General features: G+C 59.3%; 209 protein-coding genes, 1 tRNA gene and 4 pseudogenes (1 of these 214 cut by a window edge). 129 read left to right on the top strand and 85 right to left on the bottom strand.

What is annotated here, in order from left to right:
- Together HJ536_RS06685 and HJ536_RS06680 are read right to left on the bottom strand one after the other, a co-directional pair.
- Window positions 1-1,565, bottom strand: the 5' portion of a protein-coding gene (locus HJ536_RS06685) for a Hint domain-containing protein (protein WP_177157123.1). The gene continues 496 nt to the left of window position 1, outside the view; only the first 1,565 of its 2,061 coding nucleotides appear in the window; it begins with the start codon at window positions 1,563-1,565; its stop codon lies beyond the left edge, outside the window.
- Between the two features lie 1,265 nt (window positions 1,566-2,830).
- A complete protein-coding gene (locus tag HJ536_RS06680) occupies window positions 2,831-3,712 on the bottom strand; it encodes a Rossmann-fold NAD(P)-binding domain-containing protein (protein ID WP_177157122.1) in 882 nt (293 codons plus the stop codon).
- A gap of 94 nt (window positions 3,713-3,806) precedes the next feature.
- Between HJ536_RS06680 and HJ536_RS06675 the strand changes: the two genes are divergently transcribed.
- A complete protein-coding gene (locus HJ536_RS06675) occupies window positions 3,807-4,730 on the top strand; it encodes a LysR family transcriptional regulator (RefSeq protein ID WP_177157121.1) in 924 nt (307 codons plus the stop codon).
- 65 nt (window positions 4,731-4,795) lie between these two features.
- Here the strand turns inward: HJ536_RS06675 and HJ536_RS06670 are convergent, their stop codons facing one another.
- Entirely contained in the window at window positions 4,796-5,200 is a 405-nt protein-coding gene (locus tag HJ536_RS06670) for a winged helix-turn-helix transcriptional regulator (RefSeq protein WP_177157120.1), read from the bottom strand.
- Window positions 5,201-5,300: 100 nt separating this feature from the next.
- Between HJ536_RS06670 and HJ536_RS06665 the strand changes: the two genes are divergently transcribed.
- The 30 genes and pseudogenes from HJ536_RS06665 to HJ536_RS20855 all read left to right on the top strand — a co-directional run bounded on the left by HJ536_RS06665 (window position 5,301) and on the right by HJ536_RS20855 (window position 35,849).
- On the top strand, window positions 5,301-6,047 hold the full coding sequence (locus HJ536_RS06665) for an SDR family oxidoreductase (RefSeq protein ID WP_177157119.1): 747 nt from the start codon (window positions 5,301-5,303) through the stop codon (window positions 6,045-6,047).
- A 100-nt stretch (window positions 6,048-6,147) separates the two neighbouring features.
- Entirely contained in the window at window positions 6,148-6,738 is a 591-nt protein-coding gene (locus HJ536_RS06660; RefSeq protein WP_177157118.1) for a LysE family translocator, read from the top strand.
- 118 nt (window positions 6,739-6,856) lie between these two features.
- The gene (locus tag HJ536_RS06655) at window positions 6,857-8,767 is read left to right on the top strand and encodes a type VI secretion system Vgr family protein (RefSeq protein WP_177157117.1); all 1,911 of its coding nucleotides are present in this window, start codon (window positions 6,857-6,859) and stop codon (window positions 8,765-8,767) included.
- Window positions 8,768-8,773: 6 nt separating this feature from the next.
- Window positions 8,774-9,346, top strand: a complete 573-nt coding sequence (locus tag HJ536_RS06650; RefSeq protein ID WP_177157116.1) for a DUF6931 family protein — start codon at window positions 8,774-8,776, stop codon at window positions 9,344-9,346.
- Entirely contained in the window at window positions 9,346-9,633 is a 288-nt protein-coding gene (locus HJ536_RS06645) for a PAAR domain-containing protein (RefSeq protein WP_228028653.1), read from the top strand. The genes HJ536_RS06650 and HJ536_RS06645 overlap by 1 nt, the downstream gene beginning before the upstream one ends.
- Before the next feature lie 243 nt (window positions 9,634-9,876).
- Window positions 9,877-10,641, top strand: a complete 765-nt coding sequence (locus HJ536_RS06640) for a hypothetical protein (protein WP_177157115.1) — start codon at window positions 9,877-9,879, stop codon at window positions 10,639-10,641.
- Window positions 10,638-12,668 (top strand): MFS transporter, encoded by a 2,031-nt coding sequence (locus tag HJ536_RS06635; protein ID WP_228028652.1) that lies wholly within the window; start codon window positions 10,638-10,640, stop codon window positions 12,666-12,668. Before HJ536_RS06640 ends, HJ536_RS06635 begins: the two co-directional genes overlap by 4 nt.
- Window positions 12,661-13,659, top strand: coding sequence for an ABC transporter substrate-binding protein (locus HJ536_RS06630; RefSeq protein WP_177157114.1), 999 nt, complete (start codon window positions 12,661-12,663; stop codon window positions 13,657-13,659). The genes HJ536_RS06635 and HJ536_RS06630 overlap by 8 nt, the downstream gene beginning before the upstream one ends.
- A gap of 44 nt (window positions 13,660-13,703) precedes the next feature.
- Complete coding sequence (locus HJ536_RS06625) at window positions 13,704-15,059, top strand: type VI secretion system protein TssA (protein WP_177157113.1); 1,356 nt, start codon at window positions 13,704-13,706, stop codon at window positions 15,057-15,059.
- 40 nt (window positions 15,060-15,099) lie between these two features.
- The gene (locus tag HJ536_RS06620) at window positions 15,100-15,624 is read left to right on the top strand and encodes a type VI secretion system tube protein Hcp (protein WP_176856003.1); all 525 of its coding nucleotides are present in this window, start codon (window positions 15,100-15,102) and stop codon (window positions 15,622-15,624) included.
- A gap of 23 nt (window positions 15,625-15,647) precedes the next feature.
- Window positions 15,648-16,151 carry a type VI secretion system contractile sheath small subunit gene (gene tssB / locus HJ536_RS06615; protein WP_176856002.1) on the top strand — a complete coding sequence of 168 codons (504 nt, stop codon included), beginning with the start codon at window positions 15,648-15,650 and terminating at the stop codon, window positions 16,149-16,151.
- On the top strand, window positions 16,151-17,632 hold the full coding sequence (tssC, locus tag HJ536_RS06610; RefSeq protein WP_177157112.1) for a type VI secretion system contractile sheath large subunit: 1,482 nt from the start codon (window positions 16,151-16,153) through the stop codon (window positions 17,630-17,632). The genes tssB and tssC overlap by 1 nt, the downstream gene beginning before the upstream one ends.
- A gap of 11 nt (window positions 17,633-17,643) precedes the next feature.
- Entirely contained in the window at window positions 17,644-19,014 is a 1,371-nt protein-coding gene (locus tag HJ536_RS06605) for a type VI secretion system contractile sheath domain-containing protein (RefSeq protein ID WP_177157111.1), read from the top strand.
- The gene (locus HJ536_RS06600; RefSeq protein WP_176855999.1) at window positions 19,011-19,418 is read left to right on the top strand and encodes a GPW/gp25 family protein; all 408 of its coding nucleotides are present in this window, start codon (window positions 19,011-19,013) and stop codon (window positions 19,416-19,418) included. Before HJ536_RS06605 ends, HJ536_RS06600 begins: the two co-directional genes overlap by 4 nt.
- Window positions 19,415-21,136, top strand: coding sequence for a type VI secretion system baseplate subunit TssF (locus HJ536_RS06595; RefSeq protein WP_177157110.1), 1,722 nt, complete (start codon window positions 19,415-19,417; stop codon window positions 21,134-21,136). The genes HJ536_RS06600 and HJ536_RS06595 overlap by 4 nt, the downstream gene beginning before the upstream one ends.
- Window positions 21,133-22,047, top strand: coding sequence for a type VI secretion system baseplate subunit TssG (locus HJ536_RS06590; protein WP_177157109.1), 915 nt, complete (start codon window positions 21,133-21,135; stop codon window positions 22,045-22,047). Before HJ536_RS06595 ends, HJ536_RS06590 begins: the two co-directional genes overlap by 4 nt.
- 15 nt (window positions 22,048-22,062) lie before the next feature.
- Window positions 22,063-24,633, top strand: a complete 2,571-nt coding sequence (gene tssH / locus HJ536_RS06585; RefSeq protein WP_177157108.1) for a type VI secretion system ATPase TssH — start codon at window positions 22,063-22,065, stop codon at window positions 24,631-24,633.
- On the top strand, window positions 24,620-25,333 hold the full coding sequence (locus tag HJ536_RS06580) for a substrate-binding periplasmic protein (protein WP_228028651.1): 714 nt from the start codon (window positions 24,620-24,622) through the stop codon (window positions 25,331-25,333). Before tssH ends, HJ536_RS06580 begins: the two co-directional genes overlap by 14 nt.
- Window positions 25,330-26,256: an FHA domain-containing protein gene (locus HJ536_RS06575; protein ID WP_177157107.1), complete on the top strand. Its 927-nt coding sequence runs from the start codon at window positions 25,330-25,332 to the stop codon at window positions 26,254-26,256. The genes HJ536_RS06580 and HJ536_RS06575 overlap by 4 nt, the downstream gene beginning before the upstream one ends.
- Window positions 26,253-26,816: a type VI secretion system lipoprotein TssJ gene (tssJ, locus tag HJ536_RS06570; RefSeq protein WP_177157106.1), complete on the top strand. Its 564-nt coding sequence runs from the start codon at window positions 26,253-26,255 to the stop codon at window positions 26,814-26,816. Before HJ536_RS06575 ends, tssJ begins: the two co-directional genes overlap by 4 nt.
- Window positions 26,813-28,138 carry a type VI secretion system baseplate subunit TssK gene (tssK, locus tag HJ536_RS06565; protein ID WP_177157105.1) on the top strand — a complete coding sequence of 442 codons (1,326 nt, stop codon included), beginning with the start codon at window positions 26,813-26,815 and terminating at the stop codon, window positions 28,136-28,138. The genes tssJ and tssK overlap by 4 nt, the downstream gene beginning before the upstream one ends.
- Before the next feature lie 3 nt (window positions 28,139-28,141).
- Window positions 28,142-29,014 carry a DotU family type IV/VI secretion system protein gene (locus HJ536_RS06560; RefSeq protein ID WP_177157104.1) on the top strand — a complete coding sequence of 291 codons (873 nt, stop codon included), beginning with the start codon at window positions 28,142-28,144 and terminating at the stop codon, window positions 29,012-29,014.
- A complete protein-coding gene (locus HJ536_RS06555; protein WP_177157103.1) occupies window positions 29,007-32,438 on the top strand; it encodes an ImcF-related family protein in 3,432 nt (1,143 codons plus the stop codon). The genes HJ536_RS06560 and HJ536_RS06555 overlap by 8 nt, the downstream gene beginning before the upstream one ends.
- A gap of 12 nt (window positions 32,439-32,450) precedes the next feature.
- Entirely contained in the window at window positions 32,451-33,260 is an 810-nt protein-coding gene (locus tag HJ536_RS06550) for a hypothetical protein (protein WP_176855990.1), read from the top strand.
- On the top strand, window positions 33,224-33,817 hold the full coding sequence (locus HJ536_RS06545) for a BUD32 family EKC/KEOPS complex subunit (RefSeq protein ID WP_177157102.1): 594 nt from the start codon (window positions 33,224-33,226) through the stop codon (window positions 33,815-33,817). The genes HJ536_RS06550 and HJ536_RS06545 overlap by 37 nt, the downstream gene beginning before the upstream one ends.
- A gap of 32 nt (window positions 33,818-33,849) precedes the next feature.
- Window positions 33,850-34,409, top strand: a pseudogene (locus HJ536_RS20865) (transposase family protein); the annotation flags it as partial.
- 1 nt (window position 34,410) lies between these two features.
- Window positions 34,411-34,551, top strand: a pseudogene (locus HJ536_RS06535) (transposase); the annotation flags it as partial.
- Between the two features lie 264 nt (window positions 34,552-34,815).
- On the top strand, window positions 34,816-35,037 hold the full coding sequence (locus HJ536_RS06530; RefSeq protein WP_177157091.1) for a DUF1153 domain-containing protein: 222 nt from the start codon (window positions 34,816-34,818) through the stop codon (window positions 35,035-35,037).
- 92 nt (window positions 35,038-35,129) lie between these two features.
- Complete coding sequence (locus HJ536_RS20860; RefSeq protein WP_228028649.1) at window positions 35,130-35,504, top strand: hypothetical protein; 375 nt, start codon at window positions 35,130-35,132, stop codon at window positions 35,502-35,504.
- Window positions 35,505-35,513: 9 nt separating this feature from the next.
- Entirely contained in the window at window positions 35,514-35,849 is a 336-nt protein-coding gene (locus tag HJ536_RS20855) for an integrase core domain-containing protein (protein WP_228028648.1), read from the top strand.
- A 133-nt stretch (window positions 35,850-35,982) separates the two neighbouring features.
- Here the strand turns inward: HJ536_RS20855 and HJ536_RS06520 are convergent, their stop codons facing one another.
- Both HJ536_RS06520 and HJ536_RS06515 read right to left on the bottom strand, forming a co-directional pair.
- Entirely contained in the window at window positions 35,983-36,834 is an 852-nt protein-coding gene (locus HJ536_RS06520) for a sulfotransferase domain-containing protein (protein ID WP_177157100.1), read from the bottom strand.
- A 15-nt stretch (window positions 36,835-36,849) separates the two neighbouring features.
- On the bottom strand, window positions 36,850-38,862 hold the full coding sequence (locus HJ536_RS06515; protein WP_177157099.1) for a glycoside hydrolase family 16 protein: 2,013 nt from the start codon (window positions 38,860-38,862) through the stop codon (window positions 36,850-36,852).
- A gap of 150 nt (window positions 38,863-39,012) precedes the next feature.
- On the opposite strand from HJ536_RS06515, the gene HJ536_RS06510 reads away from it, so the two are divergent.
- The 13 genes and pseudogenes from HJ536_RS06510 to HJ536_RS06455 all read left to right on the top strand — a co-directional run.
- A complete protein-coding gene (locus HJ536_RS06510; protein WP_177157098.1) occupies window positions 39,013-40,368 on the top strand; it encodes a lipopolysaccharide biosynthesis protein in 1,356 nt (451 codons plus the stop codon).
- Between the two features lie 49 nt (window positions 40,369-40,417).
- A complete protein-coding gene (locus tag HJ536_RS06505) occupies window positions 40,418-42,655 on the top strand; it encodes a GumC family protein (protein ID WP_177157097.1) in 2,238 nt (745 codons plus the stop codon).
- A gap of 17 nt (window positions 42,656-42,672) precedes the next feature.
- Window positions 42,673-43,701: an acyltransferase family protein gene (locus tag HJ536_RS06500; RefSeq protein ID WP_177157096.1), complete on the top strand. Its 1,029-nt coding sequence runs from the start codon at window positions 42,673-42,675 to the stop codon at window positions 43,699-43,701.
- Window positions 43,702-43,730: 29 nt separating this feature from the next.
- Complete coding sequence (locus HJ536_RS06495) at window positions 43,731-44,891, top strand: glycosyltransferase family protein (RefSeq protein ID WP_228028650.1); 1,161 nt, start codon at window positions 43,731-43,733, stop codon at window positions 44,889-44,891.
- Between the two features lie 11 nt (window positions 44,892-44,902).
- Window positions 44,903-45,922, top strand: coding sequence for a glycosyltransferase family 2 protein (locus HJ536_RS06490; protein ID WP_177157095.1), 1,020 nt, complete (start codon window positions 44,903-44,905; stop codon window positions 45,920-45,922).
- Window positions 45,912-46,799 carry a glycosyltransferase family 2 protein gene (locus HJ536_RS06485; protein ID WP_177157094.1) on the top strand — a complete coding sequence of 296 codons (888 nt, stop codon included), beginning with the start codon at window positions 45,912-45,914 and terminating at the stop codon, window positions 46,797-46,799. Before HJ536_RS06490 ends, HJ536_RS06485 begins: the two co-directional genes overlap by 11 nt.
- A gap of 1 nt (window position 46,800) precedes the next feature.
- On the top strand, window positions 46,801-47,847 hold the full coding sequence (locus tag HJ536_RS06480; RefSeq protein WP_177157093.1) for an acyltransferase family protein: 1,047 nt from the start codon (window positions 46,801-46,803) through the stop codon (window positions 47,845-47,847).
- 6 nt (window positions 47,848-47,853) lie between these two features.
- Window positions 47,854-48,702, top strand: coding sequence for a sulfotransferase family protein (locus HJ536_RS06475; protein ID WP_177157092.1), 849 nt, complete (start codon window positions 47,854-47,856; stop codon window positions 48,700-48,702).
- A 271-nt stretch (window positions 48,703-48,973) separates the two neighbouring features.
- Window positions 48,974-49,212: pseudogene (locus HJ536_RS06470) on the top strand (transposase); the annotation flags it as partial.
- Window positions 49,213-49,261: 49 nt separating this feature from the next.
- Window positions 49,262-49,483, top strand: coding sequence for a DUF1153 domain-containing protein (locus HJ536_RS06465; protein ID WP_177157091.1), 222 nt, complete (start codon window positions 49,262-49,264; stop codon window positions 49,481-49,483).
- A 92-nt stretch (window positions 49,484-49,575) separates the two neighbouring features.
- On the top strand, window positions 49,576-49,950 hold the full coding sequence (locus tag HJ536_RS20850) for a hypothetical protein (RefSeq protein WP_228028649.1): 375 nt from the start codon (window positions 49,576-49,578) through the stop codon (window positions 49,948-49,950).
- Window positions 49,951-49,959: 9 nt separating this feature from the next.
- Complete coding sequence (locus HJ536_RS20845; RefSeq protein ID WP_228028648.1) at window positions 49,960-50,295, top strand: integrase core domain-containing protein; 336 nt, start codon at window positions 49,960-49,962, stop codon at window positions 50,293-50,295.
- Window positions 50,296-50,328: 33 nt separating this feature from the next.
- Window positions 50,329-50,589, top strand: a pseudogene (locus HJ536_RS06455) (transposase); the annotation flags it as partial.
- Between the two features lie 104 nt (window positions 50,590-50,693).
- Here HJ536_RS06455 and HJ536_RS06450 read toward each other — a convergent pair.
- The 7 genes from HJ536_RS06450 to amrA form a co-directional block, all read right to left on the bottom strand.
- Window positions 50,694-51,881 carry a polysaccharide biosynthesis/export family protein gene (locus tag HJ536_RS06450; RefSeq protein WP_177157090.1) on the bottom strand — a complete coding sequence of 396 codons (1,188 nt, stop codon included), beginning with the start codon at window positions 51,879-51,881 and terminating at the stop codon, window positions 50,694-50,696.
- A 66-nt stretch (window positions 51,882-51,947) separates the two neighbouring features.
- Window positions 51,948-53,177, bottom strand: a complete 1,230-nt coding sequence (locus HJ536_RS21195) for an O-antigen ligase family protein (RefSeq protein WP_177157089.1) — start codon at window positions 53,175-53,177, stop codon at window positions 51,948-51,950.
- 31 nt (window positions 53,178-53,208) lie between these two features.
- Window positions 53,209-54,036: a sulfotransferase family 2 domain-containing protein gene (locus tag HJ536_RS06440; protein WP_177157088.1), complete on the bottom strand. Its 828-nt coding sequence runs from the start codon at window positions 54,034-54,036 to the stop codon at window positions 53,209-53,211.
- Window positions 54,037-54,065: 29 nt separating this feature from the next.
- Window positions 54,066-56,015, bottom strand: coding sequence for an acyltransferase family protein (locus HJ536_RS06435; RefSeq protein WP_177157087.1), 1,950 nt, complete (start codon window positions 56,013-56,015; stop codon window positions 54,066-54,068).
- Window positions 56,016-56,239: 224 nt separating this feature from the next.
- Window positions 56,240-56,791: a calcium-binding protein gene (locus HJ536_RS06430; RefSeq protein ID WP_177157086.1), complete on the bottom strand. Its 552-nt coding sequence runs from the start codon at window positions 56,789-56,791 to the stop codon at window positions 56,240-56,242.
- Window positions 56,792-58,127: 1,336 nt separating this feature from the next.
- Window positions 58,128-60,260: a nidogen-like domain-containing protein gene (locus HJ536_RS21085; RefSeq protein ID WP_177157085.1), complete on the bottom strand. Its 2,133-nt coding sequence runs from the start codon at window positions 60,258-60,260 to the stop codon at window positions 58,128-58,130.
- Window positions 60,261-60,425: 165 nt separating this feature from the next.
- Window positions 60,426-61,772 carry an AmmeMemoRadiSam system protein A gene (gene amrA, locus HJ536_RS06420; RefSeq protein ID WP_177157084.1) on the bottom strand — a complete coding sequence of 449 codons (1,347 nt, stop codon included), beginning with the start codon at window positions 61,770-61,772 and terminating at the stop codon, window positions 60,426-60,428.
- An 86-nt stretch (window positions 61,773-61,858) separates the two neighbouring features.
- On the opposite strand from amrA, the gene amrS reads away from it, so the two are divergent.
- Window positions 61,859-62,959 carry an AmmeMemoRadiSam system radical SAM enzyme gene (amrS, locus tag HJ536_RS06415; protein ID WP_177157083.1) on the top strand — a complete coding sequence of 367 codons (1,101 nt, stop codon included), beginning with the start codon at window positions 61,859-61,861 and terminating at the stop codon, window positions 62,957-62,959.
- Here amrS and HJ536_RS06410 read toward each other — a convergent pair.
- Together HJ536_RS06410 and HJ536_RS06405 are read right to left on the bottom strand one after the other, a co-directional pair.
- Window positions 62,956-63,429: a DUF2938 domain-containing protein gene (locus HJ536_RS06410; protein WP_177157082.1), complete on the bottom strand. Its 474-nt coding sequence runs from the start codon at window positions 63,427-63,429 to the stop codon at window positions 62,956-62,958. The two genes, amrS and HJ536_RS06410, sit on opposite strands and share 4 nt — an antisense overlap.
- Before the next feature lie 85 nt (window positions 63,430-63,514).
- Window positions 63,515-64,459 (bottom strand): LysR family transcriptional regulator, encoded by a 945-nt coding sequence (locus HJ536_RS06405; protein ID WP_177157081.1) that lies wholly within the window; start codon window positions 64,457-64,459, stop codon window positions 63,515-63,517.
- Between the two features lie 130 nt (window positions 64,460-64,589).
- Here HJ536_RS06405 and chvE point away from each other — a divergent pair, with 130 nt between their 5' ends.
- The 11 genes from chvE to HJ536_RS06350 all read left to right on the top strand — a co-directional run bounded on the left by chvE (window position 64,590) and on the right by HJ536_RS06350 (window position 77,156).
- A complete protein-coding gene (chvE, locus tag HJ536_RS06400) occupies window positions 64,590-65,642 on the top strand; it encodes a multiple monosaccharide ABC transporter substrate-binding protein (RefSeq protein WP_177157080.1) in 1,053 nt (350 codons plus the stop codon).
- 89 nt (window positions 65,643-65,731) lie between these two features.
- Window positions 65,732-67,246: a multiple monosaccharide ABC transporter ATP-binding protein gene (gene mmsA / locus HJ536_RS06395; RefSeq protein WP_176855975.1), complete on the top strand. Its 1,515-nt coding sequence runs from the start codon at window positions 65,732-65,734 to the stop codon at window positions 67,244-67,246.
- Between the two features lie 12 nt (window positions 67,247-67,258).
- Window positions 67,259-68,470, top strand: coding sequence for a multiple monosaccharide ABC transporter permease (mmsB, locus tag HJ536_RS06390; protein WP_176855974.1), 1,212 nt, complete (start codon window positions 67,259-67,261; stop codon window positions 68,468-68,470).
- Between the two features lie 4 nt (window positions 68,471-68,474).
- Window positions 68,475-69,440, top strand: coding sequence for an AraD1 family protein (gene araD1, locus HJ536_RS06385; protein ID WP_177157079.1), 966 nt, complete (start codon window positions 68,475-68,477; stop codon window positions 69,438-69,440).
- Between the two features lie 14 nt (window positions 69,441-69,454).
- Window positions 69,455-71,200 (top strand): L-arabinonate dehydratase, encoded by a 1,746-nt coding sequence (gene araD, locus HJ536_RS06380; RefSeq protein WP_177157078.1) that lies wholly within the window; start codon window positions 69,455-69,457, stop codon window positions 71,198-71,200.
- A gap of 114 nt (window positions 71,201-71,314) precedes the next feature.
- A complete protein-coding gene (locus HJ536_RS06375) occupies window positions 71,315-72,829 on the top strand; it encodes an aldehyde dehydrogenase (NADP(+)) (RefSeq protein ID WP_177157077.1) in 1,515 nt (504 codons plus the stop codon).
- A 3-nt stretch (window positions 72,830-72,832) separates the two neighbouring features.
- Window positions 72,833-73,711 carry a 2-dehydro-3-deoxygalactonokinase gene (locus HJ536_RS06370; protein ID WP_177157076.1) on the top strand — a complete coding sequence of 293 codons (879 nt, stop codon included), beginning with the start codon at window positions 72,833-72,835 and terminating at the stop codon, window positions 73,709-73,711.
- Complete coding sequence (locus tag HJ536_RS06365) at window positions 73,711-74,328, top strand: 2-dehydro-3-deoxy-6-phosphogalactonate aldolase (RefSeq protein WP_177157075.1); 618 nt, start codon at window positions 73,711-73,713, stop codon at window positions 74,326-74,328. The genes HJ536_RS06370 and HJ536_RS06365 overlap by 1 nt, the downstream gene beginning before the upstream one ends.
- A complete protein-coding gene (locus HJ536_RS06360; RefSeq protein ID WP_177157074.1) occupies window positions 74,325-75,197 on the top strand; it encodes an SMP-30/gluconolactonase/LRE family protein in 873 nt (290 codons plus the stop codon). Before HJ536_RS06365 ends, HJ536_RS06360 begins: the two co-directional genes overlap by 4 nt.
- Window positions 75,194-76,123: a Gfo/Idh/MocA family protein gene (locus HJ536_RS06355; RefSeq protein WP_177157073.1), complete on the top strand. Its 930-nt coding sequence runs from the start codon at window positions 75,194-75,196 to the stop codon at window positions 76,121-76,123. The genes HJ536_RS06360 and HJ536_RS06355 overlap by 4 nt, the downstream gene beginning before the upstream one ends.
- Window positions 76,116-77,156, top strand: coding sequence for an aldose epimerase family protein (locus tag HJ536_RS06350; protein WP_177157072.1), 1,041 nt, complete (start codon window positions 76,116-76,118; stop codon window positions 77,154-77,156). Before HJ536_RS06355 ends, HJ536_RS06350 begins: the two co-directional genes overlap by 8 nt.
- A gap of 30 nt (window positions 77,157-77,186) precedes the next feature.
- Here the strand turns inward: HJ536_RS06350 and HJ536_RS06345 are convergent, their stop codons facing one another.
- Window positions 77,187-79,655: a penicillin acylase family protein gene (locus HJ536_RS06345; protein WP_177157071.1), complete on the bottom strand. Its 2,469-nt coding sequence runs from the start codon at window positions 79,653-79,655 to the stop codon at window positions 77,187-77,189.
- 86 nt (window positions 79,656-79,741) lie between these two features.
- Here HJ536_RS06345 and HJ536_RS06340 point away from each other — a divergent pair, with 86 nt between their 5' ends.
- The 4 genes from HJ536_RS06340 (at window position 79,742) to pgi (ending at window position 84,482) form a co-directional block, all read left to right on the top strand.
- A complete protein-coding gene (locus HJ536_RS06340) occupies window positions 79,742-80,614 on the top strand; it encodes an NAD(P)-dependent oxidoreductase (protein WP_177157070.1) in 873 nt (290 codons plus the stop codon).
- A gap of 134 nt (window positions 80,615-80,748) precedes the next feature.
- Window positions 80,749-82,203, top strand: a complete 1,455-nt coding sequence (gene zwf / locus HJ536_RS06335; protein ID WP_177157069.1) for a glucose-6-phosphate dehydrogenase — start codon at window positions 80,749-80,751, stop codon at window positions 82,201-82,203.
- Complete coding sequence (pgl, locus tag HJ536_RS06330) at window positions 82,200-82,871, top strand: 6-phosphogluconolactonase (protein WP_177157068.1); 672 nt, start codon at window positions 82,200-82,202, stop codon at window positions 82,869-82,871. The genes zwf and pgl overlap by 4 nt, the downstream gene beginning before the upstream one ends.
- A gap of 9 nt (window positions 82,872-82,880) precedes the next feature.
- Window positions 82,881-84,482: a glucose-6-phosphate isomerase gene (gene pgi / locus HJ536_RS06325; RefSeq protein WP_177157067.1), complete on the top strand. Its 1,602-nt coding sequence runs from the start codon at window positions 82,881-82,883 to the stop codon at window positions 84,480-84,482.
- Between the two features lie 138 nt (window positions 84,483-84,620).
- Here the strand turns inward: pgi and HJ536_RS06320 are convergent, their stop codons facing one another.
- Entirely contained in the window at window positions 84,621-85,091 is a 471-nt protein-coding gene (locus HJ536_RS06320; protein ID WP_177157066.1) for an acyl-CoA thioesterase, read from the bottom strand.
- Window positions 85,092-85,310: 219 nt separating this feature from the next.
- On the opposite strand from HJ536_RS06320, the gene cysS reads away from it, so the two are divergent.
- The 3 genes from cysS to HJ536_RS06305 all read left to right on the top strand — a co-directional run bounded on the left by cysS (window position 85,311) and on the right by HJ536_RS06305 (window position 89,140).
- On the top strand, window positions 85,311-86,687 hold the full coding sequence (gene cysS / locus HJ536_RS06315) for a cysteine--tRNA ligase (RefSeq protein WP_177157065.1): 1,377 nt from the start codon (window positions 85,311-85,313) through the stop codon (window positions 86,685-86,687).
- 93 nt (window positions 86,688-86,780) lie between these two features.
- Window positions 86,781-88,397 carry a citramalate synthase gene (gene cimA, locus HJ536_RS06310; protein WP_194245079.1) on the top strand — a complete coding sequence of 539 codons (1,617 nt, stop codon included), beginning with the start codon at window positions 86,781-86,783 and terminating at the stop codon, window positions 88,395-88,397.
- Window positions 88,397-89,140 (top strand): phytoene/squalene synthase family protein, encoded by a 744-nt coding sequence (locus HJ536_RS06305; protein WP_177157064.1) that lies wholly within the window; start codon window positions 88,397-88,399, stop codon window positions 89,138-89,140. The genes cimA and HJ536_RS06305 overlap by 1 nt, the downstream gene beginning before the upstream one ends.
- 23 nt (window positions 89,141-89,163) lie before the next feature.
- On the opposite strand, the gene HJ536_RS06300 is transcribed toward HJ536_RS06305, so the two are convergent.
- A complete protein-coding gene (locus tag HJ536_RS06300) occupies window positions 89,164-90,381 on the bottom strand; it encodes an MFS transporter (RefSeq protein ID WP_177157063.1) in 1,218 nt (405 codons plus the stop codon).
- 62 nt (window positions 90,382-90,443) lie between these two features.
- Here HJ536_RS06300 and HJ536_RS06295 point away from each other — a divergent pair, with 62 nt between their 5' ends.
- The 3 genes from HJ536_RS06295 to HJ536_RS06285 all read left to right on the top strand — a co-directional run bounded on the left by HJ536_RS06295 (window position 90,444) and on the right by HJ536_RS06285 (window position 92,508).
- A complete protein-coding gene (locus tag HJ536_RS06295) occupies window positions 90,444-91,073 on the top strand; it encodes a DNA-3-methyladenine glycosylase family protein (RefSeq protein ID WP_177157062.1) in 630 nt (209 codons plus the stop codon).
- Entirely contained in the window at window positions 91,070-91,735 is a 666-nt protein-coding gene (locus HJ536_RS06290) for an alpha/beta hydrolase (protein ID WP_177157061.1), read from the top strand. The genes HJ536_RS06295 and HJ536_RS06290 overlap by 4 nt, the downstream gene beginning before the upstream one ends.
- Before the next feature lie 188 nt (window positions 91,736-91,923).
- Entirely contained in the window at window positions 91,924-92,508 is a 585-nt protein-coding gene (locus tag HJ536_RS06285) for an HNH endonuclease (RefSeq protein WP_176854336.1), read from the top strand.
- Here the strand turns inward: HJ536_RS06285 and HJ536_RS06280 are convergent.
- Complete coding sequence (locus HJ536_RS06280) at window positions 92,499-93,092, bottom strand: hypothetical protein (RefSeq protein ID WP_177157060.1); 594 nt, start codon at window positions 93,090-93,092, stop codon at window positions 92,499-92,501. The two genes, HJ536_RS06285 and HJ536_RS06280, sit on opposite strands and share 10 nt — an antisense overlap.
- Window positions 93,093-93,096: 4 nt before the next feature.
- Window positions 93,097-94,014 (bottom strand): arginase, encoded by a 918-nt coding sequence (gene rocF / locus HJ536_RS06275; protein WP_177157059.1) that lies wholly within the window; start codon window positions 94,012-94,014, stop codon window positions 93,097-93,099.
- 84 nt (window positions 94,015-94,098) lie between these two features.
- Between rocF and HJ536_RS06270 the strand changes: the two genes are divergently transcribed.
- Window positions 94,099-94,560, top strand: a complete 462-nt coding sequence (locus HJ536_RS06270) for an Lrp/AsnC family transcriptional regulator (protein ID WP_228028647.1) — start codon at window positions 94,099-94,101, stop codon at window positions 94,558-94,560.
- A gap of 21 nt (window positions 94,561-94,581) precedes the next feature.
- Here HJ536_RS06270 and HJ536_RS06265 read toward each other — a convergent pair whose 3' ends face one another.
- Window positions 94,582-95,142, bottom strand: a complete 561-nt coding sequence (locus HJ536_RS06265) for a lipid-binding SYLF domain-containing protein (RefSeq protein ID WP_176854331.1) — start codon at window positions 95,140-95,142, stop codon at window positions 94,582-94,584.
- 112 nt (window positions 95,143-95,254) lie between these two features.
- Complete coding sequence (hemB, locus tag HJ536_RS06260) at window positions 95,255-96,253, bottom strand: porphobilinogen synthase (protein ID WP_177157058.1); 999 nt, start codon at window positions 96,251-96,253, stop codon at window positions 95,255-95,257.
- A gap of 117 nt (window positions 96,254-96,370) precedes the next feature.
- Between hemB and HJ536_RS06255 the strand changes: the two genes are divergently transcribed.
- Together HJ536_RS06255 and mfd are read left to right on the top strand one after the other, a co-directional pair.
- On the top strand, window positions 96,371-96,895 hold the full coding sequence (locus HJ536_RS06255; RefSeq protein WP_177157057.1) for a component of SufBCD complex: 525 nt from the start codon (window positions 96,371-96,373) through the stop codon (window positions 96,893-96,895).
- Between the two features lie 2 nt (window positions 96,896-96,897).
- Complete coding sequence (gene mfd, locus HJ536_RS06250) at window positions 96,898-100,377, top strand: transcription-repair coupling factor (RefSeq protein ID WP_177157056.1); 3,480 nt, start codon at window positions 96,898-96,900, stop codon at window positions 100,375-100,377.
- Between the two features lie 33 nt (window positions 100,378-100,410).
- On the opposite strand, the gene HJ536_RS06245 is transcribed toward mfd, so the two are convergent.
- The 3 genes from HJ536_RS06245 to HJ536_RS06235 are packed head-to-tail and all read right to left on the bottom strand — an operon-like array spanning window position 100,411 to window position 103,793.
- Complete coding sequence (locus tag HJ536_RS06245; protein WP_176854324.1) at window positions 100,411-101,634, bottom strand: multidrug effflux MFS transporter; 1,224 nt, start codon at window positions 101,632-101,634, stop codon at window positions 100,411-100,413.
- A gap of 5 nt (window positions 101,635-101,639) precedes the next feature.
- Window positions 101,640-102,269 carry a DsbA family oxidoreductase gene (locus HJ536_RS06240; RefSeq protein ID WP_177157055.1) on the bottom strand — a complete coding sequence of 210 codons (630 nt, stop codon included), beginning with the start codon at window positions 102,267-102,269 and terminating at the stop codon, window positions 101,640-101,642.
- 18 nt (window positions 102,270-102,287) lie between these two features.
- Complete coding sequence (locus HJ536_RS06235) at window positions 102,288-103,793, bottom strand: class I adenylate-forming enzyme family protein (protein ID WP_177157054.1); 1,506 nt, start codon at window positions 103,791-103,793, stop codon at window positions 102,288-102,290.
- Between the two features lie 65 nt (window positions 103,794-103,858).
- Here HJ536_RS06235 and HJ536_RS06230 point away from each other — a divergent pair, with 65 nt between their 5' ends.
- Window positions 103,859-104,482: a helix-turn-helix domain-containing protein gene (locus HJ536_RS06230; protein ID WP_176854318.1), complete on the top strand. Its 624-nt coding sequence runs from the start codon at window positions 103,859-103,861 to the stop codon at window positions 104,480-104,482.
- A 3-nt stretch (window positions 104,483-104,485) separates the two neighbouring features.
- Here the strand turns inward: HJ536_RS06230 and HJ536_RS06225 are convergent, their stop codons facing one another.
- The 3 genes from HJ536_RS06225 to HJ536_RS06215 all read right to left on the bottom strand — a co-directional run bounded on the left by HJ536_RS06225 (window position 104,486) and on the right by HJ536_RS06215 (window position 106,772).
- Entirely contained in the window at window positions 104,486-104,956 is a 471-nt protein-coding gene (locus HJ536_RS06225) for an arsenate-mycothiol transferase ArsC (protein WP_177157053.1), read from the bottom strand.
- Window positions 104,957-105,021: 65 nt separating this feature from the next.
- On the bottom strand, window positions 105,022-105,141 hold the full coding sequence (locus HJ536_RS06220) for an entericidin EcnA/B family protein (RefSeq protein ID WP_176854314.1): 120 nt from the start codon (window positions 105,139-105,141) through the stop codon (window positions 105,022-105,024).
- Complete coding sequence (locus HJ536_RS06215; RefSeq protein WP_420811085.1) at window positions 105,141-106,772, bottom strand: extracellular solute-binding protein; 1,632 nt, start codon at window positions 106,770-106,772, stop codon at window positions 105,141-105,143. The genes HJ536_RS06220 and HJ536_RS06215 overlap by 1 nt, the downstream gene beginning before the upstream one ends.
- Before the next feature lie 531 nt (window positions 106,773-107,303).
- Here HJ536_RS06215 and HJ536_RS06210 point away from each other — a divergent pair.
- On the top strand, window positions 107,304-108,077 hold the full coding sequence (locus HJ536_RS06210; protein WP_176854311.1) for a 3-hydroxybutyrate dehydrogenase: 774 nt from the start codon (window positions 107,304-107,306) through the stop codon (window positions 108,075-108,077).
- A gap of 139 nt (window positions 108,078-108,216) precedes the next feature.
- A complete protein-coding gene (locus HJ536_RS06205; RefSeq protein WP_177157051.1) occupies window positions 108,217-109,248 on the top strand; it encodes a patatin-like phospholipase family protein in 1,032 nt (343 codons plus the stop codon).
- Here HJ536_RS06205 and HJ536_RS06200 read toward each other — a convergent pair.
- The 4 genes from HJ536_RS06200 to HJ536_RS06185 form a co-directional block, all read right to left on the bottom strand.
- Entirely contained in the window at window positions 109,234-109,974 is a 741-nt protein-coding gene (locus HJ536_RS06200; RefSeq protein ID WP_176854307.1) for a DUF502 domain-containing protein, read from the bottom strand. The genes HJ536_RS06205 and HJ536_RS06200 overlap by 15 nt on opposite strands.
- 96 nt (window positions 109,975-110,070) lie before the next feature.
- Window positions 110,071-110,976 carry a pseudouridine-5'-phosphate glycosidase gene (locus HJ536_RS06195; protein WP_177157050.1) on the bottom strand — a complete coding sequence of 302 codons (906 nt, stop codon included), beginning with the start codon at window positions 110,974-110,976 and terminating at the stop codon, window positions 110,071-110,073.
- Window positions 110,969-111,865, bottom strand: a complete 897-nt coding sequence (locus HJ536_RS06190; protein ID WP_177157049.1) for a PfkB family carbohydrate kinase — start codon at window positions 111,863-111,865, stop codon at window positions 110,969-110,971. Before HJ536_RS06190 ends, HJ536_RS06195 begins: the two co-directional genes overlap by 8 nt.
- Window positions 111,866-111,907: 42 nt before the next feature.
- Entirely contained in the window at window positions 111,908-112,714 is an 807-nt protein-coding gene (locus HJ536_RS06185; RefSeq protein WP_177157048.1) for a DUF4198 domain-containing protein, read from the bottom strand.
- On the opposite strand from HJ536_RS06185, the gene HJ536_RS06180 reads away from it, so the two are divergent.
- From HJ536_RS06180 to tsf, 3 genes are all read left to right on the top strand, one after another.
- Window positions 112,713-113,855 carry a HupE/UreJ family protein gene (locus HJ536_RS06180; RefSeq protein WP_177157047.1) on the top strand — a complete coding sequence of 381 codons (1,143 nt, stop codon included), beginning with the start codon at window positions 112,713-112,715 and terminating at the stop codon, window positions 113,853-113,855. The genes HJ536_RS06185 and HJ536_RS06180 overlap by 2 nt on opposite strands.
- Before the next feature lie 188 nt (window positions 113,856-114,043).
- The gene (gene rpsB, locus HJ536_RS06175; protein WP_176854301.1) at window positions 114,044-114,802 is read left to right on the top strand and encodes a 30S ribosomal protein S2; all 759 of its coding nucleotides are present in this window, start codon (window positions 114,044-114,046) and stop codon (window positions 114,800-114,802) included.
- Between the two features lie 90 nt (window positions 114,803-114,892).
- Window positions 114,893-115,765, top strand: a complete 873-nt coding sequence (gene tsf, locus HJ536_RS06170; RefSeq protein ID WP_176854300.1) for a translation elongation factor Ts — start codon at window positions 114,893-114,895, stop codon at window positions 115,763-115,765.
- Window positions 115,766-116,182: 417 nt separating this feature from the next.
- Here the strand turns inward: tsf and HJ536_RS06165 are convergent, their stop codons facing one another.
- From HJ536_RS06165 to HJ536_RS06115, 11 genes are all read right to left on the bottom strand, one after another.
- Window positions 116,183-116,938, bottom strand: a complete 756-nt coding sequence (locus HJ536_RS06165; protein WP_177157320.1) for a LuxR family transcriptional regulator — start codon at window positions 116,936-116,938, stop codon at window positions 116,183-116,185.
- Between the two features lie 539 nt (window positions 116,939-117,477).
- Window positions 117,478-118,167, bottom strand: coding sequence for a phosphate regulon transcriptional regulator PhoB (phoB, locus tag HJ536_RS06160; protein ID WP_176854299.1), 690 nt, complete (start codon window positions 118,165-118,167; stop codon window positions 117,478-117,480).
- A 9-nt stretch (window positions 118,168-118,176) separates the two neighbouring features.
- The gene (gene phoU / locus HJ536_RS06155) at window positions 118,177-118,908 is read right to left on the bottom strand and encodes a phosphate signaling complex protein PhoU (RefSeq protein ID WP_176854298.1); all 732 of its coding nucleotides are present in this window, start codon (window positions 118,906-118,908) and stop codon (window positions 118,177-118,179) included.
- A 12-nt stretch (window positions 118,909-118,920) separates the two neighbouring features.
- Complete coding sequence (gene pstB / locus HJ536_RS06150) at window positions 118,921-119,718, bottom strand: phosphate ABC transporter ATP-binding protein PstB (RefSeq protein ID WP_176854296.1); 798 nt, start codon at window positions 119,716-119,718, stop codon at window positions 118,921-118,923.
- Between the two features lie 15 nt (window positions 119,719-119,733).
- The gene (gene pstA / locus HJ536_RS06145; RefSeq protein WP_177157046.1) at window positions 119,734-121,080 is read right to left on the bottom strand and encodes a phosphate ABC transporter permease PstA; all 1,347 of its coding nucleotides are present in this window, start codon (window positions 121,078-121,080) and stop codon (window positions 119,734-119,736) included.
- On the bottom strand, window positions 121,080-122,552 hold the full coding sequence (gene pstC, locus HJ536_RS06140) for a phosphate ABC transporter permease subunit PstC (RefSeq protein WP_177157045.1): 1,473 nt from the start codon (window positions 122,550-122,552) through the stop codon (window positions 121,080-121,082). Before pstC ends, pstA begins: the two co-directional genes overlap by 1 nt.
- Before the next feature lie 102 nt (window positions 122,553-122,654).
- A complete protein-coding gene (locus tag HJ536_RS06135) occupies window positions 122,655-123,686 on the bottom strand; it encodes a substrate-binding domain-containing protein (protein ID WP_176854291.1) in 1,032 nt (343 codons plus the stop codon).
- Between the two features lie 235 nt (window positions 123,687-123,921).
- On the bottom strand, window positions 123,922-124,962 hold the full coding sequence (locus tag HJ536_RS06130; protein ID WP_176854289.1) for a sensor histidine kinase: 1,041 nt from the start codon (window positions 124,960-124,962) through the stop codon (window positions 123,922-123,924).
- A gap of 90 nt (window positions 124,963-125,052) precedes the next feature.
- Window positions 125,053-125,574 (bottom strand): gamma carbonic anhydrase family protein, encoded by a 522-nt coding sequence (locus HJ536_RS06125; RefSeq protein WP_177157044.1) that lies wholly within the window; start codon window positions 125,572-125,574, stop codon window positions 125,053-125,055.
- Entirely contained in the window at window positions 125,571-126,221 is a 651-nt protein-coding gene (gmk, locus tag HJ536_RS06120; protein ID WP_176854285.1) for a guanylate kinase, read from the bottom strand. The genes HJ536_RS06125 and gmk overlap by 4 nt, the downstream gene beginning before the upstream one ends.
- Window positions 126,221-127,108, bottom strand: coding sequence for a YicC/YloC family endoribonuclease (locus HJ536_RS06115; protein WP_177157043.1), 888 nt, complete (start codon window positions 127,106-127,108; stop codon window positions 126,221-126,223). The genes gmk and HJ536_RS06115 overlap by 1 nt, the downstream gene beginning before the upstream one ends.
- Before the next feature lie 215 nt (window positions 127,109-127,323).
- On the opposite strand from HJ536_RS06115, the gene HJ536_RS06110 reads away from it, so the two are divergent.
- A complete protein-coding gene (locus HJ536_RS06110) occupies window positions 127,324-127,911 on the top strand; it encodes a PAS domain-containing protein (protein WP_177157042.1) in 588 nt (195 codons plus the stop codon).
- A gap of 22 nt (window positions 127,912-127,933) precedes the next feature.
- On the opposite strand, the gene HJ536_RS06105 is transcribed toward HJ536_RS06110, so the two are convergent.
- Entirely contained in the window at window positions 127,934-129,307 is a 1,374-nt protein-coding gene (locus HJ536_RS06105; protein ID WP_176854281.1) for a class II 3-deoxy-7-phosphoheptulonate synthase, read from the bottom strand.
- A gap of 172 nt (window positions 129,308-129,479) precedes the next feature.
- On the opposite strand from HJ536_RS06105, the gene HJ536_RS06100 reads away from it, so the two are divergent.
- Window positions 129,480-130,508, top strand: coding sequence for a GlxA family transcriptional regulator (locus HJ536_RS06100; protein WP_176854280.1), 1,029 nt, complete (start codon window positions 129,480-129,482; stop codon window positions 130,506-130,508).
- 3 nt (window positions 130,509-130,511) lie between these two features.
- Here HJ536_RS06100 and HJ536_RS06095 read toward each other — a convergent pair whose 3' ends face one another.
- A complete protein-coding gene (locus HJ536_RS06095; RefSeq protein ID WP_177157041.1) occupies window positions 130,512-131,576 on the bottom strand; it encodes a PQQ-dependent sugar dehydrogenase in 1,065 nt (354 codons plus the stop codon).
- 163 nt (window positions 131,577-131,739) lie between these two features.
- Between HJ536_RS06095 and HJ536_RS06090 the strand changes: the two genes are divergently transcribed.
- The 5 genes from HJ536_RS06090 (at window position 131,740) to HJ536_RS06070 (ending at window position 136,939) form a co-directional block, all read left to right on the top strand.
- Window positions 131,740-132,936, top strand: coding sequence for an ABC transporter substrate-binding protein (locus HJ536_RS06090; RefSeq protein ID WP_176854277.1), 1,197 nt, complete (start codon window positions 131,740-131,742; stop codon window positions 132,934-132,936).
- Between the two features lie 98 nt (window positions 132,937-133,034).
- Entirely contained in the window at window positions 133,035-133,817 is a 783-nt protein-coding gene (locus HJ536_RS06085; RefSeq protein ID WP_177157040.1) for an ATP-binding cassette domain-containing protein, read from the top strand.
- Window positions 133,818-133,941: 124 nt separating this feature from the next.
- Complete coding sequence (locus tag HJ536_RS06080) at window positions 133,942-134,625, top strand: ABC transporter ATP-binding protein (protein ID WP_176854393.1); 684 nt, start codon at window positions 133,942-133,944, stop codon at window positions 134,623-134,625.
- Between the two features lie 2 nt (window positions 134,626-134,627).
- On the top strand, window positions 134,628-135,638 hold the full coding sequence (locus HJ536_RS06075) for a branched-chain amino acid ABC transporter permease (RefSeq protein ID WP_177157039.1): 1,011 nt from the start codon (window positions 134,628-134,630) through the stop codon (window positions 135,636-135,638).
- A complete protein-coding gene (locus HJ536_RS06070) occupies window positions 135,635-136,939 on the top strand; it encodes a branched-chain amino acid ABC transporter permease (RefSeq protein ID WP_176854272.1) in 1,305 nt (434 codons plus the stop codon). Before HJ536_RS06075 ends, HJ536_RS06070 begins: the two co-directional genes overlap by 4 nt.
- A gap of 51 nt (window positions 136,940-136,990) precedes the next feature.
- Here HJ536_RS06070 and HJ536_RS06065 read toward each other — a convergent pair whose 3' ends face one another.
- A complete protein-coding gene (locus HJ536_RS06065) occupies window positions 136,991-138,529 on the bottom strand; it encodes a helicase HerA-like domain-containing protein (protein WP_177157038.1) in 1,539 nt (512 codons plus the stop codon).
- 425 nt (window positions 138,530-138,954) lie between these two features.
- On the opposite strand from HJ536_RS06065, the gene HJ536_RS06060 reads away from it, so the two are divergent.
- Complete coding sequence (locus tag HJ536_RS06060) at window positions 138,955-139,548, top strand: invasion associated locus B family protein (RefSeq protein WP_177157037.1); 594 nt, start codon at window positions 138,955-138,957, stop codon at window positions 139,546-139,548.
- Window positions 139,549-139,623: 75 nt separating this feature from the next.
- Here the strand turns inward: HJ536_RS06060 and HJ536_RS06055 are convergent, their stop codons facing one another.
- The 4 genes from HJ536_RS06055 to HJ536_RS06040 are packed head-to-tail and all read right to left on the bottom strand — an operon-like array spanning window position 139,624 to window position 143,854.
- Entirely contained in the window at window positions 139,624-140,832 is a 1,209-nt protein-coding gene (locus HJ536_RS06055) for a beta-ketoacyl-ACP synthase II (protein WP_176854266.1), read from the bottom strand.
- Entirely contained in the window at window positions 140,829-141,086 is a 258-nt protein-coding gene (locus HJ536_RS06050; RefSeq protein ID WP_176854265.1) for an acyl carrier protein, read from the bottom strand. Before HJ536_RS06050 ends, HJ536_RS06055 begins: the two co-directional genes overlap by 4 nt.
- A 32-nt stretch (window positions 141,087-141,118) precedes the next feature.
- The gene (lpxD, locus tag HJ536_RS06045) at window positions 141,119-142,210 is read right to left on the bottom strand and encodes a UDP-3-O-(3-hydroxymyristoyl)glucosamine N-acyltransferase (RefSeq protein WP_177157036.1); all 1,092 of its coding nucleotides are present in this window, start codon (window positions 142,208-142,210) and stop codon (window positions 141,119-141,121) included.
- A 36-nt stretch (window positions 142,211-142,246) separates the two neighbouring features.
- Entirely contained in the window at window positions 142,247-143,854 is a 1,608-nt protein-coding gene (locus HJ536_RS06040; RefSeq protein WP_177157035.1) for a L,D-transpeptidase family protein, read from the bottom strand.
- A 291-nt stretch (window positions 143,855-144,145) separates the two neighbouring features.
- On the opposite strand from HJ536_RS06040, the gene mepK reads away from it, so the two are divergent.
- From mepK to HJ536_RS06020, 4 genes are all read left to right on the top strand, one after another.
- Entirely contained in the window at window positions 144,146-144,706 is a 561-nt protein-coding gene (gene mepK, locus HJ536_RS06035; RefSeq protein ID WP_176854260.1) for a peptidoglycan L,D-endopeptidase MepK, read from the top strand.
- Window positions 144,707-144,880: 174 nt separating this feature from the next.
- Window positions 144,881-146,101, top strand: coding sequence for an NAD-dependent epimerase/dehydratase family protein (locus HJ536_RS06030; RefSeq protein WP_177157034.1), 1,221 nt, complete (start codon window positions 144,881-144,883; stop codon window positions 146,099-146,101).
- Entirely contained in the window at window positions 146,101-146,937 is an 837-nt protein-coding gene (locus HJ536_RS06025; protein ID WP_177157033.1) for a glycosyltransferase, read from the top strand. The genes HJ536_RS06030 and HJ536_RS06025 overlap by 1 nt, the downstream gene beginning before the upstream one ends.
- Complete coding sequence (locus HJ536_RS06020; protein WP_177157032.1) at window positions 146,934-147,797, top strand: NAD-dependent epimerase/dehydratase family protein; 864 nt, start codon at window positions 146,934-146,936, stop codon at window positions 147,795-147,797. Before HJ536_RS06025 ends, HJ536_RS06020 begins: the two co-directional genes overlap by 4 nt.
- Here the strand turns inward: HJ536_RS06020 and hflX are convergent, their stop codons facing one another.
- From hflX to dusB, 9 genes are all read right to left on the bottom strand, one after another.
- Complete coding sequence (gene hflX, locus HJ536_RS06015) at window positions 147,798-149,072, bottom strand: GTPase HflX (protein ID WP_420811084.1); 1,275 nt, start codon at window positions 149,070-149,072, stop codon at window positions 147,798-147,800.
- Complete coding sequence (gene hfq, locus HJ536_RS06010; RefSeq protein WP_072706490.1) at window positions 149,069-149,308, bottom strand: RNA chaperone Hfq; 240 nt, start codon at window positions 149,306-149,308, stop codon at window positions 149,069-149,071. The genes hflX and hfq overlap by 4 nt, the downstream gene beginning before the upstream one ends.
- A gap of 128 nt (window positions 149,309-149,436) precedes the next feature.
- Complete coding sequence (locus HJ536_RS06005; protein WP_176854256.1) at window positions 149,437-150,954, bottom strand: TrkH family potassium uptake protein; 1,518 nt, start codon at window positions 150,952-150,954, stop codon at window positions 149,437-149,439.
- A 3-nt stretch (window positions 150,955-150,957) separates the two neighbouring features.
- On the bottom strand, window positions 150,958-152,334 hold the full coding sequence (trkA, locus tag HJ536_RS06000) for a Trk system potassium transporter TrkA (RefSeq protein WP_176854255.1): 1,377 nt from the start codon (window positions 152,332-152,334) through the stop codon (window positions 150,958-150,960).
- A 70-nt stretch (window positions 152,335-152,404) separates the two neighbouring features.
- Entirely contained in the window at window positions 152,405-153,796 is a 1,392-nt protein-coding gene (ntrX, locus tag HJ536_RS05995) for a nitrogen assimilation response regulator NtrX (protein WP_177157031.1), read from the bottom strand.
- 1 nt (window position 153,797) lies between these two features.
- The gene (locus HJ536_RS05990) at window positions 153,798-156,059 is read right to left on the bottom strand and encodes a sensor histidine kinase NtrY-like (RefSeq protein ID WP_338082410.1); all 2,262 of its coding nucleotides are present in this window, start codon (window positions 156,057-156,059) and stop codon (window positions 153,798-153,800) included.
- A gap of 100 nt (window positions 156,060-156,159) precedes the next feature.
- A complete protein-coding gene (locus HJ536_RS05985; protein ID WP_176854253.1) occupies window positions 156,160-157,524 on the bottom strand; it encodes a response regulator in 1,365 nt (454 codons plus the stop codon).
- 12 nt (window positions 157,525-157,536) lie between these two features.
- Window positions 157,537-158,637, bottom strand: coding sequence for a two-component system sensor histidine kinase NtrB (locus HJ536_RS05980; protein WP_177157030.1), 1,101 nt, complete (start codon window positions 158,635-158,637; stop codon window positions 157,537-157,539).
- Window positions 158,634-159,617, bottom strand: a complete 984-nt coding sequence (gene dusB / locus HJ536_RS05975) for a tRNA dihydrouridine synthase DusB (protein ID WP_420811083.1) — start codon at window positions 159,615-159,617, stop codon at window positions 158,634-158,636. The genes HJ536_RS05980 and dusB overlap by 4 nt, the downstream gene beginning before the upstream one ends.
- 181 nt (window positions 159,618-159,798) lie before the next feature.
- Here dusB and HJ536_RS05970 point away from each other — a divergent pair, with 181 nt between their 5' ends.
- Genes HJ536_RS05970 through HJ536_RS05960 form a run of 3 tightly spaced genes read left to right on the top strand, consistent with a single transcriptional unit; the run spans window position 159,799 to window position 161,878 of the window.
- A complete protein-coding gene (locus HJ536_RS05970; protein ID WP_177157028.1) occupies window positions 159,799-160,926 on the top strand; it encodes a bifunctional 2-C-methyl-D-erythritol 4-phosphate cytidylyltransferase/2-C-methyl-D-erythritol 2,4-cyclodiphosphate synthase in 1,128 nt (375 codons plus the stop codon).
- Entirely contained in the window at window positions 160,923-161,414 is a 492-nt protein-coding gene (locus HJ536_RS05965; protein WP_177157027.1) for a phosphatidylglycerophosphatase A family protein, read from the top strand. Before HJ536_RS05970 ends, HJ536_RS05965 begins: the two co-directional genes overlap by 4 nt.
- Window positions 161,411-161,878, top strand: a complete 468-nt coding sequence (locus HJ536_RS05960; protein ID WP_177157026.1) for a CinA family protein — start codon at window positions 161,411-161,413, stop codon at window positions 161,876-161,878. Before HJ536_RS05965 ends, HJ536_RS05960 begins: the two co-directional genes overlap by 4 nt.
- Here HJ536_RS05960 and HJ536_RS05955 read toward each other — a convergent pair.
- The gene (locus HJ536_RS05955) at window positions 161,845-162,312 is read right to left on the bottom strand and encodes a type II toxin-antitoxin system RatA family toxin (RefSeq protein WP_177157025.1); all 468 of its coding nucleotides are present in this window, start codon (window positions 162,310-162,312) and stop codon (window positions 161,845-161,847) included. The two genes, HJ536_RS05960 and HJ536_RS05955, sit on opposite strands and share 34 nt — an antisense overlap.
- Before the next feature lie 101 nt (window positions 162,313-162,413).
- Between HJ536_RS05955 and hpt the strand changes: the two genes are divergently transcribed.
- The 3 genes from hpt (at window position 162,414) to HJ536_RS05940 (ending at window position 164,191) form a co-directional block, all read left to right on the top strand.
- On the top strand, window positions 162,414-162,923 hold the full coding sequence (gene hpt / locus HJ536_RS05950; protein ID WP_176854389.1) for a hypoxanthine phosphoribosyltransferase: 510 nt from the start codon (window positions 162,414-162,416) through the stop codon (window positions 162,921-162,923).
- A complete protein-coding gene (locus HJ536_RS05945) occupies window positions 162,920-163,105 on the top strand; it encodes a hypothetical protein (RefSeq protein ID WP_176854247.1) in 186 nt (61 codons plus the stop codon). Before hpt ends, HJ536_RS05945 begins: the two co-directional genes overlap by 4 nt.
- Before the next feature lie 210 nt (window positions 163,106-163,315).
- On the top strand, window positions 163,316-164,191 hold the full coding sequence (locus HJ536_RS05940) for a c-type cytochrome (RefSeq protein ID WP_177157024.1): 876 nt from the start codon (window positions 163,316-163,318) through the stop codon (window positions 164,189-164,191).
- A 55-nt stretch (window positions 164,192-164,246) separates the two neighbouring features.
- Here the strand turns inward: HJ536_RS05940 and lipA are convergent, their stop codons facing one another.
- A complete protein-coding gene (gene lipA, locus HJ536_RS05935; protein WP_176854245.1) occupies window positions 164,247-165,197 on the bottom strand; it encodes a lipoyl synthase in 951 nt (316 codons plus the stop codon).
- Window positions 165,198-165,522: 325 nt separating this feature from the next.
- On the opposite strand from lipA, the gene HJ536_RS05930 reads away from it, so the two are divergent.
- Window positions 165,523-166,074, top strand: coding sequence for a peroxiredoxin (locus HJ536_RS05930; RefSeq protein WP_177157023.1), 552 nt, complete (start codon window positions 165,523-165,525; stop codon window positions 166,072-166,074).
- 87 nt (window positions 166,075-166,161) lie between these two features.
- Here the strand turns inward: HJ536_RS05930 and HJ536_RS05925 are convergent, their stop codons facing one another.
- Window positions 166,162-167,085, bottom strand: a complete 924-nt coding sequence (locus tag HJ536_RS05925) for a LysR substrate-binding domain-containing protein (protein ID WP_177157022.1) — start codon at window positions 167,083-167,085, stop codon at window positions 166,162-166,164.
- Between the two features lie 141 nt (window positions 167,086-167,226).
- Here HJ536_RS05925 and HJ536_RS05920 point away from each other — a divergent pair, with 141 nt between their 5' ends.
- Window positions 167,227-167,952, top strand: coding sequence for a VIT1/CCC1 transporter family protein (locus HJ536_RS05920; protein WP_228028436.1), 726 nt, complete (start codon window positions 167,227-167,229; stop codon window positions 167,950-167,952).
- On the opposite strand, the gene HJ536_RS05915 is transcribed toward HJ536_RS05920, so the two are convergent.
- On the bottom strand, window positions 167,953-169,077 hold the full coding sequence (locus HJ536_RS05915) for a DUF6456 domain-containing protein (protein WP_177157021.1): 1,125 nt from the start codon (window positions 169,075-169,077) through the stop codon (window positions 167,953-167,955). It lies immediately after the preceding gene.
- Window positions 169,078-169,306: 229 nt separating this feature from the next.
- On the opposite strand from HJ536_RS05915, the gene HJ536_RS05910 reads away from it, so the two are divergent.
- Window positions 169,307-169,693, top strand: coding sequence for a DUF6477 family protein (locus HJ536_RS05910; protein ID WP_177157020.1), 387 nt, complete (start codon window positions 169,307-169,309; stop codon window positions 169,691-169,693).
- On the opposite strand, the gene HJ536_RS05905 is transcribed toward HJ536_RS05910, so the two are convergent.
- Window positions 169,600-171,144: a trimethylamine methyltransferase family protein gene (locus HJ536_RS05905; protein ID WP_177157019.1), complete on the bottom strand. Its 1,545-nt coding sequence runs from the start codon at window positions 171,142-171,144 to the stop codon at window positions 169,600-169,602. The two genes, HJ536_RS05910 and HJ536_RS05905, sit on opposite strands and share 94 nt — an antisense overlap.
- Window positions 171,145-171,339: 195 nt before the next feature.
- On the opposite strand from HJ536_RS05905, the gene guaA reads away from it, so the two are divergent.
- The 10 genes from guaA (at window position 171,340) to HJ536_RS05855 (ending at window position 181,117) form a co-directional block, all read left to right on the top strand.
- Window positions 171,340-172,899, top strand: coding sequence for a glutamine-hydrolyzing GMP synthase (gene guaA, locus HJ536_RS05900; protein ID WP_177157018.1), 1,560 nt, complete (start codon window positions 171,340-171,342; stop codon window positions 172,897-172,899).
- Window positions 172,900-173,106: 207 nt separating this feature from the next.
- Window positions 173,107-173,688, top strand: coding sequence for a YdcF family protein (locus HJ536_RS05895; RefSeq protein ID WP_177157017.1), 582 nt, complete (start codon window positions 173,107-173,109; stop codon window positions 173,686-173,688).
- Window positions 173,689-173,764: 76 nt separating this feature from the next.
- A complete protein-coding gene (locus tag HJ536_RS05890) occupies window positions 173,765-174,628 on the top strand; it encodes an EamA family transporter (protein WP_177157016.1) in 864 nt (287 codons plus the stop codon).
- Between the two features lie 116 nt (window positions 174,629-174,744).
- Window positions 174,745-175,929: an OmpP1/FadL family transporter gene (locus HJ536_RS05885; protein ID WP_177157015.1), complete on the top strand. Its 1,185-nt coding sequence runs from the start codon at window positions 174,745-174,747 to the stop codon at window positions 175,927-175,929.
- Between the two features lie 140 nt (window positions 175,930-176,069).
- Entirely contained in the window at window positions 176,070-176,930 is an 861-nt protein-coding gene (locus HJ536_RS05880; RefSeq protein WP_177157014.1) for an ATPase, read from the top strand.
- A gap of 57 nt (window positions 176,931-176,987) precedes the next feature.
- Complete coding sequence (gene metA / locus HJ536_RS05875; RefSeq protein WP_176854234.1) at window positions 176,988-177,911, top strand: homoserine O-acetyltransferase MetA; 924 nt, start codon at window positions 176,988-176,990, stop codon at window positions 177,909-177,911.
- Window positions 177,886-178,890 (top strand): alpha/beta fold hydrolase, encoded by a 1,005-nt coding sequence (locus HJ536_RS05870; protein WP_177157013.1) that lies wholly within the window; start codon window positions 177,886-177,888, stop codon window positions 178,888-178,890. The genes metA and HJ536_RS05870 overlap by 26 nt, the downstream gene beginning before the upstream one ends.
- A 32-nt stretch (window positions 178,891-178,922) precedes the next feature.
- Entirely contained in the window at window positions 178,923-179,789 is an 867-nt protein-coding gene (ppk2, locus tag HJ536_RS05865; RefSeq protein WP_177157012.1) for a polyphosphate kinase 2, read from the top strand.
- Window positions 179,782-180,396 (top strand): TetR/AcrR family transcriptional regulator, encoded by a 615-nt coding sequence (locus HJ536_RS05860; RefSeq protein ID WP_177157011.1) that lies wholly within the window; start codon window positions 179,782-179,784, stop codon window positions 180,394-180,396. The genes ppk2 and HJ536_RS05860 overlap by 8 nt, the downstream gene beginning before the upstream one ends.
- Window positions 180,397-180,847: 451 nt before the next feature.
- Complete coding sequence (locus HJ536_RS05855) at window positions 180,848-181,117, top strand: MarR family transcriptional regulator (protein ID WP_228028435.1); 270 nt, start codon at window positions 180,848-180,850, stop codon at window positions 181,115-181,117.
- A 256-nt stretch (window positions 181,118-181,373) separates the two neighbouring features.
- Here HJ536_RS05855 and rpsI read toward each other — a convergent pair whose 3' ends face one another.
- The 3 genes from rpsI to HJ536_RS05840 all read right to left on the bottom strand — a co-directional run bounded on the left by rpsI (window position 181,374) and on the right by HJ536_RS05840 (window position 182,969).
- The gene (rpsI, locus tag HJ536_RS05850; RefSeq protein WP_176854230.1) at window positions 181,374-181,859 is read right to left on the bottom strand and encodes a 30S ribosomal protein S9; all 486 of its coding nucleotides are present in this window, start codon (window positions 181,857-181,859) and stop codon (window positions 181,374-181,376) included.
- Window positions 181,859-182,323: a 50S ribosomal protein L13 gene (rplM, locus tag HJ536_RS05845; RefSeq protein WP_176854229.1), complete on the bottom strand. Its 465-nt coding sequence runs from the start codon at window positions 182,321-182,323 to the stop codon at window positions 181,859-181,861. The genes rpsI and rplM overlap by 1 nt, the downstream gene beginning before the upstream one ends.
- 223 nt (window positions 182,324-182,546) lie before the next feature.
- Entirely contained in the window at window positions 182,547-182,969 is a 423-nt protein-coding gene (locus HJ536_RS05840; RefSeq protein WP_177157010.1) for a PaaI family thioesterase, read from the bottom strand.
- A gap of 138 nt (window positions 182,970-183,107) precedes the next feature.
- On the opposite strand from HJ536_RS05840, the gene trmFO reads away from it, so the two are divergent.
- Window positions 183,108-184,451: a methylenetetrahydrofolate--tRNA-(uracil(54)-C(5))-methyltransferase (FADH(2)-oxidizing) TrmFO gene (gene trmFO, locus HJ536_RS05835; RefSeq protein ID WP_177157009.1), complete on the top strand. Its 1,344-nt coding sequence runs from the start codon at window positions 183,108-183,110 to the stop codon at window positions 184,449-184,451.
- The gene (gene gluQRS / locus HJ536_RS05830) at window positions 184,451-185,317 is read left to right on the top strand and encodes a tRNA glutamyl-Q(34) synthetase GluQRS (RefSeq protein ID WP_177157008.1); all 867 of its coding nucleotides are present in this window, start codon (window positions 184,451-184,453) and stop codon (window positions 185,315-185,317) included. Before trmFO ends, gluQRS begins: the two co-directional genes overlap by 1 nt.
- A 46-nt stretch (window positions 185,318-185,363) precedes the next feature.
- Here the strand turns inward: gluQRS and hisI are convergent, their stop codons facing one another.
- Window positions 185,364-185,732, bottom strand: a complete 369-nt coding sequence (gene hisI, locus HJ536_RS05825; RefSeq protein WP_177157007.1) for a phosphoribosyl-AMP cyclohydrolase — start codon at window positions 185,730-185,732, stop codon at window positions 185,364-185,366.
- 78 nt (window positions 185,733-185,810) lie between these two features.
- On the opposite strand from hisI, the gene HJ536_RS05820 reads away from it, so the two are divergent.
- Window positions 185,811-186,263 (top strand): iron-sulfur cluster assembly scaffold protein, encoded by a 453-nt coding sequence (locus HJ536_RS05820; RefSeq protein ID WP_177157006.1) that lies wholly within the window; start codon window positions 185,811-185,813, stop codon window positions 186,261-186,263.
- A 292-nt stretch (window positions 186,264-186,555) separates the two neighbouring features.
- Here the strand turns inward: HJ536_RS05820 and HJ536_RS21080 are convergent, their stop codons facing one another.
- The 5 genes from HJ536_RS21080 to sciP form a co-directional block, all read right to left on the bottom strand.
- Entirely contained in the window at window positions 186,556-186,678 is a 123-nt protein-coding gene (locus HJ536_RS21080; protein ID WP_265575594.1) for a hypothetical protein, read from the bottom strand.
- Window positions 186,679-186,799: 121 nt separating this feature from the next.
- Window positions 186,800-188,887 (bottom strand): ATP-dependent DNA helicase RecG, encoded by a 2,088-nt coding sequence (recG, locus tag HJ536_RS05815; protein ID WP_177157005.1) that lies wholly within the window; start codon window positions 188,885-188,887, stop codon window positions 186,800-186,802.
- 1 nt (window position 188,888) lies between these two features.
- Window positions 188,889-191,015: an NAD-dependent DNA ligase LigA gene (ligA, locus tag HJ536_RS05810; protein WP_177157004.1), complete on the bottom strand. Its 2,127-nt coding sequence runs from the start codon at window positions 191,013-191,015 to the stop codon at window positions 188,889-188,891.
- 66 nt (window positions 191,016-191,081) lie between these two features.
- A complete protein-coding gene (gene ctrA / locus HJ536_RS05805) occupies window positions 191,082-191,801 on the bottom strand; it encodes a response regulator transcription factor CtrA (RefSeq protein WP_176854221.1) in 720 nt (239 codons plus the stop codon).
- Between the two features lie 70 nt (window positions 191,802-191,871).
- The gene (sciP, locus tag HJ536_RS05800) at window positions 191,872-192,174 is read right to left on the bottom strand and encodes a CtrA inhibitor SciP (protein WP_177157003.1); all 303 of its coding nucleotides are present in this window, start codon (window positions 192,172-192,174) and stop codon (window positions 191,872-191,874) included.
- A gap of 133 nt (window positions 192,175-192,307) precedes the next feature.
- Here sciP and mnmA point away from each other — a divergent pair, with 133 nt between their 5' ends.
- Window positions 192,308-193,453 carry a tRNA 2-thiouridine(34) synthase MnmA gene (gene mnmA / locus HJ536_RS05795; protein ID WP_176854219.1) on the top strand — a complete coding sequence of 382 codons (1,146 nt, stop codon included), beginning with the start codon at window positions 192,308-192,310 and terminating at the stop codon, window positions 193,451-193,453.
- Window positions 193,454-193,490: 37 nt separating this feature from the next.
- Entirely contained in the window at window positions 193,491-194,114 is a 624-nt protein-coding gene (locus HJ536_RS05790) for a nucleotidyltransferase family protein (RefSeq protein ID WP_177157002.1), read from the top strand.
- Here the strand turns inward: HJ536_RS05790 and HJ536_RS05785 are convergent.
- The 3 genes from HJ536_RS05785 to HJ536_RS05775 form a co-directional block, all read right to left on the bottom strand.
- Window positions 194,069-194,710 (bottom strand): Hint domain-containing protein, encoded by a 642-nt coding sequence (locus HJ536_RS05785; RefSeq protein WP_177157001.1) that lies wholly within the window; start codon window positions 194,708-194,710, stop codon window positions 194,069-194,071. The two genes, HJ536_RS05790 and HJ536_RS05785, sit on opposite strands and share 46 nt — an antisense overlap.
- A gap of 252 nt (window positions 194,711-194,962) precedes the next feature.
- Entirely contained in the window at window positions 194,963-198,520 is a 3,558-nt protein-coding gene (locus HJ536_RS05780; RefSeq protein WP_177157000.1) for a Hint domain-containing protein, read from the bottom strand.
- Between the two features lie 794 nt (window positions 198,521-199,314).
- Window positions 199,315-199,400: transfer RNA gene (locus HJ536_RS05775), tRNA-Leu, on the bottom strand.
- Between the two features lie 148 nt (window positions 199,401-199,548).
- On the opposite strand from HJ536_RS05775, the gene HJ536_RS05770 reads away from it, so the two are divergent.
- Window positions 199,549-200,127, top strand: a complete 579-nt coding sequence (locus HJ536_RS05770; protein ID WP_176854383.1) for a VTT domain-containing protein — start codon at window positions 199,549-199,551, stop codon at window positions 200,125-200,127.
- On the top strand, window positions 200,124-200,591 hold the full coding sequence (locus HJ536_RS05765) for a disulfide bond formation protein B (RefSeq protein WP_176854215.1): 468 nt from the start codon (window positions 200,124-200,126) through the stop codon (window positions 200,589-200,591). The genes HJ536_RS05770 and HJ536_RS05765 overlap by 4 nt, the downstream gene beginning before the upstream one ends.
- 53 nt (window positions 200,592-200,644) lie before the next feature.
- On the opposite strand, the gene HJ536_RS05760 is transcribed toward HJ536_RS05765, so the two are convergent.
- Window positions 200,645-200,914: an usg protein gene (locus HJ536_RS05760; RefSeq protein ID WP_176854214.1), complete on the bottom strand. Its 270-nt coding sequence runs from the start codon at window positions 200,912-200,914 to the stop codon at window positions 200,645-200,647.
- A gap of 195 nt (window positions 200,915-201,109) precedes the next feature.
- On the opposite strand from HJ536_RS05760, the gene gyrA reads away from it, so the two are divergent.
- From gyrA to HJ536_RS05745, 3 genes are all read left to right on the top strand, one after another.
- Window positions 201,110-203,875, top strand: coding sequence for a DNA gyrase subunit A (gyrA, locus tag HJ536_RS05755; protein ID WP_177156999.1), 2,766 nt, complete (start codon window positions 201,110-201,112; stop codon window positions 203,873-203,875).
- Between the two features lie 112 nt (window positions 203,876-203,987).
- Window positions 203,988-204,848, top strand: a complete 861-nt coding sequence (locus HJ536_RS05750; protein WP_177156998.1) for a LysR family transcriptional regulator — start codon at window positions 203,988-203,990, stop codon at window positions 204,846-204,848.
- Between the two features lie 559 nt (window positions 204,849-205,407).
- Window positions 205,408-207,180: a hypothetical protein gene (locus HJ536_RS05745; protein ID WP_177156997.1), complete on the top strand. Its 1,773-nt coding sequence runs from the start codon at window positions 205,408-205,410 to the stop codon at window positions 207,178-207,180.
- 281 nt (window positions 207,181-207,461) lie between these two features.
- Here HJ536_RS05745 and HJ536_RS05740 read toward each other — a convergent pair whose 3' ends face one another.
- The 6 genes from HJ536_RS05740 to HJ536_RS05715 all read right to left on the bottom strand — a co-directional run bounded on the left by HJ536_RS05740 (window position 207,462) and on the right by HJ536_RS05715 (window position 214,449).
- The gene (locus tag HJ536_RS05740; RefSeq protein ID WP_194245655.1) at window positions 207,462-208,916 is read right to left on the bottom strand and encodes a carboxypeptidase M32; all 1,455 of its coding nucleotides are present in this window, start codon (window positions 208,914-208,916) and stop codon (window positions 207,462-207,464) included.
- The gene (ctaA, locus tag HJ536_RS05735; RefSeq protein ID WP_177156995.1) at window positions 208,916-210,064 is read right to left on the bottom strand and encodes a heme A synthase; all 1,149 of its coding nucleotides are present in this window, start codon (window positions 210,062-210,064) and stop codon (window positions 208,916-208,918) included. The genes HJ536_RS05740 and ctaA overlap by 1 nt, the downstream gene beginning before the upstream one ends.
- A 216-nt stretch (window positions 210,065-210,280) precedes the next feature.
- On the bottom strand, window positions 210,281-211,378 hold the full coding sequence (locus tag HJ536_RS05730) for an ABC transporter ATP-binding protein (protein ID WP_177156994.1): 1,098 nt from the start codon (window positions 211,376-211,378) through the stop codon (window positions 210,281-210,283).
- A gap of 4 nt (window positions 211,379-211,382) precedes the next feature.
- On the bottom strand, window positions 211,383-212,273 hold the full coding sequence (locus HJ536_RS05725) for a carbohydrate ABC transporter permease (protein ID WP_176854207.1): 891 nt from the start codon (window positions 212,271-212,273) through the stop codon (window positions 211,383-211,385).
- Window positions 212,266-213,138 carry a carbohydrate ABC transporter permease gene (locus tag HJ536_RS05720; protein ID WP_176854206.1) on the bottom strand — a complete coding sequence of 291 codons (873 nt, stop codon included), beginning with the start codon at window positions 213,136-213,138 and terminating at the stop codon, window positions 212,266-212,268. The genes HJ536_RS05725 and HJ536_RS05720 overlap by 8 nt, the downstream gene beginning before the upstream one ends.
- A 66-nt stretch (window positions 213,139-213,204) precedes the next feature.
- Window positions 213,205-214,449 carry an ABC transporter substrate-binding protein gene (locus HJ536_RS05715; RefSeq protein ID WP_177156993.1) on the bottom strand — a complete coding sequence of 415 codons (1,245 nt, stop codon included), beginning with the start codon at window positions 214,447-214,449 and terminating at the stop codon, window positions 213,205-213,207.
- A 241-nt stretch (window positions 214,450-214,690) separates the two neighbouring features.
- Between HJ536_RS05715 and HJ536_RS05710 the strand changes: the two genes are divergently transcribed.
- From HJ536_RS05710 to HJ536_RS05665, 10 genes are all read left to right on the top strand, one after another.
- Window positions 214,691-215,425 carry a response regulator transcription factor gene (locus HJ536_RS05710; protein WP_177156992.1) on the top strand — a complete coding sequence of 245 codons (735 nt, stop codon included), beginning with the start codon at window positions 214,691-214,693 and terminating at the stop codon, window positions 215,423-215,425.
- Entirely contained in the window at window positions 215,422-216,840 is a 1,419-nt protein-coding gene (locus tag HJ536_RS05705; protein WP_177156991.1) for a sensor histidine kinase, read from the top strand. The genes HJ536_RS05710 and HJ536_RS05705 overlap by 4 nt, the downstream gene beginning before the upstream one ends.
- 123 nt (window positions 216,841-216,963) lie before the next feature.
- Window positions 216,964-217,905, top strand: a complete 942-nt coding sequence (locus tag HJ536_RS05700) for a nucleoside hydrolase (protein ID WP_177156990.1) — start codon at window positions 216,964-216,966, stop codon at window positions 217,903-217,905.
- Entirely contained in the window at window positions 217,902-218,351 is a 450-nt protein-coding gene (locus HJ536_RS05695) for a GNAT family N-acetyltransferase (protein ID WP_176854201.1), read from the top strand. Before HJ536_RS05700 ends, HJ536_RS05695 begins: the two co-directional genes overlap by 4 nt.
- 78 nt (window positions 218,352-218,429) lie before the next feature.
- On the top strand, window positions 218,430-219,851 hold the full coding sequence (locus tag HJ536_RS05690; protein WP_177156989.1) for a protein adenylyltransferase SelO: 1,422 nt from the start codon (window positions 218,430-218,432) through the stop codon (window positions 219,849-219,851).
- Window positions 219,852-219,979: 128 nt separating this feature from the next.
- The gene (locus HJ536_RS05685) at window positions 219,980-221,032 is read left to right on the top strand and encodes an AI-2E family transporter (RefSeq protein WP_177156988.1); all 1,053 of its coding nucleotides are present in this window, start codon (window positions 219,980-219,982) and stop codon (window positions 221,030-221,032) included.
- An 87-nt stretch (window positions 221,033-221,119) separates the two neighbouring features.
- Window positions 221,120-221,533: a Fur family transcriptional regulator gene (locus HJ536_RS05680; protein WP_176854198.1), complete on the top strand. Its 414-nt coding sequence runs from the start codon at window positions 221,120-221,122 to the stop codon at window positions 221,531-221,533.
- Between the two features lie 84 nt (window positions 221,534-221,617).
- Entirely contained in the window at window positions 221,618-222,511 is an 894-nt protein-coding gene (locus HJ536_RS05675; RefSeq protein ID WP_177156987.1) for a DMT family transporter, read from the top strand.
- A 36-nt stretch (window positions 222,512-222,547) separates the two neighbouring features.
- The gene (gene eno / locus HJ536_RS05670) at window positions 222,548-223,825 is read left to right on the top strand and encodes a phosphopyruvate hydratase (RefSeq protein WP_176854196.1); all 1,278 of its coding nucleotides are present in this window, start codon (window positions 222,548-222,550) and stop codon (window positions 223,823-223,825) included.
- A 282-nt stretch (window positions 223,826-224,107) separates the two neighbouring features.
- Entirely contained in the window at window positions 224,108-224,605 is a 498-nt protein-coding gene (locus tag HJ536_RS05665) for a DUF1097 domain-containing protein (RefSeq protein WP_177156986.1), read from the top strand.
- Between the two features lie 33 nt (window positions 224,606-224,638).
- On the opposite strand, the gene HJ536_RS05660 is transcribed toward HJ536_RS05665, so the two are convergent.
- Window positions 224,639-225,754, bottom strand: coding sequence for an anhydro-N-acetylmuramic acid kinase (locus HJ536_RS05660; protein ID WP_177156985.1), 1,116 nt, complete (start codon window positions 225,752-225,754; stop codon window positions 224,639-224,641).
- A gap of 64 nt (window positions 225,755-225,818) precedes the next feature.
- Here HJ536_RS05660 and tyrS point away from each other — a divergent pair, with 64 nt between their 5' ends.
- Together tyrS and HJ536_RS05650 are read left to right on the top strand one after the other, a co-directional pair.
- Complete coding sequence (gene tyrS / locus HJ536_RS05655; protein WP_177156984.1) at window positions 225,819-227,069, top strand: tyrosine--tRNA ligase; 1,251 nt, start codon at window positions 225,819-225,821, stop codon at window positions 227,067-227,069.
- A gap of 381 nt (window positions 227,070-227,450) precedes the next feature.
- Entirely contained in the window at window positions 227,451-228,206 is a 756-nt protein-coding gene (locus HJ536_RS05650) for a GNAT family N-acetyltransferase (protein ID WP_177156983.1), read from the top strand.
- A gap of 42 nt (window positions 228,207-228,248) precedes the next feature.
- On the opposite strand, the gene HJ536_RS05645 is transcribed toward HJ536_RS05650, so the two are convergent.
- Window positions 228,249-228,809, bottom strand: coding sequence for a peptidylprolyl isomerase (locus tag HJ536_RS05645; RefSeq protein WP_177156982.1), 561 nt, complete (start codon window positions 228,807-228,809; stop codon window positions 228,249-228,251).
- On the bottom strand, window positions 228,796-229,308 hold the full coding sequence (locus tag HJ536_RS05640; protein WP_177156981.1) for a peptidylprolyl isomerase: 513 nt from the start codon (window positions 229,306-229,308) through the stop codon (window positions 228,796-228,798). Before HJ536_RS05640 ends, HJ536_RS05645 begins: the two co-directional genes overlap by 14 nt.
- 129 nt (window positions 229,309-229,437) lie before the next feature.
- On the opposite strand from HJ536_RS05640, the gene HJ536_RS05635 reads away from it, so the two are divergent.
- Entirely contained in the window at window positions 229,438-230,613 is a 1,176-nt protein-coding gene (locus tag HJ536_RS05635; RefSeq protein ID WP_176854189.1) for a phosphoglycerate kinase, read from the top strand.
- Window positions 230,614-230,686: the final 73 nt, after the last annotated feature.

Here is a 230,686-nt window from a genome sequence, read left to right as displayed (position 1 = left end):
CATCCGATCCAGCGCACCGGCTGGTAACCATTGTCCATCGTCAGGACCAGATCGCCTTCTCTCAGATCCTCGACCAGTGTGGGGCCGTCGATGGTGATGATCTCGGTCCCGTCGCAAAAACAAATGATCTCGATCCCGCTAAAGGTCAGAACCTCGCCGGTGGTGAAGTTCACTGTCCCCATTTTAGCGCCACTGTCGTTCGGATCATCGACCGCGGTGATGGTATAGGTAGAGGGGTCCAGCGCGCTCAGGTCGATCTGGTCCATGTCGGTGGTGCCATCCGGCCCCGTGCCGCCAATGATGACATCGCCGTTCGCGTCCGCCGCCGAACCGATGATAAACAGATCGTTGCCCGCACCGCCCGTTTGACTGTCCGCTCCGGCCCCGCCGATCAGAACATCATCACCGTCACCGCCAGCCAGAGTGTCACTGTCCGCCCCGCCGTCCAGCGTATCGTTCCCGGCGCCACCGGACAGGGTGTCTTGCCCGCCCACACCGATCAGTTCGTTGTCCAAAGAGTTACCGGTAATCTGGTTCGCACCAGAGTTCCCGCGCACGTTCTCGAAATTCAGGGTTTCGGTGCTGAAGCCGATGTTCGTCGCCGTGCCGTCATCGTTCAGGGTGATGCCGATATCGAAGGCGTCGACGACAGCCGCATCCAGCGCGATCGTGTCGTTGCCGTCACCGCCATCCAGAATCTCAATCCCGTCAGCAGGGGTGTAGTAACCAACCTCGGCAACGTCGTCGCCGCCCTCGAGGTGAACAATGTCCGTGCCGCTGTCGGTGCCCCCCGCAAGCCACGTATCATTGCCGTCGCCTCCGTAGACCGTGTCCTTGCCAAGGCCGCCGGTAATGGTGTCGTCATCCGTGCCGCCATAAATCAGGTCATTTCCTGCACCGCCATTGATGCTGTCATTGCCTTCGTCACCGTAGAGCGTGTCATTCCCGTCCGCCCCTAGCAGCGTGTCGTTGCCGGTGCCGCCAGACACATGGTCATTCCCGCTGCCTGCATTAATGCTGTCATTGCCCGCATAGCCGTAGATCGAGTCATTGCCCGACTGGTAGCCGATCCCCAGAAAGCCGGCCTTGTAATCGGTAATCTGATCGCCGCCCGCATCGGTGTAGCCGACTGGCATAATGTCATCACCGCTGGTGCCGTCCACGCCAGCAGTGTCCGGCACCATATCGTAAGAGGCCGAGCTATCGAGGGTAATCGTCGTCGCAATTCCGGACAGGGCAGGGAAACCGTCCGGCGCATAAACATAGATTTTGCCCGTCGCGGTCGTGAAGACAGCCGCATCGGTAGATCCCAGAAGCGCGCCAAGTAAACTGCCGATCAGACTATAGGAGTTAAAGCTCGCGACACCCTCATAATCGACCGATTGAGTGGACCCGTTGATCGTCAGGCTACTGGTTTCGCCCGAAGTCAAGACGCCATTGTCGTCGGTAATGGCAATCGTGCCCGATACAGAGGTAAAGGACGGCATAACTGTAAGCGAAAGCAGTTGCGCCAAGGTCCCGTTATAGGCGTAAAGATAACCAGTTACATCCAGAGTTGATGCCATAAACACATTCCACTTGTACCGACTCCGCCCGGCAAACGCCGAAACGGTTTTTAAGATATTAAGGCCACAAATTCAGACCTGTGATTTTCTCCAGCCAAAGCCGCTCGGCGCGATATTATTGGAAACAATCTCAAATGGATTGATGGCGCGCCTGAAATTTTAATTAGGAAGGAACTTCAGAAATCTCAAATTATATATAAAATTCAATTAGCCGCATTTAGCCGCTCTCTCGCCTTTGGAGGGCGCTAGACAACGAGAAGGGTTCTCGAATTATTTATTTCATCAATCCGATGATCGCCTTCAAAACGGACTTATCAAATAGGAAGAATTCTTTCTCATTGGAGAGAGATGCAAGTCGTAGAGAAGATTGAATTCTTTACTGTTAAAGAGGAAAATCGACACCTAACTTCCTGCCGATAAGTGACACAGAAGTTCAGTCCCCACTTTTCTAACCTCTGCTCTCAGCAGTTATTCCACACTCATCCTTCTCAAACACCTCTATATGACACCAGCCGATATTGCAGCTATCTCGCAGCGCGACCGACTTTCATTTCTTAAAATCAATACCTCTACATGAGACCAAAACTTCATTTGAAGCATCAGTGATTATCGCACACAGAAGCGTGTTTTAAACGCGAACCCCTCAGAAATTTCTGTTTCCAGCTTTCACGGCATTCCCGCCAACTGAAACTATTCAGTCAGAAGGCATCATTTATCTACAACCGCGCCCCGTCAAAATCATTGACCGCTACTTGTGTGTTATTGAGTGGAAGCGGCAAATTACATCCGAGAACGCTCGTCCAAATTTTGATAACCCCTAAATTGTAATTACACAATCTCAGTAGTGTAATTACACAAAACTTACCAAAATAAGCCAATATTATGACATAATTCGAAATCGATTTTAGAGAAATTCCAGAACAATCTCCTTTTCGTCTTTGGGATTGTCTGCGATCTTAGCGCAAGCAGATTTCTAGTTGCGCAGAGAAGGTAAGTGAAAGTGATTCGTTTCAAGGCTTGTGCGCTCGACCTTGGACGCGTTCCCCCGAGGCACCTGTAAGTGCAATATTCCTTCAAAAGCGGGATCGCCGCTGCGATTGATGCGCTTCGCGGTCTTTCTTACGTGAGGAGCCGGTTCTTGTTTCAAGGTCGAGAGATAGCAGGCTGTGCCTACCAACTCTGGACCACCCGAAGCTGGAGCTTCGGGCCTTTGCTCACGATGACGGGCTGGTTACGTCACCGAGAAAGTGCAATACGCTCGGCCACTAGGCCGCTCGGCGCATCTTTTCCAACGTTAGACCCGCGCACATCACGGTCCGCAAATCCGTATTGCGGAACTCGGGGAGCAGGGCAGTCAGTTTACTCTGATCCAAGCTATGCGGCGTTTCCCACAGGTAGCGCATTTCCATAAGTTCCCGAGCCATTTCCCAGACCGGCGCGGCCAGACGCAGCTGCCACCAGCCGAACTCCTTGACCTGCAAGGGCCGACCTAGCGCGTCAGACAGAACCCTCGCCAGCTCGTTAATCGTGAAATTCGCCCCGCCAAGGCAGACATCGGTCCAGAAGGGCAACTCCGCTCGTTTCTCGGCCAAACGCACCGCGCAGTCGGCCCAGTCTGGCAGATAGCCAAAGGCATGCATCGTATCTGCGGGGCCAAGGGCGGTGACCACGCCCCGGTTCAGGCTGCGCAGGTGCATAACGCCCATCAGATCCGAGTCTCCCGCCGTGCCGGAAATAAAGTCGCCAGACCGCAGCAGGATCGTTTGCACGCCGGATTGCGCATAGGTTTGCTCCATCTCTTCGCGGATATGGCCTTTGCGGCTTACCGGACGGTGGGGCGTGGTTTCGGACCAGACGCCTGCCGTCTCGCTAAAGACGTAGACATTTCCGGGCACAATCACGGTCGCTCCCGAAGACCGCGCGGCATCAATAACTTGCGCGGTGATCTGCGGGATCAATTCGCCCCAATTGTGGTAGTTCGGCGGGTTCAGGCCGTTCACAATAACCTGCGCGCCTGCGGCTTGACGGATCATGTCGCCTGCTTGGCGATCATAGGGGCGGACGGTCCACCCAGCCGCGTTGAAGGCCGAACTCGCATGGCGTCCGATCTTGCCGGATGCCCCTAGGATTAACACTGTTCCGGTCATGGCGCTCTCCTTTCATGGTCGGATGAGGGGATTATCCCTCGAACGCCGATGAATAGAAATTGCCAGAAGTTGGGGATGTGCTATCCACATATGAATGGATATTTCGCCCGCTGATCTGGATTGGACACTGCTCAAAGTCTTCGCCCGTGTGGCGCAGACCGGATCATTGTCAGCCGCGGCGCGGGCGCTGAGGTCGTCCCAGCCGACGGTCAGCAGACAAATTCACGCGCTAGAGCAAGCCATAGGGGTCGAGCTGTTCTACCGGCAACCGCGCGGGCTTGCCTTGACCGAGGCAGGGCGGACCCTGCTGCCCCACGCCCAAAGCATGGAGGCTGCTGCCGCGCAAATGCGACTTGCCGCGGCAGGGGCTGATGCGGGGCTGTCGGGAACGGTGCGGATCACCGCGTCGATCATCATTTCGCACTACGTCTTGCCCCGTGTGTTGGCAGACCTGAGGCGGGATATTCCGCAGCTTCACATCGATCTTGTGCCCTCGGACACCACGGAGAACCTGCTGTTCCGCGAGGCGGATATCGCCCTGCGCATGTACCGCCCGACGCAGCTGGATATGGTGACGCGGCCTCTGGGGGACATCCGGATCGGGGCCTTTGCCAGTCGCGCCTACCTGGAACGTCGCGGGCGGCCGCAAACCATTGCGGACATGATGGGGCATGATCTGATCGGGTATGATCGCAGCGATCTGCTGCTGCATGGGATGCGGGCACTGGGGATCGAGGCGACGCGGGACAGCTTTGTCCTGCGGACGGACAACCAGTCGGTCTATTGGGAGATGGTCAAGGCGGGCTGCGGGATCGGTTTCGGGCAAGTCACCTTGGGCCGCGCTGAACCGGATCTGGAGCATTTGGTGCCCGAGATACCCACGCCCTCTCTGCCGGTGTGGCTGACAGCGCCCGAGGTGCTGCGCCACACGCCGCGCGTCGACCGTGTCTGGCGCGTGTTGGAACAAGCGATGATCCGGCACATCAAGGGCGGCAACGACCAGCTGACGGTTCTGTAGCTTTATTCCATTGAGACGCCGGTTCCGGCCCTGTCAGAGAGGGCAACATCAGGGTGATCATCGTGCTATTCGTTCTCGGCCTTGGCCGCATAGTCGCGCCGGGCCTGTTCGATCTGTTCGAAATGCGCTTCGGCCCAGTGCCAGACCCCGCAAAACGCTTTGCTTAGTCCTAGCCCCAAGTCCGTCAGCCGGTATTCCACCTTTGGCGGAACCACGGGATAGACCGTGCGGGTCACCAACCCGTCTCGCTCCATCGCGCGCAGGGTCTGGGTCAGCATTTTCTGGCTGATCCCTTCGCAGGCGCGGAACAGCTCTCCGAAACGGCAACACTCGCGCTCGGTCAGGATTTCGATTAGAAGCATCGTCCATTTGTCGGCGACACGGGAAATAATCTCGGTCACCAAGCGATCAACCTCGGGCGAAGTGTCGGGCAGGGTCTTCAGATCATCGCGCAAAGATCCGGCTGTCATGGTCCACACTCTCTTTTCGGTAAGTATAAATCTTTTCGGTGCCTTCTTTCTTCAGGATAGCGGCGACGACATGTTCCTTCCAGTTAAGAAAGGACACAACATGGCATTCACCAATCGCACAATTCTGATCACTGGCGGCAATTCGGGCATCGGCCGCGCCTTGGCCGAGGCTATGCTGGCCGGCGGTAATCGGGTCATTATCACGGGCCGGAACCCGTCGTCCCTGCAGGAAACGCTGGAGAGCAATCCCGGAATGGCCGGCTATGCGCTGGACGTGACGGACCAAACGGCGGTGGCTGCGTTTTGCGTCACGGTCATCGCGGATCACCCTGACCTGGACACTGTGATCCTGAACGCAGGGATCATGGAGGCAGAGGATTACTCTGCAAATCCCGTCCTGCTGGATGTGGCCGACCGCACGATCGCCACGAACCTGACCGCACCGATCCAGTTTGCAGCCCATCTGTTGCCCCATCTGCAAACCCGCCCGAATGCGGCGCTGATCACGGTGTCTTCGGGGCTGGCCTTTGTGCCGAAGTCCGCGAACCCCGTCTATTCGGCGACCAAAGCGGCGATCCATTCGTGGACCCAATCCCTGCGCCACCAGTTGCGGACCACCTCGGTCTCGGTGCACGAGATTGCCCCGCCATTGGTGGCGACCGACCTCACCCCTGGCCAGTCCAGCAATGCCGCCGCAATGCCTCTGTCGGAGTTTACCGCCGAAATCATGTGCCTGCTGAACCTGCCGGAAATGCCTGACGAAATCCTCGTCTCCCGCGTGAACTTCCAAAGGCGGGCCGAGGCAGAGGGCCGCTTTGACGCCGCTTTCACCGCCATCAACGGCTGAGCCCCGACCCACATTCACCAACCACGCCCCCGCAACCCCCTTGGCAGAGCGGCCCGACGCCCCCTAGGATGCCCCGAATGACAGACCGCAGGAGCCCGTCATGCTAACCTTTGCCTTGGCGGTGTTCTTTCTGATCATCACCCCCGGTCCCGGAGTGCTCTCGACGGCGGGGGTCGGTGCGGGTTTTGGGGGCAGGGCGGGGCTGCGCTATGTCTCGGGGCTGTTTCTGGGGACGAACCTCGTGGGGCTGGCGGTGATCAGCGGTCTTGCGGCGCTGGTCTTGGCGGATGACCGCATCAGGGCGCTGCTGTTTCTGCTGTCCTTTGCGTATCTGCTGTATCTGGCCGTCCGCATCGCCTTTGCCCAATCCAGACTGGCGTTTATCGAGCGCAGCGATCCCCCCGGCCTGACCGGCGGCGTACTGCTACAGATCATGAACCCCAAGGCCTATGCGGTGAATACGGCGCTATATACGGGTTTCGGGTTTCTGCCGGACAGTTACTGGACCGAGGTTCTGCTGAAATTCCTGATCATGAACACGATCTGGGTGCCGATCCATTTGCTGTGGCTGTGGGCGGGGATCAAGGTCAACCAACTGGATCTGTCCCCGCGCACCCACTCTATCATCAACAAGGCGATGGCGGCCTCGATGATGACGGTAGTAGTGCTGGCGGCGCTGGAACTGACTTAAGCTGCGTTAATTCCCTTGTCACATCCGGCGAAGTCATTCTAACCTAAATCAGGTGAGCCGCGGAAACGCGCGATGCCAGTGCAGCTTGTTCCCATGCAATCAGACAGATGCAGTGAAAATGGCAGGCGCGTTCTCGGCTTTTATTTCCATCGACGGCAAGACGGCCCTTGGGGCGGACGGGTTCACGGGCCATGAAATGGTCTCGGCCATTCCCGAATATCGGGTGGAGCTGTCCGAACTGACCGGCAAGGTCGAAGATTTTCTGGGCAAAACCGCAGAGATCACTTTGCCGCCCGCGCTTCAGACGGCAGCGGTCAAGGCGCGGTCCTACTGCGGGATCGTCACCGATGTCGAGTTGATCACCGACACCTCGAACGCCATGTCCGAACGTCAGCGGGGCCGCCTATTGGTCCGGCCGTTTCTGGCGCTTTTGGGGTACAGCAGCGCCTCGGTCATCTACCAGAACCAAAGCAGCGTCGACATTCTGAAAGCTGTGCTGGAGCGCAACGGCCTGAGCCGCGCCAAGCTGTCCATCACCGCAACACCGCCCAAACGCGAGACCTGCATCCAGTACAACGAAAACGACCTGAGCTTTGTCGAGCGCCTCTTGGCCGAGGATGGCTTGGTCTATTTCTTTCACGACGGGCAGGACGGCACCACAATGCTTGTGCACGACACGGCCAAACCCTTTCCGGCGAACAAATCCGGCGAAGCCGAGCTAACCGATCCCGCCAACGCCGATGCCAAGCTGTTCCAAGGACACGGCATGGGGCTGGGGCGCCAGATCGTGTCGGGCAAGGTCAGCCTGACCAGCTATGACGTGGAAAAGGCCGCGCAGGCTATAGGAGGGCCAACAACGTCAACCGATACCAAGATGACCGGCACGCCGTCGGTGGTGGAATACCGCGCGGCGCGGGGGGCGACGGTCAAGGCCGACGCGACCACCTTTGCCCGCCAGACCCAAGGCGGCGAGAGCCGTTTGGCGGGGCGCACCGACCATCCCGCGCTGTTCCCCGGACAGGCGCTGAAACTGGCCAAGGTCTCGGACGCAGAAATGAAGGGCAGCTATGTAATCAACGCCTTGGAGTTCGAGGCCACCGGCAACGGCATTCGGACCCGTTTCCGTGCCGCACCCAAGGATGCGCCCTACCTGCCGCCCCATTTGCCCAAACCCGTTCTGGCCGGCGTGCACAACGCCCTTGTCGTTGGCGGCAATGACGGAGAGCCCGCCTGCGATGCCGAAGGGCGGGTGAAGGTCAAGTTTTTCTGGGATCAGAGCAAGGAAACCAAGGACACCACCGGCTGGCTGCGGGTCGCGGAAACCTATGCGGGAAAGGGTTATGGCGGGCAGTTCACGCCCCGCGTCGGCCAAGAGGTTCTGGTGTCTTTCCTGCACGGGGACCCGGATTGCCCCGTGATCACCGGCCAGATCTACAACGCCAAGAACAAGCCGCCCTTTGCCAAGGCCAACACCACCCAGACCGGCTATTCGACCAAACTCAAGGGCAAGGCCAACGAGCTGATCTTTGACGACGCGCAGGACAAGGAACTGCTGACCCTGAACGCGGCCAAGGACTATGCCCTGACCGTGCAGGACACCGCGACCACCACGGTGACCAAGGACGAAAAGATCACCATCAAGGGCGAGGCCAGCCGCAAGATCGAGAAATCGTGGGACGTGGACATCACCAAGGACCTGACCCTTGATGCCCAGAACATCACCCTGACCGGCAAGAGCAAACTGACGCTCAAGGTCGGCAGTAGCTCGATCGAGATGACGTCCTCGGGGATCACGATCAAGGCCACGAACCTGACGCTGGAGGCGACGCAGCTGACCGGCAAAGGCTCGGCCAAGTTCGCGCTGTCGGGCGGGCAGGGCAGTGTGCAGGCCACTGGCCCCTTGACGCTCAAGGGGGCGCAGTTGACCGCCGAAGGTTCGGTGATGGCGAAACTTAAAGGCTCTGCCATGGCCTCGGTCGAGGGGGGCGGCATGACGGAAATCAAGGGCGCCTTGGTTAAGGTGAACTGAGGTGCCATGATGAAAAAGATCCCCTATGACACCTGCGGCCCGATCATCAGCCGCTTTGCCCTGAGCGAAGAGGGCGCGGCGCTGATCACCCCCGAAACGCCGACCGCCGAAGCGGTGACCGCGCTGACGACGCCCGACACCCTGTTCGACCTGATCCAGCTGATCGCCCACGGGCTGCCCCCGCGCGAAGGCATCTGTTGGGCGCTGACCCTGCTGGCCGAAGCGCCCATGACCTCGCCCGATGCGGTGAGTGCGCGGAACACCGTCCGCATGTGGGTCGAGGAACCCGCCGAGCGCGCCCGCCGCCGCTGCGCTGATCTGTCCGAGGCATTGGGCACCGACAATCCCTTTGGCTGGCTGTGTCACGCGGTGTTCTGGAACGGCTCTGGCAGCATCGTGGCGCCGGACCTGCCGGTGGTGCTGCCGCAACCCTACCTTCATGCCAAGGCGCTGCTGGGGGCGGTCGGTCTGCTGGCCCCACTAGAGGAACCGGACCGCACGGACTTTGCCACCCGCGTGGCACAAGCCGGCGTGGCCGTCGCCGATGGCGCGTGGCCCTGCCTCGAGGAGGCGCGCTGATGCTGGCCGCCCGCGTCGGAGACATGACCGTTTGCCCGATGGTGACGGGGATTGTGCCCCATGTGGGGGGACCGATCTCGATGTTCAGCACGCCCATGGTTCTGGTCGGCAACGTCCCCGTGGCGGGGGTGGGCAGCCTGTGCACCTGCGTTGGCCCGCCCGCGACTATCGTGAAAGGCAGTGCAACAGTTCTGGCAGCCGGAAAACCCGTGGCGCGGATGGGCGACACCACGGCCCATGGCGGCACGGTCGTTCTGGGATGCCCCACGGTCTTGATCGGCGGATGAAAGCCTTCCTGCGGTAGAGCCATCCCCGATCCGCAACACATTCTAACTTCTAAATTCTTTCCATCCCCTTGGATACCGACACATCCTTTTTGATAGCCTTAAGATTGGTTGACACGATCACCTTTGCGAGAGTTAACTCAAGGTAAGCTCTAGGGTCGGATGCGTGACCCACAGCTTTGAACGGCGCCCTTCTGGCACGAGTTTTTTGGTTACCCGTATGGAATGAATCTATCGGAGTGACCAATGAACCTGTTGTTTTTCCGTGAGTTCTATCTGAAAGTTCTGCTATCTGCGTGGTTGGTCATTGTGGCTATGCTGGCGATGCAGCTCAGCCTGAATGTACTGAAATTCAAGTCGCTGGTGGGGCAGGCGACGGCCTCTCAGATGCAGGTCGTCGGGTCCACAATCGAGGCAAGCGTTCTACGCGCCGAGCAGGTCGGACTAGCGATCGAAGAGATCGTCGGTCTTCAGCCTCTGATTGAGCGCGAGGTCGAAAAAGATCCCACCATTTCGCGGATCATCGTTGTGTCGCCCACGGGCCGCCCGCTGGTGCAATCCGATGCCGAAGGTCTGCCCGAAGGCGACCGTGCCGCGGTTCTGCGGCGCATCTTTTCGGTCAGCGAACAGGAAAGCGCGATTGATCGCGGGGACTGGATTTATTCGGGCCGGACGCTGCTCGATTCCTCGGGGATCGTGATGGGCGCGGTGATCCTGATGGCGCGGTCGGACGTGGCGATGGCGTCAACAGCGACCGTACGCGGCAACCTTCTGGACAATTACGGGCTGATCTTCGGGCTGGTGGCAGCCGCGCTGATCCCCTTGGTGGTCTATATGTTCCGCGATGTGGGCGCGATTTATGGCCTGCTGCAACAGGCCCCGCTGCGCGGCACCGTCACCGGCACCCACACGGGCGAGGCCGGAATGCTGGCCCGCGATCTTGAGGCCGGAAATGCAGAATACGCGCAGGCCGAAAGCGACCTCTCGACCATGCAGGAGGCCACCCGATGACCACCGCACGCAAAGGTCTAGAGGTCAGTCTGGGGCGCCGGCTTTTTCTGGTGACGGCCCTGTCGATGCTGGTGGCCGCGGCGCTCAGCATCCTGACGACGATCACCCAGTACGAAAACCAGCTCCAGCCCTTTATTCTGGCCAAAACCGAAAGTGTCGCCCTGAAGGTGCGCAATGACATCGAATATGCGCTGTCCATCGGCGTGCCCTTCGACAAACTGCGCGGGGTCGACAAGTTCGTCTCGGACCTGACCGAGGTGCATCCCGAACTCAGCCTGATCGAGGTTCAGCCCGGCCCGATGCCCGTAGGTGCGGACGGCACAGCGGCAGAGCCCGATACCTTTGCCGCCAGCCTGCTGCACGGATCGAACGCGGTGCTGGCTATTGTCTCGGGCCAGACCTATGGCGCGACCCAAGCCACCGCCGAGATTATGTACGAGGGCCAAGCCGTGGGCCACGTCATCGCCCACACCGACCCCGCCTATGTGGTCGCACAGATGCAGAGCGTGTTTTTCGACTCGGTCGTGATCCTGATGGCGGTGACCTTGGTGGCGGTCGAAATCGTCGTTGTGCTGACCGGATTCAGCATCACCGAGCCCCTGCGCAAGGTCGAGCGCGCCATCCGCCTGCGCGCCTTGGGCGATCTGGGCCTCTATGAGAATTCCGCCCGCGATACGCTGCCCAAACGGTTTATTGACGGCCTGAATGCGATGAATGACGCCTTGGCCGACCAAGTCGCCGCCCTGCGTCAAGCGGGCGTGCGGATGGTCGATCATCTGGCCGAACGCTATTATCTGGACCGCCGCGTGGTCCCGTCCGAGGCGACCATCATCGACGCCCGCATCCCGCTGTTTGTGTTCTGCGTGGCCGAAGAGTTGCAGAAATCCTTTTTGCCGCTGTTTGTCGCGGAATACTACCAACCGACGGATTTCTTTGAGAAAAGCATTATGGTTGGCCTGCCGATCTCTTGCTTTATGTTCGTGATTGCGGCCATCACCCCCTTTGCGGGCGGGCTGGTGGACCGGTTCGGCAACCGGCGCCTGTTTCTGGTGGGGCTGCTGCCTGCGCTGGCGGGATATGTGGGCTGCTATCTGGCGCGCAGCGCCGATGACATCGTGATTGCCCGTTCGATCACCGCGCTTGGCTATGCGATCATCACCATCAGCGCCCAAAGCTATATCGCCGCGATCCTGACCAAGGAAAACCGCGCCAAAGGCATGGCAATCTTTGTCGGGGTTCTGATGGCGGCGACCATGTGCGGCACGGCCATCGGCGGCATTCTGGCCGATTGGCTGGGGTACAAACAGGTCTTTCTGGTCTCGATCGGGCTGGCCTCTTTGGCAGGGGTGCTGGGATTTGCGATGCTGAGCCGCGATGTGGGGGCAGCGACTGCGGCCAAGAAACCGGCAGGGGCGGGCAGTGCCATCGGCACGCTGATGCGCAACAGCCGCTTTGTGCTGATCGTGCTGTTCTGCGCCATTCCGGCCAAGATCATCCTGACCGGCTTTCTCTATCTGTTCGTGCCGATCTATCTGGCCAGCCTCGAGGCCTCGCAGTCCGAAATCGGCCGGATCATGATGCTCTATTCGCTGATCATTATCCCGATCAGCCCCGTGGCCTCGCATTTTGCCGACCGGCTGAACCGCAATCTGGCCATCGTCATCGGCGCGACCATCATGTCGGGGATCGTGCTGATGGGCCTATACCAGAGCGCAACCGTGGCCGCTGTTCTGGCGGTGGTCGCTGCCCTTGGCGTGGTCCATGCGTTCATCAAGGCGCCCCTGATCGTCGCCGCAATGGAGGCCGCTGAACAAAGCCCCGACATCACCCGCACCAGTGCCCTGAGCCTGCTGCGTACCTCGGAACGGATCGGATCCGTGGCGGGGCCTGTGCTGGTGGCGGCGATGCTGGTCCGGCTGGATTATCAAACCACCGCGGCCCTGCTGGGGCTTGGGATTTCGGCAATCGGTCTGGTGATGGCGCTGATCTCGATCTTCGGATCAAAGGCGGAGGTGGCCGATGCGTAACCTTCTGATCGCCCTTGGCTTGGGGCTGGCTGCGCCCGCCCACGCCGAATTCACCGCCGAAGCGCCCGCGCAGATCGACATGGTGGTCTGGCGCGGCTGCGAAGAGGCCTGCGAAGGCTTCCGCCGCTTCTTTTCCGACCGTGATCTGCCCGTGCAGGTCAACGTGATCGACGTGGACAAGGACAAAGCGCGCTTGCCCATCGTCCAGCAGCAGATCAACGACACCAAGCCCGATCTGGTAGTCACCTGGGGCACCAGCGTGACCGACGCGATCCTTGGGAAACGGGCCGATTACGGGCGCGGCAGCCCCATCGGCGACATTCCGGCGCTGTTCATGATCGTGGCCGATCCGATCCGCTCTGACATCGTCGAAAGCTACGAGGCCAGTGGTCGTGACGCGATCACCGGCGTGCGCAACCGCGTCCCCGAAGAGACCCAGATCGCGCTTCTGAAAACCTACTTTGCGCCCACGAAAATCGGGGTGATCAACGACCCAACCGAAAGCAACTCTGCCCTGAACACCGAAGTGCTGACCAACCTTGGGCCGTCCGAGGGGTTCGAGGTGATTTCGCTCGACTATACGCTGAATGCCGATGGTCTGGCTGACCCTGCCGAAATTCCGGCGCTGATGGCACAGCTCAAGGCGGAGGGGGCGGACGCGATCTATGTGGGGTCCAGCAGCTTTAACCTCGAAAACCGCGATGCGTTTACCAGCGCGGCGATCGACCAGCGGCTGCCCGTTTTCACCGCCTATGCGCAGATGGTTCAGGACAGCAAAGCCCTGATGGCCGTCGCAAATGCCTATGCCAATGTGGGCAAACTGGCCGCCGCGCAGGCCCGCAAAATTCTGCTGGACGGAGCTGATCCGGCAACGCTTCCGATTGTTTCGCTCGACCGGTTCTCGGTGTTCATCAACGCCGATACCGCCAAGGCGCTCGACCTTTATCCGCCAATCCAGCTGATCAACATCGCCGAGGTAGTCCGACAATAGGGACACAGCGGCGCGCCGGCATGCCTCGGGGGAGGAAAGCACGCATGGACGCACTGAAGGCAAAAATTTCTGATGATGCGCCCATGGGGATCTACCTCAAGGGGGATCGCGCCGCGTATCGCGCCCTGCGCAATGCGTTCAACGGTGGGCAGACGGCCTATCGTGCGCTATCCGAGACCGCTGAATCCCTGCTGGACCGCGAACTGCAAGCCGCCGATGTGGCCGCGTGGGGACGGCTCGAGGAAGAGGCAGGTCAGTGCCTGCGCGACAAGTCCAAGGATCTGGAGATTTTCTGCTGGTACGTGGCCGCGCGCATCCACCTGAAGGGCGCGCTGGAAAACACCGCCGCCGCCTTGGGCGCTCTGACCGATCTGGTGGAAACCGACTGGGACGCCCTGCATCCCATCCCGCCCGAAGATAAACTTGGCGCCTCGGATGACGCGGGCCGCAAGAAAGAGATCGACGCAGGCAAGTTGCGGGTGTTCCTGCAGCTCGTGGGCGAGGTGCCCGGTGGGGGCCTACTGAGCCTGCCGCTGACCAATATGCCGCTTTTCGGCGATGTCACCTATGGCGCGATGCTGTCCGCCGAAAAGGGCGAGGGGATTACCAGCCTGAGCGGCGCGATGGCGGCGGCTGTGGGCGGCGATGCCATCGGCCTGACCGCACGGATCGAGGCGTTGCAGGCCCTGTTGGCCCATGCGAACCGCCTGAACGCTGCCCTCAGGCCCATCGCGGGGTCTTGTGGGGAAACCCCGGTGCCCGTGTCCCATCTGACCAAACAGATCGAGGATATCTTGCGGCTGCTGCGCCAACTGACCGACGGGGCGGGATTGCCTTGGCCGGGCAGCGAAGCACCCGAAGAAACCCCCGCCGAACAGGACACCGCCCCCGCGCCCCAAGAGGCCAGCGCAGACACCCCGACCGCCCCGCACGCCGCTGCAGGCTTTGCGATCCCCGTTGGTGCGCCTGAAAACCGCGAGGCCGCCTTGGACGCGCTGGCGGAACTGGCCCGCTATTTCCGCCGGACCGAGCCCCAATCGCCCATCCACCTGATGCTGGACCGCGCCGTCCGCTGGGGCCGGATGTCGATCGTCGAGCTTTATGCCGAATTGTTGGGCGAGGGCAGCGACAGCTTTAATCGGATGTCGGTCATGACCGGCGTCGAAAGCTATGACTACACGGGCAAAACCGGCCGCCCCAAGCCCGCCAAACGCGCCGATCTGCCGGAACTGTCGCGCTATGACGCGCCGCCTCAGGTCACGCCGCCAGTGCGGATGCCCGATCCCGAACCCGTTCCCGAAATTACCCCGTCCGTATCGGAAGAGACAGCCTCCGACGCGGCACCCGCCGACCCAGAAACGGAAACCAAGGACCTGCCGATGCGCAGCTTCGAATGGTGACCGGCCCCAAACCCGAACGATTCAACACACGAGGTAAGACATGGCTATCTACATGAAGCTCGACAAGCTCGACACCATTGCAGGGGCGGCAACCGTTCCCGATGTGGGCGGCAAAAAAGGCCTGATGGCGGTCGATAATGTGACTTTCGGCGCAGGACGCCCCATCGGCATCGTCGTAGGGTCGTCCACCCACGCGGAAACCGGTCAGGTCGATCTGTCCGATGTCAGCGTGGCGCGCACCTGTGACGGGGCCTCGCCCTTTATCCAGACGTTCTTTTTCCAGCCCGGCGGCAATGGCCGGACCATTGATTTCGTCATCACCAAAGCCGACCGCAAAGGCGCGGGCATGGTGCCCTCGATGATCATCACCCTCGAGGAAGCGCGCCTGACCAGCTACTCGCTGTCGGCCTCTTCGGCGCAGCCCGCCGAGAACTACTCCATCGCGTACACCTCGATCGCCATCGCCCACTACAACGAAGAGGACAACGGCGAGATCAAGAAGGGCGACACCATCAAGTTCGACCTTGCCACCGCCAAGCTCGTCTCGGCGGCCAAGCTTCCGTAACCGACCCAGCAGGAGACTAACCCATGGCACTCAATGCCCAACAGAAACGGGTCAGCAAGAACCGCGTCAGCATCACATACGATGTCGAGACCGGCGGTGCGATGCAGACCAAAGAGCTGCCTTTCGTTATCGGCATGATCGGCGGCTATTCCGGCGACCGCACCGATCGCGAACCGATGGAGGACCGCACCTTCTATTCGGTGGACAAGGACAACTTTGATCAGGTGATGACCCGCGTCGGCCCGCGCCTGACCTACAAGGTCGAGAACAAGCTTCAGAACGACGGCTCGGAATTCGAGGTCGATCTGGATTTCAAATCCATGAAGGACTTCGAGCCCGACGCCATCGTGGAAAAGGTCGAGCCCCTGAAAAAGCTGGCGAAAACCCGCGAACAGCTGATGACCCTGCTGTCCAAGGCCGACCGATCCCGCGATCTGGAAAAGCTGCTCAAGGACATCCTGCAGGATCAGGACGCGATCAAGGCGCTCGGTGAGGAGCTTGGCGTGAACACCGGAGGAAACGAATAATGTCGGAAACCGAAGCACAAGGCGGCGGCGCAGCCGCGGCCACGGAAACCGTCAGCCTGCTGGATCAGGCGCTGGCGGCGACCTCGAGCACGCCTCAGGACACGACCAAGGAGCTTCTGTCGGTGCTAACCGAACAGGCGATGTCCGGTCAGGTCGTCTGGGACAAGAACGTCGGCGAAACGATCAAAAAGGCGGTGGCCAAGATCGACGAGCTGATGTCGAAACAGATGTCCGCTGTCATGCAAGAGGACAAGTTCCGCCGCCTCGAGGGATCATGGCGTGGCCTGCAAAAGGTCGTCCGCGAGAGCGACATCGGCGCAACCCAGAAAATCCGTCTGGTCGATTTCAACAAGGAAGAGCTGCTGGAGCAGTTCGAGGATGCCCCCGCCGTGGACCGCAGCCCCTTGTTCGACGCTCTATACCAGAGCGAATTCGGCACCGCCGGGGGTGAACCCTATGGCGCGCTGATCGGCGACTATTACTTTGGCTACGGGGACGAGGACGTCGCGACCCTGACCTACATGGCCGAGGTTGCCGCCGCCTGTCACGCGCCCTTTGTGGCCGCTGCCGGCAACGAGATGTTCGACTTTGACAGCTACGAGCGTTTTGACGAAGGGCGTCCCGTGGCCGCCGGTTTCGACAGCCCGCTCTATGCCGGTTGGAACGCCTTCCGGGACAGCGACGACAGCCGCTATGTGGCCCTGACGCTGCCCAGTACACTAGCCCGTTTGCCCTATGGGAAAAACGGCCTGAAGGCCAAATCCTTTGACTATCAGGAACTTGAGACCGACAGCGAAGGCAACCAGCGCCCCGCCGACAACTCGGAACTGGTGTGGTCGAACGCCGCCTATGAAATGGCGCTCAAGATGAACCAGGCGTTCACCGCTTATGGCTGGTGCACCGCGATCCGTGGCCTCGAGAACGGCGGCAAAGTCGAAAACCTGCCCAACCTGACCTTCAAGTCCGACGCAGGCGACATCCAGCAGCAATGCCCCTGCGAGGTGAACCTGACCGACGAGCGTGAAAAGGAACTGTCGGATTTGGGCTTCTTGCCGCTGGTTCACTACAAGAACAGCAACTACGGCGTGTTCATCGGCAGCCAGACCACCCAGCGCCCGAAAACCTACACGGATACCAATGCCACCGAGAATGCCGCGATTTCGGCCCGCCTGCCGTATATCATGGCCTCGAGCCGCATTGCCCATTACCTGAAGGTCATCGGCCGCGACAAACTGGGCTCGAACCTCGAGGCGCCGGATATCCAGCGTGATCTGCAAGCGTGGATCGACCAGTACACCAACTCTGGTGCGATGGGGAACGACGAGCGGTCCAAGACCCCGCTGGCCGAAAGCAAGATCGAAGTGGTCGAACAGCCCGGACGTCCCGGCGCCTATTCGGCTGTCGCCTACCTGCGCCCGTGGTTGCAACTCGAAGAGCTGCACACCTCGGTCCGTATGGTCACCAAGATCCCCGGCGGCTGAGGCATATGGCAATGGTCGATCTGGACACCGATATGGATCAGGGCACGGCAGAGATTGTCGCGCGGCTTCTGGCGGAATGCCGGGACACTGCGGGCTTTCGCGCGCGCCTTGGCCGTATGATTGTCGGGATCGACCAGACGCTGTCCGACCAGCTGACCGCAATCATCGACGCTCCGCCCTTTGCTGCCCTCGAGGCGGCGTGGCGGGGCGTTTCCTCTGTGGTCCACGAGGCCGCAGGCGCCACCGATATCAAAATCCGCCTCTTTGACATGTCCTGGGCCGAGGTCAGCCACGATCTGAACAGCGCCAGCAGCGACCGGCAGACGGTTCTGTACCGCAACATCGGCCTCAAGGAGCTGGAGACCCCCGGCGGTCAGCCCTTTGGACTGGTGCTGGTGGATCACGGACTGTCGATGGACATCGACACCGACTATGACGAATTCTACACCGCGCAGCTTTTGTGCGCGTTGGGGGAGAACTGCGCCTGTCCCGTGGTCATGGGCGTCGACCGCGATTTCTTTGGCGAGGATGACGCCGCCTGGATGAGCGATCTGCGCCGCATCGGCAGCATTCTGGGCTCTGACGATTACGAGGGCTGGCACCGGCTGCGGCAAATCCCTTCGGCGCGGTTTCTGGGGCTGGTCTGGCCCGATGTGCTGGCCCGTGGCCGCTATCAGGACTTGGATATCGGCTTCCGGTTCATGCAGCGGCCATCCTCTTCCGAGGGGCTGTGGCAGTTGGGGATCTACAGCTTTGCCCGCACCGTGGTGGCCGAATACCGGCGCTGCGCGTGGTTCGGGTTCCTGAAGCTGATCGGCGACCGCACAGGGCAGGGCGCGGTCTTGGGGGCTGACACCAGCCCCGTTCCCGCCGCCACCCATCGCCCCGCCGTGGGCCGCACCCGCGCCACCCACGGCGTTGGCCGCTTCTTGTCCGAGGCCGGGTTCATCCCCTTGTGCGAGAGCACCAAATCCCATTCCCTCTATTTCGTGGGCAATCGTTCGGTGTGTGACACCCGCGCCAACCCCGCGGCCGAGGTTCTGACCCAGATCCAGTCGGTCCTGATCGCTTGCCGCATGGTCCATTACATCAAGGTCCAGATCCGCGCCCTGATCGGCCAAATCAAAACCGCCAGCGAATGCGAATTGGTTCTGAACAACTGGCTCCAGAACTATTGCTCGAACCTCGCCGAGGCCGCGCCGGAAATTCTGGCGAAATATCCCCTGCGCGATGCCCGCGTCTCGGTCTCTGACATGGCCGGAGAGCAGGGCCGTTTCGCCTGCGATATCCTGATCAAGCCCCAATACCAGATCGACCACATGGTCTCTGAAATCCGGCTGGCCACCGAATTGGGCGCCCCGTCGGCAAGGGGGGCGTCATGAGCTTTGCCCGCACCTTTCTGACCGAGCATCTGAGCAGTTCCGATCAGGATGGCATCGGCCTGCATGTGGAACAGATGCTCGAGGCCGTGGCCCCCGAATGGCCCGTGCCCGACAGTCTGCCCCATGTGCGGGCCTCGAACTTGTGTTTCGGAGTGCCGATGAACTGGGCCCTGAACGATGCCGACCGTCAACAGCAGGTATGCCGGACCCTGCGCCGCAAGCTTGACCAGTTCGAACCCCGTTTGCTGTCGGTCCAACAGGTCTCGATGCAAGAGGACGAGGCCGGCAATATCGTCAGCTTTGTCATCCGCGCCGAGGTCCGCATCGGCGACACCGACGAAGGGATCGAGCTGCAAACCCGCCTGTCGCTGTTCGATCAGCAGGTCGAGGGGGACAGCCTATGAACCCCTTCCTGCAATATTACGAGACCGAACTCGACTATATGCGCCGCTCCTTCGAGGCGTTCGAAAAGGCGAACCCCCAGCAGGCGCGGGCCTTGGGGATTTCAGCGGGGCGCAGCCATGACCCCGATTTGCAGCGCATTGCGGACAGCTTTTCCCTGATGGCGGCGCGGCTGCACCAGCGGCTGGACAACACGCGGTCAGAGATTTCGCTGGACCTGATGCGGCTGGTTTGCCCGGGGTTCCTGTTGGGGGCTCCCAGCTATGGGCCAGTGGCGGTGGACGCGGCGGGACTAGAGGGGCCGGTGCGGATCACCCGTGGCACTGCCGTCTATCACGACGAAGACGCCAAAGCCCAAAGCCGCTTTTCCGTGGCCCGCGATGTGCAGGTCGCGCCGGTGCGACTGAGCGCCCTTCGTGTCGAAACCACGCCCTTTTCCTTTGACCTGCCCGATGGGGCCAAGGGCGGGGACGCCGCCCTGTGCCTGACCCTAGAAAGCGCGGATGGCGAAACGCCCCTGTCCGAACTGCTGACGGGCGGACTGGAACTCTATGTCGCTGCCGAAGGGCGCAAGAACGGCCGGATTTGCAACGCCTTGGCCGGTGGCTGCCTGAACGGCGCGCTAGAGGGCGGCGCGCAGGCTACCATGCGCCCCGTTTTGGAGCACCGCGACACCGCCCATCTGCCGGTCTTCCTGACCCAGTCCGAGGGGCTGGAAATCCTGCGCGATTACCTGTGCTATCCCGACAAGGGCGCCTTTTTCGATCTGGCCGCGACGTTCCCCGAGGCTCCGAAAACCGAAATCCGCCTGTTCCTGACCGCGCAGCATGGCAGCCAGATAAGCGACCTGCGCCAAGGCGATCTGGCGCTGAATATCGTCCCGTGCCTCAACCTGTTTCAAGCCTCGTCCGAGCCGCTGCGTTATGACTACACCCGCGACCGCATTCCGGTCTCGGCGCTGCGGGAAACCACTGCGCCGCTGTCGATCCTGCGGGTGGACGACCTGTTCGAACTAACCGCCGAGGGCGAACGCCGCTTGCCCGAGATTTTCGATGCCCCACACATGGCGGGCACCAGCGATGTCCATTGGCAAGAGCGCCACGTCATCGGCGAAATGGACCCGAACCGCCGCGAGCTGTCCTTTTCTGCGGGGCGCGCAGGGGCCCGTGATCTGGATTTCGTGGCGACGCTTTATTGTTCGAACGGCGTGCATGGGGACCGTCCGCGCCCCAACGCGCCCGCCCGCATCGACCGCGCTGGCGTGGCCATCGCCCGCTTTGCCAAAGAGCCCACCGCCTGCGTGCCGCCCCGCTTGGAGGCCAGCTGGCAGTGGGATATCCTTGCGCTGGTCAACGGCAATTTCGGAGCCATCCTAGAAGAATCGAACCCCGCCGAAACCCTGCGCCTCGTCCTGCATCTGTGTGCGCCCACCGGCTATTCCGCCTGCGCCGAGGCGATCGTCGAGGTCACCCGCGATTTCGGCACCGCCCCCGTCCAAGTGGGCCGGAACGTCATTCTGGCCACCGGATCGCTGGTCGAGATCGTGCTCGATCTGGAAAGCCTGCCTGTCCCCGAGCATATCTTTGCCCGCGTTCTTGACCGCTTTTTGTGCAGCTTTGTCAGCTACGACCGGTTCATCGAGCTCAGCATCCGCGCAAGGGGCGAGGCCAAGCCCATCATCCGCTTCCCCCGCCGCCACGGCAGTCAGGTGGCCGCATGACCCATATTCTGGATGATATGACCCCACTGCAGGCCCTGCGCACCGATGTGCCAGCCTTTGGCCGTGCCTTGGCTGCGGACCAGCGCGATCCGGCGCCGTTCGGGTCCACGGCCCTAGCCGATGCGGGCAGCCACGCGCCCCAGTCCCACACCGATGCCTTTGCCCTGTCGATGAACGGTTTGCGCAGCATCGACGGTGGTCTGCCCGACTACCTGCTCGAGGAAATGTTCCGCAGGCTGAATGCGGGGGACCGGTCGCTCTATGATTTTCTGGGGATGTTCGACCGGCGGCTGACCGACCTGAAGCTGGCGGTCGAACGGCAGGCCATTCTGGTGGCCGAGCAGGACGCAGGTGCCTCGGGTCCGGGTTTGCTGCCACTGATCGCCAGACTGTCGGGCGGGCGGACCAGTGCCCTGTCCCTGATCCCCGAACTACTGTCGAAAAGCCGCGGTCTGGACGGGCTGCGCCGCGCCCTGTCGTGGTGGACCCGCCGCGAGGTTCGGGTCAGCGCCGATTTCGACCGCCCCACGCCCGTCGACGAAAGCTGCCGCACCACCCTTGGGTCGCAAAGCGCAGCCTTGGGGCGCGGGACGCTTCTGGGCAAGTTCGGCCACACCGCCCAAGGCCGCATCGAGATCGAGGTCCTGTGCCCCGACCGCGCCAGCTTTGAAACGCTTCTGGCCGATGACCGGATGATCGAGGGCTTCTGGCAGATCCTGCAGGCGATCCTGCGCGATCCGGCTCCGTTCTCGGTCTATGCGGTCATCCCCCGCGAGGCCATCGGCGCCCCCAAACTGTCCGCACACCGCGGGCAGGGCACGCGCCTTGGTCAGTACAATTGTCTGGGTCTGTCACGACCCCAAGGAAAAACCACCCGCATCAAACTCACGAACAGCGCCGCGGCCGCATAACAGGGAGTCCCCGTCATGGTTCAGCTTGTCAAACTGGTGAACAAACTATCCCCGCAACTGCGCAATGCGCTGGAAAACGCGGTCGGAGAGGCGGTCAAGCGCAAGACCCCCACGGTCGAGGTGCCGCACTGGCTGTTCCACGCCATCTTCGGCGGAGACAGCGAACTGGCCTCTCATCTGGAGCGTCAGGGCGTGAACCTGTCGGATCTGCAATCCGAGCTGGAGCGTCAAATGCCCCACGGCGCGGCAGGGGCGGACAGCAAGCCCACCATCTCTGGTTCGATCTCGAAGCTGCTCGAGGAGGCGTGGCTGATCGCCTCGGTCGAGCTGGGTCAGGGCGCGATCCTGCCCGAGGTTCTGGTGCTGGCGACCCTGTCTCCGAACGCTTTGGGGATGCGGACCGATGCCATCAAATCCCTGTCCGCCATTTCCACGGACAAACTGCGCGCCTTTGCCAATGAGCGGGGGGCGGGGCTGGTCACCAGCACGGCCACCGGCGGCGCGGCGCCCCGCAGTGCAGGGGGCGCGGCCGTCGAAGGGGCCTTGGCCCAGTTCACCGTGAACCTGACCCAAGCGGCGCGGGACGGGTCCTTGGATCCGGTGATGGGCCGAACCGAAGAGATTTCCAAAACCCTCGATGTGCTGCTGCGCAAGCGCCAGAACAACCCGATCCTGCTGGGCCAACCCGGTGTCGGCAAAACCGCCATCGTCGAAGGTTTGGCCCAAAAGATCGTTGCAGGCGATGTACCAGAGCAGCTGCAGGGGGCGGAACTATTGAGCCTCGATATGGGGCTGCTCCAAGCTGGGGCCAGCGTCAAAGGCGCGTTCGAAGAGCGGCTGAAGAATGTGCTGGCCGAGGTGAAAGCCTCGGAAACGCCGATCCTGATGTTCATCGACGAGGCCCACACCATGATCGGGGCGGGCGGGGCCGAAGGGCAGAACGATGCGGCGAACCTGCTGAAACCTGCCCTCGCGCGCGGGGAATTCCGCACCGTCGCTGCGACCACCTATGCCGAATACAAGAAGTACTTCGAGAAAGACCCCGCGCTGTCCCGCCGGTTCCAGCCCATCAACGTGGACGAACCCAAGCCCGACGCCGCCGTGAACATCCTGCGCGCAGTGTCCGACAACCTGTCCCGCCACCACAACGTTCTGGTGCAGGAAGAGGCGATCAAGGCCGCCGTCGATCTGTCCGTCCGCTTCATGCCCGCACGGCGCCTGCCGGATAAGGCGATCAGCCTGATGGACACGGCCTGCGCACGCGTGGCCCTGTCCCAGCACAGCCGTCCCCAGCAGATCGAGTTCCTGGAGGAGCAGCTCCATTTTGCCGAGGTCGAATTGGACCGCGCCACCAAAGATGCCAAGCAGTTCGGGCACGCGGACTTCGACGGTTCGGACATGGAGGGCAACATCGTCGAGCTTCGCGCCGATCTGGCCAGCCGCGTTGCCACATGGGAGGCCGAGAAAGATCTGGTGGAAAGCCGCCTTGCCGCTGCCCGCGCCGCGCTGGAGGAGGAGGGCGAGACCATCGACGCCCCCGCCATCGACCCCGATCACAAGGACGAGTTCGTGTTCCCGTGGGTGACCGCAGCCACCGTGGCCGCCGTGGTCTCGGACTGGACGGGCGTTCCCGTCAGCAGTCTGGAAAGCAGCGAGGCGCAGCGCCTGCTGACGTTGGAAAACACCCTGAAACAGCGGGTTCTGGGCCAAGACAGCGCCATCGAGGCCATCGCCCGCAGCCTGAAAATCAGCCGCGCTGGTCTGACTGACACGCGCAAACCCATCGGGGTTTTCCTGATGTGCGGGCCGTCGGGCGTAGGCAAAACCGAAACCGCGCTGGCCATCGCCGAGCAGGTTTTTGGCGGCGAGGATGCCATCACCACCATCAACATGACCGAGTTCAAAGAGGCGCATAAATCCTCGATGCTGCTCGGCGCGGCCGCTGGCTATGTCGGCTATGGCAAGGGCGGCGTTCTGACCGAAGCGATCCGGCGCAAACCCTATAGCGTGCTCTTGCTGGATGAGATGGAAAAAGCGCACCCCGCGATCCACGACATCTTCTTCCAGATTTTCGACAAGGGGCACATCAGCGACAGCGAAGGCACCGATGTCGACTTCCGCAACACGATCATCATCATGACCTCGAACGCCGGGGGCGAGGAAATCCGCGACTATATCGACAGCTGCGACCACGACCCCACCTCCGAGGAACTGACCGCCAATCTGCGGCCGCAACTGCTGAACTTCTTTAGCCCCGCGTTCATTGGCCGGACCGAGGTGATCGCCTATCGCCCGCTGAACGCCGAAGTGGGTGGCAAGCTGACCGAAATCCACCTGAACCGCATCAAGAAACGCATCGCAGCCCAGTACGGGGCCAGCTTTGACTGGGATCAGAGCTTTGTCGATTACGTGGTGTCGGCCAACAACGATCCCCTCAGCGGTGGTCGCGCGCTGGAGCAGGTGATCAACAAAAACTTCCTGCCCCGTCTGGCCGAAGCCTGCATCCAGCAGGTGATCGACGGCGGCGCGCTGGAATCCATCCGCGTGGGTCACAACGGAAGCGAGGTCACACTTGAGATGGCCTGAGCTTCATATCTGGGCCTTGGTGCTGGGGGCGCTGGTTCTGCCGGCGTCCGCGCAGACGCGCGATCCCATACGGCTGGCCACGCAGAACCTTCCGCCCTACCACATGCTGGTGGACGGGCAGATCAAGGGCGTGGCCTTTGACCGCGTGACCTGCGCGTTGGACCGCATGGGCCAGCCCTATGAAATCATCATGATGGACTGGTCCCAAGCGCAGCTCATGACCCAAACCGGCGAGGTCGAAGGCTTTTTCGCGGGCTCCCCGAATAAGGCCCGCGCGGCCTATGCCACCCCCTCTGATCCGGTGATCACCGAAAATCTGGCGTGGTACATGATGCCCGGCCGCACCATCGACCCGACCAGCGAGGCCGACAAGGTCAGCGCCCGCTACAGCGCCAAATTCGCCACCAGCAAATGGCTGGGCCTGAAGCGCGACGGCTACAACGTGATCAAGAAACCCCGCGATGCCGAGGCGCTACTGAACATGCTGCGCAAGGGCGATATCGACGTGGCTTTGGAATACGAGATGATTTTCCAGTACTACATGGATCAGGCCAAGATGGATGCGGACGATCTGATCAAGATCCCCAGCACCCCCCAATCGAACATGGTCCATTTCTCGAACATTTTTCTGGCTGCGAACCCTCTGTTTCTGGGGCGGTTCAACAGCTTTCTCGCGATCTGCAAGGAAGGTGGGAAATGACAGTAAGCATCCAGTTGATCCGCATCCCTGACGGTGAGTCCGTGATCCACCGGGAATACTATGCCGCCGATCTGCCCTTTGTGATCGGGCGGGAATTCGACTGCGATCTGGTGCTGCCCGATCAGGACCGCCAGATTTCCCGCCAGCACGCCGAATTGCGCCTGAACGATGCGGGCAAGCTGGTGGTCCTGGACCGCTCCACCAACGGCACCACCCTGAACGGCAAAGACCTGTGGAAGGGCGACGAAAGCCCGCTGGCCGACGGCGACCGCGTCAAGATCGGCGGGTACGAGCTGCTGTTCGGCATTTCCCACAAGGGCAAGGCCGAGGCCGCTCCGCCCCCCGAGAACAAGAAAAACGGCGCGGTGCCCAAGAAGCCCTTTAGCCTGCATGGGGTGAACGGGTCGATCAATTTCGGCACCCTTTATCCAGAGCCCGAAACCCCGCCCGAAGAGGATGATCCCGCCGATTTCACCACCGGCGGCGTCGATCTGGAAAGCGAACTGTTGTTCGACCCCTTTGCCGAGGGGCCTGAACTGGACGAACGCGCGGCCAAGCCCAAGAACGGCACCCATTACGCCGACCCCGAGGTCGAGGACGTGCGACCCATGCCGTTTGACAGCTCGACCCTTGATGCCCAGAGCGCGCTGCCACCGCGGCCTGTAATCCACCAGACCGGCTGGCTGGTCGCCCCCGACCGCGAGGCCAACGAAGCGGCCATCGAAACCGCGGTCGAGCGGCTACTTGCGCTGGTCGATCCGGCGGCGCTGGAAAGCGAGTACCGCGAATTTCTGGGGCCGTTTTCCCGCACAGGCCGCCGCTTCTGGAAAATCCACAAGCGCATGTTCGCCCGCAAGCGCGACAGCGGGGAATACGTGCGCCTGTTCAAAGCAATTCTGGCAGAGGAGATAAAGAAAAGATGACCCTCCAGCAGACCAAACGCGTCCTGCCATTTCTGGCGCTGGCGATCTGGGGGCTGACAGGCTGTGCCCCCAAGCCCGAAGATCCCATGCCCGTCAACAAAACGCTGGTGGTTACCGCTGGCTCCAACGTGAACCAGTATTCCGATGTGGCCCATCCGGTGGTGATCCGCCTGTATCAGCTGTCCAGTCGCACCGAATTCGAGGCCGCGAATTTCTGGGATATCTTCAACAACTCCGAGACTTTGGCCGGTGTGGTGATCGACCGCCGCAGCCTGTCGCCGCTTTATCCCGATGAAAAGCGCCTGGTCGCGCTCGATCTGGAAAAGGATGCGTTCTACCTCGGGGCGTTTGCGGAGTTTGCGGATTACGAACAGCAGGCCTTTGCGGATGTGGTCCCGATCAGCGCCGGCATTCTGGATGCGGGCGTGACGGTCACGGTGACCTCGGGCGGGGTGGCGATCAAATACCGCCAAGAGGACATGGACCCCGACAACCCCAAACCCAAGAAAAAGGGCCTGTTTGCCGCGGTGAAGGGGATCTTTGCGGGGGGCAGCAAATGAGCCTTGTGCGCAACGTCGTCTGGTCCGAGGGCATGTTCATCGCCCCCCAGCATTTCCAGCAGTTCGACCGGTCCCTTCGGGCCTATGCCGAGGGGCTGGCGCGTCTGGATGCGTGGGGCGACGACTATGGCTTTTCGATGCTGGAGCTGAACGCCGAACATCTGGCGATCGGCAAGCTGTCGGTGCGCCGTGCGTCCGGTCTGCTGCCCGACCGGACCTATTTTGAGCTGGACGCCGAACAGAGCCTCGATATCCGCGATGGCACGGTGGAAAAGACCGTCTATCTGGCGGTGCCGCTGGCCCGTCTGGGAACCACCCAGATCGGCGGGCGGCGGGGTGTACACCGGATGCTGAGCGAACGGGTGGACCTGCACGATCTGTCCGATCACCGCAACGAACCTATTGATGCCGAGGTCTCGACCCTCGGGGTGACGCTGCGCATCGAAGGGGACGATCTGTCGGGCTTTGCGGTGATCCCCGTGGCCCGCGTACTGGAGAAAACCGCCGAAGGGGCCGTGGTACTGGATCGCGGGTTCATCCCGCCTTCCTTGGCGATTGCGGCGTCGGACACGCTGATGGACCGGCTGGTCGATATCGTCTCGCTCGCGCGGGCGCGCGCGGCCAATACCGGCGGCCGGATCGAGGCGATCCGGTCCTCTCAAAGCCCCGGCAGTTTCCTGAGTGAACGGCTGGAGCTGGAGGCCCTGAACCGTGGCCTCTTTGCTCTGCAGAACGCGGTGGCACAGCCGGCGACTTCGGCGCGCAAGGTCTACGGGATGCTCGGGGATCTGACCGTCGCGCTAGAGGCGGCGGATGCCCAAGTGGCCGATCCGATGCTGGTTTATGATCCCCTTGATCCCGGCCACAGCTTTGACGCGCTGTTCACACGGCTGCGCAGGAAGCTGACCTTGCAGTCCGAAGCCTCGGTCGTGGCGCTGAACTGGAACACGGAACTGTTTGAAAAGCGTCGGCTTTTGCGCGTTGTCGTGCAGCCCCGCCTATTGGCAGAGGGGCGCAGGCCCGTGCTGTCGGTATCCTCGCCCTTGGGGAATGCCACGCTCCAAGAGATTGTGCCGCAGGTCTGCAAACTGGCCGGCATCACGGGCATTCCCGAACTGGTCCAGATGGGCCTGCCGGGGATCAAGCTGACCCCCCTTGGGGCCGCGCCTGCGGAACTGCGAGACAAGGATGGCGCTGCCTTTTTCGCGGTGGATACGGGATCGGTCCACTGGCAGCGCTTTGTCGAAAAGAAAGAGGCGCTGGCCATGCATGTGGATGACCGCATCCCGACGCTGACCTCGACGCTGTATCTGTTGGGGTGATCAATGGCAGCTGTGCACGCCCCCACTTTGACGCTGACCGCCAACGGGATCCTTGGCCCCGAACCGGCAGGCATGACCTATGCCGCCTCCCTGAGCCCGACCGTCCTGCAAAGCATCGAACGCACCCTGCGCGAGGGCGAGACCGAAGGCACCGCGCTGCTCAAGGTTTCGGGCGGGTTGATCGGTCTGTGCGGGACTGTGGGCCGGATGCAGGATATCCGCGAGCCCCATCTGGTGCGGGCCGAAATCGCGCGCTCGATCATTGATCTGAAGTACCGCGTGGTGCAGCTGGACTATCCCCCTTCGGTGGCTGAAAACCTGTGCCTGCTGTTCGCCATCGTGATCGACGAGTTCATCCTGACCAGCGATTGGGGCAAGGAATCCGGCTGGGAGAACCTGACACTCGTGGCCGACCTCTTTGGGTTCCGCGACGGGGGCGACCGGTTCTACAACATCGCCGAGCGGGCGCTGATGCAGCCCAAGGCGCTGAACGAGTTTCTGCACCTGATCTATATCTTCCTGAAGCTGGGGTATCGCGGGCGCTACACCGTGGGGCAGGAAAAGGAACGGGACCGCCTGATCCACCGGCTCGAGGTGGCAATCGCCCATCCCGACACCGATGCAGTGCGCCAACGGTTCGGCCGTGACCTGCGCCGCAGCCGCGCCGGCCGGCAGGGCATGCCCACGGGCCGCAAGCTCTATTTCGCGGGGCTGGCGATCCTGCTGTTGAACGGGTTCGTGGTGGCCGCCCGCGTGGCCGAGGAACGCACCGCCGCGCGCACCCTTGAACGGTTCCGGACCGAGACCACGGGCGGCACGGCCCCCGTCTATGTCTATTCCAGCGACACCAAGACCACGGCGGTGCGCAATGATTGACGCGGTACTCAAAAAGGCGATGCGCCTCCGGATGGGCCTTTATTCGTTCTTGCTGACGATTTCGCTGCTCTTCGGGGTCCTGACCTATTTCGCGGTGGAATTTGCGAATGCGCGGATCTGGCTGCTGGCGGTGATCGCGATACTGGTGATCCTGTCGGTGGTGGTCGCGGTGCTGGTGGTGGTCTACCGCAAGACCCTCTGGCCCGAAGACCCCGTGCGCGAAGCTGAAAAGGCCCTGCGGCGCGACATTGCGCGGTTGGTGCGCAGCCTTTACGCGGCGGCCAGCCGGATTGATCGCAAGACGGCCAAGGTGCCGGTGAACCTCTTTCTGCCGGTGTCCTCGGACGCGGGGGCCAGTTGCCTGACCGAAACCGGCTACACCCGCTTTAGCGAGGGGCTGGTGCGGGGTGGGGTGGCGCTGTCGCTCTGGAGCTCATCGACCGCGTTGGCCATCCGCATGGACATCGCCCAAGGCACCGAAGCCCCGTCCGATGTGATCGCCCATTTGGGCAGCGCGCTGGTCCGTCAGCGCCCCGATGTGCCCCTGAACGCGATCTTCCTCGAGGCGGATTTGGCCGACCTGCCCGCGCTGGACGGGATCAGCCGCGACCGCATGGGCGTGATCAATCTGGTCCTGAACCGGCTCACCGAACGGCTCGCGATCTCGCCTCCTTTGCATCTGATGCTGCGCGGGATCGAAAAGAACGAGGATCTGGTCCGCGCCGCGATCCTGACAGAGAGCATCGGTGAAGAGCGCATCTTCGGCGGCTTTCTGGATCAAGGCGTGCCAGAGCAGACCGATGCCATCGCCGCGCTGTTCGACCAGATGGTCGCGCGGATCGAAACCCTGCAGACCGCCACCTTGGAAAAGCAACTGGCGCCGGATTTCTGCGCATCCCTGATCAATGCGCCGTTCCAGTTGCGGGCTGTGGGGATGCAGACCTTGGCCGTGGTCAAACCGCTGGTCCGCCCGCTGCCCCCGCGCAAAGACCCCTTTGCCATTCACAGCGTGGTATTTGCGGGGACGTCAGATCAGGACCGGTCCGCCGATTTCCTGACCCGTTTCTACGCACAGCGCTATTTCCAGAACGGAGAGATGCCGGTGGCCTTGCCCGCCGCCGATGGCAGCATCAGCGCCCGCCACGGGGGCGCGCTGGCCGCAGCCTATCGCACCGAAGCCTTTGTGGTCGAGCCGAACCACCGCCAAATCTGGCGCCGCAATGTGCGGGGGTCGCTGGTGTCCTTGGGGCTGACGGCGCTGGTTCTGCTGGTGGGGACCGCGATCTTTGTGAACCTGCGCACCTATCGGGCGGTGAACGACCGGCTCGAGGCCGCATTCCAGAGCTATTACAAATCCATGGCCAGCGCGGGGCAGGGTGCCGACGGTATCCCGACCCAAGTGATCGCCCTGAATGAAATCCGCACGGCCTTTGACGGATACGACGCCCTGCCGCTGACGCCCATTCCCGCGTGGCTGCCCAAAGGGTCGCTCAAAAACTTCTACCAGCGCGCCTATCAGCACGAGCTGACCGGTCCCTTCCAACTGGCGCTGGCGGATTATCTGGAGCGGGACCTTTTTGCCTATAACGCCCTGTCGGACGGGGTGACGCTGTTCTCGCTGGCCTTGAACGAGGCTGAATTCTATGCGGACCAGCGCGGCAATGCCGAGGGGTTGACCACCTATTACATGCGGTCCTTCGCGGATGAGGGGCTGGTCTCTGCCAACTTTGCCCGCGCCAGCGAGGCCTTGCTGGGGGACCTGTTCGCGATCAACCAGCCGCCCACCCAGCGCAACACAGAACTGAACACGGTGGTCGCCAAAACCCTGACGGGCCTGAACACTGCCGAGCTGCTCTATGAACTGCTGCTGCGCGAGCCCCAGTTCGCCGGACGGGTGGACCTGCGCAGCCGCCTTGGCCCGCGCTTCACCGAGGTCTTCGAGCCCCCTGAAACGCCGTCCATCTACCTGATCCAGCGCGCCTTTACCCGCGAAGGGTTCGACGCCATGTACCGCAACGGCGAAATCGGTGCCCTGCGGGATATGATCGGGAACTACGATCTGCTGGTCGGCCAAATGGAACCTTCGGCCGTGGACAACCTTCTGCGGAGGGTGAGCGACCTTTATGTGGCCGATTACATTGCCCGCTGGTCAGACTTCCTGAGTGCGCTGGAGCTGCACGACGCCCCCGATTGGGAAAGCGCGCAGGTGCTGATGAAGGCCTTGGTCAACACCACGGAAAATCCGGTCAAGAACCTGGTCACCACGATGCAGTCCGAGGTGTCCATCGACTTCCCGCCGCCGATGCCCCCCGTCAAAGAGGGGCAGACCCCCGATCCCATGGTGGTCGAGAAATACGAGGCTCTGAAAAACTCGCCTCAGGCACAGGCGGCGCGCAGTATTTCGGCGGCGTTTCAGGAGTATCTGACCACGCAGGATGTGTCGGGCAAACAGCTGACCCAGTTCGATATTCTGCTGGCCTATGCGCGGGATGTGGGGGCGTGGCTGGATGCGGCTGTGGCGGCCGGAACGGGCACCGGAAAATTCCTGTTTGAACAATACAGCAAGACCGAAGGCGCCACCCCGCTGGCGGTTCTGGACAACTTTGCCCAACGCAGCGAGCTGCCCATCATCCGCAGCTTCGGGGTGTCTCTGTCGGGGACGCTCGACCGCGCAGCCATGAACTTTGTCCAAACCTATGTGGACAGCCAGTGGCAGCAGCGGGTCTATGACACCTACGAGCCGATCCTGTCGACGATGTTCCCCTTCAACGAGCGGGGCAGCAACGAGATCACTCTGGCCGAGTTCGCGGAAATCTTTGGCCCCGAAGGGGTGATCCAGACCTTCAAGACCCAGTTCCTGTCGGCGTTCGAACTGCAACCGGGGGTCTTCCAGACCCGCGCGACCTTCTTGCCGCAGAACGATATCGGCTTGTCCTTCGAGACCGAGAAGATGCTTCTGGCCGCCCGCGAAGTCACCGAGTCCATGTTTGTGGACGGCAAACCCTATGTGAAGTTCCGCCTGCGGGTCAGCTACATGGACCCCTCGCTCAGCGAGATGAACCTGAGCTCTGGCGTCACCATCCACCGCTTTGCCCACGGCCCCATGAGCTGGACCGAGCAGGCTTGGCCCCTTGCGGGCATGACCAACAGCGATTTGGACCTGCGCGTCTATATGCGCTCGCGCCCCGTGCTGGACGAAGGGTTCATGGGCACATGGTCGTGGTTCCGTCTGGCCGAGGCCGGCGCGGGCAGCATCGACCCGTCCCAAGGGATCGCAGAAACCACTCTGGACATTAACGGCAACCTGATGGCCTTGCAGTTCGATGTCCCCACCCGCAGCACACCCTTTGCGCCGCGGTTCTTCACCCGTTTTTCTTTGCCAGTGCGCCTGTTCGAAACCTACGCCATCGAACCCACGCAATAGGGAGTGCGGGACATGCCTGAAGACGACGACGACAACTTTGATACCGCCAAGGAAACCTTCGAGGCCATCAGTTGGCAGGTGGCAGGTGCCCTCGCGGGGGACGCTGCGATGCCTGTGATCGCCTCGCTTCAGATGCTGTATGACATGGCGAACACGGCAAAAAGCCCCGACGAAAAGATGGTCTCGAACCCCCAATTCATCATGAACGGGCATTCGGGACGGGGCTCGCCCAAGACCCAGAGTTACTTCGGGTACCGCAAGGATCTGGCTTTTCTGTCTGCGATGCTGGGTTGGGGCAGCAAGCTTGGCTCGGTCGCGACGCAGGTGGATGTGGGCGGCATCCTGAAAGAGGGCAATGCGCTGGGCTCTTCTGTCGGGCACTTGTGCAAGGTCCGTGCGATCGGCGCGCGCTATCGTCAAAGCGAGACGATCACGCGCTGGGTCGATGCGGTCCAGACCGCCAAGGGGCTGAAGATCGCCGTGCGCACGGTCGATCTGGCAGGGGCGGCCATTCCCATCGGTGCGGTTGGTCTGGGGACCGGCGTTGCGACGGCTGTGGCAAAGGCCGGGATCAAGGTGACCATCGGGGGCCTCATGGGTCGTACCGCAATGGAACTACATTGGCGCGCCTATCAGGAGATCGCCATTAGCCGCGTTCTGGTCGCCCCGAATGGCAAACCTGTCGGCCCCGCCAGCGGCATCCTTTATGAACTGTTCACCAAGCGCGGCATGACACGGATCTTCGGCCAGCACGACATCGCCAACATCATCAAGGAACCCGCGGGTTGGCTCGCCGTGCGCGACAAGCTGATGCTGATGTGACCTTGAATTTGGCAGAAGCCATGGCGGCCTTTGGCCTCGGCGATTGTGCCGGGGCCATTCCCTTGGGCCGCCGATCGTGGCGGGTTCGGAGTGGGTCTGCCGACTGGGTCCTGAAACTGTCCGAGACGGCGCAGGTTGCGGGTTTGCGAAACGAGGCGCGGTGTTTGGCTGCATTGGCCGAGGTCGAATGCCGTTTTACGGAAAGCGATCGGTGGGCGGCTCTACTGCGGCCGTATATCGAGGGCGAGGCCTTGGCAGCGCAACCGAACGCAATGGAAAGCCTGTCGGGCTGTCTGGCGCGCCTTCATGCCCAAGGGTTCGCTTTTTGCGATTTGACACCCGCCAATGTGATTCACTCGGGGGGAATGTGTCACCTGATCGACTGGGAATTCTGTACACCCATCGGCACGAAAGTCGAAGACATGCCGCTGCGCCCTTATTCCTCGGGTTTCACCCATCCTGATCTGATTTGGGGCAGGGGTTTGGTCAGACCGGAATTCGATTTCTTCTCATTGGAGCGGGCTGAGGTGGTCCCCGAAAACCGGACACACTGCTAAGCTTGCTGCCAGCGATGACGAGGAAGAACAGCGTGGATGGCAAACGAAAGTATTACGGCGCCGAGTTCAAGGCGAAGGTTGCGCTCGATGCGATCCGTGGCGAGCTGACGGTCGCGGAGCTGGTGGCGAAGCATGGCGTGCATCAGACCCTGATCAACACATCGAAGCGGCAGGCTCTTGAGGGCATGTCCGGGATCTTCTCGGGCAAGGCCGAAGCGAAGGCCGCCGAAAAGGATGGCGAGATCGAGAAGTTGCACGCGAAGATCGGCCAGCTCGTGGTGGAACGGGATTTTTTAGCGAAAGCCTCCGGGCGGTGTGCATGTCTTGGAGGCGTGAGATGATCCAGCCAAGGCACCCGGCGCTGTCGCTCACCCGGCAATGCGCGTTGATCGGGATCAGCCGGTCGGCATGGTATGGCCCAGGCCGGACGGAGACGCCGTTTTACGGTAGCCATCAGATGGCAAGGCACCTACGCAAACAAGACTATTGCGTCGGGCGCAAACGGATCCGCCGGCTGATGGGCCTACGGGCCGTCTATCAGCGACCGAAGACTACGGAGCCCCACCCGGAAAACCGTAAGCATTCCTATCTGCGATGCCGCTATCCAAGCATGCCCTGCACTAAAAGTGCTGTTCGGGATGCCGCTCCGGCAGACAAGCGGTTTTCTACAAAGCTTGCTGCGGCTCATCGGTTTGGGTTGGTCGTTTCCACACTTCAGCAGTCTATGTCGCCGCTAAAAAAACTGAACGTGAGTTGTTCTTTGGTGGCGACCTCTCTCGGGCAATCGTTTTGCGATGCGCTGCCAGACAGTGGTTTGAGCGGGTACCACCGACGAATCCGTGTCGAAACCAGGATACATTGGGTGAAGGTGCTCTAATGTCGCGGGAATTTGACCAGCAATAGAGGAAACCCGGATCCGCGTTGCCGTCCTGAACAAATACACAGCTCGTGTAATGACCGATTGATTTCCTGCTCATGCTAAACGGAAGAAAGTAGCCATGAGTAAGAGTATGGACGAGACCGACAAACGCTGGACAGCCAAGCGAAAGACCGCTCTAGTGATCGAGATCATTCAGGGGAAAACCACGGTGGCCGAGGCTAGCCGGACCTATGATCTGACGCCGTCCGAGACCGAAACTTGGATCGACGACGCGAAGAAGGGGATGGAGAATTCTTTGCGTGAGGCGCCGCAAGATATCCATACGCAGTACGAGAAGTAGCTCAAAGACCTGCAAAAAGCCTATGGCGAGGCCATTCTCGAGCTGCACGCTCGAAAAAAGTTTCAGGCCCTCATGGAGCGGGAGGACGGCAATTGATCCGGACGCTTCATGAGGGACTGTTGGCGGACGGGATCAAGGTCTCGATCGCCAAGCTCTGCGCCTGGTTCTGCGTTCCAAGGCGGACAGTTTACTACAAGCCGACAAAGTCTGCGCCTAAGGTCGTTCCGCGCTTCGCCGTCCCAATCAAAGCTATGATCGAGAAAGAGCCTTGGGATGCGACCCCGCATTCAGGCTGTTCCGTCCGTGGCCATCGCCCCGAACGAGCGCTGGTCAACGAACTGGCCCGCGATTGGACTGGAAAAGACGGGTGGGCATCTCTGGCCTTGGTCATCGATTGCCAGACGCGCGAGCTTTTGGGCTGCCACATCTCCAGATCCGGCAAAGCGACTAAAGCCAGTGCAGCTTAGGAACATGCTTTGATCAGCAGGTTCGGGCCCCTTGGCCGCGTCCAGAAAGAATGCCTGCTTCGCACAGACGACGTGTTAGTTTTTACAAGCAGACACTTCACGGCACTGATCCGCAGCTATGGCCTGAAGCAAGAGTTCATCACCCCGCATTGTCCGCAGCAAAATGGCATGGTCGAAAGGGTCATCCGCACCCTCAAAGAACAATGCACCCGCCGTAATCGCTTCGAGAGCATCCAGCACGCCACACGCATCAACGGCGACTGGATCAGCTTTTACAAGAGCCGCCGCCCTCATCAGGCCCTTGCCATGCGCACAACTACTAAGGCATTCAGATTAGCAGCTTAAACTGAGCAGCAAACGCTGCGTCAACACATTCGTGTCATATCAGTTAATAAGTTCGCAAACAAAATCCTTCCATGAAAAGGAAAAGTACTGTGACGCCCCGACTTGTGTCGCTAACGCCACTAAATAGAAAAAGTCAGTGAAATCTTTTCCACGGGACGGGGCGACCGAGAAGCTCCTCGAGAAATCGCACATCATCTAAAAAAAATTGAAATAAAAAGCTTTCTGTTTCTTGGGAAATCGGCGCGGCAACAGAACGAACAGGGATACGATTCCTATGTCGCAATTGGCGCACCATTGAGGTATTTTTCAAAAATTCAACAATAGAACCGAGGCCGCGCCTTCTTAATAAAAAGCCAACACGCCATAAACTACTACCTATGAACTTATTTCTATACAAAACACTTTCGTTTGAACGAATGTTCGAAATGGAGTTGACAGCAGTCAGCCCGAGAAATGAAAAAACTTGATTTGCTATTACGAGTGAGTTCTCCTCTATCTCCTCCTGAAATAAAACTAAAATTTGCTCGCGAGGGAAAACATCCAACCAACGCTCCAAGTGTTTGCCATACCTTCCTTGATCCAAATAGAGTGGATTATTCTTAACACCTTCAGTGAAGTCGTATTTTTCGATCGAGATATGGCCTTTTTTGATTTCGTGCAGATGATTCGAGTAAGCTCTATCAATTGGATCGCGCAAAATGAGGATTATTTTAAAATCTGAATTGTAATTGAAAGCGCGACTTGGCGCATTGGGATGTATCAAATATGATGGCGACACGTCGCCATATAAACTTGTAGCATCAGAATTATCGAAATTGGACTCATACCATTCATAACCCTTATCGAAGTAGTAGCTAAAAAAATCGACTTCCTTACGTCTAGATAGCCGAATGGAAGGATGCTGCATCAAAATATTGTAAAGCCAGGTAGATGCGCACTTTTGCCCTCCAATACCCAAGAACATTCCTTCGCAAACAAAAGCCATTTAAAATCATCCAAATCAGTAAAATGAGATTCCAAGAATATCAGGATTGAATACAGACTCAAGTAGGAGACTGTCAGAATCTGAAAGATGCAGCATAATTCCGTTTTGAACCATCGAAAACTTGAGAAAATTCTTCAACCCCTCAGGTATCAAAATTCGAACGCCTGGCGTTAAGCCGCGAATAACGTCTAAACCTGAACCATAGGACAAAACAATATCAACTCTTTTCACTCCCTCACTGACTACAAAAAGATCGTCACCATTTCCACCTATCAGCGTAGTTCCGTCGGAAACGGTCTCAAGTCTGTTGCCGTCGTCGTTAGCAAAAAGAGAAACACCCTCACGCTCCGCTATCCCACGTTCAATATTCTCTGGAATTTTGAAATCGACAGAAACAAAAACCTCATCAATGTCACCAGAATGAAATTCCTGGATTACAGTTTTAGAGTTCGCTACAGAGAAGCTGTCGGACCTTTCTGTTCCGACAAAATGAGACGCGAGGCCATTGTCTCGAAACTGCATCCCAGGCAATAAAAGTTTGGCTTCCATTTCATCCAAAGCTTGAGCTGTATAATTAGGGATAGAACCTGCAAGATTCCTAAAGAAACGAGGTGCCACTGGCCAAAGAGGAACAAATTGACTGTAGGAAAAATCGGATAATAAGGCATTCCTAAATACTATCGTTTGAGGATCAAAGGGATCAGCACCAGTTGGGAGCCAAACATCTCCTCCAACTTGCGTTAGCGACCTAAATATCGCCGCAGAAGTGGCGAAACGAAAGCCCTCAAGATGTAAAACATCACCAGCACCGAAACCGGAAATAATTTTGTTCCCAAAACCTTTCGTTACCAAGATTTTATCGTTTCCATCAGTCAATTCAATTAAGTCAAACCCATCGCCCGGCGCAATCACATCATCAGCCGGAGTGTCGAAAATCTTTGAATCCCCAAAATTGTATGGATTTTGGCCATCCTGCATGTGTATATGTAGACTAGGAGGTATGGCATAAAATGTAATTTCGGAAATTTCGAAGGAATTCAATGGATTTAAAATATTTTGAATATCAACATTTGGGGGAGACCACCCCCCACCCCTAGCGGTAAATTGATCATTTGCTATAGCGTACATAGGGGCACGTAAATCATCGGGAGTAGGGGTTCGAAATACCTCAACCAGATTGTGACGATCCGAACCAAAATAGAAAGAAATACTGTTCTCTTCCCAAAAAACAGAATAGGTATGGAAATCCTCATAAATGTCAGTGCCGAAATTCGCATCTGCACGAACAAGATTATGAAAATTAAAGACAGTTTTCCCAAATTTATTTTTCGCAATCGGCAATTTAGGAGAAGAGCCGGAGTATTCGTTTTGGATATCGACTGAATTTACTGGCCGTCCAAGCCGATCGAATTTATCAAAAAAAACAGCGACATTAAATGTCCCATCTTTTGGGGTTTGGATCGAGAGCCCTTTCCCGTATGCCTCAAAAATATCAATTTCAGGAGGCCACCCAGGTCCCGCATGGGTCAACCAAAATGCTGGCCATCTTCCCTTGCCAGTGGGTATCCGAGCGACGATTTCAAAATAACCATAGGTTTGAGACCAGGTTTCAGAAGTTGTAATCTGACTGGTAACATACTTTATCTTAGGCGCTATCTCACCTTGACCGGATTGGATCAAATATTGATCAATTGCTTGCCGACATTCGGGGGAAACACGTGAAGACCGAAGAAGCAAAACGCCATTAGACACTTCATGCAAATCTGCTAAAGACCGGTCGCACGAATTGCCAAATAAGCCGAAATCAAAAAAAACAGTTTCCTCAGAATTAGTGTAAAGCTTGCGCGAGCGCGGGATCGTAGACCAAACTCCAGAGACCCCATCATAGCGCTGCAGCGGTTCATCGAATGTCTCATGTAAAATAGGAATCAAACCTTCTAGATCTGGCGCCGCGCATGCCATTGTAGCATTATGAGACAAGCCACAAAATAAAAGCGCCAAAAATTTCGGCGTACGAAAAATCGACATCACACACATTTCCGCAAAACCTAATCTACTTTTTTATCTGTTTTAAAAAACTTTTGGCAAATATTTTTGCAAATGTCACAATGGGGCTAGCATTAACATGAAAGGTCTGCCAAGACGTATACATAATCTCAATCCCTTCCAGAGATAATCATGCGAGTACACAGCAATTTTAAAATAAAAGCACGACCCAAACAACCGATAACCACTATAAGAAGTTCACTTTCTTTACTTATTAGCCGTGTTTCCGGGAACGTCATAACGGTTTTTTATACCTTTTTGATAGCGAAAATTTCCGATTCAAGTGACTTTGGGGCAGCGATGTCTTGTTTTTCATGGACAATGCTTTTTTCAATCCTATTGGGATTAAACATAGACGCTGGCTCGATAAAATATCTTGTCGCCTACACCGAAAGAGGGGAAATGAACGCAGCAACAGGCTTTATTTCATTTAATAAAATCCTAGTTGCTGTCACTTCATCAATTTTGATTTTTATGTTCATATCTCTAGTTGCAATAGACTTTTATTTGCAACTTGGTATTTCAAAAGAATTTATTCTTCTATCAGGACTTATAACAATTTCAAGTCCGATAGTCGCACTAACGAGAATATACGCAAAGCACGCCACTGGTCTTGGATATACCTTAAGAGGCAGTGTGCCGATCATGCTAGCGAGACCTGTCGTAATATTTATTCTTTGTGGATCGCTATGGGTATTCAACTACAAAATCGATTTTGTTGATTTGGGTATTATTTTTCTGATTTCATATGTTTCAACCGCATTACTTCAATCAAAATTAATAGCACCCATATTTAAAGATCTAAAAATCAAAAATCCGGAATTCGAAAAATGGAGAGATTGGATAAAGACTGGATTAGCTACTGCGCCACTATTGCTAGTTAGAGATAATCTTAAGCATCTCATCGTCGTAAGCTCAACGATCGCATTATCAGAAAAAGAAATCGGAAAAGTAGCACTCACACTATCCGTTATGTCGATTTTATATTTCTCGGTTAAAACAATTGACATCTCAACAAGCAAACAGATCTCAAAGTTAATTCACAATCACAAAAAAACCGAACTTCAAAATGTTCTTAGAAACGTTGCCATTCTTAAGTTAGCCATACTTTTAACTGGTACGACTTTTGTGTTCATTGGAGAAAACCTGGCATTTTCTCTGTATGGATTCAAAATGTATAATGATTTCGATGTATACATTTTGGCTTCTCTTATTCCATTTTCAGACTGCATATTCGGCCCAGCTCAACTTGTCTTAAACATAAGTGGCAATCAAAAATATATTTTTATACTTTCAATTTTTGGTGCAATGTTGATAGGTTTATCAACATTGTTCGGTTCGTACTATTTCGGGGGGGTGGGTGCAATTTGGGGAGCATCAGCTGCTTACTCTGTCCAACAACTATGCCTATGTGCGTTATCAAATAGAGTAGCTAAAATAAACACTTCTGGAATGCTAATATTTCTTAGTAAAAGGCCCCTTCGTTAAAAAATTCGAAAGATCTTAAAGAGATCAAAATTTCAAATGCAGGTTTAATATGAATCGTGATCAATTATTTTCGGAAGTTGACTTAACTGAAACGATTGAAAAATTTGAGTCGATATTTTTTCGCAACTGGAAGATAATCATATTTCTTCCATTATTTACCTTGGCAATTTCTATTTCATATTTAATTTTTGTTACGCCTAGGTATACGGCAAGTGCATCAATACTTATTGACCCAAGAAATGGCCTAAATCCATATCAGGCCAACGAAATCTCACCCGGTTTATTAACTTCGGATGGTTTAACGGTCGAGAGCGAGATCAGGATCATAGGCTCTCGAGAGGTAACATCACGAGCAGCTCACAAACTCGGTCTAGATAAGTTCACAAATGAAGAAAGCAAAACAACAAATTTTTCTTTGAGCGCGATTAGGGAATGGCTTCGCGGAACTGGATATTTCGAAATCTTGATGAATGATGATGTTTCCATTTCCAACGAAAATACCCAAGAAAGAAAATTAGAAGCAGTAAGATCAAAATTTTCAAAAGGCTTGGAGGTAAGAAGATCAGGCGACGCTTACATCGTTGAAGTTTTATATACCTCGAATGATATAGAGTTTGCTCCTTTGGCAGTAAATACTGTGATAAGCGAATACCTTACAATCTCAAGAGAGCAACATGTCTACAATGTCGAAAAAAATCAACAGTGGCTGAAAAGCAGAATTTCGGAGTTAGGTGCGGAAGTCGACACAACAGAGCGTGAAATAGCAGAGTTTCGACAAAAATATCAGCTTCTAAGTCCCGAAGGAACTCTTCTGCCGACAGAAATAGCGCTTAATGCAGCGATAGAAGAAAAAATTCAACTGACAAGTCGTGCACTATCCCTTGATGTACAAGCTACACAGCTTAAGGAACAAATAGAAACCGGCGATGTAAATGCCATCACAATAGATGTAAGTGATAGGTCGAAGGCCTTGGATGAATTTGAAAGAATTTATATAGACCTTCTACAGCAAGAGCAGTCTCTACTTCTGAGTCGCAATAGTTCAACGGCGTCAGCGTTGAACTTGAAAAGTAGAATCCAAGAGCAGCGAGCTCTCATAATTTCTGAATACATTCAAGTTCAGCAAAGATTAACAACAAGAGGTAACGCAATCCGCAATCAGATTGCAGGACTTGATGCGCTGATGGCAAATTTAAGACAAGAACATGCAGCTGAGTCTACAGAAATACTTAAACTGCGCAGCCTAGAGAGAGATGCGAATGCTAAACGTGCTTTATACGAAAAGTTACTTGAGCAGTACAATGACACCACACAACTTCTGAGCTTCGATGCAACTTCAGCTCGCGTAATTGCACAAGCCGTTATACCTGATTCAAAATCATTTCCGAACAATCGTATGATTTTGATGATTGGCCTATTGTCTGGAATTTTGGTCGCATTCGCGATCACTTCTGTTTTAGAGACATGGAATGACAGTTTGTACGATAGAAAAATCGCCTCCAGAAAATTCAATTTAAATTTCTTAGGCGTAGTTCCAAGCCTAAAATCAAAATTTTTGCTAAGAGAGCTTACGAATATAATAGCATCGGGTTATATTTTCACCGATCAAAAGATCAAAATACGCGAGAATTGGATTTTGACGATGCAAACGATGAGGGCAGTACATGTTAACCTTATAATGAAACGTGAAAACAAAAACGATTGTGGTTCAATATTAGGCGTTACCTCAACAAGGAAAGGTGAAGGAAAGACAACAACATCAATGATTTTGGCAAAGTATTTAGCGAACCAGAATCACAAAACAGTTTTCATTGATTTGGATTTTTTTGAGAGGGGCGCGACAAAATTATTGGCGCAAGATCTAAGGCCCGATCAGCAGTTGGAAAATATTTTAGAATCATATTTAAACAACGAGCGCTGCTTAGATGAGATTTACGGAAAATCCAAAATTTGGTTTATTGGAAACAGCAAACCTGATTTAATAATGACGTCGGCTTATATTGACCGTTTAGCAGAGCTGATGCGCTATCTTCAGAAAAACTTCGATTTTATCATAATCGATCTTCCACCGGTGGCAGGAAACTCAGAGACAAAATTTCTTACAAGTCTTTGTGAGGAAATTCTATATGTTATCAAATGGGGTGATACCAGATCATCGGATATAGATATGGCATTGGAACAAATCAATTTCAGTGAAAATAATAATGTCCTCGGTTTTATTTTCTCTAAAGTCAACATGAAATTATTTAATAGAATAAACAAAGACGATTTCTATTACAAACAATAGAGATTAAGCCACATCCGATGAAAAAAATTGTTTTTATACAATACTTAAGGGCAATAGCCGCCATAAGTGTTATCCTACTCCATGCTAGTACCAGATTTAACAGTCCAGAGATGGCAGCAATCTATAATTTTTTTAGGTTTGGCCACATGGGAGTTGATTTATTCTTTGTAATTAGTGGATTTATTATTAGCCATGTCTCAACGAATTATAGTAGTAACCCGATTTCTTTTTTCAAAGCACGCATGCTACGTATCCTCCCGCAGTACTGGATTTTAACGATAATTTGGTATTTCACATTGATTTTGATACCAGTGAAATGGGCTGACACTTCCTTCAGTCATCTGATCGAATCCCTCCTCTTTATCCCTCACTGGCATCCTAGTTTCCCTAACCACATTTGGCCCTTTTTGATCCCTGGTTGGACATTGAATTATGAGGTCTTTTTTTACGGAATTTTTTCACTCATCCTTTTTGTTCGTAAAGAATTTCGTACTCCAATTTTAATTGGAACTTTCACAACGTTAGTTTTACTCGGAATTTTCAATAATTCGAAGTTTGCAATTTTTGTATTCATTTTCAATCCTATTTTGCTCGAGTTTCTCTTCGGGGTATTGATAAATGATGTGATTAGTCGGTTTAAAGAAATTTCAAGAGGTGTATCGATTTTCTGTATATTTTTTGGATGTTTGGCTTGTGTCTTATTTTCAACGAATTATGATCCTGAGTCACCGTGGACACGCGTTGCATATTTCGCGTTGCCATTTTCTTTTGTATTTTTCGGAATGTTGAATCTGAAAATTCAATTGATACATCTCCCATTACTTGAAAAAGTTGGTGACGCTAGTTTTTCTATTTACCTTTTGCACACCATCGTTCTCACACTAATTGAGAAAATACTGCTCTATTTTCCTTTTAACTTAGATTGGCGATACTCACTTACTAGTTCGATTATTTCCATAATTGCAGCAATTTTCCTAGGCATGCAATGGAAGACCTTTATTGAAAGTCCAATTCAAAAACTTGTGAAAAAATTATTTTTGAATTAAAAAACATTAAATTGTTTGGAGTGAACAGTTTGAAAAACATAATCTTGGTAACAGTTTTTGGATTTGATGTCGCAGAGATTTCTCAAATACGTCGCATAAGAAGCTTTAGCGCATTAGGCCTTAAAGTGCAGAGCTTTACCATGCGCAGAAAAAACATGAATAAAGATTTCAAACCTGATTGGCCAAACGTTCACCTATACGAAACAGAAAACGAAAAATTATTAAAGAGATTTTTGGTTATATTTAAATCTCTATTTAAGATGTTGGCTCATCGAAAAGCTTTGCATGAATCTGACGTGATTATTGCTCGAAATCTAGACATGCTGTGTATCGCTTGGTTCTCTAAAGTCGTTCTGAGATTAAATAACACTCCCTTAATCTACGAGTGTTTGGATATTAACTCAGCGCTGTGCGGAAATAGATACAATCATCTGCTACTAAGGTGGGTCGAAAGATTTCTACTGCGAAGAATTCAATTGCTAGTCGTATCTTCTCCAGCATTTTTAACAGAATACTTTTGTAGTATTCAATCTTTTCAGGGAAAACACTACCTACTTGAGAATAAGTTGGCGCTAAGTTTAGAACTCCCATCGAGACCGCGATCAAACCTTATCTCATCCGAAGAAAATGATATCGTTTTAGGCTGGGTAGGCACTATTCGTTGTAAACCTACATTTGATTTATTAGTTGAATTATCGCGCCAGTTAGAAAAAAATATTAGCATTAAGATTTTCGGCGTTGTACATGAACATTGCATTAACGATTTTTTTGAAACAATAGAAAAATGCAAAAACATATCATTTTATGGACCGTATGAGTACCCCCAAGATTTAGCAAAGATTTATCAAAGTATCGATTTAGTTTGGGCCCAGGATTTGTGGCAGCGTGATACAAATTCAAAGTGGCTTTTACCAAATCGGATCTATGAAGCCAGTTGGGCAGGTTGCCCGAGTTTGGCGCTAGCTGATACCGAAACTGGCCGTAGGATTTCGCAAGATAAGCTCGGTTGGGTGATAGATAGTCCTACCTCAAAATGTCTCGTAGACTTTCTATCGACGATCACCAAAGAAAGTCTATCCCAGAAGCGCGCAGAATTGTTGCTTCGCTCCTCAGCGGATTTCATTCAAAGCAAGGAAGATCTTCAGAAATTATTCGAAACTCTTTCTGATTGCCGAGTATCATTTAAATAGGATTTTCGAAATTGAAGAGCAATGGTAAAAAAAATTCCTTTGACCCTAAAGAAATTCTAGTGGCAATTCCAACATTAAACGAAGAAAAGTATATTAGAAAAACCATTTTAAGTCTTATCGGTTCGAATTTAAATAATCTTGAAACAAAAATTGTAGTTGCCGACGGCGGAAGCTCCGATAGAACCTGCGAAATTGTCATCGAATTGGCAAAGACTTTTCCCAACATACAACTGATTCAAAATAGACAAAGATTGCAATCAGCGGCAATCAATCTTGTTGTCAATGAAGCAGCCGAAGAGCATCATGAGTTTCTTGTAAGAGTCGATGCGCATTCGATTTATCCTGAAGATTATATTTTTAAAGTTGTTCAAAGTATGATCACTAACAACGTTGAGGCAGTAGCAACAGTCATGGATTCTGTTGGTATAAATTGTTTTCAGCGCGGAGCCGCATGGGCGATGGACACCCCCCTAGGCACAGGAGGATCGAGCCATAGAGGCGGCAAAAGGTCTCACTTTGTAGATCACGGTCATCACGCGGGATTTCGATTGGAAATCTGGCGCAAAGTAGGTGGCTACAATACTAAATTTGTAGCTAACGAAGATGCCGAATTAGATTACAGAATAAGAATGGCAGGTGGAAAAATCTGGCTCGACGCAACCATAAGAATAGATTATGTAATGCGTGGCTCAATCTTAAAGCTCTCTAGACAGTATTTTCGATATGGCTGGGGTAGGGCGCAGACCACCATCCTACATAAGAAAGCTCCAAAATTTCGCCAATTTTTTCCGCCACTTTTTTTCGTTACAAATATAATTGCCATCCTTTTTGGATTCATTTACAGTTTTTTATTTTTCATCCCACTTTCTTACGTTTTTCTATTATTTTCTACTTCTCTCTTCCTCATGTTGAAAAATAAGAGCATTTGCGGAATCTGTGCAGGACCAGCGCTCTCTGCAATGCATTTATCTTGGAGTTTCGGATTTATTTCCTATATGGTTCACATGTGGTTTAACAGAAATGAAGATTGATATTTGTATTTGCACACACAGACGTCCACATGTATCCCAGACCATCAAATCCATTTCGGATTCAGATATTCCTAAAGGCGTAGTACTGCGCATAATTATTATAGATAATGATCTTTTGCCGACTGCAGAAAAGTTCGTGAAAGCAGTCCAGGAAGGGATCAACATCCCAATCCTATATAAGCATATACCAGGATCAAACATTTCTTTAGCTAGAAACGCTGCCTTGGACACTTCCACTTCTGATTGGATCGCTTTTCTCGATGATGACGAAACTGTTGATAGTGCTTGGTTAAATCACCTAATTTTACGGCAGAAAGAAACGAATGCCGATGCTGTATTCGGTGTTAGCAAAGCCTGTTATAATAAAGAGACCCCGACCTGGATTAGAAAAGGTGACTTTCATTCACAAAACGTCAAAGAAAGAAATGATGTGATCGAGACAGGCCATACTTGTAACTGTCTCTTCAGATTGCGACACACCAATTGGAGTGACCAAAGATTCAATTTAAATTTTGGAAAGACTGGTGGCGAAGACACGGAATTTTTTTACAAGATTAGGAAACAAGGGGCGATTTTCGCTGTCGCGAAACATTCGATTGCCTATGAAACGGTCACATCCGAAAGATTAACAATGAACTGGCTGATTAAACGACGCTTTAGAATTGGTCAAAGCTACGCGTTCTCGACATCCGATGGAAATTCTAAATTGAGGCTCTTTGTTTCGGCGATATTTAAAACTAGTTTTTGCTTTTTTGTTTCTTTGTGTTGCGTTTATGACTTTAACAAATTTGCGTTTTGGCTCCTTAGAGCCGTGATGCACTCTGGTGTCTGTTGCGCATGCATCGGCATGCGAAGCCCCTTGCTATATGGCAAATAGAATGAATCACGTGATACAATTAAATACGCGGCTTACGGGAATTCAGGTAGGGAGAGCATTCGCTGCTCTGGCAGTCGTGATTTTTCACGCAAATAATTTTATTTTACCAGAAAAAATTTTCGACAAAGTAGACGCTGGTAGTTTTTTCAATTTAGGATATGCGGGAGTTGATTTCTTTTTTGTGTTATCTGGCTTCATTATTTTAAAGTTTCAAGCAAACCAGGCCGGAAAATTTGCGTTTGCATATTCATTTATTTTGAAGCGAGCTATGAGGATCTTCCCTTTTTTTTGGATAGTTCTTATAGTTCAGATTTCTGAAAAAATATTATTCAACCAATCTGAATTCTTTGATGCTTATACGATTTCGGATATCCTCTTTTCGTTCGCATTGCTTCCATTAAATGAAAAATTTGATATTGTGCGGGTTTCATGGACATTGAAGCATGAGATTCTTTTTTATCTCATTTTTTCCGTTTCATTATTTAGGCGAAAACTCGGCACTGCGCTTCTCCTTGTTTGGCTTTCAGCAATTTTGGCGAAACTGATTTTTCAATTTTCACCTTCCTATCCTTTCAATTTCCTTTTTGACACTTACAACTTGCTTTTCTTTTTGGGAATGCTGGCTTCGGTTAGCCTCTCTGTATTTTCTAAATCTGGCTGCAACTACTCACTAGTGTTCGGAATATTGTTGTTTTTTACCCCGGGGTTACTTAAGACGACTATTCTCTCTCCCTGCGATGAAAGTTTCTCTCCAATTTTTTACGGTTTTGCTTCCATGCTCATCGTTATAGGTCTTTCCGGTAGCAACATTTCTTGGAACGATAAATTGATCCGCGTTGGCGATGCATCTTTTTCTATTTATCTATGCCACATGCCTATCATGCTTCTGATTTGCAAGCTTTTATCGAAAACAGGGTTTTTCTTTGAAATTGGTCCCTTTTGGAGTCTATTTGTTCTAACACTTGCTTCCACTATTTTTGGTTGCATTGTGTATCTCTACATCGAAAAACCCGTTACGCGTTATTTTTCAAAACTATTATTGAAGTAGGTTATTATGTTTTACGAAAATACTGGCGTCAAATTGCCCGACTTCATTATTATAGGTGCGATGAAATCTGGCACCACTACTTTGTATGACTACCTTTCAAAACATCCAGATATTGTTATGTCAAGAAAGAAAGAAACAGATTTCTTCGTAAAGGAAAAAAATTGGAAAAAGGGACTTGATTGGTATTCGAATCAATTCAAAGCTGGCGGTAAAATTCTAGGTGAAGCTAGTCCCAATTACACAAAACAGAGAGATTTTACAGGTGTTCCCGAAAGAATTTTCGGAGTTTGCCCTCGAGTTCGTTTTATTTATATTCTTAGGGATCCAGTACAAAGGGCAATTTCTCAATACCAACATAGTTTTCTTCAGGAAAAGCAAAAATCAAATTCTGCGGATTATTGGTGCGAAGAAAATTATTCTCATATATTGGATGCTAGTAGGTATGGTACGCAACTGCTCTGTTATTTGAAATTCTTTCCACTTGATAGATTTCTCTTTATTGACTTTTGTGATCTAATCAAAAATCCGCAAACCACCATAAATTTAGTCACTGAACATATCGGGGTTGATTCTCTTCTCGTTTCCCAACCAATAAATGAAAATAGTGGCGATATAATTTCCGGAATACCTAGGGAAATTCTTTCCTTTTCCCAATCACGCCCTGGGCAGTTTTTTTCAGACCTACTTTCACATTCAACTAAAAGTGCTCTAAAAAAGACTCTATCCCTATCTAAAAAGAGAATAGCGCCTTGCATTCCCGATATTATAATTCAACGAATGAAGGTCGATTTGGTTGAAGAAGCGGCGTTAGTTCGTGAATACTCTTGTAAGAGTTTTTCTTCCTGGTGCATATAGTTTTGTAGTTAGGTTAATAGGTGCTTTGTAGCGCAAAACAGGTTAAAATTAGGTTTCCCTGTCCCTGATAGACCTATCCTAGGCGCTCTATGAGTGGTATTCAGCGCTGAGCTTTGCGGTTCAGTACCAAGGTGGTTGGTGCTTCTCAATTTGGCGGTAGAAAAACGGTACCGTTTGGCTCAGGACCTATTAACTTTTGGCGTCGAGTCAGGATCTGAATGATCCGATGTTCGATTTCATGAGTATCCTGTTCTGGCTGACCTAAGCGCAGATTGAGCGCATTCGCCCCTATTTCCGAAAAGCCGCGGACGTCCCCGCGTCGATGACCTGCGTGTCCTGAGCGGGATTATCTTCATCAATCGCAATGGTTTGAGTTGGTGTGACGCGCCCCGCGAATACGGCCTGCCCAAAACGCTCTACAACCGATGGAAACGGTGGAGCCGGATGGGCATCTTCGGCCAGATCTTAGAAGGGCTGACCTCCGAAAAAGCTGACACTCGAACAGTGATGTGTAATGACCGATTGATTTCCTGCTCATGCTAAACGGAAGAAAGTAGCCATGAGTAAGAGTATGGACGAGACCGACAAACGCTGGACAGCCAAGCGAAAGACCGCTCTAGTGATCGAGATCATTCAGGGGAAAACCACGGTGGCCGAGGCTAGCCGGACCTATGATCTGACGCCGTCCGAGACCGAAACTTGGATCGACGACGCGAAGAAGGGGATGGAGAATTCTTTGCGTGAGGCGCCGCAAGATATCCATACGCAGTACGAGAAGTAGCTCAAAGACCTGCAAAAAGCCTATGGCGAGGCCATTCTCGAGCTGCACGCTCGAAAAAAGTTTCAGGCCCTCATGGAGCGGGAGGACGGCAATTGATCCGGACGCTTCATGAGGGACTGTTGGCGGACGGGATCAAGGTCTCGATCGCCAAGCTCTGCGCCTGGTTCTGCGTTCCAAGGCGGACAGTTTACTACAAGCCGACAAAGTCTGCGCCTAAGGTCGTTCCGCGCTTCGCCGTCCCAATCAAAGCTATGATCGAGAAAGAGCCTTGGGATGCGACCCCGCATTCAGGCTGTTCCGTCCGTGGCCATCGCCCCGAACGAGCGCTGGTCAACGAACTGGCCCGCGATTGGACTGGAAAAGACGGGTGGGCATCTCTGGCCTTGGTCATCGATTGCCAGACGCGCGAGCTTTTGGGCTGCCACATCTCCAGATCCGGCAAAGCGACTAAAGCCAGTGCAGCTTAGGAACATGCTTTGATCAGCAGGTTCGGGCCCCTTGGCCGCGTCCAGAAAGAATGCCTGCTTCGCACAGACGACGTGTTAGTTTTTACAAGCAGACACTTCACGGCACTGATCCGCAGCTATGGCCTGAAGCAAGAGTTCATCACCCCGCATTGTCCGCAGCAAAATGGCATGGTCGAAAGGGTCATCCGCACCCTCAAAGAACAATGCACCCGCCGTAATCGCTTCGAGAGCATCCAGCACGCCACACGCATCAACGGCGACTGGATCAGCTTTTACAAGAGCCGCCGCCCTCATCAGGCCCTTGCCATGCGCACAACTACTAAGGCATTCAGATTAGCAGCTTAAACTGAGCAGCAAACGCTGCGTCAATACGAACGGATGCTCGGCGATAGGGGATACGATGCTGACTGGTTCAGAGAAGCGTTGAAAGACAAGGGGAAGAAGGTCTGCAGTCCCGGCCGGAAGTCACGCAAGACGCCGGTAAGATATGACAAGCGCGGTTACAAGCGGCGCAATCGCATCGAGATCATGTTCGGGCCATTGAAGGATTGGCGGCGGGTTGCCACTCGATACGACCGCTGCCCGATCATCTATCTCTCGGCGATCGCGCTCGCCGCCACGGTCTTGCTCTGGCTCTGAATGAAAATGAGTCCTGACCCTAAATTCTGTTCGAACAAGGTCTGTGGGCAAAACAAAGTAAAAAATCAATACAATTAACCATTGCCATTTCAACTGCGAAATTTTTATTGCCTGAATTCGATAAAAATAATATCCCCTGGAAACAAAGGCGTATTTAGATCAACATTACTTATGCTTTCGCGGCCAGAATTTCTAGAGTCTATTTTATAAATAATATCTTCTTGACCTTCCGACTTGTTGCCAATTTGACTATGAAGATAATATTGTTGTTCCGTATAGGTTTGGAGCAAAGAACTTAGATGGGTGTACCTGTTTTTTGCTTCATTCAAGTCCTCGAGACATTTATCGCGTGTCTCTATCTCATAGTTCATTTTGTTTCGCTCAGCCAATTGGATAGAATGTTCCACATTGAGCTTCATTGTTTCAAGAGAAAGCAATTCTTCCCGCTCTTCAAAAACACGTCGCGATGCCTCGGTTGATCTTACACTTGTAGAAAGCCCTTGACTTTTTAACATCGCGATATTGGCAACATCCGCGTCGAGTTGCTCAATTATTCGGCCCTTAAGTTTAATCCTTTGGTCGATGAGTGAAATTTGTTTTTTTGCGTCGGAAATCTCTCTCTCCCACGAAGAGAACAGGCTGCTTTTTGAAGAAATCTGATGCTGGAAAATCGAATTCTCTGCAACCAATCTTTCCCCAATTTCTTCACTACTTAGAAAAAAAATTGGACTTAATTCACTTTCTGAGATTGTAAGATCATCTGTCACACCTGCTAATACAGCATTGAGACGTATCATTTTAAAATAAAGGTCAGATATACTATATTTCAAGTCAGTAACCTCCCTTTCGAGAAAAAGAGTGTTACTTTCAAAATATTTAGCTTCCGAATCTCTATTATCTTCACTGCGCGATAAGCCAATCGCCATACCAAGGGTCATGCCAGGAAAGTACTCATAATATCCACTAGAAACGATGTCACTTGAAATAAATATTGGCGAATAACTGACAATTTCTACAGAGGCCGTAGGAATACCATTGAAACCAGCGGAAATCATCGAAATTTTAATTTCGTCAGAAACTTGATTCAAAGATAAACCCTGCGCAGAGATTATTCCAAGCTCTGGTATTCTTAAATTACCATCCAAGTCAACCTTGTAAGACCTAGGGCCGCTCGATAAATCAAATACTAATGAGACGACATCGCCCTTAGACAGGGTGTAAGGTGACGAAAAGGAGGGGCTCCCCAAAATCAATTCAATGATAATAAAAAATAATAATTGAAAAACTTTCATTTTTCGAAAACCCCAAAGTTACAATTTAAGTTCTATCCGAATTAGCTATGAGAATTAACGCCACATCTAACGCGAAAACAAGCTTTCACGAACTGAAGAAATATACATAACGAAAATTGAAATGAAAAATTCATGCCCGCGATAGAAGGATGGGCCAAACAACGAACAGAAGAATATAGCAAGAAAGATTGTGATGCAGAATGATGAAATTGAATTATTGTTGCGGCCGTAAAATTGGAAAGCCAAGCGGAATCCGGTAAATAGCACTAGGAGAATCGAGAAGACTCCCAACACGCCCGTACCCACGAATATTTCGATAAGAAAATTATGAAAAGAGACACTAGTAACAGCTCCTGCATCCTGTGTTAATAGTCGAAAATAAGCGAAAATGGGAGAAGTCCAAAATGCACCAAATCCGATACCAAGAATTGGATACTTCGAACTGATGATAGAAGCAATTTCCCAAATTTCGGTTCTACCCGTAAGTGTAGTTTCCTTACCTATTTTCAGGAAGAACGTTGAAACAAGATTTATTCCACTTACTGCCACACCTATAAGGCCAATCGTTACCGTTAACGAAATGATGAGCTGAAGTAGAGCGAAGCCTGCTTTATTGAAGCTTCGACGATTCAACCAACAAAATACACCTAGAAGTGGAAAAAACAGCAGAATAGATGTCATTGACCTTGAAATGAAAAGAGACAAAATAGAAAGAAAAAAGCTCAATATCAAAATTGAATTGAGTCTAAGTGAAAGTGATTTATGGCTATACATGAGCAGAGCAATAGTAGAAAAAGCTAAAAATAGAGCCCGTTGACCTAGCATATTTTTATGTGAAAAAATTCCAACAACTCCGCCAGCGCTGCTATAAATTTTCCAAGGGAAAATTCCAAAAGCCCAATGACTAACCGATAAAAAAATTGCAACCGCTAGTACCAAAGATGTTGTCAGCGTGATTGCAAATACAGAAAATCTCCAACCCAAAAATGTACAAATAAGGAAGGTTACAAGAAGCTGTATCGAATTTATCAATGTTTCAACTGGTGAAAAAGACCATGTGGCTGAAAGAATACATACAATAGGGTACATATAGAATATTTTTGCACTGAGGATGCTTTTTAAAAAAAAATTACCATAGACAAAAAATCTCGAAAAGGCCGTTAAATAGCAGATTGCCCAAACAAGGGACTGAACTTTACCAAAGTGAACGAGGCTATCAGAGCTAGCTACGATAACAAGAATTAGGAGCCCAGCATCGAGAACTTCTCCAAAAAAGCTTGTGTTCGGTTTTTGCACGAAATTATGACCGCATCAAGTTAAGCAAAAATCACTTGTTTAAAGATTTTGAGAAATTAAAAATCTCATAGTCGGCTTTACACATCTTCTTCATTAAATCGAGATGAGTATTTTTAAAAACCGATTTAGTCTTCGGCGCTGAGTTCAAATTACCCATGCTTAAAGTAACGCCAAAAATATTCTTATAACGTTTTTTAAAGTCCCATAAATCCTCCAAGTACCCAACAAGGCAAAAATGGGAAATTCTTTCTTTCGCTATCGACGTGCACCTTGAGATATCTTGCTCTTGAATATCATTGCAACCAGACAAATATCGTAAATATACTTGTGAGTGTCTTCTAGCAATATTTGAGGCAAGATATTTTTCAACATCATTTCCCACTAAACCAGCACGTTGTGCCATGAAAAAATTTGATGTCATTCTCTCTAAAGGGTCCCGTAAAAGCGTTACATATCTATAATCTTCACCATAGTGAAGGTGAGCTTTATCTGACCAAAAAAGATGTCCGTGCACAAGCATGGTGTCCCACGACAGGTGTTGTAGAAACAATTTCTCTCTTAAATCAAAGGTCATTTGACCAAAATCTAGATCTTCGTGACAGCGATTGCGTTCAGCTATATCAAAATTCAATATGCCCGCTGCGACTCTGGTTGATACAGCATCAATGACGCCAATTCTCTCATTGAAGGGCACAGTTGCATACATTGCTTCAGAAACCGAAGTTCCACCACATTTAGGCATATGAAAGAACACGCTTTTATGCAGCGGCTTCATTCCTGGTATGGTACGCAGGGTCCTCCCCTTAGCGATTTGGAATCTTCGCGAAATACGTTCATTGAACGGTGCTTTACGTGCCATTTAAAAAATCTCAACTTTACACAAAATTTTTAATGAACGAACCAACCAGCGTCAGCTGCTCTGTTTCCAAATAACTTTGCGCCTGCTAATGTCCAATGGCTTTCATCATACATTGTCTTGAGCCCGTTTGGTGTAGAAAGTGTACAAGAGTAGTCATCGCACATAAGCGCACGTCTAGAAAGATACGCCACACCGTATTTACTAGCAAGTTCACGTATAATTAAGTCAAGATTTTTTGTAAAGGTCCTCTCATACTCCAAAGCTTTTTTGTTGAGTTCAGTTGAATCTATTTGGGCATTAGTTTTTTGCAAGTACCAATCGAAAAACGGAAGATCTCCGCCAAGATTAAATTCAGCTGCGGGGCCGACAATTATGATATTTTTCTTTTTCGAGGCAGTTCGAATTTTCGAAATTACTTTTTCTATAAACTTTTCATACTCTCTATAATACCTCCCACTGATAACGATCGTGTCAGCTCTCAGGAAATTTGGAGAATTGAGCAAATCTTGAATATTTTCATCCAAATTCTTTTTATGGATATTGAAGCGAGCAAATTCTTTCCCCTCAAAACGATCTCCATTCAGATAGACCGCATTAAATAAATCTTTTGAATGAGAGTCACCAATCAGTAATATCTTTTCACCTTCATCTCTTGAATACCAATCATCCATTAATTCATGTCGCGAAGGCCTCAATGCATTCCAATTACCTATGTGTTCATTTTCTGTGACGCTATCTAAAATTCCCCAACTATTTCGCGCAAGAATTTCATTGTCGATTATATTTTCACCATAAAGCTGCTCTAAATCAAATAGAGCCCTAGATTTTGGCAACATATCTGTCGCGGACACCAAAAAAAACCCAAGACAGAGAGAAATCGCTGCGCCAATTGAATAAAAAAAGCACCTCGAACTTACTGCAGTTCTGAAAGGCGTCTCCACAAGGCTAAAACTTAGATGAGACATCGCTAATGTTAAAAATAAGCCGAGGAAAATTTGCAAAAAACTTGGTTCATCAAGTAAAATTAGTCGACCAAAAGCGAATATTGGAAAATGCCATAGATAAAGAGAAAAGGAAATTTTTCCGACATATCTGGCTACATCACTACTAAGCACTGAATATAGAAAATCCCCTTTTTTTAACAAAAGAAGGAGTGAGCAGGTTGAAAAAACTACCGGAATGCTTCCAACGCCAGGATGATTAATTTTTGAAATATCAAGGAATGAAATGCAAAAAAGTATCACGGCAATTAAAAGAAGGCAAGCGATGGTGCTGAGCCTTTTTGGTAAATATTCTTTTTTTGCGTTTTCATTTAAAATTGCGCCGAGACTTCCGACTAATATCTCCCAAAATCTGCTACTAGGGGCAAAAAATGATAATGAGGAGATTTCATTCGTCAAGTATACTGACGATAAAAATGAGCAAGCCGCTACAATGCTAAGTATAAGTGTTAGGTATTGCCTTCCAAAACGTGATAAAACAAAAGAAAAGAGGAATGGAAATATAAGATAAAACTGCTCCTCAATTGCCAAGCTCCACGTATGGAGGAATGGCTGCAGCAATCCTGATTTCGCACCGTATTCACTTAACTCAAAAAACCAAAAAAAGTTACTTACAAAAGTGATCGCACTTAAAATAGAATATTCAAATCTTGTCAGCTCGGTTGGCAACAAAACGAACCAAGCCACTGGCAGTGAACACAAAATCACCATAAATAAAACAGGCAGTATGCGTTTTGCGCGTCTAAGATAAAATTGAAAAATATTTATACTTCCGCAGGACTCATATTCTCTGTAGAGGATCTGGGTGATTAGGAAACCCGATAACACAAAGAATAAGTCGACGCCTAGAAATCCACCAATCAGTAAGTCGTATTGTCCAATACTTATCTTTAAGTGATAAATTATAACAGATAAAACAGCTAGCGCTCGAAGTCCATCTATTTCCGGCCTATACGAATTTATTGGGCTTTTACTCATTTTCACTCTTTTAAAATATAATGTAAAATTTAGATTCAGCTTTACAGCCTCAACCGCCACAAGCTAAAGTCTTGCGTTCAATTTATTTACGCTATAAATTGCACTATCTTTACATTTAAGCAGTGCGAAATAGATATGGGCCTGACGAGGTCCAAAGATCATTGTGCCAGAGGCAATATGTTGTAAAATTGCCTCTGGCGATTATTTTCAGGCCTTGCCTACAATCAGATCGCTGCTGACCAACCTAGTTCAGCAGAAATCTCGTCGACTGTGACCCCCTCGAACAATACGGTCGCACCGGTATCAAGTTCAACCAAAGCGCCTTTATCTGTCGAAGTAATATCGGACACAGACACGCCGTCTTCAAGTCGAACGCTGTCCTCTCCAACCTCAAAGTCTTTTACTTTGCTTGCTCCGTCAGTTTCATCACCGAATACGAATGTATCGGAATCAGCACCGCCAAAGAGTGTATTGTTTCCACCACCGCCGTAGATGATGTCATTGCCAGTTCCTCCCGCGATACGGTCGTCACCAAGTCCTCCAACGAGTTTATCGTCACCATCTCCGCCGCTTAAGGTGTCATTACCCTCTCCGCCGACCAGCGTGTCGTCGCCGCTGCTTCCCTTGATCGAGTCATCTCCGGTGCCACCTTTTACGAAGTCGTTTCCACCACCCGTAGAAATGGTGTCGTTACCACCCATTGCATTGATGCTCACATCTCCACCAGACATGGAAAGCACGTCTGCAGCAACACCGAGTTCTATTTCGATTGCCATTGTTCAACCTTTCATAAAAGTAAAATCGACTATTTCTATCCATTTAGCCCCCGCTAAATTCCAGAATGGATATCGCGAAGACATTACATTGGTAGTTAATATCGAAGAGTTATTCAAACGATAAATCATCGACAAACATTTTTTTTTCGATTGAGCCAAAAACGTTGTTTCCAACTAGGAAATTCTACCAGTCTCATATAATTGCAAAGGGTAATTGCATAATTATCAAAAAACGTTTTCAATAAAACACTTTCAGAAGTTATTTATGCAAAAATATCTGACAAATACCTACAAACCACATGAGGAATGAATGTATTTGAATTGTTACACCACCTTGTTAGGCGGTGATACAAATACCCCCTGCATCATGTTAGCAATACTTTAGATTAACGCACCCACTCCCATAGCCTTGCAACTTTACGCTTTCTTCTATGTTTTTCGCATCTATTTCGCTAACAACCCATGTTGCCTTTGCAATCCGTCACAATGCTTCAAAGTATTTCACAATACTCGATGTATTCTTTGCGTTTTTCACATTTCAAATCGGATAGGGTTGACCATCTCTCCAATTCGAACACTTTCGATATCTTCTTTTCTGATTTGAGCTTTTGTATTATCCATCAGCTTCTTTCCTAGCATTTTAGTTGTATACATATTTCTAGTGTTGCAAATGTTGACAGGCTCGTCCCTCGTATAATTAAAGTGCGCCTAGCTAGCCGCTGAAAATAAAGACAATTTTCGCTCGGCTCGCCACTTCAGCCAATGCTCGTGGCATTAAGTTGATTAGTTAGTTTTCCGCAGTTTTTTTTTAATTCGCTCTTTCCTTGTGAGCGCGGTTTTTTTCATTAGGAAATGAGCCTTTCTCCATCTCTTGAACAGTATCTGGCGTAATTTATGCCGATCGATGGATCTTCTGTTCGGGTCGGTTGATATCATTTCTTGCCCAATAGATCTGCGCTGAGGTCTGCCGTCCCAGCCTGAATGTGGCCGCTGATAGTTATTGAACGTCATACATTTTCGGATAACCGCCTTTGACCTCAAACCAGTTTCCCAAACTTTCGGGTAAACGCACTCATATTGCAGGGAATGCCAGGTCTTCTCGATTAACCAGCGCCTTGCGGGTATGCCAATCCATTAATGCAACCAAGCAGAGGAACCGGAGCCGCATGTGCAGATGAGCCCTGTCCAAACTCCCATTGTCGGTCAATGTCATGCGCAGCTTGATCCCGTGTTGGAGACTTGATTTGGTCGCTCTATCTGCAGTCCTTGCAGCAGGTAAGAATAGCTCTAGCGCTCCTTCGTCGGCCCGCTCGTGTTGGTCTTTTGCCGCGCCCTTTCAGGACACCAGCGTTAGCAGCACGATATCATCGACCAGCACATCGGCATCGCTCACGTTGCGCAGGGTGATGGTGTTGCCCTCGCCAAAGTCGAAAACCGTCCGGCCATTGGCGCTGAAGGCATAGAGGTCCACGACCTCGGCCACCTCCAGCCCGCCGCCCCAGAGCAGTTCGTCCAGCCAAATCTCGTCCACATCATTGCGGAAATCGCGGATTGTGTCGGCGCCGATCGTGTCGCCTTCGAACAGAAACACATCGGACTGACCGTTGCCATACAGCACATCCCTGCCTTCGCCGCCGTTCAGGGTGTCGGCCCCTTTGCCGCCGCGCAGGATGTCCCGGCCAGCGTCACCGTTTAGTTCGTCGTCACCTCTCAGGCCTTTGAGCACATCGTTCCCGTCATTGCCGGACAGGATGTTATCGCCGTTGTTCCCGACCAGCCGATCACGGGCCGAGCCACCTTCGGCGTCCTCGATATAGTTCACTACCTCGCCATCCTCCCGGACGGCTGCCGCGAGTCCGATGTTGTTCTGAACCTCGCCAATAGTCGAGAACTTGCCGGGGCGCAGGTCGATCAGCACCCGCGTCGTCAGGTCCGAGGCGTCGATCAGATCCTGTCCGCCCGCGTCCCAGATCGTCAGGATCACGTCGCGCATCACATCGTCGTCGCCATCCACCTTCATGTTGTCGGCGGCATATTGATAGGCCAGATCATAGGTCCCGTCGCCATCCCCGAAATACACGGTATCACCGGTGCGGGTGGTCAGGTTCGCGCCATAAAGGCTCTGCATCGCCTGAATATCCAGCACCATGGGCGTCAGAGGGTAGGGCTGATCCTCTATATCCTCGTCCTCGACACTCGGGTGCGGGAGATAGGACATGACCGTCCACTGGTTGTTGTTGTTCGAGGCAAAGTAATCGTTGTTCGGGTCCTCGTCGGGGTGGTGCAGCCCCAACGCATGGCCAAGCTCGTGCAGATAGGTCTGCCAGCTGGTGTGCCCGTAGGCCGTCGCCTCTTGGTCCGGGTTGGCGGAGTTGATCCACAGGTCCCCGTGTTTGGTCGGCCGGTCCCCTAGCACATCGGGCCTCGGGAAGCCCGCGATGAACCCGAAAAGCCCCGTATCAAGATCACCGTATTCATCGGTAAACTCGGTGCTGCCAAAGGTGATATCCCCATAGAGGGCGCCATCCCGCACCTCGAACACCCACAGGCCCGTGACGCCGGTGTTGCCGACGGTGCTGTCCAGCGCCAGAATGCCCGCCTGATCATCGGACTGGGGCAGTTCAAAGAAATCGGCGCCATTGCCCGCGGAATAACCCGCATGGGCCACATTCCCGCCAAGACCGCCTGCGCCATCGCTCGCGTCGCCCGTGGTCCAGTTGATGCTCTCGTACCGGAAAACGATGTCGAAATCGCCACCGCCACGGTCATAGAGCTGCAGCTGGAAAGAGTTCACCAGATCGGTGTGATAGGCATAATAGCCAACGTTCTGCCACGTGACGGTCACCACATCTTCGATCTCGTCCACATCGACATAGATCGGCGATCCAACCCGCGTGTCCACATCCGCCCAGAAGGGCGCGATCATCGCCGTTGTCCCCGCCGAAATGGACGTTGGCGTATAGGTGCTGATCCCGGTGTCGAACGAGATGCTGCCATTGGTGTTCACGTAAATCTCGGTCGCGTCATACTGGACACCAAAGAAGTTCATGCCCTCTTCGAACACCGCCGAGAAATCATAGGCCGCATATCCATCGTCATTCGTGGGCACCGCGACGCCGCCCGCATCAACCAGCGTGCCATCGCCCGTGATCTCGGTCCCTTCGACGGTTTCGGTGGCGCCGCGATCCACCGTTCCGGGCACCAGATGGACATTCGCCACCTCATTCCACGCCGCAATCGCCAAGGAGGCCATCGCGCGCTCATCCGTGGTCATGCTGACGTCCTGATCGAGCGAGACGATAGCCCCATCCACATCCCGCGCGTCAACGATCCCGTCGTAATCGGTGTCCACGCCGGCATAGTACTTGGGCAGGCTCGTCCCGAGGAACGAATAGGTGATCACGTCGCTGCCATCATGCCAGCCGCGGGCATTCCCGACGAGAAGAGAGTTATAGTTGATTTTGGGCATGGCTCAGACCTCCCGAAACGTAACGCTCCCATTCAGGGGAACGACCTTCGGGCAGGTGGTTTGAGCGTTCTGGCCCCTCGGCTGGACCCCGAATTCGGTTAACCAAGGGTCCATGGGTTTAGGCCAGACGATAGGGCGATGGGGCCAAAGGTCTGGCTGTTTGCGTTAACTTTCCCCAAAGGTTTCCGCACGATAGCGCATCAGGCGCAGGCTGTCTGACCAGTGATCCTCGGGCAGGCCGGCCTTGCGTTTCAGCGCCCGCAAGAAGGCCACGGGGTCGGGCAGGGACTCCCACACTGCAGGCAGCAAAGTGCCCCGATGCGCGCCGTCCTGCAGGATCAGGCCGTCTTTGCCAGCCTCGATCCGTTCCAGCGCCTCGGCTTCGGTGGAGGCGGACAAGGGGGCGGCGCGGCTTAGGACAGCGATCTTGATCGACAGGTCGGGCAGGTCGGCGGGGGTGACGGGCGGGAACCTCGGGTCCTCCAGGGCGGCCTTCTGGGTGTTCACGGCCACATCGGCCATCATCGGTCGGCGCGCGGCAAGCATCCCGATGCACCCCCGCAAACGCCCGCCTTGGGTCAGCGTGACAAAGGTCGCCGCCTGTCCCTGCAAGGGCGCCGCAAAACTGCCCGTGGCCAGTTTGGGCGCGGTGCCGCGACCCACACGGATTTCCAGCGCCTGACGGGACATCCGTAGCAAAGTCGCGCGGTGCCGATCCGCCAGCATATCCGCGTCGATCCCGTAAAAGGCCCACGCCCCATAGCCCACGACCCGCGACAAATCCTTGGTCACCGCGCCAGAGTTACCCATCCCCAGCCGCAGGGCCTTGGTCCCCTGACCGGTGGTTGACGCCATCCACCCGTTGATCGCCATAGCCCCACAAGCCTGCGCGCCGGTCAGGCCTGTTTCCCCGCGCTCGATCTTTTCGGCGGCGGTGGCGTCACTGGCCTTGGCATTCGTGTCATTCAGAAAATGGCTCAGGTCCGAGGACAAGAGGAACAGCGTCCCATCGCTTGCCAGATGGTCAATGATCGCGGCCACTTGGGCCGCATCCGTCGCGCCCATCACTAGCGGCACCACCGGCATGCCGGGCCAGCGTGCCGCCAGAAAGGGCAGCTGGGTCTCAATCCCATGTTCGTTGTCATGGGCGGCGGCATCCTCGGACGCCAGCCCCTTTGCCGCCAGATCAATCAGCGCCGGACGATCCAGCGGCAGCACCCCAAGGCCGGTGTCATAGGCCGCCCAAGGCGGAAACGCGACCCCTTGGAACCGGTGCCTATGAGAGGGCGACAGCACTACCACCCGCTTGGGCCGCGACGGGACCGACCCGATGGCCATCCCCGTGAACCGCCCCGAATAGCTGTAGCCCGCATGGGCCGAAATCACCGCGCGGGGCTGTGCCTCGGTCACCGCTGGCACCTGCGCCAACCCTTCGGTGACCGCAGCCCTCAGGGCCACGGGATCGCGGGGGAAAAAGCTGCCTGCAAATCTGAGTGCGCGCGTTTCGGTCATCGGCACGGTCCGTCTCTGGTGTCCGGTTTCAAGGCCGAGTTTGACTTAACACCAACGGTTTGGCCAGATGCACAAAGGAGGCGTCCATGACCCCGAATGACCACACCGCACGATTTTGGTCCGCCAAACCCGCCGAAGACCGGCTGGTCTGCGAGCTATGCCCACGGTTCTGCGCCTTGGGGCCGGACCAGCGCGGCATGTGTTTTGTGCGCAAACGCCAAGGGCAGCGGATCGTGCTGGACACGTGGGGGCGCTCTTCGGGGTTCTGCATCGACCCGATCGAAAAGAAACCCCTAAACCACTTCTTGCCCGGAACGGCGGTGCTGTCCTTTGGCACGGCGGGATGCAATCTGGCCTGCAAGTTCTGCCAGAACCACGACATCTCCAAAAGCCGCGAAACCGACCGCCTGAGCCAAGAGGCCAGCGCCGACATGATCGCCAACGCTGCGCGCAATGCGGGGGCGGCGTCGGTGGCGTTTACCTATAACGATCCGGTTATCTTTCACGAATATGCGGTCGAAGTTGCCTTGGCCGCCCGTGCGCGGGGCGTGAAATCCGTGGCCGTGACGGCTGGGTACATCACTCCGGAGCCACGGGCCGAGTTCTTTGCCGCTATGGATGCGGCGAATATCGACCTCAAGGGGTTTTCCGAGCAGTTCTACCGCAAGCTCACCGGCGCCCATCTGGCCCCCGTGCTGGAGACGATCGAATACGCCGTGCGCGAAACGGATTGCTGGGTGGAACTGACGACACTGCTGATCCCCGGCCAGAACGACAGCGACGCCGAGATTATCGCCTTGGCCGAATGGGTGCTGGACCGACTGGGGCCAGAGGTGCCGGTGCATTTCTCGGCCTTCCATCCGGCTTACCGAATGCTGGACCTGCCGCGCACGCCCCATGAAACCCTGCTGAGGGCGCGAGCACGGGCGATGAAGGTGGGGCTAAGGCACGTTTATGTCGGGAACGTCCACGACAAAGCCGCTCAGTCCAGCTACTGCACCGGATGCGGGGAAATGGTGATCGGACGGGACTGGTACGCCTTGTCCGACTGGCACCTGACGGGGGACGGGCATTGCACCCGTTGCGGGACGCGCTTTCAAGGGGTGATCAGCGGACCTCCGGGGGATTGGGGGCGCAAGCGGCAACCTGTGCGGATCGTCGCTGGACCGCTCCCGAAACCGGCTTAGGCCGCCAAAGCCCCCATCCACAGCCCGATCCCGAACCAAGTATGAGCGATCAGGCCCATGATCCGGCCCTTCATCGGGTTTGGCGTTTTCGACAGCGCCACCCCAAGGCCAAGTCCCGGCTGCAGCAGGAACCACCCCGCGCCGATGGTCAGGATCGCATAGACCCACACCGGAAAGAACGTGGGTTCCGCCAGCCAAGCCGCGCCCGCAACCACCGCAAAGAACACCCCGTATAGAATGCCGACCACGTAGTGGGTCGCCCATCCCAAGGCCAGTTCGTTGGCCACAGGGTCCGAGGCTGCAATGTCATCGTGGAAAACCGTGCCGCGGGGCAGGTGGCCCGTCCAGCGCCCGACCATTGCCCAGTTCGGCAGGGGCATCCCCGCGAACTGACGCAGGACCAAGGCCCAGATGTCCATCACGATGGTGGCCGTAAGCCCCATCACCACCCCTTCGATCACCGCGTTCATACCCGTCTCCCTGATCACAGCCGTTCCGGCGGATCAAACGGGGAAATTGTCTGGCAATCAACCCCAAAGTGTTTGCGCTATCACCCTAGCGTCTTGCCTTGCGCCAGGACGGCCCCAGAATGCGCTCGCGCACCAGATCCAACAGGGTCAACGACGCAGCGGGCAGGGTGCGGTGACGTTTCACCACGATCTGATAGGGCTCGACCGTGACGGGGCGGGTCAGGGACAGCTTCTTGAAATTGGCCGAGACGGGCGGCTCCAGCATCATGTCCACCACCTCTTGCGAGATGGGCGCGACTGCATCGGACTGGCTGACCAGCGCCACAATCACCAGAAGCGACGAGGTGGTGATCACGTCTTGCGGCGAGGGCAGCCCCTCTTCGGCAAAGGCAGTTTCGATGGCGGCGCGGATGGGGGTGCCGCGATCCTGCAAAATCCACGGCAAGTCCTTGAGCGCAGCCATGCCCACGGGCCGATCCAGCAGGGGGTGACCGTCGCGCACCAGCAGGCGCACCACTTCGTCCTGTGCGATCTCGATCTCGAAATCCCGCCAGTCGGCCGAGGGGGGCACGCGCCCCAGCACAAAGTCCAGATCGCCCCGCTCCAAGGCCTGCATCAGTTGGACCGAGGGCGCGACCTCGACCGAAATCTCGACCCCCGGCGCGTCCGATTTCAGACGCTGGATCGCGGGCACAAGCTGCCCAAGAGCAGGGCCGGTCACAGCGCCCACGCGGATGGTGCCGCCCTGACCACCGCGTAGGGAGTCGAACTCCTGCGCCATTTGCGAAAGGTCATTCGCGATCCGTTCGGCGTGGCGCACCAAGACGCGGCCAGCGGGGGTCAACTCCATACCCTTGGGGGTGCGGACGAACAGCTTGGCGCGCAGGTTCCGCTCCATATCCGCCAACATGCGGGATGCCGCAGGTTGGGTCATCTGGCAGGCCGCCGCCGCCACCTGAAGCTGCCCGTGGGCCGCAACCGCCGAAATCAGCCGCGCCTGAGCAGGCCGCAGGTTCAGAAGGTAATCCATATCCGCATACCACCACCGTTATGCAGAAAGCTTCTATTGGTATTTGAATGGTATGTCACGCCTGATTACCGTGTGCCCATGGCTTCAGGGCCAGTCGGGCGTGGAGGAACGCCCTAAGGGAGGAACACCGATGAAACTTTTCAAACTCGCGGGTGCGCTCGCGGTCTCTGTCATTGCGCTTGCAGCAGCGGCAGACGCAGCCACTGTCGGCATCTCGATGCCCACCAAATCGTCGTCGCGCTGGATTTCGGACGGCAACTCGATGGTCGAGCAGTTCGGCGCAGCGGGCTATGACACCGACCTGCAATACGCCGAGGATGACATCCCCAACCAGCTGGCCCAGATCGAGAACATGATCACCAAGGGCGTGGACGTTCTGGTCATTGCAGCGATCGACGGCACCACCCTGTCGAACGCACTGGGCAACGCGGCCGCGTCGGGCATCAAGGTTATCGCCTATGACCGCCTGATCCGTGACAGCGGCGACGTGGACTACTACGCGACCTTCGACAACTTCAAAGTCGGCGTGCAGCAGGCGACCAGCATCGTGGACGGCCTCAAAGAGCGTTTCGGCGATGGCCCCTATAACGTTGAACTGTTCGGCGGCTCGCCCGACGACAACAACGCCTACTTCTTCTACAATGGCGCCATGAGCGTTCTGCAGCCCCTGATCGACGCGGGCACCATCGTGGTACAGTCGGGCCAGATGGGCATGGACAAAGTCGGCACCCTGCGTTGGGACGGTGCGGTCGCTCAGGCGCGCATGGATAACATCCTGTCCGCAAACTACACCGACAAAGAAGTCCACGGCGTTCTGTCGCCCTATGACGGTCTGTCGATCGGTATTCTGTCCTCGCTCAAGGGCGTTGGCTATGGCTCGGGCGATCTGAAGATGCCGATCGTGTCGGGTCAGGACGCCGAGATCCCCTCGGTCAAGTCGATCCTCGCGGGCGAGCAGTATTCGACCGTATTCAAAGACACCCGCACTCTGGCAGGCGTGACCGTGAAAATGGTGGACGCAATGCTGCAGGGCAAAGAACCCGAGATCAACGACACCAGCACCTATGACAACGGCGTCAAAGTCGTTCCGTCCTACCTGCTGGAGCCGGTCCCCGTTGACGCAAGCAACTGGGAAGAGATCCTGATCGGCTCGGGTTACTACACCGCAGACCAGATCAAGTAATCCCTCCCAAGGGTCGGGCCGCCTGCGTCCGCACGGGATGCGGGCGGCCTTTTCATTCCAGAACTCCCAGACAGACAAGGTACGGCCTCATGTCGATCCTCCTCGAGATGCGAGAGATCACCAAGGAGTTTCCCGGCGTCAAAGCCCTGGATCGTGTGAACCTTCGGGTGGCCGAAGGCGAAATCCACGCGATCTGCGGCGAAAACGGCGCGGGCAAGTCCACCCTCATGAAGGTGCTGTCCGGCGTGTATCCGGCCGGCTCTTATGACGGCGAAATCCATTATGACGGCCAGTTGGCCGAATTCCGCAACCTGCGCGACAGCGAAAACCGTGGCATCGTAATCATCCACCAAGAGCTGGCCTTGGTGCCGGAACTGTCGATCGCGGAAAACCTGTTCATCGGGAACGAACGCGCGCAGCGGGGCGTGATGAACTGGCACGAGACCTTTCAGCAGACAGAGCAACTGCTGAAAAAGGTCGGGCTCAAGGACTCTCCCGGCACGCAGGTCGACAAGATCGGCGTCGGCAAACAGCAGCTGGTCGAGATCGCCAAAGCACTGGCCAAGGACGTGCGCCTGCTGATTTTGGACGAACCCACCGCCGCGCTCCAGGAAAACGACAGCCGCAAGCTGCTGGACCTGATGCTGGAGCTAAAGGCGCAGGGCGTCACCTGCATCATCATCAGCCACAAGTTGAACGAAGTCCGCTATGTCGCTGATACCGTTACCGTTATTCGCGATGGCATGACCGTATCCACGCTGGATGCCAAGGGCCTGTCCGAGGACGACATCGTCCGCGACATGGTGGGCCGCGACATGTCCAACCGCTATCCCGAGCGCGACCGCCGCGCCGGTGACATGCTGCTGGAGGTCGAAGGTTGGAACGTCTGGCACCCCGAACACGCCGAACGCCAAGTGATCGACGACATCAGCTTTAACGTCCGCGCAGGCGAGGTTGTGGGCATCGCAGGCCTCATGGGCTCTGGCCGCACGGAACTGGCCATGTCGATCTTTGGCCGCAGCTGGGGGCGCAACATCAGCGGCACCGCGCGGCTCAAGGGGACCACTGTCGATCTGTCCACCGTGGACCGCGCAATCAAGGCGGGCCTCGCCTATGTGACCGAGGACCGCAAATCGCTGGGCCTTATTTTGGACGAGACGATCCGGTTCAACACCACGCTCGCGAACCTCGAGGAGGTCTCGACCAAGGGCGTGTTGGACCAGAACGACGAAACCCGCGCCGCCGAGCATTACCGTCAGGCCCTGCGCACCCGCACCCCCAGCGTCTTCCAAAAGGTGGGGAACCTGTCGGGTGGCAACCAGCAGAAGGTTGTCTTGGGCAAATGGCTGTTCACGGGACCAGAGGTTCTGATCCTCGACGAGCCGACCCGCGGCATCGACGTGGGCGCGAAATACGAAATCTACGCGATCATCAACGAGCTGTCCGCCCAAGGCAAAGGCGTGGTCATGATCAGCTCTGAAATGCCCGAGCTACTGGGCATGTGCGATCGCATCTACGTCATGAACGAAGGGGCCTTTGTCGGGGAACTGCCCGCCGCCGAGGCCAGCCAGGAGCGCATCATGTCGCTCATCGTCACGGAATAAGGGAACACCGGAATGACGAGCAATTCCAATGGCCTGAAGGCCTATCTTTCCGCCCACATGAAGGACTATGGCCTTCTGTTCGCGCTGATCGCCATTATGGCGTTTTTCCAGATCGTGACCGATGGCACGCTCATGCGGCCGGTGAACATCACCAACCTGTTCCTGCAAAACAGCTACATCATCGTGATGGCGCTGGGGATGCTGATCGTGATTGTGGCGGGCCATATCGACCTGTCCGTGGGCTCGGTCATGGGGTTTGTCGGCGCGCTGGCGGCGGTGATGATCGTCCAGTACCACATTCCCGTCTGGGTCACGATCCCGCTGTGCATCGTGCTGGGGGGCCTGATCGGCGCCGCGCAGGGCTACTGGGTGGCCTTCTGGAAAATCCCGTCCTTTATCGCCACGCTGGCGGGGATGCTGGTGTTCCGCGGCGCGTCCCTGTGGCTGCTCGAGGGGCAGTCCGTGGGCCCGTTCCCCCAAAGCTTCCAGATCCTGTCCACCGGTTTTGTGGGCGACATCTTCCCGACCGCGCTGACCGCGCCGATCGCGGAAATGGTGGGCTCGCGCAACTTCAACCTGCTGTGCCTTGCGGTCGGAGCGATTGCCTCGGGCGTGATCATCTCGATCGGGTTGCGCCAGCAGGCACGGGGCCGCGCTTATGGCATCGAAGGGGAACCCACCGCGTTCTTCTGGGGCCGTAACATCATCGTCGTGGGCGCCCTGATGTTCCTGACGTTCAAGCTGGCGACCTTCCGCGGGCTGCCGAACGTGCTGGTGACCATGGGCCTCTTGATCGTGCTCTATGCCTTTGTGACCGAGAAAACCGTCATTGGCCGCCGCATCTATGCGCTGGGGGGCAACGAAAAGGCCGCCCGCCTGTCGGGGATCAAAACCGAACGCCTGACGTTCCTGGCCTTTGTGAACATGGGCGTGCTGGCGGCGCTGGGGGGCCTGATCTTTGCCGCCCGTCTGAACACCGCCACCCCCAAGGCCGGTTTCGGGCTGGAACTGGACGTGATCGCGGCGGTCTTTATCGGCGGCGCATCGATGTCCGGCGGCTCGGGCAAGATCGTCGGCGCGGTGGTCGGGGCCTTTATCATGGGCGTGATGAACAACGGCATGTCCATCGTCGGGATCGGCATCGACTATCAGCAGATGATCAAAGGTCTGGTGCTGCTGGCCGCTGTGATCTTCGACGTCTACAACAAACAGAAACAGGCGTAATCCCATGCACTTGTCTGAACTGATCGCCGGAGGTGTCATCGTTCGCAACGGCGATGACGCCCGCCTGATCCCCGCCATCAAAACCGTCTATGGTCTGGCCGAACTGGCCGTGAACAAGGGCTGCAAAATCGCCGATGTCATCCCCGACGGGGGCGAGGCTGTGGACTTGGCCGAACTGGCCGCGAACGGGAAACTGGACGTGCCCTGCCGCCACCCCGAACCCGCGCGGATGTACCTGTGCGGCACCGGCCTGACCCACCTCGGGTCGGCTTCGACCCGCAACGCGATGCACGCGCAAACGCAGGAACACGTGTCGGACTCGATGAAAATGTTCCAGATGGGTGTTGAGGGCGGCAAACCCGCCGATGGCGAGATCGGCGCGCAGCCCGAGTGGTTCTACAAAGGGCCGGGCACCGAGGCTGTCGCCCCCGGTGAGCCGCTCCTCAGCCCCGGTTTCGCACTGGATGGCGGCGAGGAGCCCGAGATCGCAGGGTTTTACCTGATCGGCGCGGACGGCACTCCGAACCGCATCGGCTTTACCCAGTCGAACGAATTCTCCGACCACGTGACCGAGCGGATCAACTACCTGTTTCTGGCCCATTCCAAACTGCGTCCGGCGTCCTTTGGCCCCGAACTTCTGGTCGGCGAACTACCCCGCCATATCGAGGGCCGCAGCCGGATCATTCGCGGGGACGAGGTGATCTTTGATCAACCCTTCCTGTCGGGCGAAGACAACATGTCCCACACGATTGCGAACCTTGAACACCATCACTTCAAATACGCGCCGTTCCGGCGGGCAGGGGATCTGCACGTCCACATGTTCGGCACCGCGACCCTGTCCTTTGGCGCGGGCGTAAAGACCCAAGACGGCGATGTGTTCGAAATCAGCGCGCCTGCCTTTGGCCAACCCCTGCGCAATCCCCTGAAAACCTTGGCCGATACCGGCCTTATCACCACCAAACAGCTGTAACCCAGAGGCTAGACATGTCCGAGTTCACTCCCGCCCCGTGGCCCCGCCGCCTGCGCTCGCAAGAGTGGTATGCGGGCAATTCGCGCGACACGATCTATCACCGTGGTTGGCTGAAAAACCAAGGCTACCCCCACGATCTCTTCGACGGGCGCCCCATTATCGGCATCCTGAACACATGGTCGGACCTGACCCCCTGCAACGGCCACCTGCGCGAACTGTCGGAAAAGGTGAAGGCTGGCATTTGGGAGGCTGGCGGCTTTCCGGTCGAAGTGCCTGTGTTCAGCGCGTCCGAGAACACCTTCCGCCCCACGGCGATGATGTTCCGCAACCTCGCGGCCTTGGCGATCGAGGAAACCATCCGCGGCCAGCCCATCGACGGCGCAGTCCTGCTGGTGGGCTGTGACAAGACCACTCCCAGCCTGATGATGGCAGCCGCATCCTGCGATATCCCGTCCATCGTGGTGACCGGCGGGCCGATGCTGAACGGCTATTTCCGCGGGGAACGCGTGGGCAGCGGCACCCATCTGTGGAAATTCTCGGAGATGGTGAAGGCCGGGGAAATGACGCAGGAGGAATTCCTTGAGGCCGAGCAGAGCATGTCCCGCTCCTCTGGCACTTGCAACACGATGGGAACGGCCAGCACCATGGCCTCGATGGCCGAGGCGTTGGGCATGGCCATGTCCGGCAACGCGGCTATTCCTGCCGTGGACAGCCGCCGCCGCGTCATGGCGCAACTGTCGGGCCGCCGCATCGTGCAGATGGTCAAGGACGACCTGAAGCCCTCGGATATCATGACCAAAGAGGCGTTCGAGAACGCGATCCGCTGCAACGGCGCGATTGGCGGCTCGACCAACGCGGTGATCCACCTGCTGGCAATCGCGGGCCGTGTGGGCGTGGACCTGACGCTGGACGACTGGGACCGCTGCGGGCGCGACGTGGCGACGATTGTGAACCTGATGCCCTCTGGCAAGTACCTGATGGAAGAGTTCTTCTACGCGGGCGGTTTACCTGTGGTCCTGAAACGCTTGGGCGAGGGGGGGCAACTGCACAAAGACGCCCTGACCGTGTCCGGCAAGACCATGTGGGACGAGGTTAGGGACGTTCAGAACCACAACGAAGACGTCATTCTGCCGCTGGATCAGGCGCTGACCCAGCAGGGCGGCATCGCGGTGGTGCGCGGAAACCTTGCGCCCAACGGGGCGGTGCTAAAACCTTCGGCCGCCAGCCCGCATCTGCTACAACATCGTGGCCGTGCGGTCGTGTTCGAAGATATCGACGACTACAAGGCCAAGATCGAAAACCCCGATCTGGATATCGACGAAACCTGCGTGATGGTCCTTAAGAACTGCGGCCCCAAGGGCTATCCGGGCATGGCCGAGGTCGGGAACATGGGCCTGCCGCCCAAGGTTCTGAAGAAAGGCATCACCGATATGGTCCGCATCTCGGACGCCCGCATGTCGGGGACGGCCTATGGCACCGTGGTCCTGCACACCTCGCCCGAGGCCGCAGCCGGTGGCCCGCTGGCCGTGGTGCGCGACGGGGACATGATCGAGCTCGATGTGCCGAACCGCCGTCTGCATCTGGATATTTCCGATGAGGAACTGGCAGCGCGTCTGGCCGAGTGGGCTCCGAACCACGAGCAAGCGGGCAGCGGTTACGCATGGCTGCATCAGGCACATGTGCAGGGCGCCGACACTGGTGCGGATCTTGATTTCCTGAAAGGGTGCCGTGGCAACGCTGTCGGGAAAGACAGTCACTGAGATCGCCTCTGGCTGGGGGAGTTTGCCTCCGGCGGGAGTATTTTGAGCAAAGAAGAATGATGGAGTGCGCGGGGATCGGGGTTTGGGACCGGTGGCCCGTGCGGAGGAGACGAGATGGGATTTCAAGCACACGGCAAGCATTTGATCGCTGGCGAGTGGGTGGGTTCGGACAAGGTGTTTGTCAGTGAGCCTGCGCACGGGACCACGTTCGAGTATTCGGTTGGTACGCCCGAATTGGTGGAACAGGCCTGCGCAGCGGCCGAGGAAGCGTTCTGGGAGTTCGGCTATTCGAGCCGCGAGGAACGCGCAGTTTTCCTTGAGGCGATTGCCGAGGAGATTGATGCGCGGGGCGATTTGATCACCGAGATCGGGTGCTCCGAGACCGGTTTGCCCGAGGCGCGTTTGGTGGGCGAGCGGGGGCGGACGGTTGGTCAGCTTCGTTTGTTCGCGAGCCATATTCGCGCGGGGGACTATCTGGATCGCCGCTATGATGCGGCGCTGCCGGAACGGGCGCCTTTGCCGCGGCCTGACCTGCGGATGATGCAGCGGCCCATCGGGCCGGTGGCAGTCTTCGGGGCGTCGAACTTCCCGCTCGCGTTCAGTGTGGCGGGCGGGGATACCGCGTCGGCACTGGCGGCCGGTTGTCCCGTGGTGGTCAAGGGTCACAGTGCCCATCCCGGCACCGGCGAGGTGGTGGCCGAGGCGATCCACGCCGCGATCCAGCGCTGCGGTTTGCCCAAGGGCGTGTTCAGCCTGATCCAGGGGGGCAAGCGCGATGTGGGCACGGCATTGGTCCAGCATCCGCTCATCAAGGCAGTTGGCTTTACCGGATCGCTGGGTGGCGGTCGGGCGCTGTTTGACCTTTGTGCGCAGCGCGATGAACCCATTCCGTTCTTTGGCGAACTTGGGTCGGTGAACCCGATGTTCATGCTGCCTTCGGCTGTCGCCAGCCGCGGGGCGGCGCTTGGTGAGGCGTGGGCCGGATCGTTGACCATGGGCGCAGGCCAGTTCTGCACCAACCCCGGAATTGCGGTCGTGCTGGAGGGCCCCGAGGGCGAGGCCTTTGCCGAAGCGACCCGTTCGGCCCTGTCGGAAAGCGGCGCTCAGGTCATGCTGACCGATGGGATTGCGGCGGCCTACCGCGATGGCGCGGCGCGGATGCAAGGGGCACCCGGGGTGCAGGAAATGCTGACCTCGATGTGCGATACCCGTCAGGCGAAACCGTTCCTGTTCCGCGTCTCGGCCGAGGATTGGCTGGGGAACCACGTGTTGAGCGAAGAGGTCTTCGGGCCTTTGGGCTTGGTCGTTGTGGCCAAGGACGAGGCGCAGATGATCGCCGTTGCCAAATCGTTCGTCGGTCAGTTGACCGCGACCCTGCACATGGATGACAGCGATGCCGCATTGGCCCGCCGCCTGCTGCCGGTGCTGGAGCGCAAGGCAGGCCGAGTTCTGGCCAACGGCTTCCCCACGGGGGTCGAGGTTTGCGACAGCATGGTGCACGGCGGACCCTATCCGGCGTCCACCAACTTTGGTGCGACCTCCGTCGGCACCCTGTCCATCCGCCGCTGGCTGCGCCCCGTCTGCTATCAGAACATCCCTGCCTCCGTCCTGCCGGACGATGTGGCCTGAGCGATGCAAACGCCTGACTGGATAGCGGTAGATTGGGGCACGACCCATCTGCGCGCTTGGGCGATGAAAGGGGCTGACGTTCTGGCCGAGGCCCATTCCGATCAAGGGATGGGCAAGCTGGAGCGGCACCAGTTCGAACCGGCGCTTCTGGCGCTGGTGGAGGGATGGCTGGGGCAGGGCGTGACGCCTGTGCTGGCCTGCGGCATGGTCGGCGCGCGTCAGGGCTGGCAAGAGGCGCCCTATCGCAGGGTGCCTTGCGGTCCCGTGGACGCTGCCGATCTGGTGCAGGTGGAAACAGCTGATCCCCGCCTTGACGTGCAAATCGTGGCGGGGCTGGCGCAGCCCGACCCAGCGGATGTCATGCGCGGCGAAGAGGTTCAGATCGCCGGTTTTCTGGCGCAGCAGCCCGAGTTTGAGGGGCTGATCCTGCTGCCCGGCACGCACTCCAAACACGTCTGGATCAAAGGTGGCACCGTCACGCGGTTTAGCACCCATATGACGGGCGAGTTGTTTGCGTTGCTCTGCCAACACTCGATCCTGCGCCATTCCGTGGCAGAGGGCGCGCCGCAGCCCGATGCCTTTGCGCTTGGCGTGCGCACCGGGGCCAACGGCCAGGCCTTGGCGACCCTGTTTTCCATTCGCGCCAGCGGGTTGGTCGGGCAGGCTGATCCGGTGGCCGAACGAGCGCGGCTCTCCGGTCTGTTGATCGGGGCGGAATTGGCGGATGTTCCGTCGGGCACGCCAGTGACTGTGATTGGCAGCGGCGCGCTGACGGACCTCTATCTGGCGGCGGCCGCGCAACTGGATCTGAACGCCACGGCGCAGGACGGGGCCAATCTGGTTCTGGCGGGGCTTACTCAAATCTACCTTCAGGGGGCGTAATGACCCAACGCAACATCATCGCAATCCTGCGCGGGATCACGCCGGCCGAGGCCGGAGCCGCCGCCGAAACCCTAGTCGCGGCGGGCATCACCACCATCGAAGTGCCGCTGAATTCGCCTGACCCTTTTGTGTCCATCCGAGAGATGGCAGACCGCGTGGGGCAGGTGGCTGTGATCGGGGCAGGCACCGTTCTGACCCCCGAAGATGTGGCCCGCGTGGCCGAGGCAGGCGGCACACTGGTCGTTTCCCCCGACACCAACCCCGATGTGATCCGCGCCACCCGCGCGGCGGGCATGGAAAGCTGGCCGGGCGTCTTTACCCCGACCGAAGCGTTCACCGCCCTGCGTAGCGGCGCAACCGGGTTGAAACTGTTCCCGGGCTCGATGGCTGGCCCCTCGGGGCTGAAGGCGATGCGGGCCGTTCTGCCCGTGGGCACGCAGGTCTATGCGGTCGGCGGCGCTGGCCCCGAGAATTTCGGGGAATGGTTCGCGGCGGGGGCGGATGGCTTTGGCATCGGGACGGCCCTCTATACCCCCGGCATGTACTTGGCGCAGATCGCGGAGCGTGCGGCCAAGGTGGTCGCGGCCTATGACGCCGCCAAAGGGGTCAACCGATGACCGCTTTCGACACCACCATTTGCGCATTGGGCGAAGGGGCGCTGTGGCACCCCCTGAGGCAAGAGCTGTTCTGGTTCGACATCACCGGAAAGCGTCTGCTGCGCAAGGGGAGCGGGCCGACCACCGTCCACCACCTGCCCGAGATGCACTCGGCTGCCGCGTGGATCGACGAAAATCGCCTGCTGGTCGCCTCTGAAACCGCCCTGTGGGAGATGGAGATCGACACCGGCACCCGCACCCGCCTGATCGCGCTAGAGGATGACAACCCGATTACCCGCTCCAATGACGGGCGATGTGACCCTTGGGGGGGCTTCTGGATCGGGACGATGGGCAAATCCGCCGAAGAGGGCGCTGGTGCCATCTATCGCTATGCCCACGGGGAATTGCGGCGGCTCTATGCGCTGATCTCGATCCCGAACGCCATGTGCTTTGACCGCGGGCGAGGCTGCGCCTATTTCGCAGATACGGCGGCGGGCAAGCTTTATCGGGTCAGTGTGGATGCGATGGGATGGCCCGAAGGGGAGCCCAAAGTGCTGGTGGATTTCGCCAAACATGGGCTCAACCCTGATGGGGCGGTGGTGCTGGCCGATGGGCGGCTTGCAGTGGCCCTGTGGGGCGCCTCCGCTGTGGTGATGGTGGACCATGATGGCACACTTGGGGATCGCATCGCACTGCCCGCGCCCCATGTCACCTGTCCGGCGATGGGCGGGGCGGATTGCACCACGCTCTACTGCACCTCGGCCACCGAGGGGATGGACGCAGACGCCCTGAGCGCCGCGCCCTTGGCCGGAGCCACCTTTGCTATTGAGGGCGCGCCAATGGGCCTGCCCGAACCCGCTTTCCCTTTGCCGACCGGAGGCACCCGATGACTGACCCGATTTCACTGGCGCTTGTGGGCCTTGGAACCATCGCGCGGAACCAGCACCTGCCGTCTTTGGCTGACACCCCCACGCTGGCGCTCAAGGCGATTGCCAGCCGGAACGCGGGGCTGGACGGGCTGCCAAGCTATCATGACATCGACGCCCTGCTGGGGGCCGAGCCGGATATTCAGGCGATCTCTCTTTGTACGCCGCCCCAAGGGCGCTTTGATCAGGCCGCTGCCGCCATCCGCGCCCGTCGCCACGTGATGCTGGAGAAACCGCCCGGCGCTTCGGTCGCCGAGGTTCAGGCGCTGGCCGACATGGCCCGCGCGGCTGGGGTGACCCTCTTTGCCACGTGGCACTCGCGCGAGGCGGCCTCGGTCGAGCAAGCCCGCGAGATGTTGCGGGACGCCACCATCACCTCGGTCCAGATCGACTGGAAAGAGGACGTGCGTCACTGGCATCCCGGGCAGGAGTGGATCTGGCAACCCGGGGGCTTGGGCGTGTTCGATCCGGGCATCAACGCGCTGTCGATCCTGACCCGCATCATGCCAGAGCCCGTGCATGTGACCGCCGCCAGCCTCGAGGTGCCCGCCAACAAGCAGGCCCCGATCGGTGCCACGATGGAGATGGTCAGCGCCTCGGGCATTCCGGTCAGCGCGGTGTTCGACTGGCGGCAGACCGGCCCCCAGACGTGGGACATCATCGTGGAAACCACTGCGGGCACGATCACCCTGCGGAACGGCGGTGCGCAACTCTTCGAGGGGGACATCCAACTGGTTCAGGCCGAGGATACCGAGTACCGCCGCCTCTATGCGCGGTTCGCGGAACTGATCGCGGCAGGCCAGTCGGACGTGGACCTGTCGCCCTTGCAACTGGTGGCCGATGCCTTCCTCTTGGGCGAGCGGATCGAGGTCGCGCCCTTTCATGAGTGACGCGCCCCGCATATTCGGCCACCTGCCAGACGGGGACGCGGTTTCTGCCGTGACCCTGCGGGCGGGGGCTGCGGAGATGACGGTGATCACCCTTGGCGCGGCGGTCCAGAGCCTGCTGCTGCCCGACCGCGACGGGATGATCGACGACATCGTGTTGGGGCATGACGATCTGGCGGGCTATGTCGCCCATCGCAAGAATTTCGGCGCGACCGTGGGCCGTGTCGCCAACCGCATCGCGGGCGGACGGTTCAGCTTGGACGGTCAGGAATACGCGCTGCCCCAGAACAACGGCACCAACACGCTGCACGGGGGGCCGATGGGGTTCGACCGGCTGAACTGGCGGATTACGACGCTGGAGGATGCCTCGGTCACCTTGCAGGTGGACAGCCCCGACGGGGACCAAGGCTTCCCCGGAAATGTGACCGCGCAGGTGGAGTACACCCTGACCCAAGAGGCCGAAGGCACCGTGCTGGACATCCGCTATCACGCCACAACGGACGCGCCGACACCGCTTGCGATGACCCATCACAGCTACTTTGCGCTGGTGGGGCACGGGGCCTTGGCCGAGCGGCCCGACAGTGCGCTGGACTATGTGCTGACCGTGCCTGCGGATCGCTATCTACCCACGGACGAAAGCCAGATCCCCATCGGGCCAGCCCCTGTGGGCGCGACACCGTTCGATTTCCGCGAGGGGCGCAGGTGCAGCACCGCCATGCGCGCCGGTGCCCTGAGCGGTTATGACCATTGCCTGTGCCTGACCGAGGGGCGCGCGATCCTCTATGATCCGACCTCAGGTCGGCGGATGCGCCTGAGCACCGACCAGAAGGGCTTGCAGGTCTATACCAGCAACCATTTCGACGGGACAGTCGTGGGCAAGGGGCGCGTTTACCAGCCCCATGACGCCATCTGTATGGAGCCTCAGGCGTGGCCCAACGCGGTGAACATGGACCCGAACATCTGCCCCTGCGATGTGATCGTGCGGCCCGACAAACCCTATGAGGCGCGGATCACCCTGACCTTCGACACCGAATGAAAAAGGCCCGCGCGATGCGGGCCTTGGTCTTTATTGCGGGGTGATGTGCGTGATCCCGAGGTTCGCCGCGCGGGCCAGTTCGGGGTCCAGCGACATGGGCACATATTCCCCAAGCCGCCAGCGCACCCCCAGATCGTCGTAGTGACGCGACAGGAAGTGGCCCGATTGGCCGGTGGACGTGACAAACACCGAGCTTTCGGGATCGGCAAAGTCATAAACTCCGCGATACCCCGCCCCGTGCACGTTCAAGAAGGGGTCTTTACCCGTGCCTTTGGTCAGGCCGCGCAGCAGGGTATCGTCGCCGCCGCTGGTGCTCTGGTGGATGTTGACGAAGTATTTCAGCACCGGAATTTCCCCCAACACCTGATGGTCATGGGTGGCAAGGTGCGCATCGCCCCAACGCAGGCTCTGCAGTTTCGAGCCATAGGTTTCACTGATCCAGACCAGCGCATCGTCCAGCGCCAGTTGGGCCATCTGTGCACAGGTCTCGGTGGTTTCGGACTGGCGCACATCGCACCACTGGGACGCGCCGTCGATGTTGCGGAACACGCGCTCGATAAACAGCGGCTCCACATGGTGGAAGCGATTGGCAAGCGGCCCCAGATCGTCGCGGATCAGGCGGTCTTGCAGGGCGCGCACCCACGCCGAATAGATCAGCGGTTCGGGCATATGCTCGTTCATCTCGCCGTTCCAGTCGGCCAGCATTTGCAGGGCGATCTGGCGAGTGCGTTCCTTGGTGCCTTCGGGGGCGGCCTCGCCGGTGAACCACAGGTCTGCGCCGATCAGCGGCAGAAGGGTCCGCGCGGTGACCGAAACGGTATCGAGCTGCGCCTCGATAAAGCTTTCGCGGGTGTGGACCTTGCGCGCCTGCATCAGGCGCTGGAAGCGCTGGATGCGCTCTGTATCGCCCCACTCAAAGGAAACATGCTCGGGGAAGGGACGATCCACCATCTTGTTGTTGGTGTTGCCCAGAATGCCGCCCTCGGGGTTCAGGAATTCGGGGTTCACGCTGCGATAGTCGAACCGCCCGCGCCAACGGTTGCGCGACAGCCAACCGGGGCTCGGCATCCGGCCCTCGCTCTGGTGGTTGGCTTGGCGGCGGGGCATGGCGCCGATCAGCTTCATCCCGATATTGCCCTGCGCATCCGCCAAGGACAGGTTCTGCGCGGGGGCAATGTAATCCTCGCCCGCGTCGATGGCGGCGGGGACAGATTTGGCGGTCATGATCTTGTAGGCCGCACTGAACGAGGTGTCGTGCGGGGTCAGCATCGTCCACGCCAAAGCCGCCACATGCCCGCGCGGGGTGATCGAGCCGATGCTATAGTGATCGGGCGGCATCACGGGGCCGTTGCGGGTCCAGCGCAGGGTAAAGGTCTGGGGGGCCTGATCTTTGATCCGGATGATCGTGGGGCGCTCGGTAAAGGGTTCGAACCCTTTGTCGGTGCGGTATTCGTTGGGGTTATCGGGGTTCAGTTCCTCGATATAGAGGTCCTGATCATCCAGATAGGCCGAGGTCACGCCCCAACCCAGCTTCTCGCTGCGGCCCGACAGGATGATCGGAATGCCCGGAATGGTGCCGCCGATCACGCCGCCCGATTGCAGCTCCAGCCGCGCCAGATACCAGATGGTCGGCGCGCTGAAGCCCAGATGTGGGTCGTTGGCCAAGAGGGCGCCGCCCGCCGCCGAGCGTGTATCACTGGCGACAAAGGCGTTCGAGGCTCCGGCAAAGTCCATCTCGTTGAACGGGGACAGGGGATTGGTGTCGGGCTCATAGGAGGCGAATTTCGGCAGGTCGGTCTGATCGAACAGCGCGGCATAGGCGGGCAGGGCGGCGATGCCCTCGCCGGGGACGTCGGGCAGGATGTCCTTGACCCGCTCGGGCGTCAGCGCCATCGAGATTTGTGCGCGCAGAACCTCGGCCTCCAGATGGCCGGACAACTGGACCGACATCAGCTTCATGATGGCAAGGGAATCCGCGGGCGTCCAAGGGGCGATCTGTGCGGGGAACAGGAACATCTCGGGGGTGCCGCGCCCCAGCGCCTTTTCGTTGATCTCGCGCAGGCGGGCGTTCACACCGGCCGCATAGCCGGTCAGAGCCTCAAGCGCCTCGGGGGTTTGCGCCTCGACCGAGGCGGTGGCCAGCGAATAAAGGTCGAGTTGACGCATCAACTGGTCGACCTTGAGCGTGCGGTCCCCGAACAGTTCGGACAGGCGGCCTTGGGCGGTGCGGCGCATCATGAACATCTGCCACAGACGGTCCTGCGCCTCGGCATAGCCAAGCCCGAAGAACACGTCATAATCGTTCTGCGCAAAGATATGAGGCACCGCGGCAGTATCGCGGACGATCTCGATCGGGCCATGCGCACCCGATAGCTGGATGTTCTGTTCGTAATCAGGAAGCGAACGCGCCGCCAGGTAGTAGATCGCTACAACCAGCACCGTACACAGCGCCACCAGGGCGACAGTGATACGCAAAAGCCACGTAAATACTCGCTTCATCGTTACCTCTTTTGTTGACCGGCGCGCATTCCGGCTTAGGAAGGTGTGTTAGACGCCAAACAGAAAGACGCAAGGGGGGAATTCTCATGGCAAAAGTAGCGTTTCTGGGTCTGGGGGTTATGGGCTATCCCATGGCAGGACACCTGACCAAGGCCGGTCATAGCGTAACTGTCTATAACCGTACCACAGCCAAAGCAGAAAAATGGGCCGAAGAATTCGGTGGCAGCTATGGCAAGACGCCCGCCGAGGCCGCCAAGGGTGCCGAATTTGTGATGACCTGCGTGGGCAATGACGACGATCTGCGCAACGTCTGTGCCGGAGAAAACGGCGCTTTCGAAGGGATGGAGGCCGGTGCCATTCTGGTGGACCACACCACCGTATCGGCGGCCGTGACCAAGGAACTTTATGACATCGCCAAGGGCCGTGCCCTGCAATTCGTGGACGCGCCGATCAGTGGTGGTCAGGCGGGCGCGGAAAACGGCGTGCTGTCGGTGATGTGTGGCGGTGATCAGGACGCCTATGATGCGGCGGAACCCGTGATCGACGCTTACGCCAAAATCTGCCGCCGTCTGGGGGACAGCGGCGCGGGCCAGTACACCAAAATGGTCAACCAGATCTGCATCGCCGGTCTGGTGCAGGGTCTGGCCGAAGGTCTGAACTTTGCCGACAAGGCCGGTCTGGACATCGACGCCGTGGTCGAAGTGATTTCCCAAGGTGCCGCGGGCAGCTGGCAAATGGCCAACCGCCACAAGACCATGAAGGCCAACGAGTACAACTTTGGTTTTGCCGTGGACTGGATGCGCAAGGATCTGGATATCTGCCTGCGCACCGGCGAAGAGATCAAGGCAAGCCTGCCGAACACCGCCCTGATCGACCAATATTACAAGGATGTTCAGGCAATGGGCGGCGGTCGCTGGGATACCTCGTCGCTGCTGGCACGTCTGCGCAAGTTAGGTTGACCTAAACCAATATTTTTCTGTTACCTTCGGGGGTGAAAGCTACAGACAGTAGACTTTCGCCCCCACGTCTTTTATACGGGCGTCAAAGTTAGCGCTAACAATCGCTAAGGCTCCGTCTGACCCAGGAGGGAAACATGGTTTCACGCGTCATTCCGGTCGATTCTTTCGACCTCGTGATCTTTGGCGGCACCGGCGATCTGGCCCGCCGCAAGATCCTCCCCGGCCTGTTCCGCCGCTTTGCCAGCGGCCAGATGCCCGACGAGGGGCACATCATCGGCGCTGCCCGTTCGGACATGAACAGCGACGAGTTCCGCACAATGGTCAAAGAGGCGATCGAGGAATTCGATCCCAAATCGGCCAAGGATACGGAAAACCTTGGGAAATTCCTGGACCGTGTATTCTATGTCGCCGTGGATGCCAAGGGCGATGGCGGCTGGAAAGAACTGGGGGAGCTGCTGCGCCCCGACATGATCCGCGCCTTCTACTTCTCGGTCGCACCGAGCCTGTTCGGCTCGATCGCGGAACGTCTGAAGACCTTTGAACTGGCCGATGACGAAGCCCGCATCGTGGTCGAAAAACCCTTTGGCAAGGACCTGCAATCGGCCCGCGCTCTGAACAAATCGCTGGCCGAGCACTTCCTCGAAAGCCAGATCTACCGCATCGACCACTACTTGGGCAAAGAGACGGTCCAAAACCTGATGGCCGTGCGCTTTGGCAACATGCTGTTCGAGCCTCTGTGGAACAGCCAGTACGTGGATCACATCCAGATCACCGTGGCGGAAACCGTGGGTGTTGGTGGCCGTGGCAGCTACTATGATACCTCGGGCGCGATGCGGGATATGGTGCAGAACCACCTGATGCAGCTTCTTTGCCTGATCGCGATGGAGCCGCCCGCGAAATTCGACCCAGACGCGGTGCGCGACGAAAAGCTCAAGGTGATCCGCGCGCTTGACCCTGTTGAGCCCCACCACATCGTGCGCGGCCAGTATACGGCGTCGGAAACCACCGCAAGCTACCGGGAAGACGTGGAAAATCCCCGTTCCTTTACCGAAAGCTTTGTCGCCATGCGCTGCGCCATCTCCAACTGGCGTTGGGCAGGGACCCCGTTCTATCTGCGCACCGGCAAACGGATGAAGGCCCGCACCAGCGAGATCGCCGTGGTCTTCAAGGATGCGCCGCACTCGATCTTTGGCGCCGAAGCGGGCGTGCACCGCAACGTGCTGTCCATCCGCCTCCAGCCGAACGAGGGCATGACCCTAGGCGTCACCATCAAGGAACCCGGTCCCGGCGGTATGCGTTTGATTGACGTGCCCCTCGACATGACCTTTGCCGAGGCCCTGGGGCCGGACGCAGAGGAGGTGCCCGACGCATACGAACGCCTGATCATGGACGTGATCCGTGGCAACCAGACCCTGTTCATGCGCGGCGACGAGGTTGAGGCCGCTTGGGCATGGACCGACCCGCTGATCGAGGGCTGGACCCGCCGCAACGACGTTCCCAAACCCTATGACACCGGCAGCACCGGCCCTGACGATGCGCTTATGCTGATGCATCGCGACGGTCGCCGCTGGAGAGAGATCAAGGAATGACCTTCAACGAATACCCTGATCGCGAGATGATGATGATCGATCTCGCGAACACCATCGCCGGTGAATTGGGCGAGGCCCTGCGCACCGGCGACCGTGCCTCGCTGTGTGTACCCGGTGGCACCACGCCCGGCCCGATCTTTGACGCCCTGAACGAAGTGGCGCTGGATTGGGACCGCGTGGATGTGCTGCTGAACGACGAGCGCTGGGTCCCAGAGGATCACGACCGCTCGAACACCCGCCTGTTGCGCCAGCGCCTGCTGATCAACAAGGCGGCAGCGGCGAAATACGTGCCCCTTTATGCCCCCACCGAAACCCCCGAGGAGTCGATGGAGGCGCTGGCCGCTGGTATCGAACCTTCGCTGCCCTTGTCGGTTTGCCTGCTTGGGATGGGCGCAGATATGCACACCGCGTCGCTCTTCCCCGGTGCCGACCGGTTGGAGGAGGCGCTGTCCGACGACGCCCCGATCCTGCTGCCCATGCGTGCCCCCGGCGCGCCCGAGCCCCGCATCACCCTGTCGGCCCGCGTCCTGCGCGATGCCACAAATCTTCACATTGTCATCACTGGCGCCGAAAAACGCGAAGCGCTAGAACGGGCGCGCACGCTCGAGCCCTTTGATGCCCCCGTCGCAGCGGTGCTCGACCGCGCTGTGATCCATTGGACGGAGTAATTTTTTAGTATGTGGACCGACCTGAAGGCGCATTACGCCCGCACCAGCGACCGCAATATCCTTGACCTGTTTGCCGATGACACCCGTTTTGAAGGGTTCTCGGCGGCGCTTGGTGATTTCCTGCTGGACTATTCGAAAACCAATATCGACGCGGACACCCGTTCGGCGCTGATCGCGCTGGCCGAAAACGCCAGCGTGGCGGCCCGCCGTGACGCCATGTTCGCTGGCGAAAAGATCAACGAGACCGAAGGCCGCGCTGTGCTGCACACCGCGCTGCGCAACCTGTCCGGCCGCACCGTCGAGGTAGACGGCCAAGACGTCATGCCCGAGGTTCTGGACACCCTGAGCCGCATGGAAGCCTTTGCCACCGCAGTGCGCGACGGCAGCTATCAGGGGCAGGGCGGCAAGATCACCGATGTGATCAACATCGGCATCGGCGGCTCCGACCTTGGGCCCGCGATGGCCTACCGCGCGCTGTCGCCCTATGGCGTGGACGGCCCCCGTTGCCATTTTGTGTCGAACGTGGACGGCGCCGACATCCATGACGTGCTGGTGAAATGCGATCCGACCACCACGCTGGTGATCGTGGCCTCCAAGACCTTCACCACCATCGAAACCATGACCAACGCGGAAACCGCGCAAAAGTGGATGGCCGAGAAGGTCACCGACACCGGCGCGCAATTCGCGGCACTCAGTTCGGCCGTGTCGAAAACCGCTGACTGGGGCATCGCCGCAGAGCGCGTCTTCGGCTTCGAAGACTGGGTCGGCGGTCGCTACTCCATGTGGGGCCCGATCGGCCTGTCGGTCATGATCTCGATCGGTGCCGACAACTTCCGCGCCTTCCTGCAGGGCGGCGAAGCGATGGATAATCACTTCCTGACCGCCGATTTCGCGGAGAACCTGCCGGTCCTTCTGGCGCTTGTCGGCATCTGGCACAACCAGATCAGCGGCCACGGCACCCGCGCCGTGCTGCCCTATGACAACCGTCTGGGCCGCCTGCCTGCCTATTTCCAGCAGTTGGAAATGGAATCGAACGGCAAATCGGTTTCGATGGATGGCAAGGACCTGACCGTCCCCGCGGGCCCCGTTGTCTGGGGTGAACCGGGCACCAACGGCCAACACGCCTTCTACCAGCTGATCCACCAAGGCACCCAAGTGGTTCCCGTCGAATTCATGGTCGCCGCCAAGGGCCACGAAGATGACCTGACCCACCACCACAAACTGCTGGTCGCCAACTGCTTTGCCCAGTCCGAAGCACTCCTGCGCGGCCGCTCGCTGGACGAATGCCGCGAGCGTATGGCTGCCAAGGGTCTGACCGGCGATGAACTGGAACGTCAGGCGCGCCACCGCGTGTTCCCGGGCAACCGCCCCTCGACCACACTGATCTACCCCAAGCTGACGCCCTATGTCCTTGGCCAGATCATCGCGATGTACGAACACCGCGTCTTCGTCGAAGGCACCATCCTCGGCATCAACTCCTACGACCAGTGGGGCGTTGAACTGGGCAAAGAACTGGCGCTCGCCCTCGACCCGATCCTTTCGGGCGATCAGGACGGCGCAGGCAAAGACGGCTCGACCCTTGGCCTCGTGAAATACGTCCAGAACGCCTAAGGCCCCCGAACCCCGAAACGAAAAGGCGCGCCCGAAACCGGCGCGCCTTTTTGCATTCTTCTTGGTAAAAATACTCTCGGGGGTGAATTGGGGCGCAGCCCCAAGAGGGGGCAGACAGCCCCCTTTACCTCTACAGCCTCACTCGGCCACAGCCCCGTCAATCTCGATGAACCGCTGCCGCACAGCCTCGGGCAAAGCCCGCTTGGCCGATCCATCCGGCTCCAGCAGCACAATCACCGCCCGTGCCACCACACGAATATCGCCACAGAAGATACCGTAATCATGGGTAAAACTGCTCGTCCGGAACGAAGAGGTCCGCGCCGTCAGAACGTAATCCTCGTGCAGCTTCATCTCCTTGCGGTACTCGATCGACAGTGACCGCAGCACCACCCGCGGCTCGTTCTCGGTATAGCTGGTGATGCCCCAATCCATGAAATACTGGATACGCACGTTCTCCAGCCACTTCAGATAGGCGGCGTTGTTTACGTGTTGCAGGGCATCCAGATCGCCGAAATGCACGCGATCCGCGATCCCGAGAGGCCATTCGTCGGGCACGTTCTGCGCACGAAGAACCTCGCGCGATAGGGGGGTGTGATACAGCAGGGTCATACCCGAATTGGTAATGCTGCACCTGCACTCAGGCAAGACGCTTGGCAGGGACTGTGACGCATGGTAATTCCGAGCCCATGAACCAAAGCGCGACCATCATTATTCCCTGTTCGATCTGCTGAGACACACGTCCGGCGGGCCGTTTCGCGCTTTCTTCCACAATAGTGCAATGCTACACCCGCCGCGACCCGACAGACGATCCACGGGCGAGGACCAGGCATGACCCAGATTACACTCCACAACACAATGTCCCGGCACAAGGAAACCTTTGCGCCGATCGACCCCGAAAATGTGCGCATGTATGTCTGCGGCCCCACGGTCTATGACCGCGCCCATCTGGGGAACGCGCGGCCTGTGGTGGTGTTCGATCTGCTCTACCGCTTGCTGCGCCACGTCTATGGCCCCGAGCACGTGACCTATGTGCGGAACTTCACCGACGTCGATGACAAGATCAACGCCCGCGCCGCTGAAACCGGCCGCGACATCCGCGAGATCACCGACGAAACGATACAGTGGTTCCTTGACGACATGGGCGCCTTGGGCGCGCTGGAACCGAACAAGGCCCCCCGCGCCACCGAATATATCGGCGAGATGATCGCCATGATCGAAGGCCTAATTTCCCGTGGCCACGCCTATGCCGCCGAGGGCCACGTTCTGTTCGCCGTGGACAGCTGGAAAGAGGGCTATGGCAAGCTGTCGGGCCGTTCGGTCGATGACATGATCGCTGGGGCCCGCGTCGAAGTTGCGCCGTACAAACGCAACCCGATGGATTTTGTCCTGTGGAAGCCCTCGACCGATGATCTGCCGGGGTGGGACAGCCCTTGGGGCCGTGGCCGTCCGGGCTGGCACATCGAATGCTCGGCGATGAGTGATGCGCTGTTGGGGGCGTCCTTTGACATCCACGGTGGCGGCAACGACCTGATGTTCCCGCACCACGAGAACGAAATCGCCCAAAGCTGCTGCGCAAACCCCGATGCTGGCTTTGCCAAGGTGTGGCTGCACAACGAAATGCTACAGGTCGAGGGCAAGAAGATGTCCAAATCCTTGGGCAACTTCTTTACCGTGCAGGACCTGTTCCAGCAGGGCTGGCCGGGCGAAGTGATCCGGTTGGTGTTCCTGCAGACCCATTACCGCAAGCCCATGGACTGGACCGTCGAAAAGGCCGGCACTGCCCGCGACACCCTGAAGAAATGGCGCAAGATGACCGATGGCGTTGTGGCTGGCGAGGTTTCCCCCGCCGTGATCGAGGCTGTGGCAAGCGATCTGAACAGCGCCGGTGCGGTGGCCGAGCTGCACCGTTTGGCGGGCGCAGGCGATGCAGCGGGGCTGCTGGCTTCGGCGCAGTTTCTGGGGCTGCTGACACCGGAAATGGGTGCCTGGGCCGATGAGCCCGAGGCAGGCGCGGATGTGCTGGCGCCCTTGGCCGAGAAACTGGCGGCGGTGCGTGCCGCTGCGATGGAGTCCAAAGATTTCAGCGAAGTCGACCGGTTGAAGACCGCATTGCTGGAGGCTGGCGTCGAAGTGCGCATGTCCAAGGCAGGGGTCGAACTGTCCGCGAAGGACGGGTTTGATCCGGCCAAACTGGAAGGTTTGTGAGCCGATGCGCCAGTGGCAGATGTTGAACGGGGGGCTGTCTGCCCCCCGCGCCCCCCGAGGGTATTGGAACCAAGATGAAGGGCAGGTGGTGTGATGAAAGAGAAATTGTTCCTGTATGACACCACCTTGCGCGATGGGCAGCAGACTCAGGGCGTGCAGTTTTCGACGCCGGAAAAGCATCAGATCGCCGATGCGCTGGACATGCTGGGGGTCGATTACATCGAGGGCGGCTGGCCCGGAGCCAACCCCACGGATTCCGCGTTTTTCGAAGAGGCGCCCGAAACCAACGCGGTGTTCACCGCCTTTGGGATGACCAAACGGGCAGGGCGCTCGGCCGAGAATGACGAGGTTTTGGCGGCCGTCCTGAACGCGGGCACACCTGCGGTGTGTCTGGTGGGCAAGACCCATGATTTCCATGTGACTTGTGCGCTGGGGATCACCTTGGAAGAGAATATCGAGAATATTCGGGCCTCGGTCGCGCATATCGTGGCGCAAGGGCGCGAGGCGCTGTTTGACGCCGAGCATTTCTTTGATGGCTATCGGGCGAACCCTGACTATGCGCTGGAGGCGGTGAAGACTGCCTATGCCGCGGGGGCGCGATGGGTGGTGCTGTGTGACACCAATGGCGGGGCGCAGCCCAGTGTGATTGCCGATGTGGTGCGGGACGTGATCGCGGCGGGCATCCCCGGCGATCACTTGGGCATTCATTGCCACAATGACACCGAGCAGGCTGTCGCCGGTTCGCTGGCCGCAGTTCTGGCGGGGGCGCGGCAAATTCAGGGGACCTTGAACGGCTTGGGCGAGCGGTGCGGTAATGCCAACCTGACCACCCTGATCCCGACCCTGAAGCTGAAAGAGCCCTATGCCAGCCTGTTCGAGACCGGCGTCACCGACGAGGCCTTGGAAGGCATGGTCAAGGTCAGCCGGATGCTGGACGACATCCTGAATCGCGTGCCGTTCCGTCAGGCGCCCTATGTGGGGGCCAGCGCCTTTGCCCACAAGGCCGGTCTGCATGCCAGCGCGATCCTGAAGGACCCGACCACCTACGAGCATATCGAACCGGCGTTGGTCGGGAACAGCCGCATCATCCCCATGTCCAATCAGGCGGGCCAGTCGAACCTGCGCAAGCGTCTGACCGAAGCGGGGCTCAAGATCGAGGCCGGTGATCCGATCCTTGGCCAGATCCTGGACGAGGTGAAGGCGCGAGAGGCCGAGGGCTATTCCTATGACGGGGCGCAGGCCAGTTTCGAATTGCTGGCGCGGCGGGCGCTGGGGCAGTGTCCCGATTACTTCGAGGTGAAGCGCTATCGCGTTACCATCGAGCGCCGCAAAAACAAGTACAACAAGATGGTCAGCCTGTCCGAGGCCGTGGTCGTCGTGAAGGTGGACGGAGAAAAGAAGCTGTCGGTCAGCGAAAGCATGGACGAATGCGGCACCGACCGCGGCCCCGTGAACGCGCTATCCAAAGCTTTGGCCAAGGATTTGGGGCGCTATAGCGACCTGATCGAGGATATGAAGCTGGTCGACTTCAAGGTTCGGATCACCCAAGGCGGCACCGAGGCCGTGACCCGCGTCATCATCGACAGCGAAGACGGCAAAGGGCGCCGCTGGTCCACCGTGGGCGTCAGCGCGAACATAGTGGATGCCAGCTTCGAGGCGCTTCTGGACGCCATTAACTGGAAGCTGATCCGCGACGGGGCCAAAGCCTGATGAGCATCAACGCCTGCGCCAAGATCGTGCATGACGCCGATCCGGACCGGTTTCTGGCCATCATGGCGGCGCCGGTTCCGGCGCGGCGGGTGCTGTTTCCGCTCTATGCCTTTAACGTCGAGATCAGCCGCGCGCCTTGGGTCACCAAAGAGCCGATGATCGCCGAGATGCGGGTGCAGTGGTGGCGCGATGCCTTGGCCGAGGTGGCCGAAGGGCGCGGACGGCGACACGAGGTCGTGGATGCCTTGGCCGAGGTTCTGGATGCCGACGGCGCGCGCCTGCTGGACGGGTGCTGCGAGATGCGCCGCTGGGACATCTACACCGATCCGTTCGAGGATGAGGCCCACTTCGACAGCTATATTCAGGAAACCTCTGGCACGCTGATGTGGGTGGCCGCGCGGGCGCTTGGGTCTGCGACCGAAGATGCCGTGCGGGCGCGGGGCTATGCGGCGGGGGTTGCGAACTGGCTGATGGCCGTACCGGAACTGGAAAGCCGCAATCGGGTGCCGCTGCTGGATGGCCGCCCCGAGGGGGTTCAGGCCTTGGCGCGCAAGGCGCTGGGAGCTTTGGACAATGGTGACAAGGCGGACAAGGCGGCGCGGCCCGCGCTGCTGCCTGCCTTCCAGAGCGGGGATATCCTGCGGCAGGCGCTGGATAATCCGCTGCGGGTTATTGATGGCAATCTTGGATTAAGTCCGATCCGCAAGCGATTGTTATTGATGAAACAATCCGCTTTCGGATAACTCGAACACCAGGGTGCCCCGCCTTATCCGGCGGGGCTTTCTTTTGGCTTCAGGACCAGCCAGATCAGCGCGCCGCCAGCCAGCATCAGGAACGGGGCCATCGCCATGTTCACGGCCGTCCAGCCTTGAACCGGTGATCCGCCCGAGCAGTTCATCAACCCGCCCGACGCCAGCGAGGCCACGGTCACACCGCCGAACACCAGAAGGTCGTTCAGACCTTGGACGACGCCGCGCTCTTCGGGGCGGTGGGCACCGGCCAGCATCGAGGTTGCGCCGATGAAGCCAAAGTTCCAGCCGATCCCCAGCAGGACCAGCGTGATGAAGAAGTGGCTCAGGTCCGCTCCGCTGAGCGCGACCACACCGGCGCTGCCCAGAATGGCCAGACCCAGCGCGACGATCTTTTCCACGCCGAAGCGGGCGATCAGGTGGCCGGTAAAGAACGACGGGATGAACATCGCCAACACGTGGGCGCTGACGATATTGGCGGCGTCGGACTTTTGATAGCCGCAGCCAACCACCGCCAAGGGGGTCGAGGTCATCACTAGGTTCATCAGCGCATAGCTGACCATACCGCAGATGATCGCCACCACCACACGGGGCTCGCGCAGGATCTCTCGGCGGGACCGCGCGGCAGGGGCGTTTTCCGACGGAACGGGCGGGCGCGGGATGTCGAGCGCCAGAAACAGTAGCATCCCCAACAGGTTAATCCCGATCACCGCCATATAGGTCCCGATAAACGGCACCACGCTGGCATCCACGGTCCATTTCACCAGCTGCGGCCCGATAATGGCCGAGGCCAGACCACCCGCCAGCACATAGGAAATCGCCTTGGGGCGGAATTCGTCGGAGGCGGTATCCGCAGCGGCAAAGCGATAGAAGCCTTGGGCGCACATATAAATGCCGGTCAGGTAGCTGCCGAACAGGAACAGCCAGAAATTCGCGTACATCAGCGCAGTCACGGCGGTAAAGCTGCCCAAGAGGCCACCGCTGGCCCCCAGAATAAAGCCCGCCTTGCGCCCGTAGCGCTGCATCACGTTGGACAGCCACGGCGCGGTCGTCATGGACCCGAACACGATCATCGAGATCGGCAGGGTCGCCAGACAGGGGTTCGGCGCCAGTTGCTGACCGGCGAGACCGCCGATCACGAAAATCATGCTCATCTGGCTGCCAAGGATCGCCTGAGCGGCGGACAGGACAGCGACGTTGCGCTTTGCGCGGTTGTGATCATATGCAGTGCTCATGGGCAAAGGCGTAGTGCTTTGTCCCGCTTGCGTCCAGTGTGGTCGTGCAGCAGGGTACCGTTATGGATGAACGGATCATCATAAGCGACACATGCGTGGCCGAGGGCGCCAGTTGGCTGGCTGCGGCAGAGCCCCGCTTTGCCCATGCGCTGACGCTGACGGGGCCTTTGCCCCTGCGCCGGCGCAAGGATGGATTCGAGCAATTGCTAAGCGCGATTGTCAGCCAACAGATCAGTGTGGCCGCCGCCAATGGCATCTGGACGCGCCTGCAAACCGCCCGACTGACCGGCCCCCGCAAGATCCTGCGGGCGACCGAAGAGGACCTGCGCGCCTGCGGCCTGTCCCGCCAGAAGATCAAATATGCCAAAGCCTTGGCCGAGGCGCGGATCGACTTCATCGCCCTGCGCGATGCGCCCACGGATCAGGTTGTGGCGACGCTAACGCAGGTCAGCGGCATCGGCATCTGGACCGCCGAGATTTACGCCATGTTCAGTCTGGGACGCGCCGATGTGTTCGCCCCCGGTGATCTGGCCCTTCAGGAAGGCGCCCGCATTCTGTTCGATCTGCCAGAGCGCCCCAAGGAAAAAGCCCTGCGCCAAATGGCCGAGGCATGGACCCCGTGGCGCGCGGTTGCAGCGCGGCTTCTGTGGGCTTACTACCATGTGGCAAAGGACAGGGAAGGGATCAGATGACTCGCGTTCTACGGTCGGATCGCCGCGAGGCGGCTTCGGGGGAAACCCGCTCGGTGGTGGTATTTCTGCATGGGTATGGCGCGAATGGCGCTGACCTGATGGGCTTGGCCGATCCGTTGGCCGAACACCTGCCGGACACCACATTCTATGCGCCCGATGCGCCGGAAAACTGCGCTGGCTCGCCCTTTGGGTTCCAGTGGTTCCCGATTCCGTGGATCGACAATTCGTCCGAAGAGGAATCCGAGGCCGGATTGTTGCGCGCTGCGGACGATCTGCGCGCCTATTTGTTAGGCATTCTCGAGGAAGAGGACCTTTTGCCCGAGCAGATGGTACTGATCGGTTTCTCGCAGGGCACGATGATGTCCTTGCATGTCGGCCCCCGTTTCGAAGAGCCCCTTGGCGGGATTATCGGTTTTTCGGGCCGTTTGCTCATGCCCGAAGTCCTGCCTGAAGAGGCGAAATCGCGTCCGCCCGTGCTGCTGCTGCACGGCGATCAGGACGATGTGGTGCCGCCGCAAAGCCTGCCTCAGGCAATCGACGGGTTACAAGCCGCTGGTTTCAAAGAAGTTTATGCCCACGTCATGAAGGGCACCGCCCACGGCATTTCCCCGGACGGTCTGGGTGTGTCGCTGGCCTTCATGCGCGACAAGCTGGGAATGTAAGCCACAGACGCGCCCCGTCCTTTGGCGTGGGCGCGTCACGCTTCTGTCACGAAGTCTGACTAAAACCGTGAACAACACGCCATATCGAGAGGCTTGCCAGAGGTTAGCCGCGATATATAGTGGTAGGTATCGGGGCGGGCTGTCCCGCCTCGGGTCGGACTGACAGACGAGGAAAAGAGGCTTTACCCATGGACGGTGACTTCAGGACTGAATTCGTAAGAGAACCCGGCGCGCTAAAGCATTATCCGGCGCTGGTGCTAAACGCGGATTACCGTCCCCTGTCATATTATCCACTTTCGCTGTGGCCGTGGCAGGAAGCGATCAAGGCGGTCTGGCTCGATCGGGTCGACATTGTTGCCGAATACGACACCACGGTCCGAAGCCAGCGGATGGAAGTGCGGATACCCTCGGTCGTCGTCCTTAAAGATTTTGTAAAACCTCAAAAGCGCGTGGCCTTCACGCGCTTTAATCTTTTTCTGAGGGACGAATTCTGCTGCCAGTACTGCGGCGGACGCGGGGATCTGACCTTTGACCACGTGGTGCCGCGCGCCCGTGGCGGTATTACCAGCTGGGAGAACGTGGTCGCGGCCTGTTCGCGCTGCAACCTGCGCAAGGGCTCCAAATCGCTGCGTCAGGCCAACATGCACCTGCAAAAGCCGCCCAAGCAGCCATCGGCGGACGAGCTGCAGAATGTCGGGCGGAAGTTCCCGCCCAACCACCTGCATGTCAGCTGGATGGACTATCTGTACTGGGACGCCGAGCTTCAGGCCTGATCGTCAGCGAAATACCGGGTGTCGCCGTTCTTGGTCAGCCAGCGCTTCCACCGGTACACCAAGAGCGTAAAGATAAACACGACATTACACCCACCGAATATGCCAGCAAACGCCGGCCTGAAGGGCCAGAGCAAGAAATATTCGCTCGGATTGCCCCAGCCGATGGCCTTGGACGGGAAAAAGAAAAATACTCCATTGAAGAGCAGCAGCATCACAATCATTGGTGTAACAACCCGCTTGCTATCTTTGGTTAAGCGCCGGCACATCTTCGGAAAAGCCACTGTTTTCGCGTAATAATGTGCGTTCATCCACAGAAATAGCGGCGTCAGGATGATGTGGCTCAGGACGGTCGCGACGTAGGAAATCGTGTGGATCGGGTCGAAGGCTTCATAACCGGACAGCATCGGGAACAGCCACGGTGCCCCCACTGCATAGCGCAGCATCGAGTCAGGGAACCCTAGCGCGAACCCATAGCTGACGGCCCCATAGCAGGTGACCATCAGCGGGAAGAACCAGAAGTTGAACACTTCGTATTCTTTGGTTTCATTTTGCGGGGCAGGCGCACCAGGCGAATTGGGTGTCACCGGTTTAGCTCGTGTAGGCGCGGGTGGGGCGGTCGAACACACGTCGTCCCAGCGCCGAGGCAGCAAGGTCCACCATCAACTGCGCCGTGCGGCCACGTTCATCGAGGAACGGATTCAGTTCCACCAAGTCGAGCGAAGTCATGAGCCCGCTATCTGCGATCAATTCCATGCACAGGTGGCCCTCGCGCACAGTGGCGCCGCCGGGCACCGTGGTGCCCACCGCAGGGGCCGCCGCCGGATCAAGGAAATCCACGTCCAGCGACACATGCAGATTACCGCCCGCATCCGCCACATCCTTGAGGAAGCGGCGCAGCAGGACCGAGATGCCGTTTTCGTCAATCTCGCGCATGTCGTGGTAGCGGATATCGCTGCTCTCTAGCGCGCCGCGTTCGGCCCCGTCTACAGACCGCAGGCCGATGATGCAGATATTCTGCTCGGGGATCGGGTTGTTCACCGGGGGGAAGCCCTCGAACCCTTCGCGGCCGGTGACATAAGCGAGGGGCGTGCCGTGCAGGTTCCCGCTTTCAGTGGTGTGCAGGGTGTGGAAATCCGAATGGGCATCGAGCCAGAGCACGAACTGGGGCTTGTCGGTGGCCGCAGCCACGCCAGTGACCGAGCCCAGTGACAGGCTGTGATCCCCGCCAAGGAAGATCGGCAAACGCCCCGCCTGCATGGCATTGCGGCCCGCGCGGTGGATGGCTTGGGTCCAGCCAATGGTCTCGGCCAGCGAATGGACCGCCGGATTGGCGCAGTCGGGGGCGGCCACCATATCGGGGGTCAGGTTGCCGATGTCAGTCACGCTATGGCCCAGATTGCGCAGCGCCCGCGCCAGATTGGCCGTACGATAGGCGTCGGGGCCCATCAGGCAACCTTTGCTTTTCTTGCCGCTGTCCACGGGGGCGCCAATCAGTTCGATGTCCATTGCGTTCTCCTGTTACCTTGGGGCCGTTATGCCCATCGGACCACGTCAGCCGAAAGGGATCAAGCTGGTCATTCCGGACGGAATATGTACAAACTGACCAGCATGACCGACCAGATTGCACATCAGCTTGACCAGATCGACCTGTCACTCATCGCGGAATTGCGGCGGGACGGGCGGGCCTCTCTGTCCGAGTTGGCCCAGATTTTGGGAATCGCAAGGGCAACGGTGCGATTGCGGCTGGAAAAACTGCAAGAGCGAGGCGTGATCCGCGGATTTTCTGTGGTGCTCAGCGGGGATGGCCACAAAGCCCCCGTGCGCGGTCTGGTCATGGTCGGGATCGAGGGACGCGGCGCTGACCGCATCGTGCGCCACCTGCGCGGCATCCCCGAGGTCGAGGCCGTCCACACCACCATCGGGCGCTGGGACCTTATCCTAGAGGTCGGGGCGCAGTCCTTGGCCACGCTGGACGAGGTGCTGGCCAAAATAAGAAGCCTCGAAGGTGTCACCACCTCCGAGACCCATTTGCTTATGACATCCAAGCGGTAAGGGGCGCGGGGCCCCAACCCATCAGGGGATGATGCGGGTGTATTTCGAACCCTCAACGGTCGCGCCCAGACGCAGACCGGTCTGACCGAACACAACCGCGACGACAGGCGCCAGCGAGGTGGTGGTTTCGGCGCGGATTTTCTCGCCCTTGTCGGCCAGCGCGTATTCGACGTTCGCACCGGCGGCCCAACCGCTGGAGCGACGGAAATCGGCAAGCGCCTCGGGGGTCATGAAGAACAGAACGTGTGCATACTGCTGCGCTCCGATCTGGAAGCCCACGGTGCCCTTGGTCGAGGCGTAGTAGTCAACGGTGGCGTTGTTGATGCGCAGGGCACCACGGCCATAGGCGCCGCCCAGACCCAGACCCGCTTCGGTCACCAGCGGCATCACCAGCATACCGACCGATTTATCGGCCAGCTCGCGGGTGCCGGGATAGTTGTTGAACATGTAGCTCAGGGTGCTGTCCACGCGGGCGTCGATGATCTGCGCGCCCTGCGAATTGGTGCCATTGCCGCAAGCAGCAACCAGCGGAAGAGCGCCCAATGCGGCGACGGTAAAGAAACGACGGCTGATCTTGGTCATGGTTCTTGCCTGTCCTCTGACGGGGTATTCCCGGTTGTTATTCTGCGAACTATAGGCCCCTTGGATGCGCATGTCACCCGACAAGCGCACCCTTGGCGGGATTTACAGGTCCTTAGGCACCGATAATGCGTGCAGCCGCCGGAGCGAAATAGGTCAGAACGCCGCTGCAGCCCGCCCGCTTGAAGCACATCAGGCTTTCCAGCATCGCGCGCTCGCCGTCGATCCAGCCGTTCTGGGCAGCGGCCTGGATCATCGCGTATTCCCCGCTAACCTGATAGGCGAACACAGGAACTCCGAATTCGTCGCGGGCGCGGCGGCAGATGTCCAGATAGGGCATACCGGGTTTGACCATGACCATATCCGCGCCTTCGTCCAGATCGCGGGCAATGCAGCGCATCGCTTCGTCGGTGTTGGCGGGATCCAGCTGATAGGTCTTCTTGTCGCCCTTCAGAACGCCCGAGGCACCGACCGCATCGCGGAACGGACCATAGAACGCACTGGCGTATTTGGCGCTATAGCTCAGGATCGCCACGTTGGAATGGCCGTTGATTTCCAGCGCGTCACGGATATCGCCGATGCGGCCGTCCATCATATCCGAGGGACCGATGATGTCGGCACCGGCCTCGGCCTGAGACAGGGCCTGCTTGACCAGCGCCTCGACGGTTTCGTCGTTCACCACATAGCCATCGACCATAAAGCCGTCCTGACCTGTGATGTTATAGGGGTCGAGCGCCACGTCGGTCATAACCGCCATATCGGGCAGAGCGGCCTTGAGCGCGCGGGTGGCGGTGTTCGACAGGTTGTCGGGGTTCCATGCCTCGGCGCAGTCCAGCGTTTTCTTGGAGGGGTCCGTATAGGGGAAGAGGCAAATGGTGCTGACGCCCAGATCGAACGCCTCTTTGGCGGCTTCGACGATCTTGTCCACGCTGCGGCGGTACACACCGGGCATCGAGGGCACTTCTTCTTCGACACCTTCGCCATCGCGCACAAAGACCGGCCAGATCAGGTCCTCGGCCGCCAGATGGTTTTCGCGGGCCAGACCGCGCAGGGCAGGCGTGCGGCGGGTGCGGCGCAGGCGGCCGGCGGGAAAGACAGTGGGTGCGTGGGGCATGACCGGTTCTCCGAAGGTTTTTTGATGGGTGCCACGGATCGCGGCTCATCTCAAGACTGGGCATTACGGATGGGACGCGCTATGTCCCGAACCTGACATCATTTTCAGGAGAGAGCCTTGGATCTTGGCGGGCGTATCTTTGAACTGATCGACATGCGATCTTTCTCGAACCTCTGGTACTGGATCGCATTGGCGGCGCTGTGGTCGTCGATCAGCCATTTCGTGCTTGGGGTGCCCTATGACATGGTGGGCCGCGCGCGCCGTCATGGTGGCCAAGCGATGGAGGATCTGAACGCGCTGGTCCACATCAAAACCCGAAGAACCCTGATGGTTTTCGACACGTCGGGCGTGTGGATCGTGGCGTTCCTGTCATTTCTGGTAACACTGGTTCTGGTCTCGGGCTTCTGGTTCGGGGTCGAGTTTGCGCAGGCCACCGGCTTGCTTCTGTGCCCGCTGACGCTGGTGGGCTGGATGCGCCTGAACCTGTCGCGCCGGATCGCCACGCAGGGCATTCACGGCCCCGATCTGTGCAACGCCATCACCCGTAACCGATTCTACACCCAGTTGATCGGCATGGGCGCGGTCTTTGTGACCTCGCTGTGGGGGATGTACCAGAACATGAGCATCGGAGCAGTGCACTGACCATGGCCAGCTGGAACGCAAAACACCTGACTGTCGGCGGCGCCCCCGAGGGGTTCGACGCGCAACTCATCCTAAAGGAAATGGAGCGGGCCAAAGCACCGGTCCTGCACATTGCCCGCGATGACAAACGGATGCAGGCCATGCGCGATGCGCTGGCCTTTTTCGCGCCCGACATGCCGGTGTTCACGTTCCCAGGGTGGGACTGTCTGCCCTTTGACCGGGTGTCGCCCAATGCCGATATCTCGGCGGCGCGGATGGCGCTGTTGGCGGCGCTGGTGCACGGGATGCCCGAGCGCTATGTCATCCTGACCACGCTGAACGCCGCCACCCAGCGGGTTCCCGCCCGCAGCACCCTGAAGGGGGCGTCCTTTATCGCGTCCGTCGGCAGCCGCGTTGATGAAAAAGAACTGCGGAATTTCTTGGTGCGTATGGGCTTCACCCAAAGCCCCACGGTGATGGAGCCCGGCGATTACGCCATTCGCGGCGGTATCATCGATATCTTCCCGCCGGGCGACACGGGCCCCGTGCGTCTGGACTTCTTTGGCGACACGCTGGACGGCATCCGCCGCTTTGACCCTGCCACCCAACGCACCACGGACAAGCTGGACATCATCGAACTGGCCCCTGTGTCCGAGGTCATTCTGGACGAGACCGCGATCACCCGCTTCCGCCAGAACTACCGGATCGAATTCGGCACCGCCGGCAGTGATGATGCCCTCTACGAGGCTGTCAGCGCCGGCCGCAAACAGCAGGGGATGGAGCACTGGCTGCCCTTCTTCCATGATCGTTTGGAAACCCTGTTCGACTTTGCTTTGGACGCGGTGATCTGTCTGGACGAGGCGATGACCGCCGCCCGGCTCTCCCGCTGGGAGGGGATCGCCGACCAGTACGAAACCCGCAAGATCGCGCTGCAAAACCGCAAGAAGGGCGACAGCGTCTACAAACCCGCGCCGCCCGAACTGCTCTATCTGAACGACGCCGCGTGGGAGACCACCGTTCAGGACCGCCGCGTCATCCAGTTCAACCCGCTACCCCAAGCCACAGGCCTCAATGTTATCGACGCAGGCGGCCGGATCGGGCGCAACTTCAGCCCCGAGCGCCAACAGGAAAGCATCAGCCTTTTCGGGGCGTTAGCCGACCACATTAAACGCAAACTGGGGCAGGGGCCGGTGCTGGTCGCCAGCTACTCCGAAGGGGCGCGCGAACGTCTGACCGGCTTGATCGAGGACGAAGGTCTGGCCGAGGCGATCCCCGTCATGAACGGCACCCGTATCGGCAAGTCCGGCCTGCATCTGGCAGTTTGGGCGCTGGAACACGGGTTCGAAGCGCCTTTTGAGGGCAAGACCCTGACGGTGATTTCCGAGCAGGACGTCTTGGGCGACCGCCTGATCCGCCAGCCCAAGAAACGCCGCAAGGCCGAGAATTTCCTGACCGAGGCCACCTCGCTGACGCCCGGTGACCTGGTGGTGCACGTGGACCACGGGATCGGCCGCTATCACGGGCTCGAGGTAATCACCGCCGCCGGAGCCGCGCACGAATGTATCAGCCTTGAATACGCTGAATCCGCGCGCCTTTATCTGCCGGTCGAAAACATCGAACTCTTGTCCCGCTATGGCCACGACGAAGGGCTTTTGGACCGTCTGGGTGGCGGTGCATGGCAGGCCAAGAAGGCCCGCCTCAAAGAGCGCATCCGCGAGATGGCCGACAAGCTGATCCGCGTGGCCGCCGAACGCGCCCTGCGCAAAGGCCAGATGCTGGAGCCGCCCCCCCACGCGTGGGAAGAGTTCAGCGCCCGCTTCCCCTATCAGGAGACGGACGATCAGCTGCGCGCCATCGGCGATGTGGTGGCCGACCTGACCAGCGGCACGCCGATGGACCGCCTGATCTGCGGCGACGTGGGCTTTGGCAAGACCGAGGTCGCCATGCGGGCGGCCTTTATCGCGGCGATGTCGGGGGTTCAGGTGGCGGTTATCGCGCCGACCACGCTGCTGGCCCGCCAGCACGCCAAAAGCTTTGCCGAACGCTTCCGCGGCTTCCCGATCGAGGTCCGCCAACTGTCGCGCTTTGTCACCGCCAAAGAGGCCACCGAAACCCGCAAGGGGCTAGCTGAGGGCACCGTCGATATCGTCATCGGCACCCACGCGGTTCTGGCCAAGAATGTGAAATTCCAGCGCCTTGGTCTGTTGATCATCGACGAAGAGCAGCATTTCGGCGTGAACCACAAAGAGCGCCTGAAACAGCTGCGTTCCGACATTCACGTGCTGACCCTGACCGCGACCCCGATCCCGCGCACCCTGCAGTTGTCGCTGACCGGCGTGCGCGATCTGTCGATCATCGGCACGCCCCCCGTGGACCGTCTGTCGATCCGCACCTACGTGTCCGAATTCGACAAGGTCACCATCCGCGAGGCCCTGCTGCGCGAACACTATCGCGGCGGGCAGTCGTTCTATGTGGTGCCACGCATCACCGACCTGCCCGAGATCGAGGAATTCCTAAAGGAACAGGTGCCCGAGGTCAGCTATATCGTGGCCCACGGGCAGATGGCGGCGGGGGAGCTCGACGACCGGATGAACGCGTTCTACGACGGGAAATACGATGTGCTGCTGGCGACCACGATTGTGGAGTCGGGCCTCGATATTCCCACCGCGAACACCATGATCGTGCACCGTGCGGATATGTTCGGTCTGGCGCAACTCTACCAGATCCGTGGCCGTGTGGGCCGCTCCAAGACCCGCGCTTATGCCTATCTGACCACCAAACCCCGTGCCAAGCTGACAGCCCCAGCAGAAAAGCGCCTGCGCGTGCTGGGATCGCTGGATACGCTGGGGGCGGGCTTTACGCTGGCCTCGCAGGATTTGGACATTCGCGGGGCGGGGAACCTGCTAGGTGAGGAACAGTCCGGCCAGATGAAGGACGTGGGTTACGAGCTCTATCAATCCATGCTCGAAGAGGCGATCGCCAAGATCAAATCCGGCAAGATGGAAGGGCTCCTGGACGACGACGGCCAATGGGCGCCGCAGATCAACCTTGGTGTGCCCGTTCTGATCCCCGAGGATTTCGTGCCCGATCTGGATGTGCGTCTGGGCCTCTACCGCCGCCTGTCCGAACTTACCAAGAAGGTCGAGCTGGAAGGGTTCGCCGCCGAACTGATTGACCGCTTTGGCCCGCTGCCCAAAGAGGTAAACACGCTGCTGTTGATCGTCCGCATCAAGGCGATGTGCAAGCGGGCAGGGATCGCCAAGCTGGACGGCGGCCCCAAGGGCGCAACCATCCAGTTCCACAACGACAAATTTGCCTCGCCCACCGGTCTGGTCGAATTCATCCAAGGGGAAAAGGGCGCGGCCAAGATCAAGGACAACAAGATCGTCGTGCGCCGCGAATGGGCGACCGAGGCCGACAAGATCAAGGGCGCCTTTGCCATTGCCAAAGATCTGGCCGAAAAGGTTGTCGAAGTCGAGAAACAGAAAAAGGCCGCCAAATAAGGCGGCCTTTGGTCTTTTCAGCGGTTGGCTGGATCAGACGGTCTGCAGCACGTCGTAACGACGCGAGATGATCATGATCAGCCACGCAATCCCCGAACACACCAGCACGCCGATCATCAGCGGCAGGGGCGTTCCGTCATAGGAATAGCCCACCGGAACCGCCACCAGCACCGCCAGAATGGTCGAGATCGCCCCGATGATCGCTGCGGCAAAGCCCGCCACGTGGCCCAAAGGCTCCATCGCCAGAGCGTTGATGTTGCCGAACACCAGACCGATCATAAAGAACGACACGGCCATATAGGCGATGAACACGTAGAACTCGCCCTCAACGGGGATCAGGCCGCTTTCCAGCAGAACCAGCGCCACGATGGTCGCCGCGAACTGCGCGAACAGCGCCGAGGTGGACAGAAGGCGCATCCCCAGCGTCATCACCAGACGGGCGTTTATGAACGACGCCATCGCCGCAAAACCGGCCACGCCCGCAAACCAGATCGGGAAGCTGTCCGTGCGGTCATAGGCCTCGGTGAAGAGCTGCGGCGCGCTCGAGATGAACGAAAACATCAGGCCGAACCCCAGCGACAGAGCAGCGGTGTACATGACCACCAGACGGTTCCCCAGCACCTCGCCAAAGGCATAGCGGATCGCCTTCCACGACAGGGGGCGGCGGTTTTCCGGGGCCAGCGTTTCGGGCTGACGGATCATCAGCCAGCTGCCCGAGAACAGCGCGAACACCACGAACGCGACGAACACCCCGCGCCAGCTACTGTAGCTGATGATCAGCGCACCGACGGACGGCGCGGCGGCAGGCACCAGAATGAACACGGTCATCACAAAGGACATGATCCGCGCCATCTCGCGGCCTTTGTACAGGTCACGCACCATAGCAAGGCTCACCACCCGAGGCGCCGAGGCCCCAAGGCCCATGATAAAGCGCGAGATCAGCAGATGCTCCAGATCCTGAGCATTCGCGGCATAGAGGGCGGCCACCATGTAGATCGCAATGCCCACGGCCACGGTGATCTTGCGGCCGAACCAGTCCGACAGGGGACCGGCAAAGAACGTCCCGATGCCCATGCCCATCACAAAGCTGGTGATGATGAACTGCGCGCGGTTCAGGTCGTCCGGTGTCATCTGCTGCGCGATCTGCGGGATCGCAGGCAGCATCGAATCGATGGAAAACGCGAGGGTGGCAAAGAGCATTGCCAGCATCCCCACGAATTCCGGAAATTTAAGAGGTTTCGTGGGGGCTGCGAACATATGGATTAGGCTCCTACTAATTCGTCGATGACCCTGACCCACAGTTCTGACGGTTGCGCTCCGGGCACGGCATGTTGACCGGCCACCACAAAGGTCGGCACCGCCCGAACCCCCATTTCACGGGCCATGGCGTCTTTTTGCAAAATTTCCTGTTTGTCGGCGTCACTGGCAAGCAGGCGCAGGATTAGGGCTGCGTCCATACCGGCACCGTCGGCAATGTCGGCCAGAACCTCGTGATCCGAGATATCGCGACCCTCTGTGAAGTAGGCCTGAAACAGCGCAGAGGCAACGGGGGTTTGCCGCCCCTCGACCCCGGACCAGTGAATTAGTCTGTGCGCATCGAGCGTGTTAGGTGTGCGGGAAATGGAGGATAAATCCATTGTAAGGCCCATTTCCTCTGCGCGTTCAATGACTTGGGCGTATGCTTTGACAGCGCCATCCTTGCCGCCGAACTTCCCCTCGAGGTAAGCGCGTCTGTCCATTCCTTCGGCGGGCATGTCGGGGTTCAGCTGATAGGGCAGCCATTCCAGATCAAAGGGATGCTTGGGGCGATCGGCCAGTGCTTGGGTCAGCTGAGCAAAGCCGATGTAACACCAGGGGCAGATCGGATCGGAAAATAGATTTAGCTTAACCATTGGGTGCCTTTCGGGGCCTTAGCTGAGTTTCAGGTCCTTGCGCCGCAATTTGCCATTGGGGTTGCGCGGCAGTTCGGCCAGACGCACCCAGACGCGGGGCTGCTTGTAGCGGGCCAGCTGCGCCTCGGCATAGGCGGTCAGCGCGGACTGGTCCAATTCGGTTTCGGCTGTGTAAAAGGCTGCAATCACACGCACATCGGGGCGGATTTCGACGTCTGTGACGGCGATCTCGTGCAGCCCCTCAAAATGGGCAAGAGCGGCCTCGACCTCTAGCGGGGAAACGCGGAAGCCCCCGGCATTCATCAGGTCGTCGTCGCGCCCTTGGTAAGTGATAAAGCCATCTTCGCCCATAATCCCCTGATCGCCAGTCAGGAACCACGGACCGCGACGTTTTTCCGCAGTCGCCTCGGGGGCATCGAGATAGCCCAGCATCAGGCCCGGATCACGGTGGTCGATGGCGATGGTGCCCGCGGTGCCACGGGACACGGGCTGGCCATTATCATCCACAATCGCCACAAGGCGCCCGTCCTGCGGCGCCCCCAGCGTACCAGCGGCCGAGGGGCGCGCGGGGCTACCGGAAATAAAGGTCGAAATCTCGGTCTGACCGTAGGCCTCATATAGGCCGGTGCCCGTGGCCCCAAACCACGCGGTGCGCAGGGCTTCGGGCAGCTTTTCCCCTGCACACAGGCCGTGGCGCAGCTTGGGCAGACTCAGGCTGGGGTGGTCTTTCAGGAACTTGCGGTAAACGCCGGGCGCGGCCGCCAGCAGCGTCGCATCGTGGCGTTTCAGCAGCAAGGGCAGGGCCTTTGGATCGGTCCCGTCGGCGGGGATCAGGGCGGTCGCCCCACAAGCCCACGGGTCCATCATGCCGGTGCCCAGCGTGAACGACCAGTTGAACGCCCCCGCATGGAGCAGGCGGTCGTTCGCGGTCAGGTCATACCACCCCTGCCACATCATCCGCCGCGCCCACACAACGCGGTGCGCGTGGCACACAGCGCGGGGCGTACCAGAGGTGCCCGAGGTGAAAATGATATAGGCCAGACGGTCCGCATCCCCCATCGCAGGCGCCACAGGCGCGCAGTCGCGCATCGCCCGCAGGTCGGTCAGGGGAATGGCGCGCCAGTCGCCAGTCGGCGCGGCCACCTCGGGTGCTTGCAGGATGGCGGCGGGCTGGACGATCTGGGCCAGCTTGCCAGCCTCTGGCGCAGTCAGTTGCGATGACGTGGGCACGGGCACCAGACCGGCCGCAATCGCGCCCAGAAAGGCCAGCGGAAAGTCTACCGTATTGCCCAGCCGCAGCATCACCCGATCACCGGGTTTCAGCCCCGCCGCCAGCAGGCCCGTTCCCGTGCCAAGCGCGGCAGCGCGCAGCTTGCCATAGCTCCAGCGTTCGGCGCCGGACAGGGCCAGCACCGCAAGGGCGATCTTGTCATCGGGGGCGCCGGAACCGGCCAGCACATAGGCGGCCAGATTGAACGACTGCGGGCAGGCCGCAAAGGAGGTGGGTTCGGTGATCGACAGCATGGCCAATGCCTAGGCCCGCAAGGCCCCAGTTGCAAGAGTTGGGAGGTCGGATTAAACGCTGAACCATGAATGAAAAAGACCCCAGACAGCTTATTCGCGTGGCCCGTGACAGCGATCAGGACAGCAGCGTTCTGCCGCTGGACCTTGGCGCGCGTGTGCGCGAGCTTCGCAAGGAACGGGACTGGACGCTGGAACAGGCCGCCCAGCAGGCCGGTCTGGCCCGCTCCACCCTGTCCAAGATCGAGAACGGCCAGATGTCGCCCACCTATGAGGCGTTGAAAAAGCTGGCCGTGGGTCTGGGGATCAGCGTGCCGCAACTGTTTACGCCGCCGCGCAAAAATCAGGTGAACGGCCGGATGACCGCAACGCGCTCGGGCGAGGGGGCGGCCTATACCACCGCCACCTACGAGCACGAACTGCTGGCGGAAACGCTAACCAAGAAAACGATGCTGCCCTACCGCGCACGCATCCGCGCGCGGTCGATGGAAGAGTTCGACGGCTGGGTCCGCCACGACGGCGAGGAGTTCCTCTATGTCCTGACCGGCACCATCACGCTGTTCACCGAATTCTATGAGCCCATCGAAATGAAGCGCGGTGACAGCGCCTATTACGACGGGACCATGGGCCATAACGTGATTTCCACGAGCCCGGAGGACGCGATGATCCTCTGGGTCACGTCATTGGTTTAACGCTCAGGCCTGTTTGGCGATGCGCTTGAGAGCGGCGGTCAGCTCGCCTGCGTCCATCGTTTCGATGGGGTGCTTCAGCAGGGCCTTGGCGCGGCGGTGGAGCTGCTCGAAGGTGGCGGCAATCGCGGCCTCTTCGTCGGCAGCGCCCACGGGGTTCGCGATATCCCAGTAGCCGGTCGCAGGGGCATTGGGCCATGCGGGGGCTTTTCTGGCCGCGGTTTCGCTGCACAGGGTGATCACCAGATCCACCGGCATCGCATCGTCGCCGGCATAGTCGCGCCAGTCCGAAGGCGTCAGATCAGAGGTGTCGTGGTCGTTGGCCTCTAGCAGGGCCAGCACCGCCGGATGCACGGCATCGGCAGGGACAGAGCCAGCAGAATAGGCGGTGATACCATTGGGGGCTTCGTCATTCAGGATCGATTCCAGAAGGATCGAGCGGGCGTCATTACCCGTACAAAGCACGAGGATGTTCATTGGGCTTCCGGTATTAAAACTGGCGGCAGGTTAAACCCAGCCGCCAGTTCTGGCTAGAGGGTGTTTTACAGCCAGCTGCGAACCATATTCGCACCACCCGCGATGTCGTTTCCGACACCTTCCACCGTGTTGCAGGCCGCCAGCAGGCCCAGCAGGGCCAACACCGCTAATGTCTTCGGGGTCATCATTCCTCCCACCACCAAACGTCGGGCATGAAGTCGATCCAGTCGCCGTAGATCGGCAGCTTCGAGGGATACTTCAGGTGCTTGTCATGGGCAATCCAGCTTACATTCCACTCGTAGAACGGGATCACATAGCGGCCGGTGGTCAGCACACGGTCCAGCGCCTTGGTGGCGGCGACGAAATCGTCATTCGACTGGGCCTGAAGGATATCCCCGATCAGCCCGTCCACGGCGGCGCTTTGGATACCGATCATGTTGTAGCTGCCTTGGGTGCCAGCCGCCTCGGAGCCCCAATAGAGGTACTGCTCGTTGCCCGGGCTCAGCGAAACGCCGCGGCGATAGTAGGTCATGTCATAGTCAAATGCATCGGTGCGCTGGGTGTATTGGGCCGCATCCACCACGGTGACCGTTGCCTTAATCCCCAGCGATTCCAGATGCTTGATAAAGATATCTGAGATGCCCTGAACCTCGCTGCTGCCTTGGCGCAGCAGGATATCAAAGCTGAAGGGCGCGCCCTCGGCATCGGTCAGCTGGCCATTGGGGCCAACGGTCCAACCGGCCTCTTCCAGCAGGGCGGCGGCTTTGCGCAGGTTGCTGCGGTTGCGCTCGCTGCCATCGGAAACGGGCAGGTCATAGCCGTCGACCGCACCGGGCAGCAGGGCGTCCTGATACTTGTTCAGATAGTCCAGAACCTTGCCCGTGGCGGGGCCGTGATCCATCGACAGCATCGAGTTCGAGAAGTACGACGTGATGCGCTGCTGCTTGCCACCGTTCAGGGCGGTGTTGATGAATTCGAAGTTGAACGCCAGCATCATCGCTTCGCGCACGCGCCAGTCGTCAAAGGGTGCCTTGCGGATATTCATCGCCAGACCGGTGATGCCGCTGGGACGCTGGTGCGGGATTTCCGACTTCACCACATCGCCGCGCTGCACAGCGGGGAAGTCGTAAACGGTGTCCCACTTCTGGCCGTTCGACTCGCGGAAGGCGTTCAGCTCACCGGCCTTGAAGGCCTCGAACATGACCGACTCATCGCCGTAGAATTCCATGCGCAGCTCGTCGGCGTTGTTGGTGCCGCGGCGCAGGGGCAGGTCCTTGCCCCAGTAGTTCTCGTTCCGCTTGAGGCTGACGTAGCGGCCCGCTTCGTAGCTGTCGATCACATAGGGGGCGGTGGTGATCGGGATCACGCTGATGCCCGCCTGATCAAAGGGCACATCCGCGAACTGGGCCTTCTTGAGAATCGGGCGCATCCCGATCAGCAGGGCCAGCTCTGGGTTGTCGGTGTTGAAGGTGAACTTGATCTTGCGATCACCGGTCTGCTCCATTTTGGCGACCTTGGACCACGTTCCCAGATAACGGGGGTGCCCGATGGTGCCCAAAGTCTCATAGGACCACATCACATCTTCGACAGTCAGAGGGGTGCCGTCGCTGAACGTGACCCCGTCGCGCAGGGTGAATTCGACCCAGCTGCGGTCCGGCGCGGTCTCGATTGTTTCGGCAATCAGACCATAGAGCCCGAAGGGTTCGTCCCAGTTACGGCCCATCAGGCTTTCATAGGCCACAAAACGCAGCTGCCAGGGAGTCGATCCCTTGGCCTGATGCGGGTTTAAACTATCGAAACTTCCGGTCTCTCCCATGACCACCCGGCCACCCTTTGGAGCGTCCACATTCACGTAAGGCAGAGATTCGAATCCGGCCGATAGCGCCGGTTCTCCGTACATCGCGATGCCATGCGACGGCTCTGAAAGTGCTGCCTGAGCAAAAAGCGCCAACACCCCAAAAGCTGTGGATAATCCCAGTTTCTTCCTTAAAATCAATGCCACGAACTGCTCTCCTCGGTCGCTATGCGGATATGTTTGGTAAAATCCTAGACACCGTTCTGTGTCTTTTCAAACTTTTAGCTTGGAGAGCGGCGCTAGATTGCTTATATAGGTATCACTGCTCGATAGGTTTCTTGCCTGTATGAAACCTGCCTCAATACTTAGCGCCGGCCTTGTGCCGGCGTTTTTTTGTTTTCATCTCATTGAGATAACGAGAAGTTTCCCCGCACAACATAAACAAGCTGTGGAACCCGAAGCACGGTAGTGAACTTAATGCACTGATAGGAATCGATTCTGCGACTGCATTACACTAGCGTCGAACCGAGGACACTAGCTAAGGGGGATATTATGACTTTGAAGGGTAAAACTGCAATCGTTACCGGCTCGAACTCGGGCATTGGTTTGGGCGTTGCGCGGGAACTTGCCAAGGCGGGCGCGAACGTCGTTCTGAACTCTTTCACCGACAACCCGGAGGACCACAAACTGGCCTCGGATATGGCCGAAGAGTTTGGTGTATCTGTAATTTATATTAAAGCTGACATGTCCAAGGGCGACGAGTGCCGCGCCCTGATCGAGAAAGCACCGGCTTGTGACATTCTGGTCAACAATGCGGGCATCCAGTACGTGAAGGGCATCGACGAGTTTCCCGTCGAAAAGTGGGACGCGATCATCGCGATCAACCTCAGCTCGGCCTTCCACACCACCGCTGCTGCGCTGCCGAAAATGCGGGCCGCTGGCTGGGGCCGCATTGTGAACATCGCGTCGGCCCACGGTCTGACCGCCAGCCCCTACAAATCGGCCTATGTGGCCGCCAAGCACGGTGTGGTGGGCTTTACCAAGGTGACCGCCCTGGAAACCGCCCAAGAGCCGATCACCTGCAACGCCATCTGTCCGGGCTATGTGCTGACCCCGCTGGTCGAGGCGCAAATCCCTGACACCATGGAAAAATACAACATGAGCCGCGAGGACGTGATCAAGAACGTCATGCTGGAACGCCAGCCCTCGAAAGAGTTCGCCACCGTCGAGGAACTGGGGGGCACCGCGGTGTTCCTGTGCTCGGACGCGGCGAAACAGATCACCGGAACAACCATCAGCGTGGACGGAGGCTGGACCGCGCTCTGATCCAAGGGTGGGCGCGGTTTAACCCGCGCCCGTCGACCATAGGGAGGGGACCCAACGCAACCAAGCGAAAGGCAGACCCGCAATGGCACCGTCGAGGATCAACCCCTTCGGCCGCAAAAAGGACGCGGCCCCCAGCAACATGAAACGCATCAATCTGGCCCTACAGGGCGGAGGCGCCCACGGCGCCTACACTTGGGGCGTGCTGGATAAAATTCTGGAACACGAGGATATCGAGATCGCCTCGATGTCAGGCACCTCGGCAGGGGCGCTGAACGCCGCCGCGCTCAAGGCTGGCCTGATCAAGAACGGCCGTCAGGGCGCGCGGGACATGCTGTCGTTCCTGTGGGGGCAGATCGCGGGGATCGACGATTTCCGCATCCCCAGCTGGATGACCGGCTATGTCATGACCCCCGGCCAACTGTCCAAAACCATCGAAATGAGCGTGCCCTATATGTGGGCCGACGTGGTCTCGCGGATGATGACCCCCTATGCGTGGGGCCCGTTCTACAAGAACCCGCTGGAGCATATCGTGCAGTCCTTCGACTTTGACTGTGTGTGTGCCGATGCGGGGCCGGAGCTGTTCATCTGCGCCACCAACGTGCGCTCTGGCAAGGTGAAGGTCTTTGAGGGGGACGAGGTCACCAGCGACGTGTTGCTGGCCTCTGCGTGTCTGCCCACGCTGTTTCAGGCGGTCGAGATCGAGGACCCCGCCACGGGGCAGGTCGAGGCTTATTGGGACGGGGGCTATACGGGAAACCCCGCGCTGTTCCCCATGTTCGAGCCGCGCCTGCCCAATGACATCGTCATCGTGAACATCAACCCGATCATCCGCGACGAAGTCCCCAAGACCCCGCAGGAAATCCAGAACCGCATCAACGAGATCAGCTTCAACGCCTCGCTCCTGCGGGAATTACGGGCGATTTCATTCGTGCAGGAACTGATCCACGAAGGGCGCATGCCCCCAAACCAGATGAAGGACGTGTATGTCCACATGATCGCCGACGACAAGATGATGACCAACCTGTCGGTGGCGACCAAACTGGTGCCGACGCCCTATGTCATTCAGGAATTGCGCGATGCGGGGCGGGATGCGGCCGAACAGTTTCTAGCCCAGCACAAGGACAAGCTGAACCAGCAAAGCAGTGTGGATCTGCCCTTAATGTTTTCCTAACCGCTTTTCCCGCGCCTCTTCGATGGGCGTGGGCTCGGCGGCTTTCTCGGGCGGATAGACCAGTCCGGCCGAGATCACCAGTTTGGCGGCGTCCTCGATCGTCATGTCCAGTTCGATCACATCCGAAGCGGGGAAATACAGCAAAAACCCCGAAGTCGGGTTGGGCGTGGTCGGTACGAACACACTGACCAGCTTTTCCATGGTGTCGGGACGCGAGGCGATCTCGCCCTTGGCATCGGTCGAGATAAAGCCGATGGCCCAGATCCCGCGGCGGGGATATTCGACCAGACAGGCCTTTTCAAAGCTGCGCTCGGATTGGGCAAAGACGGTTTCGGCCAGTTGCTTCAGCCCCGAATAGATCGAGCGCACAACCGGCATCCGGTCCACCTGACGTTCGCTCCAACGGATGAACGAGCGGCCAATCAGCCCCTTGGCGATCCAGCCCGTCAGCATGGTGAACAGCAGGAAGAAGATCACACCCACGCCGCGGATATTGATCGACGTATCCTCGCCGAACCAGCGCTGAAAGAAAATCTCGGGGTGGTAGACGCGGGGGACGAACGGCATCACAAAGCTGTCCACCCAACCGATCACCGTCCAGATCAGCCAAACCGTAAGGCCAACGGGGGCAATCACCACGATTCCGGTAAAGAAATTAGAGCGCAAGCGGGCGAAAAAACCCGGTTTACGGTGGATCGGGTGGTCGTCGTGGAAAGGCGTGCTCATGATCCCCAGCGGTCTTGGCGGATGGTTTCAATCGGAACTTAGGCACTGGAGCGCTGGTTCACAACGCCTCAGTGGTCTGTTCTGCAAAAGAAACGATCAATGTGTCATCGATTGGGCGATCGCCGCCGCCAGTCGGGCATTGTTCAGCACCAGTTCGATGTTCGCGGCCAAGGACTTGCCCTCGGTCAGCTCGAAAATCCGCTGCAGCAAGAAGGGGGTCACGGCCTTGCCGGTGATCCCTTTGGCGTCGGCCTCGGACAGGGCGGCGCTGATGATGGGGGCCAGGGTTTCGGCGGAGATTTCCGCGTCCACGGGGATGGGGTTCGCCACCAGCTGACCGCCGGGCAGGCCCATCGCGGTACGGGTTTTCTGGGCCAGAGCGATCTGTTCGGGGGTGTCCATGCGCAAAGGCGCCTTCATCCCGCTAGAGCGCGACCAGAAGGCCGGAAAATCGTCCTGACCATAGGCGATGACAGGCACGCCATAGGTCTCCAGCACTTCGAGCGTTTTGGGCAGATCGAGGATCGCTTTGGCACCCGCTGCAACCACCGTCACAGGGGTTTCGGCCAGTTCCTTGAGGTCCGCCGAGATGTCAAAGGTGCTTTCCGCCCCGCGATGCACGCCGCCAATCCCGCCGGTGGCAAAAACGCCGATCCCCGCCAGATGGGCGCAGATCATGGTCGCCGCCACGGTGGTCGCGCCGGTGCCGCCGGTGGCCACGCAGGCGGCCAGATCGGCGCGGGACAGCTTGGCGACGTTCTGCGCCTGACCCAAGGTTTCCAGCTGTTCGTCCGTCAGGCCCGCGTGAATGCGGCCCTCCAGCACGGCGATGGTGGCGGGGATGGCGCCAGCCGCGCGGATGGTGGCCTCGACCTTGCGGGCGGTTTCCACGTTCTGCGGATAGGGCATCCCGTGGGTGATGATGGTGCTTTCCAGCGCGACGATGGGCAGGTTTTTCGATTTGGCGTCAGCGACTTCGGGGGAAAAGCTAATGTCAATCATAAGGGGTCTCTCCGGATACATGGGCGGCTGCGGCGGCTTGGGCGGCCCTAAGGGCGGCATCGCGATCAGCGCCGCGGGCTTCGGCCACGATATGGGCCGCCATGAAACTATCACCCGCGCCGGTGACCCGGGTCACCATAACTTCGGGCGGTTGACGGGTGATCACGGCGTCCGCATCGCCATCGGCAGACAGGCGGCCCCCGTCAGTCACCAGCGCGCGCTTGGCCCCGCGCGCCACCAGTCCGGCAGCGGCAGAGGCGGCGTCGGGAAACTCGGTCTGGCACAGCAGGCCGGCCTCTTCGAGGTTCACATAGAGCGTGGCGCGGCCCGCCTCGACCAAGGGCAGCAGGCGCGTGGCCTTGCCGGGGGATGCGGGGGCGACACGCAGGTCGGCCTGCGCGAACAGCGGGTCCGTGGCGATGTGGGCCAGCAACGCCTCGGTCAGGTTGCCGTCCAGCGCGATCAGCCCGGAATAAGGGGCGTCCGCACGACCCAACGCACCGTTCGACAGGGGGCGCAGGATCTTGTCACCGGCCTCTTCCAGCGAATGGGCGTCGGCGATGGCGGCGATCAGGCCATTCGCGCCCTCAACAGCCATATAGCGGTCGGTGGGCAGGTCTTCGGACAGGTAGATGTGCTCGGTGATCAGCCCACGGCGGCGGCAGTCGGCCAGCAGCTCGGCGCCCTCGGCGTCTTTGCCCACGGCGGACAGAAGGGCGGGCACCATGCCCTGACGGCGCAGGGTCATCGCGATATTCAAGGCCACGCCGCCCGGCACGCGGATGATCCGCCCCGGCACGTCAGTGCCCACGCGCATATGACTGGAGGACCGGCCGATGATGTCCCACAGGACCGAGCCGATGCACAGAATTTCAGGTGTAGATGTCATGGCTGCCTCTTGCCCATAGCCGCGCCCATACGCAAGGAATTTTTACCGGACGGTAAAGGTCAGATCGGCCCAGAGGCTCTGCCAGACGATATCGTCGCTTTGGGCCACTTCGGGGGTGGGTTCGCGCATCACCACCGCGTCGATCATATAGGTGTGCTGGGGCAGGACAGGGACCATCGCCACACCCGCCGCATCGGTGCGGGTGGTTGTGATCGACACGGTCCCGTCGGGGGCACGGTCGAACACCTCGACCTGCGTGTCGGTGCGGGGAGCACCCTGATACAGCAGCTTCACGTCCATGACCTCGTCGAAATCGGGCAAATAGGGGTTATCGAGGGCGACGAACTCGGTCTCTAGCCCCACCTCCATATCCTGTCCCTGACCACTGCCTACGGCGACCAAGGCCTTGGCATGGCGGATATATCCCTCGCGGAAGTCGACCTCGGGCAGGCCGCGTTCACGGTGGCGGTCCTGCACCCAAGCGAAATCCTTGTGGGTGGTGAAGTTCACGAATTTCTCGGCCTCGGTGTAGCGCAGGATGTTCTGGGTGGAAACATAGACCACCACTGCCAAGCCTTCGTCCGCAACGGGGGCCGCGACGGCGGGAATATCGCCCATGCGCCCTTCGACGGGGGTCACCACGCCGCCCATCACGATGTCCAGCCGCACTTGCTTGGACGGAACGTAAGCCAGCTTGAAGCCAGAAAATTTCTCGCCATTGCGCAGATCGGCCTCTAGGGTCTGGTCCGGAGCAATCTGATAGCTGCGCGGCTCGATCCACGTTTCGTGGGCAAGGGCCGCGGTGGCCGTCAGACCAAGACAAAAGCAGGCAAGAAGGGTGTGGCGCATGGCAGGTTCCAATATGTTCGGTGGCCTCAGGGTGTGGCTCGCGGCGGCGATGTCAAGTGCTGTGCTGGCGGCACCCGCCTTTGCCCATGAAGTCACGCCATCTATCGCGGATCTGACGGTTGTGGACGGGCAGGTGACCGTTGACCTGCGCACCAATGTCGAGGCCTTTGTCGCGGGCATCGACCTGAGCGAACTGGCCGACACCAATGACGCCGCCGAGGCGGGGGAATACGACCGCCTGCGCGCCATGCCCCCCGACGCCCTGAAGGCCGAGGTGCAGCGCGTCTGGCCCCGTTTCGCCGCCGATCTGCTGCTGACCACCGATCAGGGGGATATGACAGAAACCCTAAGTGATCTGACCATCGAACCAGAGCCCGATCTGGAACTGCCGCGCAGCACCGTCCTGCACATCACCGCCACGCTGCCCGCAGGCGCCAGTGCCTTGCAAATCGGTTGGCCCGCCAGCTACGGCGCGCTGGTGGTCCGCCAGCAAGGGGTCGAGGAGCCCTATACCGGCTATCTGACCGGCGGCGACCCCAGCGATCCGATCATGATCACCGGCGGCCAGAGCCTGAGCGGGTTGGAGGCGTTTACCTCTTATATCCCCGTCGGCTTTGACCACATTCTGCCCCAAGGGCTGGACCATATCCTGTTCGTGCTGGGGCTCTTCTTTCTGTCCACACGGATGCGGCCGCTGCTGTGGCAGGTGTCGGCCTTTACCATCGCCCATACGGTGACTTTAGCACTTGGAATCATGGGGTTAGTCAGCGCCCCCAGTGCCATCGTAGAGCCCCTGATTGCCGCCAGTATCGCCTTTGTGGCCATCGAGAATATTATAGTTAAGGGGCTGTCTCCGTGGCGTCCTGTAATCGTTTTTGGCTTCGGGCTGCTGCACGGGTTAGGATTTGCCAGCGTTCTGGGGGAATTCGGCCTGCCGCAGGCCCAGTTCGTGCCCGCGCTGATCGGGTTCAACGTCGGGGTCGAGGTTGGCCAGCTCACGGTGATATCACTGGCCTATCTGGCCGTGGGGCTGTGGTTTGGAGACAAACCGTGGTATCGTCGCTATATCTCGAACCCCGCCAGCGCCGTCATTGGCCTGATTGGGCTGTATTGGGTGATCGAACGCACTTTTCTGGCCTGATCTACGGGAAAACAGCCAGAAAGTCGGGCAGGGGGCTTGTCAGTGGGGCCCTTTGCGTATAATGGCACGCGCACTGAAATCCGCTGGCTGGGTTTTGGGCCTATGAGGGAGAAATCCTCATACGTCCGCCGGTTGGACCAAATGGTCCCTCACCCCAGCCGAGGCATGAAACCGGAAAGGATAAGGACATGGCTCTTCCTGAGTTCACCATGCGCCAACTGCTTGAAGCAGGCGTACACTTTGGCCACCAGACCCAGCGCTGGAACCCCCGTATGGGTCAGTACATCTATGGCTCGCGTAACGGCATCCACATTCTCGACCTGACCCAGACTGTTCCCATGCTGGACCAGGCTCTGAAGGTTGTGCGTGACACCGTTGCAAAAGGCGGCCGCATCCTGTTCGTCGGCACCAAGCGTCAGGCAGCTCAGCCCGTCGCAGACGCCGCTGAAAAGTGCGCACAGTACTACATGAACCACCGCTGGCTCGGTGGCACCCTGACTAACTGGAAAACTGTTTCGCAGTCGATCCAGCGCCTGAAGAACATCGACGAGAAGATGGAAACCGGTGCTGAAGGCCTCACCAAGAAAGAGCGCCTGCAGATGGAACGCGAGCAGGCCAAACTGCAAGCATCGCTGGGTGGCATCCGTGAAATGGGTGGCGTTCCCGACCTGCTGTTCGTCATCGACGTGAAAAAAGAGCAGCTGGCAATCCAGGAAGCAAACAAGCTGGGTATCCCCGTTGTGGCTGTGGTTGACACCAACTGCAACCCCGAGGGCGTTGACTATGTCATCCCCGGCAACGACGACGCAGCCCGCGCTCTGGCCCTGTACACCGACCTGGTGTCGCGCGCCGCTCTGGACGGTATGACCGCTCAGCTGGGTGCTGCCGGTGTTGACCTCGGCGAGCTGGAAGCTGGCCTCGAGGAAGAACTCGGCGAAGACGCATAAGCGTTTACAAAACTGACATCGGGCGCGGGTAATTCCGCGCCCAAGCCCTTATTGAAGGGCGTTGACCCCGAAATTGAGAGGAGCCTTACCATGGCGATCACTGCTGCACAGGTAAAAGAACTGCGCGAGATGACCGGCGCGGGCATGATGGATGCCAAAAAAGCGCTGACCGAAAACAACGGCGACATGGAAGCAGCAACCGACTGGCTGCGCACCAAAGGTCTGGCGAAAGCCGCCAAGAAATCGGGCCGTACCGCTGCTGAAGGTCTGGTTGCCGTAAACGTTGCAGGCGGCAAAGGCGTTGCTGTCGAAGTGAACTCGGAAACCGACTTCGTTGCGAAGAACGCCGAATTCCAGGCAATGGTTCAGGCCATCGCAGGCGCGGCCGCTGGCGTTGCCGACGTCGAGGCTCTGAAGGCTGCTGAAATCAACGGCAAGACCGTTGAAGCAACCATGACCGACAAGATCGCCACCATCGGCGAAAACATGACCCTGCGTCGCATGGCGTCGATCGAAGGCGAAACCGTTGTTTCGTACATCCACAACTCGGTCACCGAGGGCATGGGCAAGATCGGCGTTCTGGTTGCAATGACCGGTGGCGACGAAGCGTTCGGCCGTCAGGTTGCAATGCACATCGCAGCGGCAAACCCCGCAGCTCTGAACCAGGACGCTCTGGATGCCGCTTTCGTCGAGAAAGAGCGTCAGATCCAGATCGACATCGCACGTGAGTCGGGCAAGCCCGAAGCCGTGATCGAGAAAATGATCGAAGGCCGTATGGCGAAGTTTCTTGCAGAAAACACCCTGCTGGGCCAAGCGTTCGTCATCAACCCCGACCTGACCGTTGAAGCAGCAGCAAAAGAAGCTGGCGCAACCATCACCGGCTTCATCCGTATGGAAGTTGGCGAAGGCATCGAGAAAGTCGAAGAAGACTTCGCGGCAGAAGTTGCCAAGATGAACGCCTAATTCCGGCGCACATCGCGAGATTTGGGGCAGGGGGTGCGTATGCGCCCCCTTTTCCTTTTCCGGATCAAGGGTTTGCGCGTGAGGACCCGTGCGGACCAATGGGTTCGGAACAAAAAAAGAGGCACCGGAACAAGTCCGGTGCCCTAAAGAAACTACGCCCCGCGGGATGGGGATGTACGAGACGTAAATTGTCGGCTTGAAAGCAGAAAATTTCCCCCAAACCGACGGGTCTGACGACCACCCAAGCAGGCTGGCTAGAAATCTCTAGCATCTCTGCCCGGCGTTCCCTGGCCAAAGCCACCACTCACGGAACAGTTACTCAATGCCAGATTAACGCCGCGTAAGGTAAGTCAGGTATTCCCTACCCAAATACTGTCCATACCGTAATAGGTATAGTTTTCATTACCTTAACAGCCATTACTGCTCTACGATAAACATCTGGTTCTGAAAGGCAGCTTTCAGAACAGCCTGTGCGGTTGTTTCAACGTTCAAGGACTCTCGTGCAAGTCGCAAATGTTTTTCCACCGTCGCAGCTGTAAGCCCCATCAGAATCGCGATGTCCTGCGTGGTCTTGCCATCGCCGACCCATTGCAGAGCCTCGCGCTGGCGTTTGGTCAGGCTGCGCGTGGGCGGCGTGTAGGGCAGGCTGGAGATCTTCAGGTGTGCCACGTTGTTGGCAAGGATGATGTCGCGCCCGTGCTCGTCCCAGACGGCGTCTACGGCGTCTTGGTTCATACCCTCGCGGGCGGTGAGCGCAATGGCGCCCTTGGAACGCTGGGTGACCGCCTTGAAGGAAATGGTGTAGCCGGCAGTCACGCCCATACGGCGGTTAAACTCGACCACACGCATCTCTGCGGGCGTCAGGGTGCCGCTCTCGACCATCTTGATCATGGTGCTCCAGCTGCAAGCGCCTTCGTGCTCCAGCGCCCATTTCACCATGGGCGCATGGAAGTAATGGCCGTCATTGATAAAGGGCTCGATATACTCGGGCTTGTGGGTCGTCATAATCAGGAAGTCGTTCGGATCGCCAAGCGAAAAGCCACTGCGATAATGGGTCAACCCATAGATCAGACGGTCAAAGCCGTATTCAGCCATCCTCTCGGAGTGCAGGGACCAGAGCGCCTCGAGGCTCTGGCTATCGGTAATTGCTTCGAGATATGACGACAAAGACATCATCGGACTAACCCATTCTTTTCGATCGCTTTCGAGATCTTCCCGCTTACATTCCTGCAAAGCTAATCTAGGCAGGTTTCGTTACCTCGGACGGCTTGTTGATACGCAATATGTAACACCAAGTTCTTGTCAGAAGCGTAAAAACAGAACACTCGAACTTACGTCGGACTTCACACAAGGCCATCGGGCGGGAAAGCATGCTCTCTGCTGTTTTCACAATACACAGCGCGTTTGAAAGAAGCGACCAGCGGTATAACCCCGAATTGTTTTACATACCCTAGGGTCACCATTTCAAGTGCACGCGAGCGCATATTGAATCCGTTTATCGGGAACCGCGACTTTTTGAGGATAAAAAATCCCAGTTTGCGATCCTAAATGCACATATTTACCATAATACTGATTATAGGATGACCATAAGCATAGGCCAGCTTTGCATCGTATGCCCCAGTAAACCCGCAGGTTTACACGGATTCCACCACCCACAAAGCAAAACGGCCAGCAAATCCGCTGGCCGCCTGCATCAATTGCATAAACCTTGCTTAACCCAAGGCGTAACCCGCACCGCGAACGGTTCTTACCGGGTCTTCACCGCCATATTGGCAGAGCGCCTTGCGCAGACGGCCGATGTGCACGTCTACCGTACGGGTATCCACATAGATATCGCGGCCCCACACACGATCCAGCAGCTGCTCGCGGCTCCAGACGCGGCCGGGCTTCTCCATGAACGTGGTCAGCAGACGGAACTCGGTCGGCCCCAGCTTCAGGGGTTGCTCGTCGCGGAACACCTTGTGGGTCTCTGCATCAAGGATGATGTCCTCGTATTCCAGCTTCACGCCGACGGTCGCAGGACGCGTCCGGCGCAGCTGGGTGCGCACGCGCGCCATGAGCTCGACCACAGAGTACGGTTTGACCACATAGTCATCCGCACCCGTCTCGAGGCCGCGAACGCGGTCCACTTCCTCGGAGCGCGCGGACAGCATGATCACCGGAATGTCGCGAGTGTCGCCGCGCGACTTCAGTCGGCGGCAAACCTCGATCCCCGAAACGTTGGGCAGCATCCAGTCCAGCACGATGATGTCCGGGCGATCCTCGTCCACCACCAGCAGACCTTCTTCGCCATTCTCGGCGCGGATCACACGGAACCCCTCGGCTTCGAGGTTATAGGTCAGAACCTCGCGCTGTGCGGGCTCGTCCTCGACGACCAGAACGGTCGGTTGGTCGGCACTCATGGTCGTTCCTTAGTTGTCTCCGGCGACCGGGTCACCGTGGGTTTCATAGGGCGTGCTGTCGGCCTTGGGGCGATCTTCCTCGGGCAGTTTGCCGGTGCTGACGTAGATCACTTGTTCGGCCAGAGCGGTCACGTGATCGCCCATACGCTCAATGTTTTTGGCAATGAAATGCAGGTGCATACACGCAGTGATATTCCGGGGATCTTCCATCATGAAAGTCAGGAATTCACGGAACAGAGCGTTGTACATCTGGTCCACTTCCTTGTCGCGCTGGATCACAACGGCGGCCAGTTCGGCATCGCGCTGGATATAGGCGTCAAGGGCGTCTTTCAGCATCAGTTCGACCTCGCGGGTCATGCGGCGCACGGCACCGGCAGAGCCGTCGATCGGCGTCATCTGAAGTAGGACCCCTGCCCGCTTGGCGATGTTTTTTGCATAGTCGCCAATACGTTCCAGGTTGTTGCTCATCTTCATGACGGACAGAACAACACGCAGATCGCTGGCCGTGGGTGCGCGCAAGGCGATCACACGGGCGGTCTCTTCGTTGATCTGTTCCAGCAGGCCGTCGATGGCTTTGTCGCCAGCGCGCACCTGTTGCGCCAGATCTTCGTCGCGCAGTTCCAGCGCCTTGGAGCAGTCGGCGATCGCGGTTTCCACCAAACCACCCATCTTGACGATCAGGGCCTGAACCCCTTCGAGGTCGCGGTCATAAGCCGAGACGATGTGCTGATTTTCGTTCATCTGCTCTTATCCTTATCCGATACGACCGGTGATATAGGACTCGGTGCGCGGGTCCTTGGGGTTGGTAAATATCTGGCCGGTGTCGCCATATTCCACCAGATTGCCCAAGTGGAAGAATGCGGTTTTCTGGCTCACCCGTGCTGCCTGTTGCATCGAGTGGGTCACGATCACCACTGCGTACTGTTCACGCAGCTCGTCGATCAGCTCCTCGACCTGGCTGGTCGCGATGGGGTCCAGCGCCGAGCAAGGCTCGTCCATCAGCAGAACTTCGGGCTCGGTTGCGACAGCGCGCGCGATGCACAGACGCTGCTGCTGACCACCCGACAGACCGGTGCCCGGTGCGTGCAGACGGTCTTTGACTTCGTTCCAGATGGCGCCGCGACGCAGAGCCTTTTCAACGATTTCGTCCAGATCGGCCTTATTCTTGGCCAGACCGTGGATACGGGGACCGTAGGCGATGTTGTCGTAGATCGACTTGGGGAACGGGTTCGGCTTCTGGAAAACCATGCCGACCTTGGCGCGCAGCTGCACGGGGTCGACACGCTTGTCATAGATGTTCTCGCCGTCCAAATTGATCTCGCCCTCGACACGGCAGATGTCGATGGTGTCGTTCATCCGGTTCAGGCAGCGCAGAAAGGTGGACTTGCCACAGCCCGACGGGCCGATGAAAGCGGTGACAGTGCGGGCTTCGATCTCGATGTTCACATCCTTGATCGCCTGGCTGTCGCCATAGAAGACCTGAACATTGCGGGCCGAGATTTTGGTTTCGTTCTGAGCCACTTTACGCTCCAAGTTCGGGTTATCGTACATACTCGTATCCTTCTCTTACCAGCGGCGCTCGAAGCGGCGGCGGAGGATGATGGCAATGATGTTCATCGTGATCAGGAACAGCAACAGGATAATGATCCCGCCCCACGCACGTTCGTAATATGCGGGGTCTGCGCGCTTGGCCCATTCATAAATCTGTGCAGGCATTGCGGAGTTGGGGTCCATGAAACCCGCCAGCGGACCGGTGGGATAGTTCGACGCGATGTAGCCGACCATACCGATCAGCAGCAGCGGTGCGGTTTCCCCCAGCGCCTGCGCCAGACCGATGATGGTACCGGTCAGAATGCCGGGCATCGCCAGGGGCAGCACGTGGTGGAACACTGACTGCATCTTGGACGCCCCCAGACCCAGCGCCGCATCACGGATCGACGGCGGCACGGCCTTGAGCGCGGCGCGGGTCGAGATGATGATGGTCGGCAGGGTCATCAGGGTCAGAACCAGACCACCCACCAGCGGCGCCGACTGGGGCAGACCCGCGAACTGGATGAACACGGCCAGACCCAGAATACCGAACACGATCGACGGAACCGCCGCGAGGTTCGAGATATTCACCTCGATGAGGTCGGTCCATTTGTTCTGGGGCGCGAATTCCTCAAGGTAGATCGAGGCAGCCACGCCGATGGGCAGCGACAGCACCAGAACCACGATCATCATGAATAGCGAGCCCAGCATCGACACGCCCATGCCCGCCTGCTCAGGACGGCTTTCGGAGGCGTCCGCACCGGTGATGAAGGCCATGTTGAACTCGCGCTTCACCACGCCTTTTTCACGCAGGACATCAACGATATCAAGGTGTTCTGCATTGATGTTCTTGTCGCGCGCGATGCTCTCGCGGGTGACGCGGCCTTTGATGTAACCGTCCACGCGGCTGGAGCCCAGCAGACGGAAATCAACGGTCTCGCCGATCTTTTCGGGATGCGCGATGACATAGTCACGCAGCTGCGCCACGGCGCTGGCCGAAATCAGCGCCTTGGTGTCTTTGGGTTTGGCCAGCGGGTTCGGGGAAACGTTTTCCTCGACGATGGCGAACAGCGCGTCATCGATCAGCGGCTGGTAGCCAAAGGTGCTGACCTTCTTGATGTCTTCGATGTTGCGCTCGCCCTTCTTGTCCAGCTTGGCAGCGTCCAGATAGATCGGGACGTTCACAAAGGTCTGCTGGAATGCCCCTACCCCGTTTGACAGGATCGAGGTCAGAAGAACGATCAGGAACACCAGACCGGTCGCCACGGCAGCGATGCCATAAATCTGGAACCGGCGTTCTGCGGCGTTGCGCTTTTTGACGCGCGGGCTCTCGGTATAAAGAGAGGTACCGTGCTTGGGCGTGTTTGCGGTTGCGTCGGTCATTAGTCGTACTGCTCCCGGTATTTGCGCACGATATACAGCGCCAGAACGTTCAGGCAGAGGGTCATCACAAACAGGCTCATGCCAAGGGCAAAGGCCACCAGCGCTTCGGGGCTGGCAAAGTCCGCGTCACCGGTCAGCTGGCTGACGATCTTGGCAGTGACGGTGGTCATGGCTTCCAGCGGGTTCATCGACAGACGCGCCGCAGCCCCTGCCCCCAGAACCACGATCATGGTCTCACCGATGGCGCGCGATGCGGCCAGCAGGATCGCACCCACAATTCCGGGCAGCGCGGCAGGCATAACCACCTGCTTGACGGTTTCGGACTTGGTCGCACCCAGACCGAACGAACCATCGCGCATCGCCTGAGGCACCGCGTTGATGATGTCGTCCGACAGCGAGCTGACAAAGGGGATCAGCATGATGCCCATCACCAGACCAGCGGTCGAAACCGAAGACGCACCGGACATCCAGTTCACACCGAACAGACCCCCGTCGCCAAAGGCGCTGACCAGCAGCGGACCCACGGTCAACAGAGCAAACAGACCGTAAACGATGGTCGGGATACCGGCCAGAACCTCGAGCAGCGGCTTGGCAAAGGCGCGGACCTTGGGGCTGGCGTATTCAGACAGGTAAATCGCAGCAAACAGACCGATCGGAACGGCCACAGCCAGAGCGATAAAGGAAATGTAGAGCGTGCCCCACAAGAGCGGCAGAACACCCAGCGACGAACCGCCACCAAAGCTCGGGCTCCAGGTGGTGCCAAGGAAGAACTCGGCAGCCGGATATAGACGGAAGAACTCGACGGTGTTGAACACCAGCGACAGAACGATGCCAACGGTGGTCAGGATCGCAATCGACGCCGACAGGATCAGCGACAGCTTGATCGCGTGCTCGACGGTGTTACGCGCGCGGAAATCACGGTTGGTCTTGGAGAAGGCATAGCCAAAGCCGCCAACAGCCAGCAGCAGAACCAGCACGTCGCGCACCAGATTGCCGGTCGCGGTCATGTCACGGTAATGACGGGCGGATGCCAAGGTGATCGGGCTTACGTCAGATCCCAAGGCCACGCCCACCTGAGCCAGCTTCTCGCGGATACCGGATTCACCGGCAACCAGAGCGCCCTCTTCTTCGGCGGTCATAACCCCTTGGGAAATCGCAAGATCCAGGCCTTCGGCTACACGGCGCACATCGCTCATGACCAGACCCAGAGTGCTGCCTTGGGGGATATCGGCAGCGGGGATTTCGCCCGCAACGGTGCGGTCGATATACATGGGCTGCGCAATCAGCCAGACAACCAGCACCAACAAGGCCGGCACAGTGGCGAACAGCGCAACGTTCGAACCATAATAAACAGGAAGGGAATGGAGGTGACGGGGATCCCCGCCTGCACTGGACATAGCGCGTTGACGTCCGGCCACATAGCCAGCGGCACCAAGCACCAGAACAATCAAGATTAACCAAAGGAGGGGCATAGGGGCTCCGTGCGGATCCTAGAGACGACTGAGGCGCCGTCTATCGGATCGGCGCCTTCAGCGAAAGTGCGAAGCGGCCCGAAGGCCGCTTCTAGGTACCAATTACATGGTCTGTTCGTTTGCAACCAGCTCTTGGGTTGCCGACAGCTCGGGGTCCGAAACCAGACCGTAGGCCGACAGCGGGCCATCGGGGCCTGCGATTTCGTCAGAGATGAAGAACTCTGCGTATTCTTTCAGGCCGGGGATGACGCCGATGTGTGCTTTCTTGATGTAGAAGTACAGCGGACGCGATACGGGGTAGTCGCCAGCAGCGATGGTCTCGGTCGAGGGAGCAACGCCCGACATGGTTGCTACTTTCAGCTTGTCGGTGTTGTTTTCGTAGAATGCCAGGCCGAAGACGCCAACGCCGTTGGTGTTGCTGTCGATGCGAGCCAGGGTCTCGGTGTAGTCGCCGTCGATGTCGACCGACTTGCCATCGGTGCGGACAGCCATACAGGTTGCTTCAGCAGCTTTTTCGTCGCCGCCGTTGATTTCCAGGATCGCAGCCAGTGCGCCGGTGTCTTCACAGCCCTGCAGCAGAACCTTCTCTTCGAAGACTTCGCGGGTGCCGTGCTTGGTGCCGGGGATGAAGGCAGCGATTTCAACTGCGGGCAGGTTTGCGTTTGCATCGGCCCAGGTTGCTGCGGTGTTTGCAACCATTGCGCCGTCAACGGGCTTTTCAGCTGCCAGAGCGTTGTACCAGTCAGCGGGTTCGAACGCGGTGAACTCGGGGCCGTTGATCTGCGAAGCGAATACGATGCCATCGTAGCCGATGCGGACTTCGATGATGTCGGTCACGCCAGCTTCGGCGCAAGCTGCGATTTCTTTGTCTTTGATTTTGCGCGAAGCGTTTGCAACGTCGATGGTGTTCTCGCCAACGCCTTCACAGAAGCGCTTCAGACCTGCCGACGAACCGCCCGATTCAACAACGGGGGTCGGGAAGTCAAAGTTTTCACCGAACGCTTCGGCAACGATCGATGCGTAGGGCAGAACGGTCGACGAACCGGCAACCTGAACGTTGTCACGTGCGACGGCTGCGGTTGCGGAAACGGCTGCGATCGCCAGGGTCGAGGCGGTCAGTTTCACGAAAGACATAGGGGTAGCTCCTGTTAATCTCTACAGATCCGAGTTTCTGTGGACCTTGGGGCGGGTGCTAAACTTCACTGGCAAAGCTTTTGCGACAGATTTGTAACAGGTTTATGACAGGGTACATTTTTTAAGCATCAGGGATGTATTTTTAAGGGTAACCAAATGAATTCACTTGATATTAAGATTCAAATGCATCCATCCGGCACCCGTAAAAAAACGCGGGCTAGTCCCGCGTTTTCCTCTAGTTCCTTGGTAATGTAACAGTAAATGTACTGCCCTGCCCCAAAGCGCTTTCGATCTTAAGGCGGCCGCGGTGCCTGTTAATGATGTGCTTTACAATTGCAAGGCCCAGTCCGGTCCCGCCCATTTCCCGCGATCGGTGTGAATCCACCCGGTAGAATCGTTCGGTCAGACGCGGAATGTGGATCGGATCGATTCCCTGACCGTGGTCGCGAACGTCGATTCGGACGGCTGGCCCCCGCACGGTCGGGTCCCGTTCCAGCCGCGTGACGGTCACATGCACGTCCCCGCCACTGCCGCCGTACTTGATGGCGTTCTCGATCAGGTTGGTGAACACCTGATACAGCTGGTCCGAGTCCCCGCTGATCATAATGGGCTCTTCGGGCAGGAACAGCTGGACGGCGATGCCCTTGTCCTCGGCAATGGGGCCAAGGGCCTTGGCGGTCGATTGCACCTTGGCGACAACGTCGATCTGTTGACCGGGGCGAATACGCTCTTCGCTCTCGACGCGGCTCAGGGACAGCAGATCATGGACCAGACGGTTCATCCGCGTGGCTTCGGTCTCCATGATCCCCAGAAAGCGGTCGCGTGCACGGGCGTCATCCTTGGCCGGTCCGCGCAGAGTCTCGATGAACCCCAGTAGCGCGGTCAGGGGTGTGCGCAATTCATGGCTGACGTTCGCCACAAAGTCGCGGCGCATCTGGCCGATGTCTTCCATGGGGCTGACGTCCTCGAACGTGGCCAAGACGCCTTGGAACTCGACCCCGTTGATCGGGGTCACCCGCAGGGCGAATGTCGCCTCGCGACTGCCAACGGTGGTGGTCATCCGCGAATGAAAGGTGCGCGGATCACGGAAACAGTCCGCAATCGCGCCGGTCAGAACAGGATTGCGCAGCGCCAATTCATAATGGCGCCCTTCCAGCCCGCTGCCCCAGATTTCCCGCGCCGGTTCGTTCAGACACAACAGCCGCCGCTCCTGATCTACAACCATCGCGGCCAAAGGAAGACCCTCTACCAGTGACTTGATCGGCAAAAGGTCCATGGGGCGCTCCTCGGGGAATTTATTCAATCAGGGCTGCCTTTCATGCTTTTGTAACAATGGGATGACACCCCTGATAGCGATCACGCCAGATCAGACTTCGGTCATCCCCTCGCGGAAGCGGCGCATATTGTTCTGATAGCCGATCGCGGATTTCTTCAGGCCCTCGATGCCTTCGGGGGTCATTTCACGAACGACCTTGCCGGGCGCGCCCATGACCAGCGATCCATCGGGGATCACCTTGTTCTCGGTCACCAAAGCTCCTGCCCCGATCAGGCAATTGTTGCCGATCTTGGCACCGTTCAGAATGGTCGCGCCCATCCCGATCAGGGTGTTGTCGCCAATGGTGCAACCGTGCAGCATCGCCTTGTGGCCAATGGTGCATCCCTCGCCGATCACCAGCGGATAGCCCATGTCGGTGTGCAGCACGCAGTTTTCCTGCACGTTACTGCCCTTGCCCACGCGGATTTCCTCGTTATCGCCGCGCAGGGTGCAGCCGAACCAGACCGAGCCGCCCTCCTCGACCACGATCTTGCCGATCAGGTTGGCGTCGGGGGCGATCCAGGTGTCCTCGGCGATTTCGGGCGCGATGCCGTCCAATGCATATAGTGTCAAATGTCGAGCTCCTCGAATTGGTCCTGAAGGGCGCGGACGTGTTTGACCAGACCGGGCTGTTGCAAACGGCGCAGGCGGGTGGCGGTCAGGATCGACTTCAGCATTTCTTCGGTCTTATCCAGATCGTCATTCACCAGCACATAGTCATAGCTGCCCCAGTGGCTGATCTCGTCCCAGCTTTTCTTCATGCGCTTGGTAATGGTGTCGGCGTCGTCCTGATTGCGGCTGATCAGGCGGCGGTGCAATTCGGGGATCGACGGCGGCAGGATGAAAATCGACAGGGTGTGCTGCCCAAGGGCCGAGTTCCGGATCTGCTGCGCGCCCTGCCAGTCGATGTCGAACAGCACGTCATTGCCGTTGTCGATCGCCGCCTGCACCGGCCCCTTGGGCGAGCCATAGAAGTTCCCGAAGACGTGGGCGTGTTCCAGCATCTCGTCGTCAGAGACCATGTGTTTGAACGCGGACTCGGTCACGAACTGATAGTCCTTGCCGTCCACCTCGCCCGGACGGGGCTTGCGGGTGGTGGCCGAGACCGAGAACGACAAGGTTGGGTCCCACGCCATCAGGCGTTTGGCCAGCGTGGATTTCCCTGCGCCCGAAGGCGAGGACAGGATAACAAGCAGGCCGCGGCGGGTATCGTGGGGCATTATTCTACGTTCTGAATTTGTTCGCGCATCTGGTCGATGGTGACTTTCATCTCAAGCCCCAGTTCGGTCAGACCGCTGTGTTGCGATTTCGAGCAAAGCGTGTTGGCTTCGCGGTTGAATTCCTGACACAGGAAATCGAATTTCCGGCCCACCGGCGCGTCCGAGGCCACCAGCTGACGCGCCGCCGCCACATGGGCGTCCAAACGGTCCAGCTCTTCGGTCACGTCGGATTTCACGGCCAGAACGGCGGCCTCTTGGTGCAGGCGCGCGGGGTCCAGCTGTTCGGTTTCCAGAATGCGGGACATGCCGGCGCGCAGCACCTCGGCCTGCGCTTCGGCGCGGGCGGGCAGAATGGCGCGGATCGACACCAGCTGATCGGAAATGGTGTCCAACTGGCGGGTGATCACCGCGGACAAGGCCATCCCTTCGCCAGCGCGACTGTCTACGAACGCGGCCAGCGCCACGTCGAAATCCGCCAGCAGCAGCGCGGTCAGGGCGTCGGTCATGCCCTCGGTCCGGGCTTCTTCGCTGACGACACCGCGCACGGACAGGATATCCGAAGCCGAGGTTTTGCGCAGGCTGATCCCTCGCTTTGCGGCGCGGGCCTCGATCTGTGCGATCTGGTCCAGCGCGCGGTCCAGGGCCTCGGGGTCAACGGCCGCACCCATGGCGGACCCGTCACTATAGATGCGCAACCCGATGGTCACATTGCCCCGCGCCAGCACGGCGCCCACGCGTTTTCTCAGCTCGGCCTCGATGGGCGCGCACCAATCCGGCATACGGATGCGCAGGTCCAATCCCTTGCCGTTGACGCTGCGCAGTTCCCACTGCCAGCGCAGCCCCTCGCCTTGATTTTCAAGGCTGGCATATCCGGTGAGTGATTTCATGGTCGTTCCTTTAGTTCTGGCGCCCACTATGCCTGCCATGCGCCCGAGAGCAAGAGCCGCGAACCACCGGCCGTTAACCTCTTCTTCAGGTTTGGGGGGATTTTGACGCGAAACTCTGTCAAATTCGCGCTGTAAACGGCGGAAATTCATGAAAACTCCGGATCGAGTTTTCGAGACCGCCGCACGGGAACTGACGAACGACAGGAGTGCGCGCTATGGGAGTGGTGCTGAGTTTAGCCGATTTCATCAAAGGTGCCCCCCCGAGCGCCCTGCGCGAGGTGGGCGATCACTGGCAGAGCCTGCGCCGCTGCGGCGGCCTGCCCAAGCGCACCGATCTGGACCCAAAGGCCATGGCGCCCCATCTGGACAAAGTCTTTCTGGTGGAACGCATCGGCACAGGCCACGTCCGTTTTCGTTTGTGTGGCAGTATGTTATGCGACGTTCTTGGCATGGATTTGCGGGGTATGCCCCTGTCCGCGCTGTTCGAGCCGGCCTACCGCGAACAGCTTGGCACCATGATCGAGGAATGCTTCCAGCGCCCCGCCATTTTGCACCTGAACCTCTCGGCCGGATGGGAGGCCAGCGGCAACTACCGGATGGCCCTGTGGCCGATGTTGTCTGACCTTGGGGATGCCAGCCGCGCCTTGGGCTGTCTGGTGGCCGAAAACGGCAGTGGGCCCACGAAACGGTTCCGGCTGGACTATGCCTCGACCGATGCGCTCTATGCGGCGAACCGGCCGGACATGGAAAAACCGGCCCCCAAGGGGACCGGCTTCGAAGTCATCGACGGCGGGATGGATTAACCATCCCCTCCCGTTCAAGCGATCAGCTGGCCAGAGCGGCTGCTTGCTGCTCGGCGTTGCGCTTGGACAGCTCTTCGGCCACGAGGAACGCCAGTTCCAGCGACTGCGACGCGTTCAGACGCGGATCGCAAGCGGTGTGGTAGCGATCCGACAGGTCCTCGTCGGTCACGGCGCGAACACCGCCGGTGCATTCGGTCACGTCTGCGCCGGTCATCTCGAAATGCACACCGCCGGGGATGGTGCCCTCGGCCTTGTGGATCGCAAAGAACTCGCGCACTTCGCGCAGAACGCTGTCGAACGCGCGGGTCTTGTACCCGGTCGAGGATTTGATGGTGTTGCCGTGCATCGGGTCACAGGACCAGACGACATTTGCACCCTCTTCTTGAACGGCGCGGATCAGGCGCGGCAGGTTCTCGCCAACTTTGCCTGCGCCGAAACGGGCGATCAGGGTCAGACGGCCCGCTTCGTTGGTCGGGTTCAGCTTGTTCATCAGAACCTTCAGGTCGTCGGCGGTGGTGGTCGGGCCACATTTCAGACCGATCGGGTTCTGCACGCCGCGCAGGTATTCCACGTGGGCCCCATCGGGCTGACGGGTGCGGTCGCCGATCCACAGCATGTGGCCGGAACCGGCCAGCCATTTGCCGCTGGTCGAGTCAACGCGGGTCAGGGCCTCTTCGTACTCCAGCAGCAGGCTTTCGTGGCTGGTGTAGAAATCCACGCTTTGCAGGGTGTGGGCGCTGTTGCTGTCCACGCCTGCGGCCTTCATGAAGTCCAGAGCGTCGCTGATGCGGGTCGCCATGGCGCGGTATTTTTCCGACTTCTCGCCTTCGGTGAAGCCAAGGGTCCAGCTGTGGACCTTGTTCACATCCGCATAACCACCGGTCGAGAACGCGCGCAGCAGGTTCAGCGTGGCCGCTGCCTGAGTGTAGGCCTCGAGCATCTTGTTCGGGTTCGGGATGCGGGCTTCGGGGGTGAAGTCCAGCTCGTTGATGATGTCACCGCGGTAGCTGGGCAGTTCCAGACCGTCTTTGACCTCGGTTGGGGCCGAACGCGGCTTCGCGAACTGGCCCGCCATACGGCCAACCTTGATCACCGGAACCTTAGCGCCATAGGTCAGCACCATCGCCATCTGCAGCATCACCTTGAAGGTGTCGCGGATCAGGTCCGCGCTGAACTGCTGGAAGCTCTCGGCGCAGTCACCGCCCTGCAGCAGGAACGCCTCGCCACGGCCGGCCTTGGCCAGCTCGGCCTTCAGCTTGCGGGCCTCGCCGGCAAACACCAAGGGTGGATAGGACGAGAGTTTGGCCTCTACAGCCGCCAGGGCGGCAGAATCGGTATACTCGGGCATCTGCACTCGGGGCAGGTTGCGCCAGGTCGATTTGCTCCACTCGGTCATCTCTCTCTCCATCCATGAGATTTGAAAAGTGGAACCGCTATACATAACCAACAGACCGATGACCATAACCGTTTTGTCGGACCCCTCTTGACGAGGTCATTCCCTGCAGACGAAATGCGTGTTTATATTTTTGCGACATCGTGCCGCGAATAGACAAATTCGGAGTATGGGCATGGCCCAATCGGACAAGCAGGTCATTCCAGTCGAAAGCACGGGAAAAAAGCCCCGCCATTTTGCATTCGTGCTGCTGGACCGTTTCACGCTGATGGCGTTCACCTCGGTGATCGAGGGGCTGCGGATCGCCAACCGCATGGCCGACAAACAGCTCTATACTTGGTCGCTCGTGGGCGAAGGCGGTGCCAGCGTGACCTGCTCGGCCGGTGTGGAATTCAAACTGGATTCGGATCTGGACGACCTGCCCCGTGACGCCTCTATTCTGGTGTGCGGCGGGGTCGAGGTGCAGAAAGCCACCAGCAAACGCCTGCTGAACTGGCTGAGGAAAGAGGCCCGCCGCGGTGCGCCCATGGGCGGCCTGTGCACGGCAACCTATGTGCTGGCCAAGGCCGGCCTCTTGGACGGGCGCCGCGCCACCATCCACTGGGAAAATCAGGACAGCTTCTCGGAGGAGTTCGACGAGGTGGACCTGACCAAGTCGGTTTTCGTTGTGGACGGCAACCGGATTTCGGCGGCGGGCGGCACCGCGTCGATCGACCTGATGCTGAAAATCATCGCCGACGACCACGGCGAGGACCTGTCCAACGCCGTGGCCGACCAGCTGATCTACAGCTCGATCCGCACGGACCGCGACACCCAGCGCCTGTCGATCCCGACCCGCATCGGCGTGCGCCACCCCAAGCTGTCGCAAGTCATCCAGATGATGGAAAAGAACATCGAAGAACCGATCAGCCCCGCCATTCTTGCCAAGGATGTGGGCATGTCCACCCGCCAGCTCGAGCGCCTGTTCCGCCGCTATCTGAACCGCAGCCCCAAGCGCTATTACATGGAACTGCGCCTGTCCAAGGCCCGGAACCTGCTGATGCAAACCGACATGAGCGTGATCAACGTGGCGCTCGCCTGCGGGTTCGCCAGCCCCTCGCATTTCTCGAAATGCTACCGTGCGCACTACCAGACCACACCCTATCGCGAGCGTGGCAGCCACGGCACCCGCCGCGAGGAAGAAGAGCACGAGGAAATGGAATAATCCTTAGGGCTCAAGCCGATAGAGGGCGCCGTTGATCTCTGACAGGAAATAGACGGCACCGTCCGGCCCCTCGATCACATCGCGGACACGCTTGGTTTCGGGGGTCTGGATACGCTCGGCCTCGCTCATGGTATCGCGGTCAATCCGCGAGATCATGTCGAACTTGAGCGACCCGATCAGGAAGTCCCCCTTCCATTCATCGTTCAGCCGCCCGCTATAGATCGCCATCCCGCTGGGGGCGATCGACGGGTCCCAGAAAAATTCGGGCTGCTCCATACCCTGTTTGGCGGTGCCCTCGCCAATCTTGGCCCCGCTGTAGTGGGTGCCATAGCTGATCACCGGCCAGCCGTAGTTGGCCCCGCGCTTGATCGCGTTCAACTCGTCACCGCCCCGTGCGCCGTGTTCATCCACCCAAAGCGTCCCGTCCGCATCCAGCGCCGCCCCTTGGGGGTTGCGGTGACCATAGCTGTAAATCTCGGGCTGCGCGCCATCTTGCCCGACAAAGGGGTTGTCCTCGGGGATAGTGCCGTCGCGGTTGATGCGGATAACGCTGCCGTTGTGGCGGCTCAGGTCCTGCGCCAGCTCGGCGTCACCCCGTTCGCCCACGGTCAAAAACAGCGTTCCATCCGCCGCCTCGATAATACGGCTGCCAAAGTGATTCCCGCCGCTGCTGCCATCGGTCATCACGAACAGGTCCCTGACATCGGTCAGACGGTCCGATCCGGCGGCCAAGGTCGCGCGGGCCAGCGCCGTGCCCTGCCCTTTGCCTAATTTCTTGGCGTAGCTCAGGAAAATCTCGCGGCTATAGGTGAAATCCTCGGGCACCATGACGTCCAACAAACCGCCCTGTCCCACCTCGGCGACCTTTGGCACACCTTTCAAACGGGTGCTCTTGCCCGCCCCCAAGAGCAGCAGATCGCCGCCCTTTTCGGTGACCAGAATGCTGCCCTCGGGCAGAAAGGCCACGGCCCAAGGATTCACGAAACCTTCGGCGACCAAAGTGACCTTTGGCGCGGCCAAGGCAGGTGCGGCCAGACACAGACTCAGGGCAGTGATCAGATGACGCATGGGAACCTCCTGCCTTCAGACCTAGCACCGCGGAATTGATAGGTCCCATGACGTTTCCGTGTATCAAAGGGTCGTATTCCGGCCACGCTTCTCCCCTTTATTTTTACAGAAATGCCGCCTACGCTTTGCCTCGGACATAGCGTTCCAACTGGGAGAAAAAACAATGAAAAAGTTTCTGCTGGCCACTGCCGCCACTGCACTGACCGCTGGCGCCGCAATGGCTGCAAGCCACGGCGAAACTGTCAAGATGGGCATCATTCTGGGCTTCACCGGCCCGATTGAATCGCTGACCCCCGCCATGGCTGACTCGGCTGAACTGGCTCTGAAAGAGATCAACGCTGCCGGTGGTATCCTTGGCGGCAAGATGATCGAAGCTGTCCGTGCGGACTCGACCTGCGTTGACGCGGCTGGCGCGACCGCAGCGGCCGAACGTCTGATCACCTCGGACGGCGTGGCAGCAATCATGGGCGCGGACTGCTCGGGTGTGACCGGCGCAATCCTGACCAACGTGGCTGTGCCCAACGGCATCGTCATGGTATCGCCCTCGGCCACCAGCCCCGGCCTGTCGACCGTCGAAGACAACGGCCTGTTCTTCCGCACCGCGCCGTCGGACGCCCGTCAGGGTGTGGTTCTGTCGGACATGCTGAACGACAAGGGCATCAAAGAAGTCGCCGTTACCTACACCAACAACGACTACGGCAAAGGCCTGAGCGACAGCTTCATCGCTGCCTATGAAGCCGCTGGCGGCAAAGTCACCATCAACGCACCCCACGAAGACGGCAAAGCCGACTACTCGGCCGAAGTGGCTGCTCTGGCAGCGGCTGGCGGCGAAGTGCTGGTGGTTCTGGGCTACACCGACCAGGGTGGCCGCGGCATCATCCAGGGCTCGCTGGACACCGGCGCGTTCGAAACCTTCATGCTGGGTGACGGCATGTACGGTGACCAGCTGGTCGCCGATCTGGGTGACGCAATGGAAGGGTCGTTCGGCGCTGTTCCGTGGGCCGAAGGCGAAGGCACCACCGCATTCGCGACCATGGCCGTTGACGCCAACATCAACCCCGAAGGCGCTTACACCCGCGAAAGCTATGACGCGGCGGCTCTGATCGCTCTGGCGATGGCAGCAGGCGGCGAGGCAACCTCGGCGGCAGCTGCGGCCAAGATGCTGGACGTTGCAAACGCCCCCGGCGAGAAAATCCTTCCCGGCCAGCTGGGTAAGGCGCTTGAGATCCTCGCGGCTGGTGGTGACATCGACTATGTCGGCGCAACCAACGTCGAGCTGATCGGCCCCGGCGAAGCGGCAGGCACCTACCGCGACTACATCATCACTGGCGGCGCCTACGAGACCGAAAGCATCCGCTAAGACTAACGCTACGTTAGTGGTACAGCCCGGCAATTGTCCGGGCTGTACTTTTATGCGATTGGGCTACGCTTAAAAAACAAGCACGGAGAAAACAGACCGTGATACGGGTTGAAAACCTGCACAGACATTTTGGCGGCTTCCGCGCGGTGGATGGGGCCACGCTGGAGATTGCCAAAGGGTCGATTACCGGACTGGTCGGGCCAAACGGCGCGGGCAAGTCCACATTGTTCAACGTGATCGCGGGCGCGCTGCCCCCCACGTCGGGCAAAGTCTATCTGGATGGCGAAGACATCACCGGCCTGCCGCCCCACGAGCTGTTCGCCAAGGGACTGCTGCGGACCTTCCAGATTGCACATGAATTCAGTTCGATGACGGTGCGCGAGAACCTGATGATGGTTCCCCCTGCGCAGACCGGCGAGAACCTGTGGAACAGCTGGTTCCAACGCGGCAAGATTGCCCGCGAGGAAGAGGCCATCCGCCGCAAGGCCGACGAGGTTCTGGAGTTCCTGACCATCACCCACGTGGCTGATGAGAAGGCCGGAAACCTGTCGGGCGGTCAGAAGAAGCTGCTGGAACTGGGGCGTACCATGATGGTGGACGCCAAGATCGTGTTTCTGGACGAGGTCGGCGCGGGCGTGAACCGCACGCTCTTGAACACCATCGGAGATGCGATCATCCGGCTCAATCAGGAAAAGGGCTATACCTTCTGTGTGATCGAGCATGACATGGATTTCATCGGGCGCCTCTGTGACCCCGTGATCGTCATGGCCGAGGGCAAGAAGCTGGCCGAGGGCACGATCCAGGAGATCAAGTCCAACGAACAGGTGATCGAGGCCTACTTGGGCACCGGCCTGAAGAACAAAGATCAGGTGGGCGGATGAGCGGCGATCGTAGCTGGGGGGCCGTCTGCCCCCCGTCGATGCGCGGCATCGACTCCCCCCGAGAGTATTTTAGCAAAGATGAAAGGGGCGCGTTGTGACTTCGTCCTTTTTGAGTGCGACCGGCATGGTCGGTGGCTACGGGCGCGGGCCGGACATCCTTCATGGGGTGACGCTCGAGGTCGATCGCGGCGAGATTGCTGTGATCGTGGGCCCGAACGGCGCGGGAAAATCTACGGCGATGAAGGCTGTGTTCGGGATGCTGAATGTGCATACCGGATCGGTGGTCTTTAACGGCGAGGATATTCGCGAGCTGACCCCGCAAGCCCGTGTGGCCAAGGGCATGGGCTTTGTGCCCCAGACCCACAACATCTTCGCCTCCATGAGCGTGGAAGAGAACTTGGAGATGGGCGCGTTTTTGCGGACCGACGATTATTCCGAGACCATGGAGCAGGTCTATGACCTGTTCCCGATCCTCAAGGAAAAGCGCCACCAGCATGCGGGCGAACTGTCCGGCGGGCAGCGTCAGCAGGTGGCCGTGGGCCGCGCGCTGATGACCAAGCCGCAGCTTCTGATGCTGGACGAACCCACTGCGGGGGTCAGCCCCATCGTTATGGACGAGCTCTTTGACCGCATCATCGAGGTGGCGCGGACCGGCATCTCGATCCTGATGGTCGAGCAGAACGCCCGCCAAGCGCTTGAAATTGCAGACAAAGGGTATGTTCTGGTGCAAGGCGCGAATGCCCACACCGGATCGGGCAAGCAGTTGCTGGCCGATCCCGAAGTGCGCAGATCGTTTCTGGGGGGCTGAGGATGGATATTCTGAATACACTCGTCCTGCTGGCCAACTTTGTGATCGTGCCAGCGGTGACTTATGGCAGCCAGCTGGCGCTTGGGGCGCTGGGGGTGACGCTGATCTACGGCATCCTGCGGTTCTCGAACTTTGCCCACGGGGATACGATGGCCTTTGGCACCATGGTGACCGTTCTGGTCACGTGGATGCTGCAAAGCTGGGGCGTGTCGCTGGGGCCGGTGCCGACGGCGCTGCTGGCCCTGCCCTTTGGCATCGCCGTGACCGCCGGTCTGGTTCTGTGGACCGACCGCGTGGTCTACCGCTTTTATCGCAAACAAAAGGCCAAGCCGGTTATTCTGGTGATCGTCTCTATGGGCGTGATGTTCGTGATGAACGGGCTGGTGCGTTTTATCATCGGGCCCGATGACCAGAACTTTGCCGATGGGGCGCGGTTCCTGATCGGCGCGCGCGAGTTCAAGGAAATGACCGGCCTGAAAGAAGGTCTGGCGATCAAGGCATCGCAGGGTCTGACCGTTCTGACCGCGGTGATCGTTGTGGCCCTGCTGTTCTGGTTCCTCAACCACACCCGCACCGGCAAATCCATGCGCGCCTATTCCGATAACGAGGATCTGGCCCTGCTGTCCGGCATCAACCCCGAGCGGGTTGTGGCCGTGACCTGGATCATCGTCGCCGCTTTGGCGACCGTGGCCGGTGTGCTGTATGGTCTAGACAAGAGCTTCAAACCCTTCACCTATTTCCAGCTGCTGTTGCCGATCTTTGCGGCGGCGATTGTGGGTGGCCTTGGCAGCCCGCTGGGCGCCATCGCGGGGGGCTTTGTCATTGCCTTCTCCGAGGTGACCATCACTTACGCATGGAAAAAGGCAGCGGCTTATTTGCTGCCTGCGGACATGGCACCTGACGGCCTGCTGCAACTGCTTGCGGTGGATTACAAATTCGCCGTCAGCTTTGTCATTCTGGTTGTGGTGCTGCTGTTCAAGCCCACGGGCCTGTTCAAGGGGAAATCGGTATGAACGACACCGTGAAAACAATCGGTCTGTTCGGTCTGGTGGCGCTTGCGATCCTGTTCACCGGCCTGAGCCAGAGCTGGAACGCCGCCCTTGGCATTCTGAACATGGGTCTGATCAGCGCAATCATGGCCATGGGCGTGAACCTGCAATGGGGTTTTGCGGGCCTGTTCAACGTGGGGATCATGGGCTTTGTCGGCCTTGGCGGTCTGGCGACCGTGCTGGTGTCGATGCCCCCGGTGCCTGCCGCGTGGGCCGCTGGCGGCTATGACGTATGGGAGGCCCTGTTTGTGGGCGCCCTGTCCTTGGCCGCTGTGATCCTGATCCGCAAGCGGATGAAGCCCGGCAACCTGCGCGCGCTGGTCACTTGGGTGCTGCTGATCGCCGGTTTCTCCATCTATCGCGAGCTGTTCGATCCCGCCCGCGATGCCATCGAAAAGGTAAACCCCGCGCTTGAGGGTTATCTGGGTGGTCTGGGTCTGCCGATCCTGCTGGCGTGGCCGGTGGGTGGTCTGTTGGCGGCTGGTGCGGCTTGGGTCATCGGCAAGACGGCGCTGGGTCTGCGCAGCGACTATCTGGCGATCGCGACCCTTGGCATTGCCGAGATCATCATAGCCATCATGAAGAACGAAGACTGGCTGGCCCGCGGCGTGAAGAACGTGAACGGCCTGCCCCGTCCGCTGCCCTACGAGATCGACCTACAGGCCGATCCATCCTTTGTGGAAAAGGCCGCGTCGTTCGGACTGGACCCTGTGACCGCATCCACCCTGTATGTGAAGCTTGGCTATAGCATCATGTTCACTGTGGTTCTGGTGATCATCCTGTTCCTGATGCAGCGCTCGCTTCACAGCCCCTGGGGCCGGATGATGCGCGCGATCCGCGATAACGAGGACGCCGCCCGCGCCATGGGCAAGGACGTGACCCGTCGCCACCTGCAGATCTTTATCCTTGGCTCGGCCATCTGCGGACTGGCAGGAGCGATGATGACCACGCTGGACGGACAGTTGACGCCGGGCACCTACCAGCCCCTGCGTTATACCTTCCTGATCTGGGTGATGGTGATCGTCGGCGGTTCGGGCAACAACTTGGGCTCGGTTCTGGGTGGCTTCCTGATCTGGTTCCTGTGGGTGCAGGTCGAACCCTTTGGTCGCTGGCTGATGGAGCTGATCACTATGGGGATGGAGCCGGGCAACGCCCTGCGCGAACACCTCTTGGCCTCGGCCGCACATATGCGCTTGCTGACCATGGGTCTGGTGATGCTCTTGATGTTGCGGTTCAGCCCAAGGGGCCTGCTGCCAGAGAAATAAAAATAGGGCGCTCCGGTTGGAGCGCCCTTTTCCGTTCTGCCCTTTGACGGGTCACTTGGCCTTGAAGAGGCCCCCCAGAATGCCGCGCACGATGCGGCGACCCGTGGTGCCCTTCAATTCCTTGACCAAGGCTTCGGTCAACGCCTCGCCAAACCCCTCATCGCTAGTGGATTTCCGAGAGGTCGAGCGGCTGACCCGCGCGCCCGTATAGCGCCGCGCGGTGCGGTATTCGCGTTCCTGAACCTCGGCCTCTTCTTCGGCGGCTTCGGCCTTGGCGGCGGCTGCGGCGGCCTGTTCGGCGCGTTTGGTCAGGATTTCGTGGGCGCTTTCACGGTCGATCGGCTTGTCATACTTGGGCCCAAGGTCCGAGGACGCCACAATCGCCCCCCGTTCCGCCACCGTCAGCGGCCCGATGCGCGAGGCGGGCGGGCGGATCAACGTGCGTTGGGACACACCCGGCACGCCTTTCTTTTCCAAGAACGAAGTCACAGCCTCGCCGACGCCAACCTCTCGGATCGCCTCTTCGATGCTAAAGGTCGGGTTCTCGCGATAGGTTTCGGCGGCCAGCTTCAGGTTCTTCTTGTCCCGCGCGGTGAAGGCGCGCAGGGCGTGCTGGATGCGGTTGCCAAGCTGGCCCAGAATATCCTCGGGGATGTCTGCCGGATGCTGGGTGATAAAGTACACGCCCACCCCTTTGGAGCGGATCAGGCGGGCGACCTGCTCGACCTTGTCCACCAGCGCCTTGGGCGTGCCGTCGAACAGCAGGTGCGCCTCGTCAAAGAAGAAGACCAGTTTGGGTTTGTCGGGATCGCCGACCTCGGGCAGTTCCTCGAACAGTTCGGACAAGAGCCAGAACAGGAAGGTCGCATAAAGGCGCGGCGCCTGCATCAGCTTGTCCGAGGCCAGAATGTTCACCGCCCCGCGCCCCGTATCATCGACGCGCATCAGGTCGCGCAACTCCAGCGCCGGTTCACCAAAGAAGCCGGCTGCCCCTTCGTTTTCCAGCATCAGAATGGACCGCTGGATCGCCCCGACGCTGGCGGGCGAGATATTCCCGTATTGCAACGAAACCTCGGATCGGTTCTCTCCAAGCCACGCCAACATGCTGCGCAAATCGGCCAAATCCAGCAGCGGCAGCCCCTGCTCATCGGCAATGCGGAAGGCGATGTTCAGAACGCCCTCTTGCACCTCGGACAGATCGAGCATCCGCGACAGCAGCAGCGGGCCCATTTCGGCCACGGTGGCGCGGACGGGGTGGCCCTGTTGGCCCCACAAATCCCAGAATGTCACAGGCGCAGCGGAATAGGTCAGGTCCAGCCCGATTCTCTGGGCCCGTTCCATGAATGGCGCGTGCAGCTTGTGAGTCTCGGCCCCCGCAGCGCCAAGCCCCGACAAATCGCCCTTTACGTCCGACACGAACACAGGAACGCCCGCGTCCGAGAACGCCTGCGCCATGATCTGGACCGTCACCGTCTTACCCGTGCCGGTTGCGCCCGCGATCAAGCCGTGCCGGTTTGCATATTTCAGCAGCAACTCCTGCGCCTCGGCGTAATCTGTGCCACCACCACCTACAAAAATACCGTCCGTCATTCCGAAACTCCCCAACGTACGGAAGGACAATACATCGTTCATCCTTTGATGCCACCATCGGGTTTGTGTCGTAGCGAAAGACACTTTTTTCCTCCCTGTTGGACTGGCCGCGCCCTTGATAAGGCGCGGCTTTTTTACATTTTACCTATCAAGATCAAGATTGTTGCACATAAGCGATGTTTATCTGTTGACGATCCCCGACGGACTTCGTAGCGTTTGGGCAATTACTAAGTCGGCCAGTCCGACAGGGAGCAAAAATGAAAGGAGACCTACGGTCTCCTTTCTTATTTTCAGGCCCTTGCCGCTCAAATGTTACAGCGGCGAAACCCTGCCATCACAAAGATTTTCATGGATTCCGCACTGCCATACCGTGTCCTGCCGTGTTAGGTCATGACCCGAGCAATTCGTGATAAACGGGGAAGACAATGCCCAAATCCTATCTGAGCCTAACCCTGGCCGCCCTCCTTGCCCTTGGCACGCCCGTGTTGGCCCAGGATGCCGCCGCACCCGCCGAGGGCAGCGCGCAAACCCAGGTGGACCTTGGTGAAAAAGTGGATGCCGACGGCAATGCGCTGGGCACCACCTATGACGCCGAAACCAAAGGCGACTGGACCATCCGCTGCCTGCGCACCGAAGCAGAGCAAGACCCCTGTGAAATGAACCAGATGCTGAACGATCAGGACGGCAACTCTGTCGCCGAAGTCAGCATGTTCAAACTGCCCGACGGCCAGCCAGCCGTTGCAGGCGCGACCATCGCGACCCCGCTGGACACTCTGCTGACCGAACAGCTGATGATCTCGATCGACGGTGGCGCGGCCAAGAAGTACCCCTTCCGCTTCTGCACCCGTCAGGGCTGCTTCGCGCAGATCGGTTTCACCGCTGCCGAAATCGAGAGCTTCAAGAAGGGCAAAGTTGCGACCCTGGTGATCGTGCCCCGCGTGGCCCCCGATCAGCAGGTTAAACTGGGCCTGTCGCTGTCGGGCTTCACCGACGCGTTCGCCACCATTCCCGCGCGCTAATCCATCGCGCAGTTGGAAATGCAGAAGGCCGCCCTGTTTCGGGGCGGCCTTTTTCGTTTGTTAATCTGTGATTGATCAGTGTTTGCGCAGGGCCAGAACCGCGTTCAGCCCGCCAAAGGCAAAGGCGTTCGACAGCACGACCTCGACCTTGGCATCGCGCGATTCATTGGGAACCACGTCCAGCGCGCATTCGGGGTCCGGTTCCTCGTAACCGATGGTCGGGGCGATCACCCCGTCGCGCAGGGCCATGATGCAAGCCAGGAGCTCCACCGCGCCGGTGCCGCCGATCAGGTGACCGTGCATCGACTTGGTAGACGAGATCATCAGATCATCCGCGTGATGGCCGAACACATCCGCCACTGCCGCGCATTCGGTTTTGTCGTTCGCGGCGGTGCCGGTGCCGTGGGCGTTGATATAGCCGACCTCGGATTTGTTGATCCGCCCGTCCGCCAACGCCCCCGAAATCGCCCGTGCCGCGCCCTGTTTGGACGGCATGACGATATCGCCCGCATCAGAAGTCATCGCGAAGCCACTGACTTCGCACAGAATTTCTGCGCCGCGCTTCTTGGCGTGTTCGTATTCCTCGAACACAAAAATCGCCGCGCCTTCGCCCTGAACCATCCCGTTGCGGTTGGCCGAGAACGGACGGCACGCGTCTTTGGACATCACGCGCAAACCTTCCCACGCCTTCAGGCCGCCAAAGCATAGCATGGATTCCGACCCGCCGGTCAGCATCGCGTCCGACATGCCCGACCGGATCATGTGAAACGCCTGACCCATCGCGTGGTTGGAACTCGCGCAGGCGGTCGCCACGGTAAACGACGGCCCCTTGAGGTTATATTCCATCGAAATGTGGCTGGCCGCCGCGTTGTTCATTAACTTGGGCACGACAAAGGGGTGAACGCGGTTCTTACCCTCTTCGTAGACCGTGCGGTAATTCTCGTCCGAGGTTTGTAAGCCGCCGCCCGCTGTTCCCAGCACCACGCCCGAATGCGCCGCCAGATCACCGCTAAAGGTCAGACCCGACTGGGCCACAGCCTCTTGGGCAGCGATCAGGGCGAACTGGGTGTAGCGGTCATAAAGGGCGATCTGCTGGCGGTTCCAGCGATCCTCGGGGTGATAATCATGGATCTGGCCGCCGATGCGGATCGCAAGACGGTCGATATCACGGATATTCAATTCGGAAATGCCACAGCGCCCTTCGCGCATGGCTTCCATGGTTTTGGGCACGTCGCTCCCTAAGGGGTTGATCGTGCCCGCGCCGGTAATGACGACCCGTCTCACGCTTGCTCCGCAACCAGCTTTTCTACGGCCGCGATAATGGCGCTGACCGAGCTGATGTCAAAGTCACTTTCCGACGGATCGTTGGCGTTGAAAGGCACAGAAATATCAAAGGCTTCTTCGATGGCGAAGATGCTTTCGACCAGACCCATGCTGTCGATGCCCAGATCCTCGAGCGAGCTGTCCTCGGTCACGTCAGAGGGTTCCAGAACCGCCTGCTCGGCGATGATTGCGATAACTTTGTCCTTAACACTCATGGGTTTGCCCTTCTTGTTGGCACAATGGCGATCTAGTCACTTAACCCGTTTTTTGAAACAGTTTTCTTAAGGTCGGTAAATTCGCGCAAGAGTCGCGGCAGGCGGCGCAAGGCTTTGTAGGTCTCGATATGGGTGTCCATCTTGACCGCAGGATAGCCCAACATCGCCCGTCCCGCAGGCACATTCGATAGCACAGCCGAGGCCGCGCCGATAATCACGTTGTCGCCGATCTGGATGTTGTCGGCCACGCCGGACTTGCCCCCCAGAACGCAGTTGTTGCCGATGACGGTCGATCCGGCCACCGCCGCCTGCGCACACAGCAAACAGTCGTGCCCGATAACCACGTTATGGCCGACCTGAACAAGGTTATCGATCTTGGTGCCACTGCCCACGCGGGTCGCCCGAACAGACCCCTGATCAATGGTCGAATTCGCGCCGACCTCGACATCGTCACCAATCTCGACCCCGCCAAGGGAGGCAATCCGCGCCCAAGCCTGCGCGCGGGTGCCGGTGCTGTCGCCAAGGGTGCTGCGCACTTGTTCCACCGCCGATTTCTCGGGTGTGACAAAGGAAAACCCATCGCCACCGATCACCACGTTCCCATGCAGGATCGCGCGGGCGCCGATGGTGGTGTTGGCCATGATGCGCACGCCGGGATGGATCAAGGCGCCTTCGCCGATCCGCACGCGGGGCGCGATGGTGACGTGGCTGGCAATCACGGAATTGGCGCCGATCACGGTGCCAGCCCCGATCAGGGTAAACGGCCCGACCGAGACGTTCTCGCCCAATTCGGCGGTCGGATCGATGATGGCGGTGGGGTGAATGCCAGCGGCATAGCCCTGCCCCTGATCCATCATCGCAGACAGCTGCGCCATGCCAAAGCGCGGGCGATCCATCATGATCGCGCCCTTCAGGCCATAGCTTTGCCAGTCAGCGCCCTGCCACAGCAAGGCCGCCTGCGCAGCGCCGTTTCCAATCTGTTCGGCAAAATCCGGCTTCATCGCCAGCGCCAGATCCCACGAGCCGGCCGTAGCGGGCTCTGACACGCGGTCGATCTGGATGCTGCCGTCGCCCTGAACCTCAACGCCCAAGGCGGCGGCAATTTCTGCAAGAGTATAGGTCATTTCAGGGGCTCCCGGAGGTTGGTTCCGGGAACTGATCTAGCCCTGAATGCCGCGCAGTACCACCCCCCGCTGCGCAAGGGCGTTCCAGATCTTGGCGTCTCGGCCATAGACGTCGCGTCGGTACTGGACGTGACCCTTGGACGAGGTGAACGCCGTGCGATAGATCAGGTGCACGGGGATCGGCTGCTTGAGGCTGATGGTGGTTTCCCGACCGGTCTTCAGTACGCTCTGGAAATAGCCCTGCGGATCGGCCTCTTGGGCAGCCAGCAGCGCATAAGCAAAGTCGAAGGGTTGGCCCAGACGGATGCAGCCGTGCGAGTAAGCGCGCACTTCGCGACCGAACAGGTTCTTCGCCGGAGTATCATGCAGATAGATATTGTACGGGTTGGGGAACAGGAATTTCACCTGACCCAGCGCGTTACCATCGCTCGGCGGTTCCTTCAGGCTGAAGGGAAAGGTCTTGGCGTCGTACTGGGCAAAGTTCACGCCGTTACGGGCCACCACACGGCCACGGTTGTCCACCAGCTTCAGATGACCGACCGCGTTCGGGTTGGCCTTGAGCATGGGCAGGTATTCCTTGACCGTGATCGACCGGGGCACGTTCCACGAGGGGTTCACCACAACCATCTCCATCACGTCCGAGAATTCCGGCGTGCGGCGGTCGTCCGAGTTCGCGCCCACAACCGAGCGGGTCTCGAAGGTGACCTTGTCGTTGTCGATGATCTTGGCGGTGAAGTCGGTGATGTTCACCAGAACGTGGCGAGCGCCGCGTTCCTTGTTCAGCCAACGCTCGCGCTCCATCGCAACGATGACCGAAGCCAGACGGTCCGCCGCCTGCTTGTTGATCTCGTCGATGGTGGCGGGACCGGCCACGCCATCTGCGGTCAGGCCGTGATCCATCTGGAATACCTGAACCGCCTGCTGGATCGAGGCGTCATAGGTGGTAGTAGCGGTACGGCCCAAGTAGCCCATCGCCTGCAGACGGTTGCGCAGGATCGCAACGCTGTTGCCGCCCGCACCGGGCTTCAGCGCGCCGGGCACCTTCTGGCCCCAGTCACCGCGGCCCACAGCCAGCTCCAGATCGGCCTTAACGGCGAAGAGGCGGTTGTATTCCTGGGTCTGCGGAGCCAGCGCACGGAAGAACGGACGCGGCGTCGATTTGACCAGCGACTCGAGATAGGACTTGCGCGCACGGTACGGAACCTCGCGCACGATCAGGGGATCAATGCGGCGGGGCACCAGCACACCGGTTTGCAGGTTCGTGGCGTATCGCAAAAATATCTCGCTCAGGGCGACTTCGATGTTGCCTACCTGACGGGCCGTCTTGGCAGCAGAGATTTCAGCTTTGAGCTGGTCGATTTTGTACGACGACGTGGGCAGCCCGTGGCTGCCGGATTGTTCGAGCGCCTCGAAAAGCGCCTCTAGGCGGCGGGCATTTTTGCCCCGCCCGATCCAGATCGGATCGAAACCGTTGTCGCGATAATACGCGGCAATATCTTCGTCATTCGCGGAAGCCTCGGCAATTGCTTGTTTAATTGCTGCGCTCTGCGCATGGGCCGGAGCCCCGAAACCCGCAAAGACAAGGGCCAGCACAGCAAATACCAGCTGTAGCCGCACCATTTTTCTCGCCAATTGCGCTAGCATGGCACGTCCTTTGCAGTTCTGAAAATGTTCACACTAATGTCAGTGTCGTGACAGGGTTTGTCCATTCACAAAAGAAACAAACGGCATACCGGAATGGAATTAACCGAACCTTGTATACTTTGGGTCACAATCAACAGTGTTTGAGCAAAAAAACGCCCATGTTGTGCAGCCGAAGGGAACCAAATTGAATCCAAGCTTGGTCCGCTTCGGTAACTATGCCATAAGAGTTGCACATCTGGGGATGTATCAAAAATCCGCGAAACGCGGAACCTAATGAATGGGACAGGCAAAATGACGATCACGAATGTGACTCGCCGTGGGTTGCTACAAGCCTTCGCTGCGACGGCTGTGGCTGCTGCGCCCACTTACTCGAACGCGTTTGGTTTGCTGCGTGGCGCCGGCGATATTCGTCGTGTGCAACTTTATTCCGGTCGTACCGGCGAGAAAGTGAATACGATCTACTGGATCGAAGGGGAATACATCCCCGAAGCGTTGGACGAGATTACCTACTTTATGCGCGACTGGCGCACCAACACCACCAAGGTGATCGACCCTCGTACTATTGATATCGTTTCGGCAACCCACCGTCTTCTCGACGTGAGCGAGCCCTACATGTTGCTTTCGGGCTACCGCAGCCCGCAGACCAACAACATGCTGCGCTCGAAATCGTCTGGCGTTGCCAAGAACTCGCTGCACATGCGCGGCCAAGCCGCCGACCTGCGACTGGCGTCGCGCTCGGTTGGCCAGATGGCCAAAGCGGCAGCTGCCTGCAACGCAGGTGGCGTCGGCAAGTACAGCAAGTCGAACTTCGTTCACATGGATTGCGGCGACGTCCGCCACTGGGGCAGCTGATCTGCCCCACCCCACCGAACAGTTCACAAGCCGTCCCTCGGGGCGGCTTTTTTCATTTTCGCGTGAGGCATCACCGGCGCATGTCACATTAGCTTTGCCTCACTGTCACAAATGCTAGGCTCTTTACTTATATAGGTTTTTCATTCCGAATTTATGTCCGAAGGAAAGAATTTCATGAAGATCGCGGTACTTGGCGGAGACGGTTTCGTAGGCTGGCCCACTGTGTTGCACCTGTCCGATCTGGGACACGATGTGCACATCATCGACAACCTGTCGCGCCGCTGGATCGACACCGAATTGGGTGTCCAGTCTCTGACCCCGATGGATTCGATTCAGGAACGCTGCCGCATCTGGAAAGAGGTCACCGGCCGCACTCTGAAATTCCACCTGCTGGATCTGGCCAAAGAATACGAGCGCCTGAAGGCGTGGCTGGTCGAATACCAGCCCGAGGCGATCATCCACTTTGCCGAACAGCGCGCCGCGCCCTACTCGATGAAGACCGACCGTCACAAGGTCTACACCGTCAACAACAACGTCAGCGCCACCCACAACCTGCTGGCCGCTGTGGTGGAGTCGGGCATTGACCCGCATATCGTCCACCTCGGGACCATGGGCGTTTATGGTTACTCCAGCGTCGGCGCGGCCATCCCCGAAGGCTATCTGGACGTCGAGATCGAGAACCTCGCAGGCGAGAAGAAGGGGCTGGAAATCCTGTACCCCACCCGTCCCGGCTCGGTTTACCATATGACCAAGTCGCTGGACCAAATCCTGTTCCAGTTCTACGCGCAGAACGACGGCCTGCGGATCACCGACCTGCACCAAGGCATCGTCTGGGGCACCCACACCGAGCAGACTCGTCGCCATGAGCAGCTGATCAACCGTTTCGACTATGACGGCGACTACGGCACAGTCCTGAACCGCTTCCTGATTCAGGCGGCGATCGGCTATCCGCTGACCGTTCACGGCACCGGCGGTCAGACCCGCGCCTTCATCCACATTCAGGACTCGGTCCGCTGCATTGAGCTGGCCCTGTCGGACGCCCCCCAGCACGGCGACCGCGTCAAGATTTTCAACCAGATGACCGAGACTCACCGCGTCCGCGATCTGGCCAACATGATCGCCCGCCTGACAGGTGCGCAGGTCATGAACCTGCCGAACCCCCGCAAAGAGGCGGCCGAGAACGACCTGATCGTCAAGAATGACCAATTTTTAGCCTTGGGTCTGAACCCGATCACGCTGGAAACCGGCCTCATGTCCGAGGTCGTCGAGGTCGCGAAACGATACGCACACCGTATCGACCGCAGCCGCGTGCCCGCCGTATCCGCATGGACCAAGGATATCGCGGCCACCGTGAACCACGACCCCGAAGGCAAGCGCCTGAAATCGGTGGTCTAATGGACGGACTGACTGCCTCGGGCCCCGCTCGTGCCAAACATGCCTATGTGACGCTGGTCACCAATGCCGATTATGCGCTGGGGGCGCGGGCCTTGGTGCAGTCGCTGGTCTGGACGGGAACGGCGGCCGATCTGGTGGTAATGTACACAGGCGGGGTCGCGCGAAGCGACCTCGCACCGCTTCTGGCCTTGGGCGCACGGCTGGTTCAGGTGGACCTGCTGCCCACGTCCGAAGGGTTCAACACCCTTCACGCGCGGCGCAACCTGCATGGGGCCGCGCCCTTTACCAAGGGCGAAAAACCCAGCTTTCACACACCGTTAGACAACTTTGCTAAACTGCGCCTCTGGCAGATGACGGACTATGTTTCGGTGGTTTTTCTGGATGCGGACACCTTGGTGCTGCAAAACATCGACACCCTGTTCGACTATCCCCAGTTCTGCGCCGCGCCGAATGTCTACGAAGAGCTGGCCGATTTTCACCGCATGAACAGCGGCGTCTTCACCGCCCGTCCCAGCGCCGAAACCTATGAGGCGATGCTGGCTGAACTGGACCAGCCGGATGTGTTCTGGCGCCGCACCGACCAGACATTTCTGGAACATTACTTTCCCGATTGGCACGGTTTACCCGTGACTTACAACATGCTCCAATATGTGTGGTTCAACATGCCGCAACTGTGGCGCTGGTCCTCGGTGAAGGTGTTGCATTATCAATATGAAAAGCCATGGCAGATCCCTCACCCCAAGGCCGATCAACTGGAGCCTCTGATTACCCTTTGGCACCAGTATCTGGACGGCAAGCGGGCCCCTGATCTGGCGAGTTTGGAGAACCCTGAATGAAAATCGCTGTTACCGGTGCGTCTGGATACCTTGGTCACTTTGTGATGAACGGCCTCAGGCACGCAGGACACGATGTATTGGCGCTGAGCCGCCAGCCTTTTGCCAATCACCACCACGTCGAATACGAACTTGGGGACGCTCCCGAAATCTGCGGAATGGATGCGGTGGTGCATTGCGCCTTTAGCCACGTCCCCGGCAAATATCGCGGCGGCGAGGGCGACGATCCCGAAGGGTTCCGCCTGCTGAACGTCGATGGCTCGATCACCCTGTTCAAGGCCGCCAAGGCCCAAGGGGTGCGCCGCCTGATTTTCCTGTCCTCGCGCGCGGTCTATGGCCCCAAACCCGCGGGCACCGTCTTGACCGAGGACACCCCCTGCACCCCCGACACCCTGTACGGCGAGGCCAAGCTAGAGGCCGAAGAAGCCCTGCTGGCCATGGCCGATGTGGGCTTCCAGCCGACCGCCCTGCGCGCGACCGGCGTCTATGGGGCGGCCTATCCGCAAGGCTGGCACAAATGGCGCGGCCTGTTCGAAGAATTCGAAAACGGTCACCCCATTGAGCCCCGCCAAGGCACCGAGGTCCACGGCCATGACATGACCGCCGCGATCAACCTGCTGCTGACCGCGCCCAAAGCCCCCCGCATCGCGAACCTTTCCGATATTCTGGTGGACCGCCACGATGTGCTGCGCGAATACGCGGACTTTGCGGGGCTGACCCTGCCCTTACCTGCCCGCGTGGACGAAACCTTCAACGTGATGGATTGCACCGCGCTGCGGTCGATTGGCTGGCAACCGGGTGGCCGCAAACGCCTGACCGAGTTCCTGAGCGGGTTACGAAAAAGCGCCCCGCAGGGCGCTTGATCAGATTTCGCGGAACCGTTTGGCGTCTTTGGCGCTCCAGCGGACCTCGACGTCATAGCCGGTGTCCGTCTGGGTTTCCTCGATGACCACTCCGCGTTGGAACAGCCACGCGCGCTCCTTGCCCTGAGAGAATGTCAGGGAAATCACCTCGTCCCAGCGCCCGCCTTCGAGCCGGTCCGAGACCAGTTCCAGCAGGCGGTCCATACCGGTGCCTTCGATCGCGGACAGCACCAGCACATCGTCAGAACGAGCCGCGATGTTTTCCAGCGTCTCGCGGCGCTCGGGGTCCACGCGGTCGATTTTGTTCCAGACCTCGATCATGGGCGTCGAATCACTGACGCCCAAAGTATCCAGAATCTCGCGCACATCCTCGGCCTGCTCCTCGGATTCGGTGTGCGAGATATCTCGGACGTGCAGGATCAGGTGGGCGCTCAGAACCTCTTCGAGGGTGGCGCGGAAGGCCGCAACCAGTTCGGTCGGCAGGTCGCTGATGAAACCCACGGTATCCGATAGAATGACCTCGGGGCCCTCGGGCAGCTTGACCCCGCGCATGGTCGGGTCAAGGGTCGCAAACAGCATATCCTTGGCCAGAACATCGGCGCCGGTCAGGCGGTTGAACAGCGTGGATTTGCCCGCGTTGGTATAGCCCACCAGCGCAACGATCGGGAACGGCACCTTGGCCCGCGCAGCGCGGTGCAGGTTGCGGGTTTTCACAACCTTTTCCAGCTGCCGGCGCAGGCGCACCAGTTGCTCATCAATCGCGCGGCGGTCAGCCTCGATCTGGGTTTCGCCCGGACCACCGACAAAGCCCAAACCGCCCCGCTGACGTTCCAGGTGGGTCCAGGCCCGCACCAGTCGCGTCCGCTGATAGGACAGCGCGGCCATCTCGACCTGCAACACACCCTCTCGGGTGGCGGCGCGGTCCGAGAAAATCTCAAGGATCAGACCTGTACGGTCCAACACCTTGCATTTCCACTCTTTTTCCAGATTTCGTTGCTGCACCGGGCTGACGGGACCGTCGATCAGAACCAGCTCGGCCTCGAGCGAGTGGATCCATTCCTTCAGCTCTTCGATCTTGCCCGAGCCGAACAGCATCCCCGGATGGGGGCGCGGCAAGCGCACAACCGAAGACCCCACCACCTCGAGGTGCGGCAGGGCGGCGGCCAAGGAAACCGCTTCTTCCAAAGCGGGCCCTGCGGCCCGCCGTTGACTATCACTACGGATGTCAGGATGCAGAACTAACGCGCGGGTCAGTTCGGTCTTGGTCTCGGTCAATTGTCGCCGTCACCGTCATAGAGGTTCAGCGGCTGGGCCGGCATGATCGTCGAAATCGCATGCTTGTAGACCAGTTGCGATTGGCCGTCGCGACGCAGAAGAACACAGAAATTGTCAAACCAGGTAATAACGCCCTGCAGTTTAACCCCGTTGATCAGGAAAATGGTGACCGGGATCTTGGTCTTCCGGACGTGGTTAAGAAATGCGTCCTGCAGGTTTTGCTTATCGGAAGCCATTGTTTTTTGCCTTTATTCTTGCTTGATGCCGCAGAGCAGCGCCTCTGATGCCTTGGTAGTATGGAGAGGGAAATTCTGACTTTCCAGCCCGAATTTACTGACGCCTGCCTAAATTTGGCAAAGATGAGTCAGTTTCGCCAGAAATTTGGGTTGAAGATTGCGATAAGTGCAAGCGCTTCTAACCGGCCAAGGACCATTGCAAAGCACACGATCATTTTCGCGTGATCACTCAGGGAACCGTAGCTGAATGTGGTTTCTGCGGCCGCATGGGCCAAGGGGCCGGTGGTGGACAGGGCCGCGACGGCAACCACCATCGCCTCTTCGAAATTGACACCGAAGGCTGTCAGCAGCGCCATGGTGCCCGCAATCGACAGAGCGAAAATCATGAAGAACAGCCAAGCCAGATAGGCGCCCTGCTGGTGGATACGCCGCCCCGGACCGCCGATCGCGCGGACCGAACTGGGGTGGACCAGTTTCTCCATCTCGCGCAGGCCGTGCATATAGAGGGCATAGACCCGCAGTAGCTTGACCCCGCCCGTGGTGGTCGCCACGCCGCCGCCGATGATCGCCAGCCCCAGCAGCACAACCCCCGGCGCAGGCAGACCGGACCAGCCGCGCGCGGCCTCCCAGTGGACGGACTCATAGCCGGTGGTGGTCAGGAACGACATCACGGTGAACACAGACCCCCAGAGCGCATTGGCCCCGGCGGCAAAGTTCGCCTGCTCGTTCACCTCGATCGCGCCAATCCAGTGGCGCACGAACAGCAGCGCGGGCACGATGGCGACGATCAGAATGCCGACCTTGAATTCAGGGTCCAGAAGCAGGCGCTGGGGGCGCAGCAACATCTCGCTCGAGAAGGTCATGCGCGACAGGGCCAGCATCAGGAACACAAAGATCAGAACCTCGCCCGCGACGCCGCTGGTGCTGTTACCCGCGCCGCCCACCGGCGAAATCCCCGAGGTCGAGAGCGTCCCCATCGCATGGCACAGCGCCACCAAGGGCTCGTCCCCGACCATCAGCAGGAAAATCCACAGGGCCAACGTCAGCACCCCATAGACCGGCGCAAGGGTGGACACCGCCTGCCAGACGCGGCCCGCTTGGGTCTTGCGGCCCATCCCGCGATGAATGACGCTCTGGTCACTATGAACGGTGCCTGCGCCGGTAATCTCGAACCCGCCTAGGTTCATGGGCGCCAAGGTTGACGCCGCCACCACCCAGATCAAAAGGCCCCCGAGCCAGCCCACCGTCGCCCGCCACAGGTGCAGACTGGGGGCCAAGGAATGCGCCTGATCGTACAAAGACGCCCCCGTTGTGGTAAAGCTGGAGACCATCTCGAAATAGGCGTTCAGGAAGCTGGTCGTGCGGCTGGCCTCTTGGAACGGGATCGCCAGAATGACCGGCAGAAACACGAAAGCCGCCACCAAGGTCAGCAGCTGATCGCGCTGGGTGTGCTGTTCCTGACGGCCCGACATCGCGATCCCGATGAACACCGTGACCACGAACACCAGAAGGCTGGCGTAAAAGAACGTGCGCGCAATGTGGAATTCCTCGACCGCCAAGGCGTGGGCGGCCGGAACCAGCATCGCCAGCGCTGCAATCAGAAAGAGGTGCAGCAGCAGCGGCAGATTTGAGAGCGCGCGGACCATGACCTAGAAATAGTCGATCGAGACCTGAAGCAGGCGCTCGACTTCGGGGACGTCTTTGGTCAGGGCGAACAGGGCGACGATATCCCCCTCTTCGATGATGGTGTCGCCGCGCGGACGGATGTAGCGGCCCCCGCGCATGATGCCCCCCAGCAGAACGCCTTCGGGGAATTCGATGCTGCCGACCGGATTTCCGGCCATCGGGCAGGTGGACAGAACCTGCGCCTCGATCACCTCGGCCTCGGCGTCGCCGATGGAATAGACGTTGCGCACGCGGCCATGGCGGATGTGCCGCAGGATCGAGCTCACAGTCGTGGCACGCGGGTTGATGAAGGCGTCGATGCCCAAGGGCTCGATCATCGGCAAAAGGGTCGGATCGTTGATCAGCGCAATCGACATGGGGCAGCCCAGCGATTTCGCGCGGGTCGCGGCCAGCATGTTGGTCTTATCGTCGTCGGTCACACACAGCACCGCGTCGGCGCGCTGAATGTTGGCCTCTTGCAGGATGCCAGCGTCCAGACCATCGCCGTGCAGAACGATGGTCCGCTCCAGCGCATCGGCGGCCTTTTCGGCGACTTTGCGGTTTTTCTCGATGACTTTCAGGCGGATACGGGTCTTGGAGTTTTCCAATTCTTTGGCCACGGCCAGACCGACGTTCCCGCCGCCCACCAGAACCACACGCTCTTGTTTTCGGGGGGTTTTCCCGAAAATCTCCATGCAGCGATTCACGTCCTCATCATAGGAGAACAGGTAGATCTGATCGCCCGCAAAGATCTGGTCGCCAGCCTCGGGTGCCCACAGGGTGCCATCGCGGCGGATGCCCACCACCGTCGCCCGCAGGGTCGAGAACAGGTCGGTCAGCTGCCGCAGGGGCGTGTTCAGAACGGGGCAATCCTCGTCCGCGATGATCCCCAACAGGCGCGCGCGCCCGTCAAAGAACACCTCGGTGTCAAAGGTATCGGGCGCGGACAGACGTTGCAGTGCGGCCGCTGCCACCTCGCGTTCGGGGCTGATCACCACGTCGATCGGCAGATGCTCGCGGCGGTAAAGGTCGGAATAGATGGCAGTCAGATAGCTCTGGGCCCGCAGGCGCGCGATCTTGCGCGGAATGTCGAAAACCGAGTGCGCGACCTGACAGGTGACCATGTTCACCTCGTCCGAGTGGGTGGCCGCGATGATCATATCCGCGTCCCGCGCCCCTGCCCGTTCCAGCACATCGGGATAGCTGGCAAAGCCCGCAACCCCCTGAACATCCAGCGTATCGGTCGCACGCCGCACCAGATCGGGGTTGCTGTCCACGACGGTTACGTCGTTCAACTCGCCGGACAAATGGCGGGCAATCTGCCAACCTACCTGACCTGCACCGCAGATGATCACCTTCATCGCCGGAAGCCTCCTGCTCTTGGGCCTTTTCCTTGGCAGTTTGTCGCAGCCCCGTCAATCGGGGCGTCGATCAATCCTCGTCGAGGTCGTCGCCCTTGCCACCTTTGGCACCAATTCCCAGCGATTTGAGCTTGCGGTGCAGCGCACTGCGTTCCATCCCGACAAACTGCGCCGTGCGGCTGATGTTCCCGCCAAAGCGGTTGATCTGGGTCAGCAGGTATTCCCGCTCAAAGGCTTCGCGCGCCTCGCGCAGCGGCAGCGCGGCCAGTGCACCGGACAGAACCACGCGATCCTCGCCGCCCTCGGACGGGGTTTCGCTGCCCGACACTTCGGCGGCACCAATCGGCCCGTCCCCGTCCCCAAGGATCAGAACCCGCTCGATCAGGTTGCGCAGCTGGCGGACGTTGCCGGGCCAGCTCATGGCTTGCAGGACAGCGGCAGCCTCGTCGCTGAGGGCGCGTTTGGGCAAGCCCTGCTGGCTGTGCAGTTCCTCAACGAAATGGCTGACCAAAAGCGGCAAATCCTCGCGCCGTTCGGCCAAGGGCGGCACGGCCACGGGCACGACGTTCAGGCGGTGGTACAGTTCCTCGCGGAAGCGGCCTGCGGTGATCTCGTCCTTCAGATCACAGCCGGTGGACGAAATGACCCGCAGATCCACGCGCACCTTGTCCGTGCCCCCGACCCGCTGGAAGGTCTGATCGACAAGCACCCGAAGCATTTTGGACTGGGTTCCCAAGGGCATATCCGCCACTTCGTCCAAGTAAAGGATGCCGCCATTGGCTTGCTCCAACATCCCCTTTTCCACACCGCGATCGGCGCTCTCGCGGCCAAAGAGCACCGTTTCCATCTGGTCCGGCTGGATCGACGCACAGCTAACGGTCACAAAGGGCGCCGCCGCACGGCTGGAATTCTGGTGGATGTAGCGTGCCGCGACCTCTTTGCCGCTGCCTGCGGGACCGGTCAGCATCACCCGCCCGTTCGAGCGCGTGACCTTGTCGAGCTGCCCCACGAGGCCACGGAACGCCGCACTGTCCCCCAGCATCACAAGGGGCTTCTGGTCCACCCGCTTCAGGCTCTGGTTTTCACGGCGCAGCAGGCTGGTTTCCATCGCGCGCCGGATCACCACCAAGAGCTGGTCGATGTTGAACGGTTTTTCGATAAAGTCATAGGCACCCTGTTTGATCGCAGCGACCGCGATCTCGATGTTGCCATGCCCCGAGATGATCACCACCGGAATGCCGGGATTATCGCGCTTGACCACCTTGAGGATGTCGATCCCGTCCATGTGGCTGTCCTTGAGCCAGATATCGAGGATCATCATCGCCGGCGGCGCGGCGTTCAATTGCTCCATGCACTCTTCGGAGGACCCGGCCAGCCGCACGGAATACCCTTCGTCCTCGAGGATGTCGCCGATCAGTTCGCGGATGTCACGCTCGTCATCAACAATAAGAATATCGCTCATCTTACTCTGAAGCCTCGTTTTTATACTGGGTGCCCTCGTCCAGAGGCAGCAAAATCTCGGCGCAGGCGCCGCGATGTGCTCCGGGGGCGAAAGGTTCGGCGTCTTCCAGGCTCAGAAGGCCGCCGTGTTCCTCGATAATCTTTTTCACGATGGGCAGGCCAAGGCCGGTGCCCTTTTCGCGGGTGGTCACATAGGGTTCGAACAGGCGCGCGCGGTCCTCGGGCAGACCGATGCCGTTGTCGGAAATGGCAATGCGCGCCCGGTTCCCGACTACCGACATGGCGATCCGGATCTCGGGAACAAAGCCCTCTTCGACACCCTTTTCTTTCAGACTTTCAATGGCTTCTCCAGCGTTTTTAATCAGATTAATCATCGCTTGGGAAATCATCGTCTCGTCCAGCATGGACATGACCGCGTGGTCGGGAATGCTGGAGTTAAAGGTCACGCCCACCTGCCCGACATCCTGCAACACCACGGCGTCGCGCAGCACTTTGCTCAGGTCCACGGGGCGGCGCTGGGGCTGGGGCATCCGCGCGAATTTCGAGAATTCGTCGACGATGCGGCGCAGGTCTTCGGTCTGGCGGACGATCACGTCTGTCAGTTGCTCCAGCTTGTCCGCGTCGTCCCCTGCGGACACGGCGAACTTGCGGCGGATGCGTTCGGCGGACAGGCGGATCGGGGTCAGCGGGTTCTTGATCTCGTGGGCGATACGGCGGGCCACGTCGCCCCAAGCCGCCATCCGCTGGGCCGAAACCAGATCGCTGACATCGTCGAACGCCAGCACATACCCTTCGGGCAGACCTTCGCGGTTCAGACGGGCGGCCATGCGCACCAGCAGGGTTTCCATGCGGCCATCACGGGTCAGCTTGATCTGCTCTTGCACCGAGTTTTCGGGCACTTCGCACAGCTTGTCGTAGACGGGCATGAACTCTGGCACGATCACAGCCAGCGCCTGCCCCTCGCCGCTGTCTTCGAGCCCCAGCATGGTTTCTGCGGACCGGTTGGCCAAGGTGATCTTGCCCTCGGTATCCAGCGCCACAACGCCGGAGGTCACCGAACTGAGCACCGAGTCAAATAGCCGGCGGCGGCGTTCGATCTGGTCAGTATTGTCCAGCAGCGTATCGCGCTGGACCTTCAACTGGCGGGTCATCTGGTTGAAATAGCGGCCCAGCATGGCGATCTCGTCATCGCCTTTTTCCTCGCGGACCTGAATGCTCAGATCGCCAGAGCCCACACGCTGCGCCGCACCGGCCAAGCGCCCGATGGGCCGCGCCAGACGCTCGGCAAAGTACAGACCCAGCCAGATCGCCGCCAAGATCAGGATCAGCGCAAAGCCCAGATACAGCAGCCCGAATTCAAACAGTAGCTTGCCGCGATCGTTTTCCAGCTGTTGGTACAGCTTCACCGTCTGCTGGGTATCGTCCAGCAGGCGCAGGATATCCCCGTCCACGCGGCGACTGACATAGAGGTAGCGATCTACAAACCCGGGCAGATCGACCAAAGCGCGGAATTCGTCGCGGTCCCAATCCTCAATGATCTCAATCCCGTTCAGGTGGGCGGATTCCAGTTGTTCTTGGGTCGGGAGCTCGAAATTAAAGAGGTACGATCCATCCCCGCGAGCCTTGATATCCCCCGCCGAGTTCACGACGAACGCCTCGGACAGACCGCGCTGAATTTTCGCCTGACCCGAGGCCAAGAGCTGACGCACATCCCCATCGGTCAGATAACCGGCCGCGCGGCGGTTCGCCTCAAGATAACTCGCCAAAGCGCGAGCATCGTCGGACAGATCCTGACGGTGCTCTTGCTCATAGGCTTGGGCGGCGGCCAAAGACGTTCCCAGAACCCGCTGCACGCGGTCGGAAAACCAGCCCTCAAGCCCGAAATTCACGGTTAATGTGGCAAAGACCGCCACACAGACGGTCGGCACGAGCGCCAGCATCACGAACACACCGGTCAGGCGCAGGTGCAAACGCGATCCGGCAGAGCGCGCACGGCGCGCGGCGATCATCTGGGCCACACGTCCCAGAACCAGCGCCGCCACCAGCAAAACATAGATAAAGTCCGCCAGCAGGATCACCCGCAGGTGGCTGGACGACATCCCCTGATCCAGCGGACCCAGCACCAGATAGGTTAACAGCGCCAGCACAGGCCCCAAAATCACCAACCCGAGGGTGGCGACGTTCTGGACCTTGCGCTGGAAACGCAACTGCGTGATGCGTTCCCAAGCCTGTGCACGGCTAAGCCGCTGTGCCCCTGTTACCACGGACCTACCTCAAGTGATGGGGGCCAAGGTGCGGCCCCTACGCTACATGGGCGGCATGACATCAAAGGTGATCCCAAAATGCCAGCCCACTGTTGCGTAATTACATCAACTTGCGACGCCGTGTCACCTGAATATCGAGGTCGGTGATCTTTTTCCGCAGCGTATTCCGGTTGATCCCCAGAAGGTCCGCGCATTTCGCTTGGTTCCCGCCGGTCGCGTCCAAGGCGATCTCGATCAGCGGCAGTTCGATCTCTGCCAGGATTCGCTGATAAAGGCCGGGGGGCGGCAGCACGCCGCCATGCAGGTCAAAGTACCGGCGCAGGTGACGGGCGACCGAAGCCGACAGTTTCTCTTGGGGGGCGCCGCTAACCATGGGCTCCATGCTGGGCTGGTTGCCCAGAACGCCCTCGACCTCGGCCTGCGTGATCTTGGACTCGCGCGAGGTGACCACCAGACGCTTCATCGCGTTTTCCAGTTGGCGCACGTTGCCCGGCCAGCTGTAGGCGCGGACCATTTTCTCGGCCTCGTCAGACAGTTGCCGCGAGGGCGCGCCGTCCTGTTCGGCCTTGGCCAGAAAATGCGCGGCCAGCAGCGGAATGTCGTCCACACGCTCGCGCAGGGCGGGCACTTGAATGGTCACGCCGCCAAGGCGATAGAACAGGTCCTGACGGAATTCGCCGCTTTCCATGCGGTTGGTCAGGTCGGTCTGGCTGGTCGCCATGATGCGCGGCGCGTTGTCGGTCAGACTGTCGAGCATCCGCACCACACGGGCCTGCGCCTCGGGGCTCAGGTCGCCCACTTCGTCGAACAAGAGCGAACCGCCACGGGCCTTGGCCAGCGCCTGCGCGGGGCCTTCGAGCGTTTCCAGATCGTTCGAGGTCACGGTCACAAAGGGCAAAGTGCGGCGATCACTGAAATCGTGAATTGCGCGTGCAATCAGCGACTTACCAGAGCCACTTTCACCAGAAATCAGCACCGGAAGTTCGGTGTTCATCACCCGGGCGACCAAGCGGTACAGCGCCTGCATCGCGGGGGTGCGGCCCACCAAGGGCAGCTCGTCGGGGCGCTCGGGCTCCTCGACGGCGCGGGGGGCGCTGCGGGCGCTAGTTTCCAGCGCGCGGGCGGTCCGCTTCATCAGGTCTGGCAGATCGAACGGTTTGGGCAGGTAATCGTAGGCCTTGGCCTCGGCCGCCTGAATGGCCGTCATGATGGTGTTCTGCGCAGAAATCACGATCACCGGCAGGTTCGGGCGCTCTTGGCTGATTTTCGGCAGCATTTCGAGGCCGTTGCCGTCGGGCATCATCACATCGCTGATTACCACATCGCCCTTACCCTCGGCGACCCAGCGCATCAGCGTGGTCAGAGAGCTGGTCGCGTGAACCTTGCAGCCCGCGCGGGTCAGAGCCTGGGTCAACACCGTGCGGATGGTGCGGTCGTCGTCAGCTACCAGTACAGTTCCGTCCATAACCCATTCTCCTTACTTGGAATTCTGCTCTTGGGCGGCCTTCATCTCCATGCGCACGGCACGAGGGACTTGGGGCAGTGAAATGCGGAAGACGGTTTTCCCGGGGACCGAGTCCACCGAGATCCAGCCGTCGTGTTCGGAAATAATCTTGCTGACCAGGGCAAGGCCCAGACCAGTGCCGTTTTCCCGACCCGACACAAACGGGTCAAAGACGTCATCGGCGATTGCGGGCGGCAGGCCGGGGCCGTCGTCCTGAATTTCGATTTGCAGGGGCAGCGCCTTGCCGCCCCCGTCCTTGCGACGCAAACGCAGGGAATATTCATAGAAGGTGCGCATCTTGATCGTGCCACCCTTGGGCCCTGCCGCCTCGGAGGCGTTTTTCAACAGGTTCAGAATGACCTGCAGCAGTTGGTCCGAGTCCACCCACGCTTCAGGGAGCGAGGGGTCGAAATCCTCGACAAAGTTCATGCTGGCGCCAAAGCCCAGCATCGCCGAGCGGCGCGCGCGGTCCAGAATGTCGTGCAGGTTCACCGCGGCCAGCGTGGGCGGGCGCTGGTTGCCGAACTGCTCGACCTGATCCAAGAGGCCGGCGATCCGGCGGGTTTCGCCCACGATCAGATCGGTCAGTTCCTGATCCTCTTTGGGCAGTCCCATGGACAAGAGCTGCGCCGCACCGGCGATCCCCGCAAGCGGGTTCTTGATTTCGTGGGCCAGCATCTGCGCCATGCCGATGGCGGACTTGGCGGCGGATTTGACGGTCTGCCCTTGGGTGATCCGGCCTGCGAATTCACGGGTGGACAGCAGGAACAGAAACTTGCCCGGCGATCCGATCAGCGGCGCGATTTGCAGGGTGCACTGCAAGGGCGCACGTTCGCCAGTACCCACGTCCACGTCGTTCACGATCAAAACCGAGTTGTCGTTGCGGGCGCGGGTAAAGGCCTCTTCGATGGGGGCATCCACGGCCAGCACGTCGAACACCGGATGCCCGATCATCGAGCGGGTCGAGTGATTCAGGAACCCTTCGGCGGCGGGGTTCATATCCGCGATCTTGTCGTTTTCGTCGATCAAGAGGCCCGGAATGGGCAGCGAGTTCCAGAGGGTGTCGAGCGTCATGCAGCGTCCCCCATGGGGTCCAGCAGAGCCGCTTCCAGATGCTCGAAAACAGCGGACGGCTCTTTTGCCGTCAGGATCTGACGCCGTGCGGCGGCGTTCGTATTCGCGTTGTCCATATACCAGCCTAGATGTTTGCGCGCGACCTTCAGGCCAAGGTCGGCACCATAGAAAGAAAGCATTTCGTCATAATGAGAGGAGACCATATCGACGAGGGCAGCCCCCGTCGGGATCACAGGCGCGGGCGTGCCGAACAGGGCGTGCGCCACCTCGGCCAGAACCCAAGGACGCCCCTGCGCGCCCCGCCCGATCATCACCCCATCCGCGCCGGACAATTCCAGCGCACGGCGGGCGGTGTCCGCGTCAACAATGTCACCATTCGCAACCACAGGGATCGAGACCGCCTGCTTGACCTGCGCAATCGCGGCCCAGTCGGCGGCCCCTTTGTAAAACTGGCAGCGGGTGCGCCCGTGGATGGTCATCATCCGCACGCCCGCCCCTTCGGCCCGTTGCGCCAGCTCGGGCGCGTTCAGGCAATCGTCGTTCCAGCCAAGGCGGCACTTCAGGGTCACCGGCACGTCCACCGCGCCCACCACAGCCTCGATCAGCGTCAGCGCATGATCCAGATCGCGCATCAGCGCAGACCCGGAATAGCCGTTCGTCACCTTTTTCGCGGGGCAGCCCATGTTGATGTCGATCACGCGGGCACCGTCACCGGCCACACGTTTCGCGGCCTCGGCCATCCAATAGGCGTCCTTGCCCGCAATCTGCACCGAGGTGCGATCCACCCCAAGGCCAAGCTCTGCCTTGGCGCGCACGCCAGGCTTGGCCTGGATCATTTCCTGGCTGGCGACCATCTCGCTCACCACCAGACCTGCGCCGAAACGGGACACCAGATTGCGAAAGGGCAAATCGGTGATCCCGGCCAAGGGCGCCAGCAGGACCGGAGGGTCGATGGATATGTCTGCCACGTGAATGGACAAATGATTAATCCTTGTGCATTTCATTATTGTGTTATCCAGCGCGGCCAGTTGGTTCAACTTTTCGCGGTGAATTTTCAGCCCGCCTCGGGGTGATTGCACAGTTTTTAAGCACAAGAGCAGGGTTGATTGCCAGCGCTGTTTGTTCGGCCTATTCAGGGCGGGAACGATGGACCGAGGATACATGACCACAGCAGCCGTCATAGTGGCCGCCGGACGCGGCACCCGCGCAGGGGGCGATATCCCCAAACAATGGCGCTCCCTTGGGGCGCGATTGGTGGGCGAATACAGCGTCGCGACCCTGACCCAGCACCCTGATGTGGCCCATGTGGTGGTCGTAGTGCACCCCGATGATCTGGCGTTCGCTCAGGGGCTCGGGTGGACCTGCGTCACTGGCGGCGCCAGCCGTCGAGATTCGGTGGTGAACGGGCTCGAGGCTTTGGCGGGCAAGGGCGTGACCAAGGTCCTGATCCACGACATCGCGCGTCCCGGCCTGACCGATCGGGTGATCGACGACGTGATCGCGGCGCTGGACACCCACCAAGGGGCCGCGCCCGCCCTGCCCGTCGTTGATGCGCTCTGGATCGGGGCGGACGGGATTGTGAACGGGACGCAGCCGCGGGACGGGCTATATCGCGCTCAGACGCCCCAAGGATTTCACTATGATGCGATCCTCAGCGCCCATCAAACCCACGGACAGGACGCCGCCGATGACGTGGAGGTCGCCCGCGCCGCAGGCATGACCGTCGCAATCACCGCAGGGTCCGAGGATAATTTCAAGATTACGCACCCGCAGGACTTTGCCCGCGCGGCGCGACTGTTGGAGACAGGTATGGATATCAGACTAGGCAATGGCTACGACGTGCACGCGTTTGAAGAGGGCGATCACGTCATCCTCTGCGGCGTGAAGGTGCCGCACACCAAGGCGCTCAAGGGTCATTCGGACGCGGACGTTGGCATGCACGCCATCACCGACGCGATCTACGGCGCGCTGGCCGAGGGCGACATCGGCCGCCACTTCCCCCCGTCAGACATGCAGTGGAAGGGCGCCGCATCCGAGATTTTCCTGAAGCACGCGGTGGATCTGGCGACCTCCAAAGGGTTCACCATCAGCAACGTCGATTGCACCCTGATCTGCGAGCGCCCCAAGGTTGGCCCCCACGCGGACGCGATGATGGAGGCCTTGTCGGCCATCATGGGCATCGCCAAGGACCGTATCTCGGTCAAGGCAACCACCAGCGAACGTCTGGGATTCACGGGCCGCGAAGAGGGCATCGCCTCGATCGCTACCGCAACCTTGGTGAAGCTATGAGCAAGTTTATCGCAACCTTCTTTGGCGTCGGAAACTTGCCCAAGGCACCGGGCACTTGGGGGTCACTGGCCGCCCTGCCCGTTGGCTATGCGCTGCATGAAACCGTGGGCTTCTACGGGTTCGCCATTGCCACTGTAGCGGTGTTCATCATCGGCTGGTGGGCGACGGCTGCGGCAACCAAAGGCAGCGACAACCACGACCCCAGCGAGATCGTCATTGACGAAGTGGCGGGCCAGTGGATCGCCCTGCTGCCAGTGTCATTGGGCGCGACCCATGCGGGCGCGGACATGCTGGCCCTGTGGCCGGGCTGGGTTGTGGCCTTTGTCGGCTTCCGCTTGTTTGACATCTGGAAGCCGGGGCCCGTTGGTTGGGCAGATCGCCGCGGCGACGCGCTTGGCGTGATGCTGGACGATGTTTTCGCAGGCCTGATCGCGGCGATCTGTGTTATGATCGGCGCAGGGATCAGCCATGGATTGCTTGGCGTATGAGCTTGGCCGTTGAAATTCTGAATCGCTACAAGGCGGAGGGGCGCATGATCGCCACCGCCGAAAGCTGCACGGGCGGCATGGTCAGCGCCGCCCTGACCGACATCCCCGGCTCTAGCGCGGTGCTGGAACGGGGCTTTGTCACCTACACCAATCTGGCGAAACAGCAGATGCTGGGGGTCAAGGCGGAAACGCTAGAGGCTGTTGGCGCTGTGTCCGAAGAGGTCGCGCGGGAAATGGCCTTGGGCGCTTTGGCGCACTCGGCGGCCCAAGTAGCGGTCAGCATCACCGGCATCGCAGGCCCCGGCGGGTCAGAGTTCAAACCCGAAGGGCGCGTGTGTTTCGGGATCGCCACCGACGCGGGCTACATCCACACCGAAACCATGGAGTTCGGAGCGTTGGGGCGCGACATGGTGCGCGCCGCCGCGCGGGATCACGCCTTGGCGCTGCTCTTGTCCGCCCCGTAAAGCGCGTTCGCGCGGTCTAGAAACGCGCGGACAATCCGCTGCATCGCCTCGTTGAACACAAGGCCGATGATCTTTTGCAGCACGGCGTTCTTGAATTCGAAATCCACAAAGAACGCCACTTCGCAGCCGCCATCCACATCTTTGAACGACCAGTTGGACTTCATGTATTTGAAGGGGCCGTCCAAATATTCGGTGTCGATCTTTTGCTGCTCGGGCCACAGGGTCACGCGGCTGCCGAACCGTTCGCGGAACACCTTGAAGCTGATCACCAGATCGGCCTCCATCACAATGGCCTCGCCTTGGGGGGTGGTGCTGCGCACACGGGCAGCGGCACACCAAGGCAGGAACTTGGGATAGGCGTTCACATCCGCCACCAGATCGTACATCTGCTGCGCGGTAAACGGCATGAAGCGGTTTTCTGAATGGGTCGGCATGGCACCAAGGATTATTCGTGACAGTGGTCCAGCATTTCGTAGTATACGCCCAAAACTTCAAGGGGGGATATCCCGTGTCGCGTCCTTATGTCATCGACGAAATGATCTCGGCCAAGGCGATTGCCGCGCGGATCGAGGCGCTGGCCAAGGAAATCACCGATGAATTTTCCGACACCCAACAGCTGGTCGTGGTGGGCCTGCTCCGGGGCAGTTTCGTGTTCATCGCTGATCTGGCCCGCGAACTGGACCTGCCCGTCGAGGTCGATTTTATGGAGGTCAGCTCCTATGGCGATGCGATGGAATCTTCCCGGGAGGTGCGCATCCTCAAGGACCTGCGCGGCCAGATCGAGGGGCGCGATGTGCTGGTCGTCGAGGATATCGTAGACACCGGCCACACCCTGTCGAATGTGATCAAGCTGCTGAAATCCCGCCACCCTAAGCGGTTGAAAACAATCGCGCTTCTGGACAAACCCTCGCGCCGCGAGGTGGACTTCACCGCCGACTATATCGGGTTCGAAATCCCCGATGAATTCGTAGTCGGCTACGGGATCGACTTTGCCCAGAGAAACCGGAACCTTGGCTATATCGGCAAGGTGCGGTTTACCGAATGAACCTGATCTGGCTGGTCCGCATGTCGCGGTGGGTGCGCAACCCGCCGTCTCCGCAGCGCGTGAAACTGGTGCTCGGGGTCATCGCCCTGTGCCTGATCCTGGTCGCGATCGAGCATTTCTGGGGCTGGCCCGAGTGGTTGACCGTCAACGACACCCGCCGCGGCGGAATGCCGAGGTTGTGACCGCCCCTGAGGAGAATTGCGTAAATCTCTGGCAGGCTTTGCCGTTTTCCTGTGATATGCTTTGCGGACCAGACAAGGAGAACGACCATGTATCTTTTTCTGACGGCCTTGGTTATTGCAACGTCTCTGGCGGGCGTTTGCGTGGCACGGATGGACCGTGCCCCGGCCAAAGCGGCCCAGCCCAAGCCCAGGCGCAACACCTGAGGTTTCATGCGCGAGGTCCTGAAATTCCTTATCATCTTCGGGATGATAGGCGGAGCTGCAGCTTGGTGGCTATCTCGACCCACCCATTGGGAGTTTAACGAAGACGTCGCGCTGGTCGGTGATCCCGAACATGGCCGAGAGGTCTTTTTGGCAGGCGGCTGTGCATCCTGTCACGCCTCTGGGGACTCGGACGACAAATTAACCTTGTCCGGGGGTATGAAAATCCCCTCGCCCTTTGGCATGTTTGTGGTGCCGAACATTTCGACCGACCCAGAGCATGGCATCGGCGGCTGGACCCCTGATCAGTTCGCGGATGCGGTGCTGCGCGGGGTCTCGCCCGAGGGGACCCACTATTTCCCCGCGTTTCCCTACACGTCCTACATCCATATGGACCCGCAGGACGTGATTGACCTTTTTGCCTATATGCAGACCTTGCCCCCGTCGGCGCAGGACAATCCGCCCCACGACATCCGCTTTCCCTACAATATCCGCCGCGCGGTCGGGCTGTGGAAGCAGCTTTACCTGAAAGAAGGGTACACCGTCACCGCCGCCCCTGGCGCGCAAATTCAGCGCGGCCGCTATCTGGTCGAGGCGTTGGGCCATTGCGGGGAATGCCACACCCCACGGGACGAGTTCGGCGGGCTGATCCGCAGCGAATGGCTGCACGGGGCGCCGAACCCCGCAGGCAAAGGCGAAATCCCCGGTATCACCCGCACCCTGCTGGGGTGGAAGAAAGCCGACATCGCCTACTATCTGGCGACCGGCTTTACGCCCGACTACGACAGCGCGGGCGGCCACATGGCGCTGGTGATCGAGAATACCGCCCAACTGCCCCCAGAGGACCGCGAGGCCATCGCCGCCTATCTGATGGCCCTGCCCTGAGCCCATGAAAAACGGGGCCTCGATGGGCCCCGTTCATAGTGTCTTTGCGATGAAATCAGGCTTCGGCCAGTTTCTTCAGGCGGTTCTCGCGCAGGCGGGCAAAGTCATCCCCCGCGTGATAGCTGGAGCGGGTCAGCGGGGTCGCCGACACCATGAGGAAGTTCTTGGCCCAAGCGGCCTTTTCGTAGCCCGCGAATTCCTCGGGGGTGACGAAGCGGTCAACTTTGTGGTGCTTGGGGGTCGGCTGCAGGTACTGGCCGATGGTCAGGAAGTCGATGTCGGCGGCGCGCATGTCATCCATGACTTGACGGACCTGTTCATTGGTTTCGCCAAGGCCGACCATGATCCCCGATTTGGTGAAAATGCTGGGGTCGATTTCCTTGACCCGCTGGAGCAGACGCAGCGAGTGGAAATAGCGCGCACCGGGGCGCACGGTCGGATAGAGGCCGGGAACAGTCTCGAGGTTGTGGTTGAACACGTCGGGCTTGGCCTTGACCACGGCTTCCAGCACCTCGGGGGCGCATTTCAGGAAGTCGGGGGTCAGAATTTCGATGGTGGTCGAGGGGCTGCGGTGACGCACGGCGCGAATGGTCTGGGCAAAGTGCTCGGCCCCGCCGTCCTCCAGGTCGTCGCGGTCCACCGAGGTGATCACCACGTGCTTCAGACCCAGCTTCTGAACCGCATCGGCCACGCGGCCCGGTTCGAACACATCGAGCGCGTCGGGACGACCGGTCGCGATATTGCAGAAGGAACAACCGCGGGTACAGATCTCTCCCATGATCATCATGGTGGCGTGACCCTGAGACCAGCACTCACCTACGTTGGGGCAACCGGCCTCTTCGCAGACGGTGACCAGCTTGTGCTCGCGCATGATCTTGTGGGTTTCGCGATACCCTTCGCTGGTGGGCGCCTTGACGCGGATCCACTCGGGCTTTTTGGGCTGAGCGTTGTCGGGGCGATGCGCCTTTTCGGGGTGACGCTGGCTCGGGATCTTCAGGTCTCGCACGGGGTGGCTCCAGACGGGGGTATTGTTGCGTTGGCCTACTTTAGGCCTAAGCGAAGCAAAGTTCCAGTTCCGCAATCGCGGTTTGCATGCGACGCATTTCGCCTATGCCGCGTGCGAATAGCTGGACCCAACCGGCGGATTTACCGGCGTTTTCAGCAAAGAAAACAGGCACAACCACCTGCCTCACAAAGATATTTGAAACGCTCAGGAATTATTGCGGCCCAAGCCATTGCACACAGTTTGGAACGATTCTAGTAATTGCCGCAGGCGCATTACTGCGCCGCAGAATTCAGACCCCCTTCACCAAACTCTACGGAGAGACGAAATGAAGCCTGGTATCAGCCTGCCCGAAGTGACCTTCCGCACCCGCGTTCGCGACGAAGCCGTCGGCGGCCCGAACCCCTATCGTTGGCAGGACATGACCACTGCGGATTACTTCGCAGGCAAGCGCGTGATCCTGTTCTCGCTGCCCGGCGCGTTCACCCCCACCTGCTCGACCTACCAGCTGCCCGGTTTCGAAGACAACTTTGCCAAGTTCCAGGAACTGGGCATCGACGAAATCTACTGCATGTCGGTCAATGACAGCTTTGTCATGAACAAGTGGGCGCAGATGCAGGACATCAAAAACGTCAAAGTCATCCCCGATGGCTCGGGCGAATTCACCCGCAAAGTCGGCATGCTGGTCGCCAAGGACAACCTGGGCTTTGGCATGCGTTCGTGGCGCTATGCGGCGATCGTCGATAACGGCGTCGTCGAAGCATGGTTCGAAGAGCCCGGCCGTTGCGACAACCACGGTGAAGACCCCTATGGCGAAAGCTCGCCCGAGAACCTGCTGAAGTATCTGGAAAACGCGGCCAAGCCCGTTGCTGCTGAATAATCAGCGGTTTTCCTAATTGAGATGTTGGCGCCCTGCGCTCCGGTTCCGGAGCGCAGGGCGTTTGAGTATTTAGGCAAAGCAGAAAGTCTAAAAGGCGTTTCTGGTTTCTGCGATCAGGTCTTGGCCCACGCGGGTCAGGATATCGCCAAGCTCGGTGAACCAGCCGTCATCCCCCGCCACATCGCGGCGCACGAGGCCGATGGTCCGCGCCGGTTCCGTGCCGTGGAAACGGGCGAGCGCCATATCGGGGGCGGCGCGGCTTTCGGTCAGGGCGGCGAGTTCGGGCAGGAAGGTAAGGCCAAATCCGGCTGCAACCATGCGCGACAGCGTCGCCAGCGAGGACGCGCCCATGTTGATCTGGTGGTTGGACCTGCCGCAGACCTCGAGCGCCTGATCGGTCAGGCAGTGGCCATCTTCGAGCAAGAGCAATTGGTCGGGATCGAGGGAGACGGGGCGCAGTTCCTCGAGGTTTTTGCCGATGGCGTCGATGCGGGCGCGGGATCCGGCCAAAAGGAAACGATCCTCGAACAGGGGGCGTTCGATCATTCCGGCGGTTTCCGAGGGCAGCGCGATGACGGCGGCGTCCAGTTCCCCCTGCTGGAGGGCTGCCAGAAGGCGGGCGGTTTTGGCCTCTTGGACCTGCACATCAAGGCTCAGGTCGCGGGCGCGCAGTTCGGCCAAGGCGGTGGGCAGCAGATAGGGTGCGATTGTGGGGATCATGCCGATCACCAGCTTGCCAGCCAGCCCTTCGCGCCAGCGGGCGGATTGTTCCAACTGGCGGACTTGGGAGACGATGCTGCGGGCCTGCACCAGCGCCAAACGGCCAAAGGGTGTCAGGGTCACATCGCGGGCGTGGCGTTCCACCAAGGGGCCGCCAAGGTGGCCTTCGAGCTCGCGGATCTGGACAGAGAGCGCGGGCTGGCTGATATGCACCTTCTCGGCGGCCTGGCCGAAGTGGCGCATTTCGGCGAGAGCGATGAAGTATTCCAATTGGCGCAGCGTGATTTTCATAGGCTCAGATTATCGCTTTGGGCGGGGTTCCGCCAGACGGCGCGGCTTTTTTGCATCACGTGGGCGTGGGGAGATGCGGGGCGCTTGTGGGTGGGGACCGGCCCGCTAGGCTGAAGGCGCCATAGAAATAAAGGCCATGCGATGCTGACCGATCCGGACTCTCCCGAAACCAAGGGCATGACCCGCACGCAGGATTTCCTGAAGCAGATCGTGTTCGGCGGAAATGACGGGATCGTCACCACCTTTGCCATCGTGGCGGGGTTTGCGGGCGCGCGGGCGGATGGGGCTGCGGGGATCGGCGCGATTGCGGTGCTGGTGTTCGGGCTGGCGAACCTGTTCGCCGATGCGGTCAGCATGGGGCTGGGAGAGTTCCTGTCCCTACGGTCGCGCCACGCGATGTACCGCGCGCGGCGGGCCAAGGTTCTGGGCCATGTGATCCACGACGGACCTCGCGCGGGCACGGCGCTGAGCCAGTTTCTGGTCCAGCGCGGGGTGCCGATGACGCGGGCGCAGGACATCGGGATCATCCTGTCCGAACACCCCGAAGTGCTGGCCGATCTGTCCATGACCTTTGAGCACGGGATGACCGACCCCGACATGGAAAGCCCATGGCAAAGCGGGCTGGTGACCTTTGTGTCGTTTGTGCTGTTCGGGTCCCTGCCCCTGATGCCCTATTTCATCGCCGAGGCGGATGGCACGACTCTGATGTGGTCCGTGGCGGCCACGGTGGGCGCGTTGGCGGGGCTGGGAACGCTGCGCTGGCGGGTGACCGAGGACACCGCCCTGCGCGCCATAGGCGAGACCGTTCTGGTCGGAGCCGTCTGTGCGGCGGTCGCCTATGGGGTTGGTTGGGCCGTTGGGGCCTGATCAGCCGATCATCGGGCCGCCATACCCTTCGATGCGCTGGTAGTACATTTTCAGGCGCTGTAGCGCGATGCGCAGGACAATCTTGCCCGAACGGGCGGACCAACCCAGCTTTTTCTCGGCGTTTTCCAACCCTTCGAGGTAGCAGCAGCAGCGCAGCACCACATCCCCAAGGCCAGGCCCCAGATCGCGCAGCGCCTCGGTCACGCGGGTGCGGGCGGCGGCGGGGCTGTAGCCAACCATATCGTCGCCCTGATAGACGCCCCGATCCGAGCCGGTCAGGAAACGGTCCCAATTCTGGGCCACGCGGGGGCCCATATTGGCCAGTTCGAAATCTTCGCGCAGGCGTTCACCGGCGCGGACCAGATCATCCTCAAGGAAAGGCTGACCGTCCTTGTCGCGGCGGCGGGCCAGAACGGCCAAGGGGGTTTCCTGACTGGTGAACCGCAGCTTCCGCATATCGCCAGTATCGGGGTCCAGCACATCGCGGTCATAGGCCCCGTGCTGCGCCATAAAGGGGGTCTGCGCCTCGGCAAAGCCGCTGGCGCGGTTCTCGTCCTCGGCCAGCATGCGTTTGAAGGCCGCGCGGCCTGCGGGCGTGATCCGGTACTTTGACACGCGCCCCGGATCGACGCATTCCAGCCAGTCCTTCAGGGCCAGCGCACGGGCGACCGCGCGGTCCGTCACGGCGGTGTTTACCGCCTCTCCGGCAGAACTGCGCACGACGACGGCCTTTTCCATGCCTTCGGCCACAGCCAGAACCGCACCGGATTCGCACAGGAATCGCAGCACGCGCTTGCTCTCGCGGCGCAGGGTTTCGGGGTCGGGCTGAACGGCGGGCTGAAGGGCATTGAAGGACATGGCAGTGTCATCCTGTTGAGTTGTCTCTGTCGCCTTGGACAGGGCCCGGCCCAGCTGCAAAAGCGCCTCGTCAACCAGCGGGTCCTCGCGCCGCGTCTCAACCTTTTGGACCTGCCGCAGCACGGTCGAGGCATGACACCCCGCGTGCCGCGCCAGTTCGCGGATCGAGAGCCCCTGCTCGGTGTGCGCCAGATAGCGCTGCGCGCCTTCGGGCACCCACTGGGGCAATGCGTTGGCCAGAGAGCCGGACGGGGTCGACGGGGGCATGATCTCTCCTGTTTGTCCTGTCGGTAGCGCGGGGCTAACTGGTTGCGGGATCATGGTTAACCTACGGGAACAGCTGTTACCGATGCGTTAAAAATCCTTGGCAAAATCCATTTTTGTTTCCGTTAGAAAAACAATACTGAACCCACCGTGCGCTGGGTGCGAACGGTGGCGCAACACCTCGGCAGGGGTGGTGTGATGGTCTGTGCATGACGCAAACGGAGACTGCGAAATGACTGATCTAGCTTTGGAATTGTCGAAACTTGTCCGCCCCCGCCTGCTGTCGCAGGCCGCCCGCGCTGGCGAACCGATGTACGAGCGCACCCGCCACCTGCCCCGTATTCTGGGCCGTTCCGCCCCTGCCAGCCACGAGATCGCGCTGGGATTGTTGCTGGAACGCGAACAAGAGCTGGAGGCGCAACGCAAAACGGGCGACGCAGTGTATCGCGCCGCCCGTCATGTAGAGTTGTTGATCGCCATCCGGGCCGAGGCCGCCATGTGGCAGGCCCCGAGCGCCGATCAGGATCAGGTGAATGCGTCGGGCATCGATGCCTTTTTGTTGGCAACGTATGCGGCCAGTGCTTCGGCCAGCGCGGGGTCCAGAGCGGGCTGCTGGTAATCTTCCAGCATCTTCTTGACCTTGAGGCTCGCGAGGGCCTGCGTATCGCGCGCGCCCTCCTCGTACCAGGTTTCGAAAGGCTTGTAGTCCAGCAGGTTGGTGCGCCAGAACGCCTCTTTGAAGTTCGCCTGGGTGTGTTCACAGCCCAGATAGTGGCCGCCGGGGCCGACTTCGCGGATTGCGGCCATCGCTTGGGCGTTCTCGTCGTATTTCACGCCCTCGGCCAGACGGTGCAGGATGCCCAGCTGGTCAGCGTCCATCACGAATTTCTCGTAGGACGACACCAGACCACCTTCGAGCCAACCACAGGCGTGCAGCATGAAGTTCACACCGCCCATCAGAGCCGCGTTCAGGGTGTTGGCCGATTCATAGGCCGCCTGAGCGTCGGGCAGCTTCGAGCCGCACAGACCACCGCCCGAACGGAACGGCAGGTTCAGACGGCGGGCCAGCTGGCCAGCACCGTACAGGATCATGCTGGCCTCGGGGGTACCAAAGGTCGGCGCGCCCGAGTTCATGTCGATCGAGGTCACAAAGGTCCCGAAGATCACCGGAGCGCCTTTACGGATCAGCTGGCTGTAGGCGATGCCTGCCAGAACCTCGGCCAGAACCTGAGTCAGAGTGCCCGCAACCGACACGGGCGCCATCGCACCGCCGACGATGAACGGCGAAATGATGCAGCCCTGACCGGCTTCGGCGTACACTTCCAGCGCACCCATCATCACGTCGTCGAAGGTCATCGGCGAGTTAATGTTGATCAGCGAAGTCATGACCGCGTTGTTCTGGACGAACTCTTTGCCGAACAGGATTTCGCACATCTCGACCGAATCCTGCGCCCGGCTGGGTTCGGTGACCGATCCCATGAAGGGCTTGTCGGACAGAGTCATGTGGGCGTGCAGCATATCGAGGTGACGCTTGTTCACCGGCACGTCAGTGGGTTCGCAAACAGTGCCGCCCGAGTGGTGCAGCCACTTGGACATATAGCCCAGTTTCACGAAATTGCGGAAATCTTCCATGGTCGCGTAACGGCGGCCACCTTCGGCGTCGCGCACAAACGGCGGGCCGTAAACGGGCGCCAGAACCAGACCTTTGCCGCCGATTTCGACGTTACGCTCGGGGTTGCGGGCGTGCTGGGTATAGCTCGAGGGCGCGGTCTTGCACAGCTCGCGGGCCAGACCACGGGGGATGCGCACGCGCTCGCCGTCAACCTCGGCACCCGCTTCGCGCCAGCGGTCCAGCGCTTTGGGGTTCGAGGGGAAGTTTACGCCGACTTCCCACAGCAGGGTTTCAGCGTTGGTTTCAATGATTTCCAGCGCCTCTTCGTTCAGCACTTCGAACACGGGGATATTGCGTTCGATGTACTTGGCGCATTCGATACGGACTGCGGTACGTTCTGCCCGTCGGGCGGCGCCGCCACCCCCGCGTGCTCGTCTGCGGGTATCAGTATCGGTCATTCGTTCAACCTCCAATTCATGCGCAGGCGCGCTGGTTAGTTCCAGTGTATAGCGCCGTGCGCAGCGTTAGGGATTTGGGATTTGCGTCCTCTCCGTCGCGAAAGCGACATTTGACACAAATCCTGCGCCCTGATCGGGCAGAAATCCTGTGCGGGTCCTCTTGCTTAAAACGTGATCCGGCCCTATGGGGTGGCCATGACACAGCATGAACGCCTCCTCATCATCGACTTCGGCTCTCAGGTCACGCAGCTGATCGCGCGACGCCTGCGCGAGCTGAACGTTTATTGCGAAATCCACCCCTACCAGAACGTCACTGACGCGTTTCTGGCGGAATTCGCCCCCAAGGCCGTCATCTTCTCCGGCGGTCCTGACTCGGTAACCCGCGAAGGCTCGCCGCGTCCTCCGAAATCGGTTTACGACCTTGGCGTGCCGATCCTGGGTATTTGCTATGGCCAGCAGGTCATGACCCACGATCTGGGTGGCCGCATCGAGGCTGGCGAAAGCCACACCGCAGAGTTCGGTCGTGCCTATGTGGAACCCACCGCCGTCAAGAGCGACTTCCTGAACGGTTGGTTCAACGAAGGCCGCGAGCAGGTGTGGATGTCGCACGGTGACCACGTCGCCGAAATCGCCCCCGGCTTCGAGGTCTACGGCACCTCGCCCGGTGCGCCTTTTGCGATCACCGCGGACCTGTCGCGTCGCTTCTATGCCGTGCAGTTCCACCCCGAGGTGCACCACACCCCGAACGGCGCCGCGCTGTACAAGAACTTCATCGAGCTGGCCGGTTTCACCGGCGACTGGACCATGGGCGCATACCGCGAAGAAATGATCCAGAAAATCCGCGCTCAGGTCGGCGACAAGCAGGTGATCTGCGGTCTGTCGGGCGGCGTTGATAGCTCTGTCACCGCGATCCTGCTGCACGAAGCCATCGGCGACCAGCTGACCTGTGTGTTCGTGGACCACGGCCTTCTGCGTATGAACGAGGCCGAGGAAGTCGTCGCGATGTTCCGCGACAACTACAACATCAAGCTGATCCACGCCGCCGAGGCCGACCTGTTCATCGGTGCGCTCGAGGGTGTTTCCGACCCCGAGGTCAAGCGCAAGACCATCGGCAAGCTGTTCATCGACGTGTTCCAGAAGCACGCCGACACCATCGAAGGCGCCGAGTTCCTGGCTCAGGGCACCCTTTACCCCGACGTGATCGAATCGGTCTCGTTCTCGGGTGGTCCCTCGGTCACCATCAAGTCGCACCACAACGTGGGCGGCCTGCCGGAAAAGATGGGTCTGAAACTGGTCGAGCCCCTGCGCGAGCTGTTCAAAGACGAAGTCCGCGCCCTTGGCCGCGAACTGGGTCTGCCCGCCAGCTTTATCGGTCGTCACCCCTTCCCCGGGCCGGGTCTGGCGATCCGCTGCCCCGGCGAGATCACCCGCGAAAAGCTGGAGATCCTGCGCAAGGCCGACGCCGTCTACATCGACCAGATCCGCAAGCACGGTCTGTACGATGAAATCTGGCAAGCGTTTGTGGCAATCCTGCCCGTCCGCACCGTTGGTGTGATGGGCGACGGCCGTACCTATGACTATGCCTGCGCCCTGCGCGCAGTGACTTCGGTCGATGGTATGACTGCGGATTACTACCCCTTCACCCACGAGTTCCTTGGCGAAACCGCCACCCGGATCATCAACGAGGTCAAGGGCATCAACCGCTGCACCTACGACATCACCTCGAAGCCTCCGGGCACCATCGAGTGGGAATAATCCCTACCAATCGCCGCCCCTTTACCCGAGGGGCGGCTTTTTTATGCCTTGGTTCGCAAGAGTTCGGTCATATTCCTGATCCATTCTCGGACTAGCGTGGCACAACTTTGAATTGACCGCTTTTGTTTGATGATCTGGTTTAGACGACTTTTCAGCCTGTTAACCTATTGCGCCCTTTTCGGATTGGGATGGGCGCTGGGATCGGCTTTGCTGAGCACCGATTGCGACGACATCCTGAGTTCGGACGAACGCTTTGACGCCATCGTGGTACTGAGCGGCAGCTTGGTGGATCACGGGGTCATCGGCCCCGACACCGCCGAGCGGACGGATGCAGGGATCGACCTTTTCCGTCACGGGGTCGCGCCAAAGCTGCTGATGACCGGCGGCGTCACCGAAAAGCGTATTCACACCGCCGCCGCGATCCAAATGGCCGACCGCGCTGTTGCGGCTGGCATTCCCGCCGACAAGATCCTGATCGAGAACGGTTCGCGCTCCACCCTCGAAAATGCGCGCAATTCCAGTGAGTTGCTCGACGACACGGATCAGGTTCTGCTGGTCAGCGACGGCTATCACCTGTGGCGCGCGTGGATCAGCTTCGAATGGGCCGGTGTCCATGTGGCCGGTGCGTGCAAGTCCACCAGCTTCCGCCCCGACGGCGCGGAAATGAGCGTCCGCCTGATTGTCCGCGAGGCTTTGGCCCTGTGGTTCAACCTTGGCCGCGCCGTGACCTGGAGCGTGGCAGACATGTTCGGGGTGACCCCGCACCTTGGCGGGGACTTCCTGCACTAAGCTTATCATACCACTTTACTTTCCGGCCTGCCGCGCAAAGATGCCTGACATCTGCCCCAACCCATAGGAGCAATCAGTGTCACCGGTCCTACGCGGCAGCCTCTGGATGAGCGGCGCCATCCTGTCCTTCACGGCCATGGCCATCGCCGGCCGAGAGGTCAGCACCAATCTCGATACATTCGAAATCATGCTCTATCGCAGTGCGATCGGGTTCCTGATCGTGCTGACCGTGGCGACCCTGACGGGCAAGCGTGGTGACATCCGGACCGACCGTCTGCCCCTGCATCTGGTGCGCAACCTGTTCCATTTTACCGCGCAAAACCTGTGGTTTTTCGCAATTACGGTGGTTCCGCTGGCCCAAGTTTTCGCAATCGAATTCAGCGCGCCCCTTTGGGCATTGTTGCTATCTGCAATTATCCTGAACGAGAAACTGACCCGCAGCCGCGTATTGGCGGGAATTGCGGGCTTTATCGGAATTCTGATCATCACCCGTCCGGGCACCAGCGCGATGGGATGGGCTCAGATTACCCCTGCCCTTGCTGCAATTGGATTCGCGGCCTCTGCGGTCACAACACGGCTTTTAACACGTCACGAGCGAATCACGTCGATCATGTTCTGGCTGACCGGCATGCAATTCGTCTTTGGATTGGTTTGCGCTGGCATCGATTTCGATATCTCTTTGCCCACCATGGAAAATCTGCCGCTGGTAACGCTGATCGCCGTTTGCGGTGTAACGGCCCATTTTTGCCTGACCACAGCACTTTCATTAGCGCCTGCAGCAATTGTGATGCCGATTGATTTCCTTCGGTTACCGTTGATTGCCGCAATTGGTTCGTTGATGTATTCCGAAAAGATAGATCTTTACGTTGCGTTAGGTGCGCTAATAATTATTACAGCGAACTACGGGAACATCCGCCACGAGACCCGCCTGAAGAGGTAAGGTTACGTTGCGACCCGCAAGAGACGTTAACGTAAGGGCAAAGATTGACCGATCGCCAAAGCAGGCCCTAGGCTGAGGGCTACCTTGGGGAGAAGGTAAAACAGGGATGAGGATCCATGAAGACACTACTACTCGGTAGCGCAGCTATCGCCGTTCTGGGCACCTCCGTTGCCGCAGGCGGGATCGAGCGTTCCAACCAGAGCACGTCCGTCCTGTACAAAAAGGGCAATTACGTCGAATTCGGCTTCGGCGAAATCCGTCCAAGCGTCAGCGGCAAGGGCGAGACCACCGGCTACAAATACGACAACGTCGCGAATGACTTCAGCCAGAAAGAATTCCGCGCCAAAATCGACCTGAACGATAAATTGTCGTTCGGTATGATTATGGACAGCCCTTTCGGGGCGGATATCGAATACGGCGGCAGCTCGACCACCACTGAACTTGGCGGCACCAAAGCATTTGCGGACGTCAAATCGCAGTCCTTCCTGCTGAAATACCAGATCAACGAAAACGCCAGCGTGTTCGGCGGACTGCGCCGTCAAACTGCTTCGGGCGAGATCACTCTGGACGGCACCACCTATGGCGGCACTCTTCAGGTTCTGCCGCCCGCTCTGGGCAGCACCGTCGTTTCTGCTGGCGCGTCGGGCTATAACATCGAGCTGAGCGAAAATGTTGCAACCGGCTATACCGTCGGCGCGGCCTATGAAATTCCGGATATCGCCCTGCGCGTTGCCCTGACCTTTAACACCGAAATCAACCACAAAATGGACGTGAGCGAGAGCCTGCCCGTTGATGTGGTTGTCCCCGGCGTGGGCGTTGTGGCCTCTAGCACCATCACTCAGGATGGCACTCTGGACGTTAAGATCCCCAAATCGTGGAACCTGGATTTCCAGTCGGGCGTGGCACCGGGCACTCTGGTCTTTGGTTCGGTCCGCTGGGTCGAGCATTCGGCGTTCGGCGTTTACGCGGACCTGCTGGGCAGCGAACTGGTCAGCCTCGAGGACACCTACACCTATACTCTGGGCGTCGGTCACCGCTATTCGCCGAACCTCGCGGTTATGGCGTCGATCTCGCACGAGCGCGCAGGTGACGACGAGGTTTCGCCGCTGGCTCCGACCAACGGGTACACCGGCATCTCGCTGGGTGGCGCGTACACCTTTGACAACGGCTTCGAACTGTCTGGCGGCGCAACCTGGCGCAAGGTCGGCGACGCCAAGGGCTATGCCCGCGACGCAGTCCGCGCCAACTTTGACGGCAACACCGTCGTCGGCGCAGGCATCAAGCTGTCCTATAACTTCTGATCCGGCCCTCCGGATTTACCTCGGGAACGCCTCGCAGCACATGCGGGGCGTTTCTTTTTGCGCCCATGCGTACGGCCCATTTGACCCCGCAAGGTCGGGGCGATAACACCGTGCGGAACAAACACCAACCGAGCCGCCCCATGCTGTACCCCACCGCCGATAGCTGGCTGAATGCCCAGTCGAAACGTATCACCCTGTTCGGCATGTCCGGTCTGGGAAAAACCTTTCTGGCCAATATGCTGCGGCACGAGTCCGGCTGGTTCCACTACTCGATCGATTACCGGATCGGGACCCGCTACATGGGCGAGTTCATCACCGACGACTATAAGCGGATCGCCATGCAGCACCCGATGCTGCGCGAGCTGTTGATGTCGGACTCGATCTATATCGGCTCGAACATCACCTTTGAAAATCTGGCGCCGCTGTCCACCTACTTGGGCAAACCGGGTAATGCGGATCAGGGCGGCCTGCCCTTTGCCGAATACCGCCGCCGTCAGGACCAGCACCGCACCGCCGAAATCGCGGCGCTACTGGATACCACCTATTTCAGCCAGCGGGCCAAAGGCCTGTATGGCTATGAAAACTTTATCTGTGACAGCGGCGGGTCGATCTGCGAAGTGGTCGATCCCAATGACCCCAACGATCCGGTGATGAAGGCCCTGTCCGAAGAAACCCTGCTGATCTGGATCGAGGGCAGCGACGCCCACACCGCGGAACTTTGCCGCCGGTTCGACCGCGCGCCCAAGCCCATGTACTATATGCCCGAGTTTCTGACCGCCAAATGGGCCGAGTATCTGGAGATCAACAACCAGACACCCGAGCAGGTGAACCCCGATGCCTTTGTGCGCTGGACCTATGCGCAGGCCTTGGCCCACCGCCAGCCGCGCTATGCGGCGATGGCCAAATGGGGCGTCACCATCAAGGCCGAAGAAGTCATGCAGGTCAAAACCCCCGCAGATTTCGACGCATTGATCGCAAAAGCTATTCAAAGACAGGCTTGAGACTGCCGTTACTAAAGACTATCTAGGATACTCATCCAATAAAGCGGAAAACATCCAATGCCTATCAAGCTGCCTTCTGATCTGCCTGCCTATGACGTCCTCTCTCGTGAGGGTGTTATGGTCATGGCCGAAGATCAGGCAGCCCGTCAGGACATCCGCCCGATCAAAATCGCGCTTCTGAACCTGATGCCAAAGAAGATCCAGACAGAGAACCAGTTCGCCCGCCTGATCGGCGCGACCCCTCTGCAGATCGAATTCACGCTCATCCGCATGAGCGAGCATCAGACCAAGAACACCGCTGCCGAGCACATGGAAAGCTTCTATCGCCCCTTCTCCGAAGTGAAAGAAAGCGGCGAGAAGTTTGACGGCCTGATCATCACCGGCGCGCCCATCGAACATCTTGAGTTCGAGGACGTGACCTATTGGCCCGAGCTGTGTGAGGTTTTCGACTGGACCCAGAGCCATGTGCATTCCACGTTCGGCGTGTGCTGGGGCGGGATGGCGATGATCAACTACTTCCACGGGGTGCCCAAGTACCTGCTGGATGCCAAGTCCTTTGGCTGTTTCCGCCACCGCAATCTGGCGCCGGCCTCGCATTACCTGCGCGGGTTCTCGGACGATGTTCTGGTGCCGGTCAGCCGCTGGACCGAAATCCGCCAGTCCGACATGGACGGGAATGACAAGCTGCGCACGCTGATCTCTAGCGACAAGTCCGGCCCCTGTCTGGTCGAGGATCTGGCCCACCGCGCGCTCTATGTGTTCAACCACTTTGAGTACGACAGTGGCACCCTGAAAGAAGAGTATGACCGTGACGTTGCGGCCGGTAAGCCGATCAACGTGCCGGAAAACTACTACCCTGATGACAATCCCGCGAAAACGCCTCTGAACCGCTGGAGAAGCCACGCGCACCTTCTATATGGCAACTGGATAAACGAGATTTACCAGACCACGCCGTATGAGTTGGAGAAAATTGGCCTTTAACACTTTAGCCGTCGTCGGGATCGCCACCATCACCGGCTGCGTCGCTGTCGAGCGGCGCGCCGAAAGCCGTGAGCTGCGCAGCGAAACCCGCACTCCGCCCATCGGCGAGTTCATCACCTTGGACGACGGGCGGCGCGTACACGCCTGGGTCCAAGGGGCCGGCCCCGATGTGGTGCTGATCCACGGGGCCAGTGGCAACCTGCGGGACATGACCTTTGATCTGGCAGGGCGGTTGACCGACCGCTACCGCGTAATTGCGTTCGACCGGCCCGCGATGGGCTATACCGACCGCGCCGATCCCCGTTACAACACCATCCCCGACAATGGCGCCGAAACCGTTCAGGAACAGGCGCAAATGCTGCAACTGGCCGCCGACAAGCTGGGAGTGCAGCGCCCGATCGTGCTGGGTCACAGCTTTGGTGGATCGGTGGCCTTGGCTTGGGCGCTGGAACGGCCAGAGGAAACCGGCGGTCTGATCGTGGTGTCCGGCGCGTCGAACCCTTGGCCCGGTGGGCTTGGCCCCAGCTATACTATCCCGTCTTCGAGCCTTGGAGGGCGGGTGGCGGTGCCGCTGGTGTCTGCGCTGATGCCTCAGAAGCTGTTGAAAACAATGGTGGATGGCGTATTCCGCCCGCAATCCGCGCCCGAAGGTTACGCGGATTATCTGGGGGGCGGGCTGGCCCTGCGCCCCGACACCCTGCGCGCCAATGCCCGCCAGCTGACCACGCTCAAGCCGCAGCTGGCGCAGATGGTCACCCGCTACCCGACCCTATCCATGCCGGTCGAGATCATCCATGGCGACGCCGATGACACGGTCCCGATCCACATCCACGCGATCCCCTTGTCCCAGCAGATCCCAAATGCGCACCTGACCGTTCTGCCGGGCATCGGCCACATGCCTCATCACACTTCGGCCCCCGTGGTCGTCGCGGCAATCGACCGTGCCGCCGCCCGCGCCGGATTGCACCCCGCGCCCTAACCGCCCATAAAGGTGGAAAAAGAGGTATTCCGATGTCCCTGCCCTTTGACGGTGCCATTTCAGAGTTTTTCAAATCCGACGCCGCGGCCCAAATCCGCGAGGCCATCAAGAAGGCCGGAAAAAAGGACATCATCGACGACTACCCCTATGCCACCGAGCTGGACAAAGAGACCTATGAGGAAACGCTCCACGCGCTTCAGGTCGAGCTGGTCAAGCTGCAGCACTGGGTCAAGGAAACCGGCGCCCGTGTCGCCATCGTCTTTGAGGGACGCGATGCCGCGGGCAAAGGCGGCACCATCAAGCGCATCCACGAAAACCTGAACCCGCGCGGCTGCCGCGTGGTCGCCCTGTCCAAACCGACCGAGACCGAGGCAAGCCAGTGGTACTTCCAACGCTACATCAACGAACTGCCCGCTGGGGGCGAGATCGTTTTGTTCGACCGCAGCTGGTACAACCGCGGCGTCGTGGAAAAGGTCTTTGACTTCTGCACCACCCAACAGCGCGAACATTTCTTCCGTCAGGTCCTGCCGTTCGAGGAAATGCTCGTCGACGAAGGCATCCACCTGATCAAGGTCTGGTTGAACGTGGGCCGCGCCGAACAGTTGCGCCGCTTTCTGGACCGCGAACAGGATCCGCTGAAACAGTGGAAACTCAGTTGGATCGACGTCGAGGGACTGAAGCGTTGGGACGCCTATTCCGAGGCCATTCAGGAAACCCTGCTACGCAGCCACGCCAAGGTCAGCCCTTGGAACGTGGTCCGCAGCGATGACAAACGCCGCGCCCGTATCGAAGTGATCCGCCTGATCCTCTCGGGTCTGGACTACACGAACAAGGACGCCGACGTGATTTCCACGCCCGATCCGCAGATCGTCGGTGATCCGGGCATCTGGCATGTCTAAACGCGGATACCATCACGGCAACCTGCGGCAGGCCTTGGTCGACGCCGCTCTCGAACTGGTGCGCGACAAAGGCCCCACGGGCTTTACCCTGTCCGAGGCGGCCAAGCTGGCGGGTGTAACCCCTGCCGCCGTCTACCGCCACTTCGAAGGCCGCGAGGACCTGATCGCCGAGGCTGCGCGCCAAGGCTATATCATTTTCGCGGACGTGATGGAGTTTGCATATAACGAAGGCCGCCCCAGCGCGCTTGCAGCTTTCGAAGCTACGGGTCGCGCCTATCTGGCCTTCGCACAGCGCCATCCGGGGCATTACGTGGCGATGTTTGAATCCGGCATCTCGGTGAACCGCACGCCAGAGCTGGCCGAGGCTGCCAGCCGCTCCAGCCGCATTCTGGAAATGGCCGCTGCCAAACTGAGCGAGCGTATCCCCGCAGACCGCCGCCCCCCTGCCAGCATGTTCTCGGCCCACATCTGGGCCATGAGCCACGGGGTGGTCGAGTTGTTCGCCCGCGGCACCCCCGGCGCACGGTCGCCTTATTCTCCCGAAGATCTTCTCGAAGCGGGAATCGGAATCTACCTTCGTGGGCTGGGTCTGATCGACAACGACTGATTTTTGGTCGGAATTTGGCCCAGATTGCCGATCTGTAAGCCAATGCCCAAAAAATATCTCAAAAAAATATTCGAAATCCGGACTTACCAAAACTCCGTTAACGATATTTTAAACTTTCAAGCTGAGCCTTTATCCCCAAGGGCAACTAGTTACCCACATCGTTTCCATATGCGCAACACAGCCCAATAACTAAGGGCTGGCGATGTTCACTGCCTGCAGAACGCGAAACGGTGGGCGGGGTTATCCACAAATTCCAGAAACACGATGCGTAATTTAGGCTTACATTTAAGGCAACAATTCGCCCCAAATCGGGCAACTGTGGTCGCAATGTGGCGAAAATGTGGCTGGACACGTCCAGATTGCATCCCCTACAGTCAGGATACATCAATTCTTACTTGTTTTACAGTCCAAGGGTATTCCGATGCATAGTGGTTACCGGCAACTTGCTGCCATGCGTGAGCTTCTTTTCCAACTGGAACAGGACATGGGTCTGGACGATATGTCCCAGAACGAGAAGGACATCCTGTATGCCTTCCACATGATCGCTGAGTCTAAAGAAGAGGCTGACGTTCATTCCGAAGCACTGCGTTCGCACAACACCGTGCGCGCCATGAAGCACGCAACCTACCACCGCACGCTGAAACGTCTGTTGGATCAAGGCTTTATCCAGCACGCGCCCCAGCGCAAGACCGGCCTGTACCGCCTGGGTGCAACACACTAATTCCAGTGTGACACGCCTGTGGGGCAATTACGGCCCGCACACAGATGCTATCAAGGTGCTCTCGTCTGCCAGAGGGCACCTTTTTCATTTCCGGCACACGCCGCGAAAAATGTCCGCCAAGCGTTGCGATATCTGCAGTTACATTTGCAAAATATCATGGGCGCAATTCCACACTCTCAGGTTGAAACGGTCCCCACCCGCAACGAAAAAGGGCCACCAAACGGCGGCCCCTTCCCGAATTCTGTGTCCGAAACGATTAGCGCTTCGAGAACTGGAAGCTACGACGTGCCTTACGACGGCCGAACTTCTTACGTTCAACAACGCGGCTGTCGCGGGTCAGGAAGCCAGCGGCTTTCAGAGCGCCACGCAGCGAGGGATCGTACAGCTGCAGAGCTTTGGAGATGCCGTGCTTGACTGCACCGGCCTGGCCCGACAGACCGCCGCCTTTAACGGTGGCGTAGACGTCGAACTGGTCCTCAACGCCGGCAACCTCGAAGGGCTGGCGCAGGATCATCTGCAGAACGGGACGTGCGAAGTAAACGTTCAGCTCACGACCGTTAACGGTGACCTTACCCGAACCGGGCTTGATCCAAACGCGAGCAACAGCGTCTTTACGCTTGCCGGTGGCATACGAACGACCCAGCTCGTCACGGACGGGCTCACGGGGTGCGTCGATCTCGATTGCAACGTTGCCGCCTGCGACAGCGCCGAGCTCTTCGAGCGAGTTGACTTGATCGGCCATTATTTCGAAACCCTCGTGTTCTTCGCGTTCAGAACCTTAACGTCGATGACTTCGGGTGCCTGAGCTTCGTGGGGATGTTCGTTACCCGCGTAAACGCGCAGGTTGGTCATCAGCTTGCGCGACAGACGGTTGCCGGGCAGCATACGCTGAACAGCTTTCTCGACGACGCGCTCGGGGTATGCGCCTTCCAGGATTTCCTGTTTGGTGCGCGATTTGATGCCGCCGGGGTGGCCAGTGTGCCAGTAGAAACGCTCTTCGCGCTTCTTGCCGGTCATCTGGATTTTCTCAGCGTTGATGATGATGACGTTGTCACCACAATCCATGTGGGGGGTAAAAGACGGCTTGTGCTTGCCGCGCAGACGCATTGCAACGATCGATGCAAGACGGCCCAGAACGACGCCCTCTGCGTCGATCAGGATCCACTTCTTCTCGATGTCTGCAGGCTTTGCAGAGAAGGTTTTCATGGTCAGGATATCCTGGGTTTCATTAATCAAGGTCGAGCCCGGAAAGGCCAAGGCCCCACCCGAATTCGGATTGGCGTCTTATACAGCCCTTTAAACCCCAGTCAAGCGCACGAAACCCATTAAAACCATTCAAAATCAGCAACTTAAAAAATAGGTACTATAATACCCCATATTTCTCACGGCCGTTGGGCTTCTTTTTGCCCCAAATACTCAAATCCCGCCCTCAGCCACTCGGCGGAATGGAATAGGTCATGCTCGCCCGCGCCACAGGCCGCGCATCCCCCTCGGAATAGATCAGAACATCGCCCACAGCCAGCACACGCCCCAGCTTCAGAATGCGGCACTCGGCGATCAGGTCCACACCGGCCACCGGCTTGCGCATAAAATCAATGGAACAATTCGTGGTCACCGCCAGCCCCACCGGCCCGATCACCGCCAGCACCGCCAGATAGATCCCCACGTCGGCCAGCGCGAACATCGTCGGTCCCGACACAGTCCCACCGGGCCGCAAATGCTCTTCCCGCACGTTCAGGCGCACCTTCAGCGTGCCCGCGCCGACCTCTAGTATAGAGAACATGTCGCCCACCTGCGGGAAATCCCGCGCCAAAAAGGCCTCGAGCTCGGCGACATCCATCTTCAGTTCCATGAAACCCTCCCCGTTTCTGTCCCCTCACAATGACCGGCCCGCCGCAAACGACAAGCCCCGCGAAATATGACGTACCGGCAATTCCCCGTTATGCCTTTCCTCTTTCCAAATGCCCCCGAAAGCCCTAGATCGCGCCCCATGGACAAGACATTGCATATCATCGGCGGCGGTATGGCCGGCTCCGAGGCCGCCTGGCAGGCCGCGAACATGGGCGTTGACGTGGTCATCCACGAGATGCGCCCCAAGGTTGGAACCTTTGCCCACCAGACCGGCAATCTGGCCGAGATGGTGTGCTCGAACTCGTTCCGTTCGGACGATAGCGAGCAGAACGCCGTGGGCCTCCTGCACTGGGAGATGCGCGCGGCGAACGGGATCATCATGACCACCGCCGACAAACACCGTATTCCCGCGGGTGGCGCACTGGCCGTGGACCGCGATCCCTTTGCCGAGGCGGTCACGCAAACCCTGCGCGCCCTGCCTAATGTCAGCGTCTCCGAAGAAGAGATCACCGAGCTGCCCACGGACGGCGACTGGATCATCGCCACCGGCCCCCTGACCAGCACCGCGCTGGGTCAGTCGATCCAAGCCGCCACGGGCCAAGACCATCTGGCCTTCTTCGACGCCATCGCGCCCATCGTCTATGCGGACAGCATTGACATGTCCCAAGCGTGGATGCAGTCCCGCTATGACAAAGGCGAGACCGAAGAAGAGCGCACCGCCTACCTCAACTGCCCCATGACCAAAGAGCAGTACGAGGCCTTTATCGACGCCCTTCTGGCCGCCGACAAAACCGAATTCCACGAGGGCGAAACCGCCGGTTACTTCGACGGCTGCCTGCCGATTGAGGTCATGGCCGAACGCGGCCGCGAGACCCTGCGCCACGGCCCCATGAAGCCCGTCGGCCTGACCAACCCCCACAATCCCGAAGACAAAGCCTATGCCGTTGTCCAGCTGCGCCGCGACAATGCCCTTGGCACGCTGTTCAACATCGTCGGCTTCCAGACCAAGATGAAATACGGCGCACAGACCGAGGTCTTCCGCATGATCCCCGGTCTGGAAAACGCCAGCTTTGCCCGCCTTGGCGGCATCCACCGGAACACCTTTATCAACTCGCCCACGCTGCTGGACAGCCGCCTGCGGATGAAGTCGCGCCCCAATGTGCGCTTCGCAGGCCAGATCACCGGCGTCGAAGGCTATGTTGAATCCGCGGCCATGGGCCTGCTGGCCGGCCGTTTCGCCGCCGCCGAGATCCTTGGTCAGGACATCCCCGAGGTGCCGCTGGAAACCGCTATGGGCAGCCTCGTGAACCACATCACCGGTGGCGCGGACGCAAAAACCTTCCAGCCGATGAACGTGAACTTCGGCCTTTTCCAGCCGCTCGAAGACGTGCGCGGGGGCCGCAAGGGCCGCAAAATCCGCTACAAAGGCTACACTGACCGCGCCAAAGAGATGTGGCAACAATGGCTTACCAGCCAAATCTAATGCGAACACGATTTGCGCCGTCGCCCACGGGGCCCCTGCATCTGGGGCACGCCTTCTCGGCCCTGACGGCGGCGCATCTCGCCCGAACGCTTGGCGGTGAGTTCCTGCTGCGGATCGAAGACATCGACCAATCCCGCGCACGCCCCGAATGGGAGGCGCAGATTTACGACGACCTGACATGGCTCGGCCTCACATGGCCCACGCCTGTCATGCGCCAGTCAGACCGCATGCCCGCCTACCGCGCCGCCCTGCAAACCCTGTGGGACATGGACCTGCTCTATCCCTGCACCTGCAAGCGCCGCGATATCGAAGCCGCCATGTCCGCCCCCCAAGAGGGCGTCCCGACCCACGGTCCCGACGGCCTGATCTATCCGGGCACCTGCCGCGCCAAACCGAAACCGGCCCACATGCCGGGCGGCGAAACCCTCCGCCTCGACATGGCCAAAGCGGTCGCCGCCATCGGCAAACCCACACTGACCTTCACCGAAATCGGCCCCGTCCACACCGGCACCCACACCATCGAACTGACCAAAGCCCACGAAACTCTCGGCGACATCGTCCTCGCCCGCCGCGACATGGGCACGTCCTATCACATGTCGGTGGTCATCGACGACGCGGACCAACAGATCACCCACGTCAGCCGCGGCGCTGACCTGTTCGAGGCCACCCAGATCCACGTGATCCTGCAGGCCCTCTTGAACAAACCCGTCCCGACCTACCACCACCACGACCTGATCCGTGACGCCCAAGGCAAACGTCTGGCAAAACGCGACGACGCCCGCGCCATCGCCCTCTACCGCGCCGAGGGCAAAACCTCGCAAGACATCGCCGACCTCATCGACACGCCCCTGCTTTCACCTTTGTAAAAATACTCCGGGGGAATCCGCAAAGCGGATGGGGGCAGCGCCCCCTTTACGCCATCGGCCCCATCAGCTCGACAGTCTCACCCTCGCGCACAGCGGTGTAAAAGCAACTCCGACGATTGGTGTGACACGCCGGCCCTTCCTGACGCACCATGACCAGAATGCAATCCTGATCACAGTCATACCGGAAATCGACCAAGGTTTGCAGATGCCCGCTGGTCTCGCCCTTGACCCAGAATGCCTGACGGGACCGCGACCAATACGTCACCTTGCCGGTCTCCAAAGTCCGCGCCACGGACTCGACGTTCATCCAGGCCATCATCAACACTTCACCGCTTTCGGCGTCCTGCGCGATGGCGGGGATCAGCCCTTTGTCGTCGTATTTCAGGCTGGCGGGATCAAAGGCCTGTGCAGTCATAACGGAAAACCCTTTTTCTTCGGTCTGTCGCAGCCTATCTATTCTGAACGGACCCCAAGAGAAACCCCGTGAGGCCCCATGTCGAACGAGAACGACCTGATGAAGCTCTATTCCCAGCGCATCCTCGCGCTGGCCGCCGAGATTCCCCATACAGGCCGGCTCGACACGCCTCAGGCGACGGCCAAGAAACGCTCGCCCCTGTGCGGATCGACCGTGACCGTGGATGTGGACGTGACCGATGGCCGCGTCAGCCGCTATGCGGCGGACGTCAAGGCCTGCGCTTTGGGTCAGGCTTCGGCCAGTGTGGTCGGCGCCGCCGCGATCGGCCGCACCCGCGAGGAAATCGAGAAAGCCCGCGACGAATTGAAATCCATGCTGCGGGACGGAGGGGATGCGCCCTCCGCACCCTTCGACGGGCTCGAGGCGCTGCTGCCCGCGCGGGAATACAAGAACCGCCATGCCTCGATCATGCTGACCTTGGACGCCCTGAGCGAAGCCGTTGCGCAGGCCGAGGCCGCGCAGACCGTTTAACGTTCCGGACATTGGTGAACGGGCAAAGGGGGCTTTCTGCCCCCTCTTGGTGCTTGGGCACCAATTCACCCCCGAGAGTATTTTTACCAAGAAGAAGCACAGGACTGCTGCTGCCCTGCCGCGGATAAAAAAACCGCCGCGCATCCCGGCAAGGATGGCGGCGGAGAGGACGGTTCGTACCGGACCAAGGTTCGGCCAGTAGGCGCTGGCGGAACAAGACGGGCAGTCAGTCGCGGATTGGGACAGGCGACAGGTCCGGTCGGCAGAGAACCGTGGGATTGGGTCGTGCGGCTCAGAAGAACATGGGCGCGTGGAGGGCACCGACCAGCATGACCATCAAAGAGGTCGCGCCGATCATATCGGGGATAAAAGTGTCGCGGCTGCGGATGAAAGTCAGTTTGATCTGGCGGGCCATTGTGTCTTCTCCGTTCGCTCAATGTTTCTGTTGCTCTTTTGTTCTCACGGATTAATGATTCGGTAAAGAACTTTTTGAGAACAAATGTGAACATTTGAGAACGAAGTGGGGAGACCTGCGGTTAACCCACTGAAATCAAACGGATCGCTTGATCCTGTTCCATCAGCCAAAGTAGCGTTCTGGCAGCCTTGCCGCGATCGGATGTCAGGTGCGGATCGGTAGTTAGCAGTGCGCGGGCGTCGGTTTGGGCGGTGGCCATCAGGTCTGCCTGACGCTCCATATCCGCAACGCGGAAGCGCGGAAGACCCGATTGGGCGGTGCCGATCAGGTCGCCTGCCCCGCGCATTTGCAGATCGACCTCGCTGATGCGGAAGCCATCCTCGGTGTCGCGGAGGGTCGTCAGGCGGCGCTGGCCGCTTTCCGACAGTGGCGCTTGGTACATCAGCAAACAGGTCGAGGCTGCGGCCCCGCGCCCCACACGGCCACGCAGCTGGTGGAGTTGCGCGAGCCCGAAAATCTCGGCCCGTTCGATCACCATGATCGAGGCGTTCGGGACGTTGACCCCAACCTCGATCACCGTGGTCGCGACCAGCACCTTGGTTTCGCCGGACTGGAAGCGCGACATGGCGCTGTCCTTCTGGTCGGGGGGCATTTGGCCGTGGACCAGATCAACCACACCTTCGCCAAGGGCCGCGCGCAGACGTTCGAACCGCTCTTGCGCCGAGGTCAGGTCGGAGACTTCGCTTTCCTCGACCAGCGGGCAGACCCAATAGGCCTGCCGCCCCTGCGCGATCGCTTGGCGCAGGTGGTCAGTGACTTCGGCCATCCGCTCGGTCGAGATCAGGGCAGTTTTCACTGGCGTGCGTCCGGGCGGCTTTTCATCGAGGATCGAGACATCCATATCCCCGAATTGCGCCAGCGCCAGACTGCGCGGGATCGGCGTGGCGGTCATGACCAGCACGTCGACGGCGCGCCCTTTGCGCCCCAGTTCGAGACGTTGCGCCACGCCAAAGCGGTGCTGCTCGTCGATCACCGCAAGGCGCAGGTCGCGGAATTCCACATCCTTTTGGAAGACCGCGTGGGTGCCGACCAAGATGTGGATCTTGCCTTGCGCTAGGGCGTCCAATTTGGCCTGCCGTTCTTTGCCCTTGTCACGGCCGGTCAGCAGTTCGATCACCACGCCCGCGCTTTCGGCCAGAGGCTGCAGCCCCTCCATATGCTGACGGGCGAGGATTTCAGTCGGAGCCATCATCACGCCCTGCCCGCCAGCCTCGACCGCGACCAACAGCGCCATCAACGCGACCAAGGTTTTGCCCGCACCCACATCGCCCTGCAGCAAGCGGTTCATCCGCACGGGCCGCGCCAGATCATCGCTGATTTCGCGGATCGCCCGATCCTGCGCGCCCGTGGGCCGGTATGGCAGCGCTGCCAGCACCCGCCGTTGCAAACGCCCCGTCGCCACCGAGGGCAAGCCCGGCTTTTCGCGGCGCGAGGCCCGCGCCAAGGCCAGCGTTAACTGATGGGCAAAGAATTCGTCATAGGCCAAGCGGGTCCGCGCAGGCGCCTCGGCCGCCAGATCGCCCATGTCTTGGGGGTGATGGGCTGTGTGCAGGGCCATGCGCCAATCGGGCCAACCCTTTTGCTTCATCAGAGAATTGTCGATCCATTCGGGCAGTTCCGGCAGGTGCTCCAAGGCACTCGCCACGCCCTTGATCACCTGCTTGGCGGTCACGCCCGCGGTCAGGGCATAGGTCGGCTCAAAGGCGGGAATGGTGCTTTCCTCGTCCATCGGGACCACATGATCGGGGTGCGCGATCTGGGGAATACCGTCGAAAAACTCGACCTTGCCCGAGATGATGCGATCCTCGCCCACCGGTAAAATCTGCTGCAAATAGCGGTCGCGGGCGTGGAAAAACACCAAGGGGAAGCTGACCTGAGCATCCTCTACCATCACGCGGTACGGGCGGCCGCGGCCCGTGGGCGCTGTGTGGCGCAAGACGCGGGCGGCGACGGTCACAACCTCGCCGGTTGTGGCGCCCTGCACGGTGTCGCGACGGGCGCGGCTGACCCCGCTGTATGGTAAATGGAACAAGAGGTCCCGAGGCCGTGTCAGGCCGAGGTTTCCCATGGCTTCGGCCGTTTTGGGGCCGATGCCGTTCAGGGTTTCCAACCCCGCGAACAGGGGAAACAGAACCTCGGGGCGGCCCATGTCAGGCCTGCCCGATCAGGTCGAGCCAGCCATCCTCGTCAAGCGTCTGGATACCCAGTTCGGCGGCTTTCTTGGCCTTGGAGCCCGCGCCGGGCCCCGCCACCAGAATATCGGTTTTCGCGCTGACGGACCCTGCAACCTTGGCCCCAAGGGCTTCGGCGCGGGCCTTCGCCTCGGCGCGGGTCATCTTTTCCAGCGTGCCGGTAAAGACGACGGTTTTGCCCGCCACGGGGCTGCCGTCGGTTTTGGGTGCGGTCACGTCCTGCACCTCGAGTTCCGCGATCAGGCGGTCGATGCTGGCGCGCTCGGCCTCTTGGGCAAAGGCGGTCACGATGGAGCGCGCCAAAACCGTGCCCACGCCATCGACGGACAGCAGGTCTGCCCAAGCCTCGGAAGTTTCGTCTTGGGCGGCATCCAGCGCCGTGGTTAACGCGGACCAGCTGCCATAGTGGCGCGCCAAGAGGCGGCTGACCTGCTCTCCCACATGCCGGATTCCCAGACCGAACAGCACCCGATCTAAGCCAATTTTCCGTCTTTCATCAATGGCATCAAAGAGCTTCTTCGCGCTCTTGTCGCCCCAACCTTCGCGGTTCTTGAGTTGCTGCATCCCGCTGCCATAGCGTTCGCGCAGCTTGAAGATATCGGCGGGTTCCTTAACCCATCCGTCCTTGTAGAACTGCTCGACCTGCTTGGCGCCCATCCCGTCGATGTCAAAGGCCGCGCGGCTGACCAAGTGCTTCAGCTTCTCGACCGCTTGCGCGGGGCAGATCATCCCACCAGAGCACCGGCGCACACTATCGCCTTCCTCGCGGATCGCTTCGGACCCGCATTCGGGGCAAACGGTCGGAAACTCATATTTCTCAGCATCTTGCGGACGCTTATTCAGGTCCACATCTGCGATTTTGGGGATCACATCCCCCGCGCGATAGACCTGCACCCAGTCGCCGACGCGGATGTCGCGCCCCTCGCGGATCGGGTTGCCGGCGTTATCGCGGCCCTCGATATAATCCTCGTTATGCAGGGTCGCGTTGGACACAACCACACCGCCCACGGTCACCGGCGTCAGACGCGCCACAGGGCTGAGCGCCCCCGTCCGGCCCACCTGAATGTCGATTGCCTCGAGCCGCGTCCACGCCAACTCGGCGGGGAATTTGTGGGCAATCGCCCAACGGGGCGTGGTGCTGCGGAAGCCCAAACGCTCTTGCAGTGCCAGATCGTTTACCTTGTAGACCACGCCGTCGATGTCATAGCCCAAGGTCGCGCGCTTCTGCTCGATCATGCGGTAATGGGCGATCATCTCGTCCGGCCCATTGCAGATCGCCGTCAGCGGGTTCGTCTGGAACCCCAGCTCCGCCAGCCGTTCAATCGCTCCCATCTGGGTGTCCGCCAAAGGCGCGGAGAGTTCACCCCACGCATAGGCAAAGAACCGCAGCGGGCGGGCCTCGGTGATTTTGGCGTCGAGTTGGCGCAGCGAACCCGCCGCCGCGTTGCGCGGGTTGGCGAAAATCTTGCCACCGCGCTCTTGGTGGCGGGCGTTCAGGGCCTCGAAATCCTCGTGGGACATGTAGACTTCGCCGCGCACCTCCAGCACGTCGGGGGCGCCGGTCAGGGTCTGTGGAATATCGCGGATGGTGCGAGCATTGGCGGTCACATCCTCGCCTTCGGAGCCATCGCCACGGGTCGCCGCATAGATCAACTGGCCGTTTTCATAGCGCAGGGACAGGGAAAGTCCGTCGATCTTGGGCTCCGCAGTAAAGGCCAGATCGCCAGCGGACATCCCCAGATAACGGGCGATCCCATCGACGAAATCCGAGACATCGCCATCCTCGAAGGCGTTCGCCAGCGACATCATCCGGACGCGGTGGGCGATCTTGCCAAAGCCCTCTGCCGGAGCCGCGCCAACCTGCTCCGAGGGGCTGTCTGCCCGCTTCAGATCGGGGAAACGAGCCTCAATCGCCGCATTGCGCTGCTTGAGCGCGTCATAGTCTGCGTCCGAAAACTCGGGCGCGTCTTCGGTATGGTAAGCGGCGTTCGCGCGTGCCAGAAGGCCGGACAGACGCTCCAGTTCGGCGCGGGCACCGGTGGTATCCAGCGCCTCGACCGGCGTGTCGTGAAAATCCTGGCTCATAGGGCACCCCAAACGCTAATCTGTTTGCCCTTGGTTTAGGGCGCAGCGCCCCCGCCGTCCAGATGCTCAGGCGCTAAGGGCCGACGATCCGCGCGAAGTTCCCGCCATATCCGAAGGGTCGCGCATCACATAGCCACGGCCCCAGACCGTTTCGATATGGGTTTCGCCGCCCGTCGCTTTTGCCAGTTTTTTCCGGAGCTTGCAGATGAAAACGTCGATGATCTTCAATTCGGGCTCGTCCATGCCGCCGTAAAGATGGTTCAGGAACATCTCTTTGGTCAACGTGGTCCCTTTGCGCAGGCTCAGCAACTCCAGCATCTGGTATTCCTTGCCGGTCAAGTGCACGGGCTCGCCCTCAACGTCCACGGTTTTCGCATCTAGGTTCACGTTGATCCGGCCAGTGCGGATGACCGACTGGGAATGGCCCTTGGAGCGGCGGATGATCGCATGGATACGGGCCACCAGTTCATCGCGGTGGAACGGCTTGGTCAGATAATCATCCGCACCAAACCCAAAGCCCTTCAGCTTGCTTTCCGTATCATCGGACCCCGAAAGGATCAGCGCGGGCGTTTCAACCCGCGCCAGACGGATCTGACGCAGCACTTCGTGACCGCTCATGTCAGGCAGCGACAAATCCAGAAGGATCAAATCGTAATCGTACAGCTTGGCCAGCTCCACGCCTTCTTCACCGAAAGAGGTCGCGTAAACATTCAGGTTGGCATGACCCAGCATCAGCTCGATGCTTTTCGTCGTCGCCGGATCGTCCTCAATAAGCAAAATACGCATTTTAAGATTCCCAAACTCTTGAACCGATTGCGTACAGACTGCCGACCTTTGGTTAACTGCACGTTACTAATTAAGCATTTCTTTCACTATCTCCCCTAGGTTGTCTATAATTTTGTATCAACGTGACCTTCAAACCCTTTGATCCGTGGTCATTTAATGCATTTTCCCAGCACGCGAACTCTTCGTCGGACAAATCATACTTCTCTAACGCAGATTTACGACTCAGCAGCCCGTGGCGCACGGCCAGCACCACAACTTCCTTGCGCGAGGCGACCCAGCGCCTGATATTTTCGGGCGGCAGGTCCGAATGCGACAAAACCCGGCCATCGGGCAGCGCGATGGTGCGCACGCCCTCTACTTTCTTGAGAAACATCGTTTAAGTCCCCTTTCTCTGGTTCCCACACAGGGAAAATCGGGCATGGGACTTAACAGGTTCTGAAACCGGCTCTTGAGAGTACCGAGGATTTTCATATATTCCGCAGGTTCCAACCCGCAGGAGAAAGCCCATGGCGCTGGACAACGGCACCCCGCTCAATTCCCTTGGTTTCCCCAAGCCCCCGTCCGAGACCCGCGTGGTCGTGGCGATGTCGGGCGGCGTGGACAGCTCGGTCGTGGCCGCACAGCTTGCTGAAGAAGGCTATGACGTCGTTGGCGTGACCTTGCAGCTCTATGACCACGGCGCGGCGCTGGCCAAAAAAGGCGCGTGCTGCGCAGGCATCGACATCCACGATGCGCGCCGCGTGGCCGAGCAGATGGGCTTCCCCCACTATGTTCTGGATTATGAGAACATTTTTAAGGATGCGGTGATTGACGAGTTCGCGGACAGCTATCTGGCCGGCGCGACCCCCGTGCCCTGCATCCGCTGCAACGAGCGTGTGAAATTCAAAGACCTGCTGCAAACCGCGCGGGATCTGGACGCTGACTGCATGGCGACCGGCCATTATATCCAGCGCAAGATGGGCGATCACGGGCCAGAGCTGCACTGCGCCGCCGATGCGAACCGTGACCAGAGCTACTTCTTGTTCTCGACCACGCCCGAGCAGCTGTCCTATCTGCGCTTCCCCCTGGGGCATCTGCCCTCCAAGGCAGCAACGCGCGAGTTGGCCGCGAAATACGGCCTGAGCGTGGCGGACAAGCCCGACAGTCAGGACATTTGTTTCGTTCCGAACGGCAACTACGCCAGCGTCATCGAAAAGCTGCGCCCCGGTGCGGCAGAGCCCGGCCAGATCGTTCATGCGGATGGCCGCGTCTTGGGCGAGCATAACGGCGTAATCCACTACACCATCGGCCAGCGCCGTGGTCTGGGGATCGGCGGCCTGTCCGAGCCGCTCTATGTGGTCAAGCTGGACGTGGACAACAAGCAGGTGATCGTCGGCCCAAAGGAACTTCTGGCCACCCGCACCGTTCCCGTGCGCGAAATCAACTGGTTGGGGGATGGCCCCTTTACCGACATGGCCGAGCGCGAGATCGCCGTCAAAGTCCGCAGCACCCGCCCGCCGCGCCCCGCGATCCTGCGCCCGATCTCCGAGACCGAGGCAGAGGTCGAACTCCTGACCGCAGAAGAGGGTGTGAGCCCCGGTCAGGCCTGTGTGTTCTACGACCCGACCAGCACCCGCATCCTGGGTGGCGGCTGGATTTGGCGCGGGTACTGACCGCTTGCTCGGGGCGCATGGCGCGGTACAGTCAGGCATGACACCCGCGCCCGCCATCCTGATCCTAGCTGCCGGAGCGTCCTCGCGTATGCGCGGGGGCGACAAGCTGTTGATGCCTGTGGGCGGGGTGCCTTGCCTGCGGGTAATCGCAGAGCGGGCGTTGACATGTGGTTTGCCGGTGGCGGTGGCGCTGCCCCCAGATCGGCCCGCCCGCGCGCAGGCATTGCAGGGGTTGGACCTGTCCCTGATCACTGTTCATGACGCCGCCTTGGGGATGGGGCATTCCATCGCCGCCGGTATCCGCGCCCTGCCCGACCGTGTGACCGGCGCGATCGTTTTGCCGTCAGACATGCCGGACCTGACCGCCGATCATTTGGCGCAGTTCGTGGCGCTGCACCGCGCTGATCCCAAGGCAATCTGGCGCGCGCGCGATGCCAGCGGCACTTGGGGGCATCCGGTGATTTTCCCACAGGACCTGTTCCCTGCGCTAACCGCACTGACCGGAGACGATGGCGCCAGATCGGTTATCAAGGCGAACGCATCACGACTGAAACCCCACGACCTGACCGGCCACGGGGCGACGCTGGATTTGGATACGCCAGAGGATTGGGCGGCTTATCTGTCCGCTTCGGGGGACAAAGCCTCGGGGCCAGCGGACTGACGAGCAGCCTCGAACACGGGGCCGCGCATCGGGTCACGGCCGCCTAGGCTGGCCAGCAGATCTACACGCACATCATTGGGCAGCGACCGGACCACAGAGGAATCCGGTCGGTAGCTTTCGGTCCATGCGCCATCGGCCAGCAGGATTTCGTGACGCTCCATCAGAACGTGCACAAACTCGACCTCGCGCTGAGGGGCAACGACCACACCCGCTTGGGACAGCAGGTGGCGCGCAGGCACCAGCAGCTCGTTGCAAGGCAGCGCGCGGGGCATCAGGCGGCGGGTCAGCAGCATCTGATGGTCGGGCGAAATCAGCAGATCGGACTGGGGAACCCCCTCACCAAAGGCACCGGCCTTGATCATCACGGGCTGAAGGCGCGCACCGCCCATAGACTGCGCCAGACGGTAATGGCTGCGCCCGACCCAGAGCACCGGACAGAAGCCGTTGTCCCGGGTCAGAAGCAGATCCCCTGTACGCAGGTCTTCGACCGCGATAGGGCCCTGACGGGTGGCGATACGGGTACCGGGGGTAAAGCAAGGCACACTGAACGGCGAAGCAAAGGACGGTTCGTCCCCGTATACCGGAAGCTCCGGCAACGGCCCGCCTGCACCAAACCTGCGTTTGGTTGCGCCGACGTGAACCACGTTTGTTTCCCTGCTCTCCATAAGCCTCACACACTGCCATGAACGCCGGGGCACCTGCCCCACATATTCAAAAGTTGTCACCCTAAATTAGGGCACAAATTGGGTTTGTTGCAGGCGGTTATGTGAGTATTTCTTACTAATAAAGTTAACGGACGGCATCCCTAGGATACCGCCCGCTGTCTTAAGTCTATTCTCAACTTGGCTTTAGTGGACCAAAAGCTTGGCTTCGTGCTTCTTGAGCGAGCGACGCGCTGCTTCAAAGCTCTCCAGACCCTTCTGGTTCTTCAGTTCGGGGAACAGTTCGAAGATCTCGTTACGCTGTTCTGCACCGATTCCTTTCAGCGAGTAATCGCCGGGCTGGAAGCTTTCCGACCAGCAACCATTCGACAGAACGACCTCGTGGCGGTCGAACATGAAGTGGATGTAGGTGGTCGAGGGCACGTTCACTTCGTAGATGCCGGGGGTGCCGATCAGGTGCTTTGCAGCGGCCAGCACTTCGGGCTCTTCGAAGTAGAGCGAGGTCTTCTCGTTCGCGATCAGCATCCGGTGGTTCGGGCTCACCATGATGTCGGTTTCCGGCAGACCGTTACCCAGAGCACCCGCCTTGATCATGATCGGACGCAGGTGGGGTGCGCGCTGCAGATCCAGCGAGGTCACGTTCTTGGTGCCGACCCAGCGGATGCGCTGGATGCCGTTGTCACGGGTGATGATCCGGTCACCAGCCTGCAGTTCCTCGACCAGACGCTCGCCCATGGGGGTCGCGATCACGGTACCGGGGGTGAAGCAGGGGATGATCTTCTCGATCTCGTTGAACTTCAGAGTGCCGGTGACGTTGCCAAGGCTGTCGAGGAAGTTGATCGAACCGCTGCTCGAGTCGCCATCCGCGTCGGTGGTAACGTTGCTGTACTGCCACTTACCCAGACCGGTCAGGTCCAGAGTATCGTAGTCGTTGCCGCCGGTGCCACCGTCTACGGTGTCGCCTGCGCCGACGCCTGTGAAGTAATCACGGTCATCGCCGCCCGAAGCGTAGTCAGCATGCGCGTCGTTCTTCAGACCCAGAGTGATGACGTCGTCGCCCGAGCCACCCAGGATCGAGTCGGCGTCGATGCCACCGTCGATGGTGTCGTTGCCCGAACCACCCAGAATGGTGTCCGCGTCATCCGAACCATAGACAAGGTCGTCACCTGCGCCCGCATCCACGTAATCGCGGCCGTTGTTTTCAACCAGATCCTGACCATCGGGAACGTTCAGCGCGTCATCGGTGCCGGGGCCAAAGCCAGCGTAAACGGTGTCGTTGCCGTCGCCCGCCAGAATGGTGTCCGAGCCTTCGCCGCCGACGATGAAGTCATTGCCTGCACCCGAGGAGATCGAGTCGTTGTCGATGCCGCCATCGATGGTGTCGTTGCCCGAACCAGAGATGATGGTGTCGCGGTCGTCGCCAGTCGAAACCCAGTTGTTGCCTTCGCCGGCATCAACGTAGTCGCGGTCGTTCTCGGTGTCGCTGTCCGCGGGGAACAGGCCGGGGTAGCCCAGATCGGGCAGAGCATTCGCGTCGCCCCACGAAGAGTCGATGCTGTCGTTGCCTGCGCCGCCATAGATGGTGTCTGCACCGTTGTAGCTGACGATGGTGTCGTGACCTTCGCCGCCGTCAACGCTGTCATCGCCCGAACCGGAGTCGATGTAGTCGTTGCCCTTGCCGCCCGACATCGAGTCATTGCCCGAACCGCCGCGCACCAGATCGTCGCCGTCGCCACCCAGAACGGTGTCGTCGCCAGCGCCGCCCGAAACGCTGTCGTTGCCAGCGCCGCCGTCAACGTAGTCGTTGCCTTCTTCGCCGCGCAGGGTGTCGTTGCCACCCTCACCCAGAATGGTGTCGTTGCCGGTGTCGCCAACCGCGCTGTCGTTGCCTTCGCCACCGTGGATGGTGTCGTTGTCTGCGCCGCCTTTGATGCTGTCATCACCGTCGTCGCCGAAGATCAGGTCTGCGCCCGCGCCACCGTCGATGGTGTCGTTGCCACCTTCGGCGTGCAGCTCGTCATTGCCCGCGTCACCGTAAACGGTGTCGTTCGAGTTGCCCGAGTAAACGGTGTCGTTGCCGTCGCCGCCGTGGATCAGGTTCGCGCCGTCTTTGATAACGCCGTAGCCGTCGTCGATGTAGTCGTTGCCTGCGCCACCGTCGATGGTGTCGTTGCCGCCGCCATAGATGATGGTGTCGTTACCGTCGCCACCCAGAACCGAGTCAGTGCCTTCGCCTGCATCGATGCTGTCGTCGCCGATACCGCCGTCGATGGTGTCGTTACCGCCTTCGCCGTAGATGGTGTCGTCACCCTCTTCGCCGTAAAGCAGGTCGTCGCCAGCGCCTTCGGTCACGATGGCCGAGCCAACCGAGGAAGACGTGGTGTAGTGTGCGTTGTCGAAGGTCGCGCCAGAGGTCCCCAGATCAATGGTCAGGGTGACGTCGTTGAAGTCCTTGTCACCGAGGCAAGCCCAGTCTTCGAAGCCGATCTTGACGGTGCTATCGTCAACCTGACCCAGACCTTTGGTGTGGACCAGACCGTCGCTGTTCAGGCCGACGTTGTCGCCGTAACCCGAGGACAGGAACTGGCCTTGATCGTTGACGATACCAACGCCAACCACACCGCCCTGAGCCACGTTGTATTCATAGGTTTTGCCAACGCCGTCACGGGCGTCGTCTTCCAGCAGCATCACGTTCGAGATTTTGCCGGTCTCGGGGTCGATGGTGTAGGCGTAGATCTTGCTGGCCATACCCGCCGACGCGCTGTCGATCGAGATGGTAACCGGCGAGGCTTCGCCCGCGCCCTGCTTGCTGTCGCCGTAGATGATGTCGTTGCCTTCGCCGGCCTTCACGGTGTCATTACCGGCGCCAGCCAGAACGATATCGTCGTTCAGGTCGCTGTTCGCGAGGATCGCGTCCTCGTTGTCGATCATGTCGCCTTCGGGGTCACCGATGTAGTCGGTGTCGATCAGGTCATTGCCCGACGACCCTTCGACATAGCCGTCGCCTGCGGGGTTCGCGTTGTTGAACACGGCCACATAGTCGATCGAACCCTGGAAGTACTGGTCATAGCAACCATCGGTGTCATCGACTTCGCGGGCACCAACGGTCCAGCTTTCGCCGTCGTTGTCGCCGATGTCCATGTCCAGACCGGTGATGTTGTGGCCCAGAGTGACTTCCGAGCACTGGGTCAGGTTCTGAACGGTGAAGGAGCCGCCGGTGTCCGCATCCCAGGAGTAGGACACGTTCAGGGTATCGCCTTCGTTGAAGAAGCATTTTTCAGTGGACAGGTAGGCGATTTTGCCGTCGTCCACGTGGTACATGTACACGCGGCCATCTTCGCTGACGCTAATCTCGAAGTAGCCCTCGGCATTGTAATCGTTGACTTCACCACGGCTGATCAGCGTGTCGTTGCCGGTCGCGCACTTCTGGGTGAACTGCATTTCGATCGTGCCCTGCTGCAGATCGAACGCGTTGTCATTGCCGCCAATGGTCATGTAGTCGCCGTTGCCATCAAGCAGCAGCTTGCCGTCCGACACACACGCATTGCCGAACTTGATGCCATCATTGGCAATCCCGTCGTCCAGCGCGGTGTCTTTGTATTCGGTCCCCTTGAGGAAGTCCCACAGACCGATCAGACCGGAGGTGTTGGTGTCGGCGTTGGCATAACCGGTATCGCACTCAGCGGTAGTGGTGCTGTGGCTTTTGAACCAGTCCATCCACGAACCGTAGCAATAATACGTCATCTCTCTTACTCCTGTCCGGCGCAGCGCACCGTAGCGTCAACAAGAGCCCACAGAGGTTCGACCGAACCACGATGATGCTTTCGACTTTCAGAAGGGTGAGAGAAACCGACCGCAGAAACCTGTTGGTTTGCGTTACCCGTACACGTTGGGCAGATGCCGAAATCTTTACGCCTTCCACATCCCGGGCTCCGCCAATTGTGGCGAAATCGCGATGCTACTCAGTCAAAAGCGCCATCCCCCCAGATGGGCACTCCCTTTGGATACATGCACCACATCCTTAAGACAAAGAGAAAATTCGAAATGGTTAGCGACCACACCCCTTTTTTCGGCCTTAAACCTGCCTTTTTTTCGCCTTAATTGGGAAATTGGCATGTCTTTGTTTCTCACTTTGATCCAATGATGCACGCGCAGAAACTGCAAAGAGAGGCTTTTACCCAATTTTTTAAGGATTTTTCCAAAGATCACTTGATATCATCAAAACGTGATCGTTTCTTGTTTCGGATGAATTTAGTTTTTTTGTGAAAATCTTAGGCACCTATCCTTTACCACACGAGCGGGCACATTCGTAAGTATGGAAGTGACCAGAATTTAGTGGAAGATTTTCCGCAATAACGGAGTTTCTTAACGCACCCTGCCCCGCCGAACTCCGAATCATGAACCGATTCAAGTGCATAACAATCTAAAGTATGGGGTATCCTTGCCGGGCTGCATTGCAGCATCGCAACGGCAGAAAAACACGCGCAAGCCCTGCGGGTGCAGTGCAATCAGCTGTATCACGATGTCAGGAAAATCAGTGGTGCCTAAGGAGGGACTCGAACCCTCACGATGTTACCATCGGCGGATTTTGAATCCGCTGCGTCTACCATTCCGCCACTCAGGCAAGTGTGAGCGATTGACTAGCCCAACCCGAGCGCGTGGTAAAGCCCCCACAAACACAACCGTGATGAAAAGAGTGCGCACGGACGTGTATATTGACCGCCGCCCCACAGCATGGTCTGTCTAGCGCGATTTCAGCAGGAGTAAGACCCATTTTACGTCGCCTTTATGATTGGACGATGAGCCTGTCGGAACATCCCCGCGCTTTGTGGGCGTTGGCCGTCGTGTCCTTTGTCGAGAGTTCCTTTTTCCCCATCCCGCCCGACGTCATCATGATCCCCCTGATCCTGGCCCGTCCGAACCGCGCGTGGCTGATTGCCGGTGTGGCGCTGCTCAGCTCGGTGATCGGTGGATTGTTCGGATATGCGATCGGGCATTTCGCCTTTGACCAGATCGGCCAACCCATCCTGACCGCCCTTGGCAAGGGCGACGCGATGGCCGAGTTCAACACCCGCTTCAACGACATGGGCTTCTGGGCCGTGCTGATCGCGGGGATGACGCCCTTCCCTTATAAGGTCATCACGATCATGTCCGGCTGGACCGGAATGCCGCTGGCCACCTTTATGGTCAGCTCGGTCGTGGCACGGGGCGTCCGGTTCTTCCTTGTTGCGGCGCTGCTCAAGAAATTCGGCGCACCGATCCGCGACTTCATCGAAAAGCGCCTGGGCATCGTGTTCGCGCTTTTCCTCGCCATCCTGATAGGTGGCTTCTACGTGGTAAAATACCTATGACTCAACGCACCCTGATCGGCCTCGCGGCCTTTGGTTCTCTGGCAATTCTACTGGGGGCCTTCGGGTTCCAGTATATCGGGGGCTATCCGCCGTGTGCCATGTGCCTGTGGCAGCGCTGGCCCCATGCGGCGGCCATCCTGCTGGGGGCGGTCGGGGTGATGTTCCCGTCGGCCATCATTGCATGGCTCGGGGCGCTGGCGGCGGCGGTCACCAGCGGCATCGGCGTCTATCACGCGGGCGTCGAGCAGAAATTGTGGCAAGGCCCCACCAGCTGCACCGGCTCTGCCGATGCGCTGTCGGGGATGAATGCGACCGACCTGCTCAGCCTTGACGGGCCGACCGGCGTGGTCATGTGCGACGCCATCGTGTGGGATCTGTTCGGCATCACCATGGCGGGCTACAACGCGATCTTCTCGGCGCTGTTCTGCCTGATCTGGATCGCGGCCGCCCGCGCCAAGCACTAAGCCATTATATATGGCACTACCGGCGGCCCCCAGAACGGGCCGCCTTTTTATGCCTAATGGATGCGGAATTCGCCCACGATCTGCTGCCAGTCTGTCGGGCTCAGCAGCTTGCGATGGGCAAAGCGCACCGTGTGCAGCTTGCCTTCGATCTCGCGCTCCCAGAACTCGATGAACTTGAACATTCGCGGGTAGTCGGGCGCCAGATCATAGTCCTGCCAGACAAAAGTGTTCAGCACCGATTTGTAATCGGGCATACGGTAAATCATCTCTGCTGTGGTCAGCCCGTAGCCCTTGAGAAGCAGTTCCGTTTCACTCTTTTCCATCTGCGGTTCTCCTGTTCTTCCTGCCCTGATTCAAATTACAGGCCAACCCGATTTTTCTGGCAAGAAAAACAGTGTGTTAGCAGCCACCCCTGAGCGGTGCCAACGCAAGGTGCCAGCGGCATTGCGCACCATATGCTGGCTCTGCTATAACCCCTTCAACAAAATATAGAAGCAACGGCTGGGACAGGCGACACAGTGACCGATACTCCGGAAACCCCTGAAAACGCAGAAGAAAATCCGAAGCCGCGCGCGATCCATCACGGACCCTCGGTTTCGATCGCCGACGAGATGAAGACATCCTATCTGGATTACGCGATGTCGGTGATCGTCAGCCGCGCAATTCCGGATCTTCGGGACGGCCTAAAACCTGTGCACCGCCGCATCCTTTATGCGATGCACGAGACCGGAAATACCCACGACAAGCCTTACCGGAAATCGGCGCGTCCCGTGGGCGACGTCATGGGTAAATACCACCCGCACGGCGACAGCGCGATTTACGATGCGCTGGTTCGTATGGCGCAGGATTTCTCGATGTCGCTGACGCTGCTGGATGGTCAGGGCAACTTTGGTTCGATGGACGGCGATAGTGCCGCGGCGATGCGTTACACCGAAGTACGCATGGACAAGCCCGCCGCCGCCCTGCTGGCCGACATCGACAAAGAAACCGTCGATTTCCAGGACAACTATGATGGCAAGGACCGTGAGCCCACCGTTCTGCCCGCACGCTTCCCGAACATGCTGGTCAATGGCGCGGGCGGTATTGCGGTCGGTATGGCCACGAACATCCCGCCCCATAACCTTGGCGAAGTGGTCGACGCCACGCTGGCCCTGATCGACACTCCGGACTTGAGCAGCGAAGACCTGATCCAGTACGTGCCCGGCCCCGACTTCCCGACGGGCGGCATTCTGCTGGGCCGTTCGGGCGCGCGCAAAGCGTACCTTGAGGGGCGCGGCAGCGTCATCATCCGCTCCAAGACCCACGTCGAAGAGTTGCGCAAAGACCGCTATGCCATCGTCGTGACCGAGATCCCCTATCAGGTGAACAAAGCCTCGATGATCGAAAAGATCGCCGAAGCCGCCCGTGACAAGCGGATCGAGGGCATCGCCCACGTTCAGGATGAATCGGACCGCAACGGCGTGCGCGTCGTCGTCGAGCTGAAGCGTGACGCCACCCCCGATGTGGTGCTGAACCAGCTGTTCCGCTTTACCCCGATGCAGACCTCGTTCGGCTGCAACATGCTGGCCCTGAACGGCGGCCGCCCCGAGCAGCTGACTCTGCGCCGCTTCCTGACCTGCTTTATCGACTTCCGAGAGGATGTCGTGATCCGCCGCACCGCGTATCTGCTGCGCAAGGCCCGTGATCGCGCCCATATCCTGTGCGGTCTGGCCGTGGCCGTCACCAACGTGGACGAAGTGGTTGCGACCATCCGTTCGTCCGCCGACGCCGCCGAAGCCCGCGAAAAGCTGATGACCCGCCGCTGGCCCGCGCAATCCATCGCGGAATACATCCGACTGGTGGACGATCCGACCCATACTATTAATGACGACGGCACCTATAACCTCTCCGAGGCCCAGGCCCGCGCCATTCTGGAACTGCGTCTGCAGCGCCTGACCCAACTGGGTGTTCAGGAAGTCACTGACGAGCTGCAAGAACTGGCCAAGGCGATCCGCGAATATCTGGAAATTCTGGGCTCGCGCGAGCGGATCATGGGCATCATCGCCGATGAACTGCGCGAAGTGCGTGACCAGTTCGCCGTTCCCCGCCGCACCGAGATCGTTGATTGGTCCGGCGACATGGAAGACGAAGACCTGATCGAACGCGAAGACATGGTCGTGACCGTGACCCAGTCCGGTTACATCAAGCGTACCGCGCTGGCCGACTTCCGCGCGCAAAAGCGTGGCGGCAAGGGTCTGTCGGGCATGGCGACCAAGGATGATGACGTTGTTACCACCCTCTTTGTGGCCAACACCCATACGCAGCTTCTGTTCTTCACCACCGATGGTATGGCCTACAAGCTGAAGTGCTGGCGCCTGCCCCTTGGTGGCCGGACCGCCAAAGGCAAAGCGATCGTCAACATTCTGCCGATCCCGGTCGGTGTCTCGATCGCAGCGATCATGCCGGTCGACCGCCCCGAGGATGAATGGGACGCACTGCAGATTGTGTTCGCGACCAGCGCCGGTGACGTGCGCCGGAACGCGCTGTCTGATTTCACCAACGTGAAGTCGAACGGCAAGATCGCGATGAAACTGCCCGAGGATGGCACCGTATCGCTGGTGGATGCGCGCATCGCCTCCGAAGATGACGACGTGCTGCTGGTGACCCGTTCGGGCCGCGCCATCCGCTTCCCCACCACCGAGGTCCGCGTGTTCAAAGGCCGCGACTCCACCGGTGTGCGCGGGATCCGTCTGGCCAATGACGATATCGTTGTGTCGATGGCGATCATCCATCACTTCGAAGCGTCGCCTGATGAACGTGCCGCCTATCTGAAAATGCGCCGCGCTGTGGCGGGCATCGTGGATGGCGACGCCGAGGCCTCGGATGACGAAAGCACCAACGAAAACGCCACCATCGATCAGACCCGTTACGCCGAAATGTCGGCTTGCGAGAACCTGATCCTGACCATCACCGAAGGCGGTGCGGGCAAGCTGTCGTCCAGCCACGACTACCCCGTGCGCGGCCGTGGCGGTCAGGGCGTTCAGGCCATCGACAAAGGCCTGCGGTCTGGCGGTGTGGTTTCGGCCTTCCCCGTGGAGCTGGACGACCAGATCATGCTGGCGACCTCCAAGGGGCAGTCGATCCGCGTTCCGATCGACGGCATCTCCTTCCGCTCGCGCAGTGCTGGCGGGGTGCGGGTCTTTAACACTTCTGGCGGAGAACAGGTGGTTTCGGTCGCCCGTATCGCCGATCAAAGCGACGAAGACGGCGAGATGATCGAAGGTTCGGACACCACCGAGAACTAAAATCCCGACCGCTCGGTAAAATCTTCAAATTTCTGTGTCAGGCGTGAACCTTTGTTTGCGCCTGAAACGTTTGGAAAATAGCGTAACTGTATATTTTCAAAGTTGAGGGTTCATGCCGAGCTTCAAGAACTGGGACGATCTAAGATATCTGATCGCTTTTTACCGTACCGGAAACATGGCGACTGCTGCGCAGCGTCTGGATTCCAACCCCGCAACTGTCTCTCGCCGGATGGCCCGCCTTGGTGAAGCGCTGGGCTACCCGCCCTTCGAAAAGCGCCCCGAAGGCTGGGTTCTGAACCCCCGCCTTGAATCCATCGTCGAACAAGCGCTGAAATTCGACGGCGCCCTGATTTCCGCGATCCGCAAGGAGAACGAGGAAACCTCGGGCAACCTGTCCGGCAATATCACCATCAGCGTCCCGATGGTCGTGGGGACATATATCCTGTACCCCCGCCTGTCAGAATTCATGACGGCCTATCCAGAGATCAACCTGTCGTTCATTCTGGACTCCTATCAGGAGAACCTGAACGACAACGACATCCTGATGACCCCGACACGGCCCGAACACGGGCGCCTGATCGCCTCGCAGACCGGTGTTCTGCGGTTCGGCCTTTACGCCCACAAGGAGGCCGGGTCGAAAACCGATTGGGCAGGTCTGCCCATCGCCGTGAACAAATACGCGCCCACCAGTGTGGCGACCGAATATTTCGGCTGCCCGCCGGTTGTGCGTCTTGACAGCTTCCAGTCGCTGCATCGCGTGGCGTCGGAAACGGGGCTGTCCGCGCCCTTGCCTGACTTTATCGGCGACAAAGATCCCTTGTTCGAACGCATCATCGATGCGCCCCCGCTCGAGGAATATCCGATGTACCTGTGCTACCACGAAACCCGCCGGTCCGATCCGGTGCTCAAGGCGGTGCGAGAGTGGATCCGCGACTGTATGACGGACCACCAAAAGACGCATTACGCTTCCTGATCTGACAGCCCCTAGACCCATCAGAAACCCGCCCCCTCCGGAGGCGGGTTTTTTGTTGCCCGAATGCCTTCGGGACCTGTCGTAAAATTCCCTAATCCTACGACCAAGGTCGGGGGTGGTTGGGCGCTAACAGTGCGAGCGGGCCCACCAATTGATTCGTCCCGGAACCCGCCAGCCCGCCTACTCCGTCGGGGTAGTTGCGCGGTATCCGCATCGGTCCCAGTGCCACTTCTTGGGGTCATATCACACACACCTACGGACATATCGCGACCCCATTTGGGTGTATTTTAGCACAACCATGCCGAGAACTACCCTTTAGGATTACCTACACCAAAGTATTTGTTTCACCCCCATGGGGTAGAAATACAGGTTCTCCAGCCCGTCTATACTATCAAGTTTTTAAAGGGTTTAACGGAGTCACTGCAAAGACCTGTTTGCGAACTTACCAGTAAGCCAGCCTCAACCTTTGCGTTACCGTGAATGCACCACAATAGATGTCGACCACAACCAAAGGGACAGTCTCACCCCAACCGGAACGAGGCACCCGCGGAGCAAACAGATGACGCTAGGTTTTATGACCGAAGGCAAAATCAGCACGGACGCGCTCTCGATTTCGAGTGATTCATTTGGTGCACGGTACGTAAGCTTCCGCAGCTTTGAGCAATTCGATAACGCATTCTCCCAAACCGACCTTGGCATGGTGATCTGGCCGGGCGGCACGATGGCCGAAAAGAACCCCGAGCGGTTCGGTTTTGAACATCACGGCCTCTACAATTCCGAAGGCACCAACGGCAAACCCGACCTCGAAGACATGATGCAATATTGTGTCGAGAAGAACCTGAGCCTGACCGTTGTTCTGCCCACCGCCCGCTACGCCGATGATCATGACCTGCTGCGCGAACACCTGAGCGGCTTTCTTGATGATCTGTACTCGGGCGAATATGGCGATCTGCCGAAATCGCTGACTTTCGAGGTTGGCAACGAATACTACGCCGTCATGGGTGGCAGCGACGAGATCGAAAGCTCGGCTACCTATGCCGGCATCGTTAACGTCTACAGCGATGTGGTTCTGGACAAAGAGGCCGAATATCCCGACGCCTCGACAAATGTAGAATGGCACGTCCAGCTGGGCCGCTCGGTCGAAGCCACCGAGGAAATTCTGGACCACCTGAGCGAAGACTCGATCCTCATGACCGACGCCGTTGTGCATCACCGTTTTGCGGTGACCCTGCAGGCCTCGGACACCAGCATTGACGACGTGCACGCCAGCCTGGACGCCTGGGAAGAAGAGACCGAAGCCCTCGGCATCGATCGCCCCTCATTGTCGCTGTCGGCCTACAACACTGCCTCCCTGTCCCGCGTCGAGGCCGCTCAGAGCTTTCTCGCCACCGAGGAAGGCTCCAAGTACGACTTCGAGGATCTGGATCTGGACGGCCGCTCCAACGTCGAGTTCGAGCAGCACTACCAAGAGATGCTGGACTACCGCCCCTACGGCCTCGAGCAGGGCGAGCATATCCTCCAGATGTTCTCGGAATATCAGGCGCTGGGCACTTCGTCCTCGGGCGTTTACGGCTGGGATGTGACCCACGCCAGCCGCTCCAGCTATGAGGGCACCGACGGCCACACCTACCTGTTCACCCCCGGCTCGGTGCAGGACATGATGGCCGAGAGCCTCGACGGCACCAAGGTTCTGGACTGGTTCCAAGAGAACGAGCTGGACAACGATCAGGCCGTCACCACCTATGGCTTTGACAGCGAAGACAAGCTGGTGATGTTCGTGGTCGCGCCTTCGGACTTCCGCGGCGACGTGTTCAGCCTCGATGTTCCGCTGGAAAATCTGGGCGACATCACCGAAGTCTGGGGCGAAAGCCTGCGCAGCGAGACCCCCGACAACTGGAAAGACCTGTTCGGTGTGCCCGACCTGCCCGACGTGGACCAGACCCCCGAGGCCGAAACCTATGCTCTGGGCATCCGCGAGAGCTTCTCGCCCGAAGTGAAGAACGGCGTCATCCAGCTGGACTTCACCCAACCCAGCCAGATCATCCGCCTGACCTTTGCCCGCAACGACGACGCCGCGGACGAGATTGCCGATTGGCACGGCGGCGCAAGCACCGATCTGGAAGCGGGCGACAGCGATGGTTCATCCAGCGCGCTGGTCTTCCGTTCCGAAGAGGACGTGCTGCCCCTGATCGAGGTCGACGAAGACGAGCAGACCGATGATCAGAACGACTCGCATCACTCGGGTGATTCCGGTGGCAGCGATGATGGCGGCGCGGGCTTTGGCGGCCTGCTGGCGACAGTTCTGCTTGGCCTAATGGGTATCGGAATCTGACAGATTTGTAGGTATCAGGGCGATATTTCTTAGGTAAACCCGTTACCTTGTTAAACAAATTCACGCGTTTATCGCAAAATTATGCAAAACACGCATAGCGAGAAAACCGTTGCGAAGATGCTTAATATTGGAGTATTCTGAAACAGTCGCGCAAATCTGCAAAGAATGTAGAAGTTGCCACCGTAATACATCTTAACAAACAAATATGTTTGTGCTTTACTCTACGTAACATTAAGCCGCTCACGCTTACTGGAGGGGACCTTCGGGTCCCCTCGCCCTTTTCAGAGGGATGTAAACTTAGCTTCCAGATATGACAGCAAAGGTTCCGGCGAAACGGTCCCACCGATGGCGCGCTCGATGACCTCGCGCGGGGCATAAAGAGCGCCGTGCTGCTGCACTTTGTCCCTTAGCCAGTTGGTCGCGGGCGTGGTGTCACCCTGCCCCAAAGCCGCATCCAGATCGGGCAGATCACGGCGCATCGCGGCGTTCAGACAGCCCGCATAGACGTTACCCAAGCTGTAAGTCGGGAAGTAGCCAAACAGCCCAACAGACCAGTGCACATCCTGCAGCACCCCGTTAGAGGGCTTGTCCACCGCATAGCCAAAGTCGGCCTTGAACCGGTCGTTCCACGCGGCTTCCAGATCGTTGACCTGAAGATCACCGCTGAACAGCGCCCGCTCCAGATCGAAGCGCAGCATGACGTGCAGGTTATACTGCACCTCGTCCGATTCCGTGCGGATATAGCCGTTATGCACGCGGTTCACCGCGCGATAGAAGGACTGCGCGTCGCTGACCCCGATATCGCCAAAGCGGTCCACCATCCGGCCATAGAGCCAGCCGGTAAAGGCCTGCCCCCGCCCGATCTGGTTCTCGTAAATCCGGCTCTGGCTTTCATGGACGCCCATGGACACGCCATGACCAAGCGGGCTCAGCAGATAGGCGCGGTCGATGTTCTGCTCATAGCAGGCGTGCCCAACCTCGTGGATCGTCGAGTAGAGGCAGTTGAACGGATCATCTGCAGCCGTCCGCGTTGTGATCCGCACATCCAGACCACTGCCAGAGCTGAACGGATGCACCGCCTTGTCGATGCGCCCGTGGTTCAGGTCATACCCAAAGGCGACGGCAACTTCCTCGGCCAGCGCCATCTGGATCGCGGGGTCAAACGACCCGCTCAGACGCTCACCATGGGGGTTCGCCAGCACCTGATCGCGCAACGCCACCAGACGGGGGCGCATGGCATCGAACAGCTCGGCAATCTCGGCGCCAGTAATACCGGGTTCATAGTCATCCAGCAGCGCATCATAGGCGATCTCGCCACCCAAGGCCGCAGCCTCTTGGCGGCGCAGGTCGACCACCTCGGACAGGATCGGAAGGAAGGCCGCCACATCCTCGGACGCGCGGGCCTTGGCCCAGATTCCCTGGGCACGGCTGGTCACACGGGCCAGCGCCTCGGCCAGATCACCGGGGACTTTGGTGGCACGGTCATAGCCGCGCTTCACCTCGCGCAGCATGGCCGCTTGCACATCGTCCGCAGGCTCTGCCGCCGCCAGCCATTCTCCCACGCGGGGGTCACAGCGGCGGGCATGGAGCACCGCCTCCATCGCGGCCATTTCCTCGGCCCGCTGTTCGGCGGCACCTTCAGGCATCAGAACCTCTTGGTCCCAGCCGGTGCGGCCCGCCACCTGCGCCAAAGCCTCGGTCTGGCGCTGGAACGCCATCAACGCATCATAGGACATCACAGACCCTCACGGACACTGGTGGCCACAGGATAGCGGGTCATGAAACGCGCGCGCAGGATCAGCACCCACAGGCACACCGCGCCCACCTGATGCAGGATCGCCAGATACCACGGCGAGCTGTGCATCACCGTCACGATCCCCAGCAGCATCTGGAGCACCAGCATGGACATCACCACGGTAAAGGCGCCACGGGTCTTGGGGTACACGCTCTTGCGGCCCTTCAGGAACACCACGATGCCAAAGATGAACAGCAGATAGCCCGACATCCGGTGCACAAACTGCACGGTGCCGTCATTCTCGAAGAAGTTCCGCCACACAGGCTCCAGCGACAGCATATCCGGAGGCGTGAACGATCCGGCCATCAGCGGCCAGTCGGGATAGTTCCGGCCCGCGTCGATACCCGCCACCAAAGCCCCCAGCAAAATCTGCAGGAATGCGAAATGCAGCAGACCGGTGGACAGGCCAAACAGCTTCTTCTCGCCGCCGCGGCGGGCTTGCAGCAGATCGCGCGGCTCGCGGCCCAGTTCGAACATGTACCACGCAATGAACCCAAGGATCACAAAGGCAATCCCCAGATGGGTCGCCAACCGGTAGCTCGCCACATCCAGCATCTCGCCCGACAGGCCACTGGACACCATCCACCAACCGATCGCGCCCTGAACGCCGCCCAACACCCCGACAAAGGCCAAGCGCCCCGCCCAACCCGGCGGAATGCTGCGGGTCACCGCAAAGCCCAGAAAGCCCAAGGCCCACACCAGACCAATGGTCCGACCCAGCTGACGATGACCCCATTCCCACCAGTAAATGGATTTGAACTCGGGCAAGGTCATCCCCTGGTTCTGCAGCTGGTATTCGGGGATCTGCTGGTACTTCTCGAACTCTGCCATCCAAGAGGCCTCGTCCATGGGCGGCAGCGCCCCGGTCACGGGCTTCCATTCGGTGATCGACAGACCGCTATCGGTCAGGCGCGTCAGACCGCCCACGGCGATCATCGCCATCACCATTACAAACAGCAGCGCCAGCCATGCCCGCACAGCCCCCCGCGCCCCACGGCGCGTCCGGTCGATCGCCCCTACGGCACCTGCACTGGCCTGCACCGCTTCTTTGCTCTCGACCTCTTCGAAAATACTGCGTTTTCCGCTCATGGATCCACTTCTCCAGGTTTCGGGCGGACATTAGGGCCGAACCCCACCTTCTTCAAGCAAAGCGCCCCCCGCCTGCGACCAAGCGCCATAGAAAACCGCGTTCAAAACTCACATTTCCCGACAATGAACAAAGGGGGCACAAACGGCACCCCCTTCATCTTGGTCAAAATACCCACGGCACCACGCCAGCCCAAAGGCTCGCCGCCGCAGAATGGATCACACCAGACGCACACCGCTGTTGGGATCGAAATAGCTCGCGCGCGCCAGATCAAAGGCGAACTGGGCCCGCGCACCGGGGCGCACATCGGTTTCCGCCTGAAGACGCGCGGTCACCTCTTTGCCACCCAGACGCGACACCACATAGGTATCCGCACCGGCGGGCTCGACCACGTCCACATGCACGTCGGCCAGCTCCAGATAGTCGCCCTGACGGCTGCCCGGATCGGTGATGTCCTCGGGGCGCAGACCGATGATCACGTCCTTGGGCAGGCTCAGACCACGGCGATCGGTCAGGATCAGCGGGGCCTCGCCGGGACGGGCGATCTCGATGCGGGTGGCGTTGCCGTCCGCAGCCGCCTTGGCGGGGATCAGGTTCATCGCGGGGCTACCCATGAAGTCCGCCACGAACAGGTTCGCAGGCTGGCGGTAGATTTCCGCAGGGGTGCCGATCTGCTGGATGATACCGTCCTTCATGACCACGATCTTGGTCGCAAGGGTCATCGCCTCGATCTGGTCGTGGGTCACATAGACCATCGACGCATGAAGATCCTGATGCAGGCGCTTGATTTCAGTACGCATTTCCACGCGCAGCTTGGCATCAAGGTTCGACAGCGGTTCGTCGAACAGGAACAGAGCGGGGTCACGGACCAGCGCACGGCCCATCGCCACACGCTGACGCTGGCCACCCGAAAGCTGGCTGGGCTTGCGGTTCAGCAGCTTTTCAATCTGCAGCTGTTTCGCCACTTCGGCCAGCTTGCGCTCTTGGGTGGGCTTGTCGACGCCGCGCACCTGCATGCCAAAGGTAATGTTCTTGGCCACCGACATGGTCGGGTACAGAGCATAGCTCTGGAACACCATCGCGATGTTGCGGTCCTTGGGGCTGACGTTGGTCATGTCCTGACCGGCGATGCTCAGGGTGCCGCCAGTGATCGGTTCCAGACCGGCGATACAGTTCAGCAGCGTGGACTTGCCGCAGCCCGAGGGGCCGACCAGTACCAGAAAGTCGCCCTTTTCGATAGAGACGTTGATGTCCTTGAGGATCTCGGTCTGGGCATAGGATTTGTAGAGGTTTTTAATCTCGAGGATAGGAGCCATGGGATTATCCTTTCACCGAACCGGCGGTGAGACCGCGGATGAAGTATTTGCCGGCGACGACGTAAACAAGCAGCGTGGGAAGGGCAGCGATGATCGCGGCAGCCATGTCTACGTTGTATTCTTTCACACCGGTGGTGGAGTTGACGATGTTGTTCAGGGCCACGGTGACAGGCTGGGTGCCTGCCTGGCTGAACGACACACCGAACAGGAAGTCGTTCCAGATCTGGGTGAACTGCCAGATGACCGACACCACGATGATGGGCAGCGACAGGGGCAGGAAGATCGACCAGAAAATCCGGAAGAAGCCCGCGCCGTCGATCTTGGCCGCTTTGACCAGTTCCACCGGAATGGTGACATAGTAGTTGCGGAAGAACAGCGTGGTGAAGCCGATACCATAGATCACGTGGACCATGATCAGACCGGGGATCGTGCCCGCCATTCCCAGCACACCCAGCATTTTCGCCATGGGCAGCAGGACGACCTGAAACGGAATGAAGCATCCGAACAGCAAGAGCGAGAAGATGATGTTCGCACCGCGGAACTTCCACTGCGCCACAACATAACCGTTCATCGCACCGATCACGGTCGAGATCATCACCGCCGGAATGGCCATGGCGATCGAGTTGAAGAAGTACGGGCGCAGGCCTTCGCACTGGATGCCGGTGCAGGCACCGGACCACGCCTTGGCCCATGCATCGAAGGTCACGTCGCGCGGCAGGGCAATCAGGCTGCCCGAACGGATTTCATCCAGACTTTTCAGCGATGTGGTGACCATCACGAACAGCGGGACCAGATAGTACAGGGCGAACAGTCCCAGCAGGACATACAGGCCCCAGCGCAGGGCGATCTTGCCCCACGGGCGCGCCGCGCCTTGGGTTGCAGACAGATCAGTCATTGCGGGTTCTCAGTTCAGAATAGAGGTAGGGAACAACGATGGTGAACACCACGAGCATCATGATCATGGCAGAGCTTGCCGCCTGCCCCAGATCCCCGCGCGAGAACGCCATCGCGTACATGTAGGTCGCCGGAAGGTCGGTCGCATAACCGGGGCCGCCGTTGGTCATGGCGATCACAAGGTCAAAGCTCTTGATCGCGAGGTGCGACAGAACAATGAACGCGGACAGGAAGATGGGCGCCATCGAGGGGATGATGATCGCGGTATAGATGCGGGTGGTGGGGATACCGTCCACTTGGGCCGCTTTGATGATCTCGCTATCGACCGACCGCAGACCGGCCAGAAACAGCGCCATCACAAAGCCCGAAGACTGCCAGACCGCCGCAATCACGATGGTGTAAATCGCGTAATCGGGGTTCACGAGCCAGTCGAACTTGAAGTTTTCAAAGCCCCATCCCTGCACGACCTTTTCAAGGCCCAGACCGGGGTTCAAAATCCATTTCCACGCGGTGCCGGTCACGATCATCGACAGCGCCATGGGATAGAGATAAATGGTGCGCAGAACGCCTTCGGTGCGGATTTTCTGGTCCAAAAGGATCGCCAGAAGCAGTCCCAGCACCATCGCGATCACGATGAACAGCGCGCCGAAAATATAGAGGTTGTTCATTGCGACGTCCCAGCGGGGCGCGTCAAACAAACGGGTATACTGCTGAACGCCTTCGATATCGTACTTGGGCATCAAGCGGGATTTGGTCAGCGAGATCCATCCGGTCCAGGCGATAAAGCCGTATACGAACAACAAGATGGCAGCAAAAGACGGGGCCAGTACCAGCTTGGGTACATGGCGTTCAAGCCAGAGGGTCATGTGGAGTGCTCCTGACGGAAAAGCTCTCCGCGCTTTGGCACGCGCGGAGAGCCGCAGTTCAGGGGGTTACTGGACGGCCGCTACTGCGTCGACCAGCATCTTGACAGCGTCTTCCGACGACATGTCAGAGTTGAAGTGGGCGGTCACAACGTCGGTGATCGCACCCGATTGCGCGCCGCGCAGAGCCATGCCATGCGCGTAGCTGGGCAGCAGCGAGCCGTTTGCGCTCGACGATGCCATTTCTTCGGCCGAGGTGTGCGCGCACATGTCGAAGTCGTCCAGCGACACGTCGGTGCGAACAGGGATCGAGCCTTTGTTCAGGTTGAAGACTTTCTGGAACGACGGACCAACGATCAGTTTTGCCAGCAGTTTCTGGCCTTCGACCTTGTCGTCGCCTTCGACTTCGAACATCGCGAAGCTATCTACGTTGTAGAGGTAGCCGTCACCGGGGGTCGAGGCGCAGAGGAAGTCCTCGCCGGGGACTTTGCCCGCTGCCAGGAATTCGCCTTTGGCCCAGTCGCCCATGATCTGGAACGCGGCTTCACCGTTCATGACCATTGCGGTCGCAAGGTTCCAGTCACGGCCCGAGAAGTTCGCGTCAACGTCGCCGCGCAGCAGGCGCATCTGGTCGAACACGGCCTTCATGGTGTCCGAACCCAGTGCTTCGGGGTCCAGCTCGACCAGAGCCTTGTGGAAGAACTCGGGGCCACCCAGACCCAGAACAACGGTTTCGAAGACGGTCGCGTCCTGCCACGACTGGCCACCGTGGGCCAGCGGGGTGATGCCAGCGGCCTTCAGCTTTTCGGCTGCGGCGTTGAACTCGTCCCAGGTGGTGGGCATTGCGATGCCGTTATCCTCGAGGATTTTCTTGTTGGCCCAGATCCAGTCCACGCGGTGTACGTTGACGGGGGCCGCACACCAGTGGCCTTCGCACTTCATGTGCTCGGCGATGGCGGCGGGCAGAACGTCAGCCCAGCCGTTTTCCTCGGCGACCGAAGAGATGTCCGACAGAACGCCCTCTTCGTACCATTCCTGAATGGCGGGGCCTTTCAGCTGGACGGCTGCGGGAGCGTTGCCCGACAGGACGCGTGCACGCAGAGCGGTCATGGCCGCGTCGCCGCCGCCGCCCGCTACGGGCATATCGGTCCAGGTACCGCCAGCGTCCTTGAATTCCTGCTGCAGAACAGCAACCGACTTGGCTTCGCCGCCCGAGGTCCACCAGTGCAGAACTTCTGCCTGAGGCTCAGCGGTCGAGGTGGTTGCGAATGCGCAAAGAGCCGCGGTTGCGGCTGCAAAAACGGTGTACTTCATGGTTTCCTCCCTTGGCGCCCCTGATGGTTCGGGGCGTGAAGTGGGCAGATTGTTGCGCCGCCATGCATCCGGCGCAAGGCTGCCAGACGGTAGCCGCAGGACATTTCGGCAGGCTTTGTTACCGTTTGTTACCCAACACACAGCCTTTTTGTTACAATCTGTTACGCAGTACCCTCACGTACATATAGACAGATCGAAAATTGCCCGCCATTTTCGCCCTCCAACAGGGAGAGGCCCCAGAATGACAATACCCCGTCTGCTCGTTGTCGATGACGACACCGAACTACGAGAGATGTTGACCAAGTTCTTTCAGGGACAGGGCTTCGCCGTGTGCCCTGCCTCGACCGGTGCAGAAATCGCCGCCGCGATGGAGCGCTATCGCATCGACCTGATTTTGCTGGACGTGATGCTGGGGGACGAAAGCGGGCTGGACCTGTGTGCGCAGCTGCGCACCGAACAGGACGTGCCGATCATCATGGTCTCGGCGCTGTCCTCAGACAACCAGCGGATGCAGGGCTATGCGGCGGGGGCCGACGATTACGTGGCCAAACCGTTCAACCCCGATCTTCTGGCCGCACGGGTCAAGGCCGTGCTGCGGCGGGGGAATCGTGCAGCCTCGCTGACCTATCGCAAGTCCGCTGGCGTTTACCGGTTCGAGGGCTGGTCGCTGGACGCCCGCACCGGCGAGGTCCGCGCGCCGGGGGGCTATCTGGTGTCCCTGTCCCGCCGCGAAACGGCCCTGCTCAAGGCCCTGCTGGCCAACCCCATGATCCCCCTGAAGCGAGAGGAAATCGCCGAAGCTTTGGACCCCGACCGCGATCCCCAGCGCGTGATGGACGCCGCCGAAGGGCGCGCGATCGACGTGCTGGTGGGCCGTCTGCGCGGCAAGCTCGAGGCCAACCCCAAAGAGCCCCGCCTGATCCGCACCGAACGCGGCGTCGGCTATGTGTTGGCCTGCGAGGTCACGCAGGAATGAACGCGCTGCGTAGTCTGCAGGGGAAAACCGTTTCGTGGATCCTGTGGGGTACGTTGGCGGGCTTGGTCACCGGCGCTGTCTGGGCAAACACCCAGAACGCGTGGGAACGCCATCTGGACCGCGCCGATTACACCGGCCGCCAGATTTACGGGGCCTTGGTGAACGGCGCGCCCATGCCCTCCGATGTCACCGCCACCCAGATCGACGCGCCCCCTCAGGGCCGTGGCCGCGTGACCGAAGCCTCGATCCTGACCGGCGAGACCGAGGATTGGGGCGGCGCACGCCTGCTGGTGCAAGTCCACGACCCCCAACTGGCCTATACGCTGAACGACCTGCCCCCCAGTTCCACCCCGCCAGAGCGGCTTGGGGCGATGACGCGCAAGATGGCGCGGCTGTGCGGGAACCCTACCCTTTATGCCCGTCCCGACGGGCGCAGCTGGATCAAGGTGACGGCCCCCTCGGTCTGGTCCTGCGAATCCGCGCCCAATGATATGCGTCTGCCCTTGGGGCTGGCGTTCATTCTGGCGCTGGTCAGCCTGCTGACCCGCAGTTCCGAGGTCACAGGCCGTTTGGGCCGTCTGGCGCGTATCTTCTCTAGCTCCCAAGGGGGCGGCACGACCATGCTGCCGCTCGAGGGGCCATCAGAGTTAAACGAAATCGCCGATGCCCTGAACACCTCGATCACCCGCGAACGCGAGGCGCTGGAAAAGCGGGCCGAGGCCTTGTCCGCCATCAGCCACGATCTGGGCACCCCCGCCGCGCGTCTGAAACTGCGCACCGCGCTGATTGACGACCCCACCCTGCGCACCAAGATGGAGGGCGACATCGACCAGATGATCGCCATGGTCGAGGGGGTTCTGTCCTTTACCCGCACGGAACTGGACGCCGAGCCCGCACAGCAGATTTCCCTGACCGCGCTGGTGGAAACCATCGTCGATGATTACGAGGATCTGGGCCGCCGCGTGTCCCTTGGCGGTGTGGTGACCGGCCAGACCGAGACCCAGCATTCCCTGTTCGGCGTCACCCCCGGAGTGGGCGTTCTGAACGAACACCCCATTGTATTGCGAGAAGCCCAGCGCGTGCTGGTCATGGCCCGCCCCTTGGCCCTGCAACGGGCGATCACCAATCTGGTCGAGAACGCCCTGAACTATGGCCGCCGCGCCACCCTGCGGATCGAGAGCCACGCCGCCGAGGTGTCGGTTCTGGTCGAGGATGCGGGCGGCGGCGCGGTGTCGGCGGCGGAAATGGCGGACCTGATCGCGCCCTTCCGGCGGGGGGCCAATGCGGGCCGCGCGGCGGGCAACGGTCTGGGCCTGAGCATCGTGCAGACCGTCGCGCGCCAGCACAACGGATCGCTGAGTTTCGAGGAAGGCCCCGAAGGCTTGGTCGCCCGACTGACGCTGCGCCGGGAATGACCCGACCGACAGGGGTATTTTTTCCAAGAAAGAGAGGCCTTTGCCGCGCGAAATTTAACGGCGGGGCTTGCATGGTTGCGGTTGGCCTGCCACTGAATTTGGCGGAACGTAGAAGGATGGCCCATGTCAGTGCGCAAAATCATCATTGATACCGATCCCGGTCAGGACGATGCCGTTGCCATTTTGCTGGCTTTGGCCAGTCCCGAAGACATCGAGGTCTTGGGCATTACCGCCGTTGCGGGCAACGTGCCGCTGCCCTTGACCCAGAAGAATGCGCGGATTGTGTGTGAGTTGGCAGGGCGGCCTGATGTGGCGGTCTATGCGGGCTGCGAGGCGCCCATTGCGCGGCGGCTGATCACGGCCGAGCATGTGCACGGCAAGACCGGCCTTGATGGTCCTGTTCTGCCCGATCCGGTGATGGCACTGGCCGAGGGGCACGGGGTGGATTTTATCATCGACACCCTGCGCCGCGAACCTGCGGGTACGGTGACGCTGTGTCCCTTGGGGCCGCTGACCAACATCGCAACCGCGTTTAACAAAGCACCTGATATCATTGAAAAGGTGCAGGAAATCGTCCTGATGGGCGGCGCCTATTTCGAGGTGGGCAACATCACCCCGACCGCCGAGTTCAACATCTATGTGGATCCCGAGGCGGCCAAGATCGTCTTTGGCTCGGGCGTGCCGATCACTGTGATGCCGCTGGATGTGACCCACAAAGTTCTGGTCACCAAGGAACGCAACGACGCCTTCCGCGCCCTTGGCACGCCTGTCGGGGTCGCCGTGGCCGAGATGACCGATTTCTTCGAACGTTTCGACAAAGAGAAATACGGGTCCCTTGGCGCGCCCCTCCATGACCCCTGCGTCATCGCCTATTTGATCCGGCCAGAGTTGTTCACTGGCCGCCATATCAACGTCGAAGTTGAAACCGCCAGCGAACTGACGCTTGGAATGACCGTTGCCGACTGGTGGCGCGTGACAGATCGCGCGCCGAATGCCATGTTCATGGGCGATGTGGATGCGCAGGGCTTCTTTGACCTGCTCACAGAAAGGTTGGCCCGTTTATGAGTGCGCAGCTCTCTTTAGCCTTTACCGAGGATTATCCCCGTCTGGCCCCCTTGTTGGAGGCGCTGGATGTGGAACGCGGTGTGGCCCACGACGCCCGCGCCCGCGAGGCGGCGATCATGCCCTTGCTCGAAGGGTCGCCTTTGGGCGCGGTCTATATCATTGGCCCGACCCGCGCGCCGATCGGATTCCTGATTATGACGCTGACGTGGTCGATGGATGACGGCGGGATCATGGCCTGTGTGCGCGAAATCTATGTGCGCCCTGCGGTGCGCGGCCGTGGCATTGCGCCGGAATCGCTGACCACCTTGGTTGCGCCCCTGCGCAGCGCGGGTGTGCGGGCGCTGGCCGTGGAACTGGACCTGACCAACAACGTCGCCCACGGGGTCTATGCCCGCGCCCTGTTCCAACCGCGCCCCGACGTGCGCATGATGGTACGAAAGCTGTAGGGCGCTTTTGCGGGGATGCTCTGGCAAAACCGGAGCACGCTGCATAGGTTTGGTCCCAAGCGACCCGAAGGAAAGCCCATGACCCTGCACATCCCCTTTGACAACAGCTATGTCCGCCTGCCCTCGCGGTTCTATGCCCGTCAGGTGGCGGCGGTGGCCTCTGCGCCCGAACTGATCGCGTTCAACGCCGGTTTGGCGCGGCAGCTGGGGATTTCGTTCGACGATGACACCGATGCACTGGCGGCGGCGCTGTCCGGTGCGGTGATCCCTGATGGCGCGGAACCGTTAGCCCAAGCCTATGCGGGACACCAGTTCGGGGGCTTTTCCCCGCAGCTTGGCGATGGTCGCGCGCTGCTGCTGGGTGAAGTCGTCGCCCCGAACGGCAAACGCTATGACATCCAGCTCAAGGGATCGGGCCGCACACCGTTCAGCCGCAATGGCGATGGCAAGGCGTGGCTCGGGCCCGTGCTGCGCGAATATGTGGTGTCCGAGGCGATGCATGCCCTTGGCGTGCCGACCACCCGTGCCTTGGCGGCCGTGGCGACCGGTGACAGCGTCATGCGTCACGCCATGCTGCCGGGAGCCGTGCTGACCCGCGTGGCCAGCAGTCACCTGCGGATCGGGACCTTCCAGTATTTCGCCGTCCGCGGCGACGTGGAGGCCCTGCGCACCCTGACCGACTTCGCGCTAGCCCGCCATTACCCCGAGGCTGACGGCCCCACCGGCCTGCTGCAAGCGGTGATCGACGCGCAGGTGAAACTGATCCCCCACTGGATGAGCCTTGGCTTCATCCACGGGGTGATGAACACCGACAACACCGCGATTTCCGGTGAGACCATCGACTATGGCCCCTGCGCGTTCATGGATGATTTCCACCCGCACAAGGTCTTTTCCTCGATCGACCAGCAGGGGCGCTATGCCTACTCGAACCAGATGCACATCGTGATCTGGAACCTTGCGCAACTGGCCAGCGCGCTGGTCCCCCTGAACGAAAACGAGGATGCCGCGGTCGAGGATTACACCGCCCGCATTCACGCCATGCCCGATCTGCTGGACGCTGAATGGCTGCGGGTGTTCGGCCGCAAAATCGGGATCGCCGCCGCGACCCCCGAGGACAAACCGATGATCGAGGCGCTGCTGGACCTGATGACCCATGATCGCGCCGATTTCACCAACACATTCCGCGCCTTGGCGGGCGGAACCGCGCGCGACCAGTTCGTCCAGCGGGACAAATTTGACGCGTGGCACGAAACCCACCAGCAGCGGATCGCCCGCGAACAGGACCCTCAGGCGCTGATGCGCAGCGTGAACCCCGTCTATATCCCCCGCAACCACCGGATCGAGGCGATGATCAACGCCGCCGTGGACGGGGATCTGGCGCCGTTCAAACGGCTGATGCGGGTACTGGCCGATCCCTTTACCCCGCAGGCGGGCGAAGAGGATCTGACCCATCCCCCCACCGCCGACGAAGTTGTGCACCGCACCTTTTGCGGGACCTGAACGCCGGAAATTCGCGCAAAATTCACGGCTAGGACGCGGCGACCATTGCTTTCGCGGGCACTCCCCTTACATCAAGGTCATTGTGACGGCACACTGCCGCCAAAGTGATACCGCAAGAGCATTAGGTAATGAGCCAGTTAGACCGGCCCTTTGTGACATTCGTCTATAGCGTGGCTCTGGCCATTATGCTGGGATACCTGCTGGTGATCGGCAAAGCCATTCTGGTGCCGATCATGTTCTCGATCATCCTGTGCTATATCCTGCTCGAAAGCGCCCATGCGATCGGGCGCGTTCCCGGTCTGGCGCGCAGTCCGTCTTGGTTGCGGCACCTGTTCACGCTGTTGGCCTTTGCCTTGATACTGCTGGCGCTGACCTCGATCACCACGACCAATGCGCAGGCGCTGGCCGAGCGTGTCCCCGAATACGAGATGCGCCTGAACATGTTCCTGAACAACATGGCCGAGCGTCTGAACCTGGGCGAAGAGCCCACTTGGGCCGCCCTGCGCAATATGATGGGCACGGATTTCAGCCTTGGCACCGCGACCACGACCCTGCTGGGGGTTCTGGCGAATTTCGGGACCAACATGTTTCTGGTGCTGCTGCTTTCGGCCTTTCTGATGCTGGAGAGCGCGGGCCTGAGCGCCAAGGTCACCCGCGCCTTTGAAACCCGCGAACAGTCTGACGCCATTATCGACATCTTTCACAAGATCAACCGCCAGATCGGCCAGTATCTGGCCGCGAAAACCGCGATCAATATCGGGTTGGCGGTGCTGTCGTGGATCGTGATGTTTGTGATGGGCGTCGATTTCGCGCTGTTCTGGGCCGTTGTGATCGGGCTTTTGAACTATATCCCCTATGTGGGCAGCCTGCTCGGGGTTCTGTTTCCGTCGCTCCTGAGCGTTGTGCAGTTCGGTGACCCCATGACCACCGTCTGGACTGCCACTGCGCTGACGGCTGCGCAAATGCTGATGGGCAATATTGTCGAGCCGCGCCTCTTGGGCCGTTTGGTGAACCTCAGCCCGTTTGTGGTGCTGGTGTCGCTGGTGGTTTGGGGCAGTCTCTGGGGTATTCCGGGGGCGTTTCTGGCGGTGCCCATGACCTCGATCTGTGCGCTGATCCTTGCCGGTTTTCCCGCGACCCGCTGGATTTCGGTTCTGCTGTCCACCGAGGGCAAGATCTGACCTTCCATCGCCGCACATTCCTGTGGCAATCTGCGCCCCACGGCGGTATGCGACCCGACCATCCAGAACTTACCTTTCGGGAACGGAATGACTGACAGCATCATCGAACGCTGCGAGGCCAAGGGCCTGCGCATGACCGGCCAGCGCCGCCTGATTGCCGATGTGCTCGAGGCCGCCGATGACCACCCCGATGTCGAGGAACTGTATGCCCGCGCCAACGCCCAAGATCCAAAAATCTCGCTGGCGACGGTCTATCGCACGGTCAAACTGTTCGAGGAATCCGGCATTCTGGAAAAGGTCGAGTTCGGCGATGGCCGCGCCCGCTACGAAGACGCCGAGCGCGAGCACCACGACCACCTGATCGACATGACCACCGGCGCCGTGATCGAGTTCTGCGATCCCGAAATCGAAGAGCTGCAAGAACGCATCGCGGCCCGCCTTGGCTACAAGCTCAAGGGCCACAAGCTGGAGCTCTACGGGGTTCCTGTTAAAAAGTCCTGATATAAAAAACACGGCGCATGATATTCCTTGCGTTTGCGCTAACATTTCAATAGGCCTTGGCCTGAATGAGGGGGAGAGGCCGCTTTGGATAACCTGCGCGGTATAGTTTTGCTTGTGTTCGCGATGGCCTGCTTCGCGATCGAGGATCTGTTTATCAAGACAGCCTCGGCCGAGGTTCCGTCGGGACAGATCCTTGCCCTTTTGGGGGTTGGCGGCACGATTTTCTTTGGGGTCTGGACCGTCGCCTCGGGGCAGCGCCTGTTCCAGCCCGCCGCCCTGCACCGCACGGTGATCCTGCGCAACCTTGGTGAAATGATCGGAACGATTTCATTCGTGACCGCGATCACCACCAGCGCCCTCAGCACCTCGACCGCGATTTTCCAGGCCGCCCCGCTGGCCACCACCCTGGCTGCCGCGGTCTTTCTGAAGGAACCCGTGGGCTGGCGCCGCTGGAGCGCGATTGTCGTCGGCTTCATCGGGGTGATGCTGATCATCCGCCCCGGATCGCAGGCGTTCGAACCCGCATCCCTGTTCGCCCTAGGCGCGGTGATCGGCCTTGCGGGCCGCGACGTGGCCACCCGCGTTCTGCCCAAAGAGGTCTCGACCCTCGCCATCTCTTGCTATGCCTTTGCGGTCGTCGCGATCGCGGGCGTGTTCCTGCAAGTCGTGGCCGACCAACCCATCACCTCCATGTCCGCCGCCAGCTGGCGCGATGTCGGTCTGGCGCTGCTGTTCAGCCTTGGCGGCTACTACAGCCTGACCGCCGCCATGCGCATCGGCGAGATGGGAGTCATCATGCCCTTCCGGTACACGCGCCTCATTTTTGCAATGATCATCGGTCTGACGTTTTTCAACGAACGACCTGATGCGCTAACATACGTCGGGGCTGCCATAATTATCACATCTGGGCTTTATACGCTTTTCCGTGAGCGCAAACAGCGCCTTAGACGCCTTTCCACCCCTTCCGGCACCCGCTAGAAGGCTTTCAAATCCAATCCATCGAGGGACTGTTCCATGAGCACCATCATCGATATCCACGCGCGCGAAATTCTTGACAGCCGTGGCAACCCCACCGTCGAAGTCGACGTCATTCTGGAAGACGGCACCATGGGCCGCGCCGCTGTTCCTTCGGGTGCATCGACCGGCGCCTACGAGGCTGTCGAAAAGCGCGACGGTGACAAGTCCCGCTACATGGGCAAAGGCGTTCTGGAAGCCGTTGCCGCTGTAAACGGTGAAATCGCCGAGAACATCGTTGGCATGGACGCCACCGAGCAAGAAGCCATCGACGCCGCGATGATCGAACTCGACGGCACCGACAACAAAGGCCGTCTGGGTGCAAACGCCATCCTCGGCGTGTCTCTGGCCGTTGCCAAAGCAGCTGCCGAATTCACCGGCCAGCCCCTGTTCCGCTATGTCGGCGGCACCGCAGCCCGCACCCTGCCCGTTCCCATGATGAACATCATCAACGGCGGCGAGCACGCGGACAACCCGATCGACATCCAGGAATTCATGATCATGCCCGTTTCGGCCGCGAACATCCGCGAAGCCGTCCGCATGGGCTCCGAAGTGTTCCACACCCTGAAAAAAGAGCTGCACGCCGCTGGCATGTCGACCGGTCTGGGTGACGAGGGCGGCTTCGCCCCCGAACTGGGCTCGACCCGCGACGCGCTGGACTTCGTTCTGAAGTCGATCGAAAAAGCAGGCTACAAGCCCGGCGAAGACATCTATCTGGCTCTCGACTGCGCCTCGACCGAATACTTCAAGGACGGCAAGTACGAGATGAAGGGCGAAGGCAAATCGCTGACCCCCGCCGAGAACGTCGAATATCTGGCCGACCTGTGCAACGACTACCCGATCATCTCGATCGAAGACGGCTGCTCGGAAGACGACTGGGAAGGTTGGGCGCTGCTGACCGAGAAACTGGGCAACAAAATCCAGCTGGTCGGCGATGACCTCTTCGTCACCAACCCCGCCCGTCTGGCCGAAGGCATCGAAAAAGGCGTCGCCAACTCGATGCTGGTCAAAGTGAACCAGATCGGCTCGCTGTCCGAAACCCTCAAGGCCGTCGATATGGCCCACCGCGCGCGCTACACCAACGTGATGTCGCACCGCTCGGGCGAAACCGAAGACGCGACCATCGCGGACCTCGCGGTTGCCACCAACTGCGGCCAGATCAAAACCGGCTCGCTGGCCCGTTCGGACCGGCTCGCGAAATACAACCAGCTGATCCGTATCGAGGAAATGCTGGGTGAGACCGCCGTTTACGCCGGCCGCTCGATCCTGAAGAAATAATCACCCCCACAGGTGATCCGACAGGCCCCGCCCGCACCCGCAGGCGGGGCCTTTTTCATTTCTTCACCCCGACTTCTTCTTGGTCAAAATACTCCGGGGGTCCGGGGGCAGCGCCCCCGGCGCTCTCCGCCCCGCACCACACGCCCGCCCTCCGCGACCGGTAACGCTGCAAATGCAGTTGCCACCAAGGTGGAATTCCCGTGTCCGGCTTTCTCTGCTTGGATTTTCACCAAGCGCACGGGAATTCATCACCCGGCGCCGAGTTCAAGGGAGGAACGAGTAATGAGTTTAATTAACGCGCTGGCGATCAGCATCGGCGTCCTTGCCGCGGTGGCCACTTGGCTGTGCCTTGGCACCACGTTCGGGCTTCAGGTCTGGGCCCTGTTCATCGGCTGGGGCAGCTTCTACCACACGGGCGGCGAGGTTTCCGGCCTTGGTAAATCCGTCGTCAACCATGTCTGGGGCGTGATCGTTGCGACCATCGCCCTCTTCATCGTCGGCACCGTGGCGGGCGACGTCATCGTAACCTCGATCATCGTCGGCGTTTCGGTTGTGGCGCTGGTTCTTGGCGCACATCTGCCGCTGCTGGCAACCATTCCCGCGGCGGTTTACGGCTATGCCTCGACGGCGGCATTCATGCTGCTGACCGGAGTGGCCCTGGCGGATATGGCAGCGATGATCCCCGCCGCTGTGACCGTTCTGGCCTCGCTGGTGATCGGCAACCTGTTCGGCTTGGTCTCGCAAAAGGTGGCTGGCGCCCTTACCGCAAAAGCAGCCTAAGAGACCACGGCGGGGCGCCCCTACAGCGCCCCGTCACTCGGGGATCAGCGCGCTCACCGTGGGCCGACTGATCGTCCCGCCGCCCACGGCCGCCGCCACACCTGTGGTCGACCGGCAAGAGGTCGGCAGCCCCTTGGCCACCCGCACCGCCAGATGGGCAAAGGCCTGAGCCTCGAGCATGTCGCCGTCCAATCCGGCCTCCTCGACAGGCTCAACCACTACATGAGCCTCATCCCGCAATGCATTCATAATGAATGCATTATTCCGTCCTCCGCCCGTCACCAACAGGCGCTCGGGCACCTCGGGGCAGTACTGCAAACCGGCCACCACAGACCGCACCGCCAGCAAGGTCAGCGTGGCTGCAGCATCCGCGTCGGACATATCCTGAACCCTTGGCATCACGTCGGCAAAGTCATCGCGGTCCAATGATTTCGGCGGAATACGATAAAAGAACCCGCGCTCCAGAACTTCGGCGATCAGGGCCTCGTCGGGCGTACCGCTGGCGGCCAACGCGCCATCCTCGTCATAGGCCAGCCCACGCCGCGCCAGCATCAGATCGTTCACCGGCGCATTCGCGGGGCCGGTATCAAAGGCCAGCAACGCGCCATCCTCTTCGGGCCGGTCAAAACGCGGGTCCACATAGGTCAGGTTCCCGACCCCGCCAAGGTTCAGGAACGCCACCGGCCCCGTGGCCTCGATGTACTTGGCGCAGGCGAAATGGAAGAACGGCGCAAGGGGCGCGCCCTCGCCCCCCAGTCTCACATCGGCACTGCGGAAATCCCAAACCACCGGATAGCCCAAAAGCTCGGCCAGAATTGCGCCATCTCCGCACTGGTGCGTGCCCCGACCGCGCGGATCATGGGCCAAGGTCTGACCGTGAAAGCCCCCCAGATCGATTCCCTTGAACGGCGCCATCACCTGCGCGTGGACGGTTTCCACGACCTCGGCGGCGTCCGCCACATCCTGATCCTGCCAGCGGCCGAACGCGGCGCGCAGAATCTCCCGCTGAGCGGGGGTGTATTCCTGATAGGCGCTTTCGCCGAACTCCAGAATTCTGTGACCATCACTAACAACAACCGCCGCATCGACCCCGTCCAGCGATGTTCCAGACATCGTGCCAAGGGCGCGCAGCGCACCAGATTGCTTCATGCGCTTTTCCTCTGCTCGCAACCGCTCTATAGAGTGCATCGCAACCGCAAAAGGGACAAGTGCAATGACTTACCATCCAAAGTCTGAATTCCTGCGCATCATGATCGAGCGTGGCTATCTGGCAGATTGCACCGACTATCAGGGCCTCGACGATGCTCTGATGGCGGGCGTTGTCCCTGCGTATATCGGTTATGACGCGACGGCGGCCTCGCTGCACGTGGGCCATTTGCTGAACATCATGATGCTGCGCTGGCTGCAGAAAACCGGCCATAAACCCATTACACTTATGGGCGGCGGCACCACCAAGGTGGGCGACCCCAGCTTCCGCAGCGACGAACGTCCCCTGCTTGGGCCCGAGCAAATCCAGTCGAACATCGACGGGATGAACAAGGTTTTCGCCCGTTACCTCGATTACAGCGATGCGCCGAACGGGGCGATCATGCTGAACAACGCGGAATGGCTGGACAGCCTGAACTACCTCGAATTCCTGCGCGATATCGGCCGCCACTTCAGCGTGAACCGCATGCTGTCGTTCGAATCGGTGAAATCGCGTCTGGACCGCGAGCAGTCGCTGAGCTTCCTCGAGTTCAACTACATGATCCTGCAGGCCTATGACTTCCTCGAGCTGAACCGCCGTTATGGCTGCGTTCTGCAGATGGGCGGCTCGGACCAATGGGGTAACATCATTAACGGGATCGACCTGACCCGCCGCGTGCTGGACCACGAGATTTACGGCCTGACTTCGCCCCTGCTGACCACCTCGGACGGCAAGAAAATGGGCAAGAGCCAGGGCGGCGCCATGTGGCTGAACGCGGAAATGCTGTCGCCCTATGACTTCTGGCAGTTCTGGCGCAACACCACCGACGCGGACACCGGCAAGTTCCTGAAGCTGTATACCGAGCTGCCCGTGGACGAATGTGACCGTCTGGGTGCGCTGCAGGGTTCGGAAATCAACGAGGCCAAGATCATTCTGGCCAACGCTGTGACCGCTCTGTTGCACGGCGAAGAGGCTGCCAAGGCCGCCGAAGCCACCGCCAAAGAGGTCTTTGAAAAGGGCATCGCCGGCGGCGACCTGCCCCGCCTGACCCTGACCGCCGAAGAACTGGCCGAGGGTATTTCGGTCGTGCAGATCTTCGTCCGCTCGGGTCTTGCGGCCACCGGCAAAGAGGCCAAGCGCCTGATCGCCGACAACGGCGCCAAGATCGACGACGAATCTGTCACCGACGCAGGCAAGCTGATCACCGCCGCCGATCTGGCCAGCCCCCTGAAGCTGAGCGCAGGCAAGAAGCGCCACGCCATCGTCGAACTGGGCTAAAACAGCCAATCCAGCAGGCTAAGCCCGCAAAACACGGGCACGGCCAGCACACAGAACACATACAGCGCCCCGATCAAAGTTGGTCGGGGCGCTGTTGCGTTTACCCCCATGACAAAGGTTTCGGAATTATTTCGCTTTTTCATGGCGCCATTAACCATCTGTTAGGTTTACGCATGGTTAATAGTGTTCATGACAACCGCATGGACCGACCGATCAGCCATCCCCCCGGCAAGCATTCCGGCCCCCATGCAGCAAAGCGCGGCATATCATAGAACCTGCGCAGCACTTGGTCATACAACTGTTTGCCTGACCCTGGGGGATGTCTCCGCACCCTCGGGTCAGGCACATATCCTTCTCCGGCGCTGGCCGGTTGTCGGGCCCGTGGCTTACCTCGCCCAAAGCCCCATCTGGGCGCCAGACCTATCGAGCATCCATAAAACGCAGGCCTTTCGCGATCTTCACAGGCTGCTGCGCAGACGCTACCGCACGGTAATCACCACTGGCAGCCCCTGCCCGCCAAACGCGATCCCGATCCTGACAGGCGCCACTTCGGCGCTCTGGGATCTGGGGCCGGACCTGCGCGCGAGGCTCCACCAGAAATGGCGCAACAGGCTGATGCACGCGGAAACGGCCAGCCTTTCCCTACGCCGCGAAACCCTGCCAGACCGCCCCGAGCACTGGCTGCTCAAGGTTAACGAAACCCAAGCGCACCAGCGCGGCTACCGCAGCCACCCGCCCGCATTCCTTAACGCATGGGCCCACGCCAACGGCCTCAATGCAGGCTTCATCCTGTCCGCTCACCACGAGGGCCACCGGATCGCCGCCATCCTGATCCTGATCCACGGCACCACCGCCACCTACCAGATCGGCTGGTCAAACCCGACGGGCCGCCAGACATCGGCCCACAACTTCCTGCTCTGGCACGCCGCCCGCACCCTGCAATCCACCGGCATCACCCAGCTTGACCTCGGCCTGATCGACACCCACCGCAGCCCCGGCCTTTCCCGCTTCAAACTCGGCACCGGCGCCTATGCACACCAATACGGCCCCACATCCCTGACCGCCCCCTTCACCCGCCTCTTTGCCAAACAGCAAAAGGGCGGACACATCGCTGCGCCCGCCCCTTCATCTTGGTAAAAATACCCAAAACGCCGCGACAGCGGCGCAGCGCACCAGCGCTTATTCGGTCACGACGACCTTGGTCATAACATCGGGCTCGCCAATAACAGCGCCGTTGCCGCCGGTGCCGCGCTTGATCGTGTCAACCACGTCCATGCCCTCGGTCACGCGGCCCACAACGGTGTATTGACCGTTCAGGTGGGGCGCAGGGGCGAACATGATGAAGAACTGGCTGTTGGCCGAGTTCGGGTCCATCGAACGCGCCATACCGACGACACCGCGATCAAAGCTCTCGTCCGAGAACTCTGCCGGCAGGTCTTCGCGGTCAGAGCCGCCCATACCCGCGCGGCGCATGTCGAAACCGTCGCCCATCCTACCGAACTGCACGTCACCGGTCTGTGCCATGAAGCCCTCGATCACGCGGTGGAACACCACGCCATCATAGGCCCCTTCGGCCGCCAGAGCGGTGATCTGCTCGACGTGCTTGGGGGCAACGTCGTCCAGCAGTTCGATATGGATGGTGCCGTTCGCCTCGCCAGCGACGGTGATGTCCAGACCTTTGGCCAGAACGGGGCCTGCCAGCACGGCCAGCCCCAGCGCCAGAAGATTACGCTTCAGCATCTGCGGCGACTTTCACGCTGATCATGCGATCGGGGTTACGGGGGGGCTCGCCACGGACGATCTTGTCCACGAACTCCATGCCCGAAATCACGCGGCCATAAACGGTGTACTGACCGTTCAGGAAGTGGTTGTCCTTGAAGTTGATGAAGAACTGGCTGTTGGCCGAGTTCGGGTTCATCGAGCGCGCCGCGCCAAGGGTACCACGGTCGTGGGGCAGTTTGCTGAATTCAGCGGGCAGATCGGGCTTGTCCGAACCGCCGGTGCCTGCGCGGCCGGGGTTGTAGTCTTTTTCCATGTTGGCGTGCTCGACATCGCCGGTCTGGGCCATGAAGCCGTCGATCACACGGTGGAATGCAACGTTGTCATAGGCGCCTTCACGGGCCAGTTCCTTCATGCGCTCGGAATGCTTGGGCGCAACATCGGGAAGCAGTTCGATAACGACGGTGCCGTCCTTCAGTTCGATCAGGATGGTGTTTTCAGGATCTTTGATCTCGGCCATGACTGGTCCTTTCATTGTATTTGGGCACAGACTTAAGCCGTCACCGTGCGATTGCCAAGCTAAGCCGTTGACGTGAAGCCGCGCTCAGGCGAAGAAACGCACAGGTTATATTTAGGAGGAGCCACGATTATGGCCTGGAAAACCCTCGACGAGATGGACCTGAACGGTAAACGCGTTCTGACCCGTGTAGATATCAACGTCCCGATGAAGGACGGTGTGGTCACCGATGCCACCCGCATCGAACGGATCAAGCCCACCATCGACTCGATCTTTGCTGCTGGTGGCACTCCGGTCCTTCTGGCCCACTACGACCGCCCCAAGGGCAAAGTCGTCCCCGAAATGTCCCTGCGCCACATCGTTTCCAAGCTGGAAGAGGTTCTGGGCCGTTCGGTGACTTTCGTTGAAACGCTGGACGCTGCCGATGTGGCCGCCGCTGCCGAAGGCAGCATCGTGCTGATCGAAAACACCCGTTTCCACCCCGGTGAAGAAAAGAACGACCCCGCGCTGGCCGCTGAATTCGCCGCGCTGGGCGATATCTTCTGCAACGACGCGTTCTCGGCCGCGCACCGCGCCCACGCCTCGACCGAAGGTCTGGCCCATCTGCTGCCCGCCTGCGCAGGTCGCAATATGGAAGCCGAACTGAAGGCCCTCGAGGCGGCTCTGGGTCAGCCCCAGCGTCCCGTGGTGGCTGTTGTTGGTGGCGCCAAGGTTTCGACCAAGCTGGACCTGCTGTCGAACCTGATCGAAAAGGTGGATTATCTGGTGATCGGTGGCGGCATGGCCAACACCTTCCTTGCGGCGCAGGGCATCAACGTCGGCAAATCGCTGTGCGAGCATGACCTGACCGGCACCGCCAAAGAGATCATGGACAAAGCCTCTGGCGCCGGTTGCGAAATTGTCCTGCCCGAGGATGTCGTCGTGTCGTGGGAATTCGCCGCGAACGCGAAAAACGAGACCGTTGCCAACGACGCCTGCCCCGCAGACGCGATGATTCTGGACGCCGGCCCCGCCGCCGTTGCGAAAATCGTAAGCGTGTTTGAGCAGTCCAAGACCCTGATCTGGAACGGCCCACTTGGCGCGTTCGAGATCGAACCCTTTAACGCCGCAACCAACGCCGCCGCCAAAGCCGCTGCCGATCTGACCAAAGACGGCAAGCTGGTGTCGATCGCAGGCGGCGGTGATACCGTTTCGGCCCTAAATCAGGCCGGTGCAGCCGATGACTTCACCTACATCTCGACCGCAGGCGGCGCCTTCCTCGAGTGGATGGAAGGCAAGACCCTGCCCGGTGTGGCCGCTCTGGGCTAAGCAAGACACTATCGAACGGGGGGTAAGTTATTCTTATCCCCCTTTTTTAGGGGGTTCCGCGAACAATATCGTT

The sequence above is a fragment of the Donghicola mangrovi genome, from assembly GCF_013377535.1.
Classification (GTDB): Bacteria; Pseudomonadota; Alphaproteobacteria; order Rhodobacterales; family Rhodobacteraceae; genus Donghicola; species Donghicola mangrovi.
Note: the sequence above shows the minus strand (reverse complement) of the source record. Positions and strands in the feature narration are given on the sequence as shown.

Bases quoted from the DNA above. Each gene is read 5' to 3' on its own strand.
- HJ536_RS06680 (WP_177157122.1), bottom strand. From the start codon at position 3,712: ATGACCGGAACAGTGTTAATCCTAGGGGCATCCGGCAAGATCGGACGC.
- HJ536_RS06675 (WP_177157121.1), top strand. From the start codon at position 3,807: ATGGATATTTCGCCCGCTGATCTGGATTGGACACTGCTCAAAGTCTTC.
- HJ536_RS06670 (WP_177157120.1), bottom strand. From the start codon at position 5,200: ATGACAGCCGGATCTTTGCGCGATGATCTGAAGACCCTGCCCGACACT.
- HJ536_RS06665 (WP_177157119.1), top strand. From the start codon at position 5,301: ATGGCATTCACCAATCGCACAATTCTGATCACTGGCGGCAATTCGGGC.
- HJ536_RS06660 (WP_177157118.1), top strand. From the start codon at position 6,148: ATGCTAACCTTTGCCTTGGCGGTGTTCTTTCTGATCATCACCCCCGGT.
- HJ536_RS06655 (WP_177157117.1), top strand. From the start codon at position 6,857: ATGGCAGGCGCGTTCTCGGCTTTTATTTCCATCGACGGCAAGACGGCC.
- HJ536_RS06650 (WP_177157116.1), top strand. From the start codon at position 8,774: ATGATGAAAAAGATCCCCTATGACACCTGCGGCCCGATCATCAGCCGC.
- HJ536_RS06645 (WP_228028653.1), top strand. From the start codon at position 9,346: ATGCTGGCCGCCCGCGTCGGAGACATGACCGTTTGCCCGATGGTGACG.
- HJ536_RS06640 (WP_177157115.1), top strand. From the start codon at position 9,877: ATGAACCTGTTGTTTTTCCGTGAGTTCTATCTGAAAGTTCTGCTATCT.
- HJ536_RS06635 (WP_228028652.1), top strand. From the start codon at position 10,638: ATGACCACCGCACGCAAAGGTCTAGAGGTCAGTCTGGGGCGCCGGCTT.
- HJ536_RS06630 (WP_177157114.1), top strand. From the start codon at position 12,661: ATGCGTAACCTTCTGATCGCCCTTGGCTTGGGGCTGGCTGCGCCCGCC.
- HJ536_RS06625 (WP_177157113.1), top strand. From the start codon at position 13,704: ATGGACGCACTGAAGGCAAAAATTTCTGATGATGCGCCCATGGGGATC.
- HJ536_RS06620 (WP_176856003.1), top strand. From the start codon at position 15,100: ATGGCTATCTACATGAAGCTCGACAAGCTCGACACCATTGCAGGGGCG.
- tssB (WP_176856002.1), top strand. From the start codon at position 15,648: ATGGCACTCAATGCCCAACAGAAACGGGTCAGCAAGAACCGCGTCAGC.
- tssC (WP_177157112.1), top strand. From the start codon at position 16,151: ATGTCGGAAACCGAAGCACAAGGCGGCGGCGCAGCCGCGGCCACGGAA.
- HJ536_RS06605 (WP_177157111.1), top strand. From the start codon at position 17,644: ATGGTCGATCTGGACACCGATATGGATCAGGGCACGGCAGAGATTGTC.
- HJ536_RS06600 (WP_176855999.1), top strand. From the start codon at position 19,011: ATGAGCTTTGCCCGCACCTTTCTGACCGAGCATCTGAGCAGTTCCGAT.
- HJ536_RS06595 (WP_177157110.1), top strand. From the start codon at position 19,415: ATGAACCCCTTCCTGCAATATTACGAGACCGAACTCGACTATATGCGC.
- HJ536_RS06590 (WP_177157109.1), top strand. From the start codon at position 21,133: ATGACCCATATTCTGGATGATATGACCCCACTGCAGGCCCTGCGCACC.
- tssH (WP_177157108.1), top strand. From the start codon at position 22,063: ATGGTTCAGCTTGTCAAACTGGTGAACAAACTATCCCCGCAACTGCGC.
- HJ536_RS06575 (WP_177157107.1), top strand. From the start codon at position 25,330: ATGACAGTAAGCATCCAGTTGATCCGCATCCCTGACGGTGAGTCCGTG.
- tssJ (WP_177157106.1), top strand. From the start codon at position 26,253: ATGACCCTCCAGCAGACCAAACGCGTCCTGCCATTTCTGGCGCTGGCG.
- tssK (WP_177157105.1), top strand. From the start codon at position 26,813: ATGAGCCTTGTGCGCAACGTCGTCTGGTCCGAGGGCATGTTCATCGCC.
- HJ536_RS06560 (WP_177157104.1), top strand. From the start codon at position 28,142: ATGGCAGCTGTGCACGCCCCCACTTTGACGCTGACCGCCAACGGGATC.
- HJ536_RS06555 (WP_177157103.1), top strand. From the start codon at position 29,007: ATGATTGACGCGGTACTCAAAAAGGCGATGCGCCTCCGGATGGGCCTT.
- HJ536_RS06550 (WP_176855990.1), top strand. From the start codon at position 32,451: ATGCCTGAAGACGACGACGACAACTTTGATACCGCCAAGGAAACCTTC.
- HJ536_RS06530 (WP_177157091.1), top strand. From the start codon at position 34,816: ATGAGTAAGAGTATGGACGAGACCGACAAACGCTGGACAGCCAAGCGA.
- HJ536_RS06520 (WP_177157100.1), bottom strand. From the start codon at position 36,834: ATGGCTTTTGTTTGCGAAGGAATGTTCTTGGGTATTGGAGGGCAAAAG.
- HJ536_RS06515 (WP_177157099.1), bottom strand. From the start codon at position 38,862: ATGTCGATTTTTCGTACGCCGAAATTTTTGGCGCTTTTATTTTGTGGC.
- HJ536_RS06510 (WP_177157098.1), top strand. From the start codon at position 39,013: ATGCGAGTACACAGCAATTTTAAAATAAAAGCACGACCCAAACAACCG.
- HJ536_RS06505 (WP_177157097.1), top strand. From the start codon at position 40,418: ATGAATCGTGATCAATTATTTTCGGAAGTTGACTTAACTGAAACGATT.
- HJ536_RS06500 (WP_177157096.1), top strand. From the start codon at position 42,673: ATGAAAAAAATTGTTTTTATACAATACTTAAGGGCAATAGCCGCCATA.
- HJ536_RS06485 (WP_177157094.1), top strand. From the start codon at position 45,912: ATGAAGATTGATATTTGTATTTGCACACACAGACGTCCACATGTATCC.
- HJ536_RS06480 (WP_177157093.1), top strand. From the start codon at position 46,801: ATGAATCACGTGATACAATTAAATACGCGGCTTACGGGAATTCAGGTA.
- HJ536_RS06475 (WP_177157092.1), top strand. From the start codon at position 47,854: ATGTTTTACGAAAATACTGGCGTCAAATTGCCCGACTTCATTATTATA.
- HJ536_RS06465 (WP_177157091.1), top strand. From the start codon at position 49,262: ATGAGTAAGAGTATGGACGAGACCGACAAACGCTGGACAGCCAAGCGA.
- HJ536_RS06450 (WP_177157090.1), bottom strand. From the start codon at position 51,881: ATGAAAGTTTTTCAATTATTATTTTTTATTATCATTGAATTGATTTTG.
- HJ536_RS06440 (WP_177157088.1), bottom strand. From the start codon at position 54,036: ATGGCACGTAAAGCACCGTTCAATGAACGTATTTCGCGAAGATTCCAA.
- HJ536_RS06435 (WP_177157087.1), bottom strand. From the start codon at position 56,015: ATGAGTAAAAGCCCAATAAATTCGTATAGGCCGGAAATAGATGGACTT.
- HJ536_RS06430 (WP_177157086.1), bottom strand. From the start codon at position 56,791: ATGGCAATCGAAATAGAACTCGGTGTTGCTGCAGACGTGCTTTCCATG.
- HJ536_RS21085 (WP_177157085.1), bottom strand. From the start codon at position 60,260: ATGCCCAAAATCAACTATAACTCTCTTCTCGTCGGGAATGCCCGCGGC.
- amrA (WP_177157084.1), bottom strand. From the start codon at position 61,772: ATGACCGAAACGCGCGCACTCAGATTTGCAGGCAGCTTTTTCCCCCGC.
- amrS (WP_177157083.1), top strand. From the start codon at position 61,859: ATGACCCCGAATGACCACACCGCACGATTTTGGTCCGCCAAACCCGCC.
- HJ536_RS06410 (WP_177157082.1), bottom strand. From the start codon at position 63,429: ATGAACGCGGTGATCGAAGGGGTGGTGATGGGGCTTACGGCCACCATC.
- HJ536_RS06405 (WP_177157081.1), bottom strand. From the start codon at position 64,459: ATGGATTACCTTCTGAACCTGCGGCCTGCTCAGGCGCGGCTGATTTCG.
- chvE (WP_177157080.1), top strand. From the start codon at position 64,590: ATGAAACTTTTCAAACTCGCGGGTGCGCTCGCGGTCTCTGTCATTGCG.
- mmsA (WP_176855975.1), top strand. From the start codon at position 65,732: ATGTCGATCCTCCTCGAGATGCGAGAGATCACCAAGGAGTTTCCCGGC.
- mmsB (WP_176855974.1), top strand. From the start codon at position 67,259: ATGACGAGCAATTCCAATGGCCTGAAGGCCTATCTTTCCGCCCACATG.
- araD1 (WP_177157079.1), top strand. From the start codon at position 68,475: ATGCACTTGTCTGAACTGATCGCCGGAGGTGTCATCGTTCGCAACGGC.
- araD (WP_177157078.1), top strand. From the start codon at position 69,455: ATGTCCGAGTTCACTCCCGCCCCGTGGCCCCGCCGCCTGCGCTCGCAA.
- HJ536_RS06375 (WP_177157077.1), top strand. From the start codon at position 71,315: ATGGGATTTCAAGCACACGGCAAGCATTTGATCGCTGGCGAGTGGGTG.
- HJ536_RS06370 (WP_177157076.1), top strand. From the start codon at position 72,833: ATGCAAACGCCTGACTGGATAGCGGTAGATTGGGGCACGACCCATCTG.
- HJ536_RS06365 (WP_177157075.1), top strand. From the start codon at position 73,711: ATGACCCAACGCAACATCATCGCAATCCTGCGCGGGATCACGCCGGCC.
- HJ536_RS06360 (WP_177157074.1), top strand. From the start codon at position 74,325: ATGACCGCTTTCGACACCACCATTTGCGCATTGGGCGAAGGGGCGCTG.
- HJ536_RS06355 (WP_177157073.1), top strand. From the start codon at position 75,194: ATGACTGACCCGATTTCACTGGCGCTTGTGGGCCTTGGAACCATCGCG.
- HJ536_RS06350 (WP_177157072.1), top strand. From the start codon at position 76,116: ATGAGTGACGCGCCCCGCATATTCGGCCACCTGCCAGACGGGGACGCG.
- HJ536_RS06345 (WP_177157071.1), bottom strand. From the start codon at position 79,655: ATGAAGCGAGTATTTACGTGGCTTTTGCGTATCACTGTCGCCCTGGTG.
- HJ536_RS06340 (WP_177157070.1), top strand. From the start codon at position 79,742: ATGGCAAAAGTAGCGTTTCTGGGTCTGGGGGTTATGGGCTATCCCATG.
- zwf (WP_177157069.1), top strand. From the start codon at position 80,749: ATGGTTTCACGCGTCATTCCGGTCGATTCTTTCGACCTCGTGATCTTT.
- pgl (WP_177157068.1), top strand. From the start codon at position 82,200: ATGACCTTCAACGAATACCCTGATCGCGAGATGATGATGATCGATCTC.
- pgi (WP_177157067.1), top strand. From the start codon at position 82,881: ATGTGGACCGACCTGAAGGCGCATTACGCCCGCACCAGCGACCGCAAT.
- HJ536_RS06320 (WP_177157066.1), bottom strand. From the start codon at position 85,091: ATGACCCTGCTGTATCACACCCCCCTATCGCGCGAGGTTCTTCGTGCG.
- cysS (WP_177157065.1), top strand. From the start codon at position 85,311: ATGACCCAGATTACACTCCACAACACAATGTCCCGGCACAAGGAAACC.
- cimA (WP_194245079.1), top strand. From the start codon at position 86,781: ATGAAAGAGAAATTGTTCCTGTATGACACCACCTTGCGCGATGGGCAG.
- HJ536_RS06305 (WP_177157064.1), top strand. From the start codon at position 88,397: ATGAGCATCAACGCCTGCGCCAAGATCGTGCATGACGCCGATCCGGAC.
- HJ536_RS06300 (WP_177157063.1), bottom strand. From the start codon at position 90,381: ATGAGCACTGCATATGATCACAACCGCGCAAAGCGCAACGTCGCTGTC.
- HJ536_RS06295 (WP_177157062.1), top strand. From the start codon at position 90,444: ATGGATGAACGGATCATCATAAGCGACACATGCGTGGCCGAGGGCGCC.
- HJ536_RS06290 (WP_177157061.1), top strand. From the start codon at position 91,070: ATGACTCGCGTTCTACGGTCGGATCGCCGCGAGGCGGCTTCGGGGGAA.
- HJ536_RS06285 (WP_176854336.1), top strand. From the start codon at position 91,924: ATGGACGGTGACTTCAGGACTGAATTCGTAAGAGAACCCGGCGCGCTA.
- rocF (WP_177157059.1), bottom strand. From the start codon at position 94,014: ATGGACATCGAACTGATTGGCGCCCCCGTGGACAGCGGCAAGAAAAGC.
- HJ536_RS06270 (WP_228028647.1), top strand. From the start codon at position 94,099: ATGTACAAACTGACCAGCATGACCGACCAGATTGCACATCAGCTTGAC.
- HJ536_RS06265 (WP_176854331.1), bottom strand. From the start codon at position 95,142: ATGACCAAGATCAGCCGTCGTTTCTTTACCGTCGCCGCATTGGGCGCT.
- hemB (WP_177157058.1), bottom strand. From the start codon at position 96,253: ATGCCCCACGCACCCACTGTCTTTCCCGCCGGCCGCCTGCGCCGCACC.
- mfd (WP_177157056.1), top strand. From the start codon at position 96,898: ATGGCCAGCTGGAACGCAAAACACCTGACTGTCGGCGGCGCCCCCGAG.
- HJ536_RS06245 (WP_176854324.1), bottom strand. From the start codon at position 101,634: ATGTTCGCAGCCCCCACGAAACCTCTTAAATTTCCGGAATTCGTGGGG.
- HJ536_RS06240 (WP_177157055.1), bottom strand. From the start codon at position 102,269: ATGGTTAAGCTAAATCTATTTTCCGATCCGATCTGCCCCTGGTGTTAC.
- HJ536_RS06235 (WP_177157054.1), bottom strand. From the start codon at position 103,793: ATGCTGTCGATCACCGAACCCACCTCCTTTGCGGCCTGCCCGCAGTCG.
- HJ536_RS06230 (WP_176854318.1), top strand. From the start codon at position 103,859: ATGAATGAAAAAGACCCCAGACAGCTTATTCGCGTGGCCCGTGACAGC.
- HJ536_RS06225 (WP_177157053.1), bottom strand. From the start codon at position 104,956: ATGAACATCCTCGTGCTTTGTACGGGTAATGACGCCCGCTCGATCCTT.
- HJ536_RS06220 (WP_176854314.1), bottom strand. From the start codon at position 105,141: ATGACCCCGAAGACATTAGCGGTGTTGGCCCTGCTGGGCCTGCTGGCG.
- HJ536_RS06215 (WP_420811085.1), bottom strand. From the start codon at position 106,772: ATGGGAGAGACCGGAAGTTTCGATAGTTTAAACCCGCATCAGGCCAAG.
- HJ536_RS06210 (WP_176854311.1), top strand. From the start codon at position 107,304: ATGACTTTGAAGGGTAAAACTGCAATCGTTACCGGCTCGAACTCGGGC.
- HJ536_RS06205 (WP_177157051.1), top strand. From the start codon at position 108,217: ATGAAACGCATCAATCTGGCCCTACAGGGCGGAGGCGCCCACGGCGCC.
- HJ536_RS06200 (WP_176854307.1), bottom strand. From the start codon at position 109,974: ATGAGCACGCCTTTCCACGACGACCACCCGATCCACCGTAAACCGGGT.
- HJ536_RS06195 (WP_177157050.1), bottom strand. From the start codon at position 110,976: ATGATTGACATTAGCTTTTCCCCCGAAGTCGCTGACGCCAAATCGAAA.
- HJ536_RS06190 (WP_177157049.1), bottom strand. From the start codon at position 111,865: ATGACATCTACACCTGAAATTCTGTGCATCGGCTCGGTCCTGTGGGAC.
- HJ536_RS06180 (WP_177157047.1), top strand. From the start codon at position 112,713: ATGGCAGGTTCCAATATGTTCGGTGGCCTCAGGGTGTGGCTCGCGGCG.
- HJ536_RS06185 (WP_177157048.1), bottom strand. From the start codon at position 112,714: ATGCGCCACACCCTTCTTGCCTGCTTTTGTCTTGGTCTGACGGCCACC.
- rpsB (WP_176854301.1), top strand. From the start codon at position 114,044: ATGGCTCTTCCTGAGTTCACCATGCGCCAACTGCTTGAAGCAGGCGTA.
- tsf (WP_176854300.1), top strand. From the start codon at position 114,893: ATGGCGATCACTGCTGCACAGGTAAAAGAACTGCGCGAGATGACCGGC.
- HJ536_RS06165 (WP_177157320.1), bottom strand. From the start codon at position 116,938: ATGTCTTTGTCGTCATATCTCGAAGCAATTACCGATAGCCAGAGCCTC.
- phoB (WP_176854299.1), bottom strand. From the start codon at position 118,167: ATGAGTGCCGACCAACCGACCGTTCTGGTCGTCGAGGACGAGCCCGCA.
- phoU (WP_176854298.1), bottom strand. From the start codon at position 118,908: ATGAACGAAAATCAGCACATCGTCTCGGCTTATGACCGCGACCTCGAA.
- pstB (WP_176854296.1), bottom strand. From the start codon at position 119,718: ATGTACGATAACCCGAACTTGGAGCGTAAAGTGGCTCAGAACGAAACC.
- pstA (WP_177157046.1), bottom strand. From the start codon at position 121,080: ATGACCGACGCAACCGCAAACACGCCCAAGCACGGTACCTCTCTTTAT.
- pstC (WP_177157045.1), bottom strand. From the start codon at position 122,552: ATGCCCCTCCTTTGGTTAATCTTGATTGTTCTGGTGCTTGGTGCCGCT.
- HJ536_RS06135 (WP_176854291.1), bottom strand. From the start codon at position 123,686: ATGTCTTTCGTGAAACTGACCGCCTCGACCCTGGCGATCGCAGCCGTT.
- HJ536_RS06130 (WP_176854289.1), bottom strand. From the start codon at position 124,962: ATGGACCTTTTGCCGATCAAGTCACTGGTAGAGGGTCTTCCTTTGGCC.
- gmk (WP_176854285.1), bottom strand. From the start codon at position 126,221: ATGCCCCACGATACCCGCCGCGGCCTGCTTGTTATCCTGTCCTCGCCT.
- HJ536_RS06115 (WP_177157043.1), bottom strand. From the start codon at position 127,108: ATGAAATCACTCACCGGATATGCCAGCCTTGAAAATCAAGGCGAGGGG.
- HJ536_RS06110 (WP_177157042.1), top strand. From the start codon at position 127,324: ATGGGAGTGGTGCTGAGTTTAGCCGATTTCATCAAAGGTGCCCCCCCG.
- HJ536_RS06105 (WP_176854281.1), bottom strand. From the start codon at position 129,307: ATGACCGAGTGGAGCAAATCGACCTGGCGCAACCTGCCCCGAGTGCAG.
- HJ536_RS06100 (WP_176854280.1), top strand. From the start codon at position 129,480: ATGGCCCAATCGGACAAGCAGGTCATTCCAGTCGAAAGCACGGGAAAA.
- HJ536_RS06095 (WP_177157041.1), bottom strand. From the start codon at position 131,576: ATGCGTCATCTGATCACTGCCCTGAGTCTGTGTCTGGCCGCACCTGCC.
- HJ536_RS06090 (WP_176854277.1), top strand. From the start codon at position 131,740: ATGAAAAAGTTTCTGCTGGCCACTGCCGCCACTGCACTGACCGCTGGC.
- HJ536_RS06080 (WP_176854393.1), top strand. From the start codon at position 133,942: ATGGTCGGTGGCTACGGGCGCGGGCCGGACATCCTTCATGGGGTGACG.
- HJ536_RS06075 (WP_177157039.1), top strand. From the start codon at position 134,628: ATGGATATTCTGAATACACTCGTCCTGCTGGCCAACTTTGTGATCGTG.
- HJ536_RS06070 (WP_176854272.1), top strand. From the start codon at position 135,635: ATGAACGACACCGTGAAAACAATCGGTCTGTTCGGTCTGGTGGCGCTT.
- HJ536_RS06065 (WP_177157038.1), bottom strand. From the start codon at position 138,529: ATGACGGACGGTATTTTTGTAGGTGGTGGTGGCACAGATTACGCCGAG.
- HJ536_RS06060 (WP_177157037.1), top strand. From the start codon at position 138,955: ATGCCCAAATCCTATCTGAGCCTAACCCTGGCCGCCCTCCTTGCCCTT.
- HJ536_RS06050 (WP_176854265.1), bottom strand. From the start codon at position 141,086: ATGAGTGTTAAGGACAAAGTTATCGCAATCATCGCCGAGCAGGCGGTT.
- lpxD (WP_177157036.1), bottom strand. From the start codon at position 142,210: ATGACCTATACTCTTGCAGAAATTGCCGCCGCCTTGGGCGTTGAGGTT.
- HJ536_RS06040 (WP_177157035.1), bottom strand. From the start codon at position 143,854: ATGCTAGCGCAATTGGCGAGAAAAATGGTGCGGCTACAGCTGGTATTT.
- mepK (WP_176854260.1), top strand. From the start codon at position 144,146: ATGACGATCACGAATGTGACTCGCCGTGGGTTGCTACAAGCCTTCGCT.
- HJ536_RS06030 (WP_177157034.1), top strand. From the start codon at position 144,881: ATGAAGATCGCGGTACTTGGCGGAGACGGTTTCGTAGGCTGGCCCACT.
- HJ536_RS06025 (WP_177157033.1), top strand. From the start codon at position 146,101: ATGGACGGACTGACTGCCTCGGGCCCCGCTCGTGCCAAACATGCCTAT.
- HJ536_RS06020 (WP_177157032.1), top strand. From the start codon at position 146,934: ATGAAAATCGCTGTTACCGGTGCGTCTGGATACCTTGGTCACTTTGTG.
- hfq (WP_072706490.1), bottom strand. From the start codon at position 149,308: ATGGCTTCCGATAAGCAAAACCTGCAGGACGCATTTCTTAACCACGTC.
- HJ536_RS06005 (WP_176854256.1), bottom strand. From the start codon at position 150,954: ATGGTCCGCGCGCTCTCAAATCTGCCGCTGCTGCTGCACCTCTTTCTG.
- trkA (WP_176854255.1), bottom strand. From the start codon at position 152,334: ATGAAGGTGATCATCTGCGGTGCAGGTCAGGTAGGTTGGCAGATTGCC.
- ntrX (WP_177157031.1), bottom strand. From the start codon at position 153,796: ATGAGCGATATTCTTATTGTTGATGACGAGCGTGACATCCGCGAACTG.
- HJ536_RS05985 (WP_176854253.1), bottom strand. From the start codon at position 157,524: ATGGACGGAACTGTACTGGTAGCTGACGACGACCGCACCATCCGCACG.
- HJ536_RS05980 (WP_177157030.1), bottom strand. From the start codon at position 158,637: ATGACGCTCGACACCCTCTGGAACTCGCTGCCCATTCCGGGCCTCTTG.
- HJ536_RS05970 (WP_177157028.1), top strand. From the start codon at position 159,799: ATGACCACAGCAGCCGTCATAGTGGCCGCCGGACGCGGCACCCGCGCA.
- HJ536_RS05965 (WP_177157027.1), top strand. From the start codon at position 160,923: ATGAGCAAGTTTATCGCAACCTTCTTTGGCGTCGGAAACTTGCCCAAG.
- HJ536_RS05960 (WP_177157026.1), top strand. From the start codon at position 161,411: ATGAGCTTGGCCGTTGAAATTCTGAATCGCTACAAGGCGGAGGGGCGC.
- HJ536_RS05955 (WP_177157025.1), bottom strand. From the start codon at position 162,312: ATGCCGACCCATTCAGAAAACCGCTTCATGCCGTTTACCGCGCAGCAG.
- hpt (WP_176854389.1), top strand. From the start codon at position 162,414: ATGATCTCGGCCAAGGCGATTGCCGCGCGGATCGAGGCGCTGGCCAAG.
- HJ536_RS05945 (WP_176854247.1), top strand. From the start codon at position 162,920: ATGAACCTGATCTGGCTGGTCCGCATGTCGCGGTGGGTGCGCAACCCG.
- HJ536_RS05940 (WP_177157024.1), top strand. From the start codon at position 163,316: ATGCGCGAGGTCCTGAAATTCCTTATCATCTTCGGGATGATAGGCGGA.
- HJ536_RS05930 (WP_177157023.1), top strand. From the start codon at position 165,523: ATGAAGCCTGGTATCAGCCTGCCCGAAGTGACCTTCCGCACCCGCGTT.
- HJ536_RS05925 (WP_177157022.1), bottom strand. From the start codon at position 167,085: ATGAAAATCACGCTGCGCCAATTGGAATACTTCATCGCTCTCGCCGAA.
- HJ536_RS05920 (WP_228028436.1), top strand. From the start codon at position 167,227: ATGCTGACCGATCCGGACTCTCCCGAAACCAAGGGCATGACCCGCACG.
- HJ536_RS05915 (WP_177157021.1), bottom strand. From the start codon at position 169,077: ATGCCCCCGTCGACCCCGTCCGGCTCTCTGGCCAACGCATTGCCCCAG.
- HJ536_RS05910 (WP_177157020.1), top strand. From the start codon at position 169,307: ATGACTGATCTAGCTTTGGAATTGTCGAAACTTGTCCGCCCCCGCCTG.
- HJ536_RS05905 (WP_177157019.1), bottom strand. From the start codon at position 171,144: ATGACCGATACTGATACCCGCAGACGAGCACGCGGGGGTGGCGGCGCC.
- guaA (WP_177157018.1), top strand. From the start codon at position 171,340: ATGACACAGCATGAACGCCTCCTCATCATCGACTTCGGCTCTCAGGTC.
- HJ536_RS05885 (WP_177157015.1), top strand. From the start codon at position 174,745: ATGAAGACACTACTACTCGGTAGCGCAGCTATCGCCGTTCTGGGCACC.
- HJ536_RS05880 (WP_177157014.1), top strand. From the start codon at position 176,070: ATGCTGTACCCCACCGCCGATAGCTGGCTGAATGCCCAGTCGAAACGT.
- metA (WP_176854234.1), top strand. From the start codon at position 176,988: ATGCCTATCAAGCTGCCTTCTGATCTGCCTGCCTATGACGTCCTCTCT.
- HJ536_RS05870 (WP_177157013.1), top strand. From the start codon at position 177,886: ATGAGTTGGAGAAAATTGGCCTTTAACACTTTAGCCGTCGTCGGGATC.
- ppk2 (WP_177157012.1), top strand. From the start codon at position 178,923: ATGTCCCTGCCCTTTGACGGTGCCATTTCAGAGTTTTTCAAATCCGAC.
- HJ536_RS05860 (WP_177157011.1), top strand. From the start codon at position 179,782: ATGTCTAAACGCGGATACCATCACGGCAACCTGCGGCAGGCCTTGGTC.
- HJ536_RS05855 (WP_228028435.1), top strand. From the start codon at position 180,848: ATGCGTGAGCTTCTTTTCCAACTGGAACAGGACATGGGTCTGGACGAT.
- rpsI (WP_176854230.1), bottom strand. From the start codon at position 181,859: ATGGCCGATCAAGTCAACTCGCTCGAAGAGCTCGGCGCTGTCGCAGGC.
- rplM (WP_176854229.1), bottom strand. From the start codon at position 182,323: ATGAAAACCTTCTCTGCAAAGCCTGCAGACATCGAGAAGAAGTGGATC.
- HJ536_RS05840 (WP_177157010.1), bottom strand. From the start codon at position 182,969: ATGGAACTGAAGATGGATGTCGCCGAGCTCGAGGCCTTTTTGGCGCGG.
- trmFO (WP_177157009.1), top strand. From the start codon at position 183,108: ATGGACAAGACATTGCATATCATCGGCGGCGGTATGGCCGGCTCCGAG.
- gluQRS (WP_177157008.1), top strand. From the start codon at position 184,451: ATGCGAACACGATTTGCGCCGTCGCCCACGGGGCCCCTGCATCTGGGG.
- hisI (WP_177157007.1), bottom strand. From the start codon at position 185,732: ATGACTGCACAGGCCTTTGATCCCGCCAGCCTGAAATACGACGACAAA.
- HJ536_RS05820 (WP_177157006.1), top strand. From the start codon at position 185,811: ATGTCGAACGAGAACGACCTGATGAAGCTCTATTCCCAGCGCATCCTC.
- HJ536_RS21080 (WP_265575594.1), bottom strand. From the start codon at position 186,678: ATGGCCCGCCAGATCAAACTGACTTTCATCCGCAGCCGCGACACTTTT.
- recG (WP_177157005.1), bottom strand. From the start codon at position 188,887: ATGGGCCGCCCCGAGGTTCTGTTTCCCCTGTTCGCGGGGTTGGAAACC.
- ligA (WP_177157004.1), bottom strand. From the start codon at position 191,015: ATGAGCCAGGATTTTCACGACACGCCGGTCGAGGCGCTGGATACCACC.
- ctrA (WP_176854221.1), bottom strand. From the start codon at position 191,801: ATGCGTATTTTGCTTATTGAGGACGATCCGGCGACGACGAAAAGCATC.
- sciP (WP_177157003.1), bottom strand. From the start codon at position 192,174: ATGTTTCTCAAGAAAGTAGAGGGCGTGCGCACCATCGCGCTGCCCGAT.
- mnmA (WP_176854219.1), top strand. From the start codon at position 192,308: ATGGCGCTGGACAACGGCACCCCGCTCAATTCCCTTGGTTTCCCCAAG.
- HJ536_RS05790 (WP_177157002.1), top strand. From the start codon at position 193,491: ATGACACCCGCGCCCGCCATCCTGATCCTAGCTGCCGGAGCGTCCTCG.
- HJ536_RS05780 (WP_177157000.1), bottom strand. From the start codon at position 198,520: ATGACGTATTATTGCTACGGTTCGTGGATGGACTGGTTCAAAAGCCAC.
- HJ536_RS05765 (WP_176854215.1), top strand. From the start codon at position 200,124: ATGACTCAACGCACCCTGATCGGCCTCGCGGCCTTTGGTTCTCTGGCA.
- HJ536_RS05760 (WP_176854214.1), bottom strand. From the start codon at position 200,914: ATGGAAAAGAGTGAAACGGAACTGCTTCTCAAGGGCTACGGGCTGACC.
- HJ536_RS05750 (WP_177156998.1), top strand. From the start codon at position 203,988: ATGCCGAGCTTCAAGAACTGGGACGATCTAAGATATCTGATCGCTTTT.
- HJ536_RS05745 (WP_177156997.1), top strand. From the start codon at position 205,408: ATGACGCTAGGTTTTATGACCGAAGGCAAAATCAGCACGGACGCGCTC.
- HJ536_RS05740 (WP_194245655.1), bottom strand. From the start codon at position 208,916: ATGTCCTATGATGCGTTGATGGCGTTCCAGCGCCAGACCGAGGCTTTG.
- ctaA (WP_177156995.1), bottom strand. From the start codon at position 210,064: ATGAGCGGAAAACGCAGTATTTTCGAAGAGGTCGAGAGCAAAGAAGCG.
- HJ536_RS05730 (WP_177156994.1), bottom strand. From the start codon at position 211,378: ATGGCTCCTATCCTCGAGATTAAAAACCTCTACAAATCCTATGCCCAG.
- HJ536_RS05725 (WP_176854207.1), bottom strand. From the start codon at position 212,273: ATGACTGATCTGTCTGCAACCCAAGGCGCGGCGCGCCCGTGGGGCAAG.
- HJ536_RS05720 (WP_176854206.1), bottom strand. From the start codon at position 213,138: ATGACCCTCTGGCTTGAACGCCATGTACCCAAGCTGGTACTGGCCCCG.
- HJ536_RS05715 (WP_177156993.1), bottom strand. From the start codon at position 214,449: ATGAAGTACACCGTTTTTGCAGCCGCAACCGCGGCTCTTTGCGCATTC.
- HJ536_RS05710 (WP_177156992.1), top strand. From the start codon at position 214,691: ATGACAATACCCCGTCTGCTCGTTGTCGATGACGACACCGAACTACGA.
- HJ536_RS05705 (WP_177156991.1), top strand. From the start codon at position 215,422: ATGAACGCGCTGCGTAGTCTGCAGGGGAAAACCGTTTCGTGGATCCTG.
- HJ536_RS05700 (WP_177156990.1), top strand. From the start codon at position 216,964: ATGTCAGTGCGCAAAATCATCATTGATACCGATCCCGGTCAGGACGAT.
- HJ536_RS05695 (WP_176854201.1), top strand. From the start codon at position 217,902: ATGAGTGCGCAGCTCTCTTTAGCCTTTACCGAGGATTATCCCCGTCTG.
- HJ536_RS05690 (WP_177156989.1), top strand. From the start codon at position 218,430: ATGACCCTGCACATCCCCTTTGACAACAGCTATGTCCGCCTGCCCTCG.
- HJ536_RS05685 (WP_177156988.1), top strand. From the start codon at position 219,980: ATGAGCCAGTTAGACCGGCCCTTTGTGACATTCGTCTATAGCGTGGCT.
- HJ536_RS05680 (WP_176854198.1), top strand. From the start codon at position 221,120: ATGACTGACAGCATCATCGAACGCTGCGAGGCCAAGGGCCTGCGCATG.
- eno (WP_176854196.1), top strand. From the start codon at position 222,548: ATGAGCACCATCATCGATATCCACGCGCGCGAAATTCTTGACAGCCGT.
- HJ536_RS05665 (WP_177156986.1), top strand. From the start codon at position 224,108: ATGAGTTTAATTAACGCGCTGGCGATCAGCATCGGCGTCCTTGCCGCG.
- HJ536_RS05660 (WP_177156985.1), bottom strand. From the start codon at position 225,754: ATGAAGCAATCTGGTGCGCTGCGCGCCCTTGGCACGATGTCTGGAACA.
- tyrS (WP_177156984.1), top strand. From the start codon at position 225,819: ATGACTTACCATCCAAAGTCTGAATTCCTGCGCATCATGATCGAGCGT.
- HJ536_RS05645 (WP_177156982.1), bottom strand. From the start codon at position 228,809: ATGCTGAAGCGTAATCTTCTGGCGCTGGGGCTGGCCGTGCTGGCAGGC.
- HJ536_RS05640 (WP_177156981.1), bottom strand. From the start codon at position 229,308: ATGGCCGAGATCAAAGATCCTGAAAACACCATCCTGATCGAACTGAAG.
- HJ536_RS05635 (WP_176854189.1), top strand. From the start codon at position 229,438: ATGGCCTGGAAAACCCTCGACGAGATGGACCTGAACGGTAAACGCGTT.